Consider the following 230,686-nt stretch of genomic DNA (forward strand, 5'->3'; position numbering starts at 1 on the left):
GATGACAATCAAAGAAGTCGTGTTTTGTTCTTGATCACGATTGATCAATTGAAAGTTTACATCTACTTTTGTTTCAGGGATGCCATTTTCTTTTTCCCACTCAAAATTACGAGCGTCATAGTGGTATTGGCTGACAAATTCTTTTTCACGTTGAATATCCATTTTTATTCTCCTAAAAATATGCGATAGGCTTATTATATCATAATTCAGCTCAAGATACCAACGCCGAATGAGGTGATTTTTTCGCTAGTACAATAAGAAAAGGTTGGGTGACCGACCTGATGATCCAGCAAAAACATGCTTTGTTTGATATGGAACTTGTAGTAAATTTGCATAGAAATAATTGAAGTTTTATAACTTGCTCTTAGTCAAAAAGTTAGCCCTCTAATCTTATACCATTGCTGATCCCCATGCTTTCCATATCAATTTTTCCATTTTTATCTCAATTATAACATTCCAATCTGACGTCTTTAAATGATTAAATCCACCAAAAATACTCACAACTTTTCCTGCCCCTTGGGGTGTACCATTCCCTATGTCTTCCCAACGAGTCTGGTCCCAATCAATCTGAACAGATTCGATCTTTGGGTTTTGAGATTTTACAAACTCTTTTATTTCATTATCATGTTCCTTTAAATAAACCAGTTGCTTCTCTTTAGTACTTAGTTGCTTACTCTGTTGAGGAGCATTTGAAAAGATATTTTGTTTTTGAAGAGACAAAATTGTTGCTCCCACTAGTACAAAAGTGAGGAACGCCAAAATGACTAGTTTTCTTTTTCTCATTATCTAGCCTCCTTGATAAAGAAAAGTTCATCAAATCATAACCAAATCAATATAGATCAGCAATCGATTCACTAGTTGGTGTTTTGTAGGTTTTTAAATTATTATTCGTCAAAATATTCTCCTCCTACACGAAGCGGACCACCACTTCCTATTCCTTCAATAAAATCTTCTTCATTATTTTTTATATCTTTAATGTAAATCAAAACGCTCCAACTTGAATTTTTTATTTGATTAAAACCACCAAATACTCGGATTACGTCACCTCCCCCCTTCGGTGTACCATTTCCTATTTCTTCCCATTGAGTTTCATCCCAAGCAATCTGAACTGATTTAACTTTAGGATTTTGAGATTTTACAAACTCTTTTATTTCATTATCATGTTCCTTTAAGTAAGCCAATTGCTTCTCTTTCGCGCTGAGTTGCTTTCTCTGTTGAGGAGCATTGGAAAATATATTTTGTTGTTGACTAGTGATGATCACGCCCCCTGCAATTACTGCAGTGGTGGCTAAAAGAATTGCCAGTTTACCTTTTTTCATGCTTCATCCTCCTTGATAAGGAAAAGTTATAATAATTGTATCGAAATCTATAGAGATAAGCAACTTCATCACTAGTTGGTGTTTTTGCGCAAAAAAAGGTTGGGCAGTCCCAACCTTTTAGTCATGTTTAGTTTTTAGGTTTGCGAAGCAATCCGAACAAGATACCACTTACGACTGCACCGATCAATACGAACAAGATGTAAAGAAGTGGGTTTGAAGTAAGGGCGATAACGAAGATTCCTCCGTGAGGAGCCATGAGTTTCAAGCCTGCAAGACCAACAAGAGCACCTGTCAATGCTGAACCTGCAATGAAGCTAGGGATGGCACGGGCTGGGTCAGCTGCACCGAATGGAATGGCACCTTCTGTGATGAAGGAAAGACCCATAACGATGTTTGTCAAACCTGAATCGCGTTCTTCTTGTGTGAATTTATCTTTAAACAATACAGTTGCTACGAATACTGCCAATGGAGGAACCATACCAGCTGCCATAACAGCTGCCATAACAATAGAACCACCTGAAGCAACAGATTCAGCAAGTGTACCTGTAGCGAAGACATAAGCGGCTTTGTTAACTGGTCCACCCATATCGACGGCCATCATACCGCCGACGAGAAGTCCAAGAAGGACAGCTGAGCTACCTGACAAGCTTGAAAGGAAGTTGTTAAGACCAGTATTGATAGCAGCCATTGGAATATTGATGAGGAACATCAAGAATCCTGTCAAACCAACACCAAGCAATGGCAAGAGAAGGATTGAACGGATACCATCAAGAGAACGTGGAAGACCTGCAAGAGCTTTACGAAGAACTAGAATCACTCCACCTGCTAGGAAACCACCAACTAAGGCTCCAAGGAAACCAGATGATACGGCTGCTGGTAATTCACCTTTAGCAGCGCCGTAGGCGATATTTCCAAATGCTGACCCTGAGCTAGCAATAGATCCAGCGATAAACCCTGCTACAAAACCAGGTTTTTCAGCGATTGAGAATCCAATGTAACCTGCAAGTACAGGAAGCATGAAGCCAAAGGCTACTCCACCAATTGTTTTAAATTGTGCTGCTAATACATGATAAGAACCAAGACTAGACAATTGATCTTGAGGCACACCAAGAACTTGGTCAATCAAGAAGGCAAGGGCGATCAAGATACCACCACCGATAACGAATGGAAGCATTTGAGAAACCCCACTCATCAAGTGTTTGTAGAAGGCTCCACCTAAGCTCAATTTTTCTTGGCTAGCGCTAGCTTGTGCAGCATTTTCAGCGTGGAAGACATCTGCTTTTCCATCCAAGATGGTTTGGATCAATTCCTCTGTCTGACGGATACCAGCTGCGACTGGTTTAGAGATCAATTTTTTGCCATCGAAACGAGCGGTTTCAACTGCTTTATCAGCTGCAATGATGACCCCTTCAGCTTTGGCGATTTCTTCAGCTGTCAAACGGTTGCCGACACCAGATGCACCGTTGGTTTCAACGCGGACTGTAACACCCATTTCTTCCCCTTTTTTGATGAGGGCTTCTTCTGCCATGTAAGTGTGGGCGATCCCTGTTGTACATGCTGTAACAGCAACGATGAGAGGTTTGTCAGATGAAGCTGCTTCTTTGACCGCTTCTGCTTTTTTCGCTTCTTCAGCTGCAGCTTCTTGCTCTTCTGCATCAAAGGCTGCGATCACTTGATCAGGAGTGCTGGCTTGGCGAAGTTTGTCCGCAAATCCTGGTTTCATCAAGTACTTAGACAATTCAGCAAGGGTCGCCAAGTGAGTGTCGTTTGCTCCTTCTGGAGTCGCGATCATGAAGAACAAGTCTGTTGGTTGGCCATCAAGTGATGCATAGTCCACACCCTTGTTTGATTTTGCAAACAAGACTGTTGCTTCTTTGACTGCTTCATTTTTGCTGTGGGGCATGGCAATTCCGTCACCCAAACCAGTTGAAGTTTGTGCTTCACGGTTCATGATTCCAGCCTTGAAGGTATCAAAATCTGTCACCACACCATTGTCAACGAGCGATTGAACCATCTCATTGATCACGCCCTCTTTATCTGTTGCTTGAAGATCAAACAACATCACGTTTTTATTTAAAACGTCTTGAATTTTCATAATTTTTCTACCTCTACTTTTTCATAAGTTTCTTTTATATAGTCAGCTGTCGCTAAATCATCTGAGAAGGTGGTCGCTGTTCCACAAGCCACGCCCCATTTGAAGGCTTCGATGACATCTCCTGTTGTTGCGAGCTTCCCAGTGAAGCCAGCTACCATGGAATCTCCAGCCCCGACAGAGTTCTTCACTTGACCCTTGATTGGTTTTGCGAAGTAAGTCCCGCTTGGACTGACTAGGAGAGCACCATCACCCGCCATAGAAATAATGACGTTTTGTGCTCCTTTGGCCAAAATTTCTTTGGCATAGCGTTCAATTTCTGGCAATTCCGTCAAGGTAACGCCAAAAATATCTCCCAACTCATGGTTGTTTGGTTTGACCAATTGGGGATTGAACTCCAAGGAACCAATCAAGGTTTGCCCTTCAAAATCACAAACCACTTGTGCACCTGTCGCACGAGTAGCTGCGATCAATTGTTTGTATACGGCATTCCCAAGTGAAGATGGGGCAGACCCTGCAAAGACTACTACATCATCTGCTGTTAAGCTCGATAAGATATTGAGCAATTCTTGCAACTGAGTATCTGTTACTTCTGGGCCATTCCCATTGATCTCTGTTTCCTCATCAGCTTTGATCTTGACATTGATCCGTGTATCTTGGTCCACTGTCACAAAGTTGGTTGAAATGGCTTCGCTAATCAGTACGTCTTCAATGAAGCGTCCTGTGAAACCACCGATAAATCCAGTCGCTGTGTTCTCGATATCGAGACGCTTCAAAACACGACTGACATTGATTCCCTTACCACCGGCGAATTTATCTTCTGAAGCCATCCGATTGACCGCTCCGGTCTCTACATGATCGAGACGGACAATATAGTCAATTGCTGGATTCAGTGTAACTGTATAAATCAAACCTCTATAACCTCCGTTTTTTCTTTTAAAACCTTTAATCGTTGCGGTTCACATTGATTGGTGATAATCATGGCTCGCTTGATAGGAGCCACTTTGACAAAGGATGTCACCCCAATTTTCGAATCATCCGCTAGGATATAGGTCTTTTTCGCATTTTCGATAATCGCACGCTTAACAGATCCTTCTTCCAGGTCTGGAGTGCTGTAAAATTCATCATCGATTCCATTCATTCCAAGAAAGGCCTTGTCAAAATTCAACTGACCGATCTGATTGAGCGCGATTCCTCCGATACTAGCATCTGTAGAAGATTTTACCTTCCCACCGATGATGACTGTTGGAACATTTCGCTCGACCAACTTGGTCGCATGGTGAATCGAGTTGGTCACCACGGTTACCGTTGGATTGACAATTTCTTGTACCAAAAGTTCATTGGTCGTCCCGGCATCGATAAAGATCACGTCATGATCTTTGATCAATTCCGCCGCTTTTACCGCGATTTTTGACTTAACTTGAATGTTTTTGATAGATTTTTCTTTATTGCTTTCTTCCTCTTGAAGAAAATGCAGGCTTTCCGCACCGCCGTGAACCCGGCGAAGTTTACTTTCAGCTTCTAATTCATCCAAGTCACGTCGAACCGTTGATTCAGACGTCCCCAGCTCTTGTACAAGGGTTTCTAAGGAAACAAACTTTTCCTTCAATACCTTCTCGAGGATGAATTGTTTTCGTTCAGACTTAAGCATTTCTCCTCCTTTTGCAATCGATTACAAGGACTATTATACTCCATCTCCAAAAAATGTCAACACTTTTTATCATTTTCTATCATTTTCTTTCAAAAATTCTAAAATTGTACAAAAAAAGAGCAGGAAAGAACTCATTTTGTTAAGCGAGTTCTTTTCCCACCCTCATATATCTTCTTTGAAGAGTTTAAGCAATAAAATGTCTAAGCATCCACTCTATCTTCGGTATGTCTTAATCATTTTTTGATGATTGTTTCTTTTTCTTGAAACCAAACAATCCAGCAAGTAGCCCGACGGCAACACCTGTTGTTGCTACTGCATATTTGGAGGAATCAGATCCAGCCACAGCTTGGCTGTTTTCTTTTTTCGGTTTGATTTCTTCTACTTTAGCTTCTTGTTTTGGAGCTGGACTAGCTGTTGGTGCTTGCACTTGTGGACTATTGGTAGTTGTTGGAAGAACAGTTGGTCTATCCGAGAAAGTTGTTTGATTGCTTGAGCGGATATCCATCGGCATATCTGCTGCTTCTAAAATAGCTGGATCCATCCGCGACGCTAGATCTTCATATTGGGAATTCAACAGTTCCACAACACTTTGATAAGATTGCAGGGTTGTGAATTCTGCTTCCAATTTTTCTTTTTTATTTTCCAAATTAGCCACCGCAGCAGATAAAACTGATTGGGCTTTGACCAATAATTCTGGAGCGTTTTTAAAGTCAGAAAGACGTTTTTCAGCAGCAACCAGGCGCTCTTGCGCCGCCTTCAAGCCCTCATGCGCTTCTTGAACGACTTGGGCTTTTTCTGCTTCTTCTGCTTTTAATAGATCTAATTTCTCACGCGCAGCTGCTAACAAATCTTTCGCTTTTTGAAGGGTCGCTTCTTTTGGTTGGATGGTCGCTTCAATCCGACCTCGAGATACATCAAGAGTCGCCTTCGCCTTTTCAACCGCATGGTCCTTGCTAACAAGAAGAATCTTGTAATTTTGGATGGTCTTTTGGACATTGGCCATCTCCGCTTCCATCTTCGAATTTGCATGGTGGGCATCTTCTAGTTTGCCTTGCAAGATAATGATTTGAGACTCTTGATTGGCCTTGTCTAACTTGAGATTAGCTACTTCATCAGATTTTGCTTTCACATCTGATCTTGTCGTCGTTGCCCCAGCTCCCTGACGCAATTGGTAAGCGAGTGCACTGGTTGACACTGCTGAATTGACCGGGCTGTGTAAGAAAGCTGCTTCTGACATGGCATTGCTTGGGTCATAAGCGACTGATAAAGCTGTCGCTTTGTTGTCTACCATTTGGAGGTAGTGACCAACCTTAGCAAAGGCCTCAGCCCCAATTTTCATATAAATGTCATTGGCATCGATTTGTGTTTCGTCTGTTGGTAGACCATATTGAGCCGCTACTTCCTGATAAGCCGCTTTTTCATTGTACCAAAAGTCAACCGCACCAGCAGGTGAGAAGCCATAAGCGATGTTTTCATTTGGCAAATACTTAAACATATGCCAATTGGCTTTTTTGAAGTATTCCAACTGTACTTGACTGGCTGGAAGGGAATAGGGATCCAGTTCCAATTCAGGCAAGCCGGCATTGCGACGATAGCTATTGATGGCATCCGCAATTTCAAGAGCTCGGAGGTTAGCTTGCAAGGATCCAGACTCTCCAACTGTTAAGCCGTCTTCTTCCCGACCACGCTTGTAGAGGGCTAAAGCACTCGCTGCAGCTTCATTGCCATTGTCAGCTAAGTGTTGCAAATAACCTTCATAAGTCGCTTGACTCAACTGAACTGGGCTATTGGCCGCAGCTTGTTCTAAGGCTGCCAATTCTGCTTCCTTGGTTGCGATGACCGCTTTCAAATCTGTCAGACGCGTTTGAGCCAGTTGAATATCGCTCTCAATTTGAGCCACTGTATCTGAGCCAGTTTGCTGACTCGCTTGCAAGGTCGCGAGGTAATTCTGAGATTCTCGGATACTTTGCTCGACTTGACTTTGCTCCAACAAAGCTTGGTTGAGCACATTCTCATCATTTGAAATCGGTGCTTTGGCTTGGTTCAATTCATTTTGTGCTACATCGACCAAAGATTCTTGAGCTGTGACTTGATTTTCCTGTTGACGAACAGCCTCTATAACTTGGTCATGTGCAGCTTCTGCTTCTCGAACCTTATTTTCTTCGATAGTCACATAGGCTTGAGCCACCTTGACGTCATTTTCTGCATTTTGAACTTGGGCATCTGAAGTCGTTGCAATGAGGTTTTCCGCATCCGTCACTTCTGCTTTCTTTTCTTCCAGTTCTTGTCCAGCAGCCTTGACTTCCGTTTGAGCATCGATCACTTTTTGCTCTTGGTAGTGGACATCTTTCACCACTTGGCCTTTTTGAGCTGTAATTTGCTTCAACTCATCAACCGTAATTGGTTTTTCGACTACTTCCGTACTATTGGTTTCTGCATTTTCATTTTGCTTCACCTCTTCCGCACTAGCCTTGTGATTAAACATACCAGATAGGACCGTTGTTGCGGCAATCCCAGTCGTGAAAACCGATTTTCCTAATTTCTTTCCCATTAAACTCACCCCCAAAACTGAATCATTTTCTTGAAGTTTCTCTACCCCTTAGCATACCACATTTTGTTACCAATAACTAGTAGGTTTAAAAAGTTTTTTTCATAAATTTTTGAGGCAAAAGAAAAACAGCTGACGCTGTTAGTCTTATTGTTTAATTTGTTCCAACATCTTCTCTTCTTCTGCTGTCAACTCATAGTTTTCTAGCAAGTCCGGACGACGTTCTAAGGTCTTTTTCAAACTCTGATAGAGGCGCCACTGACGAATATTTTCATGGTGGCCACTCATGAGGATATCTGGAACTGTCATTCCTCTGTATTCATAAGGCCGTGTGTATTGAGGATATTCTAGAAGACCTGATGAGAAACTGTCGTCTTGATGACTGGACTCTTTCCCGATCACTTCTGGAATCAAGCGTACCGTCGCATCAATCATGGTCATGGCCGCTAGCTCGCCACCTGTTAGTACATAATCTCCAAGAGAAATCTCATCCGTCACCAAGGTCTTGATCCGCTCGTCGTAGCCCTCATAGTGGCCACAGATAAAGATCAATTCCTCTTCCTGAGCCAACTCTTCTGCGTAGGCTTGGTCAAAGGTCCGACCAGCAGGATCTAGCAGGATCACGCGAGGATTCTTTTTCTCAATCGCATCAAAGGCATCAAAAATCGGTTGAGCGCGTAGAAGCATTCCTTGCCCGCCACCATAGGGTTCATCATCCACATGGCGCGCCTTCTCCGCGTTTTCACGGAAATTATGGTAGTTGATCTCGAGAAGTCCCTTTTCACGCGCCTTTCCGACGATAGAATGCTCAAGAGGAGAAAACATCTCTGGAAAGAGGGTTAAAATATCAATCTTCATCGTCTAACCCTTCTAAGATGTCTACATCCACCCGGTTTCCTGGGATATCAATATTCAAGACTACTGGTGGGATATAAGGCAAGAGAAGATCTCGTTTTCCTTTACGTTTCACGACCCAGACGTCATTGGCACCTGGTTGCAGGATTTCCTTGATCTGACCGATTAGTTGGTCATTTTCATAAACATCAAGGCCGATGATCTCATGGTAATAGAATTCGCCATCCTCCAAATCTGTCAAGTCTTCTTCCGCAACCTTGAGGCTAAAGCCTTTGAATTTTTCGATGGCATTGATATGGTACATATCCTTAAACTTGATGATGTCAAAGTTCTTGTGTTTGCGATGACTGGCAATGGTCACCGTTTGGACAAAACGATCCTTCTCATCAAAGAGAGCCAACTCAGCTCCTTTTTTAAAACGCTCTTCCGCAAAGTCTGTCACAGACAAGACCCGCATTTCTCCTTGTAAGCCTTGGGTATTGACAATTTTCCCAACATTAAAGTAATTCATGATTTCTCCAGTGTAGTTTATTCACTCTATTTTATCACGTTCAGCAACAATTCTCAACGGTGCTCCCTGAGTGCTCCAATAAAAAAACGGGACCAAGTCCCGTCTTTTTATTTTTCGTCAATAACGATTCTTACTTTTTTATCTTCAGTTGGGACAGAGTAGACAATCGTTCTTATCGCAGAAATGGTGCGACCTTTTCGACCGATTACACGACCAACATCGCTAGGATCAAGGTCAAGATGGTACTCCAAGAATTCAGGAGTATCTTCGATCTTGATGGTTAAGGCATCCGGTTGTGAAATCAAGGGTTTCACAATTGCAATAATGAGATTTTCAATCGTATCCATACATCAACCTACTTAAAAAATTATTTTGAGAATTTAGAATCGTGGAATTTCTTCATCACACCAGCTTTTGAAAGGATGTTGCGAACTGTATCTGAAGGTTGAGCTCCATCAGCCAACCATGCAAGAACGCGGTCTTCTTTCAAAGTTACTTGGTTTTCTTCAACAAGTGGATTGTAAGTTCCAACTGTTTCGATGAAACGTCCATCACGTGGTGAACGTGAATCTGCTACGTTAATACGGTAGTAAGGTTTTTTCTTAGAACCCATACGAGTCAAACGAATTTTAACTGCCATTTTTATAAGTCTCTTTTCTATATTTTAATTTTCGGTGAAATAGACAAGCTATTTAGCACATGATCTATTGTAACACATTTTATAGAGTTGTCAAGAAAAAAACTTGACAGTATTTAAAATTTTTTATTTTATCAGTAAATCGGCGATTTCTTGATAGTTGCTAACGGTATAAGACGGCACTACCTGGCTGGTATTTTCCTTATGATTTGGGTTATACCAGACGGTATCGATCCCCGCAGCATGGCCTCCTGCGATATCCGCCGTCAAGGAATCACCGATCATGAGGGTCTCTTCCTTGCTGAAACCTGGAATCAGTTGGCCGACCTTGTCAAAAAATGCAGGTTCTGGTTTCTGAGTATGAAGCTGCTCAGAGATAAAGACCTCTTTGAAATAAGGTGCGATTGTAGAATGAACTAAGCGTCCTTCTTGAATGGCAGTCACTCCGTTCGTTGCACCATAGAGCTGGTAACCTGCTTTTTCAAGTCGAGCCAGTAAGTCCTCCGCACCGGGGAAAGACTGCCCCTGAAGACTAATGTAATCTTGGTAGCGAAGAGCTATCTCAGCCCCATCAACCGTAATCCCAAAGTGGGCAAACCCAATCGCAAACCGACTATCCACGAGCTCTTGCTTGGTTAATTTCTTTTGCTCCAAATCCTTCCAGAGCCCTTGGTTCATGGGTTTGTAGTAATCCTTAAAGGCCTGTACATCTGGAAAATTCATGTCTTCTAACATCTGCGTCAAGGCTGTCTCTTCAGCAGATTCAAAGTCCAACAAGGTATGGTCCAAATCAAAAAGTAAAAATGTATATGCCATTACAAACGATCCTTCAATTTTTCTACAAATAAATAAGCCGCTGGGCAAGTGAGGGTATTCTTGATGGTCAGATGGTTGATCTGGTAGATCTTCTTGCGATCTGTATGAGGAAATTCCCGACAGGCTTTCGGACGAACATCGTAGATGGAACAGAGATTGTCTCCACCAAGAAAGGGGCAAGGCATGGATTTAAAAACCTTGTCCCCATCTTCGTCAACTTGAAGAAATTCTGCCTCAAAAGCAGGAAGCTTCATCTTGAAATATTTGGCGATGCGCGTGATATCGGTTTCCTTAAAATCTGGACCTAAGGTTTTGCAGCAATTGGCACAAGCCGTACAATCGATTTCTTGGAAAACTTCATCGTGGATTTCTTGCGCTATTTTATCTAAATTCTTAGGTGGCTTCTTCTTGAGATTCGCCAATACCTTGCGGTGCTCCTTTTGCTTTTGGAGAGCTAACTGATGGTATTTTTCAATATCAATTTCCTGTGTCATCCTCTATTTCCTCTTCTAAACAATAGAAAGATTATACCACAAAGACTGTAAAAAAGGGAGTGGGACAGAACTCCGACTAATAAGGAGAGTTCGTTTTCCCACCCCCGCACAGTTGATTAGGCTATCTTTGGAGCTAAAAAAGCGAACAAAGACTTGGGAAACTTGCTTCGCAAGTCCTATCCACCACCTCAAAGCAGTGCTCTGAGCAATCAACCACTGCGTCATACTGTTATTCTTATCAAACATCGAAGACTGGATAGTTTAAGCCAAGCTTCCTCTTCATCAATCCTTTACAGCACCTGTTCCATCTAGACTCCAAGTGTTTTCGACATAAGGAGTAAATTGAGTTATTGTTTTCTCAAATCCTTCAACAACAATCAAATAAACCTTATCATCTTTTTGGAATACCCACCCAGCAGCCTGCAGGCCTGTCTTGAGAAATATATGTATTTTAAGCGATTCATTTCCTCCAACAGTCGTCGTAGATTTTGTCATTTTCTCAACAATTTTATAATCATTCCACCTGGTCTCAAATCTTTTAGCTATTAGCTCTGCATTAAATTCCACTCCTTCGGCAACATGTGCTTTTTCTCTAGTGGCAGCATTTAAAACAATAATATTGAAGGCGTTTTTATCTGTGTACTGAATGTTATCCCCAACTTGGATATTGTCATTCTTTTTCCAGTCACTTGGAATATTAACATACCCATAATCTGCCGAACCAATTCGTTTCGTTTTCACATTCCCCTTATCACTATCTGATATTTGTTTCTTTACATTGCTACTTGATGTTGTTGTCTCTTTCACCACATTCGTGGAACTAGATGCTGCCGATGTTTTACTAGACTCTTTCTTTGGACTGGTACAAGCAGAAAGACTAACAACAGACAAAAACGTAACAGACGCGAGTAGAAACTTATTTTTCATATTCTCTCCTCAATGATGTATTATCTTTCCTCTAGTCTACCATTATTTTTCTTATCTAACTCTTCAGCAAAGTTAAACAATTTTTCGGCTGTAAGTAGGGCCATTTTATCAATACTGGTTTTTCCTTTTCTAATATCTGCCACTGTAGACCAAGGAACGCCTGCGCCTTTAGCTATTGCGCTTGTGCTTATCTCGCTGTTTAATAACTTTTCTATTTGTTCTCTCATTTAATCCCTCTCTTTGCTTCCGTCTATCTTTTAAAATGAACAGAAATATAAAAAATACTATTGTAAAAATTGGTAAATATTTCATTTCTTTGATCGATATGATATAATCATGGTAGGTCTAAGGGGCTTTCGCCCCAACCTACCAGAGCCTTACTTGAACCGCTTTGCTTTGCGTGGCTTGCGTTCTTTTGGCTCTTTTTTTATTGCCACGATAACACTTGCAATTCCTGTTAATAGGGTTCCAGTTACTACCATAAGTTCGGCAATCTCTGATATTTTCCTACCTTCCTCCTTTCAGATTATATTATATCACGGTATGCCGTGGATGTCAACCCTTTTTATGAAAGTGGGTATTTTAAAATAAGATAAGTGTCACATCTGATCCAACCTTTCTCATTCAGTCTATTTCTTTTGAACATAAAATAAAACAAAAGTGCCCTTTTGAGGCACCTTAAATGTTATTCTTCATCCATTGATAATACAGACAAGAAGGCTTCCTGTGGAACTTCAACAGATCCAATAGCCTTCATCCGTTTCTTACCAGCTTTTTGTTTTTCAAGTAGCTTGCGTTTCCGTGAGACGTCCCCACCATAACACTTGGCCAAGACGTTCTTCCGAAGGGCCTTGATATCTGTACGGGCCACAATCTTATGACCGATGGCAGCTTGGATAGGCACTTCAAACTGTTGACGAGGGATAATCTTCTTAAGTTTCTCAACGATTAATTTACCACGTTCATAAGCAAAGTCCTTGTGAACGATAAAGCTGAGAGCATCGACAGTATCCCCGTTGAGAAGGATATCCATTTTAACCAGTTTAGAAGGTCGGTATTCAGACAACTCATAGTCAAAGCTTGCATAGCCACGAGTCGAAGATTTCAATTTATCAAAGAAATCGAAGACAATTTCCGCCAGTGGGATTTGATAGATGACATTGACACGATTCTCATCGATGTAGTCCATGGTCACAAAGTCCCCACGTTTGCGTTGAGCCAATTCCATGACAGCTCCGACAAACTCTTGCGGCACCATGATTTGCGCTTTGACATAAGGTTCTTCGATTGAAGCAATCTTGGTTGGATCTGGGAACTCAGATGGGTTGGACACATCTAGCACTTCTCCGTCTGTCAAATTGACCTTATAGATTACAGACGGCGCTGTCATGATCAAATCAATATTGAACTCGCGCTCCAAGCGTTCTTGGATAACATCCATGTGCAGAAGCCCCAAGAAACCACAACGGAAACCAAACCCAAGGGCTTGTGAAGTCTCTGGTTCAAACTGAAGACTGGCGTCATTCAATTGCAACTTCTCCAAAGCTTCCCGAAGATCGTTGTATTTGTTGGATTCGATTGGATAAAGACCTGCAAAGACCATTGGGTTCATCTGCTTGTATCCATGAAGAGGCTCAGCTGCTGGATTGGTCGCTAAGGTCACAGTGTCCCCGACACGAGTATCTGCAACCGTCTTGATAGAGGCTGCGATATAGCCAACATCTCCGGTCGCAAGGAAATCACGACCAACCGCTTTAGGAGTGAAGATCCCCACCTCTGTGACATCAAAGGTCTTACCATTACTCATCAACTGGATGGTATCGCCTGGCTTCACCATACCATTGACCACCCGAACTTGGAGAATGACTCCACGATATGGGTCGTATACCGAGTCAAAAATCAAAGCTTGCAAAGGAGCTGCAACATCTCCTGTAGGAGCAGGGACTTTCTCAACAATCTGCTCCAAAATCTCTTCAATCCCGATACCAGCTTTGGCAGAGGCTAGGACAGCTTCACTAGCATCCAAGCCGATGACATCTTCTACTTCTGTGCGCACACGTTCTGGATCTGCAGCTGGCAAGTCGATTTTATTGATAACTGGAAGGATTTCCAAATCATTGTCCAGCGCTAAGTAAACATTGGCTAGGGTCTGGGCTTCAATCCCTTGAGCGGCATCCACTACGAGAATGGCACCTTCACAGGCAGCAAGCGACCGCGAAACCTCATAGGTAAAGTCCACGTGTCCTGGTGTGTCAATCAAGTGGAAGATATAGGTTTCCCCATCTTTAGCCGTGTAGTTCAACTCGATGGCATTCAGCTTAATGGTAATCCCACGTTCCCGTTCCAGGTCCATACTATCTAGGAGTTGGGCTTGCATCTCCCGACTAGACACTGTTTCGGTTTTTTCTAAGATTCGATCGGCCAAGGTTGACTTTCCATGGTCAATATGGGCGATGATCGAGAAGTTCCGAATCTTCTCTTGTCGTTTTTTTAATTCTTCAAAATTTGGCATAATCATCTTCCTAGTAAAATTAATCGTACTCTTCATTATAACAAAAAAGATAGGCCTTTGCCTATCTTAATTCATTATTTTCAAAAATCGCTTCTGCGTTTTATTACCCTCATAGCCAATGCGTTCGTAAAAGAGATGAGCTTCTTTTCTATGAGAGGCAGAATTTAAACGGATAAAAGCAGAATGCTTACTTTTGGCAAGATCTTCTACTCGCTCCATCAATTGGCGACCGATCCCACGTCCTTGAGCAGATGGAAAAACCGCAAGGCCCAAAATATTTAAACCAGCATCACTATAGAGGCTTTCATAGACTTCCGCTTCCACATAACCAAGAATATTTCCTGTTTGGTCCTCTTCATAAACAAAGCAAAAATGATCCGAATCTGGCGAATTAAATTTATCAATCTGAGCTGCCACTTTTTCAAGGGTCGAATCATACCCCAATGCTTGGTGACATAAATCTCTAATTTGACCTGCATCTTTGACTTGAACGCTACGAATCATAGCTTCACCTCCATGAACTCTTTGGTATTATCTTAGACCTTTATCCTCAAAAAGTAAAGGAAGACCTGATAAAATTTAAAAAGATAATCCGATTTAGATCAAATTCGTCTTTTTTCACATTTTTCAGGGATTTCTATTTACTTTTTCGATTTAATTCATTATAATAGTAAGGGTAAATACAAGGAGGTGAGTACGTTGGCCAGAGGTCGTGGAAAAGCAAGTCCTCAAGACAAAGAGGCATTACGGATTATATCGGAAAAGATTAGAGAATTACTGAAAGAACAGGGAAAAAAGCAGATCGAATTATCTCGTATTACTGGAATCCCTGCTAGTACCCTGACTGGATATGTAAAAGGAACTTCTCTTCCTGTTCCCGAAAATTTAGAGAAGATTGCAGCCTTTTTCCAGGTAGCAGTTGCTGAAATTGATCCTCGATTACGCAATGATTTTGTGGTCATTGATTCAGAGATTGAACGATTGTATAAACAGCTCGATGAAGGAAATCAAGAAAATCTTCTTTCTTATGGAAAAAGTCTCTTAACCCATCAGAAAGAAAAACAGAAGATTGAAAAGCAATACCACTCATATTCTGTCTATGATTCTTTTGCAGCTTACCAAAATCAAAAGCAAGCTGATATCGTTTGGTTTGATCAAAAGATTCCTTACGATTTGGCTTTTTGGATTCATACGGATTCCCTCGAGCCTAAATACGAAAAAGGGGCCGTTGTGTTAATCAAGCAAACCTATTACGATCAGGCAGGAGCTATTTATGCCATTGATTTTGATGGGCAAACTTTGATCAAGCGTGTCTTTCGTGAGGCCAACGGTATTCGACTGGTTTCCCTCAATAAGAAATATAGTGATCAGATCATTCCACTGGATGAGGAACCTGGAGTGATTGGTAAGGTTATAGATGGCTTTGTTCCTCTCAATTTGGAGGAGATCAAATGATTCAATTAATCGCGATTGACTTAGATGGTACCCTTTTGCATGAGGATAAGACTCTATCTAAAGGCAATATTGAAGCTCTCCACCGGGCCCATGAAGCCGGTTATGATATTGTGATCTGTACTGGGCGCCCCTTAGCGGGGGTCCGTCCTATCTTTGAAGAGATTGGACTCCCTGATGGCAACTACTATATGATTATCAATAACGGGTGTACAACCTTGTCTACTAAGAATTGGGAAATCATTGGTAAGGAAGAATTGAGCCTTGAGGACATGCACCGCTTGCATGTTTTGACGGAAGATACAGACGTCCAGCTAACCTTATTTGACATAGATCACTACCTAGTGGTCGCACCTGAAGCCAGTGAACTTGTCACGATGGATGCGGGTATTGTTAATAGTAAACCGACACCAGTCTCAGAAGAGGATTTGCCCAACTTTGTTCCTATTTTTCAAGCTATGTACGTAGGAGATCCTTCTGCTATTGATGCCTTCCAAGCTCAGCACGAGGCTGCATTAGAGGCCGATTTTAACACTGTACGTTCACAGGATATCTTGTTTGAGATTCTGCCAAAAGGTGCCAGCAAGGCTTCTGCTCTTCAAGCATTAAGCCAAACATTAGGCTACAGGAGAGACCAGGTCATGGCTCTTGGAGATGCCAATAATGACCTTGAAATGCTACGTTTTGCTGGTTACAGCGTCGCTATGGGAAATGGCAATGCTGCTGTCAAGGAAATCGCAGACTTCATCACTCTGACCAATGATGAGGATGGCGTGGCCCATGCTATTCACAAATTAATTGAGACTGAAAAAGGAGAATAATCATGAAATACCAAAATTTGTTGGACCGTTTTATTACCTATGTAAAGGTTAACACACGTTCAGATGAAAATTCTACAACCACTCCAAGTACCCAATCACAAGTTGATTTTGCAACAAACATCTTGATCCCTGAGATGAAACGCGTGGGTCTTCAAAACGTCTACTATTTACCAAACGGCTATGCTATTGGAACACTTCCAGCTAATGATCCAAGCTTTACACGCAAGATTGGATTTATCTCTCACATGGATACCGCTGACTTCAATGCCGAAAATGTTAATCCTCAAATCGTTGAGAATTATGATGGGGGTGTCATTGTCCTCGGTGACTCTGGTTTCACACTCGATCCAGCTGATTTTGCTCATTTGAACAACTACAAGGGACAAACCTTGATCACAACTGACGGTACTACTCTTCTGGGTGCAGACGATAAGTCAGGTATCGCTGAAATCATGACAGCTATTGAATACCTGACAGCTCATCCTGAAATCAAACACGGAGAAATCCGTGTCGGCTTTGGTCCCGATGAAGAAATCGGAGTTGGGGCAGATCAATTTGATGCAGAGGATTTTGACGTAGACTTTGCCTATACTGTCGATGGGGGTCCTCTTGGAGAGCTTCAATACGAAACCTTCTCAGCAGCTGGGGCTGAAATTACCTTCAAAGGACGCAATGTCCACCCAGGTACAGCCAAAGGTCAAATGATCAACGCTCTTCAATTGGCCATTGATTTCCATAACAAACTCCCTGAAGGAGCACGTCCAGAATTAACCGAAGGCTATGAAGGCTTCTACCACTTGATGAACATCGATGGAACTGTCGAGGAAGCATGTGCCAGCTACATCATTCGGGACTTTGAAACTGAAAGTTTTGAAAAACGCAAAGACCTCATGAAATCTATTGCTGATCAGATGAATGCGGAGCTCGGTAGCGAACGCGTTCTCCTCACCCTCAAAGATCAGTACTACAACATGAAGCAAGTGATTGAAAAAGATATGACGCCGATTACCCTTGCTAAGGGAGTCATGGAAGATCTTGGTATCACTCCAATCATTGAACCGATCCGCGGTGGTACAGATGGATCTAAAATTTCCTTTATGGGAATTCCAACACCAAATATTTTTGCCGGTGGAGAAAACATGCATGGTCGCTTTGAATACGTAAGTCTCCAAACCATGGAACGCGCAGTTGATACCATTATCGGTATTGTGACCAAAAAATAAGAAACAAAAAAAGGATTCGGATAGGTTGTCCGGATCCTTTATTGTCTATTAGAAAGCTTGACAATATCTTTGACCTGATCAATTTTCTGAATCAGGCGAAGGCTTGTCTCATTGATCGAAAGATAATAGACTTTATCTACCAATGATTCTGTAAAAGGACGATTTGTGAGTAAGATCACCTGTTGTCCTTTTTCTTTCAGCTCTTTAGCCTTCTTTCGCACCTTTTGGTAAAAACTCTCATCGCAGATTTCTAGATCATCCACCAAGACACAAGCAGCCTCCAAAGCCAATGATTCATTGGTTCCGTTTTGGGTCAGATAATAGGCTGCTCCCGCTTTGACCTCATATAAGCTAGCTGATGGCTCAACCGGAAGAAAGGCTGGACTTGTCTCAGCCTCTACTCCTTTATCTAACTCCACTAGATTGGCCAAGACCTGCAAATAAACAGGTGCTAATTTACTCAAATCCAAGAGTTCCTCAAACTCAAAACCACGTTTTAAAGCTTCTAAGATATAGAAGAGCCGGTGTGGCATATGACGAGCAATTTTCTGGATTAATTCATCATCGCTCATTTCCTCAGGAAGGATGGTCAGCAAGTTCTTATCTTTAATGGTTTCTAGGGCTTGTTGATAAGCTTCATCGATTCTCTTCCCAAATCCATAAACTGCCCCATAAGAGTGAATTTGGGTACTGAGGCGGGCATTTTTAGCAGCATCAGAAAAAATCGGGATCTTAAAGAAGATATAGTCCAAACTCGGTTCGTAAACGGCCTTTAAATCCTTTAATAAGGGATGAGGCAAATGCTCTAGAGATCGCCCTAATTGTAGCTGAACTTCTTGCTCAAATAAGGAATAACCCAAGCCCATAGAGGCCATTGAGATACTGTCTGAAGCAAATGGATTAACTTCTAGGATATAAAAAGCATAACTCGTCGGATCCAAAGCAAACTTGATCGAAATGGCTCCTGTCAGCTTCAAATAGCGACTGATGTGGATCGCTGCTTCACGAAGATTTTGAAACTCCCGGTCTGTCAGGGTGACCGCTGGCATAAATTGATAAGAGTCACTAGAGTGGATCCCGACAGGATCAATGCTTTCAATAGAGGCCGCCAGATAGTGATTGTCTTCGCGATCGCGCATGACTACAAAATCCAATTCCTTAAAGCCATAGGTCGAAAACTCTAGCAAACACTGCTGACTTGGAGAGACCGAAAGTCCCGTTTCTACTGCTTCGCACAAGTCATCTAGATTATGAGCAATCTTTCGCCCCTGCCCTTGCTTACTCGCTACCGGCCAGATCATAATGGGAAATTGAATGCCTTCAGAAAACTCAATGGCTTCTCGAACAGAACCAACCAGTGCGGAAGCGGGTACCTGGTAGCCCAACTCTTGAAAGAGGCGTCGTTGATCCGCCTGCTGATAAAAGGTGCGGTAGCGTTGAAGGCTCGGTCCGATAATTCTAATCGATGCGTCTTTGAAAAATCCAGTTTCTTCCAATCGAAACAAGAGGTTCAAAATCTGTTTATCCGCAAAGGTTAGGAGCAAGCGAGATCGAGTATAAGAAAGAAGAATCGTCCTAAGAGCATCCAGCTTAAGCTTACTGACTACAACCTGTTTTCCAGCTTCTTGGGTGATAGTATTTTCTTCGCCCAGATAAAGGACCAGAGCATTCCCATCCTTGGCATTAAGTTTTTGTGCTTCCTTTACCGCAGCCAAGAGGCTAATATCCTGATAAGAATCTCCACATAGGAGAAGCAATTTCTGGTTTTCTTTCATCATTCCTTCTCCCTTCTACTTTCGTGAATTTTGGCATCAATCAATTCTAAAAATTCATCGTAAAAATAGAGATTTTCCCTTGGCCCTGGACTCGCATCCACTTGGAATTGAACCCCTAAAATCGGTTGGTAACGATGGCGAAAAGCTTCGATACTATGGTCATTGACGTTTTCATGCGTGACCAATAAATCATGGGGTAGGCTATCGCGTGCGATACTATACAAGTGATTTTGACTAGTCATCTCAATTTTTCCTGTCGCAATTTCACGAACAGGAATATTTAATCCGAAGTGTCCAACTTCCATGGGAGCTAGCTCCGCTCCATAAGCTTGAGCCAGTACCTGTGCTCCCAAGCCCATGCCCCAGATCGGAATTTGACCATTGAGCTTTTTGATCAAGCGGCAGAGTTTTTTCACCTGATGGGGATCGCCAGGCCCACTGGATAAAATAACCCCATCTGGTTGCTGTTCCATCAGTTCATCATAAGAGATATCATAGGGATAAACTGTCACATTACAGTCCCTTTGACTCAGCTGGCGTAAGACAGAGTGCTTGACCCCTAGATCAATCAAGGCAATACTCTTTCCAAAACCTGGTACAGCATAGGCCGTTTTTGTCGAGACTTGACGCACTTGGTCTTTGGGAAGGACTGTCGCTCGCAACTGATCTAAGATATGCTCGATCGAATCCCCCTTGTTAATGACAGTCGCCTTCATCCGTCCATACTTGCGGACAATTTTTGCTACCTGTCTTGTATCAATCCCTACAATACCAGGGATTTTTTTTCGCTTCAAGAATTCATCCAAGGTCATCTGCTGTCGCCAATTACTCGGCATCTCCACCAGATGTTGAACCACTACTGCCAAACAAGTGGGTGTAATGGATTCAGAATCGTCCCGATTGATCCCTGTTGCGCCAATAACTGGAAAGGTAAAGGAGAGGATCTGGCCACTAAAAGCCTGATCCGTGATCAATTCTTGATAGCCTGTCATGGCTGTCGTAAAGACCAATTCACCAGTCACATATAAGTCTGCACCAAAGGCTTCTCCTTCAAATACAGTCCCATCCTCTAGGACCAATAATCGTTTCATCGAACCCCTCCCTTCTTTTACACTAATCCAATTTTATCATAGTTCCTCAAAAAAAGGAAAGTCAGATTCCATGTAGCTGTCTACTCTGTCCTCTTTCTTTCCTTTCAATGAATTGTCAGTTATCTTATTTTGCACCGCGACCTTTAAGGACGGCTTCAATGATGGCCATACGGACAAAGACACCGTTGGTCATTTGTTCTACGATACGTGATTTAGGAGCTTCTACCAAGTGGTCCGCAATTTCAACGTCACGGTTGACTGGTGCTGGGTGCATCAGGATCGCTGTATCTTTCATACGGTCATAACGTTCTTGAGTCAAGCCATGAAGACGGTGGTAGTTTTCTTTAGAGAAGAGTGATTCGTAATCATGACGTTCGTGTTGCACACGCAAGAACATCATCACATCTACTTCTTCAATGACTTCATCGATAGTGACGAAACTTCCATAGTCTTCAAATTCCGCACTTCTCCATTCGTCTGGACCTGCAAAGTAGAGGGTTGCTCCCAAACGTTTCAAGATTTGCATATTTGATTTTGCCACACGTGAGTGATCCAAGTCCCCAGCGATACAAACTTTCAAGCCATCAAAGTGACCGAATTCTTGGTAGATAGTCATCAAATCAAGCAGGCTTTGGCTTGGGTGTTGACCTGAACCGTCCCCACCATTGACGATAGAGGCTGTGATCGTTGGGCTTTCAACCAATTCTTTGTAGTAGTCCACTTCAGGGTGACGGATGACGCAGACATCTACTCCAAGAGCTGACATGGTTAAGATAGTATCGTAAAGTGTTTCCCCTTTGTTCACAGAGCTTGTCTTCACATCAAAGTCAAGGAGATCACATCCCAATTTCAACTCTGCCACTTCAAAGGCTTTGTGGGTACGAGTTGAAGGTTCAAAGAAAAGGTTTGAGATGATGTGTTGATCTTCGTAGGCTACTTTAGCTCCGTTTTTGAACTCAATCCCACGTTTGATCAATGCCATTACTTCTTCATTGGTAAGAGTTTCCATTGAGACAAGGTTTTTAAGAGCGATTTGATTTTCAGACATGTTGATTCTCCTTTTATAATGTGGATGCAAATAATTTACAATTTGTTTAAGCTTCTTTGATGAGGACGCGGTCTTGACCGTCTAGCTCCACCATCTCGACAATGATTTCCTCTGACTTACTTGTCGGGATATTTTTCCCAACAAAGTCCGGACGAATCGGCAACTCCCGATGCCCACGGTCGACTAGAACCGCCAGACTCACTCGAGCAGGACGACCGCGACTGACCAGATTGTCAATGGCAGCGCGTATCGTGCGACCTGTATAGAGGACATCATCGATCAAAATGACTTCTCTATGAGCGATATCAACTGGTAAGACCGTCGTATCCTCAGTCGCCTTCATGTCATCTCGGAAAGGCTTGGTATCTAGTTCTGCTACAGGGACATCGATTTGTTCCAGCTGAGAGAGGCGTTCTTGGATCCGGCGAGCGATGTAAACACCACGCGTCTTGATCCCCACCAGCACAATCTGGCTCAAATCTTTGTTTCGTTCAATGATTTCGTAGGTGATCCGGGTAATGGCCCGTTTCATCGTCAAATCATCAACGACTTCTTTGGTTTTCATTCAGTCCTCCTTAGTTGTAAAAGAAAAACCTCCTTTTTCAAGGAGGTTCAGCAAATGGATGGTCTAAGAGGATAGAGTCTCGCCCTATGGTCCTAGCCATTGTTTTTCACAGTCTCCTTGCCTGCCTCACGGGACAGGATTAAAGGATTTATTTAATTGAGATAACTATATCACAGTTTCAAATGACATGCAAGAAAAAACTCAACTTTTTTCAAAAAAATTTAAAAACATGACTTTTCGTCTGAATAACGTTCGGCTTTTACTAAGAAACAGCCGATTTCCGCTTGATATTTTTAATCCCATAGAGCACATAGCCAGCTAAGAGGTAAGCGATAAAGATGATCACCACCCATTTGCCCACAAAAGCCCAGCCATATTTATTAACATTGATAAAGAAATAGGCAAAGGGACTATCTTTTGCACCTGGAATTGGCCACTTCAAGACCAATCCATTGAGAAGGGCAAAGAGCATGTAAGCCAGTGGAATCAAGGTCCAAAAGAAGGGATCGAGCTTTCGGTATTGCTTGGCTTTATCAATCACTAGAGTATCAAAGAAGAACATCAAAGGAACGATGTAATGACAGAGGAAGTTTTCCAAACGATAAAACTTCTCTGGTGTCGCAAGAGGCGCCAACATAAAGTGGTAGATGACACAGGTGATCATAATGGACATGGTAACTGCGCCTTTCATACGAAGGTAGTCCTGACTCTGGGTTGAACGCCCTCGAACCATGCGCCAAACCATGTCTCCCATAAAGAACATGACCAACATATTAGATAAAATGGTGTAATAGAGCATCATGCCAAAGCCACCATGTTTGGTCAGTTGCAGATAAACACCGAGTACACTTAAGATAAACAATAGAAAACGATAGCTATATAATAATTTGAATTTCATAGTATTCTCCTGAAAGAAAAGGGGCTAGGCCCTTCTTCTTTTCTTTAGATCTTCTTCACAAATTCTGATTTGAGTTTCATTGCACCAAAGCCATCAATCTTACAATCGATGTTGTGGTCTCCTTCCACGATACGAATATTTTTTACGCGCGTACCTTGTTTCAAATCTTTCGGTGCACCCTTCACTTTCAAATCTTTGATCAAGGTCACTGTATCGCCATCAGCCAATTTGTTTCCGTTGGCATCAATCGCTACGACACCCTCTTCTTCTTCGATTTCAGCTGGGTTCCATTCATAGGCACATTCTGGGCACACCAAGAGCGCTCCATCTTCATAGACGTATTCAGAGTTACATTTTGGACAGTTTGGTAAGTTATTCATTTTTATCTCCTTATTCAAATTAACTTTCATAGTATACCATGAAAGCGAAAATTTGACAAATCCTGCTCGACTGTAGCATTTTCATGAAAAAAGGAGGCGACTTGGCCTCCCTACTTGGATGATATTTTTCAATCTTCCTGCAATTCTTGAATATCTCGAATCACGCGCACGCCTGCTTGATTCTTCTCGCGCAGTTCAGCATCAGAGTAGGGGAAGGTATTAATCAAGATACTCTCCATCCCGACACTTTGGGCAACAGCGACATCTGTCGTAAAGTCATTCCCCACCATGACCGTTTTTTCAGGGTTCAACTGGTGTTCTTTCATCACTTCCAAGAGAAACTCTGGCTGAGGTTTGCGAATACCTGCATCAGACGACAAGTAAATGGCATGGAAAAGTTCTCTCAAACCAACCAAATCAATCTCCGGATTGGTAAAATCTGCTTGGGCATTGGATAAGAGAAAGATTCGACAACCTGCAGCTTTCATATCCTCTAATACTTCTTTCGTATGAGGATAAAGCTCCAACCGCTTGCGAGAAAGGACACGGAAAGTCCGCGCAATCAAACGTCCCCACTCTTTGAGATGGGCAACACTATTCCCACTTGGATGACCTTCTAAATACAATTGCACAAAGATGACCGTCAGATCAATCTCTGGGTAGGCAACTTGTTTTTCCTTAGCCAAGTCTTCTTCGGCTTGTTGCACCAGCTCTCTATAACGCAGTCGCAAGCCTTCTCCTGTATAGCTTGCCCCGTAGGATTGGTAAATCTGAGCCATGGTATCCCATAAAATGGGACTCGACTCATCCGTTTCGATGTCGACCAAGGTTCCATAAAAATCAAAAATATAGTTTTTAAATGCGTACTTGTGCGGATTCATCTCTCACTCCCGTAACAAACATCGTAAAGGTTGCCTTGCAGACATTGGCCCCGTCTTGATTGGTAATATCGACATCCACAACTCGAGTCGTCCGTCCACTGTGGACACATTCGCCATGGATCGTAAGGACATCACCCAGACGTCCTGCTTTCAAGTAATTGATCGAGGATTGCAAGGTCACCCCATCGACACCTTGAGAAACCACGACCAAACCACTGACTTGGTCACACAGGGTAAAGAGATAGCCTCCATGCGCATTTCCATAATAATTGAGCGATGATTCCACGACCTTGGTTGTCACCACCACATGGCCATCTCTCATCTTTTCGATTTCGTAATTTTCAAATGCAGCAATTGCATCAAAGTGAAAATCTTTCATATTACTTGCCACCTTTTCTAGCATCTTTTCAACTCCTCTATCATACTACAATTAAGAAGCAGATACAAGCAAAGGGGCAATTCCTTAGAAGCAGAAGAGGAGACTCCAACTAAGTAAGAAGACGATACTAGGCACAATATATTTTCTTGGGTGCTTCCAACATTCTCTCTTTAAATTCCATTTTCTTAAAGGGAAATAGATTTCAATCAGTAAGTGCAAAACAGCTTCCACTACTGCTAGAATCATCACTCCTAGTAAAAATAGGATCCCCAAGTCAGGCATAACCACCATTTTTAATAACAGAGCAACAAATAGATTGACAGATAGGAAATAAGTCAGCAATACACGGTAATACATCAAGTAAAAGAACCGACTCTTAGGAAGAGACTTAACATGATCGATCAAATCTTTATCAGCGGAAATGAGAGTAGTTAATGGCGTATTGACAGAAGCAATCGTTAACAGGATGATGATTTTTAAAGGAGCATCATAATCCTGTATCAGAATGAGAAGGAGGAAGATGAGAGTAAAGACAAAATTGATGGAAAAATAGCGCTCTTGAAATAAGGAAATCCAAAAATAATTGCTACTTCTTCTCTTTGAAACGAGCAGCTGATCATTTTTTGAAATCGCGATCAAGTCCTCATTTTTAAAAATAAAGATAGCAATGAAGGCTGAAAGTAAGATCATATAGGACACTTGTTGGACCCATAAAGAAGATCCTGTAAGAACAGTCGTTACAGAAATGAGCACTCCTCCTAGAAAACTAGGCCTTGTATTGAACTGGATAAAGACATAAAACACACTTAATACCACCAGTAAAGAAAGGAGGACAAGCTTAAAGGATTGTAGCAGGTCTAACCTGACTCCTAAAAAGAGGATCAATAACAGCACGCGCTCTAGTAAATTGAGAAGAAAGGTTACCGTTAGAAAAGAACCTTTGAAACGATTGAGAGACAAAGGAAGCTGGTAGTAGGCCTGGACCCTGTCCATCGAAAAGTAGGAATAGAGCAACTGAAAGGTCGATAGAGCAGTAACAATAGCCGTACTGATCAGCAAGACTTGAAAGCTCGTAGAAAATTTTGCTCCAACAAGATGGTAATAAAGAGCAAAAGCTAAGGAAGTCAAGAACAAGAAGAGACGATTTTTGGATACCAAATCTCTAAAAATTGCTAGTAGCATGCTCTACCCCCTCTGACGATTGACGTCATGAAACCAATCTTCTAAATTCGATTCGATCGCGTCTATGTGACCATCTTCAATAGAATAAGCTGTATCACACACCCGAACGATACTCTCTGCGATATGCGAACTCATCAGAATAGAGCCTTCTTCTTTATACTGCAATAGCAAACCATATAGAAATTCTGTCGCATCAAAATCAAGGCCATCAAATGGTTCGTCCAAAATAAGGAGGGTAGGTTTGAGATAAAAAGCTGTGATCAAGAAGACTTTCTTCTTGTTTCCCGTTGACAAACTACCGATATCGGTATTAAGAAATTCTTCAAAATGAAAGCCTGAAATCAAGTCCTGCAATAACGTTTCATTTCTCTTTCGATGATACAAACGACAGACAAAATTAAAATAGTGAACAAAATCCCAGTTTAAAAAACTATTGTTTTCAGTAAAAACTGTATAGGTACGGCTCTTATAGAAATTCGTATGAAAAGAGGTCGCTTTGTCTTCTATGGTAACAGACTCAACTGCATACTGCCGATGATCAAAAACACTACTTAAAGCTTTTAGCAAGGTTGTCTTCCCTGCTCCATTTCGACCAATCAACCCTACTACAGAATGATTGGGTACAAGCAAATTCGTGTCTTTTATAATGGGCTTGTCTTTTTTATACCAAACGTTTAGCCCCTTGATGTTTAAACAATCACTCTTCATCGACGCACTCCTTTATAAAGGTATGAAACCCCAACTAAGAGCAACAGCAAAGCGTACGACCATTCCTTTTGAAAGGCAAAGACTAAGGCACCGATCAAGAAGCAAATTCCTATCAGGATTCTAAATTGTAATTTCATATCTTGCCTTCTTTCTATTCACAGTATGAAAGATTACAATTGTATTTTATGCTTATACTATAGTACTTTTTCTGAGCAGATTCAAGCACGAATGGAATATTCTTACTTCTTTTACCTTACAAGCAAAAAAAGCTAGATACCTCTAGCTCTTTGCTTAGAATCTTAATTTTTCCCAATCATCATCTGTCCGTTTACGATAATAGTACTCGGACAAATCTGGGTCTTCCATCACTTCCAGCAGAGGAAGCATGTCGTAGGATAAATCCAACTTTTCTAATTGGTCTTTCTTAACCCAAGAAACTTCTCCTTCATCAGACGATCTTAGCTGGCCTGTATATTCTGTCGCTTTGTAGCAAAAGACGATGTAGCGGCCGCCCTCATCTTGTGGCCAGTCTTTGACTGCGACCAGTTTTGGATTTGTAATTGTAAGTCCTGTCTCTTCGTAGATTTCACGAATGACGGATTCTACAAGGCTTTCTCCTTCTTCGATATGGCCACCTGGAAAAGCATAGCCAGCCCAGTGAGTCTTTTCAGGTGAGCGGAATTGAAGGACCACCTTCCCATTTTCAAGATCTTCGACCATGCAAAGATTGCACAATATAGTAGGCGTTGTACGTGACATAAACTTCCTTTCTATGATTTATTCCTTTTTGTTTCAATATATTTCATAAACAAAACCATTAAAGCAGGTACAGTAAAAAAGACCAGATAGGTTGCTATAGGAAACCAAATGTAACGGTGATCTAGGGATAAGAGGGATGGCAAAATCCCTTTACTATTTTTCCCACCAACCCCGATAAAGAGATGGACCACTAAACCGATACTATTAAGATAAATAAATAAATCTGCATATCTTTTTATTGTCATCCTTGTCCTAGAAAAGTCTAGGAACCAATAGTCAAATAATCGATACACCAGACAAAAAAGATTTATATATAATGGAAAACTATAATTGATATCTCTATAGGGCGACGGAATAGGAAGACTATTAAAAATAAGATTGATACCTATTCCTATTCCTAAGATGAGATCAAGGATCAGGAAAAAGCCTATAATTTTATGAGAATCTAGCCAGAGCTGAAAACTTTCTCTCCTTGATAGATTCTTTTTTGTATTTGATTTTCTTTGATTATTTTTCATTTGTGTGGATTTAAACCATTTTCTTCTTCTCTCTTTTTATTATCAAGATGCTTGGAAATTAAAATTATCAACATAGCCACAAGAAAGAAGATTACATAGGTAAGAATAGGAAACCAGATATAGTGGTGGTCTAGAGTTAGCAGGGGAGGAATACTCTTTCTATTTCGACCCATTATTCCAAAAAACAAATGAAACAGAAAACCTACTCCATTTAGGTACAAGAATGGATCTGCAAAATCTTGTACTGTAAGCATTCCATCAAAAGTATCTCTAAAAACACCGTGATAAAGCATGTTCACTAAGAATACAAGATTCATATAAAGTGGAAAGACATAATAAAAGTTTTGATAGGGTTTTGGAACAAAAGTTGTCCCAAGCAAGAAATAGAGTATCCCAAAAGCTGATAAAAAAAATATACTACTATCTAATAGAAAAGCTATTTTTGAATGCTGTAGCAACCATAATTTTACTTTATCTAGCCAGCTCATTTTTCGATTTAGTTTATGGTATTTTTTTGATTTTTTCTGTGCCGTGACTTTCTTTTTCATTCGTTTCTTAATCTTTCGTTCCATTTACGCCTCCTTCTTCTCTTTTCTATCCGTATAACCAAAAGCAGAATGCCCAGCCCTAAGAAAAAGAAAAATAGATAACTTACAATAGGAATCCAGACATAGGCCGGATCCATAGAAATTATAGGAGGGAAATTCGTTGACTTACGACGTCCTAGCCAATTCAGTCCTACCAAGAGATGAAAAGGAAAAAGAGAACCATTGAAACCAATAAATATCCATGAAAAGTAACGCCATTTCTGAAGTGTATCACTTCCAGAATGAAAGACAAGGCAATAGGTTGAGAAGATCAGAAAGAAAAGATTGAAGCTTAAGGGAGAAAGATAGTTTAAGCTTGGGAGTTGATAACCAATGAAAGGGGCGGCAAGAAATGATACATACAAAGATCCAAATAACACACTCGTATCCAGGAGTTGACCAATCCTTCGGTGCCTTTCCATCCAAAGAGAAAACCTCTTAGTCCAAGAAGACTTTTCTTTTGTCTTGTACTTCATTTGTCTACTCATCTTCATTATCATCTATTCCTTTTTTTGAACCTTTAGAGAGAAAGAAGATTGCCAAAGTTAACATCAAGACTAGAAGGTAGATGACAATAGGAAACCAGATATAAGCTGAGTCAAGTGAAAATAAAGACGAAAGGACGACTTTCCCATTTTCAAGATCTTCGACCATACATAAGTTGGTCAATATAGTAGACGTTTTACGTGACATAAACTACCTTTCTATGATGGTAACAATTAATCAATATATACTTTCTTCTCTATTTCTTTTTTCATGACAAAGGGATTCACCAGCTCATGGTATTCATCAAAGGCATCTAAAAGGGAGCCTCTTTGAAAGACAATTGACTTCTCTTTTAAATAATATTCCGAGTGAATCGTTACCGAACCATGACCATCAAAACTAAAGAAAAACACAATGAATAATACTAGGATCAGGCTAGCAAAGAAACTAAACAGTAGCCCCACTACATTCTTCCAATTGACTGTGTGAGTTCGATAGAAGCGATACCAGATGTGACTAAATGCCGTCACTGCTCCTAGATACAGCCAGGGATTCCAAAGAAGTGGCGTAAATGCGTAGCCAAACAATTCTAAAAGGAAGTTGGCAAACACGAAAAGTAAAAGAATAAGATACACAATCCTAAACAGGTACAAATACTTTCCCATCATTGACCTCTCCTATGTAAACATTGGTTCAAAGCTTAAAAAACCAATAATCTTCTTATCTTAGATAATGATCAAGAGTACATGGACTGCCAACCGTAGCCAATGATCAATTAGGGGCGCATCTGGATCACTTTTTTTGCTGTCTAAGAATAGACTTAGTGACAACAATAGTAATGCAAGGGCAATAACTAGTTTGAGAGATAACATCATACTACCAAGAACAAGAGAGGCTAGAAAACCAAAAAATGGCAAAGGGGAAAATAAAAATGCCAAAATCCTGAAATACATCATAATCAATGATAAAACCAATAAACCAAAGACGACAATCTTCGTAAAAATAGAGACTCTTTTTCCTTCTCTTTTCATTTTTGATAGTGAATAAATGACATAGATCATATAGATAAAAAGAAACATATGGAATCATTCCTACATTTTATAGATTATGTTAATAGTTTAACCAAAAGCCAATTAAAATACAACTAAAGACACTAACTTATCAGTAGTAACCCATCTCTGATCAAAGTTTCTTCACTTCTGCTGCTACCTTTTGGAGATGGTGTTCTCGAATGCTAGCGGTGTTCACATCCCGGCCGACTTCTCCCAAAATGCAGACACGCTTGGTTTTAATCCCACAGTGGTTCAAGACGGCATTCTTCAAAACAGAGATGCCATAACTATCGGGAATGTTGAGAGGACCTGAAAAGATCTTATACCACCAAGTAGGCGCCATGGAGGTCGCATAAATACTGGCCGTTTTTCCTTTGAGCAACTTATTGAATTGCTTGCCTCTCAGGTAATTCCAGATAAAGCTACCCTGATCATTGGCTGAGTAAGCAATCCCCGGTGTGAAGACCCGATCGATCCAGCCCTTCATGAGGCTCGGCATACTACTCCACCAGATGGGATAGACAAAGATCAGGTGATCCGCCCACTGGATCCATTCTTGAGAACGAAGGATAAAGGAATCTTCCTCCATCCGCTTTCGATAACCATAGCGAAGAACAGGATCAAAGTCCTCTTCATTGAGATTGATCACTTTAAGCTCGTGGCGATTTAAGTCAATAGTTTCGACAATGGTTTGAAAAATAGCCTGACAGTAACTTTCCTTATCCGGATGCCCGTTGATGACTAAAATCTTCATTCGTCCTCTCCTTCATTTCTTTGGTTCATTCTATCTCTTTTATTTTTTTACTTGATTAATTGATAATGGTTCAAAGCTTGATAGATAGGTCCTTTAGAGATTTTTATTTGAAGAACACATCATCCGCAATTCCTTAACAGTTTTTCCAAGTTCAAGTATTTTTTCTTGGCCATCAAAAGTAAAACCCATTTTTTGATAGAAAGCAATGGCTCGCTTATTATCTTTCAATACCCATAAATAAATTTCAGAGAAATGATCGAGAGCAGCAAATGCAGCATGCATTAACTGTTCACTCACACCTTTTCCATAGTAATCTTTTAAAACATATAAGGCAATGATTTCACCAGCTTGAATGGCTTCATCACGAAAATTTCCATAGCTGATAAATCCAACGACCTTCTTTCCATCCAGCGCAATCAAGGTATTTTCTGGATACTTTTGACTAAAGAATCGACATCTTTCTAATGTCATCGTCTCCTGATATTCCGCGGGTAAAAGATTGTCATAAGCCTCTCTCCACGTTTGCCAATGAACGAGAGATTTTCCTTCTATCTCTTCAGGAGTTTCCATTGTTTTAATGATAATCTTCATTCGCTTTATCCTATCTAATCCAAAGCCTTGACTTCCAACATCATATCACGGATTTGGGCCGCTAGTTCAAAGTCAAGCACTTCGACGGCTTCTTGCATCTGGCCTTGCAGTTTCTTGACCAGTTCCTTGCGCTCTTGGCGGTTGAGACTGGTGATATCCACTTCCTTATCCTCTTCCTTGGCCACCGCCTTGGTAACAGAGATCAGGTCACGGATTTCCTTCTTGATGGTTTGTGGCACAATGCCATGCTCTTCATTATAAGCCATCTGGATTTTCCGACGACGGGCTGTTTCATCGATGGCTTTTTGCATAGACTGGGTCATGGTGTCCGCATACATGATCACGTGACCCTCACTATTACGGGCAGCACGACCAATGGTCTGGATCAAACCACGTTCATTACGCAGGAAACCTTCCTTGTCAGCATCAAGTATAGCAACTAGACTGACTTCTGGTACGTCAATCCCTTCACGAAGAAGGTTGATCCCGACCAAGACATCAAAGACGCCCAAACGCAAATCACGGATGATTTCTGTCCGCTCTAAGGTCTTAATGTCCGAGTGCATGTATTTTACCTTAACACCCATTTCCTTGAAGTAGTCGGTCAAGTCTTCTGCCATCTTCTTGGTCAGGGTCGTAACAAAGGTCCGCTCTCCCCGTTCTACACGCGCATTGATTTCACCCAAGAGATCGTCCATTTGTCCCATGGTAGGGCGTACTTCCACCTCTGGATCCAGAAGACCTGTCGGACGAATGATCTGCTCGATGATAGTGTCCGTTTGTTCCATTTCATAGTCACCTGGTGTCGCAGAAACATAGACAATCTGGTGGACGTGACTTTCAAACTCTTCACGACGCAGTGGCCGGTTGTCCAAAGCAGACGGCAAACGGAAGCCATAGTTGACCAACATCTCCTTACGCGAGCGGTCTCCGTTGTACATGCCCTTGATTTGGCCCATGGTCATGTGACTTTCATCGACCATGATGAGAAAATCTTCTGGGAAAAAGTCAAAAAGAGTAAACGGTGGCTCTCCTTCACTCCGGCCTTCCATATGACGGGAATAGTTCTCCACCCCATTGGTGTAGCCCATCTCCCGCAACATTTCAATATCGTACTCGGTCCGTTGCTTCAGGCGTTGGGCTTCCAGCAGTTTTCCTTCCTTCTCAAAGATAGCTAACTGTTCTTCCAGCTCAGCCTGAATCTTGGCAATGGCCACTTCCATATGGTCTTCATTGGTCACGAAGTGAGTGGCTGGGAAAATGGCTAAGTGGTCCACATCTCCCAGAACCTGGCCTGTCAGAGCTTCAATCTCACGAATCCGCTCAATCTCGTCTCCAAAGAACTCCACCCGAAAGGCATGTTCATCGCGCGAAGCTGGGAAAATCTCGACCACATCTCCCCGAACACGGAATTTCCCCCGTTGAAAGTCGATGTCATTGCGCTCAAACTGGATATCCACCAAGTCGTTGAGCAATTTATCACGAGAAATCTCAAGCCCTGGACGTAAACTTACCACGCTGTCCGCGTATTCCTTAGGCGAACCCAACCCATAGATACACGAAACAGACGCGACGACAATGACGTCATTTCGTTCTAAAAGAGCGGAGGTTGCTGAGTGACGAAGCTTGTCAATCTCATCATTGACCGAACTATCTTTTTCGATATAGGTATCGCTCGATGGCACATAGGCTTCTGGCTGGTAGTAATCGTAGTAAGATACGAAATACTCGACCGCATTTTCAGGAAAAAATTCCTTGAACTCCCCATAGAGCTGGCCCGCTAGCGTTTTATTGTGGGCAATGACCAGGGTCGGCTTATTGACCTGGGCAATAACCTGACTCATAGTATAGGTCTTCCCCGTACCAGTTGCCCCCATCAGGATTTGGGCCTTCTCGCCCCCCTCGATGTTATCCACCAACTGCTCAATAGCCTGCGGTTGATCCCCAGACGGTTGGTATTTCGATACTAGTTTAAATTTGTTATCTGTTACTCGATTAATCATCTCTTTGACCTCACATATATAGACCTTATTTTACCATAAATCACCAGAATTCTCTGAGATGAGGAATGAAAGGGAAAACAACATATTACAAAATAATTAATTGGACACGCATTAGAGTGAAAACTAAACAAGACTCTCGCAATTACTTCGAAAGTCTTGTTTTTTATTCTAAAACAATGCAATACGTAATAAACATCAGTGTCCATGATATACAAAATTAGCAAGGTTTGCTCATTAGTATCATTTTTATTTATTACTTAACTTCTTGATTCCTTACCAAGAGGTAGAGAGTTGCTCCAAGTGAACATACAAGTCCAATAACGTAAGTACAGAGTTGCAAATTGGAAACTCTCCCTAATATTGTTTCAGCAACAATATTATAAAATAGATAACTAGTCAATGGTTCCACTACTCTTTCTATGAATGGTTGTACCAAAATAGGAAATAGCAGCAAAATAGCTAAACTCCCCATTGGACTTTTGAAAAAATAACTTAAGAAGTAAGAAATCAAAAAATATTGGATGGAGCCAATCAAATAGAAACTGAAAAGTTCTAAACTGACACCATTTTCGCTCCTAAAAAAATGAAACCATACAAGCAGTACAATGAAATACAAGGTTGATTGTAGTACTACATCACATAATTCTACGAACAGGATCCGAATTGAACTTAAGATCCTTTTTCCACTTACCAAATAAACTAGTTTTGTTTCGTGAGATTGTAACTCAACAAATGCATTAACACACCCAATACTAACAGAGAGCATTGATGCAAAAACAAGAGCTTGCTTTATAGATAATTGTACAACAGTATCATTGATTGAAACTGGTAAAACACCTAAGAGACACACAAAACCTATCAAAAGTGACTGTATAGCTATCTGGTACTTTACGGGTTTTAAACTATATTTTTTGACGATAAGACTAAAAAATATTCTTGCCATTCTTCCTCCTCATTCGAATCATTTCTACAAGCATTATGAATACCAAGAACAAGATTCCTTCTACTACTAAAAGTGTAAATCCATATAATTGGCTCGTTTGAGTCCCTTCAATTCGGCCAAAAGCAAATGACTTTGCTCCAATCAAAGGCAATAGATCTTCAATTTTAGAGGAAATTCCTCTTAAAATACCTGATAAAGTGATTACCAATAATAAAACATCTGCAATTAATGAAGTCATTGATTTTTTCGTTACTATTACGAAAAGTAAAGCTAATAAAGTAAGAACGATTGCAAATATCATAACTCTTACCGTAACATCTAAAAACAAAGTAAATTCTAAATAATTCTTTAAAGTTGAATCTAGAAAAACGAGTAAAATAATAGCGTTTACTATAGAAAATATTAAAGTAGCAAGTAACGATAAGACAATCGAACTTGCAATAAACCCAGTAAGACGAACTTTCCAGTTTGGGATCAATAACTGAGTAAAATTATCATCACCAAATTGGTAATGGGTTGAATAAACAAGTGAAACTAAGATTGGTAAGAAAATAACACTTGCTTGGTAGGGTGAGGATAAGAGAGCATCTCTGACTGTATAGACTGGATTCGATGATAGCATAGATGGATCAAGGTTAACAGCCTGTCCATTTCCTTCTACTAAAGCATTTATCACCTGGATATTTTGAATTGAAAAAAATATGCTGACTCCCAAAATAAGAAAAAAAGTGAATTTAAAAGTAGGTAAACTACAATATTTATAGAGGTCACTAAAAAAGGAACGCTTCAACATATTATTCACCTTCTTTCCCTTCGAGTGCCTTAAAATATGCCTCTTCAAAAGATCCAAACTGTTTCAAAATGTCTTTGGTAGGAGCATCAATAACAATCTTCCCATTAGAAATCCCAACCAAATGATCTACAGTTAATTCTAACTCACTCATATAATGACTTGTCATTAATACAGTCTTACCTTCATTGACAAAAGACTGCAAAAAATTGCGTACCCAGCGTATTCCTTCTGGATCTAGTCCATTGATTGGTTCATCTAAAATTAAGATGTCAGGATTTGCTAATAAGGCTGTTGCTAAACCAAGACGTTGCTTCATTCCTAATGAATAGTCTTTTACTTTTTTATTTTTAGCTTCACTTAACCCCACCAACTCTAAACATTCGTTGCACCTATTTTTGTCAACGCCACAAGCCAAGCCAATCCACCGAAGATGCTGAAATCCTGTTCTAGTTGGATAAGGTTGACAACTATCTAGGAATGATCCAACAATACCAAAAGGATTATCTCCCAATTGAGAGTATTTTTTGCCATCGATCAACGCTATCCCCATTTGACTATTTTCTAAACCAAGTAAAATTCTAATTAAAGTTGATTTTCCGGATCCATTTGGTCCAATCAATCCAGTAATCTCACCTTTTTTTGCTTTGAAAGACACGTTTTGAAGGACAATTTTATTATTATATTCCTTATGTAGCTTTTGAATTGTTATCATTCATTCTTTTTCCTTTCTGACTTTTAGTGAAATTCCACCTTCACTTGGAGCAAGTATAACAGGAGAAAATCAGGAAATTCTCAGAATAATTATTTTTTTCATTTTCAACAAATTACATTCTATATTTGCTATAATATGCTCATATAATTGGAGGAACTATGAAGTATAAAATTTTAGCCATTGACGATGATGAAAAAATCTTACGATTAATAGCGAATGCATTAAAAGCGAACAACTTTCACGTGGAAACTCGTAAAAATATAGAGGAGATTAACATCTGTGACTTTACTGGATTCGATCTAATTTTACTTGACGTCATGATGCCTATTTCTGGTTTAGAAATCTGTCGTTCCATTCGTTCACAAATTGCTACTCCAATCCTATTTCTAACCGCTAAAGATTTTGAAGAAGATTTACTAAAAGGGATTCAAGCTGGGGCAGATGATTACATCACAAAACCATTCAGCATAAAGGAATTAATTGCAAGAATTCAAATGCATCTTCGTAGAGAAGAAAGATCACACCATTCCTCTAAAGAAGAGATGGAGTCAAATATAACTTTTTATCGAGATAGTCAAGAAGTTTATTATCAATCAAAGAGAATTTCATTGACCAAGAGAGAGTTTGATTTACTTTATCTTTTAGCAAAAAATGAGAACCGAATATTTAGCATAGAAGAACTTTACAATTACCTCTATCCTGTAGACTCTGACGCACAACTACGATCCATCACTGAATACATCTATCAAATTAGACAAAAATTTAAGATTCATCAAATTGATCCAATCAAAACCGTTTGGGGAGGTGGATACAAATGGAAAAAGAATTGACAATCAAGCAACTCATTAAGCGTACCTACCTTAAAATCATTTGGCAATTTCTTCTATGTCTGATACTTTTTTACATAGTTCCAGCTCTTCTATCTTCTGTATCTGGAATTAATGAGAAAAATGTCAATCGCTTTGCTTTATTTTTTAGCGTCAGTTCTTGGATTTATCTTTGCATCATTTTAATTTTTATCATTGTAATAAATATTAGACAATTATTAACCAAGATTCAAAAAGAAATGAACATGGTTTATCATAGTGGACTATATTTCACCAAAAATGAACATCACCATTTGCAGATTAAAGAATTCATTGAAACAAACGATCTGATTGAAAAAATGCAATCTGATATAAAAAATAGAATTCAAAATGAAAAAGATCAAAAAAAAGAACTCATGTTTCAAGTATCTAGCGCTGCACATGATCTTCGTAGCCCTCTAACTGTTATCAGAGGAAATGCTGAATTCTTACAATCCACTGAGCAAACACCTCAAACAATGGAATGTCTAAAAGATCTTGAGCAAGCAAGCATTCAGTTAAACGATTATTTTAACCACTTTATCCAATATTCCAAAACCTTTTACGACCATGATATTCAACTTGAAAATATATCGATTCAACAATTAACTCATCAATTGAAGGAACATATTACTCCGTTACTCCCTAGAAGTACACAATTTGTTTTTTCAAATACAGTAACTCCATCAACACAAATTGCCATTCATTCCAATCTATTTTTTCGAGCAATCACCAATATTATTAATAATGCAATACAACATCAAAAAGAAAATGATGCAAAGATCCAGCTAACAATGTCACAAGAAAATAATCGATTAGTTCTAACCATATGGAATAATCAATCTACTTTTTCAAAAAATGTATTACACCATGCTGGAAATCTTTTCTATAAAGAGGACCAAGCAAGAACACCCTCTCAAGAAAGTCACTTTGGACTTGGTTTATCTTTCGTGAAACGCGTCATGAAACTTCATAATGGAACTATGCATTTAGAAAATATTCATAATGGTGCACAAGTCAAGCTAATCATTCCCATTATTATATAGAAAAAGCCGAACTCATCAATATGTGTTCGACTCAGAAGGCAGACAAACGTCATTTTTGGTGTTTGTCTTTTTCATATATGACTTTCAGACATTACACAGAGGTTAGTCATCAAACTTTTCTTTCCTCTCCCCTAAGCGATAGACAATCACTAGGGATACAAGAAGAACCAGAGTGGTGATGATTGATCCTTCTGCTCCAAATGCCCCTCCGGTCAACCAGTCAGGTCCATCTCCCATGGTAAAACTAAAGATAGACGCATCTGCACCTGTGCCACTGACTTGAAAACCAAGGAGATTTCCTTGTACATAGTTCCAAGTTCCGTGTTGGGCGACCACTAGCCAGATACTATCGGTATAGATAAAAAGCAGACCAGCCAGCACTCCATCGAGGATGATATTCAGAACGGATAAGAAGGTCACTCCTGCATTTCCCATATGCAGAATGCCAAAGAGACTACTAGAAATCGCGATCGCTAAGGGTAGATTAGCTCTGGCTGCAATCCGAGTTAGAAGCCAACCCCGCGTCGCTACTTCTTCAGTCCCTCCTTGAAGGAGCCAAAATGGGAATAAGCCTAGAATAAAGAGGATGGGTTCTAAACTTAATTCATTCAGCTCAAAAGTCCCGATTCCACCTAGCTGGTAGACAAGGGCAATCACTCCCATTTGAAGAAGGGAAAGCAAGATCCCCCAACCTAGATACTTGAGCCAGTTCTTTTTTACAAAACCTAAAGTTGATAAGGAATTCTTCTCTATTACTTTCACCCAAAAAATAAAGAGGATGAGAATGATTACAAAACTGAAGAGCTCATAATAGAGAAGATAATGGTAGAAAAATTCTTGAATACTTGCTGTCCCATTTCCTGGCGAAAAGAACTCCACTAGAAAACCTATAACTAAGGAAAATGGCCCCACCAATTCACTACTGAGCCATAGGCCTCCTTCTATAAAGAGAGATGCTAATAATACATAAAATAGTGTAGAAATAAGAACTGGCCATGAGGTGTTAGTTTTTATATCCTGAATCATCTTTCCTTTCTTCATGATCAACCTCCATTTATCTGATAGGTCCATTGTAGCAAACAAAATCCAGGGTTGCAAGATCAACTCATGTTAGATAACCTAACATCAAAGCTGGATTTTTCTTGCAAATCAAACTATTTTCTGATATAATAGCTTTTGTAGAAAAACATAAGACCATTCATACTCGTTTTGGTATGAATGATTTGTTTTTTTAAGGCCATCCTTTGGTCAATGTGCTCATGGGTTAAATACCCTAAGAGAAAGAATTAGAAGGAGACAGAAATGAAGAAAAAATTACTAGCATGTTTGCTTTTCTTATTTCCATTCGTTGCATTCGCTAGTCATGCTCATGCTGAAACGATCAAGGTCGTTTTTGACACAGCATATGCACCGTTTGAATTTAAGGATTCAGATCAAACCTATAAAGGAATTGACGTAGAGATCTTGGACAAGGTCGCTGAAATCAATGGCTGGGATTTGGATAAATCCTTCCCTGGATTTGATGCAGCGGTCAATGCAGTTCAAGCTGGTCAAGCGGATGCCATTATGGCAGGGATGACCAAAACAACCGAACGTGAAAAAGTCTTCACCATGTCTGATACTTACTACGATACAAAAGTTGTCATTGCTACTAAAAAAGCTGACAAAATCACGAAGTACAGCCAATTAAAAGGGAAGACAGTCGGTGTTAAAAACGGAACTGCAGCCCAACGCTTCCTCGATAAAAACAAGGACAAGTACGGCTACAAGATCAAGACTTTTGATACCGGTGATCTCATGTATAACAGTTTATCAGCTGGTGCAGTGGATGCAGTCATGGATGATCAACCTGTTATTCAATACGCCATCCAAAAGGGTCAGGATCTAGCTATCAATATGGACGGGGAAGCAGTCGGTGGCTTTGCCTTTGGTGTTAAAAAAGGTGGAAATCATGAAAAGTTGATCACTGAATTTAACAAGGCTCTCGCTCAAATGAAAGCTGACGGGACACTTGATGAGATCATCAAGAAATGGACAGGTGAAAGTCAATCATCAAGTAACAGTGCTGTTCCAGAAACAACTACTCCTGCTGGTCAAAAAGCAACTCCTAAAAAGTCAAAATATAGCATTTCAAGTGATTCTTCCTTTGCACCATTTGTCTTCCAAAATGGGAAAAACAAATACACAGGGATCGATATGGACTTGATCAAGGCGATTGCCAAAGACCAAGGATTTACCATCGAGATTAATAATCCTGGATTTGATGCTGCGGTAAGTGATGTCCAATCCGGCCATGCGCAAGGAATGATCGCAGGGATGACCGTAACAGATGCTCGGAAAGAAACATTTGATTTTTCTGAACCATACTACACGGCCAATTCTATTCTAGCCGTTCAAGAAAGCAGCAAGATTGATTCTTATGATGATCTAAAAGGAAAGACAGTCGGTGTTAAAAACGGTACTTCCTCACAAAACTTCCTTGAAGAAAACCAAAAGAAATATGGTTACAAGATCAAAACCTTCTCTGACGGAGCTTCTATGTATGATAGTTTGAATTCTGGTTCTGTTGCAGCGATTATGGATGACGAACCTGTTATCAAATACGCTATTAAACAAGGACGTAAATTCAAAACACCTATCGAAGGTACTCCAAGTGGTCAACTAGCATTTGCCGTTAAGAAGGGTGAAAATCCTGAATTGATCGAAATGTTCAATAACGGTCTTGCAAACTTGAAGAAAAGTGGTCAATACCAAAAAATTCTCGATAAATACCTTAAAGCAGATAGCAAGTCAAGTACTTCAAGTACAACAGCAGATGAAACAACGATCTGGGGCTTGCTTCAAAACAATTACAAACAATTGTTAAGTGGTTTGGGTGTGACTCTTGCCCTTGCACTTCTCTCTTTCGCCATTGCTATGGTGATCGGTGTTATCTTTGGGATGTTTAGTGTTAGCCCTTATAAGTGGCTCCGCTGGACTGCTGAAATCTTTGTCGATGTTATTCGTGGGATCCCACTCATGATCCTCGCCGCCTTCATCTTCTGGGGAATTCCAAACTTGATTGAATCGGTCACAGGTCATCAATCCCCAATCAACGACTTTGTCGCAGGTACTATTGCCCTCTCTCTCAATGTCGCCTATATCGCAGAAATTGTCCGTGGGGGATCCAAGCTGTACCGATTGGACAGATGGAAGCTAGCCGAAGCCTTGGGATCTCTTATGGCAAGACCATGCGCAAGATCATCTTGCCACAAGCAACCAAACTCATGCTTCCAAACTTTGTTAACCAATTCGTCATTGCCCTGAAAGATACGACTATCGTATCTGCGATCGGATTGGTAGAACTCTTCCAAACTGGTAAGATTATCATCGCTCGAAACTACCAAAGTTTCAAGATGTATGCGATCCTTGCCGTCTTCTACCTCGTGATTATCACCTTGCTAACACGATTTGCAAAAAAATTAGAAAAGAGGGCTAACTAATGGCTAAATTAAAAATTGATGTCCATGACCTCCACAAATACTACGGTGAAAATGAGGTCTTAAAAGGAATCTCAACAAAATTCTACGAAGGGGATGTGGTCTGCATTATCGGACCGTCCGGTTCTGGTAAATCAACCTTCCTTCGTAGTCTCAATCTCCTCGAAGAAGTTACAAAAGGTCAAATTACCGTAAATGGATATGATCTAACCGACCCAAAAACCAATGTTGATTTGGTCCGTGAAAATATCGGAATGGTTTTCCAACACTTCAACCTCTTCCCTCACATGAGCGTCCTTGAAAACATTATGTTTGCGCCAGTAGAGCACAAACTGATGACCCGTGAAGAAGCTCAAAAAGTCGGGATGGAATTGTTGGAAAAAGTTGGACTCGCAGATAAAGCCGATGCCAATCCAAATAGTCTTTCCGGTGGTCAAAAACAACGTGTGGCCATTGCCCGTGGACTTGCCATGAATCCAGATATTATGCTCTTTGACGAACCGACTTCTGCCCTTGACCCTGAGATGGTTGGAGATGTATTGAACGTTATGAAAGAGTTGGCAGAGCAAGGCATGACCATGATCATCGTTACCCACGAGATGGGATTTGCCCGCCAAGTAGCCAACCGCGTCATCTTTACCGCAGACGGTGAATTCCTCGAAGATGGCAAACCAGACCAAATCTTCGACAACCCACAACACCCACGTTTAAAAGAATTCTTGGATAAAGTTCTAAACGTTTAAAAAGATAAAAACGAGTGGTTCTGAAGCATCTAGCAATTTTGCTAGATGTTTTTTTAGTCCAAAAAAGCATTTTCAAACCTGAAAATGCTTAGATTGAAGATAAAGACATATTAAAAACTTTCCTTAGGTGAGTACGGACGTCAGCGAACTTCTACGAAGTTCCATGACTTAGTTTTGAACCTAAAGTTTCAAAACTCCCGAATGCCTGAAACTAAATTGTTTCAGGCACTTTTCTCACGGCGGAAAGTTTTAATGTTCTCTTAATTCGTTATACAAATTAAGTAGATATTTATTTCTTTACAGAATCACTTTACTTATTTACTTTAATAATAGTTTGTCTACATTCTAACTAATCTGTTGCTGAGCTGTCTGCATCTTGTAGTAAACACCTTGCGCTTCCATTAGCTCTTCATGAGTGCCATGTTCAACAATATCGCCATCGACCATGACAAGGATCATATCAGCATTTTGAATGGTCGATAAGCGGTGAGCAATGATAAAGCTGGTCCGTCCCTTCATGAGCTGATTAAAGGCGTCTTGAATCAAGACCTCAGTCCGAGTATCGATGGAGGATGTCGCCTCATCCAAGATCAAAATCTTAGGAACCGAAAGGAAAACCCGCGCAATCGTTAAGAGTTGGCGTTGTCCTTGAGACAAAGACTCTCCAGCATCTGAAAGATAAGTATCATACCCTTGTGGCAACTGCCGAATGAAGAAATCTGCATTGGCCGCTTTGGCTGCTTCTATGACTTCTTCTCTAGTTGCATTTGGACGAGAAAAGGCAATATTTTCATGAATGGTCCCGACCTTAAGCCAAGTTTCTTGCAGGACCATACCAAACTGTTGGCGGTAAGAAGCACGAGTGTAGTCCGTAATTGGTACCCCATCAATCGTGATCTCTCCAGAATTAACAGGGTAGAAACGCATGAGCAGATTAATCAAGGTCGATTTTCCTGCTCCTGTAGGCCCTACAATGGCCACTTTACTGGCAGCTGGAACCTGAATGGTTAAATCTTTGATCAAAGTCCGCCCCAAATCATAGCCAAATGTGACGTGTTCAAAACCAATCGCACCTTTAACATCCTGACTTTCCAGGACCCGTTGCCCCGTCTCTTCGACCTCAGCTTGATCCAAGACGCAGTACAAGCGCTCTGCGCAGGCAAGAGCACTTTGGAGTTCTGACAAGACAGAGGAGATATCATTAAAGGGCTTGGTGTATTGGTTGACATAATTGAGGAAGGTCACCAATTGACCGACAGTAAAGTGAGATCCCGAAATAATGCGTACAGCACCAAATCCAGCCACTACTGCATAAATCAAGGCATTCACAAAGCGAGTGGCAGGGTTGACAGTTGAAGAATAAAAGACAGCGGATTGGGAATAATTGGCATAGCTTTCATTCGTCCTCTTAAAAGCCTTACGGAATTGATCCTGAGCGTTAAAGGACTGGATCAAGCTTTCCTGGGTCAAGGACTCTTCGATCAATTGAGTTTGAAGACCACGCGACTTGGTCTGCTTTTGGAAAAGCGTATAAGAACGCTTGGCAATAAAACGAGCAATCAAGAGGGATAAAGGGGTCAAGACCAGAACCGCCACCATCATAAAGAAATCCAATTCTGCCATCGTCACGATAGTGACAAGAATGGTTAAGAGGCCAACAAAGAACTGGTTAAAGACCATCAGAAGACCACTATTGAGTTGCTCTACATCGGTCGTGAGGCGACTGACGAAGTCCCCGCTCCCTTGTTTATCTAGATAAGACAAGGGCAATCGGTATACTTTTTCCATCACTTCTGCTCTTAGGCTTTGGCTAAAACGATAGACCAATTGATTGTAGAGAAGAGGATTGATCCATTGGATCAAGGTATTGGCCACAATGACCAGAACCATTTGGATCAAAACGGGCCATAAGACTGTCATCCCTTGAGGATTAATGACCAAGTCAACCGCATGTCCGATCAGGATCGGCAACCAAACCGTTAAGGCCACTTGAGCGATGGTTCCAAGACTAGCTAGGATCAGGAGCCCGGGATGGTGAGCAAAATCTCTAAATAGACGTTTTACATAACTAGAACGTTTTTGACTCATGCTTCCTCCCTCCCGTGTTGTGAATAATGAATTTCTTGATAAATCTCATTGGTAGACAAGAGGAAATCATGATTTCCCAGTCCAACTTGATGTCCCTTGTTCAAGACTAAAATCTGATCAGCAGACTTGAGACTATTGGTTCGTTGTGATACTAAGATCAAACTCGTATCACTCAATTCTTCTTTAATCGATTTTAAGAGACGAGCTTCCGTCAAATAATCCAAGGCAGAAGTTGAATCATCCAAAATCAAGAAAGGAGCCTTCTTCAAAAGGGCACGCGCAATGGTCAACCGCTGGCGTTGGCCACCTGAGAAATTTCGACCAAAGGCTTCCACTGGCTCATCGAGTTGTCCTTCTTTTTCACGAACAAAATCAGCCGCCTGAGCTGTTTCTAGTGCCCACCACAAATCTTCATCCGATAGATTTTCTTCCATTCCAAGTAAGAGATTCGAGCGGATGGTTCCTCTAAAGAGCTCTGCCTTCTGTGGGACAACAGCTACCCACTCCCGCCACTCCTTAAGAGTTTTAGGAGAGTGACCTTGATGAAAGAGGGCTAATTTTCCATGACTAACGGAATACAAGTGACTCAATAACTGAACCAGGGTGGATTTCCCAGATCCTGTACCACCGATAATTCCCAACATCTGTCCATGATCCAGATCAAAGGAAATATCTTCTAGAGCTGGGCTTGAAGCCGTTGGATAAGTGAACGAAACTTTCTGGGCGCTGATCGCTTCTTGCTCTCTTGCAGTTTCTACTGGCAAAGCTTCAAGGAGGTCTTCTTCCTTCAAATCAAAAATCTCTTGGACACGCTTGGCAGAAATATAGCTGACATTTAAAGACGTAACCAGCATCGCGAGTTTGATCAATTCTGTTAAAATTTGCAATAAATAATTGACCAAAGCGACCAACATCCCTTGGGTTAGTAGGCCAGCAGAGATAGTTAGTTGTCCCTGCCAAATGACACAGACCAAGGTCGTATTGACCACAAGGAAGGTCAAGGGACTCACCAAACTAGACCAGATACCAACACGAATTTGCCAGATCTTGTAGTCCTGATTGACCTCTCTAAAATCTTCTAATTCACCAGACTGTTGTCCAAAGGCTCGAATCACCCGCATCCCTTGAAATTGCTGACGCGTCACCGTAACCATCCGGTCTGTGATTTTCCGAATCTTAGCAAAGAGCGGATTGACAATCCGTGACATGATCACAATAATCAGGGTTAAAATCGCCACCATCCCCAAGAACCAAAGGGTTAGTTTAGGACTGATGGTGAAAGCCATGATGATCGATCCAAAGACAATAATGGGTGCTCTCAAAAAGAGGCGCAAGAATTGGTTGATCCCAACCTGGATTTGATAGGTATCAGAAGTGAGACGGGTTACCAAACTAGAAGTCCCGATCCTATCTCGCTTGTCCTTTGGAAGTGATAAGATCTTATCATACAAATCCTTGGTCATCTCTCGGGTAAAGCCGACAGCTGCTTTAGAAGAAAAATACTGGGCCGTAATAGCTACGACGACACCAAAGCTCGCAAATAAAAACAAAACACCGACCGTCATCACAACTGCGCTCGTTTCCTTTTTTGGAATGACCTGATCGACTAAGTGGGCGATGATTAAGGGGACACACAATTCAAAAATAGCTTCTAAGAGTTTAAAAACGGGCCCTAGAAAAGTTTCCCATAGATAGCCCTTAAAATACTTCAATAATGATTTCATACGACTCGATTCTTTTTTTAATGGATATACATATTTTACCACAAATTCTTAAGATGAAAAAACTCTCCCTGGAAAGCAGAGAGAGTTGAATACTGACCAGATGAAGGTCAGAAATCTTATTCCTTCTTTGTTACCTTGCTTAAGGTCTTGCCCATTTTCCCCAATCCAATCATTAGTAGAGGGAAAGAGAATAGCGTTATAAGGCCTAATACAAGAAAGACTGCTACAAATCCACAACTATCAATGAACCAACCAGTCAGTGGGAAAATGACAATCATAGATAGACAAAACATCATGGAATTGATACTCAGCATGGTTGCTCGCACACTAGAAGGTAGATAAGCTTGTAAATCATTGTAGTAGATGGGTTGATAAACTGCATAAAGGGCATTGGTCAAGAGATAGACACTCAGATAGGCGAATGGGGTCTTTACAACTACCAAAAGCAAGGCCAACCCTGTCAGTGCAACTAGAATCGGAAAGACTTGATTACTATTCCATTTTTTCCCGATTTGACTGGCCAAATAAACCGCAAGGAGATTGAATCCACTACCAATCAACATAATAAGAGAAACTTGCCAACTGGCTAAGTCACTGATTTTCTGTTGGTAGTAAAAATAAAACATACACATGATGGTCCCTACCAACTGATAGGTGAGCATCCAGTAAAACAAGACTGGTTTGTCCTGCCATTCTTGTTTCACTACCTCCAATATCCGCTTTATGGTCAAATGATTTCTTTCATCACTCTTGCTCTCTGGCTCTTTCATCAGAAAGATCAAAAGAATGGAAAGCAAGGATAGCCCGATAGCAATATAATAGGTCCAAGCCAATGCTCCGTGAATAAAGAAGCCTGCCACCACTGTCCCTAAAGTTCGGGTGACTTCGGCCACACCAGACAAGAAGCTAGAAATCTGAAGATAACGGTCTTTTTGACCTGCTTCCACCGCTGAATCAAATAAGAAAGCGGTACTGGTCCCCGAGTCAAAATTATAAGACCAAGCATTGACCATCATAGCAATGGCGTAGATCCAAAAATTCCCCTGACCAAATAAAATCAAGATAGAAGATCCAATACTGGACAAGCGAGCCAAATAGAGATTGGTCTTGTAGCTAAAGCGATCGGCTAACATACCAGATGGGATCTCACACAAGAGACTCGTCCCATGAAAGATACTCTCTAATAGACCAATCTGAAGCAAAGAAAGACCATTTTGAATAAAAAAGAGAATCCAAAAACTGGTAATTCCAAAATAAGAAGTAAATTCCAAACCTGCTAGGAGTGAAATATTGCGTTTGTAAGTTCTTTTAAACATTGTTTTTCCTCTTTCAATAGATTATATAAGTGTTTCTTAAAGACTTACTTAGATTTGCCTACATCTTCTCCTCCTCCTTCATTTTTTCTTGATTCATTTCTTGACGTAGCTGGGCCACTTGATTAGACAAGGACACCAACAATTCGGTTTGCAACTTTTGAATTTCCAGTAAATCCGTCTGGTCTTGCTGCACCATATGATCAATCTTCGTATGCAGTAAGCGAATTTCTCTTTCCGACTCCATATTGACGTTAAAGTCATTTCGCGCTTGCAGGCGATCATAATCTGCTGCCCTGTTTTGGCTCATCATGATCAAAGGAGCTTGAATCGCCGCAATCGTAGAAAGTGCAAGATTCAGCAAGATGAAAGGATAAGGGTCAAAATTCCAGCCAAAGGGATGCAAGACATTGATCAACATCCAGATAGCCATCATCAGGATAAAACTAATAATAAAGGTCCAAGAACCACCAAAGCGTGCGACCGAATCCGCTACCCGCTGACCGAAGGTATAGCTGGCTGTCAAGCGGTCTTCAACGTTAAAGGGGCGCTCGCTTTCGGGCATGACACCTGTCACCTGCTGTTTAATGGCTTCGTTTTTATCATTTGCACGCTCAATAATCTGTCCAAGATAATCCATACAATATTGGCTCAAATTTTTATACGTGATAAAATCATCTATTTGACTTTCCGGGTAGGAGGTCTTGAGCATCTGTTGAATACTATGGTCTAGATCTGCGATCAAAGACCCCTGACCATCCTCGTATTCTTTCCCATCGATGATATCTATTTTCAGCATTGAGTTTCCTTTCATAGTTTTTGGAGCAGATAAAAGTGAAAAACGCCTAATGGCGTTTTTACGTCTATTAAGGTTTGATACGATGCAACATACGTGGGAATGGAATGGCTTCACGGATGTGTTTAGTACCAGCTGCGAAGGTTACCATACGCTCGATACCGATACCAAATCCACCGTGTGGAACTGTACCGTATTTACGAAGATCAAGGTAGAATTCATACTCTGTAAGATCCATGCCAAGAGATTCCATCTTCGCAACAAGGGCGTCGTAGTCTTCCTCACGCATAGATCCACCGATGATTTCTCCGTACCCTTCTGGTGCAAGCAAGTCTGCACAAAGCACGCGGTCTGGATTACCAGGAACTGGCTTCATGTAGAAGGCCTTGATGTCAGCTGGATAGTTGATCACGAAGGTTGGTACACCAAAGTGGTTTGAAATCCATGTTTCATGTGGTGAACCAAAGTCATCTCCATGTTCCAAATGCTCATAATCCGCATCTTCATCGTTTTCATGTTCTTGCAAGAGATCAATGGCTTCATCGTAAGTGATCCGTTTGAATGGCTCAGCAATGTAGCGTTTCAAAAGCTCCGTATCACGCTCCAATGTTTCCAAGGCTTGAGGAGCACGGTCCAGAACACCTTGAAGAAGAGCTTTGACATAAGCTTCTTGCAAGTCAAGTGACTCATCGTGTGTCAAGTAAGAGTACTCAGCGTCCATCATCCAGAACTCAGTTAAGTGACGACGAGTTTTTGATTTTTCAGCACGGAATACCGGACCAAAGTCAAAGACGCGACCAAGGGCCATAGCACCTGCTTCAAGGTAAAGCTGACCGGATTGGCTCAAGTAAGCTGGTGTACCGAAGTAATCTGTTTCAAAAAGTTCAGTTGAATCTTCCGCCGCATTTCCTGAAAGAATTGGGCTGTCAAACTTTATGAAGCCATTCTTATCAAAGAATTCATAAGTTGCATAGATAATGGCATTACGGATTTGCATCACAGCAACTTGTTTGCGTGAACGCAACCACAAGTGACGGTTGTCCATCAAGAAGTCTGTCCCGTGTTCTTTTGGAGTGATTGGGTAATCTTGAGATTCACCGATCACTTCGATGTCCGTAATATCCAACTCGTAGCCAAATTTTGAGCGTTCGTCTTCTTTGACAATCCCTGTTACAAAGACAGAGGTTTCTTGGCTCAAGCGTTTGATGGTGTCAAATTTTTCAAGCCCCACTTCTTCGCCGAATTTTTCGATAAAGTTTGGTTTAAAAGCCACACCTTGGAAAAAGGCAGTCCCGTCACGCAATTGCAAGAAAGCAATTTTCCCTTTACCTGATTTGTTGGCCACCCAAGCACCGATGGTCACTTCTTGACCAACATAGTCTTTTACTTCGATGATAGTAATCCGTTTTGTCATCATTCATCTTCCTTTTCTCGTTAAACTTGTCCGAAGACATTATCTTCTTAATTGTATCATAAAAAGGCTTTCAGTGCTAGGCTCTACCTGTGAAAACCAGATTTTTTTTAAAGAAAAAGATCCTCAGCTCATTACTAAGGATCTTGCATTTTTATTTTTCCATAAAGGCCTTGAGTCGGCAAACAGCTTCTTTCAGGGTATCCAAATCTGTCGCATAAGACAAGCGAACATTTTCAGGGGCACCAAAGCCAGCTCCCGTTACTAAAGCAACCTCTGCTTCTTCTAAAATTGCTGTGGTAAATTCCGTCACATCCGTATAGCCCTTCATCTCCATGGCTTTCTTGACATTTGGGAAGAGATAGAAGGCTCCTTGAGGTTTGATGGCTTCAAAACCAGGTACTTCATTCAACAAAGGATAAATAGTATTCAAACGCTCCTCAAAAGCTTGGCGCATGATCTCAATAGAAGATTGGTCTCCTGTGAGGGCTTCGATGGCGGCATATTGGGAAACGGTTGTTAAGTTGGAAGTTGTTTGGCTGATCACCTTGGCCATAGCTCCGATAATCTCAGGATCTCCTACAGCAAAACCAACCCGCCAACCAGTCATAGCATAGGTTTTAGAAACTCCGTTGATCACGATAGTTTGCTTGCGAATCGCTTCTGATAAACTAGAAATGGGCGTAAAGGTGTTGCCATTGTAAACCAATCGACCATAGATATCATCCGCTAAAATCAAAATATCATGTTCGACAGCCCAGTTTCCAATTGCTTGGAGCTCTTCTTTACTGTAGATCATCCCTGTTGGATTGGATGGCGAATTCAGCAAGACAACCTTGGTCTTGTCTGTCCGTGCTGCTTCCAGTTGCTCTACCGTTGCCTTGAAATGATTTTCTTCTGTTGTTTGGAAAGTAACAGGTGTGCCTTCTACCATCTTGACCTGGTCTACATAAGAAACCCAGCAAGGTGTTGGAATGATGACTTCATCTCCTGGATTGATGACAGAAGTAAAGAAGGCATAGAGGATAAACTTGGCACCAGTACCGACCACTACTTCATTCCGATTCACAGCATAGCCATAAAACTCTTTCATATAGTCGCTAATGGCATCCTTCAATTCTGGAAGTCCAGATGCGACCGTATAAAAGCTAGCGCGGCCATCCTCAATGGATGCGACTGCTGCTTCTTGAATATTTTTTGGAGTCGCAAAGTCAGGTTGACCCAGGGTCAAACTTAAGATATCACGACCTTCTGCTGCCAAAGCTTTGGCACGCGCATTTGCAGCCAAGGTCACACTTTCTTCCATTTCCAATACACGATTTGATAATTTCATATTTCCTCCTCAAATCTTAAAAAACACCGGTGACTTTCCCAGTCTTGAAATCCACCACATAATAGGAGCTCCCGGCCTTGACTTCCCAGATCGGTTTGCCTTTAAAGCGTCCAAAAGTTACCCGATCAATCGCATCCTGACTCTTCTCTTTGACGACAGAAGCTGCCTCTTTGGAACTAACTCCTTCTTTCAAAGGATAGGTATAGACTGCATCATCCGCCTGCGCCACCAAAACCGCTAGTTCTTGCCCCTCTTGGTCCTTACCAATAAAGGAAAGATACACTTCTTTGCCATGAAAGAAACTCTCCGTCTCAATGGTAGCAATCGAAGAGTGAGACAGAGCTATTTTTCTTGCTTGCGCCATTTGATCCTGCATGCGATCCGAAGTTTTTTCAGCAAGAAATAGCCAAGAAAAAAGGATCGTCAACACTAAGATACAGATTCCTATTATATGTTGCCATACTATAAAAAGATTATTTTTCTGTTTCACTCCCTCATTATACACCAAAGCTACCTAGAATTCTATAGATTTTCAAGAAAGAATTGTTGCTAATATTTCATACCTATTACAATGTTTTAGCATAAAATTATTTGATAAACAAACTAAAATTAACACTTTTACTATCATTTGTTCATAGTTAAATAAATTTGTCACAATTTTGTAACTAATTTGAAAATAAAATTAAACGACAGAAATACTATTTATTGATAAAATATAGATATGGAAAATTTAAAGAGATTATTCAAAGAAGCAAACGTAGATTTAAAAACCATGATCGTCTTCCACAAGGCAGAACGATTGATCCGTGCCTCTGAGGCTCATATCTTTAAAAAGCACCAGTTGACACCAACTCAATTCTCTGTACTTGAGACCTTGTACAGCAAAGGCGATCTCCGCATTCAAGATCTGATTGATAGCATTCTTGCGACCTCTGGGAATATGACTGTGGTTATTCGCAATATGGTCCGCGATGGTTGGATTACACGCGAAACCGATCCAGAAGACCGCCGTGCTTATCTTGTATCTATTACAGATGCCGGTCGTAAAAAAATCGAAGAAGCTCTTCCAGATCATATCAAAAATATTCAACGCTTGATGCAAGTCTTTAATAGTGGCGAGCAAGCTGAGTTGACAGAACTCTTGAAGAAATTCAAACATATCGCCTAAGCCTACTGCTCAAGACGATTCTGACTCCAAAATCCTCTATTTTGGAGTTTTCATCGTGCATTCTCTTTATCTAACAGATCAAAAAAATATTCCTGACGCTTCTCAGGAATATTTTTATTTATTCTTTCACAAAGACCCATTCTTTCTCTTGCGATAAATCCTCACGATAAGAGAAACCTGCTACTTCTAATGATTTCAGATCTTCTAGATGGGTGATTTCTTCCTTCATCATGGCTGTCACCATGGCCCCACGTGCTTTCTTTGAAATCGTCGAGTGAATCTTCAGTGTCCCACCACGATTCTCCATGAATTTGATCCGAATCATTCGCTCACGAATGGCTTTTGAAAAGACCTGTTCAAACTCAGAGGACAAAAGGGATAAGATCTGCTCCTCACCTTCTACTGCCTGATCATAGTCCTCTTTCCAGAGTACCTTTAGAGATTTTCCAGCTGGTTTTAACTTCATCATAAAATCCAAGCGATGGGGAGCAATCCCTTCATAGGCAGGTAGCACACCGTATAAAGCAGTCGTGATCAACAAATGCTCCTGCAGATAAGCCTGCTCTTTTTCGGATAAGTCTTGACGCTCGATACTACGATACATAAGGCCATCAAACAGTTCTAAAGCAGGATAGGTTTTAGCACTCCCAGCTAACAGAGCCTCAATTCTTTCCTTTTCTACTAGGGCTCTTTCCTCTGAGATACCGTAAAAGGTCGCTAATTCTTCTAGCGAGAATGCCTTCAAAGCTTGGAGGATGGTTTTTGTGTTCTCTGACAAGGGTTGGGGCTCGACGATACGAGCCTGTTCGTTCAGTTCTTTGGCGGATGGAATTAATAGTTTCATAGGTCTATTGTACCATATTTTTCAAATTTTCTTGACAGGAGTTTTTATTAATGTTATTATCTAGTTATGAAAACTAGATTAAAGAAAGGTGAAGATTTCGTGTCCACTTTTTCCTATCCAACGTGGGAGCAACTGCCTGAGCTAGACCTCTATCTCGATCAGGTCCTTCTTTATGTCAATAAAACCTGTGCACCTGTTCTCTCTTCTTCAGACAAGGGCTTGACGGCTGCCATGATCAACAATTACGTAAAACATGGCTATGTCGAGAAACCAGATAAGAAGAAATACCAGCGTAGACAGGTGGCCCGCTTGATCGCTATTACAACCTTAAAAACGGTCTTTTCTATTCAGGAGATTGCTTCTACCTTGAATTTCTTGCAGGACCAGGCAAGCTCAGATCTTCTCTATAATAGCTTTGTCGCTTATCTCAATGAGCAAAAAGAGCCAATCGCTCCTATCATTCGCTCTGCCTGTCAGACAGTTCAACTTTATCTTGAAACCCTATCTTATATTCAACCAGTAAAAACGGAGGAAGAAACTGATGAATTACACCATGAAACTAAGTAAAAAATTATCCTTTGGAGAAGAGATCGCAAATAGCGTAACCCATGCTGTTGGCGCCCTCCTCATGTTGATCTTACTTCCGATCTCAGCAGTCTATAGTTTTGAGCAACACGGTCTTCTCAGTGCTTTCGGGACTTCTATCTTTGTTATCAGTCTCTTTTTGATGTTTCTGTCTTCGACCGTCTACCATGCTATGTCTTACGATTCACCTCAAAAGTATGTGCTTCGTATTATCGACCATTCCATGATCTACATTGCGATCGCAGGCAGTTACACACCAGTTGTCCTCACCTTGATGAATAACTGGATGGGCTACAGCATTATCTTGATCCAATGGGGGACCACCATCTTTGGTATTCTCTACAAAATCTTTGCCAAAAGAGTCAATGAAAAGTTCAGTCTCGCTCTTTACTTGATCATGGGCTGGTTGGTCATCTTTATCATTCCCCAAATCGTTAGTCAAACCAATCCGATCTTCTGGGGTCTCATGCTCATGGGCGGTCTGTGCTACACGGTTGGAGCTGGCTTTTATGCTAAGAAAAAACCATACTTCCACATGATTTGGCACCTCTTCATCCTGGCAGCTTCTGCTCTTCAGTATTTAGCGATTGTATACTTTATGTAATACGCTCACCACTCTTATGAGTGGTTTTTTTGTGATTTTTTCTGTACAATAGAAAAAAACTGTATGGGGACAGTCAGAATGAAGACGAGCAAATACCAAGAAATTATTCATGTTTTAAAAAAAGGTATTCAAGATGGTGAACTAGAAACTGGACAGAAAATTCCTTCTGTTCGTCAATTAGCCAGTCAATTTTCTTGTAGTAAGGACACGGTGCAACGAGCCTTGCTGGACTTGACTTACCAGCACTTCCTCTATGCTAAGCCTCAAAGTGGCTACTATGTTTTGGAGCAAGAACCGAATCGACATGAGGATCTTCCACTAAAATTAGAGAAAGATCGCAACCAGTCTTTTGAGGACTTCCGAACCTGTATCAACGAAACCTTGATTGGACGGGAGAATTATCTCTTTAATAACTTTTCGGACCAAGCAGGGTTAGTTGAAGTACGCCAATCCATTCAAGGCTTATTGAAGGAAGAAGGGATTTATACGACTGCGGATCAGATTGTTTTGACTGCTGGTACCCAGCAGGCCCTTAATATCCTCAGCCAGATTGACTTTCCCAATAAAAAATCTCAGATCTTGATCGAGCAACCGACTTATCATCGGATGAACCAACTCTTAGATTCGCAGCAACTTGCCTACCGTACTATTCAACGTAATTTAACGGGGATTGATCTCGAGGAACTTGAAGAGATTTTCAAAAGTGGCCATATCAAATTCTTCTACACGATCCCTCGTTTTCACTATCCGCTCGGTCATAGCTATTCGACCAAGCAGAAAGAAGCGATCTTGCAACTAGCTGACCAATATGATGTCTACCTTGTTGAGGACGACTATTTGGGAGATCTTGATGGCAGTAATGCTCCATCTTTTCATTATTTGGATCAAAAGAACCGGGTGATCTACATCAAATCTTTTTCGACCAATCTCTTTTCTGCTCTTCGCATCACTTCCATGATCCTTCCCCAAGACCTTCTAAAGCCGGTCTTAACCTATAAGACGATTCTGGACTATGATAGCAATCTGATCATGCAAAAGGCCTTAAGTCTCTACATTGATAATGGTATGTATCTGACAAATAAAAAGCGACTCCTAGCCAGAAAAAAAGAGGAGGAAGCCAGTCTAAAGACCTTGATGGCCCAATCTCCTCTTCTTCCTCATCTGACCCTGACCCACGACGGAATCCTATTAGATCTTCATCAGGTCAAATCGCTTGCTGCCTTAAAACACAGTGGACTCCCGCTTGATTTCTTTGAAGCAGCCTACATCACTGCTTGTCCTTATCAACTCGCCAAGATCAAATCAGCAGATGTGGCCAATGTTTTACCAAAGCTTACGCCTTTTTTTGAAAGAGAAACCCTCGTATAGACTATACGAGGGTCTTTCTTATTTCTTCAATTGCTCATAAATAAGTTTGGCATTTTGAAGGCCGATCCGATAATCGAGGCGAATCAGGCGAATCGCTTCCATCTCTGGTTCTTTGAGGTACTTCTCTCTTTGTTCCTTGGAAATACTACCTGGTTTTAGAAGATAATGAGTAAATTGATTTCTGACTTTATTGAGCTCAACTTGAAGGGTGAAATAGAGTCCAAATAAGACAATAACAACTCCCATCAGGATCAGATCGTTTGACATGGTGTATGCTCCCTTTTTCTGTTCTTTTCTTTATTTTACAGCTTTCAAGCAAGAAAAACAAGGTTAAACTTGCATTTAGACCTTGTTTGTCCTTATTTCATCATACCGGCCTGGAGGTCATACATTTTTTTATACGTTCCTCCTAGAGCAATGAGTTGATCGTGATTGCCCGATTCGATGATTTTTCCTTTATCGAGAACATAGATGCAATCGGCATCTTGGATGGTAGAAAGACGATGGGCAATGGCAATGGTTGTCCGCCCTTGGCGCATCTTCCTCAGAGAATTTTGGATCATCTCTTCCGTCTCTTGGTCGATATTGGCAGTGGCCTCATCCAAAATGAGGATCTTAGGCTGGGCAGCAATCGTTCGGGCAAAAGCCAGAAGCTGACGCTGACCGGTCGACAAGGTAGAACCCCGCTCTGTTACCGGATGATCATAGCCACCAGGTAAACTCTCAATAAAGTCTGCTACATCCACAAATGCAGCTGCTTGTCGGATTTCCTCATCAGTCAGTTCTTCATGGTACATCCGGATATTAGAAGCAATGGTTCCATGATAGAGGAAAGGCTCTTGCAACACTAAACCGATGGAATTGCGCAAGGCTTCCTGGCTGTAGTCCTTGATATCCTGTCCATCAATCAAGATCCGGCCACGATCAAATTCATAAAAGCGCATGAAGAGATTGATAATAGAGGATTTACCAGAACCAGTATGACCAACAAAAGCGATGGTTTGTCCATTTTTGACCTCAAAGGAGATATCTTTTAGGACATCCCGTTTGCCATCATAAGAAAAAGATACATGCTCAAAACGAATATCTCCCCGCTCGATTTCTTTCAGGCTACCAACTTGCTTGGGCTCATAGTCGTTTCGATCCATCATCTCAAAGACACGTCCTGCAGAAATGGTTGAGGTCTGCAAGGTTGCAAAGTTCTGCGTAACATCAATCAAGGGCTGGAAAAGCTGGCTAACATACTGGATAAAGGCATAGATAAGACCAGCTGTAAAGCCTGAGGACTGCCAATTTAAGCCGAAAAAGGTCAGAATGACCGCATAGGCCAGAACCTGTAACAGGGTCATAGCTGGCCTCAAAAAGAGGGAATTGACATCGACAGAACGATTGGCATAATCCAAATGCTCCCCATTAATCTGTTCGAATTCATCCGTCAAGCGCTTTTCTTGACAAAAGGCCTGCACGATCCGCATTCCTTCAATGGATTCCGATAATTTCACATTGATATCTGATAATTTTTGTCGGGTCATCTTGACCAAGCGATTGGATAACTTGCGATAGAGACGAATAGAAAACCAAATGATGGGAAGAAAAGGCAGGATCCAAATGGTCAAATGCCAGTCCAAGCTAAACATAGTTACCAGGGTGACTAGAAAGAGTAAAAAGGATGAAATCAGGCTTGAAAAGACCGTAGAAAACATATCTGCGACTGCCTGTGTATCATTAGTCACCCGCGAAACAATCGAACCTGCTGCTGTCTGGTCATAAAAGGACATGCCCAGCCTTTGAAGATTTTGGAAAATATCTAGACGGATATCTCTTACGATAGAATTGGATACACGCGCAAAGGTTAATTGACTCAGGTAGGTTGCTAGCACGCGCCCAATGAATAAGCCATAGTAGAGAATGAGAAACTGAAAAGCTGTCAGTACTGGAGAGCTAGCTTCTGTCGGATCCACTAGGTGGTCAATATACCAGCGAGCTGCAAGAGGAATCTCCGTCAATAACAGACTAGTCAGGAAGGTAAAGACTAAGGCTAGGGCTGTTAACCACTTATAACGCCACATGTAAGTCAAGAGCCGCTTCATCACATGAGCTTCAGATGTTTTCATTCAGCTTTCCCTCCATTTCTTCTGATAATTGTTGGGCTTGGTAGGTTTCATAATACCAACCTTTTTGAGCCATTAATTCCTCGTGATTTCCTCGCTCCTTGATCTGTCCATTCTCTATTACCAGAATCAAATCCGCATGAACGATAGCTGATAGGCGGTGGGCTGTGATGATAGTTGTTTTCCCCTTGCGTTCCAGCTTCATATTTTCAATAATTTGATGCTCCGTTTTAGCATCTACTGCAGACAGGGAATCATCCAAAATCAAGATCTCAGGATTCATGACCAAAGCACGACTCATGGCAATCCGTTGCTTTTGCCCGCCAGAAAGAGAGACCCCTCTCTCTCCCAACACTGTCTCCATCTGGTCTGGCATGGCCAGAATATCCTCATAGACTCCACAAGTTCTCAGAGCCTTCATTACCTCTTCTTCCTTGATCTGTGGATCTGAAAAAGCTACATTCTCGCGAATGGTCATGGCAAAGAGGATCTGATCTTGAGGGACGTAGCCGATCAAGCTTCGAAGATCTTCTAAGCGATAATGTTTGATGGAGATTCCATTGAGCAAAATATCTCCCTGCTCCAAGTCGTGCTCTCTAAGCAAGAGACGCAACAAGGTGGTCTTTCCAGATCCAGTTGGACCCACAATTCCAAGGGTTTGCCCTTTTTCTAAATAAAAGGCAACCTTTTCAAGGACAGGCTCTTTCTCATAGGCGAATTCTTTAATGTCATATTCCAGATCGCCGTTTTGAATGTCTGTGACTGGTTGACTCGGATCTTGAATATCAGGTGTTTCTGCTAAAAGTGTCTCAATCCGATCATAGGAGACGCTAGCACGCTGACTAATATTAAACAAGAAGCCCATGGCTTGAAGGGGCCAGACGAGCATATTGAGATAGGTAATAAAGGTTACGATTTGTCCAACCGTCAGGCTCCCTTCCTGAACAAATAGCCCTCCGAAGTAGAGCGTCAAAACATAGGAGAGACCGACAAAAAGAAGAGTAGTCGGATCAAACAAAGCATTGTAACCGGCTGAAGTCATATTCTTTGAAAAGACCATTTGATTGGTTTTTTCAAAAGCCCGAATCTCATCTGCCTGAAAACCAAAAGATTTGGTCACCTTGACTCCTGATACGGATTCCTGAACAAAGTTGTTCAGCTCTGAGAAGCCTTCTTGGGCCTCTTTGAAGGCTTTGTGGTTTTTGCGTCCAATAGCTGAAGTCACTACCACCATAACCGGTAAGGGCAAAATAGCTAAGAGGGTTAAGCGCCAATCAATCATGAAAAACATGCTGACCAGGGTCACCAAGGCTGTCACGGAAGCATCCACTGCAGACATAACCCCGCCACCGGCAAACATGGTTACCGCATTGATATCATTAGTAGCATGGGCCATGAGATCCCCTGTGCGATAACGCTGATAGAAAGATGGAGACATGAGCGTAAATTGCTTGAACAAACGGTAACGCAAGATCCGAGCCAACTTATTGGCCGTTCCAAAAATATAACGTCTCCAGACAAAACGAAGGCCATACATGGCTAGAGCTGCGAGGACCAAAAGGGCAATATCCACAACTAACTGCCCCAATGTCAGCCTTCTTTTATCGATCAAATCGATCACAAGTCCCATGATTCTTGGAGGAATGAGATTTAAAAAACTAACCAAGATCAAGGACCCTATCCCTATCAAGTATCGCTTCTTCTCTAAATTAAAAAACCAAGATAATTTCCTCAACAGATTCATCTTATTTCCCCTTTTTGGTGAGTTGCCAGCTACTATCCACTAGAGCAAACAAGTCCTCATCAGAAATTGTTCCATCTAAGGGGATACTCACCCAATATTTTTTATTCATATGAAAAGCTGGATAAATCCCTTTCTGCTGGGTGAAATGGGCTACTTGATCAGACTTGACATTCAAAACTTCTATATTTCCAGACTTGCTAGCATCCAGTTTTTTCCAATCAATGGTCATAAAGACACCATACCACTTGAGGGTGTCTCGGTGGCGAATGGCACCGGATTCCGGAGATCTCTCCCACAAATACTCAATCGTTCCCTGATAGTGCAGGGAGATATAGGCCATGAGACGCTTGGCTTGAGGATAGAGAAATTCTTCTACCTCAAAACAAGCTTGCCGGATCCTTGCAAGACTTTCCTGACAGGCTTCCCTGACTTGGCCAACGAAATTTCCTTGTAGCTGTTCCAGATGGATCTGGATATACTCGTCCCCTGTATCCTGATCATAGACCTGAAAATAAATCTTCTGGTCGCAGACACGGACCTTTAAGAGAAAAGTGTCCGATAAGACGGGGCACTGGTATTCATAGCCTGCCCCTCTCTTCTCAAATCCGTAAGCCAATCCCTTTTCTGGCTGAAAAGTGTACCGGTCAAAATAATGCTCTAAAAACATTTTCTCTCCCTTATTCATTTTTGCACTAGAAGAGGCTGGAAACAACGTCCCCAACCTTGATAATGGATCTTCAAAACTTCTTCAAGCAGTGATCGTTTCTTTTTTAAAACACGATGCGCGTGCCATGCAGTTGACAAACGCCCAATTGCTCCAAAAAGAGCTGACGATTATCAAGGGTCACACCCCCACCTGGCAGGATCTGAATCTTTCCCTTAGCCGCATCTAATAAACGATGATAGTGTGCAAAACGTTGCTCTAGTGGGTCACCTGGACTTCCAGCCCGTGTTAAAATACGGGCCACACCTTGATCAGAAAGCCACTCAATCGCTTCTAGCTGATCTGTATGTGCTAACTCATCAAAGGCCATATGAAAGACCACCTCTGCCTCTCCACAGGCTGCTAGTAAAAGCTGCATGACCCTCTGGTCCAACTTTCGATCGCTCGTCAGCGCACCCAGCACAAAACAAGTAACCCCTATTTCTTTCGCAGCACGAATATCCGTCAGCATAGCTTCAACTTCCAGATCAGTGTAGACAAAATTTCCACCACGGGGCCGGATAATGACACATAGATCCACGGACTTCTCTCTTGTCAGTTTGATTGCTTCATTGATCACACCTATACTCGGTGTGGTCCCGCCCACTGCTAAGTTGTCGCACAGTTCAATGCGACCTGCCCCAGCAGCAATCGCCTTATCAATATAAGTTAAATTCTCTGCACAAAATTCAAAGACAAGCATGACAACTCCATTTTCAAAGATTTAAAACAAGGATATACTAACGGTTACCTTCGCATTGCCATTTTCTACTCTCGCTTTTGAGATACTATAGCCTGCTTGAGGAATCTCAAGGGTGATTTGATCACCATTCACTGTGAAGCCGCCTCCATTTTGATTGGATTGATCCTTCAAATAGTTGAGAACCAAGAATTTTGGAATGGGCATTTTCCCTAATTTAGCACCGGTCACGGTCAAATTCATGACATTGTTTTCGACTTGACCAGTCATGGTTAAATCTAGATAGCTATCGACTGGTCCTAAGGAAACAGGAACTTTGACGTGAAGGTCATTGCCATCCATTCCTAGTGCCATCTTTTGATAGTCAGAATTGTCAAGGGCGGATCCAGCACTTGTTTTTACGACCTGACTCAATTGCACAGAATTGAGACTCAGCTCCGTTGAGAGTCCTTCAGTGCTCAAAGAGGCATTTGAAACCGCATTTTGAGCCAGTTCAATCAAAGAACTCCCTGCCTGCACATTTCTCAGCTGCTCCCCTTCAGGGATAGATCCAGGAATCAACAAGATCACTAATAACATAAATAAAACGATCACCATGCCAATCAGGCGTCTCATCCACTTAAACATCTGCTCCTCCAATACGTGAAAAGTTGTATTCTTATTGTACCCTAAATCTAAAGAAATTGCGACTAAGAGGGGCCTTTACAAAGCAAAAGAGACCGAGGAAACCTCGCATCTCTCTGTGCATTATTTCGATTTAATGTAGTTAACACCATCTGCTTTTGGCGCAACTGCTTGTCCGAAGAAGGCTGCCAAGACAACCATAGTCAAGACGTACGGCGCAATTTGCAAGTAGATGGATGGGATACCTTTAAGCAAAGGCAATTGATTCCCGATAACTGCCAAACTTTGTGAGGCTCCAAAGAAGAGACTAGCCAGCATGGCCCCGATTGGGTTCCATTTCCCGAAAATCATAGCTGCGAGGGCGATGAACCCAGGACCAACAATAGTAGTCACCGCAAAGTTAACGGAAATAGATTGAGCGTATATGGCTCCTCCAATACCAGCTAGGGCACCTGAGATCATGACTCCTAAGTAGCGCATTTTATAAACATTGATTCCCAATGTATCTGCGTGGGTGTTCCCCAACTGAACGAAGACGCAATCCAAATTTTGTCTTGAACATGATAAACCAAGCAAAGAATGAAAAGAGAATCGCAACCCAGCCGATGATGCTGGCATTGTTGAAGAAAATATCCCCAATGACCGGAATTTTAGATAAGACTGGAATTGACGTTTTCCCGAAGGCAACTTTGATATTATCAGTTTGTCCCTTGTTATACATCGCTTTAACAAGGAAGACTGCCAATGGAGGTGCCATCAAGTTCAATACTGTACCTGAGACGATATGGTCAGCACGGAAATGAATGGTTGCCACCGCGTGAATCAAGGAGAAGAGTACTCCAATCCCTGCAGCAACGATCAAGGACAACCATGGTGTCAAACTTCCTAACTCAGGTTCAAAAGTCAAGTTAAAGATAATACCTGAGAAGGCTCCCATAACCATGATTCCTTCTAGACCAACGTTAACAACCCCAGCGTGTTCTGAGTATGCTCCTCCGATACTTGTGAAGATCAGCCGCATACACAATCATAGAGGAAACAAGAATACTTAAAACCGTTACAATACTCATTAGTTTGCTCCTCCTTTTTTAGCTGAACGCATCGAGATCATCTTTTCAATAATGTAGTGAGCACATACGAAGAAGATAATGGATGCTGTCACAATTTGAACGACTTCTTCAGGGATGGCAGCTGGCTTCATACCAACTCCCCCAATTTGAAGTGCTCCAAACAAGAAGGCAGCAAATGGAATACCAATTGGTGAATTCATCGCAAGAAGGGCAACGGCCATTCCGTTAAATCCAACACTCATTGAGCTGGTTTGAACGTAGACATTTGAGTAAATACCTAGACCTTCTGCTACCCCACCGATACCAGCAAGAGCACCAGAAATGATCATAGAAAGGATAATGGTCCGTTTTGCAGACATCCCAGCATATTCTGCCGCATTGGCATTGAGACCAACGGCACGGATTTCAAAACCAAGTGTTGTTTTCTTCATCAAGAACCAGATGACCACCACTGCGATGATGGCAAAAAAGATCCCGATGTTCATTTGTGATTTGTCTGTCAAATTACGCAACCACTCCGTTTGGTAGACAGCGTTAGCTCCCACATCAATGGTTGAGTCCTTATTTTTCATCAAGGAAGCTGGGAAGCTATGAATCAAGGCATTCCCACCATAGAGAACAATGTAGTTCATCATAATGGTGATGATCACCTCACTGGTTCCAAGATAGGCACGAAGGAAACCTGGAATCGCTCCAATAAATCCACCTGCAATAGCCGCAATCAAAACGGTTATTGGAATCATCAGTAATCGAGGCATATTTGGGAAGGAAAGAGCAAACCAAGTCGCCATGATCCATCCTGCAAAAGCCTGACCAGGAAGTCCAACGTTAAAGAAGCCGGCTCGGCTAGCTACCGAAAATCCAAGAGCAACCAAAATCAGTGGCCCCATAGCACGGGAAATATTACCCCAACTCTTAATCGAACCAAAGGCTTTCTTAAACAGCAATTCATATCCCCAAAGGGCATCATAGCTGAAGGCCCACATAATAATGGCACCCAAGACCAATCCTAAAAGGACAGACACCAATGGAACAGCAATTTGTTTTAAATTCTTATTCATTAGATGCTCCCTCCTCTACTTTTCCTCCTGCCATGAGGATTCCAAGTTCTTGCTTATTCGTCGTTTCAGGGGTTACGATCCCTTGGATCTTCCCATCATGAACAACCGCAATACGGTCAGAAACATTCAAAATCTCATCTAATTCAAAGCTGACAACCAGAACGGCTTTCCCATTATCCCGTTCTTGAATCAAACGTTTGTGGATATATTCAATCGCTCCAACGTCCAAACCACGAGTTGGCTGGCTGACGATCAAGAGATCTGGATCGCGATCGATTTCCCGCGCGATAATGGCTTTTTGCTGGTTTCCTCCAGAGAGAGCCTTAGCTGGTACCACTTCACTAGCTGCACGAACGTCAAACTCATCCATCAACTTCTTGGCATAAGAGGTAATATTTGGATAATTCAAAATACCATTCTTGCTAAGAGGTTCTTTGTAGTAAGTTTGAAGAGCCATGTTTTCAGAGATCATCATATCAAGGACCAAACCATCCCGGTGACGGTCTTCAGGGACGTGCCCTACCTTCATTTCTGTGATTTGACGTGGACGTAGTCCTACAACATCCTTGCCTTTAATCTTAATTGAACCCGATTTTACCTTCCGTAGACCTGTAATGGCTTGGATCAACTCAGATTGACCATTTCCATCAATCCCTGCGATCCCAACGACTTCACCAGCACGAAGTTCTAGCGAAAGATTCTTAACAGCTGGGACTCCCCGGTTTTCGTTTACAACCAAGTTCTCAATCGACAAGACCACTTCTTTCGGTTCAGAAGGACCTTTCTCCGTTTTAAAGGAAACAGAACGACCGACCATCATTTCGGCCAAGTCTTGGTTGGTAGCTCCACCAATCTCGACTGTTTCAATAGATTTCCCGCGACGGATAACCGTTACGCGGTCTGAAACAGCACGGATTTCATCCAACTTGTGCGTAATCAAGATAATGGATTTTCCTTCATTCGCCAAGTTCTTCATGATTGTCATCAATTCTTCGATTTCTGCTGGTGTCAACACTGCAGTTGGTTCATCGAAGATCAGGATGTCGGCTCCACGATAAAGCGTCTTTAAGATTTCCACACGTTGCTGCGCACCAACGGAAATATCCTCAACTTTAGCATTTGGATCTACTGCCAGGCCATATTTTTTAGACAAGTCAAGGATATCTTGGCTGGCTTTTTTAAGGTCCAAAACACCATGTTTAGTGGTTTCAGAACCAAGGATGATATTTTCAACAACAGTGAAGGCTTCAACTAACATAAAGTGTTGGTGCACCATTCCAATTCCTAAAGAAGCTGCTTTTGAAGGTGAGTCTAGGTTAACAGTATTTCCATTTACCACAATGTCTCCGCTTGTTGGTTCCAACAAACCAGCCAGCATATTCATCAGGGTAGATTTCCCTGCACCATTTTCTCCAAGAAGTGCATGGATTTCACCTTTGCGCAACTGAAGATTAATCTTGTCATTTGCTACAAAGTCACCAAATTTTTTGGTAATCTCACGCATTTCGATGACATATTCATGTGTCATGTGGGTGTTTTCCTCTCAAAATTTTTTTATTTCAATAAAATCTGCTAGAGAACTAACAGATTTTATTGAGACAAAAATGTCTCACTTTAAAAGAAACGGCCCTTAAAGGGAGGGCCGCCCAATCAAATATTATTTTTCAGGAACTTTAAGAGATCCATCAAGGATTTTAGCTTTGGCATCTTCGACAGCTTTTTTAGCATCTGCAGAAAGGTTGTCAGTTGTCAAATCAACTCCACCATCTTTCAAGCTATAAGTAATCACTTTACCGCCAGGGAATTTACCGTCAGCAGCTTTCTTAGCCAAGTCTTTTACAGATTCTCCGACTTTCTTCAAGCTTGAAGCCAAGACAAAGTTAGATTTTTTACCATCTTTAGAAGTGTATTCACCCTCAGCTTTTTGGTCACGGTCCACACCAAGAACCCAAACTTTTTCGTCTTCATTTTTCTTCTCGTTCAAGTCTTTTGCTTCAGAGAAGACACCTGCTCCAGTACCACCAGCTACTTGGTAGATAACGTCTGCACCTGCGTATTGTGCAGACAATTGTTTTACCTTTAGCGCGTCACCGAATGAACCAGCGTAGTCTACTTGAACTTTGATAGATGGGTCAACAGATTTAACACCAGCTTCAAATCCAGCGCGGAAACGAGTGATAACTTCACTTTCCATACCACCTACAAAACCAACTTGTTTAGTTTTTGTAGTTTTCGCAGCAGCGATACCAGCAAGGTAACCAGCTTCGTTGTCGGCAAAGACAGCAGATGCTACGTTCTTTTTACCTTCAATACGGTCGTCAATGATAACAAAGTTTGTTCCTTCGTTGTCAGAAGCCGCTTTTTCTACTGCATCACGCAAGGCAAAACCAACACCAAAGATCAATTTGTAGTCGTTAGAAACAGCTTCATCAAGGTTTGTCGCATATTGAGATTCATCTGTTGATTGGAAGTAGTCAAATCCGTTTCCTTTAGAAAGACCGTTTTCTTTCCCCCAAGCTTGCAAACCTTCCCAAGCAGATTGGTTGAATGATTTGTCATCCACACCACCAGTATCGGTAACGATAGCAGCTTTCAAATCAGTTTTTGATTCTGAGTTTGCGCTATCTTTTTTAGACGCACGATTTCCACATCTTGCAAGTCCGATAGCGACGACAGTTACTAGACCAAGGCCTAGCCATTGTTTCTTGTTCATTACTGAACCTCCTAAATTATTGTGCAACATTGTTGCGAAGTATTGAAAGGGTCAAAAGACCGCCTCACAGACCAACTAAGTCAAGTCTGTAAAGGAATATGGAAGTAATTCCTTGACCGTCATCACGACCGTCGATTTATCTTTAGATACCAAAGTTACAGGCAGGTCTGGTTCAAAAAATTCAGCCATGACCTGACGACAAGCACCACACGGAGAGATGGGCTTTTCTGTTTGCCCATAGATAATCAGCTCTTTGAACTCGCGAGCTCCTTCAGAAACAGCTTTAAAAATGGCTGTCCGTTCTCCACAGTTGGTTAATCCAAAACTGGCATTTTCGATATTGACACCTGTATAGATTTCCCCATCCTTCGTTAGCAGTACAGCTCCAATTGGGAAGTGAGAGTAAGGCACATAGGCTTGTTGACTCACTTCAACTGCTAAGTCAATCAACTCAGTAGTCGCCATGAGCCACCTTTCCTTCCATGATGGCTACACCAGAAGAAGTCCCGATACGGGTCGCACCTGCTTCGATAAAAGCAAGAGCATCTTCATAAGAGCGAGCACCACCAGAAGCCTTAACACCCATGTCGGGTCCAACAGTTTGACGCATTAAGGCTACATCTTCTACCGTTGCTCCTCCAGTTGAAAAGCCAGTTGAAGTCTTCACAAAGTCTGCGCCAGCTAACTTAGCAATTTGACAAGCAACGATCTTTTCATCATCGGTTAAGAGACAAGTCTCAATGATGACTTTGACCAGCTTATCACCGCTCGCTTCGACTACAGCTTGGATATCTTCCTCAACTAGTGCTAAATTCTTAGACTTAAGAGCCCCGATATTAATGACCATGTCAATCTCATCGGCACCATTTTGAATCGCATTTTTTGTCTCACACGCTTTGACAAATGGTGTATTTGCTCCTAAAGGAAAACCAATGACGGTACAAACTTTAACGTCTGAATCGCGCAAGCCCTCAGCCGCAAAATTCACCCATGTCGGGTTCACACAGACACTCGCAAAATCATAAGCCTTGGCTTCTTCGATCAGCTTTTCGATCTGTTCTTGTTGTGCATCTGGTTTTAAAAGAGTGTGATCGATATATTTATTTAACTTCATACAATCTCCTAAGCTGCTTAAGATATTATTTCAATAATTTCTTTAACGCTTTCAGCCCTTTCTAGTATTTTAACATTTTTTTTGAATTCTGTAACGCTTTCTTGTGAATTTTTTTCATTCATGAAAATGCGGGCAATGCGTTCCCCTTTTTTGACGTGCTCTCCCACTTTTTTGTCAAACACAATCCCTGTTTCATAATCGAGGGGATCCGATTTGACAGCACGACCAGCACCCAGGCGCATAGCAAACAAACCAAACTCCATGGCAGGTAAAGCAGCAATAACGCCATCTTGGTCCGCTGTTACTTCAAGGACCTGATCCACTTTGACGGGACGATGCAAATCTTCTAAGTCTCCACCTTGAGCCACAACCATTTCTTCAAACTTCGCTAAAGCCTGACCATTGTTCAAGTGTTCATGGATGGCTTCAATTGATTGATCTACATTGGCCAATTTCAACATGATTTGCGCTAATTCACAAATAAACTCTGTGACATCAGCGCGCCCCTGTCCTTTCAGAATATCCAGGGCTTCTAAAATTTCTAAACGATTACCAATGCTGGTTCCCAAAGGTTGGCTCATATCTGTAATGACAGCGATGGTTTTCCGACCCACTGCATTTCCAAGATCCACCATGGTACGTGCTAAGCGACGAGCATCCTCAATATTCTTCATGAAGGCACCCTCGCCTACCGTCACGTCCAAAAGAATGGCATCAGCACCTGCAGCAATTTTCTTACTCATGACGGAGCTAGCAATCAAAGGAATGGTATCCACTGTCGCCGTTACATCACGCAGAGCATACAAAAGTTTGTCTGCCTTCACAAGTTGGTCAGATTGCCCAATAACCGATAAGCCAATCTCCTGAACCTGCTGGATAAATTCCTCTTGGGTCCGTTCAATTTGGAAACCTTTAATGGATTCCAACTTATCGATGGTTCCACCCGTGTGGCCTAAGCCACGACCGCTCATTTTAGCAACCGGCACTCCAAAACTTGCAACCAGAGGCACCAAGACCAAGGTCACCTTGTCTCCCACACCACCAGTCGAATGTTTGTCTACCTTGATTCCTGGAATAGCTGACAGATCAAACTGTTGCCCCGTTTGGACCATCTTCATGGTCATATGGGAGATTTCTTCCGTCGTCATCCCTTTAAAATAAACAGCCATAGCAAAAGCGGACATTTGGTAATCTGGAACCGTTCCAGCCACATAGCCCTCAATCAGCCATTCAATTTCTTCCTTGTTTAAGGCAAGACCATCTCTTTTTTTCTGAATGATATCTACTGCTCTCATGATTCTTTCTCACTTCTTAAAATATAATAGCCCTTGTCTTTTTTTACTGTCTCACAATTGCCAAAGGTCTCTTCCATCTTGGCCTTAGCACTTGGAGCCCCTTGTTTTTTCTGAATGACAATGGTCAAGTCTCCACCTGGTTTCAAATGTTCAAAACTACCAGTGATCACTTGGTGAACCACTTTCTTACCAGCTCGGATCGGCGGATTACTGATCACATGGTCAAAGACCCCTTCTACTGCTTCATAGACATCCGAAGAAAAGATCTGAGCTTCCACGCCATTTCGGCTGGCATTTTTCTTAGCCAAGTCCAGCGCCCGCTCATTAACATCCACCATAGTCACTGCAACTCCTTGCGCTTTAGCGAGAGAGAGGCCAATTGGACCATAGCCACAGCCAACATCAAGGACACTTTCTCCTTCTTGAAAATCCAGGGTTGATAAGAGCACCTGGCTTCCATAGTCAATCATTTTTTTACTAAAGACGCCGGCGTCCGTATAAAAATTCATCTTTTGCCCCAATAAAACTACAGCCAGATCATGAATATCATGGGCTGCATCTGGGTTTACATCAAAATACATTTTACTCATAAGGTTATTTTATCATAATTCACTCCTTTTTTAAATCGTTTACATGACCTCTAAAAATTGGTATACTAAAGACTACAATAGGAGTGACATATGGACAAAGAATTTCTACATTTTGAAAAAATTAATCGGGAAACTTGGCAAAATTTGCACCGCAAAACCACCCCACCTCTCTCTCAAACAGAGCTCAATTCTATTAAAAGTTTTAACGACCGCATCAACCTCCAGGATGTACGTGACGTCTACCTGCCTTTGACAAACCTGATAGGCATCTACAAGCGTTCCAAAGAAGATTTGGCCTTCTCAAAAGGTATTTTCCTTCAAAAAACGAGTGAACGCCAACCCTTTATCATTGGGGTTTCAGGGAGTGTTGCGGTTGGAAAATCCACCACTAGCCGTTTACTTCAAATCCTGCTGTCACGAACCTTTGAAGGCTCGACGGTGGAGTTGGTAACAACGGATGGCTTCCTCTATCCAAATGCTATCTTAAAAGAACAAGAGATCCTCAATCGAAAAGGATTTCCGGAAAGCTATGATATGGAATTGCTCCTTGATTTTCTCAATCAAATTAAAAACAACAAGAGCGTAGAAATCCCTGTCTATTCCCACGAAATATACGATATTGTCCCAGATGAGAAGCAAACCATTTTACCGGCTGATTTTGTCATTGTAGAAGGGATCAATGTCTTTCAAAATCCACAAAATGACAGTCTTTATATGACCGATTTCTTTGATTTTTCAATCTATGTGGATGCCGCAGTCAATGATATCGAATCTTGGTATATCGATCGCTTCCAAAAACTCCTTGCATTAGCTCAGAATGATCCCAATAACTACTACTATCAATTTACAGAGCAACCCCTAGAAGAAGTTTTAAGCATGGCCCACCAGGTATGGGAATCCATAAATTTAGTCAACTTGCAATATTACATCCAACCAACCAGAAACCGAGCTGATCTGATTCTCCATAAAGCAACCAATCATGAAATCGATGAAATTTATCTCAAACGCTAGAGAAAATGGCCTGTTAACGGTACTTTTTTAAGGAAAAGCTATTTTAGGCTTGTCAAATCTTAACTTTTCATATATAATGAGATAGTTAGATTATCAATGGAGGTGAATAACTTGGCAAACATTAAATCAGCTATCAAACGCGCTGAATTGAACGTTAAACAAAACGAAAAAAACTCAGCTCAAAAATCAGCTATGCGTACTGCAATCAAATCTTTTGAAGCAAACCCATCTGAAGAACTTTACCGCGCTGCTAGCTCAGCTATCGATAAAGCAGAAACTAAAGGTTTGATCCACAAGAACAAAGCTAGCCGTGATAAAGCACGTCTTGCAGCGAAACTTGGTTAATCAAGAACAGCATAAAAATCAAGCTCTCCGGAGCTTTTTTTGTGCCTAAATTTTTGAGAGGTGCTTATGAAAATTGTTATTATCGGCTATTCTGGATCTGGAAAATCTACCTTGGCTGAAAACTTAGCTCGTTACTACTCCATTCCCAAGCTACATATGGACACCCTTCAATTTCAACCGGGTTGGATAGACAGTGAACGGGATTGGATGGAGAAAGAGATGAAACAGTTTCTTAGACATCATAGAGACTGGGTCATTGATGGCAATTACTCTTGGTGCTGCTATGAGGAGAGAATGGAGCAAGCCGACCAGATTATCTTTCTCAACTTCTCTCGTTGGAACTGCCTCTTTAGAGCCTGGAAACGATACTGCCGTTATAAGGGACGCGTCCGTGAGAGTATGGCGACAGGTCGCCCTGAACGCTTTGACTGGGAATTCATCCGTTGGATCCTTTGGGATGGACGAACAAAAAGTGCCAGAGAAAGGTATCAAAGCATCCACTCCACCTACCCTGGGAAATTTCTCTCTCTCAAGAATCAAAAAGAGCTAGATGCGTTTCTAAAAAACATACAATAAAAAGGTTGGGATATCAATCCCAACCTTTTTTATTTATCAACGTAATCGCCACCGGTGAAGCCATAGTATTCTTCCAGACTCAAGCCTGAGTCCGCGATATCTTGTGCTTCTTTTCCGATATAGCGGAGATGCCAGCTTTCTGGCATGTAGCCTGTCACTTTTTCTTTTCCTTCTTGGTAACGAACCACAAAGCCATATTTAGCGGCATTCTTGAGCAACCACTTACTTGGTCCAGGTTCTGTCACCAGATTACCACTGGTATCGATCAAATCAAAGGTCAAACCTGTCTGGTGTTCACTATAACCCGGTCTTGCGGAATAACGATCTGCTGCTTCCTGACCATCTTGATTGACATAGTTTTGATAGAGGCCAACTTGGGTGTCGTAGCTACGAAAACCACTGTATTGATCACTAATTGGATAACCCTCTGCCTGCATGGCTGCGATCAATTCATGAAGGGCTGAAACAGCTTCAGGATCTTCACCTGGGTTAAAGTCAGGCGACAAGGGATAATGTTTGTTGGCGATCATGACCTCACCATATTTCCCTTTTACACTATAGTAAGAACCATTATAGCTGACACCAGAGTCCACTTTCACATCTGACTTGCCAGCTTTTGACGACTCTTCTTTGCCAGTTTCTTTTGACGTATCCTTTGTAGAAGACGTTTCTTTGGAAAACTTGGTTTGCGTTTGTTTAGTTTCTTCTTTTGCAGAAGATTTAGAACTAGTGGATTGAGATTGGGAGCAAGCTGTCAGGGTTAACAAGGCAACTGTCACCAAAGTTAATTTGGAAAATCTTGCTTTCATGGGGAATCTCCTATGATTCTTTTGTTACGACAATATCCGTAATCACATAACTTGCACCTACTTTTTTCAAGGTGTAGGTCTTGTACTTGCGGTTTTGTGAATCTGGATGGCTATCTGTATAATGCACGGTAAAGTCTTCATAAGTCTTGATCGTCACCACACCATTTTCTTCCGTGACACTTTGAATGTCCAAAGCTCCTGGAGTATAGTAGTCAATTTTAGCCTTTCGAACCCCATCACCAGTTGTGAACTCAACCATGTCCTTGTAGGCTTGACTTTGTGTGTCATAGTATTTAGAGTAGGTGTTGTTTCGATTTGAAACTGAGCTAAAGACAGCGTCGCGGTACTCTTTCAAGAACTCTTCTGCCAAGGTCCGATTTTGTTCTTCTTTGGCTGCTTGCGCTTTCTTAGCATCTTGTGCACTCTTGATGCGTTTTAGGGTATCTTTGGCTAGTTTAAGTTCGATCGGATCGTTCTCACCCTCTTCAATCGTCACCTTAGCCTTTTCAGTTGTATAGGTTTCCCCATTCATGTTGAAGACGGCATGTACTTCAATTTCTTGATAAGGGATGCTATCTACCTCAAAGGTCGTGCTCGTTCCGACTTCTTTGCCGTTGACCACAACCTTCACATCTGTTGGGTTTTCAACTTCATCTGGAAACTCAACTTCTAAATTGCGTTTTTCAGAATTCAACTGCAATTCTAAATTATTCTTGGTTGCTTTTTTAGGATTGAGATGGATCTTAGAAGTAACATTTCCGACCTCTGTTTTAGCAGTTAATTCCATTTCTTTTGTATTGTAATGGAAAGAACCAAGATCTGTCACTGCATCTTTTTTCAAGGTTACCGTTTTATTGGCAGCCACTTTGAGTTTGGCTTGGTCCAAATTGGTCTTGACCTTCACTTGTACTGGATAGCTGGCCACACGGTATTCTTGGAAGATTCCAAATTTCTTGTCCGCTTTTTCCAAACCAAAGATCTTGTTTCCAGATTTATCCGTATAGCTGCCTTCTCCACCATTATCAATGATCTTGTTCAACTCTGTGCCGATATCGACCCCTTGATCTTCCATGCTGGTAATAAAGCTTTCGGCTTCATCCTTTGTCCATTTATCGTTATCGGTTGAAAGTAGATCTGCTGCTTCGCGATAATCCTTGGTGTCCACTGCCTTAATAAATTTATCTGCAGTCACTTCGACACGCGTTGTTGACTGGAAGTAAAAGAAGGCTGCTACCATAGCGATCACAAGGACTGCAATAGCAGAAATAATCCCAATTTTCTTCTTGGAAAGTTTCTTTCCACCCTTCGTTTTAGGAGCCTTTTGTTTTTTCTGAGCTGGACCTGCTTCTGTAACATTTGGACCAGCAAAGACCTGCGTTTGCTCAGCAGCAAGTGGAGCCGTATACGCTTGAGTCGGCTGTTGAGGCACATATTCCTGTGTTACTTCTGTTGCATCTGGGTTCGCAAATTCTGCTTCAGGAACAGGTCCTACAAAAAACTCAAAGTTTTGACTTTTAGCCGCGGTAAATTCTTCTGCACTTGGCTTGCGCCCATAGGTTTCTTCAAAATGTTGCAACCAAGCCTGACGAGCTGCTAGAAGTGGATCAACATTCTTCACTTCTTCAACTGGTTCAAGCACTGGTTCCTCAACAGGAGCGACTTCCTCTGCTGGGGCATTCCCTGCGATAGACTGAATTTGTTTCAAATCAAATCCACAAGCTTTCCCAGCCATAAACTCTTCTGGTGACGGTTTGCGACCGATCACTTTTTCAAATAATTCAACCCATTTCTTTTGCATGGATCTCTTCTCCCTCATTATAAAATAGGGAAAGTGGGTCCCCCCACCTTCCGTTTTGTGATATTGTTAGAATCCAAAGTTAGAGAAATTTGGAGCACTTGGAATAAATCCTACGGCTACTTGTTCTAAAATACGAGCATTCACATAAATGACAAAGATGGCAATGAGAAGCAAGACAACAAATGATGCTACTAGAAGTAAGAATTTATCTGCTTTAAAGCTTGTCTTGTTCAAACCTTGATGAACAACATAGCATGTTCCAACAAAGAACAAGAAGAAAATAAAGAAATTTACAAAGCCATAAAATTCATAAACTTTTACAAGACCTACTAAGAAAGCAAGAAGGGCAAGTGGCAAAGTGTAGACAGACAAACGTCCAAATTCTTCAAATGAACGACTATAACTGTATTCCTTATCTTGAAGAAGTACACGGCGAACAAAGAATCCTGCTACTTGGAAGGCGTAAACGCTAAAGAATAGGGAAATCAATGTCAACATAAAGGCACGGAAATCCATTCCATAACCACCTGTAGCTCCACTAGCTGTGAAGAAAGTTGATAGGGTCAAGACAAAGGCAGTTAAGACATACTGTAAAATTCCGTTAAGAGCTTTTGGATTTTCTACAGCAGTTGGACGTTTCAAAGCTGAAAGGAACCAATTCCAGTAACCACCAACGGCTACACCAAATTGACTTGGTTGGCCAGGATAAGGTTGTCCTGGTTGACCTTGGTAAGGAGCTTGTTGATAAGCTGCTTGAGTAGGTTGTTGGTAAGCTTGTTGTGGAGCTTGTTGGAAAACAGGTCCATTCGTTGGGAGCTTGAGGGGCAGGCTCTTGAACTGGAGCGCGACTGGCTCTTCAAAAGGTGCAGTTGGGGCTGCAACAAACTCTGGGGCTTGTGGAGCTGCAACTGGTTCTTCAGTAGGGGCAGTTGGCGCTGCGACAAACTCTGGGGCTTGTGGAGCAGCAACTGGTTCTTCCACAGGTGCAGTTGGCGCTGCGACAAATTCTGGAGCTTGTGGAGTTTCTGGAACCACTACTTCTTCTTGAAATTCTCCTGCAGCCAGTGCTTGAGCAATTTCTTCTGCACTAGCAGAACGACCATTTACGGCTTCGAAATAATCCAGCCAATCTTGTTTTGACATAATGAATCTCCTTAACTATTGTTCATACTAGGATATTATACAAAATTTCTTAACCATTTTCAATGAAAGACTGGAAAATCCCTGTAATATCTTTTGAAAAACATACAAATTCTACTCATTTTTAGAAATTAGTAAAGAAAAAACCTCTTTTCAGAGGTCATTTTTTAGGATTCAAATGCATCCATGCCACCTTGGACGTTGGTCACATCATAGCCTTGCTCTTCCAAAAATTGGCAAGCGCGTGCTGAACGTCGACCTGACTTGCAGATGACATAATAGGGATGATCCTTCTCTAATTCCTGGTAGCGATCTGCTAACTCAGATAAGGGAAGAAGACGAACCCCATCTAAGTGAAGGGCATCATATTCCTCCTGCTCGCGTACATCAAGAACGTGTAAGTCTCCTTTTTGATAAGCTTGGTAAAAGCTTGAAAATGGAATTTCTTTCATGATTTCTCCTATAAGTTATGTTATGGAAGGGTTAGAATTTCATAGCTAAAGCCAATTGACTCTAAAAATCGGAACAAGTCTTGGGTTTTAATAAAGATCGTTTTTTCGTTGGTATTGGGATGGAAGGTCATGATCTCCTCTGACACAATGTCTTTATCGAAATATACTCGAATATCTTTTTCTTCATTGTTCAATAAACCAAATGGAGAAACCGTTCCTGGCGATAATTGCATTTTTTTAGCTAAAGAATCTGCTGAGGCCATGCGGATCCGGTTGGCTTCCACTTGCTCTTTGAAATCATCCATATCCAATGGCTTCTGGTCATCCATGATGAGCAGATAGTATTGGGTTTTCTTCTTGTTGGTCAAAAACATGGTCTTGGTCCGGACACCTTCTAAGCCTTCAATATAAGAATCCGCCTGCTCCGTCGTAAAGGCAGGTGGGTGTTCCACCACGTCAAATGAAATGCCTAACTCATCTAATTTTTCTTTAACTTGTTGATAAGGATCCATCGTCGCTCTCCTTTATTTTTGAATGATCTCTTGTACTAAGGTTTGCAATTCCGGCACCACCTTTGCCTCAAACCAAGGATTTTTAGCCATCCAGATTTGATTGCGAGGGGAAGGGTGAACGAGTGGAAAATAGGTTGGCAAATAATCTTTAAAATGGTGGACCCGTTCGGTTACTTTGCCACTAACCTTCTCATGAAGGTAGTATGCTTGGGCGTATTGTCCAATCAGGAGGGTCAACTCAATATCCGGACACTCTTTGAGAAGTTGAGGGTGCCACTTTTCCGCAAAGCCTTTGCGAGGTGGAAGGTCACCAGATTTTCCATGCCCTGGGAAATAAAAATCCATGGGAATGACCGCAAACAAACCAGAATTATAAAAGGTGTCTTCGTCAACTCCTAACCATTCGCGCAAGCGATCACCACTCTTATCCTTCCAGTAAATGCCTGCTTCTTGTGTTTTCAGTCCAGGTGCCTGTCCGATGATATTGATGCGAGCTGTCTTTGGAGCTGCAAAGAGTGGCTCGATTCCTTTATCCGTATATTCTTTATTTTGAGGATCTGCCATAATGACTTGTTTAATGGTTTCAATCCTTGACATAAGTCCTCCTTCTATGGAAAAACTCAGCCAGAAAAAACTGGCCGAGTAGTGGATTATTTGATTAGTTCATAGATAGCTTCTGCGTAAATAGCAGCTGCACGATAGAGATCTTCGACATCTGCGAACTCATTAGCTTGGTGCATGGTATTGACATAGTCTGGGAACATAGCACCAAAGGCAACCCCACGTTTCAAGAGACGACCAAAGGTACCACCACCGATCACTTGTTCGTGTCCTTTGAGGCCAGTTTGTTTTTCGTAAACACGCAAGAGAGTGGATACCAATTCGTCATCCATCGGAACATAGTGAGGTGTGTGACCATGAGCGGACAAGCTTACTGTAGCCACTCCTTCAATCTTTTCAAGGGTGGATTTGATGGTTTCAGGATCTGTACCTTGGGGGTAACGGATATTGAGGGCAATAGTGTTGTCTGCTTGGCTATCATCAAAATGGAAGACACCTGCATTCATGCTCAATGGTCCCATTTTGGCATCCGTATAGGCAATACCTAATTTTTCACCAGCAAAATCTTCGTGAAGAAGTGAAGCTGTCACATGAAGGTAAGCCTTAGCAGCACCACCAAAATCAAATTGGTTCAACAAGAGAGCCAAGTAGGTCGCACCATTGATCCCATCTTCAGGAGTTGATCCATGAGCAGATTTCCCAACAATCGTAACGGTATAGGTTTCTTCATCAACAGCTGAGATTTCATACTGAAGCTGGTGTTCCTTAGCAAAGGTATCTAAGAGGCCAGCAAGATCTGGAAGTTGTCCAGAAACGACTGCAGTCGCTGACTCTGGTACCATGTTTTCACGAAGGCCACCTGTAAAGCTATGAAGATGGGCACTTCCAGTGTTGTCATTTCCAAAATGAAGGTACTCAGTGATGTTTCCTTTTTCCCCATTGATGATTGGGAATTCCGCATCTGGTGAGAAACCAAAATCTGGCTCGGGAAGTCCGACGTGTTTGAAATAGTAATCCATATCGCCCCAGCCAGATTCTTCATCAGTACCGACCACGAAGCGCACGCGCTTAGATACAGGTAATCCCAGATCCTTGATAATCTTCAAGCCGTAGTAACAAGCTACTGTAGGCCCCTTGTCATCTGATGAACCACGCGCATAGAGCTTGCCATCGATAATCTCAGGTTTGTAAGGGTCTGTATTCCAGCCACTACCTGCAGGCACGACGTCCATATGGGCAAAGATCCCAAGCTCTTCTTCTCCTTCACCAAAAGTAAAGTGACCGGCATAATTGTCGACATTCTTGGTTTCATAGCCATCACGTTTGGCAATTTCCAAGAATTTTTCAAGAGCTTTTACAGGACCAGGTCCAAAAGGATGCTCTGCATCTGCCTTGCTGTCATCGCGTTCAGAATTGATTTCCAAGAGGCTGTATAGGTCAGCCATCATCTCATCGCGACGTTTTTCTACTTCTGCTTTAAAGTCAACTGTTGTCATGAATTCCTCCTCAATCTTCTATTTGCTAATTGGCTTAGCGTTTGTCAATGATTTCGTCCACTGGTAAGCGATAGCTTGGCTCTACTTTTTCAGCCGCGTAGCCAACCGTAATCAAGACTTCTGGACGGAAACGCTCTTCGATGTCCAATACTTCATTGATTTTTGATTTATCAAATCCCAAGATAATATTGGTTCCAATGCCTTGGTCCGTCAAAGCAAGTACCAAGTTCATGGCCACAAGACCAGCATTCAAAGCCAAGTAATCACTTGTTTGTTGGGCATCATAGCGTGCAAATTCAGCAGGAAGATTTTGCATAAAGTATTGCAACTGCTCGTCTGTGAAGTTTTTCACCCCACCGACACGTGCAATCTTGCGAGCCCGTTTTTGCAAATCAGTATCTGTAAAGAGGGCGATGGTCACAGGTGCTTCCATGACTTGATCGTAGTTTGCACCATAGGCTAATTTTGCCAATTCCGCATTTTTTTGACGAACGACCACAAATTTCCAAGGCTGGCTATTGTGGGCGCTAGGGGCCAAGGTTGCAATCTCAATGGCAGTCCGTACATCCTTTGGATCGACCGGTTGGTCAGTGAAATGCTTGATCGTATGGCGTTTTTTATTGAGCTCTAGAAATTTCATAAGCTTCTTCCTTTTCTATTTCTGTTACCTCTATTTTAACACAAAATGAAAGAGCTTGCAGGGTTTTACAGCCTAAGATTGTGAAAAAAGAAGCGGACATTTTGAAAATCCGCTTCTTTTTTATAGGTTGAATACACAAGAGACCCATCTATGATTCATTGGAAAGATTGAAATAGGCAGCTACTTCTTTGGCATAACCGTATTTCTCAATTAAGCTAGTTAGAAGCTCGATGTTATGGCCCCGATAGTTATCCTCGCGTCTCAATTCTTCGTACATCTCAATAAAGGAAAGGCCCTTGTCCTTAGCATCTTGGAGCTCTGCTTCATAGTCATAGGCCACCTTACGAAATTGCAGGTTGGTCACCCCATCTTCTTCGACATCGATCAGAGCATACTGAGCTCTATGGTTTTGAATTGGTTCCCAGTCGAAATAAGGCATGCCAATAGTCCCCGGATTGAGGATCTGTTGGCCCTGACTGCCATAGCGAAGTATCTGTTTGTGGACATGACCATAGATCGCCAGATCCGTCTGATCATCCAGCAATTGGTCAAAGTTCTCCGTCGCATTTGCTGGACGCAAATCTCCACCATAATTCTTTTCTGGCAAATTGTGGGTCAGTGAAAAGCGAATACCGTTGACCTCCTTCTTCTCTACCAATGGAAGGGAGCGAAGCCAATCGATCCGCTTAGGATCTAGTCCTTCCATAAGATACTGAGTAAGACGTAGAAGTTGGATCTCCTGCGGATCCTCAAGACCGTACTCGCCATCCAAAGCCTCTAGGACACAATCGTCCCAATTTCCACGAACAGCCACTGTAATAGGTATCGCATCCAGCAATTCAAAAAGGTCCTCTCTTCCAGGCCCCGGTAGCAAAATATCCCCTAAAAGCCAGTATTCCGTCGCGCCTAGAGCACGCGCATCCGCAATCACTGCCTTGAGGGCTGTCGTATCTCCGTGGATATCAGATAAAATAGCGATTCGATGGTTCATTATAAACTCCTTATGATTGGTATGGTTCAGAAGCCTCCGCCACTTCCATCAAGGGACTTGCTTCTTCCTGCTTTCCTTGTTGGAGCTTGGCTTGCACCGCCTCCGCGACTGCTCGCGGGATGCCGACTGTGACAATCTCATCTACAGTAGCTTCTTTGATCTTGGTCAGCGACTTGAAGTGCTTCATCAGCAACTGCTTGCGTTTTGGTCCCAAACCTTCGATGCCGTCCAGCTGGGAGGAGAAGGAATTCTTGGATCGGAGCTGGCGGTGGAAGGTGATGGCGAAACGGTGGACTTCATCCTGGATCCGTTGGAGGAGGAAAAATTCCTGCGAGGTTCGAGAGAGTTCGATGACTTTAAGGGGATCACCGAAGAGCAATTCATGGGTCTGGTGCTTGTCATTCTTTTGCAGACCTGCAATGGGAATATCTAACCCCAACTCTTCTTGGATCACCTGTTTAGCGATATTGACCTGGCCCTGACCCCCATCGATAACGATCAGATCTGGTGGCGTCAAGCCATCTCTCATGACGCGGCTGTAGCGTCTGCGGATGACCTCCCGCATGCTGGCATAGTCATCTGGTCCGACGACGGTCTTGATCTTGTACTTGCGATAGTCCTTTTTACTTGGCTTCCCATTGACAAAGACCACCATGGCTGAGACTGGACTGGTCCCCATAATGTTGGAGTTGTCAAAGGACTCAATGCGCACAGGAGTTGGGATTTGCAGGAGTTTTCCAAGGTTTTCAATAGCACCTTGGGTCTTCTCCATCGATTTTTCAAGGAGATTGAACTTCTGCTCCAGACTGACACGCGCATTTTTAATAGCCAGATTGACCAACTGCTTCTTCTCCCCACGCTGGGGCTTGAGAACCTTGGTATCCACTAGAACCTTGACCGCTTCCTCATCGATGTCTTGAGGGATCAGGATTTCATTGGGGATCAGGTGAGATTTCTCCTGGTAAAACTGCCCCACATAGGTCAAAAAATCCTCGTCTGGATCATTGTAGTAAGGAAAGAGATTGACGTCACGCTCGATCAGCTTGCCCTGACGAACAAAGAAGACCTGCACACACATCCAGCCCTTGTCCACGTAGTAGCCAAAGACATCTCTATTCTGCAAATCCTTGGCCATGACCCGCTGTTTGGTCCGTAGGGTCCCGATGGCCTGGATTAGATCGCGGTACTCGGCCGCCCGTTCGAATTCCATGTTTTGCGCAGCGGTATTCATCTTGAGCTTGAGCTCATCGATAATCTTGTCATCCTGCCCCTTGAGGAAATCAGAAACCTCCTGGGCCATGCCCTTGAAATAGGCCTCGTCCTTGTGGCAGACCGTGTGGGCCATGCATTGCCCTAAATGGTAGTAAAAGCAGACCTTGGAAGGCAGATTGGTACACTTGCGGAATGGGAAAATCCGATCCAAAAGCCTCTTGATCTCATTGGCCGCTCCCACATCTGGATAGGGACCAAAATAGAGACCACCATCCTTTTTCACCTGGCGCGTGATGATGAGGCGCGGATAGCGCTCATTGGTAATCTTGATGAAGGGATAGGACTTATCGTCCTTGAGCATGATATTGTACTTGGGCTTGTTCTCCTTGATGAGGTTGATCTCAAGAAGCAAGGCCTCAATATTGGACTCGGTGACGATAAACTCAAAATCCACAATCTCAGATACTAGTGCTTCTGTCTTAGTATCGTGGCTTCCTCTGAAATAGGACCGCACCCGATTGCGAAGATTCTTGGCCTTCCCCACATAGATGATGGTACCGTTCTTGTCTTTGTGAATGTAACAGCCCGGACTCGTCGGCAAGAGCTCGAGCTTGGATTTAATCAAGTTATTCATACTCTCTATTATAGCAAAAAAGAGAGGGGGTAGCCTCTCTCTAGTATGTTTGTATTATTGTTATCCACCTTCACCAAGTAAAAAATAATTATTAAATGGTATATCAGACACTCATCCTCAATCTTTTATCTTCATTTGTCCTTTTTAATAGCAAAAAAGAGGGATCTAAAAAAATCCCCCCTTTGATAATACTTATACTTTGAGATTAACCATCTGGAAGACCGGAATCACATAAGGAACAATAGACATCAGGATAGTAAATAGTACGAAGAACCAGAACCAGAAGGACGCGAGGGCACGCTGGAAAACTCCCGGTTGAGGTTTATTAGCTTGAATATAAGCCTTGATAGCTGGCCATTTAGTCGCAAGAACCACTATCATCACAATGGAACCAATAACTAAAACACCAATTTGTAGCCAATTCGCTAGTCCCTCGTCCACATGATAAGTAACATAATGCAAGCCTTGGGAAATGACAAAGTTATTGAAAATGTGATAGAAAATCGCCCACCAGATATTGTATTCAAAGGCAATGTAGCCAAAACCTAGACCAATGATACTTGCGAAAAAGAGCTGATCAAAATTGGCATGAAAGAGTCCAAACAAGATAGCCGTCATGACAATGGCAAAGATCTTGCCATACCGTTCCAAGCCTCGCAAACCGGCCCCACGGAAGAAGAATTCTTCTGTGATTGGACCAAAAAAGCCAGCATACAAGAGCATGGTCCATGATCGCTCAATCGTATCACCTAGATCGGGTGTTGGAGAATGAAGGCCAATGGTCTCAAACATGCGCTCAATCACTTGTGTCATCACAGATGAAAAGACTTGAGAAAAGCCTAAAAATGCTAGAAGAATAAAGAAGACTGAAAGAGTCATCTTACGTCCCTTGTGCTTAAGATCATATTTATAAAGGGCCTTCTTGCGATAGGCATTAAAGAGAAAGAGGCCAATGAATATGGAAATGAAGTAAGGGATGCCCGACCAAACATTCAAGGAGTTTAGTTTTTCCGTTACTTGACTTGGATCTTTTCTAAGAGATCCTGAAATAATCATACCAAGGAGGACTTCCCACAGGACGCTCACCAAGGTCATCACCAAGAGATAAATGGCAAGTGTCCCGGAATACCTTCCTATATCTTTTTTAGGGTCTAATAATCGGTTGTATTGGTTCATTTTTTCCTCCTAGAAAATAGATAAAAACTCGCACACATTCCTTCGTATAAGACAAAGAAAATCAAAAAGGCATGCATAAAGTAGTCTTCTGGTAATGCAAGAATAATCGAATCCACGTGCGGATCAAAGAGCCAAGTATTATCCCCAGCAAATAAGACCTGATGAAAGAGCGTAAAGAATTGATCAAAGCCAATCATAACAGCCACCACTGCAATCACCACTGGTAAAACCATCATCCAAAAGAAGAGACTACGGTACAAGGCCAGGTAGCCTTTTTTGACAACTGTCCGCATAAACTGGATAAAACCAGGGAGAGTGACCACGAAAACAACTGTCACTAAGTGAAATAGGTACTTGACAGCCTCAAAATGGTGCAGTCCATTTTTTGAAGAGGGGAATTGGGGCATCTTCAACACCCATTGAAAAGGATTGGTCAAGTAGTTCATCAAGACATTAAAATTCTTCATGATGACAGATGCCGAAAAACCAGTACGACTTTGAATCCCCAACCAATGAATCTCCATGGGATAGAGGACCCAAGCTAGAGCAATGGTGAGAAGGATTGCAGCTGACAAGATAAAGAAAAATTGGTTGATTGATTTCAGACTTTTAAGCATCAAAATCCCACTCCGCTAGACTGGCAACAACATGTGTCGGTGCGATTGGTAAGGCCGGCACTTCTTCTGGTTTAGTAAAACCTGTCGTCACCAAAAGGGTTGGAATCCCATTATCAATACCTGCACGAATATCTGTTAAATAATTGTCCCCGACCATGACCACTTCTTCTCTTGCAAGCCCCAGGTGTTCAATGGCCTTGTCCATAATGATGGCCTTTGGTTTGCCAATGATCACAGGCTTGACCCGTGTCGCTGCTTCAACAAGGGCAATCAGAGATCCTGCTCCTGGCAGCAAGCCACGCTCTGTTGGAATGTTGAGGTCAGGATTGGTCCCGATAAAGTGCGCTCCCTTTTGAATCGCCAAGGTCGCAATAGCAAACTTCTCATAATCCACTTGCCAATCCAGTCCAATCACCACATAATCAGGTGCTTCTTCATCCATGATATAGCCAGCTTCTTCAATAGCATCTTTGAGCCCCGCTTCGCCGATCACATAAGCCTTCTTGCCCAGATTTTGATCCTTCATATAATCAATGGTCGCAAGGGTAGCTGTATAGATGGTCGACACAGGGGTTTCAATATTGAAGTGAGTCGCCAGCATATCCCGAACAGTCTCTGGTGTGCGGGTTGTGTTATTGGTGACAAAGAGATAGGGAATCTCACGCGCCTGCAATTCATGGACAAAAGCTTCTCCTGCTGGAATTCGTAATTTTCCTTTGTAAATGGTGCCATCCAAATCAATTAAATAGCCCTTGTAGTGCATTTATTCTTCCCTTTCTGTATCAGCTTTTTCATGCAACTTCTCTGCATCGACTCGTCCACCAGACCCATACAAAAGCAAGGCTCCACCATAGAGGACAAATTGTAAAATCAACCCTGTAAAATTGATCCCTTGATTGCCTGATTGGGTAAACAAGAAGGAAGCCACCATGAGGATCACAATGGTCAATAACAAGCCTATTACGGTTGCCTGATCCACACTGATTTGATAAACCGTGCGCTTGGTGCTCCGGTTCCGGCCGTCTGACTTGGTTTCTGGTTGCAAATTTTCTACAAAATCCGTTACCAAGGTCGCAGCGAGGCTAACAGTTGTGCTAAAGAGCACGCCTTGAGACAAACGATGATAGAAATTAGACCAGAAGGAGCCTGATTGGCTGGTAATGCCGACCGAAAAGATCACGACAGGTAAGAGAAAGGCCAGGGTGAAATGGATCCAGACCCGATACCAACGTACATCTTCTTTCAAGAAACGGCTAAAACTCTCTAAATTCAAACGGTAACGGAAAAATTTGTAAATTTCTTCCACCAGGATGATGCCCAAAGCACAAAGAGTCAAGAGCCAATCTCCTAACATGTACAAAGGGTTCTTTTGACGCTTTGCATAAGCCACAACCCGTTTTTGGTAGCCTGCTAGCTCTTGTTTTTTATTTTTTAATCTTCTACTTTCCATAAGTCCAACCCTTTTCTTCTACTTCTTCCCACTCAATTTCAGCTTGGGCATTGATATGACCATCTGAGCTAATTTGGTGCTGGGTTTTCAAGCCCTCTTGTTCATATTGAGAGGTGATGATACCTCCTGCCAGCACTTCTTTGACATATTTTAGATGAACTTTCTTAGGGACATGTTGGGTCAAGAAGTCCGCTCCCATCACCTCAAAAACCCAGTCCAAGTACTTGCTATTGTTGACATGTCCGTTCATATCCAAGTCGTAAAAACGAACCCGGTATTCTTGTTCCACGCCCCCTTCCAATTCTTTGAAACGGGGACCACGGAGCATGGTTTTTGAAAACTCTGAATTAAAGGCATCCGTGATTTCGCTCATAACAGGATGGACCTTGCGTGTATCACGATCCATCAAGACAAAGGTCGCCATCATCTCAATGATGGTATTTCCCGCTTCGTCCTTGATGTTAAAGGCCCGGTAGCAAAACAGGCGATTGTGACTCATGGCATAGGTTTCGATAGTGATCTTCTCATCAAAAACTGGGAGACGATCGATCTTCATATTGTAATCCGTGATAATCCAGACTAGATTGTAATTCTCTAAAATGTACATATCACTCATGCCCAGCTCAATCGATTGCATGCCTGATACCTGCAAAGACAGCAAGATCAATTGGGGAATTTTTATAAATCCATTGACATCGCTCATATCAAAAGGAATTTTCATGCTGTATTCAAATGTTTTTGCCATCTTCTACTCCAAAATAAACTTCTCTGCTACAGTGTCTCCTAAAAAGAGACCTTTCTTGGTCATGCGAACAATATCCTTGTCAGGCACCAAGAGTCCCTGCTGGGTCAATTCCTCAACCACTAGTCCATATTGTTGGTCAAAATTCACACCAAATTTTTCTTCAAAACGCTTCTTAGAAACGCCTGTTTTCTTACGCAGTCCCAGAAACATCTCTTCTTCCATCATTTCTGTCTGACTCAGATGTTCTTCTTGGACACGCGCATTTCCCTCTTCGACAGCCTGCATATAGTGACGGATAGGCCCATGATTCTTGTAGCGAATCCCATTGACGTAGCCGGATGCACCAGCTCCCAGACCATAATACTCCGCATTATCCCAATACATGAGGTTGTGGCGACTTTCAAAACCAGGCTTGGAGAAATTGGAAATTTCGTAATGCTCAAAGCCCGCACGCTCCAACTCCTGAATGATGTATTCAAACATCTCCGCTTCTAACTCCTCTTTTGGTAGAGGAAGCTTGCCCCGTCTCATGCGATTCATAAAGACGGTGTGATTCTCCAGAATCAAGCTATAGAGGCTCATATGAGGAATGTCGAGAGCAAGAGCCTTCGCGACATTTTCCTGGACCTGCTCCATAGTTTGCGTCGGAAGGGCATAGATGAGGTCGATCGAAATATTGTCAAAACCAGCCAGCTTTAGACGATCGATATTGTCATAGATATCCTGCTCTTGATGGCTCCGACCAATCTTTTTGAGCAAGCGATTATCAAAGGTCTGTACCCCCAATGAAACCCGATTAACCGGTGAATCCTTTAAGACAGCGATCTTATCCGGATCCAAATCACCAGGATTAGCCTCGATGGTCAACTCCTCCATCTGAGAAAGATCAAGTGACTTGGTCAGCTCCTTGAGTAAATATTCTAGCTGATCCGCATTTAAGGCTGTCGGTGTCCCACCCCCAATATAGAGAGTCCGTAAATTTGTGATTTCTTCCCGACGAAATTCTTGGATCAAATGATCCAAATAAGCATCGACCGGTTGGTTCTTAATAAAGACCTTCGAAAAATCACAATAAAAACAAATCTGGGTACAAAATGGGATGTGGACATAAGCGGACGTTGGTTTTGTATGCATACCTTTAATTATACCATAAATTCCCCCCTAAGTCCGAGAAGAAAAGGGTGGAGGAAGCAAGGTTTTCCTTGACAAGAAGGAATGAAAGGAATAGAATAAAGCTAATTACATTCGGAGGTAAGGAGATATGAACAACTAAGTTTCGTTAAATAAGATACTTTATTTAGTGGACTGCTTGTTCTATCTCTTTTTGTGTGCCCTCTCGCCTCTTCTCCAACTTTTTGTTGGCTTAATAAGGTCTTTTTCTGTTTGGGTTCCACTTGAATACAGCTCTACTAAATAGGTAGAGCTGTTTTTTTGTCCCAGTAGAAAGGAATCTTATGCTAAGACTATCCCACCTCACCATCCGCCACACAAAAGATTTACGAGATCTGGTTCGCGATCTGTCCCTAACTATTCATGAAGGGGAAAAAGTTGCCATTATTGGCGAAGAAGGAAATGGAAAGTCTTCTTTGCTTCATGTCCTCATGTCCCCAAAATCCCTACCAGATTATCTGACAATAGAAGGCGAAATCACCACTTCCTTTCACTCCTATGCCTATATTCCCCAGTCTTTGCCGGAAGCCTTGAAGGGAAAAACATTGGAAGAATATTTTTTTGGAAAAGACGAGCTAGACTATGCCACCCTCTACAGACTGGCTGATCAATTGCAGTTTGATAGCGACCGCTTTGCGAGCGACCAAGCTATTGGAAGTCTATCTGGAGGAGAAGCCCTCAAAGTCCAACTGCTTCACGAACTTTGTCGTCCTCATGAATTACTATTTTTAGATGAACCTTCAAATGATTTGGATTTGGAAACCCTAGACTGGCTCCAGCAGATGATCCAAACGAGCCCCCAAACCATTTTATTTATTTCCCATCATGAGGATTTTTTGACTCAGACGGCGGATACGATCATCCATCTAAGACAGATCAAACACCGCAAGGAGGCTAAAACCATTGTAGAGCACCTAGGCTATCAAGACTACAGTAGCCAGAGGGAGCAACAATTCAAGCAGCAGTCCCAGCAAGCTGCCAACGATCAACGAACCTACCGAAAAACAATGGAGAAGCATCGTCGCGTCCGTCAGCAAGTTGAAACATCCTTACGAAACACTAAGGATAGCACTGCTGGACGTCTCCTGGCAAAGAAAATGAAGTCCCTCCTCTCACAAGAAAAGCGCTACGAGCGAGAATTCCAATCCATGACTCCCCAACCCTATGATGAGGAAGTCATCAATCTGCATTTTCCTCCCCTTACTCCCTTGTCTCCTCAAAAACGAGTCCTTCTATTAGATCAGGAAGAACTCGCAATTGGTGACCTAGTCCTGGTCAAGAACCTCTCCCTTACTATTCTAGGACAGGATAAAATAGGGATTATCGGTTCCAACGGTGTGGGGAAATCCACTTTTCTAAAAATGATATGGAAAAGTCTACAGAAGAATGAAAGTATCCGCACTGCCTATATGCCTCAAGATTACACTGAAGGCCTCCCTCTGACTCAGACACCAGTTCAATTCTTACAGCATTCAGGCGATCGCGAAGAAATCAACACCATTCAATTGCATTTAGCCTCCCTCAACTTTACCTATTCTGAAATGCACCATCCGATCTATGAACTTTCTGGTGGCCAGCAAGGAAAACTCTATCTCCTTCAACTAGTGCTCATAAGTCCCCAGTTTCTGCTCTTGGACGAGCCTACTCGCAATTTTTCCCCCACTTCCCAACCAGAAATTCGACGCCTATTCGCAGACTACCCAGGTGGACTAGTCACGGTCTCCCACGACCGGACCTTCCTCAAAGAAGTCTGCCAAAAAATCTATCGTCTGACGGAAAATGATTTGGTAGAAATAGAGTCGCTCTAACGTAAAAAAGATTGGCGAAAACCAATCTTTTTCTATTCCTTCGTTGCCTCTTGTCCCATCTCTTGGGTGCGTTTATAGGCTGCTTCCACTCCTGCAATGATATCGCCCCGCAGGCCGACTTGTTCTAAGCGGTTGACTCCTGCGATGGTAGAGCCGCCTGGGCTACAAACTGCATCTCGCAAGTGGGCTGGGTGTTCTCCTGTTTCTAGGACCATACTCGCAGCTCCTTTGAAAGTCTGTGCAGCCATCTGCAAGGCTTGTTCTCGTGTAAGTCCTAATCCTACTCCTGCATCTGCCATGGCTTCAATCATCTGATAGACAAAGGCTGGCCCACAGCCCGCAACAGCCGTTGCAGGATCCATCGATTTTTCTTCAATTTCGAATAGGGCCCCTGCTCCTGATAAGAGCTGGTTGACTTTGGCTACTTGCTGGTCTGTCACTGCTTGGGAGCGGGCCAGACTGATAACGCCTTGACCAATGGCTACAGGCGTATTGGGCATGATGCGAATTAGCCCTAGCTGGTCGTTCTGGATCACGTCAGTCATCTTTTCTAATTCCAGGCCTGCAGCCATGGAAACCAGCAAGAGATTAGAGCGTTGGGCTAAGATGCCTTGATACTCTTCTAAAAGAGGGCAAATCTGATAGGGTTTGACCCCTAAAAAGATTACTTCCGCCTCTTGAAAGACTTGTTCAAGATCAGATGCCGTTCCCCCATACTGGCTGATAAACTCTTGTACCTTTTGAGGAGAACGATTGACCAAGAGCAGGTCTTGCGCGTCCACTTCTTTTGCGACTGCTTTGGCTAGACTAGCCCCCATGTTTCCTAGTCCAATAAATGCAACTTTCATTTCTTACCTCACTTGACCATTTCCACTGACGATATATTTGTAACTGGTCATTTCCCGGAGTCCCATGGGTCCACGCGCATGGAGTTTTTGGGTCGAGATCCCCATTTCACAACCTAGGCCAAATTGACCTCCATCTGTAAAGCGTGTAGAAGCATTGACATAAACGGCTGCTGAATCTACTTGCTTGGTGAAATAAGCGGCTGTCTCAGGATTTTCAGTCACAATAGCATCCGAATGATGGGTGCTATGAGCTTCAATGTGGTCCACTGCTTGCTCAACTCCATCAACGACCTTGACTGCTAAAATATAATCTAAAAATTCGGTATCAAAATCCTGCTCTTGCGCTGCTGTTCCCGAAATGATAACCTGTGCTTGCTCATCAAGGCGCAACTCAACGGATCTTTCCCGTGCATCCACTAAACGCTCTTTGACCAAGGGCAAGAAATCAGATGCGATCGCTCGATCGACCAACAAGACCTCCATGGCATTGCAGACGGATGGGCGACTGGTCTTAGCATTTTCGATAATGGCGAGGGCTTTCTGGAAATCAGCATCTTTATCCACATAGACATGGACAATGCCAGTTCCTGTCTCGATCACGGGGACAATGGCATTTTCAACCACCGCTTGGATCAGGCCAGCACCACCACGTGGAATGAGCAAGTCCAGATAGTCCTTAGCCTTCATCATAGCAAGGCTAGAAGCTCGACTTGTATCTTGGATCAGTTGGAGAAGATCTGGATTCAGTTCAGCTTCTTCCAATCCAGCCTTGAGGGCTGTCACGATCGCTTGAGCAGAATGAAAAGCATCCTTTCCAGTACGAAGGACCACTGCATTTCCACTCTTGATGGCAAGTGCTGCAGCATCCGATGTCACATTTGGTCGGCTTTCATAAATGATACCAATAACACCCATGGCGACTCGAACTTTCTGAATTTCAAGGCCATTTTCCAAGACTTCAGTATCCAGCACTTCCCCGATCGGATCTGGCAGGTCTATTAAAGCACGGATACCTTGTGCCATCCCGGCAATCCGCTCTTGATCCAGAAAAAGGCGATCCAGCATGACTTCAGAGATCTTCCCACGTGCCACTTCCATATCGATTTGATTGGCTGCTAAAATGGCTTCCGTCGCTTTCAAAAGCTGGCTAGCCATGGCCTCCAAGGCCTGATTTTTAAGAGCTGTGCTGGCTGTATTGATACTCTTCTTAGCTGATCTCGCTAAGCTTAATTGTTCTTGTGTTGTTCCCATACGTTTTCCTCTAGAATTCTGTAAAGAGTAGGTCAATCTCAGGAGTTACCGAGATCCAATCATCCCGGTGGATGAGGATTCCCTTAGCTTTTTTAGACTGGAGCAGATCGCGCACAGCTGATTGGCCGAGACGAACTTTCCCTTTCCCAAGCACTTGTCCTGATTCTTGATGATAGACGCTGACGATGTCGTGATAAGAAAAATCGCCTTCTGCCTTAGTCACACCAGAAATCAATAGACTCTTTCCATGATCCAACAGGGCTTCCGCTGCTCCAGCATCCACCCAAACAGCACCTTTGCTTTCTGCATAAAAGGCTAGCCATTGCTTCTGGGTTTTTAAGCCCTTGTCCTCTGCAAGGAAGTAACTGCCATCTGCTTGCTCTTGCGCTGCTTCGAGCAAGGCATCGGACTTGAGAGACGAGCAAATATAGACAGGAACCCCTGACTCGGTCGCAAGGGTTGCTGCCTTGAGTTTAGTTAGCATTCCACCAGTTCCGTTGCTACTGCCAGCACCACCAGCCATCTCGATCATCTCACGAGAAATGTGTTCGATTCGATCCAAGCGCTTAGCTGTTGGATCCTGAGAAGGATTGGCTGTATAGAGGCCATCTACATCTGTTAAAAGTACCAAAAGATCCGCTTGAACCATGGCTGCAACCTGCGCACTCAATGTATCATTGTCACCAACTTTTAGCTCGGCAATCGAGACCGTATCGTTTTCATTGATAATCGGAATGGCCCCACGATTAAGCAAGACAGAAAGTGCCTGGTGAGCATTCTTATAGCGACGCTGATCCGCAAAGTCATCCTGAGTCAACAAAATCTGCGCAGAAACAATGTTGCGTAAGAGCAGGTTGGCTGTGTATTCTTCCATCAGTAAGCCTTGCCCAACTGCCGCAGAGGCTTGCTTGTCTGCCACCTTGGTCGGCCGTTTCTTAAAACCAAGGGCACCAAATCCAGCTGCAACTGCCCCTGATGAGACCAAGATCAACTCATAACCTGATTCATGTAAGAGAGCCAACTGCTGCGTAATGACCTTGACCTTCTGTCTGGAGAGACTCCCATCGGGATTGGTCAAAGACGAGGTCCCTACTTTAAAGACGATTCGTTTTGCTTTCATCGCTATGATTCTTTCTAATACTATTTATTTCGTATCTAATGAAAGTGACTGAATCTCCATTCAGCCATCTTCACTATCCTTTTCGAAGGTCTTCCAGCGTTTTCTCAAAGATCGCTGGCACTTCTGCTGTAAATTCCAAGGTCTCGCCTGTACGGGGGTGGGTAAAACCTAGTGTCCGCGCATGAAGAAACTGTCCTTGTCCTTTAAGTGTCTTCTTAGGACCATAAGCAGGATCTCCAGCTACTGGATGGCCAATATAGGCCATATGCACCCGAATTTGGTGGGTCCGACCAGTCTCCAGTTGCAACTCTACCAAGGTGTAATTCCCAAAGCGTTCCAAGACTTGAAAACGGGTCACTGCTGGTTTTCCTTTTGCCGTCACCGCTTGTTTTTTCCGGTCCTTTTCACTGCGACCAATTGGTGCTTCAATCATGCCCCGATCGTTAGGAAGGTTGCCATGGACAATGGCCCAATACTTCCGTAGAGATTTTTTGTCTTTTAGTTCCTCTGCTAAGGCGACGTGAGCTTGGTCATTTTTTGCGACCATCAGGAGACCTGACGTGTCTTTATCGATCCGATGAACGATCCCTGGACGCAATTCCCCATTGATCCCTGAAAGGTCCTTAACATGGTATAACAGCGCATTGACCAAGGTTCCACTGGTATGACCCGCACTTGGGTGAACAACCATGCCTTGAGATTTATTAACCACCACAACATCCTGGTCCTCATAAACGATGTCTAAGGGCAGATCTTCTGCTTCATAACTGACCTCTTCCACTTCTGGGACTTCATACTGGATGATGTCTCCTTCTTTGACCGTGTACTTGGCTTTTTTCACAGTCCCATTGACCAGAACTTTCCCTTCTTTGATCTGCTCATTGGCCACAGCTCGTGACAAGGTAGTCAAATCCGCCAAAGCCTTATCCAGTCGCGCACCGGCTACTTCGATTTTAATTTCCATGCGTTTCCTCTTTCAACATCAGGATCAGGAGCAAGAAAACTCCAACTGTCAAATAACTATCTGCTACGTTAAAAATGGCAAAATTCATAAAATCCAGATGGAACATATCGACCACGAAGCCCTGACGTAGGCGATCGATAAAATTCCCCAACCCACCTGCAATGACTAAGGTCAAACCTGTCACCATCCAAAGCGATCCCTTGAGGTGCTTATAGAGATAGTAAAAGGCCCCTACCATCACGACTAGAGTGATGAGGGTAAAGAACCATTGCTGATTTTCAAGAAGCGAAAAAGCTGCACCTGTGTTTTGAAGATAAGTCAGGCTGACCACATGGGGGATAAAAGACTTGACGACACCCAGTGGAATGTTCTTCACCACATACCATTTGACCAGCTGATCCAGTAGGACCAATAGGACAATCGCTACTGGGACCATTGTTTTTCTCTTCATTTCTTACCTCTTTTGATCAAAATATTCTACCATGACCTCGACAAACTTCTCTGCTACAGGAGAGAGATCCATCTCTTCGCGTTTGACATAGACCATTTTATTGTCTAAATTATCTTCCAAAGGAATCACGGTGATGCCATTCACGGACTGGCTATCTAAAAAGCCTGATCCCGTCGCATAAGCATCCGTCCGCTCCAAGATTCCATTCAAGGTTGCCCGGTCGGTTACATTGAACATTTGTGAGCTCGAGCTGGTATCGACAAAGTTCTCTGAATAATAGAGGTACTCATCTTTTTCTTGGGTAAAGCGAACAGTTGGCAACTGAGCTAGATCTTCCATAACCAGTTTTTTCTTCTTAGCCAAAGGATGTCCTTTGCGAAGGTAAATATGAGTCTGAAAAGGAATCAAATCCACTACTTCAAGCCCTAATTTATCAACCCGTTGCATAATCCCCTTGGTATTTTGACGGTTGAGATAAATAATTCCCAACTCACTATGCCCTTGAGCCACTTCGTCCAAAATTTGAACCGTCGTTGATTCAAAGATGCGGAAGTTTTTATTTTCCGGATAGCGGATTGAGAATTCCGTCATCAAAGGTGGCAAGAAGTCATAGTGCTGACTAGAAATGGAGAATTCTTTCTTCTCTTCTTCGGGACTGGCATATTGATTTTGAAAAACATCAAACCCTTTGACCACGTCCTGCGCTTTTTCATAAAATTCCATTCCTCGACGGGTCAAAAAAGTCCCAGAACTGGTCCGACGAAAAATCTTGAAGCCCAGTTCCTTTTCCAGATCTCTGACAGAGATGGACAAGCTTGGCTGACTCACATACATTTTTTCAGCAGCCTCACGAAAAGTACCACTATTGGCAATCGCCACTACATATCGTAATTGTTGTATATTCATTATATTTTCCTTATTACAGTATCGATCTATTATACCATAAATTAGGGGCTGAAAGAAGAGATCCGTTTAAGAGGCACTCTTCCAGAAAAAATAAAAAAAAAACTGGAAGAAAGACTTCCAGTTTTTTAGTTGCTTTAGGAGGCAATAACGATTTGTTTCTTACACGCGTTCTGTCCAAGGTGTTGCCACTTCAGCCAAGACTGCGTTCAATTCTTCAATATTTTGACGACCTTCTGTACGAAGCCATTCACGAGCAGCTGCTTCTCCATCTTTGATGTAAGCTTCTACTGAACCTGCCCATGTCGCACGTCCACAAAGAACACCGTTGAAGTTGGCACCTGATGCATGTGCAAATTCCAAAGTTTCTTGGAAGAGTTTTGCTGATACACCAGCACTGAGGTAGATGTATGGAAGGTTAGTTGCTTCTTCTTGTTCTTTAAAGAAGGCAGCAGCTTCTTCACGACTATAGACAACTTCACCTTCTCCAAATCCTTCCACGTAGTTGACATTGACGGGAACTTCTACTTTCAATACATCGATATTGAAACGAGGATCTGAGAAGACTTTCATAGCTTCAATAACCTTACGAGGTTTCACTTTTGCATATTCAGCAGAGGTTGCATCTGCAATTCCTTCGTCATAAGCCAAGATTTCAAGGAAGAATGGAATGTCTTCTGCCACACATTCTGAACCAATGCGTTCGATATAAGCTTGTTTTTCTTGGTTGAGTTCTTCTGCACTATCTACATCATAGTAGAGCAAGAATTTCACAGCATCAGCACCTTGTTCTTTAATGCGTTTTGCTGACCAAAGGTTGAGGCAGTCTGGTAGACGTTTGGTGCTAGATGTATCGTAACCTGTTTTTTCGTATGCAAGCAAGAGCCCAGCATCTTTATCCAAGGCTTTCGTAGCAGGCAAACCATATTCTGGGTCCAACAACATTGAGGAAGCATATTTTGTCAATTCATCTGCTACAAGAACTTTCAATTCTTCCATTTGTGCTACAGTTGGCTCAGTGTCTTGGTATTTGGCCATCAAGCGTTTCAAAGCCCCACGTTGGTCGAAGGCCAAAGCTGAAATAACACCGTCTTTTGTACTAAGACGTTCCAAATAGTTGCGTTTTTGTTCTGTTAATACCATTTTATACCTCTTTTACGATTAATTGTTGATACAAGGCATCATAGTGCCCCATGTTGACATGTCCTGTTTGAGCTTCTTGCGCATTTAACATTCCAAGAACATTTGCTTTCTTGAGCAAGTCTGCGTCACTCTCATGATGATAGAGACCAGATGCAATCCCTGCAACAGTCGAATCACCAGATCCGACTGGATTGACGACATCAATCTTAGGAATATCTACCTTATAGAAGACATCGCCGTGCTTTGCAAAAGCGCCATTTGCTCCAAGAGAGACAATCACCCATTCGATTCCTTCAAAGAGAGCATCCTGAAGAACTTCTTTTAAGTCTTCCACATTCTTACTCACTTCTTTTCCTAACAATTGAGATAACTCTTCATTGTTAGGCTTAATGACCGTTGGCTTGACATCTGCTTGAATGGCAGCTTCCAAAGAAGCCCCCGAGCAATCGAGCACGACTGGTTTTCCAGCTTCCCTTGCAATCTTGACAAGGCTAGCATAGTAATCCACTGGTAAACCAGCTGGAAGACTACCTGAGATGGCAACAACTTCCACTTGATCTATCAAGTGACGGTAATGGTCGAGGAAACCTTGCCCTTCTTTCTCAGAAATGGTTGGACCTTTTTCTAAGATTTCTGTTTGCTTGCCTTCGTGAAGGATGGCGATACAATTACGTGTATCTCCAGCAATTTCAAAGAAACGTTCCTCTATTCCTTCTCCTAAATGATCGAGAATGAATTGACCTGTTCGACCACCAAGTAGGCCGGTCGCTGCCACTGGATCCTTGATCTCAGAAAGTACACGGGTAACATTGAGACCTTTCCCACCGGCTGTCTTACTCACCTCAGCCACTCGATTGACTGTATCCAACTGGAGCACATCCAAAGGATAAGAGATATCAATCGAAGGGTTCATCGTGACCGTTAATATCATACGTCACCTCTTAGTCGTGGTATTCACCACGGTCCCATTTTTCAAGGAATTCTGTAAAGAAATCAGCATCCGCTTGATGGGCATTATGGGTTTCCACATGTTGGATCTTAGCAATCAATTTTTTATTTTCTTCAGTTGGTTTGTATTCAGCGTGGATGAATGCTTCAATGATATCGCACATGAGCAATTCACCAGTGATTTTACCACCAAACCCGATCACATTCGCGTTCAATTCTTCTTTAGCATAAAGAGCAGTTGTCATGTCCCGTACTAAAGCAGAACGGATACCAGGTACTTTGTTAACAGCATTGTTGATCCCAACACCTGTACCACAGATACAAACACCAAGATCTGCTTGGCCACTTGCTACGGCTTCACCGACTTTTTTACCAAAGATTGGATAGTGGGTACGTGTATGGTCATAAGTCCCAAAGTCGAGTACTTCATATCCTTTTGATTTCAAAAAATCAGAAACAGCCATTTTTTCATTTGTCACAATGTGATCACAACCAATTGCAATTCTCATTTGAATTCTCCTCTCATTAGCACATCTTATTCAACATATCGACACGGATTTGGTGACGACCACCGTCGTATTTACCATTGACGAAGCCTTTGGCAATGTTCTTGGCCAATTCATCCCCAACAATTTCAGCACCCATGGTAATCATTCGAGAATTGTTGTGTCCACGTGTCATATAAGCAGAACGTTCATCTGAAACTTCTGCTGCCACCATTCCTTTGATTTTAGTCGCAACCATAAATGGACCAGCACCATAAGCATCAATCACGATTCCAAGATTCTGATCGTTTTTGTTCACTTCACTCGCAACTGCTAATGTCACATCTACAAAGTCTTGACCTTCAGCGGTTACATCCACAACATCGAAGTTCTCTTTTAAAAGAAAGTCTTTTACGAGATCTTTTAATCTTAATCCTGCAGCATCTGCACCAAGTACAATAGACATATTCTGTCCTCCTTTTGTTCGGTTCATCAATATTTCTGTTGTTATTTTTTCACAAAGAAACATTTTCTTACTTTTGATATTATATTACACCTATTTTGAACGAAAGTCAACATTAAATTGTTTATTTTCGAACATTTTTTAAAATAAAAACACCATATCCACAACAGATATGGTGTCAGTTTTCAAACTACATATGACGATTATTTTGCATTTGCAGCATATTCTTCGTTACGTTTGATCATTTGTTTTCTGTACCAAGCGAAGATTCCGATATAGAATGCCAAGAAGACAACTACACCAAGGATAGCTTTGATATCACCAGTTGTTGCGTTACCGATTGTCCAACCGAGCAATTTTTCAACTGGTCCTTCAAGAGTTGAGTGAGTGATCAATTGAGTAGAAGCCACCCCTTTAGGGAAGGCATCAACACTCTTAGCCAATTGAGTTGCAAATGGTGCAATCAATGTTCCTGAAAGAAGGAAGAGTGGCAAGAGAAGGCTTCCGAAGATGATCATACGGATTAATTTACCGCGTGTTACAACCAACAAGGCTGGAGTCACACCCATAGCGATGATACCTGCAAGTGGCAAGATACCATTTCCGACTTTAGAAAGAAGCACAGCTTCAATCAACATGATTGGTGCAAGTACGTTCGCACAAGCCCAGATTTCAGCACGACCAGCGATAAATGGCCAGTCCAAACCGATGTTGAATTTACGTCCTTGAAGACGTTTAGTAGCAACATTTGTAATACCTTGTGACAATGGTTCTACCGCTGCGATGAACCAAGAACCGATCAATGAGAACAATTCCAAGCAGACACCGGCAGTCAAACCAAGGCTCAACCAACCTTTAATAACCAATTCCCATTTGTCAGCATCTTGCACGCCAGCAACTGGATGTGGAGTACCCATGATACCGATGACGATACCAAGAAGGAAACCGATAAAGAATTTAGATCCCCAGAAACCGATCTTCTTGTTCAATTTAGCAGCGTCGAAGTCGTATTTATCAAGACCTGGGAAGAATTTGTCAAAGATTTTATCCAAGACCATGATGATTGGGTTCATCATGTAGTTCATGTGAGTTGAAGTCATAGGTGATGAACTTGGTGCATTCAAAAGATCATCAAATGTTGGTTTCATCAAGTCTGAGTTGATGATCTTCATAATCCCTACTAGGACTACTGCTACAGTTGCAACGAAGAGAGAAACTCCTGCGCTAACTCCATTTTTATCAGCATACCATTTGATCAAAAGACCAGTGATAGACAAGTGCCAAATATCGAAGATATCGACGTCAAGTGTATCTGTTTTCTTGATAGCAAGCATGATAACGTTGACGATCAACATAATCAACAAGAAGTAAAGTGTCCAGGCAGACCCCCAAGTGATGGTCGCAAGAGGTGCCCAACCAACGTCAGTGATATTCAATTGAATACCAGTATTCTCAACGAATTTTGCAAGAGACGCTGAGAAAGCTCCATTCAACATACCGATGATGGCACCGATACCAGTAAGGGCGATGGCAAGTTTAATACCACCTTCAAGGGCTTTAGAGAATTTCACTCCAAACAATAGAGCCAATAAAGTCAAGACGATCAACATGATGATCGGAGCACCCATGTCTAGGATGGGTTTGAAAAATTTATTGGCAAAATCGATAATGCCATTCATAATAAATCCTCCCGATTTATATTTTTTTTGTAATTTACGGCATAAAGTGTTTCCAATTTTATCATTGGATAACGCTTACAAACTGTTTTAAAAAAATATTAACTTAATCCATGTTCTTTAATGGCAGCTTCGATGTTATCAAAGACTGGCGCACTCATCGCTGGAATACGGAATAAAATTGGTCCTGCTTCTACCACTGGAATACCAGGATCGAATCCCAAATCAGTTGCAGCAATTGGAGTAAAGATATCATAACCTGAAATCAAGTCTTCATTGACATCTTTGACCATGACAGCGTCACAACGCACATCATAACCACGGTTTGACAACTCTTCTTCTACCGCACTCTTAATTTGGTGGCTAGAGTTAACGCCTGCACCACAGGCAGCTAAAATTTTAATCATTTGGATGTCCTCCATTATAAATATTTACGAATGTTTTAGGAAATAGTTTCCGTAATGTATTGATAAAGCTTATCTTCACTATCTAATTTTGATAGAGCTTCGAGATTTCCATTGGATGTAAAGAAATCCATCAGCTGGGCCAAAATATTGGTTTGGCTAGAGCTTGAATTGTTGATAATGAAGAATAAAAGTGAAACTTGAACTTCCTTATCTGGAGCAATCATATTATGGAAGGTTACCGGTTGATCCAAACGAACCACGACCACATTCTCAGTGAGATTGTGGACAATGTCTGTGTGCGGGATCGCCACATTTGGTAAGTCCTTACCAAGAAATTCCATGTCTAATCCAGTCGGGAAAGACTTTTCACGCTCAATCAAAGCGGAACGATAGGTTGGTGTCACAATCTGTCGCTCTTCCAATAAGCTTGCTACCTGCTCAAAGAGATCTGTTTGATCCTTGGCATGTAGGCAAAATACAAGATCTTTGTTAAAGAGTTGATTTAATCCCATTGTTGCCACCTCCTTATCTAACTATTTATTTTATGGTTAGAGTATATCACTATATTGATTGAATGTCAATCATTTTTTGTCGTATTTTGTTTATTTTTGTTTATATTCCTCTTTAAAGCGCTCCCTAACCGTCATTTTCTAACATTATTAAAAAAGTAAAAAGTGGTCTCTTTTTTGAGACCACTTGATCTTAAATGATTTTCGTATACAAGGCGTATTTGTCTTTGATCTTTTTTGGAATACTATCATCGGTAATAATGGCATTTAGATCTTCCACGCGATAGAAACTGTAGAAGGAATAACTATCAAACTTGCTGTTATCAGCTACAACATATTTCTCTATCGCATTGTTCAGAATAATGGCATTGCCGTTTCCTTCTTCTTCATTAGCTGTGGAGACACTATGGCCATCGATTCCATTGACCCCGATAAAGGCCTTAGAAACCTTGATTTCTTTCAAGAGTTTATTGGCAAATTGACCGACAAAGGTTTGTGTCTTTACCCGGTAGCGACCACCAACTAAGATCAAGTCATAATTTGGGAAATCCTTGAGCTTCTCAAAAATAGGTAGGGAATTAGTGACGATGCTAATTTCTTTCCCTTCCAAATAATCTCCGATAAAGTCTGTTGTTGTACCAGAGCCAATAAAGACGGTATCCCCATTTTCGATCAAGTCTGCACATTTTTTGGCAATGGATCGTTTCTCATCAATATTGATCAGATTTTTCTCACTGTGAGAAGCTTCTAATAAACTATCTTTGACTTTTTTGTGGGCCCCACCATGTACACGAACTAAAAGACCTTGTTTTTCAAGATCGATCAGATCGCGACGAATGGTCATGTCTGTCACCCCAAAGAGTTCCTTGAGCTCTTTGACCGATACCACACTTTTCCGATCCAGTTCCTGAAGAATTTCAACATGTCTGCTATCTTTCATGGTACTACTTCCGTTCCTACTATATTTGTCTCTATTATACTACTTTTTTCAAAAAACACAAATTCAAACATTATATTAACAAGAGTAAACATGATATTTTTATGATAGATAAAAGAAAAAAGCCTTCCGTCAATCCGGAAAGCTTTGATTTATGCTATTTCTAGCTTCCTCACCTTTGGATCAAGGCTCGGGATAAAAAGGTTAAGGAAACCTTATTATTTTGCGATTGGGTAAACAGAAACTTGTTTTTTATCGCGACCTTTACGTTCGAAGCGTACTACGCCTTCAACTTTTGCGAACAAAGTATCGTCTCCACCACGTCCAACGTTCACACCTGGGTAGATGTGAGTACCGCGTTGACGGTAAAGGATAGATCCACCTGTTACAGTTTGTCCATCAGCTGCTTTAGCTCCAAGACGTTTTGCTTGTGAATCACGTCCGTTTGATGTAGAACCTCCACCTTTTTTGTGGGCGAAAAGTTGCAAGTTAGCAAGATTCAATTTCAACATAATTGTTTTCCTCCATGTTAGTTTTCTGTGATAACTCTTGTTTGGACGAACTCCGATGAGTTCTCCGATAAGTTTGCCATCCCTAAGAAAAATGATTCAAAGAATAGTTGGGTCATTTCTCTTTGATGTGGTGGAATATCTGTCGGGATCGTCACCCGAAGGAAGCCACCTTCTTCTTCGTTTAATTCTAGATCCGGTTCGTAGCCTGCAAATTTCTCAACAGAGTTGACAAAGTTAATGGCTAGAGTCGAAACCGATGCACACACGACATCAAAGCCGTATTCACCGCTTCCAGCGTGCCCAGTGATTTCTGCACTCCTCAGCTCGCCATCTTCGGCTCGTTCAAAGACTGCTTGTATCATGTGTTCTCCTAAAAATTAAGCGTTGATAGCGTTGATGACAACTTTAGTGTAAGGTTGACGGTGACCTTGTTTACGGTGGCTACCTTTTTTAGGTTTGTACTTGTAAGTAACAACTTTCTTTTGTTTTCCTTGTTTTTCAACAGTTCCAACAACAGTAGCTCCTGAAACAAGTGGAGTTCCGACAACAGTGTTTTCACCACCAACAAGAACAACTTCGTTAAATGTAACTTCTTGACCAGCTTCAACGTTCAATTTTTCAACGTAGATAGCTTGACCAACTTCAACTTTAACTTGTTTTCCGCCAGTTTTAATGATTGCGTATGTGCTCATTATGCACCTCCTATGTATTTTTGGGTTTCCCCGTATTTTTGTGAAGACTCGCCTAGCATCGTGGGACGAACCACTTACTCTCATGAAAATGAGCGACGATGTTCGAGCGGTTGCACAGGCATGTGCATAGTCAACTCTCTTAGTATATCACTTCTATCAGACAAAGACAAGTATTTTTGCGCTTTGAAAACGAATTTCTTTTATAAAATGGATGATTTTGTATCTTTTATTTTAAGATCGCTTGTAAGACCGACTTCTTCTTCTACTTATCTTTAAATTTGAAGTCTTTGAAACTCATTTTAGCTTTAGATGAATCGTTCATGCTCTTCATTTTTTCTTCTTGTTCCTTGGTGATTTTGATAGGCATGGCTGCAACCGTATTCGGTTTCAATACACCAGATTCGTTGATTTCATAGTCAATTGTGACATCTTTGAAAAGTGGCTCTCCATCATATTCCAAATTCAGGACAAAGGATCCATCACGATCGATGGTTGTGGTAGTACGATTCACAATAAAGAACAAGGCGAAGCGGTTTTCCTCATCTCCAAAGGTAAAGCCTGGGAAAAAGACAAATAATTTTCCTGGTTCTCCAAGCGTTGGATGTTCCTTGATAAATTTCTCAGATGCTTCCAAGACTTCGTTGTCTTGGTCTTTATACTGGTCAGCTCTGACAAATGTGAGGGGTTCTTTTTTACTGCTGGTTGACTGGCTGGTCTTCTCTTCTTTTTCGGACCAGTAAATGATACTTTGACGACCTGTCAACAAAAGCAAACTTGTCATTAAAACGATAACTTTTTTCATTTTATCTCCTTTAAGTTGGTTAGAAAAAGAGGCTGGATACTCCCAGTCTCTCCTATAGCAAATCCTCGATCAGGTCATCGACCTCATCTTTTTCTGCTTTTGGTGTGATCTCGGTTACGATGATGCCTGCTACCGCACGCTCAACCAAAGCTTCCACATCCAACCGTTGCTCATACTGCTCCGCATTTTTGAGTTTCGGATTCGTCTTTGGACGATCCGGTGCAAAGATGGTACAACAATCTTCGAATGGCTGGATAGAGATTTCAAAGGTATCAATGGCTTGGGCAATATCGATGATTTCCAATTTGTCCATGGTCACCACCGGACGGATAACCGGCGTATTGGTCACTGCATTGATAGCCTGCATACTCTCTAAGGTTTGGCTAGCCACTTGTCCCAAGCTTTCACCATTGATAATCACCAAACCACCACGAACCTCGCGAATGCGGTCTGTAATGCGCATCATAAAGCGACGGGTCAAAGTCATCAGGTAAGCTTCTGGTGCCTTGGCCTTGATCTCCTCTTGGATCTCTGTAAAGGGTACTTCGATAAATTGGATATTGCCCCCAAACTTGGTCAACTTCCGAGTTAAATCATGGGCTTTTTTAAGAGCTCCTGGGCTGGTATATGGTGGGCTAGCAAAGTGTACTGCCTCGATATCCACTCCACGCTTCAAGGCTAGGTAACCAGCCACGGGAGAATCAATCCCACCAGAAAGCATGAGCATGCCCTTGCCGGACGTACCAACAGGAAGGCCGCCTGCTCCTTTAATGGTTTCATAAGAAATATAAGCTGCTTCTTCTCGAATTTCGACTTGCAAGTTGATATCTGGTTTTTTCATCTGAGCTTGGATAGTTGGGATCGCTTCAAAGACAGCACCTCCCAAGGTTTGATTAAGCTCGCGACTATCGAGTTCAAAGGTATGGTCACTGCGTTTACTTGAGATTTTAAAGGTCAAGCCTTCCTTGTAAATCTCCTTCATAATCTCTTGCACAGCCGCTTTTAAGGCCGGAACAGATTTTTCAATCTTGTAAACGGGTGAAAAATTTTGGATTCCAAAAACCTGTTTGAGGGATTCGGCTACTGGCTCATAATCCGTCCCATGCAGATAAGCATGCGCCCGATCGCGGTCCGCTGTCACTTTGACAGCTGGATAAATAGATAAAACATCTTGGATATTATTGCGAAGTTTATTGATGAAACGCATGCGGTTCTTTCCTTTAGTAGAAAGCTCTCCATAGCGAATCATAATTTCTGAATAGGTTAAGGTCATGTTGATTTCCTTCTAAAATTAACGTACTTTTCGTGTTTGCTCGTAAATCAGTTTGAACTTGGTCAAGAATTGCTCGACTTGGCTCATGTCATTTTCAAGATCGAGACTCAAGCGAACAGCTGTCTGTGCGATACTCTTGTCTACTCCCATAGCAATCAAGGTTCCAGCTGGCTTACCAGCTTTGGACGAGCAGGCACTGGTTGTCGAGATGTAAATATCAAACTCTTCAAAGGCATGGACCACTACTTCTCCACGAACTCCCTTGATCCCGAAAGTCAAGATATGAGGCGCAAAATGATTCTCACCAGAAAAGATAGTGACATCTGGATAGTTGGCCAATTCTTTGCGGATGACTTCTTTCATCTGCTGGGTCTTGCTGGCAAAAGCTTCTTGGTTTTCCATGGCTAAGCGTAGGGCTTTTGCTGTTGCTGCAATGCCTGCCACATTCTCAGTTGTCGAGCGCATTTCTTTTTCTTGGCCACCTCCGGTTAAGAGAGGGGTGATCTTTTTGCCTTCTTTGATGTAGACAAAGCCGACTCCGCGAAGCCCATGGAATTTGTGACTAGAGAAGGTCGCAAAGTCCACGCGCTCTGGTAGATAAACTTCTGTTGCTACCTTTGCCAAGGCTTGAACCGCATCGACATGGAAACTAACCGTTGGCCGATCTTCTAGGAGAGTCGCGATGTCATGGATGGGCTGGATAGCGCCAATCTCATTGTTGACGGCCATGACAGAGACCAAGGTCGTATCCGGACGGAGAAGACTAGCCAAGGCATCCACCTTGACAAAGCCACGCGCATCCACTGGAGCATAGTCCACTTCGAATCCCTGTGTTTTGAGCCAAGCAGCTGACTCCTTGATAGCGGGATGTTCGATGTCAGAGACAATGATATGCTTGCCATAAGGAGCTTTCTCAAAGGCGACACCCTTGAGGATCCAGTTGTCCCCTTCTGTACCACCAGACGTGAAGTAAATTTCATCAGCTTTCTTGCCAATTAGCTCCGCAATTTGTTTCCGAGAAGCTTCTAAAATACGAGTCGCTTGACTACCTAGATTGTGCAAACTAGAAGGGTTGCCCCAGATTCGAGTCGCTACTTCTGTATAAGTTGCAAGGGCTTCTGGATAGGGTTTAGTCGTTGCTGAATTGTCAAAATAGATCATGTCCTACGCATCCATCACTTTCTTTTTACGTAACTTCTATTTTATCATTTCTGACCGCTTGGGACAAGGATTTGATAAAGAGAGATGTGGCAAAATCACTCTATAAAATTCAGTTCTTTTTAGACATTTTTCAGAAAATGACTTATAATAGGAAAGTGTTAAAAAACAATTTTTGATAGAAAGAGAATGAACATGTCACAATATTCAAGAAGTAACAAAAACCAAAAACCTGAGGAAAAAGCAGATACAAGACCATCTCGCGGTGAGAAAGTCAAACAAGGTTTATCCGTATTTCAAACCGTTGTAGCTACGATTGCCAGTCTCTTAGGGATTATCGTCACTTCCTTTACCATTATGAGCCTGCTCAATAAAGACAATCAAAAAACAGAAGACAAACCATCTAGTAGCACCAGCGTCGTCGTTGTCCACGATAAGGGATCTGACTCAAGCGCTACCAATACAGATACTAACACCAATACGCAAACCGATTCAAGTAATACAGATGCTAGTTCACAAAAAGAAACCGATAGCTCATCTGCTAATGAATCTAGCTCGTCTGCCGCACAAGACCAAGGCTCCACAGCAACAGACAGTGGCGCAGATACAGCATCATCTGGAACCAACTAAAAAATCAGTAAGGGCAACCTTACTGATTTTTTTATCTTTCGATTCCAGCTTTTTCTGATTTTTATAGAAAGCATCTATCTCGTTATCATACTCCCATTTGAGCTTTGAACGTTCTTCCTGGATTTGATCCAATCATTCATATGAAAAGATTTTGAGACTATCACGATAAGCTGATTCTGCTAATGAAGCATATAGATTATCAAAACTTTTTAAATTCCAATTACTCAAATAATTTCCCCCCTACTCTAATGTAGGATCCTAGATACATCTCATCTAGATTCAATGTATTGTCATCATTAATTGGGATATCTACTCTCCAACTCGATTCTTCAATATTATTTATACCTCCATAAACATTCATATAATATTCGGGAGTTGTCAGTCCACCATCACTCCATTGTGTATGATCCCTCAATCTGAACGGATTCAACTTTTGAATTTTGAGCCTTCACAAAATCGACGATTTCTTGCTCGTGTTCCTTGAGATAACCGAGCTGTTTTTGTTTAATGGCTTCTTTGTCTCCTTTGGTGGAGGAAGAGATTGCACTTTGCGCTTGTCTCGTTTGCTCTTTTGATTTTATAGTGCATCCTTCGGTACTAAATAAAGCAACTACTGATGTTACTGTCAGCAAAATAATTTTAGTATGTTTCTTCATAATTTATCTTTATATTTCAACATAGATCAAAAAAATACTACTCCAATATTTCTTCTCCTATGGTTATATCGTTGAATATGGAAATTTTTTTCAAATCGATTGAATCATCATCATTAATCGGCATAGAGGCACTCCATCCTGAATCTTCAATATGATTCACTGTTCCATAAACTTCAATAGAATAATCAGGAAACAAGAATCCTCCATCACTCCATCTCACATCACTCCAATCAATCTGAACTGACTCAATTTTTGGATTTTGAGACTTCACATAATCAACGATTTCCTGCTCGTGTTCTTTGAGATATGCTACTTGTTCTTTTTTTATTTCTTCTTCTGATTTCTGTACGACTTTCTTTGAAGATGAGGCCGTTATCTTCTGTTCGGGCCTTTTGGTTAGGTGCATGATTTTTCCTCCAAGAAAAACCAGTCCTAGGATCGGTAACAAAATGATCAAAAATAGTTCTACACGTCTCTTCATCTCTTCTTCTCCAATCATTTCTTTCGTACTGAATGAGCCAGTCTCTTTCCTTACTATTATAGCATCTTTCATTTGAATCTCAATCTAACTCACTAGTTAGAGCTTTTATAAGGTAATCAAAAAGGAACCCGAAGGTTCCTTTTGTATTATTTTCGATACATCTTGACCTGAAGGTAAAGATCGTTATAAACTCCAAGCAATTTCTTGCCTAATTGTTGATAGACTTCCAAATGGTCTAGTGTTTCATCACTTGGATAGAAGGATTGGTCATCTTGGATTTCTTTTGGCAACATGGCTTTGGCTTTTTTATTTGGCGTTGAGTAGCCGACATAAAGAGCATTTTTCAAAGCATTTTTAGGACGAAGCATGAAGTTAATGAAGGCATATGCTGCTTCTTTATTTTTCACGGTTTTTGGAATGACAATGTTATCAAACCAAAGGTTGCTGGCTTCAGTTGGAACGACATAGCGAAGATCCTTATTGGCTTCGAGCATTTGGCTGGCTTCTCCTGAGAAGGTAACCCCAATAGCCGCATTGTTTTGGATCATATAGCCCTTCATCTCATCGGCCACCAAAGCTTTGATGTTTGGCGTCAAGGTGTAGAGTTTATCTACTGCCTCTTGCAATTTCTTTGGATCCTTTTCATTGAGGCTATAGCCCAAGGTATTGAGACCAATTCCCATGACCTCACGCGCACCATCGTACATCATGATGTCATTTCTGTACTCTTCACGCCAGAGATCTGACCAATGTTCAGGAGCATTTTTGACCATCTTGGTATTGTAGACGATCCCCAAGGTCCCCCAGAAATAAGGGACGGAATATTGGTTACCCGGATCAAACGATTGGTTCAAGAGTTTTGGATCAATATTTTCCATCCCTTTGATCTTGGATTGGTCCAACTTTTCAACCAGATGCTCATCCATCATCTTAGCAATCATGTATTCACTAGGAATCGCAATATCGTAGGTAGTTCCCCCTTGCTTGATCTTAGTGTACATGGCTTCGTTGGAATCAAAGGTATCATATTGCACCTGAATCCCTGTCTCTTTTGTGAATTCCTTGAGCAATTCTGGATCGATATAATCTCCCCAGTTGTAGATGACCAACTTGTCGCTATTCTTGGTATTCATGCTCGCTTCGATCTGGTGGCTAATTCCCCAGAGGACCAGAATGACAAGGATAATCCCAGTTAGGAATGAATAAAGTTTTTTCATGCTGCTTCCTCCTTTTCACGGGTGATAAAGTAATAACCGATGACCAAGAGCACACTAAAGAGAAAGACAAGGGCGGACAAGGCATTGATACTAAGGGAAATCCCTTGACGCGCACGTGAGTAGATCTCTACTGACAAGGTTGTAAAGCCATTTCCGGTTACAAAGAAAGTCACGGCAAAGTCATCTAGAGAATAGGTAAAGGCCATAAAGTAGCCCGCGATAACGGCTGGTGTCAGATACGGCAACATGATCTCTTTGAGCATTTGCACTTGGGTAGCTCCCAAGTCATAGGCCGCATTGACCATATCCCGGTTCATTTCCTTAAGGCGTGGCAAGACCATCAAGACCACAATAGGAATCGAGAAGGCGACGTGGCTAGCCAGAACAGATAGGAAACCTAGCTGGTACTTGACCGTCGTAAAGAGAATCAAGAAACTGGCCCCAATCATAACGTCTGGCGCTACCATGAGAATGTTGTTGATGGAGAGCAATGGTCCTTCTAACTTCTTCTTTGATTGATAAATATAAATGGCTCCAAAGGTTCCGATCACTGTCGCAATCAAGGCTGACAAGAAGGCCAAGAGGAAAGTCTCTGATAAGATCAGCATTAGGCGACTATCTGCGAACAATTCATTGAAATGCTCAAGCGTGAAGCCCGTGAAGGCATTCATATCTCCCCCTTTATTGAAAGCATAAAAGATCAAATAGAAGATAGGGAGATAGAGAATCAGAAAGACGAAACCTAGATAGAAATGAGATACTTTTTTCATCGTTCTCTCCTTTCTCTCGTTGCCCACATGGTTAAGAGCATAGCAAGGATCAGAACAACTCCGATGGTAGAACCCATTCCCCAGTTTTGTGTTGTCAGGAAGTGCTGTTCAATCGCAGTCCCTAAGGTAATGACGCGATTTCCACCGATCATCCGTGTCAACATGAAGAGACTCAGACTAGGAATAAAGACAGATTGCACACCTGAGCGGACACCATTCATGGACAAGGGGAAGACCACATGACGGAAGGTATCCCAACGATTGGCTCCTAAATCATAGCTGGCATTAATCAAGTTTGGATCTAAGTCATCTAAGACATTAAAGATCGGTAAAATCATAAATGGCAACTCGATGTAGCTGGCTACAAAGATAAAGGAGAAATCGGTAAAGAGGATCTGCTGGGGAGCGAATCCGAGAAAGCTTAAAAAGCTATTGATGGAGCCGTTTTGACCAAAAATGCCGATAAAGGCATAGGCCTTGAGCAAGAGATTGACCCAGGTTGGCAAGACAATCAACATCAACCACAACTGCCGGTGTTTGAGCAGCGTCAAAAAGTAAGCAGTCGGGTAGGAGATCAAGAGCGTCACCAGGGTGACGATTCCAGCATAAAGGACCGAATTAAAGCTCATCTTTAAATAGGTCAGATTTTGCGAAGTAAAGAACTCTTTGTAGTTTTCAAGTGAAAACTGCCCTTCAACGTTAAAAAACGATTGAAAGATGATCATGACTACAGGAGCCAAGACAAAGAGAAAAATCCACAAGAAATAGGGGAGGATAAATAGATTAGAGGTTGTTTTCTTCATCTCTTTCCTCCTCAATGGCATTAATCAAACCAGCTTCTTGCTCTTCCACTTCAACGTACTCTTCGATCCGCGCATCGAATTCTTCTTCGGTTTCATTGAGACGCATAACGTGGATATCTTCTGGTTCAAAGTCTAGCCCGATAACTTCTCCTACGATGGCCTTCCGAGTGGAGTGAATCATCCACTCATTTCCCAAATCATCATAAGCGATGATCTCATAATGAACACCACGGAAGAGCTGGGTGTCCACCTTCACTTGGAGCTTGCCTTCTTCAGGAAGAGTGATTTGCAAGTCTTCAGGACGAATGACGACTTCAACTGGTTCATTTGGACGCATTCCCCCATCGACGGCTTCAAAGCGTTTTCCATTGAACTCAACCAAGTAGTCCTCGATCATGCGACCATCTAGAATGTTAGACTCCCCGATAAAAGTCGCTACAAAGTGGTTGATCGGTTCATCATAGATATCCACGGGAGTACCAGATTGGACGATCTCTCCTTCATTCATGACAAAGATCCAGTCACTCATGGCAAGGGCTTCTTCTTGGTCGTGGGTAACAAAGACAAAGGTAATCCCCAAGCGTTGTTGCAATTCCCGCAACTCATACTGCATGTCTGTCCGAAGTTTCAAGTCAAGGGCAGACAAGGGCTCATCTAAAAGGACCACTCGTGGTTCATTGATAATAGCCCGTGCAATAGCTACCCGCTGACGTTGACCACCAGATAATTTTTGGATCGAGCGTTTTTCAAATCCCGCTAACTGGACCATTTTCAAGACTTCTGAAACCCGACGTTCGATCTCAGCCTTGTCCACCTTTTTCAAACGAAGGGGAAAAGCCACATTTTCAAAGACTGTCATATGTGGAAACAGGGCATAGGACTGAAAGACGGTGTGGACATCCCGTTTGTTGGTAGGAACATCATTGATCCGTTCCCCATCAAGGTAGACATCTCCAGTCGTCGCATCCAAAAGACCGGCAATGATATTCAGGATGGTCGATTTTCCCGATCCAGATGCACCGAGCAGGGTATAGAACTTCCCTTCTTCCAACTCAAAATTAATATCCTTTAGGACAAGAGTTCCGCTATCTTCAAAGACCTTTGAAACATTTTTAAACTCAATAATTGGTTTTTTCAATTCACATAAATTCCTTCTTTACTACGATTACCAAACTGCTTTTCAAACGAAAACGCAGCGGCTGACAGGAAGACCTGTCAGACCACCAATACCTCTCGGGGACTTACTAGACTGCCCCACCTATTTACGGTATCGATAGGCACTCACCCCCTTTCCGACTGATGCTATCGATGTTTAATCTATCAATTGTTCTTCACATTAAAGTTCTTAGGCTTGACCAATAATGCGAACTTCTGGTTCTAAACGGACGCCTGAGTGAGCTTCTACTGCCTCAATGACATGGGCGATCAGATCTTCATAGTCCTTAGCTGTTCCATTGTCGACATTGACCATAAAGCCTGCATGCTTTTCAGAGACTTCCACACCACCGATTCGATAGCCTTTTAGACCTGCTTCACTGATCAATTGACCAGCAAAATGGCCAACAGGACGCTTAAAAACAGATCCACATGAAGGGTATTCAAGGGGTTGTTTCAACTGACGAAGATGGGTCAACCGATCCATCTCCTGTTTGATTTGCTCGTGATTACCTGGTGACAAAGCAAATTTGGCAGAGATGACAACAGCACCTGTCTCTTGAATCTTAGATTGCCGGTAGCCAAAAGCGAGTTCACTCGCTGACAGAGTTTCGATCTCCCCATCTTTGGTCAAGACCTTACAGGATACAAGGACATGAGCGATCTCTCCCCCATAAGCTCCCGCATTCATAAAGACAGCGCCACCGACACTGCCTGGAATGCCACTGGCAAACTCGAAGCCTTTCAAACTATGATGCAAGGCCACATGAGTGGTGTCGATGAGTTTAGCTCCTGCCTCTGCTTCGATCACATAACCATCCACACTGATGTCACGCAAGCGATCAAACATAATGACAAATCCCGGAATGCCCCCATCGCGGACAATGATATTGGACGCATTGCCCAGGACCATCCATGGAATTTGCTCTTGGTTGGCAAATTGAACGATGCGTTTTAATTCGTATTGGTTGCGAGGAAAGGCTAAAAATTCAGCATTTCCACCTACCTTTGTGAAGGTATAATATTTTAAAGGTTCTTGAAAACGGATATCAATCCCTTCAAGAATTTGATTAATTTTTTCAATCATCATTCTGTCTATTCTCTCTCTATAAAATACAAACCATTATACCAAATTTTTGACTATTTTTCGACCCTAAAAAAACAAAAGAAGGCCTATAATATTCAGGCCTTCCTTTTATGCTATATTATGCAATTTTACGCGCAATGGCACGATTCTTTTGTCCATCCAGAGCTGATTTGACTGAAATCCAAGCACCACCAAGAGTGAAGACAGCCAGCAATCCTAGATTCAAATAAAATTTATCTGGGACGTCCCCTGAGAATGTCGCTTCATTGACAATCGTCCAGGACAAATCAAATGGAAGATCGAGCTTACTCATGAGCGCCAAAGTATAATCTAATTGGTTGACCAAAAAGACCGTCAAGACCATCAAAATAGCTGAAACTACCACACCTTTTTTAGTCAATTTCTTACCAAGGATCTCATAACCTTTGATAGTACAATAACCGAGGGCAGCCCCTGCTAAAACAGATACATAGCCAAGACGCGCTACCAAGAGGGCAACTGCTCCACCGATGATTACACCGATCACAGCCCCTAGAATCCCTAAAAGGAAGTTTTCTTCCCGCGCTTCATAAGCCTCAACTGTATCTTGCACTTCGGCTTGGTAGGCTCTAAAGGTTGCATCGTCGATTAAAAAGATCGCATCTCCAATTTGATACAGACCGATTGGTCCTTCCTCACCCGTTTCCGCATTCACTTGCACAAATTGGTGGTTGAGTAAGAAATCAACAATATCTTGGATAGCTGTCCATAAGGTTTCAACAGCCTTCCCTTTAGTCATTCCGCCTTTGACAACGATAGAAGTCAAGTAACCATCAAAAGAGATGGCATTAATGGCTTTTGATTGTTCTTTTAATTCATTCCAAAGAATTTCACTATCTTCGATCAAGTCTCCTTCGGAACCTTGTTTCACACTGAGTGAAATGGTAAATACATTCTTGGTTTGAGCGCCTTCGATGACTAACAAGAAGCCTTCACGCTCTCCATACATCACACGGGCTTCGCCATCAAATTGCAGCCCAAGATCGGTAGCAATACTATATAAATATTCTGGTTTCATGTTTCCCCCTAAACTTTCGGGAAAGCTTGAGCTTTTCCCCATACAATTCTTATTCTACCATAGGAGAAGCAAAAAGGACATATACATTCGTATACATCCTTCTTTCATTTGTGTTACATTGAGGTTTATTTCTCAACACGAACGCCAAATGTGTCAATTTTAAGTTGGAAAATCTGACCATCTAGCCCGAGCTTTTCGAGAGCTACGACAAAGGCGGCTGTATGCTCTGGGGCTAAGAGGTTCATGATTGTTGGGCCTGCTCCTGACAGATAGGTGGCGTAAGCCCCATGCGCGTGTGCTACTTCTTTGACCTGAGGGAACTCTTTGACAAGAGATTGACGGTAGCGTTCGTGGAAATGATCTGACTCGATGGAGCGACCAGCCGTCAGCAAATCTCCCTTGAGGAGAGTCGCGATAGCGACATTGGCTACGCTACTAGTCGCGACAGCTTCCTTATAAGACCATTCTTTCGGTAGGACATTGCGACTATCACTGGTTTTCAATTGGTAGCTCGGTACAAAGGCCACAAGGTCACAGCTTGGGAAGTCAGCCGTGACATATTGGACATCTTCACCGATGTAGCTCGCAATGACCATATTCCCAAAGATAGCTGGAGCTACATTATCCGGATGACCTTCGATCTCGGTCGCGATGCGTAATTTTTCAGCGTCTGATAGCTGGAGGTTGGCTAATTGGTTGGCCAATTCAATCCCTGCGACAATGACCGAGCTAGAAGATCCAAGACCACGCGCCAAAGGCACTTGACTGGTCATCTTGATCCGATGAGGCTGCATATCAGTTGAGATAGAAAGAGCTGTTGAGAGCAAGAGGTTTTTCTCATCCGTCGGAATCCCTGCTCCAAGATCATGCTCAATGAACCAAGCATCAGCTGGTTCAAGGACTTCAATGGTCAAATAGCGAGTCACGGCAATCCCAACAGAATCAAATCCTGGCCCTACATTGGCACTGGTTGCTGGAACAATAATTTTCATGCTTATTCTCCCAAGACTTTAAAGGTATTCAAGAGTTCGAAATTCGCCTCTGAATCCAATTTTTCAACCAAGTTCTTGAATTGTGTTTGGTTGACTTGGTGGGTAATGATGACGACACTTGCAAATTGACCATCTGAGTCTTCTTGAAGGATTTGCTTGAAGGAAGCTCCTTCTGCATTAAAGATTTCCGCAAGACGCAAGATTTGACCAGTCGCATCTGGTGCCTTAATTGAGAAATAATAATTGTTCTTCACGTCTTCTGGCTTAGCCAATTGAAGAGGGTGGCTGTATTCATTGAAGGCTTTACCGATCGTTCCTTCTTTTAGACGACGGACAATGCGGACAAGGTCGGCTACGACACTTGTCGCAGTTGGTTTTTGACCAGCACCTGGTCCGTAGTACATAGACTCACCAATACCGATGGATTCCACATAGACCGCATTCATGACATCATTCACTCCTGCGAGTGGATGTTGTTTTGGAAGGAAGGTTGGTGTCACTTCTGCTGCGATCCCTGACTCTGTTTCAACAATGGAGCCGACCAGCTTGATGACATATCCAAGGCTTTGAGCAACTGAGACATCTTGAGGAGTGATTTGGCTGATTCCTTTGTGACCTACTTGGTCAAATTGGATATTCATTCCAAAAGCGAACTGGCTCAAGATCACCATCTTGTAGGCAGCATCGATTCCTTCAACGTCGTTGGTTGGATCACTTTCAGCGTAACCAAGACGTTGCGCTTCTGCTAAAGCATCCTCATAAGTCCAGCCTTCTTCGACCATTTTGGTCATCATGAAGTTAGAGGTTCCATTGACCACACCGAGCACTTTGGTCACCTTGTCAGAAGCAAGGGAATTGACCAAGGTCCGAAGGATTGGGATCCCACCAGCTACGGCAGCTTCGTAATAAAGTGCCATTTTGTGTTTTTGAGCAATCTCTAGCAACTCGCTTCCATGAACGGCAAGAAGGTCTTTGTTAGCAGAAACTACATGCTTGCCTGCTTCCAGCGCACGGGTGATAAAGGTCTTAGCTGGCTCGATACGACCCATCAATTCGACCACGATGGCAATGTCCTTGTCTTCAATGATCTCATCAACATTGGTTACAAAGTTGTAGTCGTGACCCGCCGCTTGCAAGCTTTTCATCTCCGCATCATCTCGAACCAAGACCTTAGCGATCTCGATTTCATCTTGAGCTGCCTGGGTGATTTTTTCATGGTTTTCTTTTAATAAAAATGGTACGCCACTAGCAACAGTACCAAATCCTAGTAAGGCAATCTTAACAGACATCCTATTGACTCCTTGAATTTTCTATAGTAGCTCCATTATAACAAAAACTTGAGCGTTTGACAGCCAATTGCCTTAAAAATTCTGAATTTTCATGACAGGATCTGCCTGTAGCAAGTTCTGGAAAAGAACATAGAATTTGTGGTACAATAGAGAAAATGATGAAAACGGTGACACTATGAGTAAACGAAGAGTACCTAAAAAAATCAAAGTCCTACTTGGAATCAATGCCCTCCTCCTGGTCTGTATCTTTATTTGTAGCTTTCTTCTGATCAAAAGGATCACTCAGCTGAGTGACGGAAATACCAGTGGTACTGCCGTGACGCGCTCGCTAGATGAACACAGTTCCTCTATCGAGTGGACCCGAGTGAAAAAGCCGGTTAAACTGCCCATCCTCATGTACCACTCCGTGCACAATATGGCCGAGTCTGAAGCTGCCAATGCCAATCTGATTGTCGATCCAGAAACCTTTGAAAGCCAACTAAAGGCCCTGAAAAAAGCGGGTTACTACACCCTGACGCCTGAGGAAGCCTATCGCATCCTCGCAAAAAATGAAGTGCCAAAAGGAAAGAAATATGTCTGGTTGACCTTTGATGATGGCGTCGAGGATTTCTATACCATCGTCTATCCGCTTCTTAAGAAGTACAAGATGACCGCCACCAACAATATCATCACGGACTTTACACAAAAAGAAAAAGAAAATGTCCTGACCTTTGACCAAATCAAAGAGATGAAAAAAGCTGGCTTGACCTTTGAAAGCCATACGGTCAATCATCCAGACCTAGCCAATTCCAGTCTTGAAACCCAAAAGAATGAGCTGGTCGCTTCTAAACGCCTGCTGGATAAGGTGCTGGATCAAAATACTAGCGTTATCGTCTACCCATCTGGTCGCTACAGCCAGGTTACAATCGACCAAGCCAAGAAAGCTGACTACAAACTAGGCCTCACCACTAAAAATGGACTCGCCAGTTCCGCTGATGGCCTCTATGCCCTCAAACGAGTCCGGATCCTTCCAACCACTACAGGAGAGGACCTCCTAGCCATGATCCAAGAATAAAGAAAGAGGCTGGGACAGAAATCGGTAATTCGTTAGAATTCGATTTCGTCGTCCCACCTCCGCACAGTTGAGTAGGGCTTTAAAAGCTGATGAAATCAGCGTAGTAGAGCCCACTCAACCACTGCGTCTTGCTCAACAATCCAAAAATAATTGAGAGGCTAGGACTTTTGTCCCAGCCTCTTTTGTTAGAGTTCCTTCTCTAGTTCTTTTAGAAAGGTGATTAAAAATTGATGGCGACTTTTTGCCATTTGTTTGGCAGTCTCCGTGTTCATTTCATCTTTTAATAGAAGCAACTTGTCATGGAAATGTTGGACAGTATCAGTGAGGGACCTCCCTTTGTGGCCACCATAGGAAAAAGTTCGCGCAATTCCTACAGCTCCTATCGCGTCCAGGCGGTCTGCATCCTGGACAATTTTGCCTTCTAAGGTTTCTGGATGCTTACCGCGATTTTTGCTGAAAGAAACAGCATTGATAACCCGACAAATCTGGTCGATTTGGTCTTGAGGAATACCGATCTCTTCTAGAAACATGCGAGCATTCGCATTATTCTCTGTTTGAAACAATTTATCATCATCAGCATCGTGAAGAAGAGCTGACAAGCCCACTATCTCCAGATCACATGGACCTTCTACTTGTGCGATTCTCATAGCATTGGTATAGACGCGGAGGGTATGCTCCATATCATGGCCATCCGCTCGATCAGCAAATAAGGTTTTAACATACTGCTTAGCAGCTTGGATTCGTTCTTCGATCATCGTTCTTGTCCTTTGTACAATCTGTGCTCAGTTTAATCTATTCATATGAGCTCGTTATGGAGAAGAGCAGTTTACTTTAAAACCACCTCTCGGTGGTGATTACTTCTTCTTTTGTGGAAAGAGGGGCAGGCCTAGGGTCGCGATCTTCTCGGCGGGGATCTTCATGCCATCCTTAATCCATTTGGAGATGACAGAGACAATGGCTGAGCTCCAGAAGGAATTGAGGTAGCTGCCAGCGCCATTCGAGGAGCTGCCATTTCGTTTTTCTAAAAAATCATAGACTGCCTTGGTCAAGAGCCGCTCGAAATTATAATCAATGGCTAGACTGATGATCTTGGCTTCTTTCTTGACTTCCTTAAAGAGATAGACCCAGACTTGATAGAGGTCTGTCTTGAGGTTGTAGCCATCTAAAGACTTGGTAATCTTTGCGATACTAGATTGAAAGATGGACTCTAGAATCTCTTCCTTGGAGTCATAATTACGGTAAAAAGCTGCTCGAGAGACACCTGCACGCTGAACCAGCTCAGAGATAGTGATCTTTTTCAGATCTTTTTTCTCCAACAATTGCAGGAGAGAGATTTCGATGGATTCTCGTGTAATCGCATTGTTTTCTTGGTTAAATCGTTTGAGATTTTCCAAGGATTTCTCGGATATTTTTCTTTCTGCCATAACATTTACTTTCTATCTGTCTCACCTGATGATATCTGCTTGGATAGCATTGTACTTCATGATATAATTGTAAAAGAAGACATACTACTTGTCAATGTACATTTTTATACAATTATGAGGTATGAACTGATGAAATGGAAAATTATTGCGGATTCAGGCTGTGACTACCGCTCTTTGGACAATCTGGCACCGGTTACGGAGTTTGTCAGTGTCCCATTGACCATCCAAGTGGGAGAGACTATCTACACAGATGATGCCCAGCTCAATATTGATCACATGATGGAGGAGATGTATGCGACCACGACAGCTTCTAAGTCTGCCTGTCCGAGTCCCGATGACTACATGAAATCTTTTGAAGGGGCTGAAAATATTGTCGTTGTCACCATTACAGGAACCCTTTCTGGTAGCTACAATAGTGCAGAGGTGGCGAAGAAGATTTATCTGGAAGAGCATCCGAATACCAATATCCACGTCATCAATAGCTTATCAGCTGGGGGTGAGGTGGACCTAATCGTTCGCAAGCTTAATCAGTTGGTCGCTGAAGGCCTCGATTTTGATCAAGTGGTCGATGTGATCACGACCTACCAGTCTAAGACGAAGTTGCTCTTTGTTTTGGCCAAGGTTGATAATCTGGTCAAAAATGGGCGTCTCAGCAAATTGATCGGGACTGTTGTCGGGCTCCTCAATATCCGTATGGTCGGCGAAGCTAGTAAGACCGGTACCCTTGAGTTGCTTCAAAAAGCACGGGGTCAAAAGAAAGCGATCAAGGCTGCTTTTGATGAACTGATCAAGGCGGGGTATGCTGGCGGTCATATCACCATCGCCCACCGCAACAATGAAAAATTTATCGAGCAATTCTCTGCATTGGTTCGAGAAAAGTTTGCCCATGCAATGATTGAAGTCCTTCCTACTTCTGGACTTTGTAGTTTCTACGCTGAAGAAGGCGGCCTCCTCATGGGCTATGAAATTTAATCACCACTAAAAAGAGGCTAGGACAAAAGTCCTAGCCTCTCAATTGTTTTTGGATTGTCGAGCAAGACGCAGTGGTTGAGTGGGCTCTACTACGCTGATTTCATCAGCTTTACAGCCCTACTCAACTGTGCGGAGGTGGGACGACGAAATCGAATTCTAACGAATTACCGATTTCTGTTCCACTCTCTCTTTTTATTCTCCAATCTCTTGGTAGAGGGTACGGATTTTTTTGCGGTAGATGGTATAGCTGATTCCTGCTCCGATTAGCAACAGGACACTATAAAGGATCGCAGCCAGCAGGGTGCTGACGGAATGATAGGTCCAAATGAAGCTGACAATGATCAAGAGAAACATCACAAAAAGAAAGACAATCAAGAGAATAGACTGAAGAACTGCATTCCCACGATGACGGGTCATCAACTCCGTGATATTGGTCCAATTGGTGCTAAAGTTCTGAAAATCTTTGACATAGTCTCGAATGCAGATCGGAATGGTTGTTACCACCCAGATCAATAACATAGCTAGGATAGCCAAGGGATGGACGCCAAAATAGAGACAAACGCCAACTAGAAGAATGACAGGAAGGATGGATTGCACCAGATAGAGCAACCAAAACTTCATGAAGAGATAGCGTTTGAAATCAATAGGGAGGGATCTCAAGTACTCAAAGTTTTCGCGCTCTAGCGAAATACCGATACTAGTCAAGCCTCCAAAACTATTGAAAACACCAATCAAGATGGCAACAAGGGTCAGTGGCACCAGATACTGGGGCGTCAAGTAAGAACTGAGTCCTCCTATATTTTTAGACGCTCCTGCTGCTCCACTGAGGAGGAAAATATAAGGCAGAATACTCATCATCAAGAGGACTTGCACCATAAGGGTTCCATCGCTCAAGAGTCTGCGATGATACTGAATGACAAATCGTCTAAAGGAGTCTTTCTGACCAACATGGAGCACTTTCACGCGCTCTTTAACAGTTTGGTTGGTCGCAACTGCAAGGGCTGCATCATAGAACTGCGGGATCACAATTTTTCGAACCAGGCCGATCAAGACCAGAAGGACCAGGATCCAGCCCAGAAGGCCAAGGATCGCTTCTCCATCAAAAGGATGGAGGATGAACTGATGAAAGGCCGTAAAAGGTGGAAATAGAATGGGAATATCTGCGCCCCCTGTCACTTCTAACCGATGGGTCTGGACTAGATTCAGATATAGATAAGCTCCTAGACTCAGAAGAGAACCAATTCCGACCATGATGTTGGAGACCAGGGTCGTGTGTTTTTTGAAAAAGAGGGTCTTAGTGATCAGATGGGATAGGATGATCGTCGCTAAAAAGAGAACGCCTAAGAGAATTAAGGCACAAAAGAGGCCTAACAGGATCCCTAACGGATTGAAGCCGCCTGCTTGGACAGGCAGGATCAGAAAATAGCTGACCAAGGGAAGGATAGCCATGAGAAGGGTCAGGATGACCGAGATACTCTTTCCAGCAATGACTTCCGCATCTGAGAAGGCATAGGGCCGGTAAAACTGGAGGTCCTTGCTTTCATAAAAGACATTGTAAAAGCTCATAAATCCTTGGGAAATGGTCATCAAGGAAAAGAGGGCCACCATATTGACAAAGAAGGCTGGTTGGTTCACAAAATCATAGATACTAAAGAGCAAGCCAAATATGACGAAATAGACCAATCCTAAAAAGAGGTAGTTGAGCACCGATTTGCGGGCGACATTGAGTTTGACGTCCGGTTTTTTGGCCTGTTTGGCACGTAATTTTGCGATCTGAGCAGGCTGACTGGCATAGATGATATTAACATTGACCAGTTGCCGGATGATCTTAAGACGCATGATCGCCACCTTCTTCCTTCCGACCCGCTAGACTGAGATAGATACTTTCCAAACTTTGTTCGGGATGTTGGCCCTTCAATTCCTCGATCGTCCCATAGAAAATAAGGTTTCCCTTTTTGAGAATGGCGATTTTATCACAGAGTTGTTCGGCCACTTCTAAGACGTGGGTAGAGAAAATAACCGTCTTGCCACGATCCGCATGCTGGCGCATCATTTGTTTTAAATCGTAAGAAGCCTGTGGGTCCAAACCGGTCATTGGTTCGTCCAAGACCCAGATATCTGGATCTGACAAGAGGGCTGCAATAACGAAGACCTTCTGGCGCATCCCGTGTGAAAAGGATTCAATCACTTCATAGCGGTGGCTCTGAAAATCAAAGATCCTAAGAAGCTCCTCTAATCGTTGATCGCAGTCTTTCTGACTCATATCATAAGAGGTCGCAACCAACTCCCAGAATTCATTGGCTGTGAGACGCAAGAAAAGATCTGGCGAATCTGCCACATAACCGATCTTCTTTTTGATTGCCAGTCGATGGTTATAGAGGTCCTGACCATCCACTTCAATGGATCCAGTGGTTGGGGTGATGACACTGACCAGGCTCTTAATCGTCGTTGACTTTCCAGCTCCGTTATGGCCAATCAAGCCGACAATTTGCCCGTCTTCGATGGTCAGATCCAAGTGGTTAAGGGCAATATGCCCATCGTAATCTTTGGTAACTCCGTGAAATGTAATCATGCTAACTCCCTAATGGGTCCTCATTGGGACCGTTTTTTCTTATTCTGTTGATAAGCGATCATCGAAATGGTAGAGCAATTCTAGTAGATAGTTTGGAATAGTCTCCAAGAAGTCTTCTTTGTAGACCCGCTCTCCTCGCTTATGCAATTCTTTACCCCAAGGGCCTAGATTGACCGCTGGAACATGAATTTGGGCAATTTTTTCCAGATCCAGATCATAGACCTGGGCTGGTGTGGCTAGGCTATCCAAGACGACTTGATAAGAGGCCACATCCTTTTCCAAGGCACAATAACTGGTGTCGTTAATCCCCATAAAGTATTCTTCCACTTTCAAGAGGTAACCTCTTGTGTCCAGGTACTCGCGGTAGTCAGTAATTAAGGACACGATATTGAGATCGGTATTGTCTAAAAAGCGGCAATTCATGGACGGATAATATGGGGGCGCAAAACCGATGACCACCATAGGATCCTTATCTCCGAGAAACTCAAGGAGCCGCTGGATTTGCTGAATCGCAAGGCTCTGGTAGCTGGTCCCATTACGAAAATCTTGCTCCGCTTTTTTATTAGAAGCTTCTCTAAAGGCTTGGTAGCCCTCTATGGCTTGGCAACGTTCCTCTAGTTCTTGATAGGTGATGACTCTTGGCCTTGCAATAATATGATCTTGGCCAGCCTGATCCTGCAAGTGCTCATACTTCTTGTAAAAGGCGTCCAAGGCCTCTTGACTAAGCTCATAGATTCGTTGCATGAGCTCTTGGGGTGTTTTCTTCAAATGCAACACACTGAAATAACCAGCTGCATAAAGCACGGTCGATACATCGTATTGCTCCTTCAAATCTCTGAGATAGGACCAAGAAGGAAGGGGAGACGTTTCTCCCAAGGCCTGATCTGCCAGATCGGGATGAAGATCTAGCTGGCTTGCGATGGCTACTAGGAGCGACAAGGCATTGATCCCTTTAAGAGGCTCCTTCATATGGGACAAGACACCTTGTGCCACAACGACTGGCATGAGTTTGCCGACTGTGCCAATGTGAAGGACCTTTTCTTTTCCTACCTCTGATTCAAAGGGCTCTGAATCCACTGCTAATACATAATTCAGATCAAACTTTTCCTGCAAATCTGTAAGGAGACCCAAGGCTCCACGCATCCCACTTGAATAGGATTCCTCGTCTCCAACAGAGAGATAGAGCAGATTGACCTGACCTTCTGTGAGGTCTGCAGCATAGGCTTCCAGAACCCCCAATTGAAGGGCTAGAGCTGCTTTCATATCGCAAGATCCTCTGCCAAATTTCCACTCCCCAGAAGCTAAGTCTTCCTGCATATCTGGTCGTCTGTCTAGTGTTTTCAAGGCTTCTGCTACTTGATCAGAATCGAGTGCGATTTCTGCTAAATTTCCATAGTCTTCTAAATCGACTGTATCATGGTGGTGGAAAAGGATAACTGTTTTTTTCTTGCCCTTATCAACTAAGGCCCAATTGACCGACCGATGCAAGTGGTCCTGTGGCACCATATAGCGCCCAAACTGGTTCGGATGTTCCTTGAAATAGGGGATCTGGGCAAGCCGTTGATCCAGGTAGGCTTCGATTCCTTGCTCGGTATCAGTATTGGTGAAGCTTGGAATCGCCAAGGCTTCTGCAAAAATCGTTTCGATGCTCTCTCTATTGGTGGTTTTCACTTTCAAACCAATCCTCCTTTGATATGGTCAAAATAAATTAATGCATACAAATTTATATCAGACTGATATTTCTACGTATACAAAATGCTACATTGACTCTATTATGTTATATTTTCACGTCATTTCTTTCATGTATACGATTTCTTTTCCAGAAAGGGCTTGCTTCCAGCGCAAACGTTTGTCGCATCCAACTATTTTTGGTAAAATAGGGACATTCACATGAAAGAAGAAATAACGATGGAAAATCAAACCTTAATGCAATATTTTGAGTGGTATTTGCCCGCTAATGGGAACCACTGGACGCGTCTTGCTGAAGATGCGCAACACTTAGCAGACTTGGGTATTCGTAAAGTTTGGATGCCACCTGCCTTTAAAGCTACTTCTAACAATGACGTTGGGTACGGAGTCTATGACCTCTTTGATTTGGGCGAGTTCGATCAAAAAGGAACGGTTCGTACCAAATACGGTTTCAAAGACGATTATCTTCAAGCCATTCAAGCCCTCAAAGATGCAGGGATTCAACCAATGGCCGATGTCGTTCTCAACCATAAAGCTGCTGCCGATGGCTTAGAGGAATTCGAGGTCGTTGAGGTCGATCCGATGGATCGAAACAAGGTTCTCACTGAACCCTTCACCATTCAAGGATGGACCAAATTCACCTTTGATGGCCGAAATGGCGCCTATAATGACTTCCACTGGCATTGGTACCACTTCACCGGTACGGACTACGATGCTTCACGTAATAAGAATGGGATCTACCAAATCCAAGGGGACAACAAAGGTTGGGCCCATGGAGATCTGGTTGACAAGGAAAACGGAAACTACGATTACCTCATGTATGCCGATATCGATTTCAAACATCCCGAAGTTGTTGAAAATCTCGACCAATGGGCTGAATGGTTTATCGAAACGACAGGGGTTGAGGGCTTCCGTCTGGATGCCGTCAAGCACATAGACTCCTTCTTTATGAAGAATTTCATCCATAATATCACCAAAAAATATGGAGAAGATTTCTACGTTTTTGGTGAATTTTGGAATGGCGACACAGAAACCAACGATGAGTACTTGGAAAGTATTGACTACTTATACGACTTGATCGATGTGGCCCTCCACCAAAATCTCTTCCGAGCTAGTCAAGAAGGTGAAAATTTCGACCTTCGAACTATTTTTGACGGAACACTAGCGCTCAATCATCCTGAAGAGGCCGTAACCTTTGTGGACAACCATGATACCCAACGAGGGCAAGCCTTGGAATCTACAATCCAAGAATGGTTCAAGCCTGCAGCCTATGCCTTGATCTTACTTCGTGAAGCTGGTTTGCCTTGTGTCTTCTATGGAGACTACTACGGTATCGAGGGCCAATTTGCGCAAGAAAGTTTCCAAGAGGTCCTCGATCGCCTCTTATGGGTTCGTAAAGATCTGGCCTATGGGGAACAAACAGACTACTTCGATGATCCTAATTGCATCGGTTGGACACGCTCAGGTACAGAAGAATCAGCACCAATCGCCTGCTTGGTTTCGAATAACCAAGCTGCTACAAAAGTCATGGAGATCGGCTCATCCTACTCAGGCCTCACCTACTATGATGTCCTAGAAAATTGTAGCGAAACTGTCCAAGTTCAAGAAGACGGTACTGCTGAATTCCCAGTGGCAGAACGCTCCGTCAGTGTCTGGGTAGCCCAAGATACAGAGGGCCAATAACCTTTATATGTAATTTTCTCCTAGGATCGACATCTTCCTAGGAGAATTTTTTTCCTGTAAAAATTTTATAGGAAATACAGTTTCATTTTAGCACTATAAGAAAGCGCTGTCAATGGGTGTCGCGTCTATTTAAAAGAAATAAAGAGCATCAAAAAACTCGTTTTCCATATTGGAAAACGAGTTTTCATTTTAGCTCAATTCTGCAATGATTTCTTTCAATTGGGCTTTCGTATGAACTCCAGCCACTTGTTTGACAACTTGTCCATCTTTTTTAAAGAGAAGCGTTGGGATCGACATGATACCGAATTGACGTGCTGTATTTGGATTTTCATCTACATCCATCTTACAGATTTTCAAATCATCTTCATGTACCTCTTCTGCCAACTGATCCAAGATTGGAGCTTGCATGCGGCATGGACCACACCAAGTTGCCCAAAAGTCAATCAGGACAAGACCTTGGCTAGTTTCTTGTTCAAAAGTTGCATCTGTGATTATGTGTGCCATATTTCCTCCTTTTTCAGTAGTGACTACTGATTCTGCATTTCTACTTTTATTTTACACTAAAAGATACCATTTTAGAAATATTTGCTACGGGGACTCCTTAGGCATCTTCTCTCTTTTTGCGCCAAAAGATGAGACTAGAAGCTGTTAGGCTGATCACCCCTAAGAGACCCAGAGCATGGTCTTTGCTGCCTGTTTGTGGAAGCATATGGTCTGCTTGTTCTCCTTCTACTGCAGGAGTCGCAACCTTACGAGCTTCTACCAATCCTGGTGAAACAAATCGAGACCCATAGGATACAGCTAGGGCAAGATGAGGGTTCTCTTGTCTTGCTGATCCTGTTTGCATCTGTTCATCTTTTTCAGGAAGAGTTTGGCTTGGTTGGACAAGGTGTTCTGGGGTTGGAAGCCTATATTCTTCCTTGTAATGCACTTCTGGAGCGACTAGAGCAGCACCTTCCATTTCTGGCAATTTCGCATAGTCAGCATCTGTTTCACTTGGTACATAAGCTGCCTTTTGGGCGCGGGTCTTTTCGACAATTGGAATCGCCGCCTGGATAGAATCTGTCTTGAAGGTCACTTCATATGGATGCTCCACCGTTAAATCAGATGGGTCATAGGTGTTAAAGACTAGGGCTAACTTGTGACCTTTCTTAACTGTATAGAGATTTGGTTGGAGATAAACCGTGTAATCGTGGTATTCTCCCACCTTTGGCTCGATACTATTTCTTGAGCTGGCTGAATCGTAGCCAGACTCAGGGTTCGCAAGATTGATCCAGCCTTTCGCAATCACCTTGTACTTGGTCTTGATGGTTTCGTATTCGGCAACAGATAGGTTGCTTAAATTGCTTCCCATCCAGAAACCGTCTGCTGTTTTATCTTGCTTGACGCTACCATTTCCCACCACGTCAAAGTCCTCATCTGCCACATCTACCAAAAGGGCGTTGATTTGGAAATTCTTTCCTTGACCTTTGGCAAGAGCTGCTTTGAAATGAACGGGGATGTGGCCCTTGATCGTAGTGTCCTCAGTAACATCAGAAACGAAGGTTAGATTAGCCTTAGAGGAGGCTTTGCTGACTGTTTCATTACGGTTAGCAATCTCGACACCTGCAGCTGCATAATCACTAGAAATGGTTTCTTCTAGACGTTTCGAGCTTGCATTCAAGAAGAGACGTTGACTGCTCTTCCAGTTATCATAGCTAGTCCACTTGCTTGGATCATAGTTGTTTTGAGCTAGAACCGCTGGCAAGCTTTCGACGTGATTGTCCACTCCGTAGAGGTAATGGGTCAGCCAGGTATTGAGCAGGTCATAAAAATCCTGACCATTGGCGGTGATGCCGTATCCCCGCGACATAGCCGCTGGGTAGACGTGATCTCCTTGGTGGAGATAGAGCTTGACATCTTGTCCTGCTTTCTTGAGAGCATCGTACATGAGTTCAAAGTGTTTGGTCTTGACATTGTCATCATTCAAGCCATGGACGATCAGGGCGCTGGTCTTGAGATTTTCCGGATGAAGGGTATAATCCCGCTCCTTCCAGACATCACTGTAGTTACGATCATGGGCGTACTGGTCCTTGTTCAATTGATTGATGTAGTTGGAATAGTTTTGCCAAATCCCTGCCCAGTCGTCTTGGTCCAACATCCGTGTGCTAACGTAGAGGGAGAGCCATGAAAGGTCACTATAAGGTGCATTGCCAAATTGGGTTCCTTGGCTATTGAAATAATCATACCAAGAGGCAATTCCTGCTGCCGGAACGATGGTCTTCAATCCTTCTACGCCTGTCGCTGCCACACCAAAGGTCGTTGTTCCAGCCCAGGACAGACCCGTCATGGCAACATTTCCTGTTGCCCAGTCTGCCTTGATTTCAACATTGCTAGTCTTATCGGTGTAGGCCTTGCGTTTGCCATTGACCCATTCGATGATATTCTTGAAGGCATTGATTTCGAGATCAGACCCCGTCGTGTTAAATCCTTCTGATCCCTTGGTACCAAGTCCAGCGCTAGAGATAAAGGCATAGCCTCTGACCAAGAAATAGTCGTACCAGTTCAGATCTTCGTAGTCATAGATATACTCGTAGGGACTGTAGTAATACCAATCCGATGCCTTGGCTTTTTTCGCTGCTTCTACTGTTGTTTCACTGCTTACTGGCTGTCTCTTTGCAGGTTGGCTGTGCAGTTTCTTCATATCGTAGCTACCGTCTGTTGGAAGCCCCAAACTTTCAAGGGTCACGTAGTTTTCGTCTAGTGTCCCCGCTACGTAAGGGCGCGCTTCGAGAATAGTGGCTGCCTTAAAATCGCCTTGCGCGACTGCTTTTGGTAATTGAACAATGGCTTTGACCAAGTCTGGCTTGCCATCTGCATCGGTGTCATAGTCCGTTTCGACATAGACTGGGAAACGTACAATTTGGCTGTCTTCATATTTGTAGTCTTGGTCTTCTTTTTTTCCCGTCGTATAAGGAAAAATAGGCTGGGCACGAGCATTTAAAAAGAGCGGACTTTTCTTTTCAGCCCGGTAGGCATCGTAGAGTTTCTTAGCTGTTTCATACATCTTGGCCAATTCTGGCTGACTGACCTTACGGGTCAGATCTTCTGATTTTTCAATCAAGCCTAAACTCTTGGCAAAGCGTTCGCGATCTGCTTGGCTTTGGCCCAATTGGCTAGGATCTGTTGCTGCCCATTGAAGCAAGCCATTAACAGCATCTTGGACCGTCAACTCATTAGAGGACTGATCCGCTGCAAGGGTGGTACCTGTGACCTTTGCCAAATCCTGAGATGTTACCGGAGCTTCTGAAGTAGGAGCAGATTGAGGTACAGCTTCCCTGTTTGTTGCTGCTGGAGTTACTACTGGGACAGTCGGCTCACTTTGTCTTGTGTGTTCTTCTGTAGCAGGGGCTGCTTGATTTGCACCTGCCGTCCGATCCAGTGATGCCTCATTTGAACTTGCAGCTTCTTCACTAGTGGCAGTACTTGTGTCACTTGTTGTCGGTCTTGCTTCGGTAGCTGGAGCATGGACCACTTCTGTCGATGGGGCTAACTCTTCCGTTTGCTCATCTGCTGCTACTACTTGATGCAAGACCATCGGCGCGATCAGTAAACTCGATGCGACAATGGAAACCATTGTTTTCTTTTTCATGTCAGTCTCCTTACTTTTTTGTAATCAACACTTCTATTATACTTTGTAAGCGTTTTTATATCAAGTAGATATTCAAATGATCCCACAAAAAACCGAGGCATCAGCCTCGGTTATCGATCCTTATTTGACGTGTTTCTTAAGATCTTCTTGTGCTTTTTTGTTTGACTCTGCTTGTTCTTTTTGCCATTTTTCAAGGGCTTTGTTGTAGTCAGCAGTTGTCACAGCTTTATCTTGGAGTTTCATTCCTTTGTAGATCACGTGGTCTTTTCCTTTACCACCAGTCCATGCAAATGGAGCTGAGAATGGTTCGATACGTGTCAAGAATGGACGTCCAGTTGATGAAGAAGTTGGGATAACAAGGGCACTATCTGTCAACCAAGCTTGCGCTGCCGCATATTTTTCGTAGCGTTTGTTGACGTCTTGTGATTCTGCACCAGCATCTTTGATCATCTTTTCAAAATCGTAAAGACCAACTTTTTTAGCTGCTTCATTGTTTTCACTTGGGTCAAATCCAAGGAAAGTCTTAGTATTTTCACCAGATGAAGCTTTCAAGATATCCATGTAAGTTGATGGATCTTGGTAGTCAGGGTTCCAACCAACATTATCAGAGAGATCCCAATCTTCGCCAGCCGCATTTGGCGCAAAGAGGGTCACATTTTGAAGGTCTTCTTTCGAAAGCATTTGGATATCGATGACGATATTTTCTTTACCAAGTGCTTCTTCAACTGATTGTTTGAAGGATTGTACCCGTTGAACTCTTGATGGTGTGGTTTGGTCTACAGGCATATCGATGTGAATTGGGAATTTCACACCTTCTGCTTCCAAGGCAGTCTTCGCTTTTGCAAACTCTTCCTTCGCTTTCTTAGCATCGAAGAGACCATTTTGACCATCGTCTAGTTTAGTAGATTTCCACTCATCTCCGTAGGTATCCAATTGTGTTTTCACCATTTCACCAAAGGTCTTGCCATCAGCTTGGACAAATGTTGGTGGAATGTAGAGGTTACGGATGATCTTGCTTGCTCCGTCTTTTCCGTTCAATTGAGCAGCATACGCTTCACGGTTGAAGGCAAAGCTGATCGCTTGACGGAAGTCCTTGTTCAAGAGAGCTTTCTTAGTAGATTGTTTTTCTTCATCGGTCTTCTTAGCAGTGTGTTTGTAAGATTGACGGTCGATGTTGGTACCAATAACATAAGAAGCGGCGTCTTGAGGAGTGTAGGTGATTTCATCTTTGAATTCTTTAGCTTGCTCTGAGTAACCAGATCCAGTTGGGAAGAGTTTTGCCAAGCTAAGAGTATTTTCTCCGAATGATTTGGCCAATTTACTTTGGTCTTGTCCATCGTAGAATTCCAATTTCACATCTGAGATGTAGACCTTGTCTTTATCCCAGTAGTTTTCATTCTTGGTCATTTCGATAGAAGATTTTGAAGTAAAGCTCTTCAAGATGTAAGGACCATTGTAAAGAAGGGAGCTAGTATCACTTGCTTGAGCGAATTTATCCCCTTTTGATTTCACGAATTTTTCGTTGACAGGGAAAGTGATCCCAAGAGTCAATTTAGAGTTCCAGTAAGATTCTGGTTGGTTCAAAGTGATTTGAAGGGTATGATCATCAACTGCTTTTACTCCTACAGCTGAGAAATCTTTATTTTTACCACTGACGTAGTCATTCAAGCCTTTGATAGAATCTTGGATGATGTAGAGCATTTCTGATTTGTTATCAGCCGCATATTTGATCCCTGTGACGAAATCTTTAGCTGTTACATCCGCATACTCTTCGCCTTCTGAATCATACCATTTAGCATCATCACGAAGTTTATAAGTATAAGTCAAGCCATCTTGCGAAACTGTCCAATCTTTTGCAAGAGATGGAATCAAGTTCCCGTATTTATCATTTTCAAACAAACCATCAATCAAGTTTCCTGTGATATCGTGGGTTGCTGCTTTACCAGATGTGATATAGTTTAGGTTTTCTGGCTCAGTCTCATAGACATATGAGAATTTTTGACCGTTGCTTGAGCTAGATGATTTAGAACCACCTGAACAAGCTGCTAGGATACCTGCTGAAAGGAGGGCAACTCCCGCAAGTGCAATGACATTTCTTTTTTTCATGTAAAACTCCTTAAGAAATTTTAAGTTTATTTTAAGATTATACCACAAAGATTTTCAGAAGAAAAGGAATTTTCAGAAAATTTTAGTTTTAGTTTAAGAAAAAACTACTCCGGAGAGTAGTTCCAAATTTTAATCTACCAAGTCGCTCTTGAGGTAGGCATCGACCATGCGCTCTGTTGCGACTACAGAATCCAAGTGAGTCCGCTCATATGAGTGGCTAGATTCGATCCCTGCTCCGAGAAGGGCATGTTTGACTTCTGCTCCTGCGCTCATGGCTGCAGAGGCATCTGATCCATAGAAAGGATAGATATCCAACTTATAAGGGATTTCTTGGGCTTTTGCCAAGGCTACCAAATGCTGACGGAATTCGTAGTGGTATGGTCCTGAAGCGTCTTTGACACAGATGGATACCGTGTATTCATCCGTTGCTTGGTCATCTCCCATAGCTCCCATGTCCACTGCCAAGTATTCGACCACTTCAGCTGGAATACTAGAATTAGCCCCATGCCCCACTTCTTCAAAGACTGAAAAGGCAAAGGTGGTCGTTACTGGCAATTGGATCTGTTCTTCCTTGTACACGCGCAGAAGATTCAAGAGAATCGCCGCACTCACCTTGTCATCTAAGTGGCGAGATTTGATAAAGCCAGTATCTGTCACAATGGTCCGGGGATCAAAGCTGACAAAGTCACCCACTTCAATACCAAGGGCACGGGTTTCTTTTTCGTTGGTTACTTTTTCATCCAGACGGACTTCCATATTGTCCTGGGTCCGCTCGACAGTTCCCGCATCCTTGTAGACATGGCAAGAAGTCTGATGGACCAAAATCGTACCCGAATGAGTCTTTCCTGTATTGGCTACATGGACCGTACAATTTTCCCCTTCAATCATATTCCAAGGGAAACCGCCGATACGGTCTAGCTTGAGGCGGCCATCAGCTTTCACCGCGCGGACAATAGCTCCCAAGGTATCCACATGGGCTGTGACGTAGCGTTGTTTGTCTGTGATCACACCAGGCACGGTCACATTCACCCCACCCTTAGCAGTCCGAGTTACTTCGTACCCAAAGCCTTCAATGGTGTTGACTAAGTAATCTGCAATCTCACGTGTATAACCGGTCGGTGAAGGAATGGCTGTCAATTCCTGCAAATAAGTCACTGTCTGATTCATAATGCCTCCAAATGTGTTTTTCTTTATTCTAGCATGAAATAGGTGGAATAGCTAGAGGAGAGGTTACAGGTTGGAGTTTTTCAACTCTTCCCGTACTTGCATTAGGAGAAAGCCAGAGTTCTATTTATATTTTCAACACATTTTGGGAGAGATTCATCTAGTGCACCTAAAATAAAAAAAGAAACTTGTCCACAACTAACGGTGTCTAAACAAGTTCCACGCAGGCTATTTCAATGGTGATACATAATTATCAGGATAAAATATGATGTAATTTTTGACAATATCTGTTAGACTATCTTCAGTTATGTTTCTCCACTTATGGAGATAGAAGGTTTCAGACTTGAGAACAGAGTGAAACCATTCGATACAGCCATTATCTGCTATTTCGCCTCTTTTCTGAGAATTCTTACACTCCTGTTTCCAGCGATAAAGGTGGAGCGTTTGACGCCGAAACATTCTAAAATAATCGATACAGGGCACGTTTTCTTATACTCTTCTACTAGCTTGATAAGACTTACTTTGTCGATTCTCTTATCAAGTTCTGATACTTTTTTAGTAATTCTACCTGCAAACGTAACTGTTCCACTTCAGATAACTGTTTCATCCCATTACCATAAGTATATTGTTTCCCCACGGGTTGTTGGAAACGGTACAATTCATCATTCTGATACCATCGCTACCAGGTCTTGGCCTGACTAGCATTTTTGATGCTGAGGGTATCCATGATAACTTTATTTGATTTGCCTGCCTTCTTCATTTCGATACAGGCTAGTTTAGTTTCTACTGAATATGCTTTTTGACCATAACAAAACACCCCTGTTTCTAGTTTACCAGAATTCAACAGGAGTGTTTTCTTGTGTCTCATTTTATGGGTGCAGTGCCGACCCTAGGGATTCTTTCGTTCTCATATATACGTCATTAGTATAGGCTAATTTGATTTAAATTCCAAGAGAAATAACATTTTACATAAAAATCAGTGGGTATTTTACAATTTTTGCATATAATAGAGCTAAAAAACAATTGGTTTTAAGAATTCTTATCTGAAACATTCGGAAATTCCCCTTAACCGTAGCGGAAAGTTGTTTTCTTCTCCTATTTATAATAGACTATCACTAACATTAGATGAAAAGGTGACTCTATGACTATAAATCAACTGCTTCAAAAGCTGGAGCCTACTAGCCCTATCCTTCAAGCTAACTTTGGAATTGAACGCGAAAGTCTTCGTGTCGATAGACAGGGAAAATTAGCACATACGCCTCACCCTTCATGGCTAGGAGCTCGAAGTTTCCACCCTTATATTCAAACAGATTTTTGTGAGTTTCAGATGGAACTCATCACACCAGTTGCTAAATCTACCACTGAGGCTCGTCGATTTCTTGGAGCCATTACCGATGTAGCTGGACGTTCCATCAGTAAAGATGAACTTCTCTGGCCCTTGTCCATGCCTCCTCGTATCAACGCCCAAGAAATCCAAGTTGCCCAACTGGAAAATGAATTTGAACGCCATTATCGTAACTACCTGGCCGAAAAATACGGAACTAAACTACAAGCTATCTCAGGTATCCACTATAATATGGAACTAGGGAAAGATTTGGTTGAAGCCCTATTCCAAGAAAGTGACCAGATTGATATAATTGCTTTCAAAAACGCCCTCTATCTTAAGCTGGCTCAAAACTACTTGCGCTACCGTTGGGTGATTACCTATCTTTTTGGGGCTGCACCTATTGCTGAGCAAGGATTCTTCGACCAAGAAGTTCCAGAACCTGTGCGTTCCTTCCGTAACAGTGACCACGGCTATGTCAATAAGGAAGAAATACAAGTATCTTTTGCAAGCCTAGAAGACTATGTCTCTGCCATCGAAAACTATATCGAACAAGGTGATTTGATTGCGGAAAAGGAATTTTACTCGGCTGTTCGTTTCCGTGGACAAAAGGTTAATCGCTCCTTCCTTGACAAGGGAATCACCTACCTAGAATTCCGTAACTTCGACCTCAACCCCTTTGAGCGTATCGGTATTAGCCAAACTACCATGGATACCGTACACCTACTCCTTCTAGCCTTCCTCTGGCTGGATGCCCCTGAAAATGTTGATCAGGCTCTGGCTCAAGGTCACGCGCTGAATGAAAAAATTGCCCTCTCTCATCCTTTAGAACCTCTACCTTCTGAAGCTGAAACTCAGAACATTACGACAGCTCTAGACCAACTGGTGCAACATTTTGGGCTTGGTGACTATCATCAAGGGCTGGTCAAACAAGTTAAAGATGCCTTTGCAGATTCCAGTCAGACACTAGCTGCTCAACTTCTTCCTCATATCAAAGACAAGTCCCTTTCTGACTTTGCCCTTGACAAGGCGCTTGCCTATCATGATTACGACTGGACTGCCCACTATGCCCTTAAGGGTTATGAGGAGATGGAACTTTCTACCCAGATGCTGCTCTTTGATGCCATTCAAAAAGGGCTTCATTTTGAAATCCTAGATGAGCAGGATCAATTCCTTAAACTCTGGCATAAAGATCATGTTGAGTACGTCAAAAATGGTAACATGACCTCAAAAGACAACTATGTAGTTCCTCTTGCCATGGCTAATAAAACCGTGACCAAAAAAATCCTGGCTGATGCTGGCTTCCCTGTCCCTGCCGGCGACGAATTTACCAGTCTAGAACAAGGTCTAGCCTACTATCCTCTTATCAAGGGCAAGCAAATTGTGGTTAAACCAAAATCAACCAACTTCGGTCTGGGCATTTCCATTTTCCAAGAGCCTGCCAGCCTTGATAACTATAAGAAAGCTCTCGAGATTGCCTTTGAAGAAGATACAGCTGTTCTTGTTGAAGAATTTATCCCAGGAACCGAATACCGTTTCTTCATTCTGGACGGGCGTTGTGAGTCTGTCCTCCTTCGTGTCGCTGCTAATGTTGTCGGTGATGGCAAACACACCATTCGTGAATTAGTCGCTCAGAAAAATGCCAATCCATTGCGAGGCCGTGACCACCGCTCACCTCTGGAAATCATTAAGCTAGGAGACATCGAACAATTGATGTTGACTCAGCAAGGTTATGCACCTGATGATATTCTCCCAGAAGGGAAAAAGGTCAATCTCCGCCGTAACTCCAACATTTCTACGGGTGGTGACTCTATTGATGTCACTGAGACAATAGATTCCTCTTACCAAGAATTGGCAGCAGCTATGGCAACTAGCATGGGGGCCTGGGCTTGCGGGGTTGACCTCATCATTCCAGATAAAACTCAGCCTGCTAGCAAGGAAAAACCTCATTTCACTTGTATCGAGCTCAACTTCAATCCCGCTATGTATATTCACACCTATTGTGCTGAAGGTCCTGGACAAGCTATCACTCCAAAAATTCTAGACAAGCTTTTTCCAGAAGTTGCCACAAGTCAAACCTAAAACCTAATTCTTAGGAACAAACAAATCACCTTTATCTCGATGATATGATACCTCTTAAGTAGACAAGGTAAATACCTAAAATCTACGGCTTTTTGTCAACTTTAGTGGGTTGAAGAAAAGCTAAGCTCGAGAAAGGACAAATTTCGTCCTTTCTTTTTTGATATTCAGAGCGATGAAAATTCGCTTCTTGAAGTTTTCAAAGTTCCGAAAACCAAAGGCATTGCGTTTGATAAGTTTGATGAGATTATTAGTCGCTTCCAATTTTGCGTTGGAATAGGATAACTGAAGGTCATTGATGATTTTCCCTTTGTCCTTTAGAAATGTTTTAAAGACAGTCTGAAAAAGAGAATGAACCTTCTTTATATTGTCTTCAATGAGTCCAAAAAATTTCTCTGGTTCCTTATTCTGAAGGTGAAAAAGCAAGAGCTGATAGAGATTATAGTGGTATTTCAAGTCTTCTGAATAGCTCAAAAGCTTGTCTAGGATTTCTTTATTGCCTAAATTGTCAAATTAAGTTAGACTTTTCAAGTAACTCAGAAAAACTTGGTAGGGTGATTGAAATAGTTCTAATGGTAATTCATAGACTACCCTCTGTTCAGCTATTCCTCCTTCATCAGTAACAAAAAAATATTTCTCATGATGTCGCCAAATATGTTGTCCATAACCTTTTATTTCCTCAAACTTACTAACTTCTTCCCAGCCTAGTTTACTATATTTCATGTATGTTCTCCTCTTTGGGTACTAATATCTTTCATGATGCCTTCTGGCATATTTCCTGGGAAGGTTTGTCCTCCTGGTTTCCAAAAATCTTCAAAAGCAGATGCTTCATTTCCGCTTGGAATTCTTGTATGAGATTGATGAAATGCTTCTAATTTTAAAATTTGATGCATTTACTATGATTCCAAGTTTTCTATTTGATTTAAAAGCTCCCATAATCTATTATTGTAGGCTTCAATTTCTTCATTAATTTTTAGTCGTTCCAAATAATCATTCTTCCAAACAAAAAAGTCTGATAGACCTCCTCTTGGAGGATAAAGGATATCTTTAATTTCTCTTATTGTAGGGAGTGAGTCACCATTTTCCAATGCACATTCTAATCCTTGTAAAAATGAAATTTGTACATGAATTGTCCCATCATTGTATTGATTTAATAGTGGTAATATTAATTTGATATTATCTAATAATTCTTTTCGTTTCATTTCTTTCCTCACTAATTTAATGGTTTTGAGCTAATAACCTCTACACCTTCTATTTTCCACGGAGTTTCAATAAAAATTTGTTCATATTCCAAACCACCTTGATAGATGCCTCCTTGACTCGCAACAGGTCCTCTGTATATTGTTGTGCCAGCTGGTATTTTTATTTCGTAAACTGTATTTAAAGGAGAGCTACCAGTGTAGTTTCCTGAACGATCTGTCCAAATTGGTTTTACTGCCGTATTTATTCTAACTTCTATCTCAGAATGTGGGGCTGATTCTGTAAACCATTGCCCTAGCGGATTGCTTTGGTCGCCAGCTCGATATAATATTTTGGGAGACTTCAAAACTTCAACATCATACCGTCCCCCATAAAAATTAACATTAGGCTGACCTCTTAAATCATTTAGTGGACCAGGATTTGTATATGAATTATATTCATAAGTTTGCAAATCGGGATATTTAGATTGAATATTATTTACTACTGGTCCCTCAACATCTAAATTCTTAGGTGCAGGCTGAGGCTTGACTACCGGCTGAAGCCTCGTGGTTGAAAAGTCTTTAAACCCTGAATTCTCCCTCGCAAGCCTGCTTTCTTCTATATTTCGTAAAATATGTTCGCGATCATAAGGTTTTGTGGTTTCTGTTATAGTTTTACCATTGATATCTACCTTAAGGTTAACCTCAGGAATTACTGGATTCCTATTGAAGAATGGAATCTTCCCTTTTACCTTACTATATACATCCAAGAACGTTGTATAGGGGTTTATTGTAGTACTGATTATATCCAACATAAGTGGTTACCTTAAGGTAGCTCCTTAAAACTTTGTCCTATTTTTAATTTTCTACTATGTAAACTTGAAAACTCTTGACCTTACTGCCAACAACATGCTTTTCAACATCGCATTCCCACCAAGGAAGAATATCTTCTTCCAAAATTTCTAAAAATAAGTCTTTAGATGATAAGTCATCTTTTAAGAAGCTATCATAATTTTCAAGAATAAAGTTGTATTCTTCAGCTTTTATCCATGATAAGTCTGTCAGCCAATTTGTAATAGATGACCAATTATTGGCATCAGGAAGTCCGACATTTTTTTCAAGAAAACGAAATAGTTCTTCTTTGTTTTGGATCTGCTTCCCATCAAAATTTGCTACAAAGCCACTGAAAGGCAATCGATCTTGCATTTCAAGTTTCGTAATGTAATGAATTCTATTTTTCAGGATTTCAAACCTCTATTCTATTTTTTTAAAATGTTTTATAATGGTCTTCTGTTTTGAGTAAAATCTATTTTTGAATATCGATTTGAAAAAATAGGTTGATTCAAACTAAACTTGCTGGTTGCTGAGGAGGCCACATAACCTCCTACGATGTTCCCGATAAAGTTTGCAGTTTGAGCATCTTCTTCACTTCCACCTAGGAGTTTGGTCCCATGATAGACAACCTGACCACTTGTATAGAGATTTATTTCTCTTAGAATACAATATAATTATACAAAGTCTAATTGAATAGTTTGATTGCTCTCCATTTTTTTAGCTGTATTAATAATATTTTCTATTTCTCTTTGAGTTATCGGAAGATTCTCATGAGGAGGCTCCCATTGTGTCATACTATCTTTATAAACAACAAATTTTTTATTGATCAGCAATTCTCCTTGTGCTTTTATGAGGAAACCATTCTCTAAATCAAAAGTAATTGTTGATCTTGTTCCTGTAATTTTCATTTCTACCTCTCGAATATAATTTTTTCTACCCCTGTTTTAGGATCTATTGTTGTAACCTTAGTAACATTTGGATTGGCCTTCAATCTTGGTAGTTCGATGTTTTCCCAAATATTTCCTGGTCGTAGTTCGCTACCAACTACAGCTCTTATTTCACCAGATACTTGCTCTGCGTAAACATTCGAAGCTTCCTCCCAAGCTGTTACACTTGAAGGAGTATTAAAATCCCATTCAGGCATTACAATGTTCGTATCATCAATCGTAGATTCTAATGTAACTCCTCCTTTATTTTTTGCTATTTTTTTCGCAACATCCATTCCTCCAATGCCATCTGTTCGTCCTGACCAGAAAAAAGCCGTATCTGGATCAGTTTTCAATCTACCTCTTATTAACTCAACATCAAAGTCAGTTTGAGTAAAATCTATTTTTGAATATCTATTTGAAAAAACAGGAATTACTGGTTTCCTATTGAAGACAGGAATTTTCCCTTTTACCTTACTATATACATCCGAGAAAGATGTGTAGGGTTTATTGTAGTACTGATTATATCCAACATAAGATGTATACAAGGTACTTGCTAGTTGGAGGCTATCAGTAAAACCTCTCACCTTCTTGATATTTTTTGCACGATTGATTTCTTCCTGTGTAGCAGGTTTACCTGTAAAAGGATCAATACCTTCTTCAATTATATAATAATCATATTTAGTTTGAAAAGCAGGATCTCGCCAACTGAGCATTTTTTGACTATCTAAAAGGAAATAGCGGTCTAGTAGGTAATGATAATTAGCTCGCTCTGTTTCAGATTTAAATAGTTGTGCATATGGATTCACATGAGCCATGGAGATCAATGTTTTAAGTTCTGGGTAGGCCTCTTCTAACGCTTCTTGATCCATTGCATCGATACGTTTCCTAAATTTCGGGTCCACCTTGGCTAATTCTGAAGGTAATAATCCTAAACTTCATTATTCACATAAAAAGCTTAGTTGTGTAATATCTTTTTTCCAAACTAAAAAAACTCAAGCCAACTGACTTGAGTTTTCTTATTATCGATCATTGTAGCCATCTGGGTGGCTGGAATGCCAAGCCCAGGCTGTTTGGATAATGGTTTCGATATTATCAAATTTTGGTTGCCAGCCAAGGATGGCACGCGCCTTCTCAGATGATGCGATCAGGGTATCTGGATCTCCTGGTCTGCGATCAGCAATCTCAAGTGGGATCGGATGTCCCGTCACCTTGCGGGCTGCTTCTACGATTTGAAGATTGGAGAATCCGGTTGAAGATCCTAGGTTAAAGGCAGTCGATGGGTTGCCATTTCGGAGATACTCCACTGCTAAAAGGTGAGCATCTACCAAGTCAAAAGGATGGACATAGTCCCGAACATTGGTCCCATCTGGTGTCTGGTAGTCATCCCCAAAAATAGCGATCTTTTCGCGTTTTCCTTGGGCCACTTGCAAGACGATCGGCAAGAGATGGGTCTCTGGTCCATGGTCTTCTCCGATGGATCCATCTGGCTTGGCACCCGCTACATTAAAGTAACGAAGAGGCACATACTTGATGCCGTAGGCTTGATCAGCCCAGCGCATGATGGTTTCCATCATGAGCTTGCTTTCCCCATAAGGATTGATCGGTTTTTGTGGAGTGGTTTCAAGAATCGGAATTTCTTCTGGAATGCCGTAGGTAGCTGCGGTTGAAGAAAAGACGATGTAGTGTACCCCACATTCATGCATGACTTCCAAGAGCTTGACCATGCCAGCTGTATTGTTATCAAAGTATTTCAATGGATCTGCCATGGACTCGGCAACCAGTGAGTAGGCCGCAAAGTGGATGACCGCATCAATATCGGCATGTTCCTTAAAAACAGTGCGCATAAAGTCTTGATCCGCCAGGTCTCCTTGGTAAAAGACGGCATCTGGATGCACCGCTGCACGGTGGCCTGTGACCAAGCTATCGACCACGACGACTTTTTCCTGTCCTTCATTGACCAAACGGTCCACCATGTGGGAACCGATATAGCCAGCTCCTCCGAGTACGAGTATTGCCATTTGTTTTCCTTTCGCTTCTTTGTCTTCTCTCTTATTGTACCAAATTTCTGCCGCTTCTCCACACTTAAAGCGTCGCAACAAAGCGTCTAAAGGCAGCTTGTCCTTCTGCTGTTCGCTTGTAGACTCCAGCATCTTCGAGCACGCGCGCAAAAATCTGGCCGACTGATTCACGGACAAGGGCTTCTGCCTCTGCTTCGTCTGTGATGGCTGGGTGAGCAGCTTTCAAATCATCTGCCCAAGGCTGGTGGTAGGTCGCCACAGAGCTCTCACGTCCAAGCAAATAGTCTTGAACCTGCTTGAGCTCTTCTTTGAGGCGAGGTGGTAAAATGGCCAAGCCCATGACTTCGATCAGTCCGATATTTTCTTTTTTGATGTGTTGCACATCCGCATGTGGGTGATAAATGCCATCGGGATGCTCTGGTGAGGTTTGGTTGTCACGGAGCACCAAGTCCAGTTCATAATGCCCATCACGAATCCGTGCAATGGGGGTAATGGTATGGTGGGGCTGACCGTCGGATGCTGCTAAGACTTGAACTGCTGGGTCCGAGTAGCCTCGCCAGGCTGTGAGGATATGGTCTACCAGGGCAATCAATTGCGCCTTGTCATCTGAATTCAAACGAAGAACCGACATGGGCCAGTTAACAATTCCTACCGATACAGCTTCAAAGCCCTTAATGGTGAAACTTTCCTCTACAGGAGCTAACTCCATAGGGAAGGTGTGGCGTCCCCCTTGGTAATGGTCATGAGTCAGGATGGATCCCCCTACAATGGGCAGATCTGCATTGGACCCCGCAAAATAGCCTGGGAAAGTCTCGACAATGGTCAAGAGTCGCTCAAAGGTCTTGCGGCTAATGGCCATGGGCACATGCTGGCTATCGAGGAAAATGCAGTGTTCATTGAAGTAGGCATAAGGGGAATACTGAAAGCCCCAATCATGACCGTCCATATCAAAGCGAATAATCCTGTGATTGGCCCGAGCTGGATGGTCTAGGCGACCTTGATAGCCTTCATTTTCAAAGCACAATTGGCAGGCTGGATAATGACTGGCTTTGGCAAGCTTGGCCGCCGCAATGTCTTTAGGATCTTTTTCAGGTTTTGATAGATTGATGGTGATTTCAAGAGAACCGTAGGGAGTTTCTGCCTCAAAGGCAATATTTTGCGCAATGGCCTCTACCTTGATGTAATCATTGCGCTTAGAGAGGGCATAGAAATCCGCAATCGCGTCTTCCTTAGACTGACGGTAGGTCTCCCAGAAACAATGGTTGACTTGACTAGGGCTAGGGGTGATCCAATCCATCAACTCCGCACCCAAACTGTCTTTTGCGGCCATGCTGTCTTGGATCTTGTTATTTGCAACAGCGATCTCTACCAGCTGATCTTTGAGCGCAATCAAGTCTGCCTTATGAGCTGGAGCGTCTAGCCCTTCTTCTCCAACGCGACTCATGACGCGATTTTTTAGATAAATCCGATCCATCTCTTCGTAGTCACTTGCCGCAATGACGGCTGTGACAAATGCATCCAAAATTCCCTGATTCATTGATTCTCCTTCTTACGTTTTAAATAGTCTCTGACAGCATCCAAATCCTGGAAAACTTGTTCTGCTTTAGTTAAGAAAGACTGTGCTGGTACTTTTAAATCTGGAACACATATGACTGGGATTCCAGCCCGATAGGCTGCTTCAATCCCTGCCTCACTATCCTCTAGTACTAAGCAATTCTCTGGTAAAGCATTCAAATCACTTCAAGCCTTTAAAAATATATCTGGGTAAGGTTTACTTCGTTTGACATCTTTTGCAAAAACTAAATGGTCAAATAGGGACAGGATCCCATTGCTATCCAAGATCATTCTAGCCCGAGATTCAACACTTGAAGTTGCTAGGGCGATTGGGATGCCCTCTGTTTTCAAAAAAGTAAGTAAATTCTTAGCACCTTTTTTTAAATGAACACCTTGGGCTAAGATTTTAGCTTCCAGTTCATAAACTCTATCCAAGGTTTGGTCAAAGTTCCAGGGTAAATCATAGGTATTCAAAAATCGTTGAACATTCTCCTCTTCCTTATGTCCGCTGTATTCTCTAGAATAAGTTTCTTCTGTGAAAGGAATTCCAAAATCTCTAAGAAATTCTTGATAAACTTTTAGAGAAATGATTTCCGTATCAGCTAATAAACCATCTAAATCAAATATTACAGCTTCCATTATTATCACCTAGTCTAAAACCCGTGTCCCTGCCGCAACTTCTGCAATATAAAAGCTAGGCGCATAGCCAACGACTTCTTCATATCGTTTGCCGACAGCTTCTTCAAATGCTTCTACTTTATCTTTGTTTACAAGGGCGATGGCACAACCACCAAAGCCTGCTCCTGTCATACGAGCTCCCAAGACGCCTTCTTGTTCCCAGGCTGTATGCACCAAGGTATCCAATTCTAGACCTGTCACTTCGTAGTCATGCTCCAAAGATACGTGGGAAGCATTCATGAGACGGCCAAAGCCTTCCAAATTACCTGCTTCAAGTGCCTTACGAGCTTGGAGAGTCCGTTGGTTTTCAAGTACAGCATGACGAGCCCGTTTGATGCGGTTTTCATCCTGGATCAAGTAGCTGTAGGCATCAAAAGCCCAGAGATCCAATTCCCCTAAGGTTTGGATATCCAATTTTTCTTGGAGTTCAGAGACGGCGGTTTCACATTCTGCACGACGTTCATTGTATTTGGAATCCGCTAATTCCCGGCGTTTGTTGGTATTCATGATGACTACGACATTGTCTTTGAGGTCCAGCGGTACCAGATCATACTCTAGGGTGTTGGTATCGAGATAAATAGCCCGTTGATCAGCCCCCATACCGATGGCAAATTGGTCCATGATCCCAGAGTTGACTCCGATGAAGTGATTTTCGGTTTGTTTCCCGATCTTGACCAGATCTAGACGATCTAAGTGAAGATCATATAGTTTCTCAGCGATGACGCCAATCAAGAGCTCAAGAGAAGCTGAAGAGGAGAGGCCTGATCCATTTGGAATATTGCCATAAACATAGACATCCATACCGCTATCAATGACATGACCCGCTTCTTGCAAGAAGTGGAGCACGCCTTTTGGATAGTTGGTCCAGTTGTGCTCTTTTTCAAAGTGGAGGTTTTCAAGTGGGACTTCAATGATCCCCTTGTCTTCAAAGTTTCCTGAGAAGAAACGCAAGACCTTGTCCTCGCGCTTTCTGGTCGCTCCGTAGGTACCAAGTGTGATGGTCGCCGGGAAGACATGGCCACCATTATAGTCAGTGTGTTCACCAATCAGATTAATCCGTCCTGGTGAAAAGAAAGTGTGATCTGCTTCTGCTCCAAAGACTGTTTGAAAAGCTTCCCGAAGTTCTTGAGTATTCATTGAGATTACCTCACTTATATAGTTATTTACCACTAGTGTAACCCCTTTCATGCAACAAATCAATTATTTTACTAAAGTTTTAGTAAAATTCACTAATATGACGAAACCTATGATATACTAGAAGAAAGAAGGAGAAAACGAATGGCCACATTAAAGGATATTGCTAACCTCGCAGACGTATCCATCGCCACTGTCTCTCGTGTTCTGAACCAAGATGCCAGTCTTTCTGTAACGGAGGAAACCCGCCACAGAATTTTGACTGTTGCTGACGAACTAGGCTACACCAGACATCAGAAAAGTGGGAACTTTAAAAAAGAAAAACAGCAAATTGTCATCATCCAATGGAAAAGTGAAGAGGGAGAGCTGGACGACCTCTACTATTACAACATCCGCTTAGGCATTGAAAAAAGAGCACAGGATCTCGACTATGGGATTCTCCGCTATTTCAATGATATTCCTTTTCGATTAGGTGAGGAAGTTATTGGGGTCCTTTGTATCGGAAAGTTTAGTAGGGTTCAGATTGTTGAGTTAGAAAGGCTAGACAAACCTCTGGTTTTTGTCGATAGTAACACCCTTAACCAAGGTCACCCTTGCGTCGCGACTGAATTTGAAAATGCTGTACAGACTGCTCTTTCCTATTTACGAAAACAAGGCTGTCAAACAATTGGGCTCCTTAGCGGTGAGGAAAAAACAACTGACCTATTGGAAAGTATTCCCGATCCTCGGCGACGAGCCTATCGAAACTATTGTATTGAAAGAAGTATTTATCACCCTGAACTCATCCTCACTGGAAGTTTTACAGCTCAATCAGGCTATGACCTCATTTCCTCTAAGCTTCAGTCTGGCTTACACTTACCAGATGCCTATTTTGCTGCGAGTGATAGTTTAGCCATTGGGGCTCTCCGGGCTTTTCAAGAGGCCGGCATTAAGGTCCCTGATGATATCCAACTCATTTCCTTTAATGATACCAGTTTAGCCAAGCAAGTCTTTCCTCCCCTCTCTACCATCACCGTTTTTACAGAAGAAATGGGACGAACCGCAATGGATGTACTAAATAAACAAGTCCTATCTCCGAGAGAAATACCAACCCTCACTATGCTAGGAACCAAGCTAACTATTAGAGAAAGTACGAAGAATGGATGATCCTCCATCCTTTCCAAGAATAAAAAACTATGAAAACACACGAAATCCTCTTTCAAACCCTTTCTCAGGCAGATGATTATGTCAATGGGGAGCAGCTGGCAAAAGAACTAGGTGTTTCCCGCACCTCCATCTGGAAGGCTATTCAGCGCCTGGAAAAAGATGGGGTCGTCATCGAATCTCTAAAAAAGAAGGGCTACAAACTGGTCTCAGGCGATATTCTGCTTCCTGCAGTGATTGCAAGCAATACCCAATTGACCGTTTCCTTAAACGAACAATGTAGCTCCACCCAATTGGACGCCAAATTAGGCATAGAAACCCATAAAGAAGGCAAGGCCCTCTACCTGGCCAATTCGCAATCCGCTGGAAAGGGCCGCTTTGGTCGTGACTACTACTGCCCTGATCAAGGGGGCATCTACATGTCCCTTCATCTCAAGCCTCAACTGCCACCTGCGGAGCTCCCTCCTTATACCTTGATGGTCGCTGGAGCTATCTACAAGGCTATTAAAAACTTGACCCTGATCGATATCGATATCAAATGGGTCAATGATATTTACTACCGCCATAAAAAAATTGGGGGAATCCTCACCGAAGCTATCACGTCGATTGAGACTGGTCTCGTCACGGATGTTATTATCGGAGTCGGTCTTAATTTGGCTATCCCTACTTTTCCAGATGAGCTACAAACCAAGGCTGGTTCCTTATTTGAAGGACCTTGTCCCATCACCCGCAATGACCTCATCAGTGAGATCTGGAAAGAATTCTTCCAAACGGATATCGATGAACTGGTCTACCTCTACAAAGAGTGCTCCCTGGTCCTAGGACGAACTGTCACTTTCGAGCAAAATCAGCAAACCTATCAAGGCATCGCCAAAGATATCTCTGATACCGGCCAACTCTTGGTCCAATTAGAAAATCAAGAAGAAATCTGGCTCAATAGCGGAGAAATCTCCTTGACGAAATGGTGAAATGAAGTATAGAAAAAGCCACCTGAGGGTGGTATTTTGATTGTTTCATCTACTTTCCATTATGCTCTCTTTGGAAAGCTTCCATAGCCTTGAACTGTTCAAGCTCTTTTTCATTCGCTTGTTGCTTGCCGAGATATTTAGCTGTTAATGAATGGGGTGGTAAAGATTTAGCTCGACGTGAAAATAGCATGGCTGGTCTTGCTTACTATGTGGTTGAAGTTGAGAATAAAGAGGAGTTGTTGAAAGTATTTGCTCAATCTCAAACTAACAAGGCGATAACTAAGTGGTTTACGTCTGCAGAATTCAGCGTGACTGACAAAGATGGTATTGTTGCGCGAGTTAGAGTAGAGAACTAGGAGGCTTTATCTTTAAGAGAAGTGATACTTTTGACAAAGGGCTTTATTAGAGATATAATGTAAAAAAATCGTTTAAGGATAAATAGATGACAAAATCAAAGTACATTACACGCCTCAAACGCTCAGAAGGTCAATTGCGGGGTATCCAAAAAATGATGGAGGAAGAGCGGGATTGTGTCGATATCATCACCCAATTAACAGCAGTTCGTTCAAGCGTTGATCGTATTATTGAGTTGATGATAACCGAGAATTTAACAGCTTGTATTAATGAACCTTTAGGCGACCCTCAAGCGCAGAAGGAAAGATTGGAAAAGGCAGTTAAATACTTGATTAAACGGAAGTAACAGAATAAAGGCTTACTTGAAAAGTTGATAGAATAGTAAAAGAGCAGTTAGTTTTCTTTAGAGTAAACCAACTGCTCTTTTTGTATTTGATTTATTCTACATCACCGGGCCAGGCATTCATACCACCTTCTACATTGGTAACGGTGAGGCCTTGGGCGCTGAGAAATTGACAGGCAGAGGCGGAACGTACTCCACCTTGACAGATGACATGGTATTCATGGTCAGGTTTGAGTTCTTTGTAGCCTTGTTCCAAGGTACTTAACGGAAGATTTTTGGCACCTGGTGCATGTCCTGCTTGGAATTCATGTACTTCACGAACATCGATAAGGTCTAGATTTTCATGTTGATATTTTTCATAAAAGTCAGCCATGCTGATATTAGTTACCATATTCTACTCCTTCTGGGTTAGCCATTTTGTATAGTGAATAAGCGCCGTCAAGGTTTTGGACGGTAAATCCTGCTTGCTTGAGGATACGCTCTGCGATATAGCTGCGCAAACCACTGTGGCAGCTAACGATGTAGGCTTGGTTCTTGTCTAGTTCATCCAAGCGTTTCCGTAGTTCGTTTAGGGGGAGGTGGATGGTGTCAACCTTAAGTCGACCACTTTGGAATTCGCCACTGGTCCGCACATCTAGGAATTTCTTTCCTTTAGCCAGTTCGTCTTCGAGCTGGTACCATTGAATATTGTCGCTGAGACCTTCGATAAGGTTTAAGGCTGCGTAGCCCAGCATATTGACGGGATCCTTGGCAGAACCAAATGGTGGCGCATAGGTGAACTCTAACTCTGGTAAGTCAAAGACGGTGAGATTTCCCTTGATAGCAGTTGCTAGGATATCGATTCGTTTGTCAACACCTTTCTTCCCAACTCCTTGGGCACCATAAATTTTTCCAGTGTTTGGGTCAAAGAGGAGCTTCAAGGTCATATCAGTAGCGCCAGGATAATAACCAGCGTGGTCTTTACCGCTGACATGAAGCGCCTTGTAAGGAAATTGATTCATGCGAAGGATACGCTCGCTGAGACCAGTCGAAGCAGCTGTCATATCAAAGGCACGAACGATAGCAGCGCCGATACTGCCCTTGTTTGTACGACCGAGTCCTGCGATGACGTCCGCCACTTGGCGTCCCTGACGATTGGCAGGAGAAGCGAGAGAGATGAGAGCATCTTGACCTGTAATCTCTTGCTTGACGACGATTGCATCCCCAACTGCAAAAATATCTTTTTGACTGGTTTCGTAGTTTTCGTTGACGAGGATACCACCTCGAAGTCCCAGCTCAATCCCCGCAGCTTTGGCCAGTCTGTTTTCAGGTTCAACACCGACAGAAAGGATGGTGAGGTCAGAAGTGATCTTTTGACCATTTTCGAGAATGATGATTTTTCCTTGGTCTTCAAATCGAGTCGCAGATTGAGAAGTGATAACACGGACACCGTTTGCCAGTAATTCTGCTTGGACAAAGGCTGCCATTTCCTGATCTAATGGTGGCAAGACATGAGGAGCTTTTTCGACGATGGTGACTTGCAATCCCCGTTTCGACAGGTTTTCAGCCATTTCAAGCCCGATAAAGCCTGCACCGATAACGACAGCTTCTTTTGGATGCTTGTCCAAGGCGGCCATAATCTCGTCAAGATCGGGAACATTGCGGAGTGTGTAGGCATTCTTAGCTTCTGCCAAACCTTCAATGGTAGGAACAAATGGTTTAGCTCCTGGGGAGAGGATCAACTTGTCGTAGCTTTCTGTGAATTCCTGTCCATCATGGCGTACGGTCACAGTGTGCTCTGCTGGTGAAATCTGGATAACCTCGTGAAATGGTCGCACATCGAGGTTAAAGCGTGCCTTGAGACTTTCAGGAGTTTGGACCAATAAACTATCACGGTTTGCAATTTCTCCTGAAACATAGTAAGGAAGGCCACAGTTGGCAAAGGAAACAAAGGGCCCTTTCTCAAAAATAATGATCTCAGCGTCTTCCATGAGACGTCTGAGACGGGTTGCTGCTGACATACCGCCTGCAACTCCTCCGACAATGATAATTTTCATTGGCTTTCTCCTTTAAACTTTTAGATGACCTTACCTGTCCAAGCCCTCATACCACCTCGGACATTGATGACATCATAGCCTTTTTTCTTTAGCTTTTTAGCAGCCATCTTACTACGCACACCAGAATGACAAATGACATAGAGTGTTTCTTTTGTCGTGGGCTTATAAGAACCGATTTCAGTTAGGGGGACATTTTTTGCGTTTTTGATATGGCCTCTACGGAATTCTGTAGGCGTTCGAACGTCCAGTAGCTGAATAGGTTCCTTTAGTTTAGCTTCTAATTCGCTAGTAGAAATACTATCAATTTTTGTAAATAAGTGAAACATAGGCACCTCCAAATATACCCTTATGGGGTATATTAAACTACTAAGTCAAGCTTTTGTCAAGCAACTTGCATTGATTAGTGTTATCTCTTTTTTATTAAATTGTTTTATTCATTTTCAGTATACAAGATGCCAACTCACAACCTAAAGAGAGAAATTTTTAGTTGGTCGGTAGGTTCATTAATAGAACCTGTCCTATTTATTCAACAACTATTTCCTAGAAAATTACCTTTTCTGAAAACAGACCCCATGCCCTGTTGTAAAATGAAGTGCAACACAAAAGACGTGTTCATCTGATATACTAGAGTTGCGAAAAACAGTATAAAGAAAGATGAACATGTCCGCTAATTATCCTACCACAAATCAATCCTACAAGCACTTATCTGAAGCTGAACGAGGGAAATTGAAGCTTATTTAAGCGTAGGACTCAAACCAGCTGAGATTGCTCGTCGTCTGGGGAGAAATCGCTCTACTATTACTCGTGAAATTAATCGTGGTTCCGTAACACAAGTGAAACAAGTAAATGGACAGAAGGTCTATTACCAACACTACTATATGGAGTTCCGAATTATACTCCAACTGGTCTGTATTGGGATAAACTTTCAATGTAACACTTTGACCAGGCTGGAGGGTGTAGCTTCCATAAGTAAGAATCGAATAAACAAACCAGACTGCAAATGAAGCAAATAAGAGCCATTGACCTTTCGCGAACGTTTGCTTTTAAAACGACGTAAAAGTAGGACGAGAGAAATAATAAATATCAGCGGTGTTACCATTTAATTGTTTCCTTTCTTATAATCATCCATACCATCTTGAATTGCTGCCGCATCACCTTCATTATCTCCATATTGCCCCATTAATAAACTTATATCGTATTTTAAATCTGCTCCTACAAAATAATATTTATCAAACTTTAAGAAATCTGAAATATGCTGAGCCTTTCCTGCACCAAGTTTTATTAACTCATTCCTTTAAATCTACAAGAGATACTGAACTAACTTGACCAAACGGCATTCCTGGCATTAATAGTTTGTTTCCCATCACTATTCTCCCTGTTTCTTTTGCCATCTCGAAAGTGGTAACATTTATCATCCGTTTTCTTCTTGAACTAGTCAGTCATAAAAGAAAGAAATATCTATAGAAGGATGTCTTGAGATCCAATCTCAGACAGAATACCATTGGTAAATTTTATCCCTACTCCGTTTTCCTTGTCCCAATCACAATCACATATAAAACCAAATTCTTCAACATGTTCATCAAAAGTCAAAGGGAACATAATTTGTTTGGGTTTCAACAGAGAATAAATTTGTTCTTCGTCTCCAATTTTATCAAGAAAATATTGTTTTGCGCTGATATTGGTGTAACCCGAAACAATGCCTGCTATTTCACTATTATAGTAAGACACAATGGCAGCATTCGTTTCGTTGATAATTTCATCTAAGTGCTCTTTAAAATAGATATATGCTCTTTCTTGATTGACTTCAAATTCTCCATCAGCATCTGCGTCAATATTCATTTCTATGACAGAATTCTTACCAAAAATAGTTACAGTAATATCCTGAGTCCAACCATAGTTATAGTTTATTTTTCCAAAAATTTGATGATTCAATTCCATTATTTACAACTTCTTATCTACAAACCTAATCTTTTTAGAACAACTGACACATTCTTCAATGATTTCCCAAAAATTCAAGTACCCTTTTGGTAATTCTTCTATTCACCTGTCACCTGTGCTTCAAACCTAATATCCCTGTCTGAAATATTCGTTATTTTTATTTGTTTTGAGTTTGGAATCTCAAATTCCCAAGATTCTTTAAATTGAAGAACGACACCTTCTTTTGATAAATATATACTCTTATCTGGATCATTTTTGATTATTTTTGTTGGGATATTGCTTGATGATGAGTAGATCTCGCTAATTTCTTGCTTCAAAACATCATAGTTAGTCCCTACAAGGTTTCCTTCTCCACCCTGCCACCATGAGGTTTTCCCAGATAATTCTAATTTCCCACCAGAAATCTGAGATAGATATAATTTGGGAGAATATTCCTTTTGTTTTGAGGTCGGAACTTTTAAAACTATGGAATCCCCTGGTTTCAAGGTGTAACTCGCATTTTTGAAATACAAATAAATATAATAGGAAAACACAATCGCTACAATCGCAACCACTCCAGAACATCCTAGATTCCATTTATTAAGTTGTTTTCTTTTGTTTTTCACACGCACTTCTCCCCATTCTTCGTCAGAAACTCAGATTGAGACATATCACTAATCTGCTCCAAGATTCTCTCTCCAAATATCCTTGTCGGTCACATCACCCCAATTTTTGGGGCTAAAGCGACTAGAGTAGATGGAGGTCCAGTTTACCGATCCACTACTCGAGCTTCAAAGTGGGCCGGTTTATCGTCTACATTGGTGATGGTGATGTTGTAGGGCTTTCGTTCTGTCACCCCAAATACTTCCTCAACTTCCCCTTGAACCACTATTCCATCGTTTTCTAAGTAAAAACTCTTACTTTTATCATTCGGTAAGTCTTTACGCTCGGTTTTGTCTTTTAAAAAAATTAGCTCCGTTATTGTTTGCTTTTCAACATTATAGACTATATTACTGTCTTTCATTCCCCAACCTTTTCGACCGGACAATTTTAACTTCGCATCATCTAATTTTTTAAAATGTAGTTCCGAATTATACTCTAGCTGATCTGTATTGGGATAAACTCTCAATTGAACACTTTGACCAGGCTGAAGTGTATAGCTTCCATAAGTAAGAATCGAATAAACAAACCAGACTGCAAATGAAGCATATAAGAAGCCAATGATCTTTCGTGAACGTTTGCTTGTAAAACGACGTAAAAGTAAGACGAGAGAAATAATAAATATCAGGGGTGTTACCATTTGTCTTCCTTTCTTGCTACTAGAATAGGTACTCACACTTTAAGATTCATTTTTAAATAAAACAAAATGTAAAGAACGGGCTCGAACAATCACGAATGTCTGTAGTAGCACTATATCTATATTTAGGCATATAAGATCCGATACATATTTTCCATGAAACCGTCAATCTCTCCTCGAACAATTTTCAACAGACGCTCTTCTTCGGATTGCGAGATAGAGACTCCCTTTCTTTCTCCACTGTCGTTATCCTGAGAATAGGTCGATTACATTAAATTTAGTTTTTTATCTAACACGAAAGCCACAAAGGTTTGTTTTTTATTAATTTGTGTAGAAAAAAATAACTGAAAATCTTTTGCATCTTTTTGAGGAGGGCTGATTTTCAAATGTACTTCTCCTTCTATTTCAAGTGGATAAACAACTCCTTCTTGACGAATAGCACCATCAGATGGAATGATGTCCCCCACTTTACGTATTTGAGATGCGTACTTTTACGACGTCATTAAATAATGAAGAACTGCGATTCTATCCTGTTTTTCAAAAGCTGTTTTTAGAGTACTAGATTGTTGAGAATTTTTATAAGTGAGATAAAAAGGAATGACTAATAAGATAAAAGATACTATTATCAACCACTTAAACTGTTTCATTTTATCTAACACCTCTTTCCAAATAGTCAAAGAAGGCTTTCTACTTCTTCTTTTTCCCTATCTCTTCTTTTTAATCTGATAAAAAACAAAACTAATCGTAGCATCCAATAGAATCGAATAACCGAAAATTCTTATGGTTCCTATGAGCCAACTTGGGCTATTTTCAGCATCTATATTCAATAGTTTTAAAGACACTGCTAGAGTCAAAAATAAGACAACTTCTGTAGTTAAGCGGTGCTTGGCCTTTTTGAAATCTATGGTTTTCAAGAAGAACTGACTCTGGTCTTCCTTCGGTCCTTCTTCCCAATAGGTCTTATCCTTACTTCTTAGATAAAGGAGATAGCCGACTTCGACGATTAACCTCGAAAAAGCTGAAGTAAACACTATGTTACTCACGATCCCAAATGTTTGCACATAATAACCGGATAAACTGGCCAGCCCTCCGCCTAACACAGTGATCCCGAAAATAAGCCAGAGGGAGGATCTGCTAAAGACACTGGAAGTGGCGATAAAGTTTCCTGCAGCTCGTTTTTCTGAAAAGCCTCGTCCTAATTGCTTTTTTAACCAGCTGACATTATAAACCGTCAAACAGATAAATAAAACAGTGAAACTCAACCAATAAATCTGCGAGTAGATCAGCGAATCTTTTAGAACCTCATTCGTTAAAATAGTGAGAATATAATCCATTAAAACTAATGAGAGATGGATTCCATTGATTAGTATAAAGAGCATCGCAGTACTCAAGAGTTGATGTTTATAGATGAATGTCTTGCTGAATGACATAATCTGACAGCCCAGCATGAGAAATAGAAGAAGACATAGAAAAAGAAAAGGGACATTCGAAAAGGGATCTACTGTGAATTGCTCCTTGATAAAAAAGTATACATGAGTCAGGTCGATGCTCAATACAAATAAACCAGCCCAAGCCAAACTCAACATTCTCACAGAAGCTCGTGTAGAACCCAGCGCTTGAAAATAGTCCTTATTTAATGCTTCTGACCGAAAGTCTTCTCCATATTTAATCACTTCCCACCTCCAAAGAAATTAGCAATAGAATCGCCTTCTTCCTTAAATCGTACCTTCCCTTGACTGTATAGCTTCATAATCTTCACAAAACGAACCGGGTTGTTTTGGTTGTAAAGCAATATCATTGTACACCAGATTATGCCCGTCCCCAAAAGTAAGAGTTAGTCTCAATAGGCTGACCAAATAACCGGATGTAACTATAAATAACATATATAGAATATAAATTCATAAGCACAAGAATCCATCGAACAATTCGGTAGATTGTGGCAGATTCCTTAGCTGGATCAAAACTTTCTTTTTTACTTATCTAATTCTTTTGTCAATATAGTTCCATCTGGCCCAACACTCACTTCTAGATAGACATCTGGATCGTCATCAGCTCTACATATCACATTAAGTTTTCCAGCACGGAATAAATCCAATATATCAAAACTCTTGGTAAGATTATTTTGATTATATATTACAAAAGAAAGACCTAATAAAAGTCCAGTTGCAATAATTTTAAATATTTCTCCTCCAATAGGATTACCTAGCAAGTCTTTATAATTAAAAATAAAATCATAGGCATAGAAGAATCCAACCAAGGGGACTAGAAAAATCAATCCTTTTATCAGGCGTGTAGCATTGTGGCTATCTTTTTCACTCATCTCCATCTCTGCCTCCATGTCCTTGGCTTCGTCTGACTTTTCCATAGTCACCAGACAAACCGTTTGGGTAGTCACTTGAGCCCTGTTGACATTTCTATACAAGGCTCGTTCTACGAGGATCGTGATAAAAGCAAATTCTGCTATCCAGATAAGAATAACACTCCAAAAAGTTGTCATGCTATATGTTCCTTGTAAAAATAGACTAAAGAAGGAAGTAAGGCCACCCCCGCTAAACATAAAGAAAACAACTAATTGAGGAATATGCCGATTCATCCTGCTCGATTTCTCTGTATCTAATAGTTTACTCTTTGGAGCTTCTAAAAGTTCGTGAGTCTTACGATCAAAATAAATTGCTTTATCACCATATTGATTAAAATACATACGACGTCTTATAAAAAACATTCTAGCCTCTTTCTAATACTTATCCGATTCCCGTTACCACAGCTTGGGTAGCTTCCACTCTCCATGTGAAAACTTATCCTCCAAATAATTTCTTTAAGTCAACTCTTCATATTCTGGATGCTTTCGGATATAGATGGCTGCGTAAACGGCATCCACGATAACCGCCGGAAACGTTAATGTCATTAACATCCCCAAGAAAAGACCGAAGATTCTCTCTATAAAGCCTGTCATCACGGCTATAAACAGCAACATAATCCCAATAACTCCCAAAATGTTGAAAAGCCATTCTTTTTTCTTACTATTCACCTTGTAGGTCTCCCATTGGTTAATCTTCCAAATTTTTCCTTGATTTTGAGGGAGGTAATACCAGGCATACATCAAGGTCATCCCAACGAATAGGAGCAAGATGGGAATGAGATAAAACAAGGTGAAGCTGGAATCATTGACCGTTCGTGCACTAATAGAATCCTCGACTGAGGTAAACATCAATAGACCAATAAAGGTGAAGCTGACTAATACAGTCCAAGCTACCAAGCCGATTAAGATGTAGGTCAGAGATTTAAGGCGATTCACTAAAGAGTTAAAAAGGCCAAAGATAATACTGAAGCCATTAATCAGAATACAAGAAAGAAATAGAACCTTGATAATACCAATCCTATCTACGTAGCTACCCGCAAAATATAAAAATGTCGTAATCGGTAGCATGATCCAAGGAAAAAATTTAATATAGCTTAGACTAACCTCATTCGTGATCAAAGGGCCGTGGTAACGTTCTTCGGTCACTACTTTCTTTTTCTTTGAAGATTTTGACATGAACTCCCTCTCATCAACTCTCTGCTTCTTCTTTAAATCGTACTTTTCCTTGGCTGTACAGTTTCATAATTTTCACTAATCGAATTGGATTGTTTTGGTTGTACATCAATATAATCGTAAACCAGATGAGCCCCATTCCCCAAAAATCTTGGTTCAGCTCAATTGGCTGACCGAATGACTGAATATAGTGATAAATAACGTAGATAGAATATAGATTCATCGCTACCATAATCCATCGAACAATTCGAAAAATAGTAGCTGAGCACTTAGCCGGATCAAAATTTTCTTCGCCTATCATTAAATTATGAGAAGCTGCATAATGAAAAATCTTCTCTGTCGTAGGTTGTGCTTTGCGAACATTTTTATACAATCCCCGTTCTAGAATCGCAATCAAAAGCAAAAATTCAGCCAACCAAAATAGTAGGATATAGGTCAAACTGGTCCAGTTATAGACTCCAATGGACATAGCTGAAAAGAATCCAAAGAGCCCGGGCCCACCGGCCATGAAAAAAATCACCATTTCAGGAATGTAGGCGTTGGTCTTCCGAGCCCCTTCAGTATTGAGCAGAAAACTTTTGGGAGCGGCTAAAGCCTCTCCTGTCTGTTGGTCATAATAGACCGCCTGACCATCACATTCGCCGATAAAGACACGGCGCCGTCTAAGAAAAAACATACATACCTCTTTCTATTTATGAAAATAAGTTCTTAAAATCTCCTAACCATTAGGAACAAGTTTCAAAATGAAAAATCTACTCTTCATATTCTGGGTGTTTGCGTACATAGCGCGCCGCCTGAATTCCATCCACTATGAGAGCTGGGAAAGCGAAGTTCATCAAGATTCCCAAGAAAACACCAAAGATATTCTCAATGTAGCCAGTAATAATAGCTGGCGCTAACAATACAGCCACAAAAGCAACTCCAACATTAAACAATCGCTCTTGCTTCTTGTCATTGTCATCACCACCATAAGTCTCCCATCGGTTGAAAGCCCAGATTTTCCCCTGATTTTTAGGAAGATAATACCAGGAGTAGAGCCCTGTAGAAAAAAGCAGGATACCGAGAGCTACCAGATTGTAAATAAGTGCCCAGACTGAATAGATCCCGTCATTACCAACTAGCATAACCAAGCCAATAAAAGTCATGTCAATGTTTAAAATCAAAACAAGTATGGAAACAAAAAGATAGATAAAACTCTTAAATCTCACAATAAAACGATCAAAGAAAGAGAGTGGGATTGCTACACCACTAATAACCATGCAAACAATGAACAAGATTTTATAAATGCCGATATGATCGATATAGGTCGTCCCAAAATACGCCATAAAAGATACTGGTAGTGTAATCGAAGGTAGAAGCTTGATATAGCCTAGACTAACCCCATTTGTAATCAAAGGGCCGTGGTATCGTTCTTCGAGCACTGCTTTCTTTTTCTTTGAAGCTTTTGACATGAACTCCCTCTCCTTATCTGGTCAGATTGATTTTATACAAGAAAACTTTTTTCCACTCTCTACCTTCTACTTCAAAACTTGGTTTTCATCTTTCTGTAGTTCGGTGATGATAGGTTCTTGATCTGTTCCCATCCTCACTTCTAGATAGACATCTGGATCGTCATCAGCTCTACATATCACACTAATTTTTCCCTCCTCAAACCGTTGTGACAATTTCAAGATTCTAACGAAATTATTTTGATTGAACACAACAAAAGCAACTCCCAACAAAAGACCTGCAAATATAATCTTAAAAATCTCTCCTCCAATCGGTTGCCCCAACAAGTCTTTAAAGCGGGAAATAAAATCATAGACATAGTAGAAACCAACTGCAGGAGCAGTAAATAAGAGTGCATTAAAATATAAAAAAGCACCTTTGCTAAATCCTTTTTTTTCCGTCTTTTCTTCTTCGTCTTGATTTTCGTCATCGGGATAAATCATAGTCGTCAGACAAACCGTTTGGGTAGTCACTTGAGCTTTATTGACATTTCTATACAAGGCTCGTTCTACAAGGAGAGTGATAAAAGCAAATTCTGCTATCCAGATAAGAATAACACTCCAAAAAGCAGTCATACTATAAGTTCCTTGTAAAAATAGACTAAAGAAGGAAGAAATGCCACTTCCGCTAGCCATAAAGAGAACAACTAATAGAGGAATATGCCGATTCATCCTGCTCGATTTCTCTGTATCTAATAGTTTACTCTTTGGCGCCTCTAAAACTTCGTGAGTCTTACGATCATAATAAATAGCTTTGTCATAATATTGGTTCAAGTAAAAACGACGTCTTCTAAAAAACATATCTGTCCCTTTCTCACCCAAGTCTATTTCAAGTATTTTTTGCCATAGTCTTCGTAGCTTGGTTGCTCTTTTTTATTCATCGCATACAGCAAGAGTCCGCTCAAATCATCCTTTTCTGAACTCGGTTGGATCATGATGGCAATATTTCTATCCTGATCTGGGAAAATCACAGAATAAGACTCACCATGTTGCTCGATTTTGTAGTATACAAGATTCCCTTTTTTCTCAATAGACTTTTGTTTATAGGGATATTCTTTTCCGTCTACTGTCACAGTGTCTTTAGTAAAGACCAGCACACCATTTTTCTTATCGCCTGTTTGGACTTTCCATTCCCCTTCAAGCTTAGCCGAAGACGTACCACAAGCCGCTATCAGAACCAAAGAAAGAGACAGGAGAACCATGACCATTAATTTTTTCATTTTACCCATTATGATTTTACACTCCTAAAATTTTATTATTTCCCTCTCCTACAAAAGAACTCGGACCCCTTTCACTCACTTGTAAAAACAGCCCTAGACTCATAGGATCGGAGAAATTTACATAGAACTAGTATACCATAAATACTAGGTGGCAACATTGATTTGAGCACAAGAAAACCACTTAAAAAGGTGGCTTTTGTCTCAATCATCCTAGTGAACTTTTTTATGTAGAATTCTTCCTGACGGCTCATCCCTACAAGCCTTTTGCCAGCTCTCCCAATTTTTCAATCCGATCATGAAGGGTTTCTACATTGAGATTTTCGTTCTGGTAGTCGCACAACACACCATTCTCATAAAAGACTTGCTCCGGTAGCTGGACCTGCGGTGCCTGAGGACACTCAATCATGGCCACACTGAAGACTCCGCCAGATCCTGTTTGCTCCAGGGTATTGCCCACAAAATGATAGGTAAAGGCTCTAAATTGCCAGTCCTTGTAAGCACCTGAGATCACATAGGCTACCTTTCGCTCATGACCACGACCAAAGGGATAGTTCGTAAAGAGGGATTGTCAAGGTGATCCATATTATTATATGCACAAAAAACTTGAACTGTTTCATTCGTCTATACTTCCCAAACACCATCCCCCCATTCTCCCCCCACTTATGGTATGATGATAGAGTATGTTTAGGTGCCGAGCTACTCGAGCATCTCCGTGCTAAAAGGAGAACGAATATGAAAATTGCATGGAATGAAATGAAATACCAGCCCAAGAAGTTTATCCTGATTGAACTCCTCATTACCATCCTCATGTTTATGGTGGTGTTCTTGTCCGGTCTGACAAATGGACTGGGCCGTTCGGTATCGGCCCAAATCGATAACTATGGGTCGCTGCACTACATCCTTTCGACGGATTCAGAAGGGATTATCCCCTTTTCAACCATTACGGCGAAGGATTTAGATGAGGTCCAAAAGATAGAGGGGATGGACTATTCGGGTTTGTCCATCCAGCGAGCAACTGTCTCAAAATCAGAGGATCCCAACACTCTGGATATCACCTACTTCGCGACTGATCACAATGAAGAAGAAACCCTCAATCCAATCATGGAAGGTACCGATCTCAAGATCTCTGACTTAAAGAAAAACGAGGTCATTCTGGATAGTTCTTTCAAAGAGGATGAAGGGATCCAAGTCGGCGATCAAGTGATCGACAAAACCTCCAAGCAAAAACTCAAGGTCGTGGCCTTCGCGAAAAATGCCAAATACGGCTATAGCGAGATTGGCTTTATCAGCTCGGATACCTACACAGGCATGCGGCAAAAAACAGATCCAAGCTATCAATGGCAAGCCCAAACCCTTGTGACTAAGAAAAACATCCCTTCTAGCGATCTAGCCAGCAACTTAATGGTGGCGGATAAGAAGCAAGTGATCGATAAAATCCCTGGCTACAAGGCTCAAAACCTGACGCTACGGATGATCACCTGGGTGCTCTTACTCGCTTCTTCTGCTATCCTTGGGGTCTTCTTCTATATCCTCACCCTGCAGAAGTTGAAACAGTTCGGTGTCTTGAAGGCTATTGGCATGTCCATGAGCCAGATTACCTATGTCCAACTATCCCAGCTCACCATCATCTCCCTCATCGGAGTGCTGTTGGGGCTTGGCTTGGCAACTATGATGGCGCCATTTTTACCCAATAGCGTCCCTTCCTTTATGACCCTGAAGGACAATCTCACCATCTCGATTAGCTTTATCCTGACCTCTATTTTGTGTGGTGCCTTGTCCCTTGTCAAAATCAAAAAAGTAGATCCAATCGAAGTCATTGGTGGAAATGGAGAATAAGATGGCCATTATCGAATTAGAAAATATCAGAAAATCCTACGCCGATGGCAGCCAGATGCACCATGTCCTCAACCAGCTGAATTTAAGCGTCGAACCCAACGAATTTGTCGCGATCTTGGGCCCTTCAGGATCTGGTAAGTCCACGCTTTTAGCCATCGCTGGCTTGCTTTTGTCAGCAGATGAGGGGCGGATTCGTATCACTAGCCAAGACTTGACCGGTCTTAACCAAAGTCAGTGGACGCAAAAACGGCTGGAATTGCTCGGCTTTATCTTTCAAGATCACCAGCTCCTCTCCTACATGAAAATCGGTGACCAGTTAGAACTGGTGGCCAAATTAAAAGGGGAAAAGGACAAGAAAAAACGCCAAGAGGAAATCAAAGCATTGTTGGCAGATCTTGGCATCGAAGCTTGTTACCACCAATACCCGAATCAGATGTCCGGTGGACAAAAGCAACGAGCAGCCATTGCTCGGGCCTTCATCGGAAATCCGCAGGTTATTTTAGCTGATGAACCAACGGCTAGCCTAGACCCAGATCGAGGGCAAGAAATCGCCCAATTGATCCGAAAAGAAGTCAAATCTAAAAACAAGAGCGCCATCATGGTCACCCATGACCGCTCCATCCTGACCTATGTAGATACCATTTATGAATTAAAACACGGCCAGTTGCTAAAGGTAGAAAAGGTTGATTAAATACAAAAAGAGGCTGGGACAAAAGTCCTAGCCTCTCAATTGTCTTTGCATTGTCGAGCAAGACGCAGTGGTTGAGTGGGCTCTACTACACTGATTTCATCAGCTTTTATAGCCCTACTCAACTGTGCGGAGGTGGGACGACGAAATCGAATTCTAACGAATTACCGATTTCTGTCCCACTCTCTATTTTTTTATTCTTGAGGATCTTTGGGCAGTTCCATACGGAAGCGTAAGCCCATAGCCGTTTTGTCAAATTGATAGGCCAGTTCCTCATGGTCTAGCAAGTGTTGGACCACGAAGAGTCCCAAGCCGCCTTCCTTCTTCTGACGGCTAGCGGTCATTGGCAGCTCAGCGGTCTCTACCATTTCCTGGCTGGTATTTTCAACCGCCAAGTGCGTCCCTTCTTCTTCGAGACGGAGCTGGATCTCTCCACCGGCATCCGAATGCTTAACGGCATTGCTGATGACATTTGAGAGGACCAATTTCAGAATCGCTGGGTCCATATAGACTTGTTTGGCTGGGATCTGATTGTCAATCGTGAGCGAGCGAGATTGAGCCAAGACCTTGTACTGGTCGAGGATCTGCTCTAAGACCTGATCCAGCTGGATCCACTCCTTGTCTCCGGCCAATTCTTGAACAGAGGACAGGGACAGGATTTCTAGGACGATCTGGTTCATCTCATCAACGATATCGAGGGAGACCGACAGGTAGCGGTCCCGATCCTTGTAGCGGCCGATCTTATCCCGCATATTTTCAAGGATAATCTTCAAGCTGGCTAGAGGCGTCTTGAGCTCATGTGAGGCTCCACGTAGGAATTCGACCTTCATCTGCTCCAACTTCAGATTTTCTTGTTTTTGCTGCTCTAGATTGTCGATCACTTCTAGAAGATGGTGATAGAGGTCGTTGATCTGTTGCTTAAGAACGCCGATCTCATCCTGCGAATGAATGGGAAGACTAGCTGTCCGATCCAAGCGCTTCATCCGCTTGGTCATCTGCTTGATCTCAAGGATCGGAGCAGAAATCAGGCGGGCATAGAGATAAGAGGCAAGCAGTGACAGGATAAAGGAAGCCAGAAGACTATAGGGAAGGAAGCCCAAACTGATGTCCCGCGCTTCCTTTTGCGAATCGACAGTTGCTAAGAATTGCAAGGTCAAGTCCTTCCCCTCTTTGGTCTCAATCTTTCGCTCTTCAATGACCAGGGAATTGTTCTGGCTGTTAGGGTTCAGGAGCAAGTCATCCTTGACCTCTAGGGCATTTTGTTTTTCCTTGCCCTTAATTGAGACCTTGATATCATTGGTCTTGGAATAAAGGTCGATGACCGACTCAATGGTTCCTTCTTCCTGACCCTGGAAACTCTTGGCCAGGGCCTGTGATTTCTTCAAAATCGTCTGGCGCTGAGACTCGATATAGGTCGAGGGGAAAATAAAGTAAACCGAAGCATGTAGAAGGATGACTAAGCCACTGAAAAGGGCAAAGGTGATCAGAAAGATCTTTGCAAAGATACTCCGTTTGGTCATGGTCTCTCCAATTTATAGCCGACATTGCGTACCGTTACGATACAGTCCAGCTCTAGTTTTTTTCGTAGTTCCTTGATATAGACATCGATCACCCGGTCAAAAGGAATCTCCTCTGTCTCCTTCCAGACGGCATCGAGGATCTGAGAGCGGGTCCGGGCCTTGCCCTCATGCTGAAGCAAGTATTCCAAAATTTCCAACTCCTTGGCATTCATGGAGATGGCTTGCCCAGCTAGACTGGCTGTGTAGCTCTCAAAATCCACCCTTGCCTCTCCATAGGTGAAGACCCGGGAAGGCTGGAGCTTTTTAAAAATAGCTTCGATACGGACCTTCAAGAGGGACAAAGAGAAGGGTTTTTCCAGGTAGCCATCTGCCAACTCTCCAAAGGCCGTTAACTTATAGTCCTCATCATGGAAGGCCGTCAGCATGAGGACAGGGACCGAGCTGGTCTTCCGGATGGTCTTGAGCACTTCCAAGCCATTGAGGATAGGGAGCTGGATATCCAGCAAGACAAGATCCGGCGCTTCTCTGTGAAAGAGATCCAGGGCCTCCTGTCCATCACCTGCTTCAAAGACCTCATAGCCACATTCCATGAGATAGTCACTCATCCCTTCGCGAATCAGGACTTCATCTTCTACGATTAGTATCTTCATACACTTTCCTTTATCTAAGAACTTCTTCTACCTCCTATTATACCCTATTTCTATTTTAGGGAACAATCTCTTATTCGACATCCACCAAGAGCTCCTTTGGTTTCTTATGCAAGAGCCATTGTGAAGAAAGGATAGATACCAGAATCAAGAGAAGGCCACCGACCAAGACAATCACCAACAATTGGTTCGGTTGGATGTCCATATGGAGGTCCGTCAGGGTCTTACTGAAGCTTTCTGCCTCAGCTCCTCCACCAAGGTTGGCTGCAGAGGATTCTTGAGCCATTTGTTTGGCAATGCCACTGGTTACATTCTTGAGTACCGTATCTCCGACTGCTTTGGCAAGAAGTCCTGCAACTCCATAGGAAAGGAGGAAGGCTGGTATGGAAATCATGACTAATTCTGCCACGAATTGTCCCGCAATCTGCACCTTGGAGAGTCCCAGAGCCAGCAAAATCCCCACTTCTCTGCGACGGGCATTGAGCCACAAGACAAGGAGAAGGGTGAGAAGCAAGCTAGCAAAGATGAGGCTACCGATAAACAAGTAGTCTGACACTTGGAACATGCTGCTGATGGATTTTTGCAAGGCTGGATAGTTAGAAGAGCTCTTAACCAAGTCAAAGTAATTCCATGGGATATCCAGGGCTTTGATTTTTTCGATCAATTGATCCAGGTCCTGATCCCCCTTGGCAAAGAAGGTCGCATCCTCATAGGTAGCTGTTTGAACAGTATTGCCGTAGAGTTTGGCAGCTGTATCTAGGTCAGAAATGAGGGTATCTTCATACAACTCTTGGGCGTAAGTTAGAGGAGCTTGGTTCTTCCCTGAGAACAAGCCCTTGATGGTCACTTCGACAGTTTCATTAGCCCCTTTTTCATTGTCAGCATCGTAGAGATTGGACTTGAGGCGCACCTTATCGCCCACCTTTAGGCCATTCTTTTTCGCCAAATCTTCGTGCATGAGGATTTGGTTTTTGTCCTTGTCTGTCAGATGCTCCCCTTGGACCAGCTTGTAGGCTCCAGAGACAAATTTATCTTCTTTTGAAGAGTCATTGACCCCTGTCACCATCAAGGTATTCTTAAATTGCTTGGCCCGCTCTGGAGATTGATTTTGCAGGGTTTCTTCAGTCTCAATGATCTCGTGGTCTAGGATATCTGCGATGGCATTGATCCGCTTGATCGAGGAGGTGATCCCCTCTACCTGGCTAATTTTTTCGATATCTTCTCCTCTGAGATTCCCAGCTCCCCGAGGGGTTCCCGGATTGGTCCGTCTGTTGATCTGCATGGAGAAGCTATTGGTGATGGATCCCAGGCTTTCCGATGAAGCTTTTTGGGTCGCCCCCTTCATGGAGAGTCCGATCAAGCTCAAGGTCCCCATGAGGAGAATGATGGCAAAGAGCAAGAGAGACTTGGGCCATTTACGTGTGATATAAGCAAAAGCATTGCGCAACATAGCATTCCCTCCTTACTTGCTCTTCTCAACGAGGCTACGGCGACTCAATTCCAAGACCACATCGGAGGCCTCCGCCACTTCCTTGCTGTGGGTGACGACGATGACACATTTTTGACGTTCCTTGGCCAACTTCTTCAAAATGGCAATGATGTCACCGGCTGTCTGTTCGTCTAAGTTTCCTGTCGGCTCATCTGCCAAGATGACAGGTGCTTCTGAAACGAGCGCACGCGCAATGGCCACCCGCTGTTGCTGCCCTCCGGATAGTTGCAGGACATTGCGTTTGATTTGCGTTTCGTCCAGCCCCAATTCTAAGAGAATCTCTTTCCCAGCTTGTTTGTTGACCAGGCGAACATTTTCCAGTGGCGTCAAATAATCAATCAAATTGTAATTCTGAAAGACCAAGGAAACATGATGCTTGCGGTGGTAGCTAGACCCTTTGGTCTGGATGTCCTCCCCATCAAAGAGAACCTGTCCCTTCTTGGGATTGTCTAGACCAGCCAAGAGGGAGAGGAGGGTCGATTTCCCAGCTCCAGACTGACCGATAATGCTGTAAAAAGTCCCATTTTTGAACTGATAGTTCACGTCTGAGAAGATCTCTTCTTGGTAGCTTTGGTAACTATAGGATACATGTTTGAGTTCTAACATAGGTGTCATTTCTCCTTAACTCATTTTTGTTAATATTTCTTTTGGGGTCTTGCGCCAGATCATGCTGGTAGTTACACCGAGCGACAGAAGGATCAAGCACAAGAGGCTAGCATAGGCGATTCCTAAGGAAAGGCCTTGAGGGATTTGATGAAGCAAGTCTAGAGTCTGCTGTTGACCAGTCTGTCCGACAAATTGCTCTAAGAAACGATGGCTGATCATCCGCCCGATGAGAAAGGCCGGGATCAGTGCTAGTAAGGATACCAGCGCCACTTCTAAGAGGAACTGTCCAAAGATCCGGCCCTTGCTCTTCCCAATGGATAAGAGGACTCCGATTTCATGGATCCGTTCTCGTGTCCAGAGACTGAGTAAGAGAGATAGGGCACCGGCTCCCGTCACCAGAAGGACGATCATCATGATCCGTACCAGGCCTTCTAGGGTCTGAGAGGATTCTTTCATCTGGTCAAAGGCCTTGCGATCTTCGACCACGCGTAGCGATTGCCAATCCAGATCCAAGCTTTTTACTTGCTTCAAGAGGGCATCGATTTTCTCAGGATCTTTGACGCCAAAGGTGACCTGGGTTACTTCTTGCTGACTGAGCCCTAAGAGCTTAATCGCATCCTCATAAGGGAGGTAGACTTGGTTTTCACTCAGATCAGAGGTCATTCCTGTGAATTTTTCCTGTTTCTTACCCGAAAAGATGCCTATGATTTTAAAGGTTTGCTCTTTGGCAGGAGTCTCTCCCATCTGAAAGCTGGATAAGGTCAAGGAATCTCCGACCTTTAGCTTGTTCTTCTTAGCCAACTCTTGGTGGATCAAGATCTGCCCGCGAGCCTTTTCGGATAAGTGCTTGCCTTGCACCAGTTGGAAACTGCCACTGCGGAAATCCAGGTGCTGGTCTGTCTTCTGGGTAAAGACAGCGCCTAGTGCTTGCTTGGCTTCCTGCCCCAAATCATCCCGCTCTACCGACTGCTGCCCCGTCACCGCTTCTTTACCAAGAATGCGAACGGGACTTTCATATTGGGGAACCATGGTTCCCACCCCAGCTAGTTGCCGCACCTTTTCAGCTTCCTTCAAAGCAAAGGGAGCATTCCCCTGTTTACTGGTCAGAGCAAAACTGGTCCCAGCCGACTGCTTGATATGGTCCTCCAGTCTTCCTCCTACTTGCATCAGTGAAAAACAGAAATACAAGCAAGAGAGGATCAAGAGGAGAATTAGAAAGAGGACCAGATTCCTCGTTCTTTTTCGAGAAATATAGGCGATTGCCTGTTGTAAGAGCATGAGCTCACCCTCCATTTCAAAGCCCACAGTAATGCAATACGGGCGCTTTCATCATTTGTTATAGTTATTATAGAAAAGAAATGTGAAATGTTTATGAAATAGAAATAATTTCCTAGAAAAATTTAGGAGAGTTAAGCAGTCGTTTAGAGTCACTTTATCTATAGCCATAGAAAAAAACCTTTGAAAAAGGATTTCTTTTCAAAGGTTTTATTTTCTTTTCTTTCTGATTTCTTTTTCAATGGCACTCGCAATCTTCTCCACCATATAGGCCGTCTGGAGATTGCGCAAGATCAAGAGGGCCCAAAAACATGCAAAGAGCATTTGACCCGCCATGGTCGCTTCATTGAAAAAATATGTCTCCATAGCAGTAAAGACTGCTATCACTGCAAATTGTTTTCTATTCATAAAATTATTTTACCATGATTCAGTAAAAAATTCATGTATTAATCGTCTTGAAGAGTGATTTTATCGGATAAAAAGTGAAATTCCTCAGGGATGACACTTTCCTCTTCTTCTACCACTTCCGCTTTTTGGCCACGCGCCTTAACCGAAAACTCTGCCCGAATTTGGGTCCATTCTTCCATCGAAACCGCTAAAATCTCTGGTGAGAAGCCAGCAGCATTGCTGAGGATATTTCCAAACATGGTATTGAGGTTGTCCCGCTTCATGGTCTGTTCAGCATTAAAGGCAGACTCAAAGGCTAAAATAGCGTGATTTTCATTGGCAGCGACCGGCTGGGATCCGATTAAGAGGGCCTTATCCGCACCTGCCAAGCTCTCGATAATTTCCCCCCAAGCGTTCTGAAGACGGATCAAGTTGGTCCGTGCCAACTCTGGATTTTCAACCGCCTCTTGTAAAATGGCGTTGACCTTGTTTCGATCTGCACGGTAGCCCTTGCTAGACTTGGTTGGACGCGTTACTGCTGGTTTTGAAGCAGGAAGACTGCTACCTGATTGCGCTAACTGTTGCTTGAGTTGAGCGACTTCCTTTTTCAAGTCTTCCAGCTGAGCTAGCACATTAGAAGGAACCTCCAGAGTAGCTGAGTTAGAAACTTGGCCCGTACTTTCAGCCAATTTAATAGTCATCATTTCAGTGTAGATTCGCGGTTGCAGACTATTTTTGATATCCGCTAGACTGGTCGTCGCCTGGTCAATCAGGGCAAAAAGACGGGCTTGATCGGCTTCAAGATTCGCCACAAACAAGTCACTAGCGTGAGTGTTTTCTCCACCTGTTTGGACAATCAAAAGATCTCTCAGGTATTGAAGTAAGTCCGTGACGAAACGGGCCATATTCTTCCCGTTATCAAAGATAATCGCCAGCTGATCCAGTCTTGCTGTTGCATCATGAGCCAGGATGGCGACCACGTACTGATCGAGTGCGACTAGACTGATGGATCCTGTAATCTCTTCAGCGATTGCTGTCGTCAACTCACTACCCGCAGTCAGACTCAGGGCTTGGTCCAAAATGGACAAGGCATCCCGCATCCCACCTTCAGCGCGTCGAGCGATGATCTGCACAGCATCTGCTTCATAGGCAATGCCTTCTGTAGCTAAGATGCTTTCCAAATGATGAACGATATCCGGCAGTTTGATGGATTTGAATTCAAAGCGTTGCACCCGTGACAGAATAGTAGCTGGAATCTTGTGTAACTCCGTTGTTGCGAGGATAAAGACCACATTCTCTGTCGGCTCTTCCAGCGTCTTCAACAAGGCATTAAAGGCTCCTGTTGAGAGCATGTGGACCTCATCGATAATGTAGACCTTGTGCTTGGCTAGACTCGGAGCATAAGTGGATTTGTCGCGAATATCCCGAATCTCATCCACCCCATTGTTGGATGCCGCATCGATTTCAATGACATCTTCTAGGCTCCCATTGGTAATGGATTCACAGATATAGCAGTCGTTACAAGGCTCCCCATTGACTTGATTAGGACAGTTCATAGCCTTAGCAAAGATCTTGGCCACACTGGTTTTCCCAGTACCACGAGGACCAGAAAAGAGATAGGCATGGCTGATCTTCTCCTGCTCGACGGCCTGTCTCAATGTCCGTGCCACCACTTGCTGGCCGACCAATTGGCCAAAAGTCTGGCTACGGTATTTCCGATATAAAGCTTGATACATTAGTTCTTAACTCCAAACATCTTAAAGTCCCAGTTTGTCTTATCGATCAAGAGAGCGACAAACTCTTCCAAATACTCCTTATCCAGCTGATCATAGTCAGAGACACACTCCGAATCCAGATCTAAAACCCCAAGGAGCTGGCCGTCCTTGACCATAGGCACCACAATCTCACTCATAGCCCGGCTATCACAGGAAATATAGTTGGCATGCTGGCGCACATCTTCAACAATGATGGTTTCCTGCTTTTGAGCGGCTTCTCCACAGACACCCTTTCCAAGAGCGATATGGACACAAGAAACACCTCCCTGAAAAGGTCCCAGGATCAATTCCGTTTGATCATACAAATAAAAACCCGCAAAGACCGAACGAGGCAGGGCTTGATTTAAAAGAGCACTGGCATTGGACAGATTAGCCAAGGCATTGGTTTCTCCCATTAAGAGAGCGTCTAACTGAGCCAGCAAGAGCTGGTATTGTGATTCTTTTTCCGAATGTTTCATACCTTCCATTATACCAAATCTTTACCCAAAAATTAAGCTTAAAACAGCGAAAGAAAAGAGAGTGGGACAGAAATCGGTAATTCGTTAGAATTCGATTTCGTCGTCCCACCTCCGCACAGTTGAGTAGGGCTGTAAAAGCTGATGAAATCAGCGTAGTAGAGCCCACTCAACCACTGCGTCTTGTTCGACAATGCAAAGACAATTGAGAGGCTAGGACTTTTGTCCCAGCCTCTGGAATATAGATAAAGTTATCTTAAAACTTTTCTCACGGCGGAAAGTTTCAATATATTCTTGATTCATTTTAAAAATAAAATCTCAGCTTTATTTCTTTGCAGAATCATTTAACTCATTCTTATAAAAATTATTTTATCTATTCATGTCGCCGATTGAAGTGAAAGACTTCAAAATACTGGATGGCACGATAGATTAAAAAGATAGTCAAGATGATGGATACCAGCCAGATGGTCTCTAATCCATAAAACTGGATCAAGTAGGTCGAAAAAATGGCCCCAAAGACAAAGCTCCCGATCAAGCAGGTCATAAAAATGGCTTCCCAAAGGAATTTCTTTTCCTTTTCTCTGACAAAATTCCCATAAGCCACCATGGTTTTCTTGAGATTTCCCGTCATGAAGGAATGATTATAAGCGTAGCCATCCACTTCTCCAAAAGAGGTCGCTACGATTCCCAAACTCAGGCCAAAAAAAGGAACGATGAAGACATTTTTTACCGATGCTGGCAAAAATCCCGTCACCAAGGTTGTGAGGATAAAGGGTACCAAGGTACTGAGGCGCCAAACTGAGTTGTCAATCAAGCGACGCAAGACTGTCATCAAAAGGATTCCCAGCATAAAAGCCAGCATGGTCGCTAACTTGACTTCTACATCTGAGATCTGCTGGCCAATCAAGCCGACCGATAGAAAGACCACATTCCCCGTCTGGCCTGCCGCCAAGGTCCCACCCCGACAGATAAAGGTATAGGCATCTGAAAAACCAGCACACATGGTCAATAAACAAGCGAACGCCTTGGTCCGCGAATGAAACTCCCTTTTCATTTCCATTCTCCCTAGGAAAAAGAGGGAGTGGTACAGAATGTTACATAACATTCCTCGTACCACCCCTGCAAAGTTGATTGAGAACTCTTTCGAGTCTTTTAGCGAATGAAGAGTCTCACCAACTACTGCGACATTCAATTATTCCAACTAATGTGAAAGAATTGGAGATCGATTTCCCTCTTTCTCCCTATTTTATTTTCCCTCACGCGCTTCGTTGAGGATTTTTTCAATCTTGGTTGTGATCAAGTCAATCGCAACCGTATTGCTGACACCTTCCGGGATAATCACGTCCGCATAGCGCTTGGTTGGCTCGATGAACTGGTGGTACATCGGTTTTACCACACCAAGGTATTGCTCAATGACACTATCAAGACTCCGGCCACGCTCCTCCATATCGCGCTTGATCCGGCGAATGATCCGCACATCATCATCCGTATCAACGAAAATCTTGATGTCCATCAAGTCTCGAAGGCGCTTGTCTTCAAGGACTAAGATCCCTTCCACGATGAAGACATCCTGTGGTTCCTGACGATAGGTCTTGCTGCTGCGTGTATGTTCAGCATAGTCATAAGTTGGAATATCTACCGGACGACCCTCCAAGAGTTCATTGATCTGCGCAATCATCAAGTCCGTATCAAAGGCAAAAGGATGGTCATAGTTAGTCTTGATCCGCTCCTCAAAGGTCAAATGACTCTGGTCCTTGTAATAAGAATCATGCTCAATCATGGCAATCTTTTCATTCGGGAAATTGGCCAAAATGGCACGAGACACACTGGTCTTTCCACCACCAGAACCACCAGTAACACCAATAATAATAGGTCTATTTTGCATTTTCTACTCCATTACCTCTAGTCGCCTGAGAAGAAATAGACATCTCAGACACATCTCATCCATTTTACCATATTTTTGCCTAGACATGAATAGTTTTTCAGTAAGAAGTTTGGAAACAAAAAGGACCTTGCGGTCCTTTGATTATTTAGATAAACTAGTTCTTTAGAAAAAAAACTAAGTGATCTTGCAAAGAAATAAAAATGAGTTCTAATTTTTTAAATGAATCAAGAATATACTGAAACTTTCCGCCGTGAGATAAGTGCTAGAAACAGTGATGTTTCTAGCACTCGGGAGTTTTGAAACCTTAGGTTCAAAACTAAGTCATGGAACTTCTTCGAAGTTCGCTGACGTCCGTTCTCACCTAAGGAAAGTTTCTAAGATGACTTTGTCTTCAATCTAAAAGGACCTTGCGGTCCTTTCATTATTTCACTTTTTCTAATTTTGCGGCAAATTCATTACCACCACGTAAGACGAGTATATTTTTTCCACCGTTGACAGGTACGAAACAATAATTTGAATTAGCTTGTATATAGACTTCCTTAGCGCTCTTCACTTGATAGCCTTCTGATTTCACCGCTTCTTGAATTACTTCAAATGTGTGTTCAATCTCTTCTTTAGAAGTTGTGTCTCCATCATACTTTTCTGAATCAGCTAGAGAATAGAATGCGTAAGCCTTGCTATCGTAATACTTATCACTAATAATTCCGTGATCTGAAATCTGAACAGTTGTATTACTTCCTTCTGTCACATTCTTCCATTTTCCAACCATGGCCTTTGGTATTTCAATCTTGTGATAGACCAAATTCTCTTCAAAGTTTCCTTCGTATGATTTATAAGTTTTCAAGTCGAATAAATCATTTCTTAAAATAATATTGCTTCCGTCTTTTTGGAGCAAATTATAGCGTGTGTTCCCACCAGATTTAATAACAACTATTTCTGTCGTTTTCAGGTTAAATTTCTTATCGACATCCGCAAGTGAATGCAAGTCAGTCGCATTTAACAAAGAAAGTGCGGTATTAAATTCTTTTTTCGCTTCATTGCCCTTGAGAACCTTTTTGATGGTCTCGCCACCATTGACTTTTTGTTTCTTTCCACTTAGTTCATAAGTGACCGGACTTGAATCCGTATTTCGCAACCAAACACCATCTAGACTTGGTCCACCTGAAAAGAAAAAGAACCAAGCAAAGGAAATCACTGCGACAAGTCCCGCAACTGCGGCCCCAATTTGGGATTGTTTATTGAAAGAAAGTGTCAATTTTTTCGGTCTTGGAACAGGTTGTAAGGTTTTCGCCGATGGCTGCGGTTGGACAAAAGCTTTCTGCTCTTGTGAAAGAGGTGCGCTAGATGCAACAGGTACTTCCTGAGCAGGAGCCTGTGCTTTAGTTGCTGGAGCTGGTGCTTCTTTTCGCTCTACGACAAACTCCCCTTTTTCACGCGCTGCTTGAAATTCTTGCATACTTGGCTTGCGACCATTGATCGCTTCAAAATATTCAACCCAATCGTTTTGATTCATTCTATCCCCCTTATTGATTCATCCTAAAAACTAACCATATTATACCATAAATCAATGGTTAATTTTTTGATTTTCAGAAAAATATCTGAAAAATCCAAGCGATTTTCCACTTGGACTTTCTTCATTATTTCAAAACTTTTTGTGTTTTCGCGTAATTGGCTTCTACAGCTTCTTTTTCAGCCTTCCACCAATCTTGGTGGTCTGTGTACCACTTGATGGTGTCTTCCAAACCTGCTTCAAAGTTGGTGAATTGTGGTTCCCAACCTAATTCTTCACGCAATTTTGTTGAATCAATAGCATAACGCAAATCGTGACCAGCACGGTCTGTTACACGGTCGTAGGCATCTTTTGGTTGTCCCATTTTTTCAAGGATCAACTCAAGCACTTCCTTGTTGTTCTTTTCGCCGTCAGCACCAATCAAGTAAGTTTCACCGATACGGCCCTTGGTAAGGATGGCCCAAACACCTGTTGAGTGGTCGTTGGTGTGGATCCAGTCACGGACGTTCTTGCCTTCACCATAAAGTTTTGGCTTGATGCCAGACAAGATATTGGTGATTTGACGTGGGATGAATTTTTCGATGTGTTGGTATGGCCCGTAGTTGTTTGAACAGTTAGAAATCGTTGCTTTGACACCAAAGGAACGTACCCAAGCTTTTACAATCAAGTCTGAAGCAGCTTTGGTTGATGAATAAGGTGATGATGGGTTGTATTTGGTTTCAGCAGTGAATTTTTCACCAGGACCTTCCCCATGTCCAGGAAGATCTTCACGCAATGGAAGGTCCCCATAGACTTCGTCTGTTGACACGTGGTGGAAACGAATGTCGTATTTACGAGCCGCTTCCAAGAGTGTGTAAGTTCCAACAAAGTTTGTGTAGATAAATGGAGATGGATCTTTGAGGGAGTTGTCATTGTGGCTTTCAGCCGCATAGTGAACAATCGCATCAGCCTTGGCAGCCAATTTGTCAACTAATTCAGCATCCGCGATGTCTCCCACCACCAACTCGACACGATCTCCAAGGATTTCTTCGATATTGGCACGGTTACCAGCGTAAGTGAGTTTGTCAAGGACAGTCACATGCACGTCTGGATGGTTGTTGTAGACATAGTGTACGAAGTTTGAACCGATGAAACCAGCTCCACCGGTTACGATGATATGTTTATATTCTGACATTTTTTCTCCAAATAGTTTTTGTTTTGATTGTTCCTTTAGCTAGTGAGGGACGCCAGCAACCCTTCGGTTTCATGGCTAAATCCGAAGCCTAAGTCTCCAGATTTTCCTACAAGATTCCCTGAGGGAATCTTGTTTTCACTAGGGCAGAAACTCTCTTATAACGCTCCTTGCAGTCGCGCTATTGCTTCGCAAAGTTCATTTTTACAAATCTTCTGCTTTTAGGGGTTTGACATCTTTGAGCAACGGGTGGTTCTTGTCTGCTTCTGAGACTTCTGCTTCTTCCAAGTTTTCCCACTGGATGTCTAGGCTTGGGTCTGCATAGTTGACAAAAGCATATTTTGGCTTGAGTTCCAGTGCCCAGTAATCATTGACTAAGTATGTATAGGCAACTTTGTCTGTCAAAACTTGGAACCCATTGGCAACACCACGAGGAACGAAGATGCCTTTTGAAGCATCGATCACGGTTTGGTAGGTGTTCCCAAAGCTATCGCCTTCACGAAGGTCTACCCAAGTTCCAAGAACCTTTCCTTCATCTGCTACAGAGATGTACTTGTCCCAAGGCTCTGCATGCAGACCACGTAAGACATGCTTGCGTGAGAAGGAGATATTGTTTTGCAACTTGCCTTCCGCAAAGAAGCTTTCAGGGAAGCCAAGAGGAAGCATTTTCTCTTTTTGGAAGTTTTCTTTAAACCAACCACGGTTATCTCCGCGCACAGGAATATCAAACTCCATCAAGCCTGGGATGGCTTCAATTTTGCGGGCTGCTAATTCTTTATCAAAAAATTGTTCCGTCATTAAGCTTCTCCAATCAAACGGAGCAAATATTGTCCGTATTCGTTTTTCTTCAATGATTGCGCTAATTCATGAACTTGTTCCTTGGTGATATAACCCATGCGATAAGCAATTTCCTCAAGATTGGCTACTTGGACATTTTGCAAACGTTGAACAGTCTCGATATATTGAGAAGCTTGCAAGAGGCTTTCGTGAGTTCCTGTATCCAACCAGGCAAAACCACGGCCCATGAGCTCAACAGAAAGATCTCCACGCTCCAAATAGGCCTTGTTAACATCAGTGATTTCAAGCTCTCCACGAGGACTTGGTTTGATGTTTTTGGCAATCTCTACCACATCATTGTCATAGAAGTAAAGTCCTGTCACTGCAAAATTCGATTTTGGATGTTCTGGCTTTTCTTCGATAGAGATAGCATTCATATCCGCGTCAAACTCTACCACACCAAATCGTTCTGGATCTTTGACTTGGTAACCAAAGACAGTCGCTCCTTTTTCTTTCGCTTCTGCCCGTTGCAACATCTTGGTTAAGCCATTTCCGTGGAAGATATTGTCCCCAAGAATGAGGGCAACGTGATCGTCCCCGATAAAGTCTTCCCCGATGATGAAGGCTTGCGCCAAGCCATCTGGACTTGGTTGCTCTGCATAAGAGAGAGAAATTCCGAGCTCAGAACCATCTCCAAGAAGCTCTTCAAAACGAGGTAGGTCTTGAGGAGTCGAAATGATCAGGATATCTTTGATCCCAGCCAACATAAGGGTTGACAGCGGATAGTAGATCATCGGTTTGTCATAAATGGGCATCAATTGTTTAGAAGCCGCACGTGTCAATGGATACAAGCGAGTTCCTGAGCCCCCTGCTAAAATAATACCTTTCATAATGTTAGGCCTTTCTACGTAGTCATTACCCTTATTTTATCATGTTTATATAAAAAAGTCACCTTGCATTTATGTTCCAAGGTGATGACAGGTTATCCCAAAGCGACGTCTAGGATCATCATAATGACAAAGCCAACCATGAGACCAAGTGTCGCAACATCTGTGTTGCCATTGGTCTGGGAATCTGGGATCAACTCTTCGACCACTACAAAAATCATCGCACCTACCGCAAAGCCCATCATGATATCCAGTAATTAGCGACTAATATGCTTGAAGAAAAAGACGATAGCTGACCCGACAATGGTACAGCCCCATGTAAACAATCCTGCGAGAAAGGCCTGCAAGACCACGGATTGCGATTGAAACCAATTCATAATAACTCCCATTTTCTTGATGATTCACTCCCTCTATTCTACTATTTTTAGCCAAATTACAGAAGGTCTTTCGAAAAAAAGAGAGTGGGACAGAAATCGGTAATTCGTTAGAATTCGATTTCGTCGTCCCACCTCCGCACAGTTGAGTAGGGCTGTAAAAGCTGATGAAATCAGCGTAGTAGAGCCCACTCAACCACTGCGTCTTGCTCGACAATCCAAAAACAATTGAGAGGCTAGGACTTTTGTCCCAGCCTACTTCTTCACATATTGTTCAACTGGATAATCTGCTGGATCCAAGCGCAGGTTTCCTCCTGCCACGAGTTGGGCTAGGTGCCAACCAATGAGGGGACCAGTTGTGAGGCCAGACGAACCAAGTCCACTGGCGGCATAGAGGCCTGCTCGATCAGGAACAGCTCCCCAAAATGGTGAAAAGTCACTGGTGTAGGCACGAGTTCCCACGCGCTCCCCTATAACTTCTGCTTGAGCTAGTTCTGGATAGTAAGACAGGGCTTCTGTTTCCATCTGATTAAGCAGAGTTTGATCCACCGTCAGGTCAAAGCCCATCTCATTTTCATGGGTGGCTCCCATACTGATCTTGCCCTGCTGAAATGGAATGATATCCAGCTCTCCTTCAGGCATGACCACAGGATAATCATCAGTATCTAAGTCTAACTGATAATCCCTCAACTGTCCTTTTTGCGGACGGACATCAACCTGGTAGCCGAGTGGCTCAAGGATTTTCCCCAACCAGGCCCCTGTTGCTAGGATGACTTGGTCATAGCTTTCTCCGGCAATCTGATAGCCATCATCTAAGACAGAGAGAGTAACCTCTTCCTTGATCACTCTTGCCCCACTGGCTTCAAGAAGAGTTGACGTCAGAAGGGCTCCCTCTACATGAGCACCACCTGATGCATAAAGGAGCTTCTCAAAGCCTTGTAGACCTGGAAATTGCTCACTGACTTCTTCTTTGGTCAAGATCGCCAAGTCTCCAATCAAGGGAGATTCTTCCCGACGGCTCAGCGCCAACTGATAGAGTTCGTCTAATTTCTCCTCCTTTTTCTTGAGGAGATAGACACCGGTCTGCTGGTAAAAATCTGTTTTAATTCCATCCTTTGCCAGGTCTTCTACCAATTCTTGGTAGAAATCAGCCCCCAGACGAGCCAGGCGATACCAGGCCTTATTTCGCCGTTTGGAAAACCAAGGGCTAATAATGCCTGCTGCCGCCTTAGTCGCTTGGCCGACTCCATGGTCATAGACAGTCACATCCACTTGCGCTTCTTTGGATAAATAATAGGCTGCAGTGGATCCCACGATCCCTGCACCAATAATGGCAACTTTCATCATGACCCCTTAGATATGGTAAAAAGGATTGGTGCTGGCTTGACTGCCAATCACTTCAATCTCCCAGGCTTCCTCAGCCTTCCACTGGTTAAGCTTTTCTACTAGTTTCGACACAAAGAGAACCTCGATATGATGACCCGGATCCAAGGCCAAGAGCCCATCGCTCAGCATGTCCTGAGCCGTATGGTAGTAGATATCTCCTGTGATATAGACCTCTGCCCCCTTAGCAAGAGCATCCTTGTAAAAGGACTGGCCACTTCCTCCACAGATGGCGACACGCTCAATGACCCGATCCAAATCCGCCTCATCATAACTGACTATGCGCAAAGCATCTAAGCCAAAGGTTTCTTTAAGCTTGCTAGCCAACTGTCCAAAGGTTTGAGTAGCTACCCGACCGATCCGGCCGATTCCGAGCCCTTCCCCTGTCATACTGAGGGGTTCTATATCTTCAATGTCCAAGAGCTGGCAGAACCAATCGTTGAGACCATCTGGGACAATGTCAATATTGGTATGGCTGACGTAGACTGCGATATCGTGCTTGATCAAATCGATATAGATCTGATTTTGTGCCCGATCAGCTACCAGATCCTTGATGGGACGGAAAATGGGCGCGTGCTTGACGATGATCAAGTCCACCCCATGAGCGATAGCTTCCGCCACCGTCTGCTCGCGGATATCTAAGGCCACCATGACCTTATGAATGTCTTTTTGCAAAGTGCCGACCTGTAAGCCACGAACATCTCCCTCCATGGATAGTTCCTGAGGACAATAGGTTTCATAGCGTTTGATAACTTCACTTGCTAACATGTAGGACCTCCTTGATGTGTGCGATACGCTCTTCTAACGATGCTCTGGCAAATTGATTCTCAACTGGGACCTGCTCCAAGGCAAAGGCCAATTTCTCCACTTCCTTGGACCACTTTTGGACAAAGGCTGGAGCTTGTTCCCGCATCAAATAGGGACCAAAGCGCAGTTCCTTGGCTGTCAATTCTTGAGAACCGTGTTCCACCACGAGGATCTCATAGAACTTCTCATTTTCTTCCAAGATCGCTTCATCAACAATGCGAAATTCATGGTTTACCAACCAAGCCCGCAGTTCATCTTCCCGATTATTGGGCTGGAGGACCAAGCGGGAGACACTGGCTAATTTTTCTAGACCTGCGGCTAGGATATCTGCAATCAAGCGTCCTCCCATGCCAGCAATGGTGATACAGGAAATGCCATCTGCTGGTTCAAAGGCAGCCAAGCCATTGGCCAGACGGACCTCAATCTTGTCCTCTAAGCCATTATCCGCAACATTTTGGAGGGCAGACTGGTAGGGCCCTTCTACCACTTCACCAGCAATGGCAGCCTCAATCTTGCCTTCTTGTAAGAGAGCGATTGGGAGATAAGCATGGTCACTCCCCACGTCCAACAAACGTGCTCCAGCTGGGACGAAGCTAGCCACCAAGTCCAAGCGATTTGATAATTTTGTAAATTCCATGTGCTACTTTCTAAAGTTTTATTCCACCCTTTAGTATACCATGTTTGCACCATTAAAAAAAGGCGCAACGGCGCCTTGTCTATTATGGAAAGGTATTACTTTAGACTTTCCTTAGGTGAGTCCGGACGTCAGCGAACTTCTTCAAAGTTCCATGACTAAGTTTTGAGTCTAATGTCTCAAAACTTCCGGGCACATGAAACTTATACGTTTCATGTGCTATACTCACGGCGGAAACTCTCGCTATCATCCTCAACAAGCCGATATTAGACTTTAGTCAATTTCCTTATATTCTACTTCCAAGCCACGTTTCACAGCTGGGCGATTGGCGATTTTCTCTGTCCAAGCTTGCAGATGCTTGTATTCCTTCACATTTAGGAAAATCCCTGCACGGTCCCAGACCTTGTCTTGGGCTAGACGGCCATACCAAGACCAGATGGCAATATCTGCAATGGTATAGTCATCCCCTGCGATATAAGGTTTAGTAGCCAGTTCCTTGTCCAGTAGGTCCAATTGACGTTTGGCTTCCATGGCAAAGCGGTTGATGGCATACTCAATTTTCTCAGGTGCATAGTGGAAGAAATGCCCAAAGCCTCCCCCTAAGAAAGGTGCTGCACCCGTCTGCCAGAAGAGCCAGTTGAGCACTTCTGTCCGTTTAGCCCGATCAGTCGGTATTAATTTGCCAAATTTCTCAGCTAGATACAGGAGGATATTAGCTGATTCAAAGACACGAATCGCTTCCTCTCCTGATTGATCCAACATGGCTGGAATTTTCGAGTTAGGATTGATGGCTACAAAGTCACTTCCAAACTGATCTCCCTCGCCAATCTTGATCCGATAAGCGTCATAGCCTGCATCCACACCCAGCTCTTTCAATTCCTCCAGCATAATGGTGGCCTTGATCCCATTGGGTGTTGGAAGGGTATAGAGTTGGAAAGGCTGGTCGCCTTTTGGAAGGGTTTGTTCAAAGCGGGCACCTGCTGTTGGTTGGTTCAAGCCACCCCAGGCTCCTCCCATTTGGCTCGGTGCTTCCCATACTTCTGGTAATTGATAGTCTGACATCTTTCTTCTCCTTTAATTTCGCTACTCCTAGCATATCAAATCTCGGGCTCCCTTTCAAATATCTGCTACGCGAAGGCTACTTGACTTTTTTTGTCAAAATGATAGTATAGAAAAAATACAATTTTACGGAGAAAACCATGTCCACGATCGATTTTCATAGTTTGGCAAAGACAGAACTTCACTGTCACTTAGACGGTTCCTTGTCGCTTCCAATCATTCGCCAGTTGGCAGCTATGGCCAATATTGATCTACCTGCTAGCGATGAGGAGCTCAAGCACCATGTCACTGCGCCTGCCCACTGTGAGAATCTTTTGGACTATTTGGAGGCCTTTGACTACATTCGGCCCCTTCTTCAAACCAAAGAAGCCTTGACGCTTGTCGCTTACGATGTGGCCAAGCAAGTCGCTCTTGAAAATGTCGTCTACATCGAGGTCCGCTTTGCACCAGAATTGTCCATGGACCAAGGCCTCACTGTCCCAGAAACCATCGATGCTGTCTGCGATGGTCTGCGCCAAGCCCAGGAGGAATTTGGCATTGTTGCAAAAGCCTTGGTCTGTGGCATGCGCCAGTCAGATCAAGAAGTCACATCTCGCATTCTTGCAGAAGCCAACCAAGTTAGTGATCAGGATTTTGTTGGTTTTGACTTTGCCGGAGATGAGCACAACTACTCTCCAAAAGATATTCGACCTCTAATTGAGCAAATCAAGAGTTACCATCGTCCTATGACGCTTCATGCAGGTGAGTGTCATTGCCCACACTTTGTTGCCCAATCGATTGCATTTGGTATCAAACGCAATGGCCACGTGACAGCTCTATCTCATGAACCAGCCTTACTCCAATCCTTTATTGAAAATGGGGTCACTGGTGAACTCTGCTTGACCAGCAACTTACAGACAAAAGCAGCGCCGACTATAGAAGATTTCCCTTATTTGAAGATGAATGCAGCCGGTGCTCGGATCAGTATCAATACCGATAACCGGACTGTATCTGATACCGACCTCACCAAGGAATACGCTCTCTATCATCAGCATTTCCAAACCAAGGAAATTGACTTTTACCAGCACAATGTCCATGCCATCCAGGCTTCCTTTGCAAGTGAGGAAGAAAAACAAGAACTCCTCACCAAACTAGAAAAAGCCTACGCGGACTATTTATAAACAAAAAAATGAGGCTGGGACAAAAGTCCTAGCCTCTCAATTATCTTTGGATTGTCGAGCAAGACGCAGTGGTTGAGTGGGCTCTACTACGCTGATTTCATCAGCTTTTACAGCCCTACTCAACTGTGCGGAGGTGGGACGACGAAATCGAATTCTAACGAATTACCGATTTCTGTCCCACTCTCAGTTTTTTTTATCCTTCCACAAATCCATGGCCTGTAAGAAATCGTCTGAAACCGTCACATTGCGTGGGTTAGCTTGCTCGCGTTCTTGTAGTTTCGCCTCTACTTGGGCCAGGCTGTTGATGCCTTCACTGCGCCAGTTTCGCAAAATGGCCTGGATATATTTCCAGTGAGGCTTGCCATTAAAAACAGCTTCTCGTAGCGCTGCCTTGATCACATCTGGATCTGTCTGATCCTCGCGCACGGTCTTGGTCAAATCTTCAATCTCAAAAGGCGTCAAGAGTCGTCCAAGCTCCTGTTGGAAGGTTTCCACCAAGTCCTTGATGACATTTCCCTTGGCAGGAGCACTCTGTGTCTTCCCTTGTGTCTGAGCGTCTAAAATTTCATCCAAGCGTTCCAGGGCTATGGTCGCATCAAAGATGGCCTCAATTTCTCCATTAAGCTCAATGGTCCGATATTGAAGAAGTCCCTTGGTGGTCAAATTGGACATAATCCGATTGACCTCTGTCACCGTTTTTCCCAGATGACTAGCAATCTGATTGGGAGTCAAGGTCTCTTGACCAGTCGTATTTTGAAGGAAGAAAAACTGCCAAACCAAGTAGTCATCTGCCTGGTCAAATAACTCATGATAATGAAAAAGCAAGGCACTTGGAAGAACCAAGTTGCCATACTTAAATGCTTGTGAATATGTCATAATTCCCCTTTATAGGTAACCATAAAATGAAATATCTTTTTCCAATTCTTCCAAGCGGTAAGGTGTTTCTTGATAAACCGCATAGTTGATCCAATTACTAAAGAAGGTTGTCGCAGCTAGATTCCAGCGAATGCGAGGCTCTGTACTGGCATCATCGTGATCAAAATAATTCTTAGGAACATCCGGATCCAAGCCTGCCTTGACATCTCGGTTATATTCCTTAGCCAGCGTATCGCGATCATACTCCAGATGGCCAAAGCTATACACCTCACGCATGTCTGGACTGGCAATGATGGAAAGGCCAACTTCATTTCCTTGCGCGATCACCTGAAGATTGCTCTTTTCAAGGACTTCCTTCAAAGGAACATCCGTATAGCGAGAATGAGGGGCAAGGAAGCGATCGTCAAAGCCTCTCATGAGAAGACTTTCCGGACGCACCACTACTTGGTCATAGATACCGGATAGCTTGTCACAGAGCTCTACTTTTTGAATCCCGTAACGGTAGTAAAGACCAGCCTGAGCTCCCCAACAGAGGTGTAAGGTGGAAAAGACATGCCGCTTAGACCATTCAAAGACCTGGGTCAATTCTTCCCAGTAGTCTACTTCCTCAAAGTCCATCTTTTCAACAGGTGCTCCTGTCACAATCAAGCCGTCATAGTAATTATCCTTGATATCCTCAAAGGTCTTGTAGAAGCTCTCCAAATGCTCAGCCGCTGTATTCTTGGATTCATGGCTCGCCATGTAGAGGAAATCTACATTGATCTGCAAGGGCGTATTGGCAAGGAGCCGTAAGAGCTGGGTTTCTGTCGCAACCTTGGTCGGCATCAGATTCAGAATGAGAACATTCATCGGCCGAATATCCTGGTGAGTCGCCCGAACATCATCCATGACAAAAATATTTTCTGAACGAAGGATATCGACTGCTGGTAATTTTTTATCTAGAGTAATTGGCATAAAAAGCTCCCATCTTACAAGTTCTTAACTAACATTATATGATAGGAGCTTATAGTTTTCAATTATGGTTTTTCTGTAGCCAGTTATAGTATTAGACTATATTAGTAATGCATCAAGACTTTGTAGTCGTAATCGCCGATCGCTTCGCGACCTTTCAAATCATCCAACTCGATCAAGAAGGCACAACCTGCAACAACTCCACCGAGTTTTTCGATCATTTCGATGGTTGCTTTCACCGTACCACCAGTCGCCAAAAGGTCATCAACGATGAGAACACGTTGACCTGGTTTGATAGCATCGGCGTGCATGGTCAAGGTATCCACACCGTATTCTTTTTCGTAGTCAGCTGAGATGACTTCACGTGGCAATTTACCAGGTTTACGAACAGGCGCAAAACCAATACCGAGCTCGAAAGCGACCGGACATCCAACGATGAATCCACGCGCTTCAGGGCCGACGATCATGTCGATCTTCTTATCCGTCGCGTATTGAACGATTTCACGAATCGCATAACTATAAGCATTGCCATCTGCCATCAAAGGGCTGATATCACGGAAGGTAATTCCTTCTTGTGGATAGTTTTCAATGCTTGCAATGTAATCTTTTAAATTCATGGTTAACTTTCTTTCATAAAAAATTTTTTACATTCCATTATATCATGAATTCTACTAACTTGCATCATTTTTTGCCAAATCATTTTCCCAAGCTCCTGCGTCAAAAGCAAAAATCCCACACCTGAAAAAGATGCAGGATTGGAATTGGAAACATCCTTACTATTCTTCTATCAATTTATTGTACTTAATTTTCATATCACCTAGGTTTTTTAAAGAATATCGAGAGCTTCCCCTTTTGAACCAGGTGCCAAGAATGTATTGTTCAGCTACCTTCTTACTTTGCTTTTTCAACCAAGTACGGTCTTTGCCATAGGCGGCAAGTTGATCAAGAAGTTGCTGGCCTTTGTAAGTAGTACCTTTTCTAGAAAAGAATAAGCCGGTCTGTCTAAAGATTTTTTTCTTAGAATCATAGATAAATCCAAAACCAACCGTAACATCCTTATCCACATCGACTTCATATCGAAAAGTCCAATCAGTTGAATCACGAAACATCAAGACCGAAAGTCGCTCATCAACGCCAACAATTCCTTTTGAATAAGGGTAAATTTGAAATCCTTCATCTTCTTTCCAGATGCGATCGCTACCGATTGTCTCTGTAAAGGGCTTAAACATCACATAGCGCATCCATCCACCATTTTCAGAGTAGTTAATTTCTTCCATAGGGTTCCTCAAGCTCAGGTAGATTCCCAACCAATAAAGTCCAAAAAGCAGGAAGGGAGTGAGCCAGAGGAATTTTTTTAGGTGTTTTTTCATGATTCCTGACCTGTCAGATAGTCATAAATTTCGCGAACCGTTCCAAGGGCCATCAACTCCTGCTCTTTCACCGTTTGTTTAAGTTTTTGGTAGATGCTGCTTTCCGCGATTTCGCGTTTTTCTGCTTCTTTATTAACCTTCATGATGCCATTTTCAATGGTCACAAAGCCCAACTCTTGGAAGATCTGAATCATTTTGACCAAGAGGATCTGCTGGATCTTAAGATAGGCCGCTAGGTCTTTGAGTTTGTAACGGACATCGAACTCTGGGTACTGGTAGATGGTCTTATAGAGTTTGGCATACTGGTCCCTGCTACCGTATCCTGTCAGATAGTAGGCTTTGGCGATCTCATTTTTGAAATAAACGGCCTGGAAATCATGCTCTTGGAAGATTTGCCGTAGTTGCTCTAAATCCTCAGGGATATTTCCAACTACAACAGCGGGTGCTCCAGATAGATCTGGCAGTTCTTTAGTAAAATCAAGAACGGGAACACCTGCGGGGAGACTGGCATTTTTAGAGCGGATATTAAAGAGCTGCACGCCGTCCACACGCGCATCAACCAGCATGAGCTGGAGGGTTGTTTGACCATTCCATTGGTTGACCGACAACTGCACAGCTAACTCTAGGTCTTGCGCTTGTGCAAACTCTGCCTCTAGGATCCCCAAGCCAAAACCCACCACCTCAAAGGTCGCATCTTCTTGAGAAATTTTGAGTTTCAAGTGGGTATTGCCAGCTCCCATCGAGCGTGCCCCTTCTACCTTAAAGTTACGGACTAGAAAGACCGGCTTTTTATTGTCCATGCCAAAAGGACTTAAGCGATCAAAGCTTTTCAAGGTCTCAAGCGTTAGTTCTGTTAGATGCAGTTCCTCGTCGATGGCTAAGTTAGACTTGCTGCTGAGATCAATCTCTTGTTCTGCAATGTAATCCGTAAGAGCCTGAGACAAGGCAGGAAGTTGGTCTACATCTAAGGTCATCCCTGCTGCACCGGCATGCCCTCCAAAGGCGACAAAGAGCGACCGGTGGGGATCGAGGGCCTCAAAGATATTGACCGACTCAGGACTCCGAGCGCTTCCTTTAGCCCGCCCATCTTCGATGCTTAAAACAACAACTGGCTGATGAAGCTCTTCTAATAGACGGCCGGCTACAATACCAAGGACCCCTGGATTCCAACCTTCTTTGGCCAAGACCTGGGCGGACAAACTTGGATCCACCATGGTTTTAGCTTCGTCATAGATAGCTTGGACAATCTCTTTTCGTTCTTCATTCTTCTGATGAATCATGAGAGCAATCTCGTGTGCCTCTTCATCGTCAAATCCTGTCAGGAGTTCAATGGCCGGATTGGGATCATCGAGGCGGCCAAGGGCATTGAGACGAGGAGCAATCTGAAAACCAACCGTTTCTTCATTGACATCCTCCGGACGAATCCCTGCGATCTCCAAGAGCTCCTGCAAGCCCATGCGCTGGGTATGTTGGAGAACACCCAGACCATATTTGACCAGAATCCGATTCTCATCTGTCAGGCTGACCATGTCAGCAATGGTCCCAATCGCTACCAAGTCTAAGAGATCGACTGGTACTTCCTCTAGGAGGGCACAGGCCAACTTAAAGGCCACACCACATCCTGCTAGATAATGGAAGGGATAATCCGCATCTGGATGCTCCGGATGAATGATCGCATATGCATCCGGTAAAACCTCTGGCATAGAGTGGTGGTCCGTCACGATGACATCGACTCCCATCGCTTGGGCCATGGCAATGGCTTGATTTCCCGCAACCCCATTGTCCACCGTGACAATCAGGGAAATGCCTTGCTGCTCGATAAAGTATTTGTAGACGCTCTCATTGGGACCGTAGCCGTCTGTGAATCGGTTGGGTAGGTAGACTTGCACCTCTGCCCCCATCTGCTCCAAGGTTTCCTTCATAATGGAGGCCGAAGTCATCCCATCCGCATCATAGTCTCCGTAGACGAGGATCTGCTCATAATCTTCGATGGCCCGTCGGATGCGCTCCACTGCCTTGTCCATATCATGGAGCAAATAAGGGTCGTGTAGCTTCTCCAGCTTGGGTTCTAAAAAGTCTTCTAAATCCTCTTTGGTCTGAATGCCACGCTCATACAGCAAGGTTGCCACGGATGCTTCTAGGCCTGCTTTTTTGGCAAGGGCTAAAAAGGCCTCATCTGCTCTTGGCGAAGCTAACTGCCAATCGTATTTTGAAGTGATCATCTAGCTTTTGGTCTCCTCTTTTTCTTATCTGAATATTATATCATGAAAGCCGAAAATGGCGGTGGAAAAAAGGTCAAGAAGTGGTTGCGACGAAATGAACAATATCTTTTATTTTTGTTACATTTAGATTGACTTGTATACATAAAAGCTTATAATATTAGTGATAATAATCTTTTTTAAATATGTAATGGAATGATTGTTCTGTTAAAATTTGTAACGCTTATTATCACTTGAACATTATGACGCTTGTCATTTCTCTCTTTTTTCTATCTAAACAAACGTAGTTAGAGGGTTTGAGCTGATTTTATCGGTGGGTTTGTTTTCATTTTTTTCCATTAAAGGAGCAAACGTTTCATCGGTCCATCTTAAATTGAGGCGGCTGGTTTCATGGAGTGGAAATTAGAAGTCTTTCTATTTTAGGATATATCACTAAATAGAAAAACCTCGGAAAGGGCAGGCAGAAGAAAGGAAATGAGGCTAATTGAAATCTCTTTATAAAAAGATAGTTGCATTTGTAGCTATCATCGGTGTGGTAGCCTTAGGGTTGTCTGTGATTAAACCCGTAAGCGCCACTACTGTTTCACCAACTGTCTCCAACTTAAAGGCCCAAGCAAGTGGACAAAAGGTTACCTTTTCATTTGACTGGGATTTAACTGGTAAATCAGTTAAAGAAGGCGATACGTTTACTATTGATGCTCCAGAAGGTGTCAACATCACTGAAATTGCAACACAATCACTTCAAGCAAATGGCGCTGAAGTAGCGACCATTACGATGACAAACAAAAAGATTACTTTTACCTTTAAAAAAGCCATCGAATCCATGAACCAAAACGTTAAGGGTGGCTTCTCATACCAAGTAGTGTGGGACAGCACTCCAGGAAATCCTGGAAACAAAACTGCCACTTCTAAGGTTGGATCTGAATCCGTTGTCATCACTCGTCCTGATGGTCCTGGTGTATTTGAATCTGTCTTAAATAAATACAACCTTACAGGTGACTATGTATCTAAGGAATTCAAATTAGACGTATCTGAAAACTGGGCATGGTTGAATGTTGGGGATGACTACTATCTAACAAAATGGTTTATCCGTATCAATGGAGATGGTAAAAAACAAGCCATCACAAACCCTGTTGTATCAGATAAAATCCAAGCTCCAGCCGTCGATTACTCAAAAATCACTTTTGCTCCTGCTGCTAACCACGCTGCAAATGAATTCTTTGTGGGAACTTACTTGAAACCATCCTTCACTTTAAGAAAAGGTGGACAAGTGATTGCTTCAGGTTGGGACTTCTGGAAACATGTGAAATTCGATGCGGACGGCAATGGATTTACCGTGAATTTATCAGATGTCAGTGATGTCTTTAAAACAGCTTCTAGCGATGAATTGATCGTTGAATACCAAACATTAATTCCTAAGACAACCATTCGCGTTGACAACAATGCTACATTGACAGCTGATGAAATCACAACACCTCAAACTGACCCAGCATTCTGGAACAACACTGAATTGAAATTCTGGCTAACTGGTGACACAACTGTGACTGTTCAAAAAGAATGGGTTGGTGACGATGAAGCTGACCGTAAAGATATTACTGTTCAATTGTATGCGGACGGCAAAGCCTTGGATGGGTTAACACAAACCCTTACAAAAGCTTCTGGCTGGAAAGCAGCATTTACGAAATTGCCAGGTATCAAAGACGGTAAGAAGATTGAGTACTCAGTAGTGGAAACAAACACTCCAGAAGGTTACACTTCTAAAGTTGAGAAAATTGATGATGACAACGTGATTAAAGTGGTCAACACATCAAATAAACCAACTACAACTACCACAACTACTACGACTCAAGAGACTACAACCACAACCACTACGACTCAAGAGCCGACTACCACAACTACTACGACTCAAGAGCCGACTACCACAACCACTACGACTCAAGAGCCTACAACTACAACTACTACGACTCAAGAGCCTACAACCACAACTACTACGACTCAAGAGCCCACAACTACAACTACTACGACTCAAGAGCCTACAACCACAACTACTACGACTCAAGAGCCCACAACTACAACTACTACAACTCAAGAGCCTAAGACTACTGTAACTACTACGCCTGAGACTCCTGATACAACTGTTTCAACAGAAGAGCCTAAGACTACTGTAACAACTACCGATGAACCTAAGACTACCGAAGCGACTACAACACCAGAAGAACCAGAAAACCACAATAGTAGTGAAGAAGATACAACAACTACTACTGTAGAACCTAAGACTACACCCGAAAATCCAAATAAACCTGAACATTCTGGTACTACAACGACACCAAGTGCGCCAGGTTCCAATGGTGAAAACAATGGTGGAGGTCACAAAACACTTCTTCCTAATACAGGTGAAGTTGTTGCATCTGGACTTGTCTTCTCAGGAATTCTTGTCTTAGCAGGTGCTGTTGGAATCAAACGGAAATTGACTGATAACTAATCGTATCATTAGGAACAGTCCTTACTTCTATCAACCCCCTAACGAAGAAACTTCTACTCTCATTCATAGAAGTTGAAACAAATAGAGAGAACCGAAAGGTTCTCTTTTTTATCCTGTTTTTCTTTAATAGATAACAAAAACAGCTCAGGGACCTTCATCTTGAGCTGTCGTTTTTCCTATTTCACCTTTTTTACTGATCCAATTTCACAACCTGTCCATCCTTAACGTTAAAATGATAGGAGATGGATTCATGATCTTTATTCTTGAAATCCAGGTAATAGAAATCATAGTCACCATCTGGAAGAACACTAGCATCCAACTTTTTAGCGGCAGCTTTTAAATCCTTTTCCTGGATGGATTGGTCGTCTTCTACTGAGATCATCATACGAACCATCCCCTTTTGAATAAGGGTGGCGTACGGAATCTGGTAATAACCTGCGAAATCTTTCTTTCCTTCTTGCCTATTTTGAGTTCTTCCAGTTCTTCTGCAACCTCCTTTTGATAAGAAGAACTAACATTGGGGAGAAAATGAAAATAAGAGAGAGTCATTCCTAAATCCTGCTTTTTAAGCTTATCCAGTAGTTGGGCTTCTTTTTTCTGTACTGCCTTCTGCTCTGTAAAAACTTCTTTATAACTTGGAGTGGTTTGTCCATAGGGATCAGACCAGTCATTTTGTAAGAAAGCATGCACCTCAAGAGGTACGGTTTGACCGTCATAGGTTTTCTCCGAATAAGTAAAATCGACTTTATAACCTGGAATTTCTAAAGCCTGCCAGGAAAGACGATTAATTTTAACATCCCCATGCAGACCAACCTTAGCAAGTTCACTGCTGACAACTTCCTTCGCTTTTTTATAATCACTCGGTGTCATGATCTTACAACTGGAAAGAAGGAGGCAACAAAGGACAAGTGGAATTCCTGCGAATAGTTTGAAATCATTGAGTTTCATAGCCTGACCTCCTTGCTAAATTTAACCTAATCTCCTCCTCATTTTACCATCAATCCCCCCTTTTGTCAGTCAAATAGATAGAGGCTGGGACAAAAGTCCTAGTCTCTCAATTATTTTTGGATTGTCGAGCAAGACGCAGTGGTTGAGTGGGCTCTACTACGCTGATTTCATCAGCTTTTACAGCCCTACTCAACTTTGCGGAGGTGGGATGACGAAATCGAATTCTAACGAATTACCGATTAATGTCCCACTCTCTATTTTATATAAATCATCCCTGTACAGGCTTGCTCGGAAAGTTCGACAAAGCCGAGAGACTGGTAAAAGGCTAGATTTTTTTCGCTACGTTCAGTGGCAAGGAGCCGTTGATAGACATTTGGAAAGGTCGCTAAAGCCTCTTCTAAGAGTTTCCTTCCGATACCTTGACGCTGATGATCTGGTCTTACCAAAAGGTCCTGCACAAAAATAACCGAGTGGCCATCACCTACCAAGCGAATGTAGGCGACGAGCTCTTTCTCATCATAGACGGCCAACTGCCAGAGACTAGCTTTGACAGCTTGTTCCAGCATAGATGGGTTGTTGGTATAATTGGTCCAACCAACCGAGCCGTAGAGTGCGAGTAGGTCTGTCATCGCTGGAATTTCTTTTTTATAATCTAACATCTTAACTCCTTTTTAACCTATAGTGCTGGAAGAAGGCGATATCCCGGTAAGGGGACTCTTGGCAAACAGCTAGCTCCATCTCAAGCATAGACTCTCGCCAGCCTTCTTGGCCCTTGAAGCGGTTGTCCTGCAATGCATAAAAGACTCGGATCCCTTGGTAGTCCTGAACTTCGAGGGCTAGATCTTCTACTGCTCTATCTAGATCATAGGCCTGAGCCAAGCCCATGAAGTGAGTTTCCAAGTTCTGACCTGCTAAGAGATCAAGCGCCTTCTGAGGATCATTTTCAAAAACGACGGTCTGCAGAACGCGGCCAACCTCATTGTGCTTGACGATAGAGAGCAGGCCTCCTGGTTTCAAGAGACGAGTGAATTCCTTTAGAATCACCTTGCGATCCTCTACATACTCCAAGACATTGTGGCAGAGAATGACATCAAAGCTAGCATCTTCAAGACTTGCTAACTGGTCCAGACTTCCGACGAATTGCTGGTAGGGATGGTCCTGGGCCCGCAAAGCCACCATTTCCTCATTAGGTTCCACAGCAAGGACCTCATTGTCTTGTGCCAGGTGGTTGGCTACAAGGCCAAAACCACTCCCGAAATCAAGCACCCGCTTCCCCTTGATGTCCTGTAATTGAGCAAAAAGGATATCATAATAGATCTGTCCCCAGGGTTGCTGGAGGTTTTCTAAATAGGCTTGAATATTTGCGGCCATCGATCTCCTCCTATTTGAAGTTAAACATCTTGCTGGCTAGCTTGTCCGAGATGCGTGGGAAAAGGGTATAGAGCTTGTGGGTCAGGTTCAAGAGCCAAGGCAGATTGAGCTCACGTTTTGGTTTTCCAAAGCTTTTCACGATCTTCTTAGCCACAAAGTCTGGTTCCAAAATGTAGCGATCCACAGCCTTGACATAGCTTCCGTCTGGGTCTGCCTGATCAAAGAAAGTGGTCCGAATGGGGCCTGGATTGACCGTCGTCACATGGACACCAAAGGGCATGAGTTCCAAGCGCAGGGCATTGGAGAAACCAATGGCCGCAAACTTGGTGGCCGAATAAAGGCTGGATTTGGCAGTTGCGACGAGACCCGCCATGCTGACGATGTTGACGATGTGCCCCTTTCCTGCTGCCTTCATGTGCGCACCCATCAAGCGTGAAAACTGCATGAGGGCAAAGGTATTGACCTCAAACATTTCCTGCACCTGCTGGTCAGAAATGCGATCAAAGGCCTCAAAAATCCCATAGCCTGCGTTGTTGACCAAGATATCAATCTGCCCGTAGCGCTGATAGAGCTCTTCTACCAAATCTTGGACGGCTGAGGAATCAGTGATATCAATCCCGATGCATTCAGCTTGAGGATGACTGGCATAGAGTTGTTCCAGTTTTTCTTGATTTCTACCTAGGAGAATCAGCCGATCTTCAGGGAGGAGCTTGACCATTTCTTGGGCCAAGCCTCCACTTGCTCCTGTTATGAGAATGGTTCGCATCTTAGATCTCCACTTCTTCCAAATCTTTGACGACATAGACATTTTCAAAAATGCTGGATGCATCCTTGCGCAATTGGCTGATGTCTTTTGATAAGAAGCGAGCACTGATGTGGTTCAAAAGAAGGCGCTTGGCTCCAGCTTCACGCGCCACTTCTGCCGCCTGCATATTGGTCGAGTGGCCGTGTTTCTTAGCAATCTTCTCATCGCCCTTGCCATAGGTAGACTCATGGACGAGGACATCCGCATTGACTCCAAGGCGGACGCTAGCATCAGTCTTTCTGGTATCTCCGAGGATCGTGATAATCTTACCAGGCCGAGGGGCTGAAATATAATCCGCTGCAATGATCTTAGTCCCATCTTCCAGGGTGACATCTTGTCCATTTTTGACCTGACCAAAGAGCGGACCAAAAGGAACCCCTGCTGTCTTCAGCTTGTCCGCATCCAGTGTTCCTTCGAGGTCCTTCTGCATGATCCGGTAACCCACACAGAAAATGGTGTGGTCCAAAGCTTCCGCATAAACCGTGAATTTATCGGTTTCTAAAATCTTACCTAGAGAATGTTCATCGAATTCATGAAAATGGATGCGATAAGGCAGGCGAGAACCTGATACGCGAAGACTAGTCATCACAAAGGATTTGATCCCTACTGGTCCATAGATATCCAGATCCGTCTGCTCTTCATTGGCCTGGAAGGCCCGGCTAGAGAGGAAACCTGGCAAACCAAAAATATGGTCTCCGTGTAAGTGAGTGATAAAGATCTTGCTAACCTTTCGTGGACGAATGGTCGTTTCTAAAATTTGATTCTGTGTCGCTTCACCACAATCAAAGAGCCAGACTTCATTGATCTCATCTAGCAATTTGAGCGCCAAGCTCGATACATTTCGGGCTTTTGAGGGTTGCCCAGCTCCCGTTCCTAAAAATTGAATGTCCATTGTCTACTTTCTATCTATATAAATCATGGCCGTCCGGTTCTCTGAACGGAAAGAAAGGTTGCCTGGGTAGGCTTGCGCTAGCTCAAGGAGCTCCTCTTGGTTATATCCTGACAGTTTCAAGCGTCCATCTTCCAAGCTCATCAAGTCAGTCAGGGCGGAGAGGGCTTCTGTTTTAGTGACCACTTCTGGGCCGGCCTCTTGCAGACAGATCTTGCCATCTTTTTCAAAGACCAAACAATGAGGAAAGATCTCTGCAATTTCGAATAAAATCGAAGAGGTGATATCCTCTGCTGGATGTTCAGCAAAGACACAGGCTAGCTCTTCATTTACGTAAGCCAAGCCATAAGACTTACCTGATAAGTTGAGGCGGATAAAGGGATTTCGTTCATCAAAGGTTTGCTGAACTGTGAATAAGTCAAATGCCCGACTCAAGTCCAAGAAATAATCCATGGCCTCCTTGGGGCTCTTCTTTTGATAGAGCTCAGCAAAATAGGCGTTGATCACACTTGGGGGAGGCGTAATCACACGGAGACGCAATTCCTCAGGGATCGTGCTTAAAAGATTGGTCAGATAGACCCGATCGAGGCTGGTATAGCCTCCATATTTTATTGCTAAATCAACGTAATCCGTCATAAAATTCTTCCAACTTCCACTTATTTTTCTCTGCGATATAGCCTTGAATGACCTCGATGTCTTCTTCAAATTCGCGCTGGTCAATGATCGCTACTGTTTCTAGATCATGTGTCCGATAAGATTTTGAAAAAGGAACGCGAATGGTAAAGGGAACAAAGAGTTCTCTCAGTTTTTCTAGTAGCAAAGCCTGGAGATCTTCACGGGCTGTCTCAGAGCGTGCTGAAATCAAGCTAAAAGGTGTCTGGGTTGGTGTAAAGTCTGCTACTTTATCTGCTTTGTTGTAAAGCGTCAAGCGAGGGATCTCCAGCATATCTAGGTCCTTCATGATCGAAAGCACCGTCTTTTCATGCTCTTCATGATTGGGATCAGACGCATCGATGACATGGACCAGGAGGTCCACATTCTTACTTTCTTCCAAGGTCGACTTAAAGCTCGATACCAGCTCTGTTGGTAGATCTTGGATAAAGCCAACCGTATCGGTCAGCGTCACTTGCAGATTGCCTGTTAGATGGATGCTCTTGGTTGTGGCGTCCAAGGTCGCAAAGAGTTCATCGGCTTCATACTGGCTCTTACTGGTCAGCTGATTCATAATGGTCGACTTTCCTGCATTGGTATAGCCGATCAAACCAATCTTGAAGACAGGTGATTCCAAGCGTTTTTCACGAAGGGTTTCCCGGTTCTTTTCAACTGCCTTGAGCTGGCGCTCGATATCGGTGATTTGATTGCGAACGCTCCGGCGGTTCAACTCCAGCTGACTTTCCCCTGGACCACGAGAACCAATTCCCCCAGCCTGACGGCTAAGCATGATCCCTTGACCGACAAGGCGTGGCAAAAGGTATTTGAGCTGGGCCAAGTGCACCTGCAACTTCCCTTCATGACTCCTAGCCCGCATGGCAAAGATATCTAAAATCAACTGCATCCGGTCAATGACCTTGACCCCAAGGATTTCTTCTAAGTTGACATTTTGACGGGGGGTCAGGCGATTATTGACCACTACGGTCGTAATCTCATCTGCTTCGACCATTTGCGCGATTTCTTCTAGTTTTCCTGAGCCGACAAAGGTCTTGGTATCGTATTTTTCCCGCTTTTGTGTATAGGAACCCCGGACATCTCCACCAGCTGTTTTAGCCAGGCTCGCCAACTCCTCCATAGACATGTCAAAATTGTCCATGCCTTGAAGTTCCACACCAATCAAAAGGATGCGTTCTTGTTTCTTTTCTGTTTCAATCATGTTACAAAAACTCCTTTACATCTGCAAGAACCTGCTCCTTGAAGTGAGGTGCAGAAATGGCGTAAAAGGTCACTTCCATTCGATTTCGAAACCAAGTCAACTGCCGTTTGGCAAACCGCCGCGTATTGCGCTTGAGGATCTCACTGGCTTCCTCAAGGCTCTGCTCTCCCTTAAAGTAAGGAAAGAGTTCCTTGTACCCAATGCCTTTAGCTGCCTGAACCTCCGGATGGTCATCATAGAGCCAACGGGCTTCATCCAGCAAGCCTTCCTCTAGCATGCGATCTACTCGGCGATTGATGCGATCATAGATCAAGGACCGTTCATCATCTAGACAGATGAGATAGGGTTCATAATCGGTCTCTTCGTTTGCGAGGTCCTGCCCAAAATGCGCAATTTCAAGAGCCCGCATGGCCCGACGGCGATTGAGCTGAGGAATCACAAGTCCTTGCTCCGCCACTCTTTGGTACAAGTCTTCCTCCGACAACAAGTCCAATTGAGCGCGATAGGCCAGAATCTCTTCATGAGGAACTTCACCACCTAAATGATAACCTTCGAGCAAACTTTGGATGTAAAGACCCGTCCCACCTGCAATGATAGGAAGCTTTCCTCGAGCTGTGATATCTTCAATGGCAGTCTTGGCTTCTCTTACAAAATCAAAAGCCGAGTAAGACTCGGTCACCTCCCGTACATCGATTAAATGATGGGGAGCTGCAGCTTGCTCTTTTGGTGTCGCCTTGGCTGTTCCAATATCCAGCTTGCGATAGACTTGCTGACTATCGCCACTGATAATCTCACCATTGAGAGCTTGTGCTAAATCGATCGCAAGAGCTGTCTTTCCAACAGCAGTCGGTCCCACAATCACAATTATCTTGGTTTTCATCGTTTTTCCTTGCAAAATTCACGTTTTTTCGTTACCATATATTATAACATAAATATTTAAAGTTCAGAAAAGGAGAAATTCTCATGGCTAAAGGATTTGGTAAAGGTTTTGTTACTGGTGTTGCTGGTACAGTTGCTGCTGTCGCAGGTGCAGTTTACACATTCAAGAAAAAAGTAATCGAACCAGAAGAACAAAAAGCGACTTTCATCGAAGAAAACCGCAAAAAAGCAAGACGTCGCCGTGTCTCACACTAATCATTCAAAAAGCTCCGGGAAACCGGAGCTTTTTTTTGTGTGGTTCAAAGAAAATTAGATTGAAATTTCACCGTTCTTTAATCATTTTCGTTGCGATCTCCAAGAGCTCCACTCCCATCTGAAAATGCTCGTCTAACAAATCATAGACGGCATCTTCGGACAAGACACCACAAGGAAGATCGTCTGGAAAGTCAGCTTGATTGGGCAGATCCAAGTCATCAAAATAAACCTGACTACTATAATAATCGCGCAGTTGGATATAGCTCTCTTGATGCTCTCTTAGTTGATCCACTGCTTTTTTGGTTTCTTCCAAAGTCTTGGCATAGTCATTCAAATAACTTTCCATTCTTTGGATCCGTTCGATGTTTTCCTGTGCAATTGCCATGATTTACTCCATTTTCACCACTTCTAGATGGGGGCCACCTAGAAGCACGAGGTATTTTTCTACTTGCTCTTTGTCATAAGAACGACGAAGAGCTTCTGCATAGAGATTGAGCTGATCCCGGTAGCGTTCGACCAATTGACTAGGAACCTTGTAGTGATCCGTCTTATAATCAAAGAGCAGGATCCGGTCTTCTAGCACCACGTAACCATCCAAGATCCCCCGCACGACGAAGTCCTCACCACTGGCTGGATCTTTCTTCAGCATGGCAAAGGGAGCTTCGCGGCGTACTCGAGAGGCCTCTTTTTGAAGCAAGACCCCCAAAGGCGTCTCATAGAAAGCAAGGATGGCCTCTAGCTTGATACGGGCTTTGACCGCTGGCTCTGCTTGAACTTGCTCCAAGGCTTGACGCAGTGTATCTAGCGTGATTTCTTCTTCAAGAGGCACGCGCTGCATGAGTTCATGGACAGCACTACCGACCTGGGCTCCTGTCACGGCTTTTTCTTGACCAAAAGTTGGCAGCTCAAAGTCAGGCGTCACACTCTTTGCATCCATGATCTGGACGCCATTGGCATCCATGACCGGCTCGTAGAATTTCTTGATCTGACTAGGAGTACGGACACTTGGCAAATGAATGGCCGGAGCATAGAGCTGATTGAGACGATCAACATTTTCCAAGATATCCAAAGCCCGGCGAATATCCTCTGACTGGCGGACATCCTTGAGCTGATCGAAGCGGAAATCCTTTTCCTTCTCTAGTGGCTCCAGTTGGTTCGGTGTCAGGTCTTCGTCTGTCACAAAACGCGTGTCATAGGCCAGGGTATTCTTGGTAAATACATCTTGAATAGCAAAGAGCCAGTCCTGATAAGAGGTCCATTCTTTTCGTTTTTCCGGATCCAATTTTCCATTGCGACTGGTCCCCCAATCAGTATCGCGCAGTTTGTCCTCACGGCCTTTTCCGACTAGATAGAGCTTGAGCTCAGCCCTCGTCATCGCAACATATAGAAGACGCATCTGCTCAGAAATCGTGGCCAATTTTGTTTCTTCCACATTGCGTTGGTAGCAAGGCGTTTCGATCTGCAGGCGAATGGTTTCTGGAGCAGCTGGATTCTCTGTCTCAACCGGCAGGTTCGCAACATATTTAAAGCCAATCCCTTTTTGACGACTGAGGATAATCGGCCCCGATTGATCCTTACGATTAAAGGCCTTGTCCATATTGAGGATAAAGACATACTTGAATTCCAGCCCCTTACTCTTATGGACGGTCATGAGTCGCACGGCATCTTTTGGTGTCGCAAGAGGGACGCTGGCCAAATCGTGTTCATTTTCGATCACCTTGTCAATCATAGCAATGAAGCGCGACAAGCCCTTAAAGCTGGCTTTTTCATAATCATTGGCCCGAAGCGTCAAGGCATAGAGGTTGGCCTGGCGCTGGGCCCCATTAGGAAGGGCACCGACATAGTCATAGTAATAGCGATCCTCATAGATTTTCCACAGCAAATCATAGAGCGAATGGGTCTTGGCAGCAGCGCGCCAAGTAGATAAAACCTTGAGGAAGTTCTCGATTTTAGCTGATAGCTTGGCATCAATCAGATTTGCATGCTCTGCAGTCTTTTCAAGGGTTAACTGGACCTTGTGGTAGAAGGCCATTTGCTTTTGCGATGGAAGCGTCTGTAAGGAAATCCGTGCCAACTCATCTTCATCAAAGTCAAACATGGGAGATTTCATAAGGGCTATTAAGGGATAATCATGCAAGGGATTGTTAATGGTCCGCAAGGTGTCCAACATAACCATCACTTCCAGTGACTCAAGATAATGCGCCTGTCCGCTATCTGCCACAATTGGAATATGGTATTGGTCAAAAGCTTCCAGAATCGCATCATTTCGCGTTCGAGTCGCAGTCAAGAGCGTGATCTCTTTAAAGGGCACTTTTTCTACCCGATGGAGACGTAAAATTTCTTTGATGACCAGGAGAATTTCTCCCTTGGAAATCGTCTCGACTCCAAGGGAAGCTTCCTCGTCTTCAGTCTTTTCTTCCTGATCTTGGGAGCCATCATAGAGCAAAAATTCTGCCCGATGTTGTGGCAAGGCCATCCGCTGCTTGTCGCTTCCTGCAACCAGATAGTGGGTTTGATTGTAGTCAATCTCGCCCACCTCTTCGTCCATCAAATGGCGAAAGACATCATTGGTCGCATCCAATACCTCCACATGACTCCGGAAATTTTCCTTGAGGAGGATCAACCGCCCTTTCGCCCCTTCTTCTTGGTAGGCCTTAAATTTGTCATTGAAAATCTGTGGATCTGCCTGACGGAAGCGGTAAATGGATTGCTTGATATCCCCCACCATGAAGCGATTGTGGCCATTTGACAGCAAGTCCAACATCCGCTCTTGGGTGTGGTTGGTATCCTGGTACTCATCGACCATGACCTCATGATAGCGCTCTTGAAAGGCTTGTCTCACCTCTGGGAATTGCTCTAAAATTTGAATGGCAAAGTGACTAATATCCCCAAATTCATAAGCTTTTTCTTGGATTTTTCGCTCCAGATAAGCGCAAGCAAAGTCTCTAATAAAGTCCCGGAGCAAGGAGAGCATGGGGCCTTCTTCTTGGTGGAAGGTTTGTTGAAATTCCAGCTGATAGAGCTGATTTTCCAAGTCTCTGAGGCGATTGATATGTATGGTTTTATCCTGGTTATAAGCCGTGACTAACTCTTTTAACTCTTCCTTACGGGCTCTGTTAGTCAAGGCTCCCCCATTTGAAGCCCGGCTAATCGCGACGACTGCCTTTAGGACAGAGGTCAGTTGCTCTTTATTGACACGACCTGTCAGGCTTCCAATCTGATCGAGCACCTCTTCTACAGCTTCCAAATATTTGGCCTTACCAAATGCTTGGCCCTCATTGGACAAATGAAAGGCAAAAAAGCTTTCTGCTTCATAAAGGGCCTGTTTGATGTTCTCCATCAGATCGTCTTCAACCTGTTCAAAATCGGTCTCCTCATAGCCTTTTAGGAAATGCTCTTCCAGCCATTTCTCCGGATCACTGGTCGACTGAAGAAAGTCATAGATCTGGTAGACCTGTTCTTTAAACAAGGTCAAATTTTTGCGCTGCCCTGTGAAATTCTTGACCATCTGCACAAAGGCTTCTTGGTTTTCCCCCTGGTAATAGCGGTCAAAGACGGTTTGAAAGACTTCATTTTGTAAGAGGCGTTGCTCACTGGCGTTTTGTAAAATGCGAAACTGAGGCGCCAACCCAAGCAAATAGCCATAGCGCGTTAGGACCTTTTGGGTAAAAGAGTCCATGGTTCCAATATCGCTGGTGGCGACATCTGCGATTTGACGGGCCAGGTGTTGCTTGAGCTCTGGGTCATCGCTCGCTTGCAGGGCTTTCCCAAGTTCACTTTCCAAACGCTCCTTGAGCTCTCCTGCTGCCTTGACCGTAAAGGTCGAGATAAAGAGCTCCTTAATCGAAATGCCTCGCTGCATCTGATCCAGTATCCGCTGCACCATGACAAAGGTCTTTCCTGATCCAGCAGAGGCCGACACCAGGATATTGGTACCCGAACTATAGATGGCATCGATCTGTTCTGGTGTCCGCTTTTGCTCTTTGGTAGAAGCTGCCTCTTGGGCCTGAAGGGCCTTGATTTCTTCTCTTGTCAAAAATGCTTGTTTGATCATTTGTTCAAGACCTCCTTCATCTTCTCTATCCAAGCGGCTTTCACCTTTTCACCGCGTATTCCTTTTTGGTCTAGTTTGGTCAAGAACCGTGCCTGACCTAGGTGACGATCCGCTTCAAATCCCGTGATGGATTTAAACTGCTCCACGAATGGTGCGATATTGCGCCCATTTTCACTATAGGGATTGATGGCAAATTGCCCCTTGAGGATCCCTTCTGCTGCTGTTTTATAAAGATAAGCGTTGTACAAGAGGAGCAAGTCCAGTTCTTCCTTACTCAGCATCATAGCCTTATTCTTATCATAGGCCTCGCCCAGATAAGGCGCCTGATCTGCCATAAAGAGCCCCTTGTACTGTTGACTTTTCATGGTTTGGTTGATGGCATCCTCTACTGTTTTAGTCTTTTTCAGATCCACCACAGGATCTCCCATTTCCAAATACATGGCTCCAAAAATCCCCTGCTCCTCTTGGTATTCCTTCAAATCCTGAATCGCAGAAAGATAGGTCGGCAATTGAGAATTCAGTCCATTAAAGAACTTGTCATAGTGGAACTGCGTCAGACTGGACTTGTAGTCCACGACTCCGAGGGCTCCGTGATCTCTCAATTGATCAATGCGATCCACCTTGCCTCGTAACTGTAAGAGCCTGCCATCGGACAATGGATAAGAGGTGTGGGTGCTTCCACCAAAGAGGGTCTCCTCACCGATGGTCTCGATGCCATTTTGCTGGGCGAGGACACGCCCCGTTGTTTTCGCGGTATCAAGAAGCAAGTTGCGAATAAACTCGGTCTCTCCACTTTCTCCATACAATTGCTGGAACTCTACTTCTTGGCTGGTTTCTCGAATCGCCTCGTTTAAGCGCCGATCAAACGCTTGATCGGAGCTATCTTTTAAGACTCGTTCAAAGATCCGGTGCAAGAAATTCCCATGACTGCGCGCGTCTGGCCGGATGGTTTCATCCTCTTGTAAGCCCAAAACATAGCGCAGATAAAAGGCATACTGGTGCTTGTAGTATTCATTCAAGGCAGAAGCGGATAAGGTCAAGGCTTTGCCCTCTGGATAGAGCGCTTGAAGCGTATCTGACTGAAGCTGACGGCTCTTTAATTCCGTTGAAATCTGAGGAATTTGGATGCCTTCAGCGGCTAATTTCTTGCGCAAGACCCGTACCGCCACACCCCAAAAGCTGGCTTCTTCAGGAGACAACTCACTCGTGATCTCCTCTTGATGGAGTTCGATCACGCGCGCTAAAAGGGATCGGTAGGTCCCAATGTCATCACTCGAAGCTTGTGCTTGTTTGGTTGTCCACTCGATGGCAATAGGTTCCTTGGCCAATTCTACAAGGTAAGGAGAGACACTATCTTCCATTTCATTGACTAAGCTAGGAGCCGATAAGACCAGTTGGCTGGTCGCCGCATTGAGGAGTGAAACTGCCACAAAGCGATTTTTCTTAAGATTTTCGCTGGTCACCACCTGGAGCTCTGCTCCTTCTTGGGTGGCCTCATTGAGCTGCTGGCGCTCTTCTTCACTGAGTAGAGAGGTGTTCTGAGCAATCTTTGGAAAACGCTCCTGGGTCAGCCCGATCGCGTAGACATAAGGCGCTGTCAAGGGTTCAATCAAGTCATAGGACTGAACCGTCACCACATCGACCGTAGCAGGAACTGTCCGGTATTGAGACAATTGCATCCCCGATAAAAGGAGGGCCAAAAAGTCATCCACGGTCAGCTCTTGGTCCTCAAAGACCAGGTTCAACTCCTCTAAGACATGGAGAAAGGCCTTCCAGACCTGGTCATAGCGCTCCTGCTCCTCCAAGGCTAGATCCTTGATCAAAGCTTGTAGATTCTGAGAAAGTTGAGCCTCTTGCAGAAACTCTGTAAAGGCGGTTAAGAGATGGGTCACCTTTTGTTTGCGCTGTGAAAAGAAGAGGGCTAGAGGTTCTACGACGCGTTCTCGGAGAGTATTGAGCTCTTCCAAATTAAACTTGCCCTGACGATTGCTGGTAAAAGGCTTGTAAAATTTTGTAGCACCCTTTACTTCCGCAAAGCGAAGGTATTGCTCAAAAGCATCGACTTCTTCTTGCGTCAGATCACTATACAGACCCGTTTTTAACAAGTTGATGACGTCTTCCGTCTGGTAATTGAACTGCTTGATCCGCCCTAGCGATTCAATGACCTGAATCAAGGGATGGTGGACCATGGCTTCACTTCGTCCTAAGTAAAAGGGAATTTGATACTGGTCAAAAATGGTCTTGAGTTGCAGTTGATAAGCTTCCACATCGCCTAACAAGACCCGAATATCCCGATAGCGGGCCCCATCATGAAGACGCTGACGGATGGATTTGGCGACAAATTCCAACTCTTCTTTTTGCGTATTGGTCTGCCAGAGTTGGACCGCTGTTCGATCGTGTTCGTTGAGCTCATTTTCCACTTGTGAAAAATCGTAGCGCGCTTCTAACATGCGGCTAATGCGACTAAAAGAGTCTTCGATCGCTTGCCCACAATACTGAGGCTGTACCTCAAAAGTCTTTGCCAGCTGAAGGAGAAAGTCAACACTGGCCTGGTAAAGATTGCCCTCTCTAAAGCTTGCCCGATAGGCTTTTTCACTGGCATAGACCCCGATGACAATCTCCACTCCTTTTCGGTGAAGGAGACTAATCAAAGCCTCTTCTTCTGCAGAAAAACGCGTGAAGCCATCGACGACGATCGCCACATCCTTTAATTGCTCTTCCAGCTGCCCTTCTTCGACCTGATTGAGGAAAAAGGCCATCTTGGACTGGGATTCATACCGATGCTTGACCAGCATCTCAGAGACCGCTTCAAAAATCGCCAAGAGGTCTTCTCTTTTTTCAGCTTCCTCGAGCAACTCTAAATCGGTAAAATCCATCTGGGCTGTCTGCAATTCATGATAGAGCTGGACCAATTGCTGGATAAACTGAGGATCCTTGCGCAGGGCCCCGTAAACTTTGAGATCCTGCTCCTTCATGTGGGAAAGAGCTTTAAAAAATAACATGCCGAGACCGATATCATCCAAGGGTTGCTCCTCAAAAACCTGATTCAGGATGAAATAACGGGCCATTTGGGCAAAGCGCGTTACGGTAATAGCAAAAGAAGCCTGACCTTCTAAATAGGACAAGACCTTGGCTTCTTTTTCAAAGGAAAGAGAGTTGGGTGCAATGTAAAACACACGCTTGCCCTGTTCTACTAACCCTACGGCTTCTTGTGTCAGGACCTGGGTCAAGGGGGTCCGAACATCCGTATAGAGTAATTTCATCCGATCCGTTCTCCTTTTGGCATTTTCTTGAGAGCTTGTTATCTTCTTATTATATCATTTTCACAGGAGGGACTAAAGCAAGAAGTCATGCTCCTCCTGGCCCAATTTTAGGAGATTTGTGCTACAATAAAAGTTGAAGAGACAGAAAGGATACCACCTATGACCAGCATTTATAATTTTTCTTTAGAAAACCAGAATGGGGAGGAGATTCCCCTATCTCACTACCAAGGTAAGGTCCTCATCGCGGTCAATACAGCAACAGGTCGGCTTGACCCCGCAATACCAAGGACTGCAAGATCTCTACCTGCGCTACCAGGAAAAGGGGCTGGAAATCCTAGACATTCCCTGTAACCAATTCATGGGGCAGGCACCAGGAACTGCAGAAGAAATCAATAGCTTCTGCAGCCTCAACTACCAGACCACCTTCCCACGATTCGCTAAAGCCAAGGTCAATGGTAAAGAAGCCCTTCCTCTCTATGACTGGCTTAAAAGCCAAGCAGCTGGGCCACTAGGCAAACGCATCGAATGGAACTTTGCAAAATTTGTCATCGACCGACAAGGCCAAGTCGCCCAACGCTTCTCCTCCAAAACAGAACCAGCTGCTATGGAAGACTTGATCCAAGAATTGCTTGAGAAATAAGCAAAAAGCCTGAAAGTGTAGTCAGAATTTTTGATGAATGGCTATTTATTTTCGAGACTTTCCGCTGTGAGAAAAGTGCCTGAAACAATAACGTTTCAGGCACTCGGAATTATTGAGACCTTAGGCTCAATAATTAGTCATGGAACTTCCTGGATTGCTGAAATCATCCACTGGATAATTTCACCTAACGTCCGTACTCACCTAAGGAAAGTTTCTAAGAAGACATTATCTATAAGCAAAAAAGCTTGAGCTAACGGTCAAGCTTTTTTATTATTAATCAATTTCAAGTCCACCGGTGTAGAGGCGGTAATAGGTGCCACGTTCTGCCATCAAGGAAGCATGGTTGCCTCGCTCGATAATACGTCCGTGGTCCATTACCATAATCACATCGGAATTGACGATAGTCGATAGACGGTGGGCGATAACAAAGACTGTCCGACCTTCCATCAGGCGATCCATCCCTTCTTGCACCATCTTCTCTGTCCTCGAGTCGATCGAAGACGTCGCTTCGTCCAGGATCAAGACAGGCGCATTGGCAAGGGCTGCACGGGCAATGGCGATCAATTGTCGTTGACCATTTGATAGACCAGCCCCATCATCCGTCAAGACTGTCTCATAGCCCTGATCCAAGTGCTTGACAAAGGAATCCACATTGGCAATCCGAGCTGCTTCAAGGATTTCTTCCCGTGTTGCATCAGCACGGCCATAAGCGATGTTTTCCGCAATCGTACCAGTGAATAAGTGGGTATCTTGAAGAACGATTCCGAGGGAACGACGCAGAGAATCTTTCTCGATCAATTTAATATCGATCCCATCATAGGTAATCATTCCTGATTGGATGTCATAGAAGCGGTTGATCAAGTTGGTGATGGTTGTCTTTCCTGCACCAGTCGCTCCGACAAAGGCCACTTTTTGCCCCTTATCCGCGTACAAGTTGATGCCATGAAGGATTTGTTTCTTCCCATCATAAGAGAAATCAACATCATCAAAGACCACATTTCCGACCATCTTGACAAGCTGGTAATCTCCGTTTGGACGTGGGTGTTTCCAAGCCCATTTGTTGGTTTTCTGATCAGTTTCGACCATTTCTCCATCAACCAGTTCATAATTGACCAGCGTCACTTTTCCTTGGTCGACTTCTTCTTCTTCGTCCAAGAGATCAAAGACACGATCTCCACCAGCCAAGGCCATGAGGACAAAGTTCAATTGTTGAGAGACCTGAGCAATGGGACCTGTGAAGGAACGGTTCAATTGCAGAAAGGCCATGAGACCACCAATGGTTAAACCACCGACGCCGTTTAGCGCAAAGAGTCCCCCGATCAAGGCTGTCAGAACAAAGGAAACATTTCCCAAGTTCCCAAGAATCGGCATAAGGACATTGGCATAGCGGTTGGCTTGGTAGGAAGACTCAAAGAGTTGGTCATTGATTCGATCAAAATCCTCAATGCTTTCTCTTTCATGCACAAAGGCCTTGACCACTTTTTGACCAGACATCATTTCTTCAATAAAGCCATTCTCAATCCCCAAGTTCTTTTGTTGGGCGCCAAAGTAACGACCTGACTTGCCAGAGACATCCTTGATGATAAAGACCATAACGATGACCATGAAAAGAACAATCAAGAACAAGAGCGGACTAACCGTCAGCATGGTAATCGTTACCCCAAGGATGGTAATCGCTGAGGATAAGAGTTGAGGAATGGATTGTTCAATCGCTTGGCGAAGAGCATCAATATCATTGGTATAGATAGACATGATGTCCCCGTGTTGGTGGGTATCAAAGTAACGAACTGGCAGTTTTTGCATGCGGGCAAACAACTGATTTCGAAGACTTCTAAGTGAGTCTTGTGAAACAGTCGCCATAATCAAGGTAAAGCCATAGTTGGCAAGGACCCCGATCAAACAGATCAAACCAACTCGTGTCAAGAAGGACAAGAGCGGTCCAAAATCATGGCTATTGCTTGTCAACATGGGCTCCACATAAACGTCAACCAAGGACTGAATCGAAGCTGTTACATTGACCGTCGCAAGTGACGATAGAATGATTAAGATAAAGGAAACAATCAAGGATACCTTGTAGTTTTTCCAAAGGAAGTCGAGCAGGCGAAGGATAGAGCCTAGATTTGCTTTTTTCTTAGTTTTCATCTGCTTCTCCTTTCCCTTGTGTTTGCATTTCATATACTTCTTGGTAGATGGCATTGGTCGCAAGCAATTCCTCGTGACGACCGATGGCATCGATTTGGCCATCGTTCATCACGATGATGCGATCTGCATCTTGAATAGAGGAAATCCGTTGACCAATGATGATTTTGGTAGTCTCTTTCAAGCTGGTAGCCAATCCTTGACGGATCAAACTATCTGTCTTGGTATCGACCGCTGAAGTCGAATCATCCAAGATCAAGATCTTCGGATTCATGAGAAGGGCACGCGCGATACAGAGACGCTGGCGTTGGCCACCGGAGACATTGGATCCCCCACGCTCAATCATGGTGTCATAGCCCTCTTTGAAATCTTGAATAAATTCATCGGCTTGGGCAATCTTACAAGCTGCGATGATCTCTTCATCTGTCGCATCCTTATTTCCCCAGCGCATATTTTCTTTAATCGTACCAGAGAACAGGACATTGGTCTGAAGAACCATGGCCACTTGCTTACGAAGGGAATCAAGATCGTATTCTTTGACATCGTGGCCTGCTACTGTCACCCGACCAGACTCAACATCATAGAGACGAGGAATCAACTGTACTAGGCTCGATTTCCCTGATCCTGTTCCTCCCAAGATCCCAATCACTTCCCCTGAACGAATGGAAAGATTAATCCCTTGTAAGACATGGGTCTTGTCGCCATTTTCATCGGTATAAGCAAAGGTCACGTCCTCAAAGTTGATGGATCCATCAGCGACTTCTTTGATCCCATTTTCCGGAGAGACAATGGTCGCTTTGGTCGTCAAGACTTCATTGATCCGCTCAACAGAGGCCATGGAAATCGACAACATGACAAAGATCATCATAAACATCATGAGCGACATGAGAATGGTCATGGTGTAGCTAAACATAGAAGTCAAATTCCCAGTAGAGAGTTGACCACCAACGATCAGATGAGCCCCGATCCAAGAGATCAAAAGGAAAGAAGCATACATGGAAAGCATCATAGCTGGGCTACTCAAGACAACGACACGGATAGCCTTCATAAACATGTTATAAATCAAACGTGAAGCCTTCTTGAATTTAACGGTTTCATCTGCTTCCTTAACGTAAGACTTCACCACTCGCATATTGGTGATGTTTTCTTGAATGCTGTTGTTGAGATTGTCATAAGCTTCAAATACTTCTGTGAAGAGCGGATAAACAATCTTCATGATGATGCTTAAGACAGCTGCCAAAAAGATGGTCACATAGACAAAGATCATGGCCATTTCCGCATTGATCATGAAACAAGCCACAATGGCAAAGATCAAATTAAGCGGTGCCCGTACACAGATCCGAATGACCATTTGATAGGCATTTTGCACATTGGTCACATCCGTCATCATCCGAGTGACTAACCCACCTGATGAGAACTGATCAATATTCTCAAATGAGAAGGTTTGAACCTTTTTGAAAATAGCCCGACGAAGGTTTTTGGCAAAACCAGCCGATGCATAGGCGCCATAACGGGCCGACTGCATCCCACAAAAGAGGGAGAGAAAGGCACAGACCAGCATGAGCCCACCGTAAAACAAAATATTGTTCATGTTTCTTTGTTGAACACCTTGGTCCAAAAGGCTAGCCATGACAAAGGGAATCGAAATCTCAAACATGACTTCAAAGACCATGAACAAGGAAGCCAAAATCGAGGGCTTCTTGAATTCTTTGATCTCGGAAATTAAGGATCGAATCATTATTACCTCCAATGTTATTCATACTTTTTCCTGCGGTAGAAGCAAAGCTTCTTTCCATCGAAAATAGGTCAAAACACACAAAATTCCCTGAGGGAAAGACCCTAGGGATTACGCGTTTTTTATAGTCTTCATTGTAACCTAAATTGCAAAAAAATGCAAGATTTTTAGACAGCACCCGTTTTTCTGTTTATCTAGTACAAAAGAGGCTGGGACAAAAGTCCTAGCCTCTCAATTGTTTTTGGATTGTCGAGCAAGACGCAGTGGCTGAGTGGGCTCTACTATGCTGATTTTATCAGCTTTTACAGCCCTACTCAACTGTGCGGAGGTGGGACGACGAAATCGAATTCTAACGAATTACCGATTTCTGTCCCACTCTCTCTATGCGTATCCTGTCTTATTCTTCCTTAGACGTAGCGACGAGATTCAAGAAGCGATCAAAGTAGGACTTGTTTTCTTTCAAATCCTTTTTCAGTCTTTGTGCCTCTGTCAATTCATCCGTAATCAAGCCATCAATGGGTTGTTGCAAATACTTCGTCAACTTTTGCTTGTCATTGATGGTCCAGACATAGAGCTCTTTTTTCATCTCATGGGCCTGGGTTACCAAATTCTTTTGATAAGAAAAGTCTTCAATGGCAAAAAAGTCAACTGAGACCTTTTCAAAGCGACCGAATTGAATAGGAATGACATAGCCGGTCTTGATCTCAGGGGCTTTTTTCTCGACTTTTTCCATGACCGACAGATCCAAAGACATAGCCGGATAGTCTTTTTCGACCCCTAAGTCCCGCATCTTCTGCACAAAGAGATCCACATAATTAGCAGGCTCTCCACCATGAGACTTAAGCTCAACCAAGAGCTTCATCTTCAATTCTTTGGCACGCTTGACATATTCCTCAAATGAAGGGATATGACTCGTGTGTCCATCCTGTTGAATCTTGAGGCCTTGCACCTCAGCTAGGGTCATGTCTTTCACATCCTTGTCCACCCCAGCAAGGCGCTTGAGATTGTAGTCATGCATGACGACAAATTGATGGTCCTTAGTGAGAAGGATATCCATCTCCGCATAAGCTGCTTTTTCCTTGGCTGCTGCTTCTAAGGCTTCCAGGGAATTTTCTACCCTTTTAGAGACATCCCCTCGATGGGCGATGAGCTTGATCTGGTCATTCACCTTTAGGGTTGCCAGTTCATAGGCTGAGATCCCCGATTGGACCATGAGAAAGACCACTGTCAAGGCAAAGAGCCCCTTCATCTTTCGACTGCCTTTCGAGCGCATGACCGATCGGCTCGGTACTTCCCATACAGAATCCAAGATAGTGCCGAGCGACCCCACCTTTGTCAAGACTGTAAAAATGAATAGGAAGGTCCGAATCAAGACCAAAAAGATGGTCACCACCCAGAAATACTGGCCTTCTTTATCGATCACGGTTAAGGTAAAGACCAAACACAAGATCAATAAAATCCCTAGAAAGGTTAAGAGAAACTCAAAGGACAGAATTCTCCATAAGAGACGAAAGGCTCCTCTTTTGGTCATGGACCAACTTTTTTTCAAGGCACGACCAAATGGCAATTCGTCCACCACGAGGTTGGGGACCGTATAGATCAAGCGAAGATTAAGATAGATAAAGGTCAGCTGCACCACAAAGAGCCCGATGGAGCCAATCGTGGTCTTTTCAAACTCCCCTGTGATAAAGGTTGGAATATAAAGCCCATCCGTCAATGTCGATCCAATCAAGAGACCTGCGACAGGCAAGGTCAAAAGGAGATAGAGTAGAAAATAAAGCAGATTCCTTCCCGCTAAGTCCTTCAAGCGACCAAATGATTGCTGCAAGACCTTTTTAAAGGACAAGTGTCGGTCGGTTCGCGACAGGTAAATGACCGAAATCAGGGTCCGCATCTCCAGCATAAACAAGAAAGCAAAGACCATGATAAAGACCAAAAGAGCCAGCAAGCTCAAGGGATGGCTTATGACAGAGACAAGGTTGTTCTTATCAATATTGGCCTGACCCGCAAGTAAAACAGCCAGATGAAAGAGCCAAGTCAAGGCCGCAGCCCCAAGGCCAACCACAAATTGTAGCAAAATCCCAATCGCGATAAAGGACCATTTATTGCGCCAGATCAAGTAAAAGGCCCCTTTCAGGTCCTGCCAATAACTCCGTTTCATCTCAATCCCTTTCCTTTCTTTCATTCCCCTAGAATAGCGGAAAAGCCTCCCCTTGTCAATGCGTTTCACAATAAAAAAGGCTGGGAAAGCCAACCTTTTCTGATCATTCTGCTAAGAGCACTTCTTTAATCGTTTGTTTTTGGAGTTTTCTGTTGGAGACATAAAAGAGGCTTTCATAAACCACCGCAAATCCGATCAAAGTCCAAAAGCAAACGTTCCCGTCAAAGTTGTGCTCAATTTTTTCAGGAACCGTATCTTTGATCACACCGATCAAGATTTCCATGATGCCGTATTGATAAGCCGTCCCAAGAAGGAATCCTAGATAGGCCCAGAAACGATAGGGAGCGAGAATATGACTTTGGCATTCACGATCGGTGTAGCCAAAAGCCTTCATAAGAGCCAAAGTTTCGCGACTTTCTGAGACCACAATCCCCAATGACAAAAAGAGAATAGAGAAAGAAAGGATCAAGCCAATCATGATCATCATGGTTTGGATGATGTCATCTGTGTAGTCCCTTAGGCCAAAGGACAATTGAACCATGGCCGCAAAACACATGGAGCCAAAAACCACAAAAAACAAGATAGATTTTCTCCCCCACATCAGTGACGAGGAAAGTTCTTTTAGGAAGGCTTTCTCTTTCTTAGGAGCCCTCTTTCTCCTTTTGCCCTTGATTGGTGATGGAGATTTTTTCAATAGGCGAAGGGCCGGCGTTTGTAGTTGTCTTCTAGCATAGCCAACCGCAAGAACCATAAAGAAACTCGTTGGTAGCATCACCAAAGCAAGGAAGAGCTGCCAATGAAAATGAATGGTAATTTCTGGTAAAATCCCCTTCTTATTGCGAAAGTCATAAAAATGTCCCATCATGAGAAAAGAAGCGAAATAGCCAAAAAGCGCTCCGACTCCAAAACTGAGTCCAAAAGCCCAAAATCGTTTCGCCAACTGGCCATTGCTATAGCCTAAGGCCTTTAAAATTCCTAATTGTTCCTTGTGGTCATCGACAAATTGTTTAATATAAAAACACATGAGAAGGATCGACGTCAAGGACAAGACCACCCCACTGACCATGGCCACCATCCAAGATAGCGAAACCTGGGCATCATAGTAGGTCGTAATCATCGGATTGGTTTTAGAAATCTCCAACTGCTCGATATCCAGATAAAAATTCAAGAAGAGATTGGCCACAAAGACGGCACAGGCCCCAATGATGCTGACGACAACTAATTTTCGAATATCTTTTACTGAAAACATGGCTTACCATCCAATCTCATAGGCAGTCTGAGGCTGATCGTTGGTCACCACTTGAGTAATCTTGCCACTATTGACGCGAATGATGGTTCTGGCCATATCCGCAATATTTTGGTTGTGCGTCACCATGATCAGGGTAAAGCCTAGCTTTTCCTTCAACTTCCAGATATAGTCGAGAATCTTGCGGCCTGTTTCTTCATCCAAGGCCCCCGTCGGCTCATCTAAGAAAAGAATCTCTGGCTTTTTGGCTAATGCCCTAGCAATGGACACTCTCTGCTGTTCCCCACCAGACAATTCACTTGGATACTTGTCCAGCTTATCACCAAGCCCCAAATCTTCGATAATCTGCAAAAAATCATGATTGCTCGCCAGGTCAGCTCCCATCTTAACATTCTGTCTGACCGTTAGATTAGGTAATAAATAATACTGCTGAGAAATAAAGGCTATCTTCTCACGTCTAAAGGCTGTCAATTGAGCATCCGTGAGTTGCGATAAATCCTGTCCTTGAATGAGAATATGCCCCTCATCTACCTTTTCTAATCCGGATAATACGTTTAAGAGAGTTGACTTTCCCGATCCAGAAGGGCCTAGAATCACCACATTATCCTGGTCTTGAATCTGCAGACCAATCCCCTTTAAGACCTTGGTTTGGCCATAGCTTTTGTGAACATTTTCTAGTTGAATCATTTCTTTCCTACCATTTCTTTGATGAGAGATTGACAAACTTCTGTCAATAAACCAATCACTTCTTCCATGCTGAACTGATAAATACCAGAAGCAACCATAGAGGCCATCCCGTGTGAGTAGATAAATAGATGCTGGTACAAGCGACTAGCCTCCTCTATCGTCAACGGATAGTCTGCAACAATCGAATCCAGAACCAATTGGTAGCTATGATCCTTCATGGGAAGAAAATCTTGAAAGCGACGAATCGGATCTTTGCTAGGATTTTGGAAAAGCAACTGAAAGAGTTGGGGCTCTTTTGAGGCGAATAGGATATAAGCAACCCCGACTGATCGAAAAGGCTTCTCGTCATCTAAAGCCTTGCGTATATACTCCACCACTACCATTTCCGCAGCAACAATAACCTCTGCTTGTAACTCAGCCATATTTGCAAATTGCCCAAAAATGACCCTTGGCGTGGCTCCCAGTTTCTCTGCTAATGCTCGAGCCGTCAAACTAGTCATGCCCTCTTCTCTCACCAATTGTAAAGCTGTCCCAATGATAGCCTCTTTACTAAATTTAACCTTGGGTGGCATAAGACTCCTTTCACGCAACAGTTGTTACGCAACACATGTTGCGCAAAGAATACCATAATAAAGTAAGACTTGTCAAGAAAAATCCGTAAAGCATAAAACAAAAAAACCAGCCCACTGATAGAAGTGAAGTCTGGTCTACTAATAAATATTCTATGGCAAATCATTTCCTGCAGCCAGGTAGACTTGGTACCATTCCTTACGCGTTAGGGTGACTGTTGCTGCTTTCCCCGCTTCAAGGACATGCTGGGGTTTGGTCGTTCCGATGACGGCCTGCATCTTACCTGGATAGCGGAGGACCCAAGCAAGGGCGATGGCTGTCGGAGTGACCTGGTATTTCTTCGCCAAGTCATTGAGGACATGATTGAGGGCCGCAAACTCTTCCTTGCCGACAAAATTCCCTTTGAAATAGCCATGCTGGAGGACAGACCAAGCTTGAATCACCGTATCGGTTAAGCGACAATACTCAAAGACACTGCCATCTCGCACGGTGGCTTTTGGCCCTTCCATGTTGACATGAAAACCAGCTTCAAAGCTTGGTGTAAAGGCGGCACTCAACTGCAACTGGTTGACCTTGAGTGGTTGTTTGACAGCCGTTTTGAGCAATTCTATCATCATGGGATTTTGATTGGACACTCCAAAATGACGGACCTTGCCCGCTTGCTCCAAGTGATCAAAAGCTGCTGCTACTTCTTCCGGCTCCATGAGAGCATCCGGTCGGTGAAGGAGGAGACTATCTAAGCGCTCGATCTGCAGACGCTCGAGGATGCCATCGACGGAGTCCAAAATATAGTCCTTAGAAAAATCAAAATAGGTAAAGCCGTCTTTGCGAATGCCACACTTGGACTGGATCCACATCTGATCCCGAAGATCCGGACGGTGCTTGAGAACCTTACCCAGCAGGACCTCACACTGGCCATCGCCATAGATATCCGCCAGATCAAAGGTGTTAATCCCAATCGACAAGGCTGCCTCCACCAAGGCCTCCACCTCATCTTCACTCATCTGACTGATCCGCATCATCCCAAGGACAATCGTGGACAGACGCTCATTTTCAGCAAACTCAATATAGTTCATGTCCGTCTCCTTTTCTGTAGTTCTATTGTAGTGAAAAGGCTTGCAAAAGTCAATGTGAAATCAAAAAGCCCTCAGCGATATCTGAGAGCTTATCTAATTAGCGATAGCTAAGAGCACGTTTGATGGTCTTCCATGGTCCGAGGTCATCGGTCTGAAGGATCAGGCTGGCATAGATACGAGCGATGAGAACTGTTCCCACAATAGTAAAGAGAACCGCAATTCCCAATGACCCCCAAGATTCAAGACCAGTCGCATAGCCATTGATGGTACGGAAAGGCATGAAGAAGGTTGAGAAGAAAGGAATGTAGGAACCAATCTTCAATAAGAAGACATCACCGGCACTTCCCAAGGTGGTCACCCCAAGGAAGCTAAAGATAACTAACATCATCAGTGGTGAAATCGCTTTTCCTGAATCTTCAGGTCGTGCAACTGTGGAGCCTAAGAAGGCAGAGAGCACCACATACATAAAGATCCCAAGGATAATGAAGAAGACGGTATTAAGCGAGATCGCTTCTGATAGGTGTTGGGTAATTGGAGAGTTTGGAGCAAGAATATCCTTGACAACTGGGATATCTGCTCTAAAGATCCAAACCGCTACTAGCCCAACGACATAGACAAAAATATGGGTAAAAATCACTCCGAAGAGTCCGAGCATGCGTGCGAAGAAATAGTCGGTTGCTTTGATACTAGAGAAGACCACTTCCATGATCTTAGTTCCTTTTTCACTGGCCACTTCCTGGGCTGTGATACTAGAGTAGAAGATCAATATCATATAAAGCAACATTCCCAAACCACCTGCAACCATGGTTTGCACCATTTTCAAGCCTTCTTTTTTCTCGTCAATTTTTTCTTTCAGAGAAACCTGTTGAGACAAGGCTGTCAGTTGCTCTTTGCTTAGATTAGCACGCGCTAGATTGATTCCTTGTTGGACTTGGCTTAATTTCGCAGCGACAAGGGTTTTCAAATCTGTTTTCATGGCTTGGTCGCCCACATAAGTCGCTTCTAGCTGGCCATCTTTTTCATCGACCGTTAGGTAAGCAGTGCTTTCTCATCCTTGATAGCTTTTTTAGTCAGACTTCATCCTTGTAGTCCAAGGTCAAGCCATCAGTTCCTTTGAGACTTTCTTTGACAGCTGGAACGTCTGTCACCAAGGCCACCTGGTTTTTGGCATCTGTAGAAGAACCTGTCAGATAACCGATTCCAATGCTCAATCCTAAAAAGAGGAAGGGACCGAAGACCATGAAGAGGAAACTCCATGATTTCACTTGTCTGATATAGGTTTCTTTCATTACGACAAACATCTGTTTCATACTTCTACTCCTGATTCAAGTTTAAAGATCTCATCAATAGTTGGGGCTTGGTGGTCAAAGGTTGCTAGGTAGCGACCCTTGGTCAAGCGGTCAAATAATTCTGGACCAGCTGACGCATCATCCAAGATCAACTTCCAAGTACCTTGCTTGGTCATGCTGACCTTGGTCACGTGTGGCAGAGCTTCTAGCTCTTCTTTGCTAAAGTCGTTAGAAACAAAGAGACGAGTCTTGCCATAGCTATTACGGACCTCTTGGACTGGCCCTGAAAGGACAACCGAACCATCACGGATCATTAGGATATCATCACACAACTCTTCGACATTGGTCATGACGTGGTCAGAAAAGATAATGGTTGCCCCACGCTCTTTTTCTTCAAAAATGACCTGCTTGAGCACTTCTGTATTGACCGGATCCAAGCCGCTAAAGGGTTCATCTAAAATGATCAATTTAGGCTCATGGATCAAGGTGATGATCAGTTGCACCTTCTGTTGGTTCCCTTTTGAGAGACTCTTGATTTTATCGGTCAATTTTCCTTTTACTTGGAGTTTTTCCATCCAGGTCGGTAATTTTTCCTTGACCTCAGCAGTGCTCATTCCTTTTAAGGCAGCCAAATAGCGGACCTGCTCAAAAATCGTGAGTTTTGGCATAAGACTACGTTCTTCTGGCAAATAGCCAATTTCCTTGTAGGTTTCTTGGGTGATCGCTTTGCCACCTAGGCGAATCTCGCCACTGTAGTCCAAAAAGCGCAAGATACTGTGGAAAATAGTTGTTTTCCCGGCACCATTTTTCCCAACTAAGCCAAGGATATGCCCTTGTTGAGCTGTCAGATCTACTCCGAAGAGAACCTGCTTATTCCCAAAGCTTTTTTCTAAATTTCTAATTTCTAACATGGATGACTCCTCTACTCTTTATAATAACGTTTGGTAATCTTGTATTGTGAGACCAAGATATAGATATAAATCAGTGATACAACAACTAAGGCTAATAAGATATCGGTATGGAAAAAGGTACCAATCAAGAAAATTCCAATTAAAGCCAAAGGCAAGATATAATTGCTTAACTTAATGATAATTTCATAGTTTTCCTCGTAGCTAATCTGCTTTTCTGCTTCATCCATCATACTCATCATAAATTCACGCACTTCCTTGGCATTGGCATTGCGGGGAATCGGTTTTCCATAAATCAGATGGAAGGTCTTGCGAAAGAAGATATCCGATAGGAAAAATAGGGCAATCAAGAAAAGAAAGAGATAGAGCATGGTAAAGTCTCCAAAGATAAAAGCCATGTCCCCAGCGCCAGGTCTATCTAAGTAAACCAATTGACTATAAAAAATGACGAATAAAAAGTAGGGCAAGATCATGATGCCTTTAAAAATGGTCGCTAAGCCATATAGTTTTTTCTTCTGGATGTCATAGTGATAGGCTTCATCATCGTCTTCTATTTGGAGCATTTTTTGATGGACTTTTCTCGCGCACATCAGTAAGGTTATCGTGAGTATAAATGCGACCAGGAATAAAACTGCTGAGCCCAAAAGAAGTACTTCTTTACTAAAGAAGGATTGGATTTCTAGGGGCTTTTCGGATCCAAACATTCCTGTCAAAAATCCGATGACTCCTCCAATCAAACCAGAAACGGTAATGATTCCCACATTTCTCCAAAAACGGTAACGATCAGATCGTTCTTGTTGTTGCTTTTTCATTTTTATTCTTCTCCCTCTACTAGACTAAAAACATTCTCCACCGGTTCCTTGAAAATCTGGGCGATGGTGATCGCAATGATAACCGAGGGGGTGTATTCCCCCCGCTCCAAGAGACTGATAGATTGGCGCGAGACACCTGCTAGCTTGGCTAGCTCGGATTGGTTGAGCCCATCACGCGCCCTCAGCTCTTTCAGTCGATTTTTTAAGATCATGGCTTTCGCCCCCTTATAGTTGAATATCTTGAATATCTTCGATACGGACTAATTTGGTTTCTCTTTGTTGTTTATTGGTCTCACGACTCAATTTGACCCAATCTTCATCGATATCCATAATCTCATATTCGGTTCCAAATCCACTTACTGTCACCTTGACCGTTTGGCCTTTTAATTCTTCTAAAAGTCTAGACATTTCTTGATTTCCTTTCACTTGTTTTTCTAATCTTTTAATACGTTTGTTCAACTTTTTTATCTTCTTTTCTGAGCTTGCATAAATGATAACCAGAAAAGGGATAAATAGAATCCATATAGCTCCCATAAGAATACCTCCTCTTCTTTCAACTAAAATCATTGTAACACTTCTTTTTCTTTTTGACAAGTATATTTGTCAAAAAAATAAAAATATTTGTCAAAAATAGCAGGATGGTTGACATAGATATTTTGAGGTAAGAAATAAAAGGCCCGCATTTGCGCACCTTTTAAAGATTCTTTTCTCCCTGCTATGAATCTGAAAAGACTTAAATAGTAAGAAATATAACTTTGATCGCTACAAGATAATCTTACACGTGTTTAATCTCGATGAAGTCTAAACTAGTAGGACTGGGCTAGCTCTGATCATTTTCATCATCCTTGTTCCCTGCATCTTACACAAACCACAGCAAAGTAATGATCAACTCATCAGCTTAAAAAACTTATCCACCACTCATATCTAGGAGGTTACCATGTCAACTATTCTTATTACCGTCCTTATTTTTTTAGCTGGACTAGGTCTTCGCTCCTACCTCAAGGGAAAAGGATCCTGCGGAGACTGCGAGTGTTCCTGTCCCATCAAAGACGAGATGCATCAATTGCATCGGCATTAGTAAAGAATGGGTGTGTACCAGAAATCAGAAAAGCAAAAAACCATTGGTCAATTGAACCAATGGTTTTTCTATCCTCCTATTTAATTCTCTACGATATTAAAATCTTGGGGAGCTTTGATTTCATTTATCTGGTTAATATCTCGATAAGTAAATTCAAAATGATCTTCATTGTTCACCGTTCTCCCTTTATCATTCTTCAATTTGGTATCTAGTTGAATCCTAGCTTCGCTAGGAACTAATTGGTCTTCTTTATTTGAGGACTCTTTCTTCATAGACAAATAAATGTGTAACTTGACGGACTGAATCTCATTTTTCGCTTTGGTGTAGAGCTCACTATCTAACAACGTGCTTTGAAATTCTCCAATTTGATCAATATCTTTCTTAACATCACCCTTAAATTCAAGATAGATATACTGACCATCGACAGTTTTTTTAAATCGATCTGCATACTTCTCATAAAGTTTTAAAATAAGCTCATGACGCCCCACTTCTGGATCTTTTCTATTTTTATATATTAGATCTGGATCTGTAGCTTCATCCACTCTATTCCAAGTCCAACTATCGTCTCCCTTCTTTATTTTTTTAAACAGAATCCCTTTTTCAGGAGAATATAGTCTCAAAATTTTCTCCCCATAACCTGTAGAACCTATTTTATTGGCAAGACCTCGAAAATGTCTTGAATCACTGTCTATCGTAGATCCATTGCCTCCATCTTTCGTATAAAATTCATTATATACTTGCGGGTCAAACTGAATTTCCCCATGACGTAAGGTTGTTTCATACATTAGCGATTGTGAACCTTTTCCCTCAAGTAGATTCTTTCGATAAATTTTACTGACATATTCCATGTTTTTTGCATCTCGCATTGCTTGAATATACGTTTTCACATCTTTAGTCACACTATCTTGTGTCGTTTCCTTTTGACAAGCTGAAAGGAATAGACAAGCAAAAAGAGATAAAAGAAACACTGTTAATTTTCTTTTATGTTTCATATTTTCACTCCTTTTTAACTAAATACCACCTAATTTTTCAACAGCTTCTGGTACTTCTACTTGGACACCAGTATTTTGTTTTGAATAGGTAATCCTACATGTTAATTTTTCTTTCGCAAAAGATGAATCAGAAGTACAAGTATAAGTAACACCTAAAGGTGTCAAGTTATCCTTGGAAACGATGAGGTCTATTTGGTAGCTCCCTTCTGAATCTTCAAAATAACTAACTCCTAGTGGAAAAGCACCTTGCAACACGTCGTCATTTGGTTCTAGTAAATGATTTACATCCTTACTCTTATAGGTTAAGATATACTCATCCTTTTTCTTGGTCACCTCAAACTTGTCTTTCTGTGTTTGAAAGAAACGAATGGCCTCTTGATTTACCCCGACAGGTTGGTGATTCTCTTGAGAAGAAAGAGACATTTCCCACTCTGATGAGTCTTTTGGTCTAGAATACTTATGAAAGGCGTCGTAATACTCTTCTTTACTCATATCTCCGTTAGTATATAATCCACGCACCCTCACTGGCTTTAATTCAAAAGAACCTTCAAAAGTCGGAGTATATACTGTGTGTGTACTCCCATCACTTCTTGGTTCACTAAATTCTCTCTCAATCTTGCTCTCCAGTTTGATTTTCCCATCTTTTAGGTGTTCAAAAGCCTGAAGCCCCTTGTCAATGATTTGTTCTTGACTTAGTTCCTTTGAATCTCCCTTCTTTCCACTTTCCTGCTGACATCCGACTAGACTAGCCACTGCCAACAAACCAACAAGTAACAAGATAGGTTTTCTCATATTTAACATCCCCATTCTCCTTCCTCTCTTTCAGTAAGTCTACTGAATCTTTACTCTTCAATTATAATTTACTTTATAGCATTTGTAAATGTTTTCACAAATTTGTAAGAAGATTGTAATTTTTTAAATACAACAAAAACAGCTGAGAGCATATCTCAACTGTTTTGATCTAAACATTAACGCACCTCTGCATTGACTTTTTCTTCGAGGGAAGCTTGGATTTTTTCCATGTAGCGTGCGACTTCTTCGTCCGTCAAGCTATCTTCTGGATTTTGGAAGGTCAAGCTGTAGGCCATAGACTTCATACCGATACCTAGTTTTTCACCGGAGAAGACGTCAAAGAGTTTAATATCTGTTAAGCGTTTCACGCCAGCAGCTTGAATCGCATCAACCACTTCTTGGTGGGTCACTTCTGCTTTGAGAAGAAGGGCGATATCACGGCTCACGGCTGGGAATTTAGTGATTTCCACAAAGGCTGCGGCTGGTTGAAGAGCTGCTTCAATAGCAGATAAGTTCAATTCTGCCACATAGGTTTCTGGGATATCATAAGCCTTAGCTGTTACAGGGTGGACTTGTCCCAAGACCCCAATCACTTGGTCACCAAGTGAGATCAAGGCTGTCCGACCTGGGTGGAGACTCTTGATTTCTTGTGTTGCTGTATAAGTCACATCAAGACCCAAGCGAGCAAAGAGAGCTTCCAAAATTCCCTTGGCATAAAAGAAGTCAACTGGAACAGCTGCAGTTTGGAAGTCTTTTTCAGCGACTAGGCCAGTTAAAGCAAAGGCAAAGCTGTTGATTTCGTTTGGCAATTCTTCTTTTGGATTACCTGTCTGTTCAAAGACTTTTCCGATCTCATAGAGGGCCAAATCTTTGTTCTTACGGGCGACGTTATAAGCTACGGTATCTAAGATCCCTGAGATCATATTTTGACGGAGGACTGAACGATCCACAGTCATTGGCCACATAAGCTCTGTTAAGTTGCTTGGTGATGTAGCGAACTCCACTGCTTTTTCAGGAGTTGTAAGAGCGTAAGTAATGATTTCAGTCAAGCCTGCTCCTTCAGCAATGGTACGAACTTGACGACGCAATTTTTGAGTCGCTGTCAATTCACCTGCTGTCCCGTCATCTTTTGGAAGAGTTGCTGGTAATTTGTCATAACCATAAATCCGAGCAATTTCTTCAAAGAGGTCCGCTTCAATGGTGATGTCCCAACGGCGACGTGGAACGCTTACTGTGAAGCTGTCAGCATTTCCAGAAAGACCAAATCCAAGGCGACGGAAGACATCTTCGACATCTGCGTAGGAAAGCTCAGTTCCAAGAACACGATTGACGTCAGCAAGAGTTGAAGAAACTTCCACATCTGAAGTATCAAGCTGGCCTGCTGAAACGATTCCCTTACGAACAGTTGCTCCTGCAAGCTCTGCAATCATGCTCGCTGCTGCATCAAGGGCTTCATTGACAGTTGCCACATTGATGCCTTTTTCAAAACGAGAAGATGATTCAGAACGAAGGTTGAGGCGTCCACTGGTCTTACGGATAGAAGTTCCATCAAAAACCGCTGCTTCAAGGACAACACGAGTGGATTTTTCTGAGATTTCTGTTGCCTCACCACCCATGACACCTGCAAGGGCTACTGGTTTGTCAGCGACCGTAATGACTAAGTCAGTTGCTTCCAAGTCACGTTCTTCCCCATCCAAGGTTACCAATTTTTCACCAGCACGCGCTTCACGCACACGGATATCAGTTCCTTCAAAGGTATCCAAGTCAAAGGCATGCATCGGTTGACCAAAGTAAAGCAGGATATAGTTGGTCACGTCGACCACGTTATTGATTGGACGGATACCTTCGTTCATGAGAAGGTTTTGCAACCATTGTGGACTTGGTGCGATGGTTACATTGCCCAAGACACGAGCCGCATAATAAGGAGCCTTATCAGTGTCAATGCTGACAGAAAGAGCATCTGCTGCAGCTTGGTCTGTTTCTGTTAAACTGAATTCTTTAAAGTTGACAGCCTTGTCATAGATCGCTGCTACTTCGTGCGCTACCCCACGCATAGAAAGAGCGTCTGCACGGTTTGGAGTGATGGAAAGTTCGATGATTTCATCATCCAAGTCGAGGTAAGAGAAGACTTCTTCTCCTGGAACAGCATCTTCTGGCAAGATTTGGATGCCGTCAGCAAATTCTTTTGGTACAACAGAATCAGAAATGCCCAACTCACCAAGTGAACAGATCATCCCAAGGGATTCCAAGCCACGGATTTTCCCTTTTTTAATCTTGTAGTTGTCCGCGATGCGAGCACCTGGAAGAGCCACCATCACCTTGATGCCTGCTCGAACATTTGGTGCTCCACAGACGATTTGACGGGCTTCTTCTTCACCCACATTAACTTGGCAGACATGAAGGTGTGTTTCTGGCACATCTTCACAAGACAAGACTTCTCCGACGACAATTTTTGAGAGACCAGCAGCAGCTGATGCCACACCTTCTACTTCGATCCCTGTGGTTGACATTTTTTCAGCCAACTCTTCTGATGGCACATCCACGTCCACCAATTGTTTTAACCATTTATAACTAACTAACATATGTAAGATACCAAGGGCAATGCTGAAATCTAGATATTCTTCCTAGATCTCCATCCACCCTCGTTTTGATCCTTTCATTTTGTGTTTTCCAGCTCGAGGCTGACTTAGGAAGGTCTCATAACCTCCCCTTCTCTAGAATAGAAGTTTCTCGTCCATTCTAGATCAATTTCTTTCTCAACAACCAGTCTGTATCCACGGTTTCCCCTGTGATAAAGTGGTGCTCGCTAAACCGTTCAAATCCGAATTGTTTGTAAAAGTTTTGGGCCTTAAAATTTCGTTCCCAGACACCCAGCCAGGCCTAGTCAAATCCACGTTTATGAGCCTCATTTAAGGCAAAGCTAAACATTTCCTTGCCATAGCCCTTGCCATGATGTTCTTTTTTGACATAGATGCGCTGGATTTCAAAAGCATTGTCCATCTCTACTGGCTCTGTTTGTGCCTTGCCCCAGTTAAACTTGAGAAAACCACAAATTTCCTGATTGTGATCAAGGACAAAATAGGTCTCTGATTCCGGGTCTGCTAGGTCCTTTTGGATTTGCTCTAGCGATAAAACCGTCTGGTAGTAATCTTCCATATCGGCATCCGAGATGTAGGAACCAAAGGTATCCCCGTAGGTTTCCACCTCTAATTCCCTTAAAATTTGAAATTCATTCGGCTTAACTTTTACTAACATGATGATTTAAATTGTTCTGAAAAACGGATATCCCCTTGATAGAAGCCACGGATATCATTGATTCCGTAACGAAGCATAGCCACACGCTCTTGACCAAGTCCAAAGGCAAATCCTGAATAAACTGTTGGGTCAATACCACTCATCTCAAGGACGCGTGGGTGAACCATACCGGCTCCCATGATTTCAATCCAACCAGTTTTCTTACATACGTTACATCCAGCTCCACCACATTTGAAGCAAGAAACGTCCACCTCAACCGATGGCTCAGTGAATGGGAAATAAGAAGGACGCAGACGGATTTGACGTTCTGCACCAAACATCTTTTGCACGATCAATTGTAGCGTTCCTTGAAGGTCTGCCATTGAGATGTTCTTCCCAACAACCAAGCCTTCGATCTGATGGAATTGGTGGCTGTGAGTCGCATCATCTGTATCCCGACGGAAAACACGCCCTGGAGAGATCATCTTCAATGGTCCCTTGCTAAAGTCATGCGCATCCATCGCCCGCGCCTGTACTGGTGAGGTATGGGTCCGAAGCAAGATTTCTTCTGTGATATAGAAGGTATCCTGCATATCCCGCGCTGGGTGATCTTTAGGCAGATTCATGCGTTCAAAGTTGTAGTAGTCTTGCTCCACTTCAAAGCCGTCCACGACTTGGTAGCCCATCCCGATAAAGATATCTTCGATTTCTTCGCTGGTTTGGGTCAAGATATGACGGTAACCACTAGCAACCGGACGACCAGGAAGCGTCACATCGATGCTTTCGCTAGCTAGTTTAGCTTGGACTTTCTTTTCTTCCAAGAGTTTGGTTGTTTCTTCAAAGGCAGCCGTCAACACATCGCGGGCTTCATTGACGTGTTTCCCGATAACCGGACGCATCTCAGCAGAGACATCTTTCATCCCTTTGAGGATCTCAGTCAGAGATCCTTTTTTCCCAAGGACAGAGACCCGTAGTTCTTGCAATTCTTTTTCATTTTCAGCAGAAATCTGCTTCAAAGCTGCCAGCGTTTCTTCACGAAGCGCTTTTAATTGTTCTTCAATCGTTGACATATTTCCTCCATCATGGTCCCTCTACAGACATAGAAAAAACCACGCGCCAACACCCACATTCGGAGCGTTGACACGCGGTACCATCCGTTTTTTATCCGTAAACCAGACCTTAATTTCTAAATCCTTTACGCAAGTGAATTCACTCAGCTTTCATGCAAAGAGCTTTCAGTCACGGCTCTTCTCCCTGTCGCACTTCCCTTGAGATACTAGTCTTGCAGATTTCTATTCGATTACTATCTAGTTTAGCAGATTTTTTGTTAAAAAACAAGTTAGATGAGACTAATTTCAATATACAAAGGAACAAGAGGCCGTGCATTATCTATTTGCCTTGTCTGTTTCATCTGATTGCCTTTTCAATAGAAGAGTTGCTGCTTGGTTAAAACCATCACACCAGTTATACCATTTTGCTTCATACTCATCTTGAGGTAAGATACGATGTTTTAAATCCAAAACAGAGGTTATCTTTCTTTCCTCGCAAGCTTGCGCATAGAGATCATACAATTCATCGCCACCATCTCTATCAAACTCAGCAGAAATCGTATCCCGACCTGCCAATAAAGCCTGATAAGCCCTGTGATGCCCGTCTGTAATCAAGAAGCGATTTCCAAATGCAAGAACACTAATTGGATCCACATTGATGATGTCTGCCGACTGATCCAGCATCTGGATAGCTTGTAACTTCTTTTCTGATAAATATAGTTGGGTCGGATGAAGATCTGTTATCTTGATTTCCATATCTTTCTCCTCTACCATGAGTAACATAGTTGGTCATGAGCACTGGTAGACATTTTTAAAGGTCACGATTTAAAGACCTGCCTAAGCCAAATTCCCCCGCCATTCTTGTTATTCTTTTTCTTTTTATTTAATGACTTGTCCAGCATCTTTCAAGACAGATTCTGGAATAGTAATACCCAATTCATCTGCGACTTTTTTATTGATCACAGATTTTCCTTGGCTAAAGATTTCAACAGGCGTGTCTGCAGGTTTTTGGCCTTTCAAGATTTTCGCAGCCATTTTACCAGTTGCTACTCCAAGATCATGTTGGTCGACAACGACTGAACCAAGACCACCAGCTTCAACCATGGCTGTCGCACTTGGGAAGATTGGTTTTTTAGCTGTTTTGTTGGCTTCGACAACTGTTGAGAAGGCTGAAGCGATAGTATTGTCGATTGGAACCCAGATGGCATCGACTTTGCCTGACATTACAGACACAGTGGAAGCAATTTCGTTTGTAGAAGGAACAGAATAAGGAACCACCTTGTAACCTGCTTTTTCAGCTAATTTTGTAAATTCTTCTACTTGAGATTTGGAATTATCTTCACTGGTTGAGTACAGGATACCAATTGTTTTCACGTTTGGAGTCAACTCTTTGATCAATTTCAACTGTTGCTCAGTTGGATTGTGGTCAGATACTCCAGTGATATTGCCACCTGGTTTTTTCAAATCTTTGACTAAGTTTGCGCCGACCGGATCAGTGACAGCTCCCATAACGATTGGTTTGTCTTTAGTTGCACTAGCCAATCCTTGAGCAGATGGGGTTGCAATCCCAATCAAGACTTGGTTATCCTTGTCTACCAATTGTTTACTCATGGTCGCAACTTTATTTTGGTCGCCTTCTGCATTGAGGAAATCAATGTCCACTTTGTCTTTGTCATAACCTTCTTCAGCTAAACCATCTTGAATCCCTTTGTAGATCAGATCAAGCGAAGGGTGACTGACCAACTGCAAGACTCCAACTTTAGCTTTCTCATTGCTGCTTGCTGCCTTGTTGTCTTTGCCTGCTGTAGCTGAATAGATCGCTGTCCCAATGACTGCTGCTGCAATCAAACCAATAATTCCCATTAAACGTTTATTTTTCATTTTTAATACCTCTTCTATTTTTTCATTTTCTTCTTTTTTTCCATCATCTAAAGACTGCGACGCCATCGTTTCTTCATATATTTTCTCCCTTCTCATCTAAAACAAAAAACACGCCCACACATAGCAAAAGCTATGTGAGGACGTGTCATCGCGGTGCCACCTCACTTATGGGAAAAGGATAGTCTCCCCCCATATCTCTGTCTTGTCTAGCAACAAGTTGCACGATAAGGTGTGCCAACCGAATTTTTATTGTTTCAAATTCATCTCATCATTAGTCCAATTTCATAAACTGCCGCTACCCACTCTCAGCAACCGTGGGCTCTCTTGAAACTTTCATTTACTACTTTTCTAATTTCTTACATTTTAAAATTTTCTTTCAAAAATGTCAATACTTTTTCTGAATTTTTTTGAAAACGTTCGCATTTTCTATTGAATAGCCTCTTGCTTCTTTCTGGGATTTCCTCGCTATTTTTGATATAATTTACTAGAATAAACGCTAGAATGATGAGGAATCCCATGTCTTTTGATGGATTTTTTTTACACCATATGGTGGAAGAATTGAAGGCCGAACTCTTGAGTGGTCGCATTCAAAAAATTAACCAACCTTTCGAGCAAGAATTGGTGCTCCAAATCCGAGGCAATCGGAAAAACCAAAAGCTCTTGCTCTCTGCCCATTCTGTCTTTGGACGGATTCAACGGACCCAGACCAACTTTGAAAATCCTGCCTTTCCCAATACCTTTATTATGGTTATGCGCAAATATCTTCAAGGAGCTGTTATTGAAGGGATTGAACAAATGGAGAACGACCGGATTCTCGAAATCCGTGTCTCCAATAAAAACGAAATTGGAGATGCTATTTCTGTCAGCCTCATGATCGAAATCATGGGTAAGCACAGTAACATTATTCTCCTGGACCGCACCAGTAATAAAATCATCGAAGCCATTAAACATGTCGGCTTCTCACAAAATAGCTACCGGACCATTCTCCCTGGATCAACCTATATAGCTCCTCCGAAAACCGACGCGGTCAATCCTTTTACTATTGGAGACGAAGCCCTTTTTGCCCTTCTTCACAAGGAAGAGTTAAGTCCAAAGAACCTTCAAAAATGTTTCCAAGGTTTGGGGCGAGATACGGCTCAAGAATTAGCCAAGAGACTTGAGACGAATGAAAAATTAAAGACCTTCCGTGCCTTTTTCGAGACGCCTACTGAGCCTCACCTAACGACCAAATCCTTCTCGGCTATCCCCTTTGCGGATGCGTCCAGTCAAACGTTTGAAACACTTTCAGATCTGCTAGATGACTATTACCGAGACAAGGCTGAACGCGATCGGGTGCAACAACAGGCTAGTGAATTGATCCGAAAGGTCGAAAACGATCTCGAAAAGAACCGAAAAAAATTAGCCAAACAAGAAGCTGAGTTAGCAGCGACCGACAATGCGGAAGAATTCCGCCAAAAAGGAGAATTGCTGACAACTTTCCTCCATCAGGTACCAAACGACCAAGACCAGGTTGTTTTGGATAATTACTATACAGATGAACCGGTCACCATCCAACTCAACAAAGCCCTGACCCCTAATCAAAATGCCCAACGCTACTTTAAACGCTATCAGAAGTTAAAAGAAGCCGTCAAACATTTGACCATCCTCATTCAAGAAACCAAGGAAACCATTTCTTATCTTGAAACGGTTGAAACAGCTCTTTCTCAAGCGAGCCTGGCTGAGGTGGCAGAGATTCGAGAGGAGTTAATCCAGACCGGCTTTATCAAACGACGCAACCGTGAAAAAATTCATAAACGGAAAAAACCAAAAAAATACCTGGCTAGTGACGGAAAAACCATTATTTTAGTGGGTCGCAACAATCTCCAAAACGATGAATTAACCTTTAAGATCGCTAAGAAAGACGAACTCTGGTTCCATGCCAAAGATATCCCAGGCAGCCACGTCGTCATTACAGGAAATCTAAATCCATCGGATGAAGTAAAGACCGATGCTGCAGAGTTGGCGGCCTACTATTCCAAGGCCCGTTTCTCTAACCTGGTCCAAGTGGATATGATCGAAGCCAAGAAACTCAATAAACCAACTGGCGGAAAACCAGGCTTTGTCACCTATACCGGCCAGAAGACTCTGCGGGTCACCCCAGAAGAAGAAAAAATCAAAGCTATGAAACTAGAAGACTGATTTCAAAAATAAAAGGTTGAGTATCGCTCAACCTTTGAGTATGTATACAAACTGTTCCAAGTATGCTGAAAAATAAAATGAGGTATACTTTTAGGCTCATTCAACATATATTGAAACTTTCCGCCGTGAGAAAAGTGCTAGAAACAATCTTGTTTCTAGCACTCGGGAGTTTTGGGAGTAAAACAGTTTGGGAAACTGTTTTAGCCTGAGCCCAGAAATTAAAGAGTGAAGAGGTTCAAAACTAATTGAACACAGGCTGCGGATTGTGTCAAAACACAAGCTGCAATAGCAATAAATCCAAGACACAGTAGCTGATTGGATTCTTCTGTCGCTTTCCAAGCTCGGAAGAATACCTAATCAGCCTTGTGAGGGTAGGACGACGAAGCGTTCATAAATAATATTGCTTCTGTCCTACTCCCTATTTTGACTTTATCCTCAAACGCCCTCTGTATCTTAATTAGTCATGGAACTTATTTGAAGTTCGCTGACGTCCGTTCTCACCTAAGGAAAGTTTCTTAAATAATATTATCTTCAATACGAAAGGTTGAGCAATGCTCAACCTTTTATTCTGCTTTATGGATGTCTTCTTTGACCTCATCAACATTGAATTTGGCAAAGAGGTACTGACGGTCTTGAACTGGGAAACGTTGATCCAGCTGATCGATAGCCCCTACCTCTACAATCCCTTCTAAGATGACAAAATCCATGACATGGCCACCAAAGGTATGGTCATCTGAAATAAAGTGCAAATGGTAACCTGCCACACTCACGCCATGGAAAATTTCCGGTGTCCAAAAACCGACGATGGTACCTGTGACATTTTCCCGTGTATATTCTGGCTGATGGGTTGCAACCTCTGCAAACTTCATCTCTGGTGTTGATTTTGGAATCATACGGACATGCATCTTGGCAAAATCACCATGAATCTTAATAGAGCGGAACAGATTTTCCCCATCATAATAAGACTCAATACGGGCTTCCAATTCCTCGTCCGTCATTTCAAAGCGTTGGCGGAAAATCACTTCTGCTTGGTGAGGGACAACTGCTGCATAAGGAACCTTGGCATCCGGAGAAACTTCGACTATTTCAGGATGGTCCCCTGATCCTTTGGCCTGATATGCCTTACCATCTAATACGATCAACTCTCCATCAATAGAATCAAGCGTCCCAACTCCCAGATCTCCGTGTTCCAAGAGTTCTCCAATCGTAAATGAACCCCCGTACAGACCCGCCATTAGGGCACCTAAGGTATTGTATTGAAAAAGTTTCACTGGTTCCATGTTTTTCTCTCCTCATTCTATCTTCTACCAGTATACCACAAACTAATGCGAATCTTCACGATATGATTTATATTAGAGGTTATCATAGAGGGTTTGCATCTGCACATCGTCTGGTACGATCGCCAAATACTGGTTAGCCACTTCACGCGCCTTCGTCACATCTCCAGCCTCACGCAACAGATAAACGTAGGCTTCGAGGAATTCTGGGTTGTCCTTTAAATCCTCATAAAGCTCTTGGTAGGCTGAGACGGCCTCTTCTGTTTTCCCCAAGGCAGCCAAGGCACGGGCAATGTTCCACCGAGTGACAACTGTTTCGACTTCTTCATTTTGCCAATCTAAGACTTGGTCAAAACGTTCTTGTTCCAAATAAAGGGTAGTCAGGCGAAGAGCAATCTCTTCGAGATCATCCGCCACTTCTTTAGCCTCCAACAGATAAGTTTCTGCCTGTTCAGGCTGGTGGAGCTCATAAGAAAGCTGAGAAGCAAGGAGCTTCAACTGTGCGTCAAATGGATTCTTCTCAATCCCTTGTTTGGCAATTTCAAGCGCTTTTTCACGGTCATTTTCAGCCTGTAAAGCTAAGGCATACCCGTACTCATACCCTTCAAACTCAGGGGACAAAGTGTCAATTTGTTTGTAGTAGATCAGGGCTTTTTGGTATTCTTCTTGGTCTGACAATAAGGTCGCTAATTCGTAAGCAATTTGGTCATCAAACTCAATCTCCAGAGCTTTCTCTAAGAAAGGAACAGCTGCTTCAAACTTACCAAGATTGGCATAGGCAAAACCAATCCGTTGATAGGTGGAAATTCCTGTCGCTTCCAAAATCTCTCGATTGTCCAACTGGGCATACTCTTGGATAGCCTCTTGATAGCGTTCCAATTCCAGATCAATTTCAGCTAACCCTAATTGAATAATCGGATCATCAGACAGACTGGCTGCTTCAACTAATTTTTCACGCGCAACATCTGCGAGTCCTTCCAGTTGATAGAGATCCGCCTTAACCAAGAGACTCGCCACATACCAGTTAGACTCAGGACCAATTTCTTCTAAATAAGCAAAGGCCTCTTCCGTTTGACCTTCCTCTGCAAGGATGGTTGCCAAACTTAGATACACTTCTGGATAGGTTTCTGCAATCTGTTCATAGATCTCTTTTGCCTGAGGGTAAAAACCGATACTTTCAAGATATTGACCCAAATCCAATAATTGTTCTTCACTATCTTCTAACAAGGCCTGTTGAAATTGAACTTCTGCCTCTTCTAGCTCTTGCCGATCGAGAGCCTCTACCATTTTTTGACTATGACTCACTATGTGTTTCCTCTTCTACTTCATTGTGTTCTTCGTACAAGCCACTGACGACCTTATACCATTCAAAGATAGCTCCGATAACAACCTTAGCAGATGCATAGACTGGAATTCCAAGGAAAACTCCCCAGATTCCAAACATAGATCCTGACGTCAAGAGCACAAATAAAATGGTAATCGGATGAATATTTAACTGGCTTCCCAAAACCAAAGGTGATACAAAACGTCCTTCAATGGTTTGTTCCACCGCAAATACAATCAAGACCTTGATAAACATTTCTGGTCCTGCTACTAGGCCTAATACTAAAGCAGGTAACATAGCTAAGAAACTACCCAAGTAAGGGATCAAATTTAAGATCCCTGCAGAAATCCCCAGTGTCACGGCATAGCGCAAGCCAATGATCTTAAAGAAGATGATGAACATAATGGCGACGACAATGGCTACTGTAATTTGCCCTCGAACATAATTGGAGAGTTGGGTGTTGACGTCGGAGAGAACTTGTTCCACAGATTTACGAATCTTGGTCGGTAAGAAGCGAACAATGTGGCCCTTTAAATTTTTTCCATCTCGTAGAAGATAAAAGACAATAAAAGGCATGATGATCAAGGCAACAATGACTTGCGAAGCAACTCCGATCAAATTGCTGACCCAATTAACAGCCCGCCCAGAGATCGAACTGGCCCAAGAAGTAATGTTTGCAGACAATTCCTTAGTGATCTCATCTAACTGGGGTTTGACATCAGAAGAAACGCGATTATCTAGAAAATCATCGATGGTTGCATTGGCCTTCTCCAAATAAGTTGGCAGGTTATGAAAGAAACTCACCACTTGTCGTTGGACAGCTGGAATCACTACAGCCAGACCCCAAATTAAGAGCACTGCAATCAAGAAAAAGACGAAGGAAATCGCAAAAATCCGCTTAAGTCCTTTTCTTTCAAGAAAGTCAACAATGGGGTTGAGCAGGTAATAGAGCAAACCAGAGATAATGACAGGCAGCATGACGGCTCCTGCAAACTCAAAAATAGGAATAAAAATAAAGGTGATTTTACTCAAAACCAAAAGGTTCAAACCCAAGAGCAAGGTGACTAAAAATACGGTAATGGCCTTGTTGTCTAAAAACCATCTAAAAAACCAGGACAAACTAAACTGTTTTTCTTTATTATCCACAGAGAACTCCTTTTTCATTTCAATCTGTTTCTATTTTAGCATTTTTTGAGCTTGAAGTTACGAAAAAACTAGCAAAATAAGAAAGAAAGGCCTCCCCTTTTCAACTAGCAATTGCCTTCCAATAGGACCTTTGATATAATAAACCTAACAAATCATACGAGGTGACCTATGTCTCAAACCATTTATTTCGGTACCTATACCAAAAAAGAATCCAAAGGAATTTACAAGGCACAATTTGATCCTGAAACAGGGATATTGAGCCAACTTGAACTAGTGGCAGCTGAGCCCAATCCAACCTATATCGCTTTTTCTGAAAAAGGCAACCTCTACAGTGTCGGAGCTGAAGAGGGAAAAGGAGGCATCGCAAGTTTTACAGCTGATTTTCAGCCACTCAATCACGTTGTTGAAGAGGGCGCTCCACTCTGCTATGTCTCTGTCGATGACAAGCGTCAACTGGTCTATGGAGCCAACTATCACAAAGGCCAAGTTCTCGTATATAAGCTAGAGGCAGATGGGCGTTTGTCCTTTGTCGATCAAGACACCCACCAAGGAAGTGGTCCTCATGCCAATCAAGCAAGTCCGCATACCCACTATGCAGACCTTACACCAGATCAGTACTTGATCACGTGTGACCTAGGAACAGACAGTTTGCATGTCTATGATGTCAGTGAGGAAGGAAAACTTACCCTGATCAATCAGTACCAAATAGCTCCAGGGGCAGGACCTCGTCACCTTGTCTTC

Annotated in this window: 224 protein-coding genes, 16 pseudogenes and 1 other annotated feature (2 of these 241 only partly in view); of the genes and pseudogenes, 34 read left to right on the top strand and 206 right to left on the bottom strand. The window is 42.8% G+C overall.

Features of this window, described 5'->3' with window-relative positions; translation table 11 throughout:
* From AB4X21_RS05920 to AB4X21_RS06000, 17 genes are all read right to left on the bottom strand, one after another.
* A protein-coding gene (locus AB4X21_RS05920) for a DUF1149 family protein (RefSeq protein WP_003001888.1) crosses the window boundary here: on the bottom strand, positions 1-162 show its beginning. It extends 213 nt beyond the left edge of the window; only the first 162 of its 375 coding nucleotides appear in the window; its start codon is at positions 160-162; its stop codon lies beyond the left edge, outside the window.
* Between the two features lie 228 nt (positions 163-390).
* The gene (locus AB4X21_RS05925) at positions 391-783 is read right to left on the bottom strand and encodes a hypothetical protein (RefSeq protein ID WP_003001759.1); all 393 of its coding nucleotides are present in this window, start codon (positions 781-783) and stop codon (positions 391-393) included.
* Positions 784-884: 101 nt separating this feature from the next.
* On the bottom strand, positions 885-1,319 hold the full coding sequence (locus AB4X21_RS05930) for a hypothetical protein (RefSeq protein WP_369087639.1): 435 nt from the start codon (positions 1,317-1,319) through the stop codon (positions 885-887).
* Positions 1,320-1,446: 127 nt separating this feature from the next.
* On the bottom strand, positions 1,447-3,414 hold the full coding sequence (locus tag AB4X21_RS05935) for a fructose-specific PTS transporter subunit EIIC (protein ID WP_369087640.1): 1,968 nt from the start codon (positions 3,412-3,414) through the stop codon (positions 1,447-1,449).
* A complete protein-coding gene (gene pfkB, locus AB4X21_RS05940; RefSeq protein ID WP_320910684.1) occupies positions 3,411-4,322 on the bottom strand; it encodes a 1-phosphofructokinase in 912 nt (303 codons plus the stop codon). The genes AB4X21_RS05935 and pfkB overlap by 4 nt, the downstream gene beginning before the upstream one ends.
* Positions 4,319-5,062: a DeoR/GlpR family DNA-binding transcription regulator gene (locus AB4X21_RS05945; protein WP_003001800.1), complete on the bottom strand. Its 744-nt coding sequence runs from the start codon at positions 5,060-5,062 to the stop codon at positions 4,319-4,321. Before AB4X21_RS05945 ends, pfkB begins: the two co-directional genes overlap by 4 nt.
* Before the next feature lie 229 nt (positions 5,063-5,291).
* The gene (locus AB4X21_RS05950) at positions 5,292-7,613 is read right to left on the bottom strand and encodes a CAP domain-containing protein (RefSeq protein ID WP_369087641.1); all 2,322 of its coding nucleotides are present in this window, start codon (positions 7,611-7,613) and stop codon (positions 5,292-5,294) included.
* 144 nt (positions 7,614-7,757) lie between these two features.
* Positions 7,758-8,468: a tRNA (guanosine(37)-N1)-methyltransferase TrmD gene (trmD, locus tag AB4X21_RS05955; RefSeq protein ID WP_369087642.1), complete on the bottom strand. Its 711-nt coding sequence runs from the start codon at positions 8,466-8,468 to the stop codon at positions 7,758-7,760.
* Positions 8,458-8,976, bottom strand: a complete 519-nt coding sequence (rimM, locus tag AB4X21_RS05960) for a ribosome maturation factor RimM (RefSeq protein ID WP_014713408.1) — start codon at positions 8,974-8,976, stop codon at positions 8,458-8,460. Before rimM ends, trmD begins: the two co-directional genes overlap by 11 nt.
* A gap of 107 nt (positions 8,977-9,083) precedes the next feature.
* The gene (kphA, locus tag AB4X21_RS05965) at positions 9,084-9,323 is read right to left on the bottom strand and encodes an RNA-binding protein KphA (protein WP_003001620.1); all 240 of its coding nucleotides are present in this window, start codon (positions 9,321-9,323) and stop codon (positions 9,084-9,086) included.
* A gap of 20 nt (positions 9,324-9,343) precedes the next feature.
* Complete coding sequence (gene rpsP / locus AB4X21_RS05970) at positions 9,344-9,616, bottom strand: 30S ribosomal protein S16 (RefSeq protein WP_003007475.1); 273 nt, start codon at positions 9,614-9,616, stop codon at positions 9,344-9,346.
* 123 nt (positions 9,617-9,739) lie between these two features.
* Positions 9,740-10,429 carry a YjjG family noncanonical pyrimidine nucleotidase gene (locus AB4X21_RS05975; RefSeq protein ID WP_369087643.1) on the bottom strand — a complete coding sequence of 230 codons (690 nt, stop codon included), beginning with the start codon at positions 10,427-10,429 and terminating at the stop codon, positions 9,740-9,742.
* Positions 10,429-10,923 carry a YkgJ family cysteine cluster protein gene (locus tag AB4X21_RS05980; protein ID WP_003011011.1) on the bottom strand — a complete coding sequence of 165 codons (495 nt, stop codon included), beginning with the start codon at positions 10,921-10,923 and terminating at the stop codon, positions 10,429-10,431. Before AB4X21_RS05980 ends, AB4X21_RS05975 begins: the two co-directional genes overlap by 1 nt.
* Before the next feature lie 282 nt (positions 10,924-11,205).
* The gene (locus AB4X21_RS05985) at positions 11,206-11,850 is read right to left on the bottom strand and encodes a hypothetical protein (protein ID WP_320910681.1); all 645 of its coding nucleotides are present in this window, start codon (positions 11,848-11,850) and stop codon (positions 11,206-11,208) included.
* Between the two features lie 20 nt (positions 11,851-11,870).
* Positions 11,871-12,077 carry a DNA-binding protein gene (locus tag AB4X21_RS05990; protein ID WP_320910680.1) on the bottom strand — a complete coding sequence of 69 codons (207 nt, stop codon included), beginning with the start codon at positions 12,075-12,077 and terminating at the stop codon, positions 11,871-11,873.
* 458 nt (positions 12,078-12,535) lie between these two features.
* Positions 12,536-14,362, bottom strand: a complete 1,827-nt coding sequence (gene lepA, locus AB4X21_RS05995; protein ID WP_369087644.1) for a translation elongation factor 4 — start codon at positions 14,360-14,362, stop codon at positions 12,536-12,538.
* Between the two features lie 66 nt (positions 14,363-14,428).
* Positions 14,429-14,866, bottom strand: coding sequence for a GNAT family N-acetyltransferase (locus AB4X21_RS06000; RefSeq protein WP_003011154.1), 438 nt, complete (start codon positions 14,864-14,866; stop codon positions 14,429-14,431).
* A gap of 195 nt (positions 14,867-15,061) precedes the next feature.
* Between AB4X21_RS06000 and AB4X21_RS06005 the strand changes: the two genes are divergently transcribed.
* The 3 genes from AB4X21_RS06005 to pepT are packed head-to-tail and all read left to right on the top strand — an operon-like array spanning position 15,062 to position 17,858.
* Positions 15,062-15,817 carry an XRE family transcriptional regulator gene (locus tag AB4X21_RS06005; protein WP_003010993.1) on the top strand — a complete coding sequence of 252 codons (756 nt, stop codon included), beginning with the start codon at positions 15,062-15,064 and terminating at the stop codon, positions 15,815-15,817.
* The gene (locus tag AB4X21_RS06010; protein ID WP_369087645.1) at positions 15,814-16,635 is read left to right on the top strand and encodes a Cof-type HAD-IIB family hydrolase; all 822 of its coding nucleotides are present in this window, start codon (positions 15,814-15,816) and stop codon (positions 16,633-16,635) included. The genes AB4X21_RS06005 and AB4X21_RS06010 overlap by 4 nt, the downstream gene beginning before the upstream one ends.
* 2 nt (positions 16,636-16,637) lie before the next feature.
* On the top strand, positions 16,638-17,858 hold the full coding sequence (gene pepT / locus AB4X21_RS06015; RefSeq protein ID WP_369087646.1) for a peptidase T: 1,221 nt from the start codon (positions 16,638-16,640) through the stop codon (positions 17,856-17,858).
* A gap of 38 nt (positions 17,859-17,896) precedes the next feature.
* On the opposite strand, the gene AB4X21_RS06020 is transcribed toward pepT, so the two are convergent.
* From AB4X21_RS06020 to AB4X21_RS06125, 22 genes are all read right to left on the bottom strand, one after another.
* Positions 17,897-19,636 (bottom strand): carbamoyl-phosphate synthase large subunit, encoded by a 1,740-nt coding sequence (locus AB4X21_RS06020; protein WP_369087647.1) that lies wholly within the window; start codon positions 19,634-19,636, stop codon positions 17,897-17,899.
* Positions 19,633-20,724, bottom strand: coding sequence for a carbamoyl phosphate synthase small subunit (locus AB4X21_RS06025; RefSeq protein WP_155199665.1), 1,092 nt, complete (start codon positions 20,722-20,724; stop codon positions 19,633-19,635). Before AB4X21_RS06025 ends, AB4X21_RS06020 begins: the two co-directional genes overlap by 4 nt.
* Before the next feature lie 124 nt (positions 20,725-20,848).
* Complete coding sequence (locus AB4X21_RS06030; RefSeq protein WP_155199666.1) at positions 20,849-21,772, bottom strand: aspartate carbamoyltransferase catalytic subunit; 924 nt, start codon at positions 21,770-21,772, stop codon at positions 20,849-20,851.
* 46 nt (positions 21,773-21,818) lie between these two features.
* Positions 21,819-22,337, bottom strand: coding sequence for a bifunctional pyr operon transcriptional regulator/uracil phosphoribosyltransferase PyrR (pyrR, locus tag AB4X21_RS06035; protein ID WP_155199667.1), 519 nt, complete (start codon positions 22,335-22,337; stop codon positions 21,819-21,821).
* Positions 22,338-22,599: 262 nt separating this feature from the next.
* Positions 22,600-23,235 carry a Pr6Pr family membrane protein gene (locus AB4X21_RS06040; protein WP_369087648.1) on the bottom strand — a complete coding sequence of 212 codons (636 nt, stop codon included), beginning with the start codon at positions 23,233-23,235 and terminating at the stop codon, positions 22,600-22,602.
* A 44-nt stretch (positions 23,236-23,279) separates the two neighbouring features.
* A complete protein-coding gene (locus AB4X21_RS06045; protein WP_003001648.1) occupies positions 23,280-23,615 on the bottom strand; it encodes a zinc ribbon domain-containing protein YjdM in 336 nt (111 codons plus the stop codon).
* 128 nt (positions 23,616-23,743) lie between these two features.
* Positions 23,744-24,496: an HAD family hydrolase gene (locus AB4X21_RS06050; protein ID WP_320910673.1), complete on the bottom strand. Its 753-nt coding sequence runs from the start codon at positions 24,494-24,496 to the stop codon at positions 23,744-23,746.
* Positions 24,471-24,875, bottom strand: a complete 405-nt coding sequence (locus AB4X21_RS06055) for a PaaI family thioesterase (protein WP_003016342.1) — start codon at positions 24,873-24,875, stop codon at positions 24,471-24,473. Before AB4X21_RS06055 ends, AB4X21_RS06050 begins: the two co-directional genes overlap by 26 nt.
* An 84-nt stretch (positions 24,876-24,959) precedes the next feature.
* Complete coding sequence (locus AB4X21_RS06060) at positions 24,960-26,057, bottom strand: hypothetical protein (RefSeq protein WP_320910672.1); 1,098 nt, start codon at positions 26,055-26,057, stop codon at positions 24,960-24,962.
* Positions 26,058-26,060: 3 nt separating this feature from the next.
* On the bottom strand, positions 26,061-26,765 hold the full coding sequence (locus AB4X21_RS06065) for an ATP-binding cassette domain-containing protein (protein WP_320910671.1): 705 nt from the start codon (positions 26,763-26,765) through the stop codon (positions 26,061-26,063).
* A 291-nt stretch (positions 26,766-27,056) separates the two neighbouring features.
* Complete coding sequence (locus tag AB4X21_RS06070) at positions 27,057-27,524, bottom strand: 8-oxo-dGTP diphosphatase (RefSeq protein ID WP_320910669.1); 468 nt, start codon at positions 27,522-27,524, stop codon at positions 27,057-27,059.
* An 11-nt stretch (positions 27,525-27,535) separates the two neighbouring features.
* Positions 27,536-27,769: a hypothetical protein gene (locus AB4X21_RS06075; protein WP_320910668.1), complete on the bottom strand. Its 234-nt coding sequence runs from the start codon at positions 27,767-27,769 to the stop codon at positions 27,536-27,538.
* 269 nt (positions 27,770-28,038) lie between these two features.
* Complete coding sequence (locus AB4X21_RS06080) at positions 28,039-28,614, bottom strand: hypothetical protein (RefSeq protein ID WP_151378835.1); 576 nt, start codon at positions 28,612-28,614, stop codon at positions 28,039-28,041.
* Positions 28,615-29,109: 495 nt separating this feature from the next.
* Complete coding sequence (locus AB4X21_RS06085) at positions 29,110-29,322, bottom strand: hypothetical protein (RefSeq protein ID WP_320910667.1); 213 nt, start codon at positions 29,320-29,322, stop codon at positions 29,110-29,112.
* A gap of 26 nt (positions 29,323-29,348) precedes the next feature.
* Complete coding sequence (locus AB4X21_RS06090) at positions 29,349-29,783, bottom strand: hypothetical protein (protein WP_003001615.1); 435 nt, start codon at positions 29,781-29,783, stop codon at positions 29,349-29,351.
* A 57-nt stretch (positions 29,784-29,840) separates the two neighbouring features.
* Positions 29,841-30,194 (bottom strand): diacylglyceryl transferase, encoded by a 354-nt coding sequence (locus AB4X21_RS06095; RefSeq protein ID WP_369087649.1) that lies wholly within the window; start codon positions 30,192-30,194, stop codon positions 29,841-29,843.
* Between the two features lie 103 nt (positions 30,195-30,297).
* Entirely contained in the window at positions 30,298-30,921 is a 624-nt protein-coding gene (locus AB4X21_RS06100) for an NAD(P)H-dependent oxidoreductase (RefSeq protein ID WP_369087650.1), read from the bottom strand.
* Positions 30,922-31,014: 93 nt separating this feature from the next.
* Positions 31,015-31,512, bottom strand: a complete 498-nt coding sequence (locus AB4X21_RS06105) for an N-acetyltransferase family protein (RefSeq protein WP_369087651.1) — start codon at positions 31,510-31,512, stop codon at positions 31,015-31,017.
* Positions 31,513-31,526: 14 nt separating this feature from the next.
* Positions 31,527-33,515: an excinuclease ABC subunit UvrB gene (gene uvrB / locus AB4X21_RS06110; RefSeq protein WP_369087652.1), complete on the bottom strand. Its 1,989-nt coding sequence runs from the start codon at positions 33,513-33,515 to the stop codon at positions 31,527-31,529.
* Positions 33,516-33,768: 253 nt separating this feature from the next.
* The gene (locus AB4X21_RS06115; RefSeq protein WP_369087653.1) at positions 33,769-34,458 is read right to left on the bottom strand and encodes a hypothetical protein; all 690 of its coding nucleotides are present in this window, start codon (positions 34,456-34,458) and stop codon (positions 33,769-33,771) included.
* Positions 34,439-35,251 carry a hypothetical protein gene (locus AB4X21_RS06120; RefSeq protein ID WP_369087654.1) on the bottom strand — a complete coding sequence of 271 codons (813 nt, stop codon included), beginning with the start codon at positions 35,249-35,251 and terminating at the stop codon, positions 34,439-34,441. Before AB4X21_RS06120 ends, AB4X21_RS06115 begins: the two co-directional genes overlap by 20 nt.
* A 1-nt stretch (position 35,252) precedes the next feature.
* The gene (locus tag AB4X21_RS06125) at positions 35,253-35,963 is read right to left on the bottom strand and encodes an ABC transporter ATP-binding protein (RefSeq protein WP_369087655.1); all 711 of its coding nucleotides are present in this window, start codon (positions 35,961-35,963) and stop codon (positions 35,253-35,255) included.
* A 158-nt stretch (positions 35,964-36,121) separates the two neighbouring features.
* Between AB4X21_RS06125 and AB4X21_RS06130 the strand changes: the two genes are divergently transcribed.
* Complete coding sequence (locus tag AB4X21_RS06130) at positions 36,122-36,793, top strand: response regulator transcription factor (protein ID WP_369087656.1); 672 nt, start codon at positions 36,122-36,124, stop codon at positions 36,791-36,793.
* Positions 36,778-37,854, top strand: a complete 1,077-nt coding sequence (locus AB4X21_RS06135) for a sensor histidine kinase KdpD (RefSeq protein ID WP_003001732.1) — start codon at positions 36,778-36,780, stop codon at positions 37,852-37,854. The genes AB4X21_RS06130 and AB4X21_RS06135 overlap by 16 nt, the downstream gene beginning before the upstream one ends.
* A gap of 102 nt (positions 37,855-37,956) precedes the next feature.
* Here AB4X21_RS06135 and AB4X21_RS06140 read toward each other — a convergent pair whose 3' ends face one another.
* Positions 37,957-38,895 carry a CPBP family intramembrane glutamic endopeptidase gene (locus tag AB4X21_RS06140; protein ID WP_369087657.1) on the bottom strand — a complete coding sequence of 313 codons (939 nt, stop codon included), beginning with the start codon at positions 38,893-38,895 and terminating at the stop codon, positions 37,957-37,959.
* Positions 38,896-39,156: 261 nt separating this feature from the next.
* On the opposite strand from AB4X21_RS06140, the pseudogene AB4X21_RS06145 reads away from it, so the two are divergent.
* Positions 39,157-41,336, top strand: a pseudogene (locus AB4X21_RS06145) (amino acid ABC transporter substrate-binding protein/permease).
* Positions 41,336-42,076, top strand: a complete 741-nt coding sequence (locus tag AB4X21_RS06150) for an amino acid ABC transporter ATP-binding protein (protein WP_003007564.1) — start codon at positions 41,336-41,338, stop codon at positions 42,074-42,076. The pseudogene AB4X21_RS06145 and the gene AB4X21_RS06150 overlap by 1 nt, the downstream one beginning before the upstream one ends.
* Before the next feature lie 345 nt (positions 42,077-42,421).
* Here AB4X21_RS06150 and AB4X21_RS06155 read toward each other — a convergent pair whose 3' ends face one another.
* The 7 genes from AB4X21_RS06155 to AB4X21_RS06185 all read right to left on the bottom strand — a co-directional run bounded on the left by AB4X21_RS06155 (position 42,422) and on the right by AB4X21_RS06185 (position 51,171).
* Positions 42,422-44,164, bottom strand: coding sequence for an ABC transporter ATP-binding protein (locus AB4X21_RS06155; RefSeq protein WP_369087658.1), 1,743 nt, complete (start codon positions 44,162-44,164; stop codon positions 42,422-42,424).
* The gene (locus AB4X21_RS06160; RefSeq protein ID WP_320910655.1) at positions 44,161-45,888 is read right to left on the bottom strand and encodes an ABC transporter ATP-binding protein; all 1,728 of its coding nucleotides are present in this window, start codon (positions 45,886-45,888) and stop codon (positions 44,161-44,163) included. Before AB4X21_RS06160 ends, AB4X21_RS06155 begins: the two co-directional genes overlap by 4 nt.
* A 116-nt stretch (positions 45,889-46,004) precedes the next feature.
* The gene (locus AB4X21_RS06165) at positions 46,005-47,204 is read right to left on the bottom strand and encodes an MFS transporter (RefSeq protein WP_369087659.1); all 1,200 of its coding nucleotides are present in this window, start codon (positions 47,202-47,204) and stop codon (positions 46,005-46,007) included.
* Positions 47,205-47,262: 58 nt separating this feature from the next.
* Positions 47,263-48,000 carry a DUF1003 domain-containing protein gene (locus AB4X21_RS06170; RefSeq protein ID WP_369087660.1) on the bottom strand — a complete coding sequence of 246 codons (738 nt, stop codon included), beginning with the start codon at positions 47,998-48,000 and terminating at the stop codon, positions 47,263-47,265.
* A 67-nt stretch (positions 48,001-48,067) separates the two neighbouring features.
* Complete coding sequence (gene asnS / locus AB4X21_RS06175) at positions 48,068-49,414, bottom strand: asparagine--tRNA ligase (RefSeq protein ID WP_195623191.1); 1,347 nt, start codon at positions 49,412-49,414, stop codon at positions 48,068-48,070.
* A gap of 148 nt (positions 49,415-49,562) precedes the next feature.
* A complete protein-coding gene (locus AB4X21_RS06180; protein ID WP_369087661.1) occupies positions 49,563-50,741 on the bottom strand; it encodes a pyridoxal phosphate-dependent aminotransferase in 1,179 nt (392 codons plus the stop codon).
* Positions 50,742-50,757: 16 nt separating this feature from the next.
* A complete protein-coding gene (locus AB4X21_RS06185) occupies positions 50,758-51,171 on the bottom strand; it encodes a DUF5590 domain-containing protein (RefSeq protein ID WP_270298079.1) in 414 nt (137 codons plus the stop codon).
* Positions 51,172-51,462: 291 nt separating this feature from the next.
* On the opposite strand from AB4X21_RS06185, the gene AB4X21_RS06190 reads away from it, so the two are divergent.
* Positions 51,463-51,909 carry a MarR family winged helix-turn-helix transcriptional regulator gene (locus tag AB4X21_RS06190; RefSeq protein ID WP_003001765.1) on the top strand — a complete coding sequence of 149 codons (447 nt, stop codon included), beginning with the start codon at positions 51,463-51,465 and terminating at the stop codon, positions 51,907-51,909.
* A 118-nt stretch (positions 51,910-52,027) separates the two neighbouring features.
* Here AB4X21_RS06190 and yaaA read toward each other — a convergent pair whose 3' ends face one another.
* Positions 52,028-52,753: a peroxide stress protein YaaA gene (gene yaaA, locus AB4X21_RS06195; protein WP_369087662.1), complete on the bottom strand. Its 726-nt coding sequence runs from the start codon at positions 52,751-52,753 to the stop codon at positions 52,028-52,030.
* Between the two features lie 66 nt (positions 52,754-52,819).
* On the opposite strand from yaaA, the gene AB4X21_RS06200 reads away from it, so the two are divergent.
* The 3 genes from AB4X21_RS06200 to AB4X21_RS06210 all read left to right on the top strand — a co-directional run bounded on the left by AB4X21_RS06200 (position 52,820) and on the right by AB4X21_RS06210 (position 55,310).
* Positions 52,820-53,320, top strand: coding sequence for a DUF1836 domain-containing protein (locus tag AB4X21_RS06200; RefSeq protein ID WP_049498294.1), 501 nt, complete (start codon positions 52,820-52,822; stop codon positions 53,318-53,320).
* A complete protein-coding gene (locus AB4X21_RS06205; protein WP_151378817.1) occupies positions 53,295-53,942 on the top strand; it encodes a hemolysin III family protein in 648 nt (215 codons plus the stop codon). Before AB4X21_RS06200 ends, AB4X21_RS06205 begins: the two co-directional genes overlap by 26 nt.
* Before the next feature lie 63 nt (positions 53,943-54,005).
* Positions 54,006-55,310 carry a PLP-dependent aminotransferase family protein gene (locus tag AB4X21_RS06210; RefSeq protein ID WP_369087663.1) on the top strand — a complete coding sequence of 435 codons (1,305 nt, stop codon included), beginning with the start codon at positions 54,006-54,008 and terminating at the stop codon, positions 55,308-55,310.
* Positions 55,311-55,328: 18 nt separating this feature from the next.
* Here AB4X21_RS06210 and AB4X21_RS06215 read toward each other — a convergent pair whose 3' ends face one another.
* The 14 genes and pseudogenes from AB4X21_RS06215 to AB4X21_RS06280 form a co-directional block, all read right to left on the bottom strand.
* Positions 55,329-55,577, bottom strand: a complete 249-nt coding sequence (locus AB4X21_RS06215; protein WP_003001593.1) for a hypothetical protein — start codon at positions 55,575-55,577, stop codon at positions 55,329-55,331.
* A 92-nt stretch (positions 55,578-55,669) separates the two neighbouring features.
* Positions 55,670-57,424, bottom strand: a complete 1,755-nt coding sequence (locus AB4X21_RS06220; RefSeq protein ID WP_369087664.1) for an ABC transporter ATP-binding protein — start codon at positions 57,422-57,424, stop codon at positions 55,670-55,672.
* Positions 57,411-59,165, bottom strand: coding sequence for an ABC transporter ATP-binding protein (locus AB4X21_RS06225; protein ID WP_369087665.1), 1,755 nt, complete (start codon positions 59,163-59,165; stop codon positions 57,411-57,413). Before AB4X21_RS06225 ends, AB4X21_RS06220 begins: the two co-directional genes overlap by 14 nt.
* Before the next feature lies 1 nt (position 59,166).
* Positions 59,167-59,832: an MmcQ/YjbR family DNA-binding protein gene (locus AB4X21_RS06230; protein ID WP_369087666.1), complete on the bottom strand. Its 666-nt coding sequence runs from the start codon at positions 59,830-59,832 to the stop codon at positions 59,167-59,169.
* A 103-nt stretch (positions 59,833-59,935) separates the two neighbouring features.
* Positions 59,936-60,571: a copper homeostasis protein CutC gene (locus AB4X21_RS06235; RefSeq protein WP_003010936.1), complete on the bottom strand. Its 636-nt coding sequence runs from the start codon at positions 60,569-60,571 to the stop codon at positions 59,936-59,938.
* A 21-nt stretch (positions 60,572-60,592) separates the two neighbouring features.
* Positions 60,593-61,195, bottom strand: a complete 603-nt coding sequence (locus AB4X21_RS06240) for a hypothetical protein (protein WP_003011367.1) — start codon at positions 61,193-61,195, stop codon at positions 60,593-60,595.
* Positions 61,196-61,315: 120 nt separating this feature from the next.
* A pseudogene (locus tag AB4X21_RS06245) lies at positions 61,316-62,262 on the bottom strand (ABC transporter permease).
* Entirely contained in the window at positions 62,262-63,323 is a 1,062-nt protein-coding gene (locus AB4X21_RS06250) for an ABC transporter permease (protein WP_369087667.1), read from the bottom strand. The pseudogene AB4X21_RS06245 and the gene AB4X21_RS06250 overlap by 1 nt, the downstream one beginning before the upstream one ends.
* The gene (locus tag AB4X21_RS06255; protein ID WP_369087668.1) at positions 63,316-64,851 is read right to left on the bottom strand and encodes an ABC transporter ATP-binding protein; all 1,536 of its coding nucleotides are present in this window, start codon (positions 64,849-64,851) and stop codon (positions 63,316-63,318) included. Before AB4X21_RS06255 ends, AB4X21_RS06250 begins: the two co-directional genes overlap by 8 nt.
* A 129-nt stretch (positions 64,852-64,980) precedes the next feature.
* On the bottom strand, positions 64,981-66,036 hold the full coding sequence (locus AB4X21_RS06260) for a BMP family protein (protein WP_369087669.1): 1,056 nt from the start codon (positions 66,034-66,036) through the stop codon (positions 64,981-64,983).
* A 75-nt stretch (positions 66,037-66,111) separates the two neighbouring features.
* Positions 66,112-66,501, bottom strand: a complete 390-nt coding sequence (locus AB4X21_RS06265; RefSeq protein ID WP_155172025.1) for a cytidine deaminase — start codon at positions 66,499-66,501, stop codon at positions 66,112-66,114.
* On the bottom strand, positions 66,488-67,150 hold the full coding sequence (gene deoC, locus AB4X21_RS06270) for a deoxyribose-phosphate aldolase (protein ID WP_003001619.1): 663 nt from the start codon (positions 67,148-67,150) through the stop codon (positions 66,488-66,490). The genes AB4X21_RS06265 and deoC overlap by 14 nt, the downstream gene beginning before the upstream one ends.
* A gap of 17 nt (positions 67,151-67,167) precedes the next feature.
* Complete coding sequence (locus AB4X21_RS06275; protein ID WP_155172027.1) at positions 67,168-68,445, bottom strand: pyrimidine-nucleoside phosphorylase; 1,278 nt, start codon at positions 68,443-68,445, stop codon at positions 67,168-67,170.
* Positions 68,442-69,035: a class I SAM-dependent methyltransferase gene (locus AB4X21_RS06280; protein WP_037615364.1), complete on the bottom strand. Its 594-nt coding sequence runs from the start codon at positions 69,033-69,035 to the stop codon at positions 68,442-68,444. The genes AB4X21_RS06275 and AB4X21_RS06280 overlap by 4 nt, the downstream gene beginning before the upstream one ends.
* A gap of 90 nt (positions 69,036-69,125) precedes the next feature.
* On the opposite strand from AB4X21_RS06280, the gene coaA reads away from it, so the two are divergent.
* The 3 genes from coaA (at position 69,126) to AB4X21_RS06295 (ending at position 70,967) form a co-directional block, all read left to right on the top strand.
* A complete protein-coding gene (coaA, locus tag AB4X21_RS06285) occupies positions 69,126-70,046 on the top strand; it encodes a type I pantothenate kinase (RefSeq protein ID WP_003001846.1) in 921 nt (306 codons plus the stop codon).
* Positions 70,047-70,142: 96 nt separating this feature from the next.
* Entirely contained in the window at positions 70,143-70,391 is a 249-nt protein-coding gene (gene rpsT / locus AB4X21_RS06290) for a 30S ribosomal protein S20 (RefSeq protein ID WP_128861136.1), read from the top strand.
* Positions 70,392-70,457: 66 nt separating this feature from the next.
* The gene (locus AB4X21_RS06295; protein WP_369087670.1) at positions 70,458-70,967 is read left to right on the top strand and encodes a DNA topology modulation protein; all 510 of its coding nucleotides are present in this window, start codon (positions 70,458-70,460) and stop codon (positions 70,965-70,967) included.
* A gap of 29 nt (positions 70,968-70,996) precedes the next feature.
* Here AB4X21_RS06295 and ldcB read toward each other — a convergent pair whose 3' ends face one another.
* The 16 genes from ldcB to hemW form a co-directional block, all read right to left on the bottom strand.
* Positions 70,997-71,776 (bottom strand): LD-carboxypeptidase LdcB/DacB, encoded by a 780-nt coding sequence (ldcB, locus tag AB4X21_RS06300; RefSeq protein ID WP_155126016.1) that lies wholly within the window; start codon positions 71,774-71,776, stop codon positions 70,997-70,999.
* A 10-nt stretch (positions 71,777-71,786) separates the two neighbouring features.
* Positions 71,787-73,574: a hypothetical protein gene (locus AB4X21_RS06305; protein WP_320910641.1), complete on the bottom strand. Its 1,788-nt coding sequence runs from the start codon at positions 73,572-73,574 to the stop codon at positions 71,787-71,789.
* Between the two features lie 66 nt (positions 73,575-73,640).
* On the bottom strand, positions 73,641-74,717 hold the full coding sequence (locus AB4X21_RS06310) for a DUF6574 domain-containing protein (protein WP_369087671.1): 1,077 nt from the start codon (positions 74,715-74,717) through the stop codon (positions 73,641-73,643).
* 164 nt (positions 74,718-74,881) lie between these two features.
* Entirely contained in the window at positions 74,882-75,166 is a 285-nt protein-coding gene (locus AB4X21_RS06315) for a rhodanese-like domain-containing protein (RefSeq protein WP_070449063.1), read from the bottom strand.
* Between the two features lie 20 nt (positions 75,167-75,186).
* On the bottom strand, positions 75,187-75,678 hold the full coding sequence (locus AB4X21_RS06320; protein ID WP_320910639.1) for a prolyl-tRNA synthetase associated domain-containing protein: 492 nt from the start codon (positions 75,676-75,678) through the stop codon (positions 75,187-75,189).
* Positions 75,679-75,690: 12 nt separating this feature from the next.
* The gene (locus AB4X21_RS06325; RefSeq protein ID WP_320910638.1) at positions 75,691-76,275 is read right to left on the bottom strand and encodes a uracil-DNA glycosylase family protein; all 585 of its coding nucleotides are present in this window, start codon (positions 76,273-76,275) and stop codon (positions 75,691-75,693) included.
* A gap of 53 nt (positions 76,276-76,328) precedes the next feature.
* Complete coding sequence (pepV, locus tag AB4X21_RS06330; RefSeq protein ID WP_320910637.1) at positions 76,329-77,735, bottom strand: dipeptidase PepV; 1,407 nt, start codon at positions 77,733-77,735, stop codon at positions 76,329-76,331.
* A gap of 34 nt (positions 77,736-77,769) precedes the next feature.
* Entirely contained in the window at positions 77,770-78,375 is a 606-nt protein-coding gene (locus tag AB4X21_RS06335) for a nitroreductase family protein (protein ID WP_031573669.1), read from the bottom strand.
* Positions 78,376-78,523: 148 nt separating this feature from the next.
* Positions 78,524-79,366, bottom strand: coding sequence for a metallophosphoesterase (locus AB4X21_RS06340; protein ID WP_369087672.1), 843 nt, complete (start codon positions 79,364-79,366; stop codon positions 78,524-78,526).
* A gap of 10 nt (positions 79,367-79,376) precedes the next feature.
* On the bottom strand, positions 79,377-81,212 hold the full coding sequence (gene uvrC / locus AB4X21_RS06345; protein ID WP_369087673.1) for an excinuclease ABC subunit UvrC: 1,836 nt from the start codon (positions 81,210-81,212) through the stop codon (positions 79,377-79,379).
* 192 nt (positions 81,213-81,404) lie between these two features.
* A complete protein-coding gene (locus AB4X21_RS06350; protein WP_369087674.1) occupies positions 81,405-82,388 on the bottom strand; it encodes a lysostaphin resistance A-like protein in 984 nt (327 codons plus the stop codon).
* A complete protein-coding gene (locus AB4X21_RS06355; RefSeq protein WP_369087675.1) occupies positions 82,385-83,005 on the bottom strand; it encodes a TIGR01906 family membrane protein in 621 nt (206 codons plus the stop codon). Before AB4X21_RS06355 ends, AB4X21_RS06350 begins: the two co-directional genes overlap by 4 nt.
* Complete coding sequence (locus AB4X21_RS06360) at positions 82,998-83,768, bottom strand: TIGR01457 family HAD-type hydrolase (RefSeq protein ID WP_369087676.1); 771 nt, start codon at positions 83,766-83,768, stop codon at positions 82,998-83,000. The genes AB4X21_RS06355 and AB4X21_RS06360 overlap by 8 nt, the downstream gene beginning before the upstream one ends.
* A complete protein-coding gene (locus tag AB4X21_RS06365) occupies positions 83,769-84,455 on the bottom strand; it encodes a hypothetical protein (RefSeq protein ID WP_369087677.1) in 687 nt (228 codons plus the stop codon).
* Positions 84,445-85,200, bottom strand: a complete 756-nt coding sequence (locus AB4X21_RS06370) for an acyl-ACP thioesterase domain-containing protein (protein ID WP_369087678.1) — start codon at positions 85,198-85,200, stop codon at positions 84,445-84,447. Before AB4X21_RS06370 ends, AB4X21_RS06365 begins: the two co-directional genes overlap by 11 nt.
* Positions 85,201-85,203: 3 nt before the next feature.
* Positions 85,204-86,334 carry a radical SAM family heme chaperone HemW gene (gene hemW / locus AB4X21_RS06375; protein ID WP_369087679.1) on the bottom strand — a complete coding sequence of 377 codons (1,131 nt, stop codon included), beginning with the start codon at positions 86,332-86,334 and terminating at the stop codon, positions 85,204-85,206.
* Positions 86,335-86,654: 320 nt separating this feature from the next.
* Here hemW and AB4X21_RS06380 point away from each other — a divergent pair, with 320 nt between their 5' ends.
* The gene (locus tag AB4X21_RS06380) at positions 86,655-88,178 is read left to right on the top strand and encodes an ATP-binding cassette domain-containing protein (protein ID WP_369087680.1); all 1,524 of its coding nucleotides are present in this window, start codon (positions 86,655-86,657) and stop codon (positions 88,176-88,178) included.
* A 32-nt stretch (positions 88,179-88,210) separates the two neighbouring features.
* Here AB4X21_RS06380 and proC read toward each other — a convergent pair whose 3' ends face one another.
* The 20 genes from proC to AB4X21_RS06480 all read right to left on the bottom strand — a co-directional run bounded on the left by proC (position 88,211) and on the right by AB4X21_RS06480 (position 104,723).
* On the bottom strand, positions 88,211-89,026 hold the full coding sequence (proC, locus tag AB4X21_RS06385; RefSeq protein WP_369087681.1) for a pyrroline-5-carboxylate reductase: 816 nt from the start codon (positions 89,024-89,026) through the stop codon (positions 88,211-88,213).
* A 3-nt stretch (positions 89,027-89,029) separates the two neighbouring features.
* Positions 89,030-90,277, bottom strand: coding sequence for a glutamate-5-semialdehyde dehydrogenase (locus tag AB4X21_RS06390; RefSeq protein WP_369087682.1), 1,248 nt, complete (start codon positions 90,275-90,277; stop codon positions 89,030-89,032).
* A gap of 10 nt (positions 90,278-90,287) precedes the next feature.
* On the bottom strand, positions 90,288-91,397 hold the full coding sequence (gene proB / locus AB4X21_RS06395; protein WP_369087683.1) for a glutamate 5-kinase: 1,110 nt from the start codon (positions 91,395-91,397) through the stop codon (positions 90,288-90,290).
* 73 nt (positions 91,398-91,470) lie between these two features.
* Positions 91,471-92,361 carry an RluA family pseudouridine synthase gene (locus AB4X21_RS06400; protein ID WP_155126056.1) on the bottom strand — a complete coding sequence of 297 codons (891 nt, stop codon included), beginning with the start codon at positions 92,359-92,361 and terminating at the stop codon, positions 91,471-91,473.
* On the bottom strand, positions 92,351-92,812 hold the full coding sequence (gene lspA / locus AB4X21_RS06405) for a signal peptidase II (protein WP_003001852.1): 462 nt from the start codon (positions 92,810-92,812) through the stop codon (positions 92,351-92,353). The genes AB4X21_RS06400 and lspA overlap by 11 nt, the downstream gene beginning before the upstream one ends.
* A 3-nt stretch (positions 92,813-92,815) precedes the next feature.
* A complete protein-coding gene (locus AB4X21_RS06410) occupies positions 92,816-93,718 on the bottom strand; it encodes a LysR family transcriptional regulator (protein WP_003011186.1) in 903 nt (300 codons plus the stop codon).
* Between the two features lie 159 nt (positions 93,719-93,877).
* Positions 93,878-94,858: a tagatose-bisphosphate aldolase gene (gene lacD, locus AB4X21_RS06415; RefSeq protein WP_369087684.1), complete on the bottom strand. Its 981-nt coding sequence runs from the start codon at positions 94,856-94,858 to the stop codon at positions 93,878-93,880.
* 1 nt (position 94,859) lies between these two features.
* On the bottom strand, positions 94,860-95,789 hold the full coding sequence (locus AB4X21_RS06420; protein ID WP_155126064.1) for a tagatose-6-phosphate kinase: 930 nt from the start codon (positions 95,787-95,789) through the stop codon (positions 94,860-94,862).
* Positions 95,790-95,799: 10 nt separating this feature from the next.
* Positions 95,800-96,315: a galactose-6-phosphate isomerase subunit LacB gene (gene lacB / locus AB4X21_RS06425; protein WP_003002763.1), complete on the bottom strand. Its 516-nt coding sequence runs from the start codon at positions 96,313-96,315 to the stop codon at positions 95,800-95,802.
* A 16-nt stretch (positions 96,316-96,331) separates the two neighbouring features.
* Positions 96,332-96,757, bottom strand: a complete 426-nt coding sequence (lacA, locus tag AB4X21_RS06430) for a galactose-6-phosphate isomerase subunit LacA (protein ID WP_369087685.1) — start codon at positions 96,755-96,757, stop codon at positions 96,332-96,334.
* 200 nt (positions 96,758-96,957) lie between these two features.
* Positions 96,958-98,433 carry a PTS transporter subunit IIC gene (locus tag AB4X21_RS06435; RefSeq protein WP_369087686.1) on the bottom strand — a complete coding sequence of 492 codons (1,476 nt, stop codon included), beginning with the start codon at positions 98,431-98,433 and terminating at the stop codon, positions 96,958-96,960.
* Between the two features lie 98 nt (positions 98,434-98,531).
* Complete coding sequence (locus AB4X21_RS06440; protein WP_003010999.1) at positions 98,532-98,837, bottom strand: PTS sugar transporter subunit IIB; 306 nt, start codon at positions 98,835-98,837, stop codon at positions 98,532-98,534.
* 35 nt (positions 98,838-98,872) lie between these two features.
* Positions 98,873-99,349: a PTS sugar transporter subunit IIA gene (locus AB4X21_RS06445; protein ID WP_003007730.1), complete on the bottom strand. Its 477-nt coding sequence runs from the start codon at positions 99,347-99,349 to the stop codon at positions 98,873-98,875.
* Positions 99,350-99,539: 190 nt separating this feature from the next.
* The gene (locus AB4X21_RS06450; protein ID WP_003007732.1) at positions 99,540-100,286 is read right to left on the bottom strand and encodes a DeoR/GlpR family DNA-binding transcription regulator; all 747 of its coding nucleotides are present in this window, start codon (positions 100,284-100,286) and stop codon (positions 99,540-99,542) included.
* Between the two features lie 215 nt (positions 100,287-100,501).
* The gene (gene rpmA / locus AB4X21_RS06455; protein ID WP_003002805.1) at positions 100,502-100,795 is read right to left on the bottom strand and encodes a 50S ribosomal protein L27; all 294 of its coding nucleotides are present in this window, start codon (positions 100,793-100,795) and stop codon (positions 100,502-100,504) included.
* A gap of 17 nt (positions 100,796-100,812) precedes the next feature.
* Positions 100,813-101,157: a ribosomal-processing cysteine protease Prp gene (locus AB4X21_RS06460; RefSeq protein ID WP_003002581.1), complete on the bottom strand. Its 345-nt coding sequence runs from the start codon at positions 101,155-101,157 to the stop codon at positions 100,813-100,815.
* A 15-nt stretch (positions 101,158-101,172) separates the two neighbouring features.
* Positions 101,173-101,487, bottom strand: coding sequence for a 50S ribosomal protein L21 (rplU, locus tag AB4X21_RS06465; protein ID WP_003002830.1), 315 nt, complete (start codon positions 101,485-101,487; stop codon positions 101,173-101,175).
* Between the two features lie 34 nt (positions 101,488-101,521).
* Positions 101,522-101,609 (bottom strand) — a sequence feature (ribosomal protein L21 leader region).
* A 140-nt stretch (positions 101,610-101,749) separates the two neighbouring features.
* A complete protein-coding gene (locus tag AB4X21_RS06470) occupies positions 101,750-102,289 on the bottom strand; it encodes a hypothetical protein (protein WP_369087687.1) in 540 nt (179 codons plus the stop codon).
* 52 nt (positions 102,290-102,341) lie between these two features.
* Positions 102,342-103,562 (bottom strand): tRNA uracil 4-sulfurtransferase ThiI, encoded by a 1,221-nt coding sequence (gene thiI, locus AB4X21_RS06475; RefSeq protein WP_320910619.1) that lies wholly within the window; start codon positions 103,560-103,562, stop codon positions 102,342-102,344.
* A gap of 18 nt (positions 103,563-103,580) precedes the next feature.
* The gene (locus AB4X21_RS06480) at positions 103,581-104,723 is read right to left on the bottom strand and encodes a cysteine desulfurase family protein (RefSeq protein WP_320910618.1); all 1,143 of its coding nucleotides are present in this window, start codon (positions 104,721-104,723) and stop codon (positions 103,581-103,583) included.
* A 192-nt stretch (positions 104,724-104,915) separates the two neighbouring features.
* On the opposite strand from AB4X21_RS06480, the gene AB4X21_RS06485 reads away from it, so the two are divergent.
* Complete coding sequence (locus tag AB4X21_RS06485) at positions 104,916-105,350, top strand: DUF6556 family protein (protein WP_320910617.1); 435 nt, start codon at positions 104,916-104,918, stop codon at positions 105,348-105,350.
* A 220-nt stretch (positions 105,351-105,570) separates the two neighbouring features.
* Here AB4X21_RS06485 and AB4X21_RS06490 read toward each other — a convergent pair.
* The 10 genes and pseudogenes from AB4X21_RS06490 to AB4X21_RS06535 form a co-directional block, all read right to left on the bottom strand.
* A pseudogene (locus AB4X21_RS06490) lies at positions 105,571-106,006 on the bottom strand (hypothetical protein).
* 37 nt (positions 106,007-106,043) lie between these two features.
* A complete protein-coding gene (locus AB4X21_RS06495) occupies positions 106,044-106,487 on the bottom strand; it encodes a hypothetical protein (RefSeq protein ID WP_320911323.1) in 444 nt (147 codons plus the stop codon).
* A 146-nt stretch (positions 106,488-106,633) separates the two neighbouring features.
* On the bottom strand, positions 106,634-107,704 hold the full coding sequence (locus AB4X21_RS06500) for a PotD/PotF family extracellular solute-binding protein (RefSeq protein ID WP_369087688.1): 1,071 nt from the start codon (positions 107,702-107,704) through the stop codon (positions 106,634-106,636).
* Complete coding sequence (locus AB4X21_RS06505) at positions 107,701-108,474, bottom strand: ABC transporter permease (RefSeq protein ID WP_320910614.1); 774 nt, start codon at positions 108,472-108,474, stop codon at positions 107,701-107,703. Before AB4X21_RS06505 ends, AB4X21_RS06500 begins: the two co-directional genes overlap by 4 nt.
* On the bottom strand, positions 108,471-109,277 hold the full coding sequence (locus AB4X21_RS06510) for an ABC transporter permease (RefSeq protein ID WP_155126085.1): 807 nt from the start codon (positions 109,275-109,277) through the stop codon (positions 108,471-108,473). The genes AB4X21_RS06505 and AB4X21_RS06510 overlap by 4 nt, the downstream gene beginning before the upstream one ends.
* Complete coding sequence (locus AB4X21_RS06515; protein WP_320910612.1) at positions 109,258-110,415, bottom strand: ABC transporter ATP-binding protein; 1,158 nt, start codon at positions 110,413-110,415, stop codon at positions 109,258-109,260. The genes AB4X21_RS06510 and AB4X21_RS06515 overlap by 20 nt, the downstream gene beginning before the upstream one ends.
* Before the next feature lie 207 nt (positions 110,416-110,622).
* Entirely contained in the window at positions 110,623-111,519 is an 897-nt protein-coding gene (gene murB / locus AB4X21_RS06520) for a UDP-N-acetylmuramate dehydrogenase (RefSeq protein WP_155126305.1), read from the bottom strand.
* Between the two features lie 118 nt (positions 111,520-111,637).
* Positions 111,638-112,618 carry a hypothetical protein gene (locus AB4X21_RS06525; protein WP_320910611.1) on the bottom strand — a complete coding sequence of 327 codons (981 nt, stop codon included), beginning with the start codon at positions 112,616-112,618 and terminating at the stop codon, positions 111,638-111,640.
* Between the two features lie 83 nt (positions 112,619-112,701).
* A complete protein-coding gene (thrB, locus tag AB4X21_RS06530) occupies positions 112,702-113,568 on the bottom strand; it encodes a homoserine kinase (protein WP_369087689.1) in 867 nt (288 codons plus the stop codon).
* Between the two features lie 2 nt (positions 113,569-113,570).
* Positions 113,571-114,857 (bottom strand): homoserine dehydrogenase, encoded by a 1,287-nt coding sequence (locus AB4X21_RS06535; RefSeq protein ID WP_369087690.1) that lies wholly within the window; start codon positions 114,855-114,857, stop codon positions 113,571-113,573.
* A 175-nt stretch (positions 114,858-115,032) separates the two neighbouring features.
* Between AB4X21_RS06535 and AB4X21_RS06540 the strand changes: the two genes are divergently transcribed.
* Complete coding sequence (locus AB4X21_RS06540; protein ID WP_070466692.1) at positions 115,033-115,911, top strand: polysaccharide deacetylase family protein; 879 nt, start codon at positions 115,033-115,035, stop codon at positions 115,909-115,911.
* A gap of 185 nt (positions 115,912-116,096) precedes the next feature.
* On the opposite strand, the gene AB4X21_RS06545 is transcribed toward AB4X21_RS06540, so the two are convergent.
* Both AB4X21_RS06545 and AB4X21_RS06550 read right to left on the bottom strand, forming a co-directional pair.
* On the bottom strand, positions 116,097-116,666 hold the full coding sequence (locus AB4X21_RS06545) for an HD domain-containing protein (RefSeq protein ID WP_320910608.1): 570 nt from the start codon (positions 116,664-116,666) through the stop codon (positions 116,097-116,099).
* Between the two features lie 99 nt (positions 116,667-116,765).
* Complete coding sequence (locus AB4X21_RS06550; RefSeq protein ID WP_013903748.1) at positions 116,766-117,335, bottom strand: TetR/AcrR family transcriptional regulator; 570 nt, start codon at positions 117,333-117,335, stop codon at positions 116,766-116,768.
* A gap of 129 nt (positions 117,336-117,464) precedes the next feature.
* Between AB4X21_RS06550 and AB4X21_RS06555 the strand changes: the two genes are divergently transcribed.
* On the top strand, positions 117,465-118,307 hold the full coding sequence (locus AB4X21_RS06555; RefSeq protein ID WP_320910607.1) for a DegV family protein: 843 nt from the start codon (positions 117,465-117,467) through the stop codon (positions 118,305-118,307).
* A 192-nt stretch (positions 118,308-118,499) separates the two neighbouring features.
* On the opposite strand, the gene AB4X21_RS06560 is transcribed toward AB4X21_RS06555, so the two are convergent.
* The 3 genes from AB4X21_RS06560 to AB4X21_RS06570 are packed head-to-tail and all read right to left on the bottom strand — an operon-like array spanning position 118,500 to position 122,550.
* A complete protein-coding gene (locus AB4X21_RS06560; protein WP_320910606.1) occupies positions 118,500-120,146 on the bottom strand; it encodes a hypothetical protein in 1,647 nt (548 codons plus the stop codon).
* Complete coding sequence (locus AB4X21_RS06565; protein ID WP_320910605.1) at positions 120,136-120,879, bottom strand: ABC transporter ATP-binding protein; 744 nt, start codon at positions 120,877-120,879, stop codon at positions 120,136-120,138. The genes AB4X21_RS06560 and AB4X21_RS06565 overlap by 11 nt, the downstream gene beginning before the upstream one ends.
* A gap of 39 nt (positions 120,880-120,918) precedes the next feature.
* On the bottom strand, positions 120,919-122,550 hold the full coding sequence (locus AB4X21_RS06570) for a M20/M25/M40 family metallo-hydrolase (protein WP_320911322.1): 1,632 nt from the start codon (positions 122,548-122,550) through the stop codon (positions 120,919-120,921).
* A 219-nt stretch (positions 122,551-122,769) separates the two neighbouring features.
* Between AB4X21_RS06570 and AB4X21_RS06575 the strand changes: the two genes are divergently transcribed.
* Positions 122,770-124,251 carry an alpha-amylase gene (locus AB4X21_RS06575; RefSeq protein WP_320910604.1) on the top strand — a complete coding sequence of 494 codons (1,482 nt, stop codon included), beginning with the start codon at positions 122,770-122,772 and terminating at the stop codon, positions 124,249-124,251.
* 189 nt (positions 124,252-124,440) lie between these two features.
* Here AB4X21_RS06575 and trxA read toward each other — a convergent pair whose 3' ends face one another.
* The 5 genes and pseudogenes from trxA to AB4X21_RS06600 form a co-directional block, all read right to left on the bottom strand.
* Positions 124,441-124,755 carry a thioredoxin gene (gene trxA, locus AB4X21_RS06580; protein WP_049483759.1) on the bottom strand — a complete coding sequence of 105 codons (315 nt, stop codon included), beginning with the start codon at positions 124,753-124,755 and terminating at the stop codon, positions 124,441-124,443.
* Positions 124,756-124,852: 97 nt separating this feature from the next.
* Entirely contained in the window at positions 124,853-127,882 is a 3,030-nt protein-coding gene (locus tag AB4X21_RS06585) for a CocE/NonD family hydrolase (RefSeq protein ID WP_369087691.1), read from the bottom strand.
* A 120-nt stretch (positions 127,883-128,002) separates the two neighbouring features.
* Positions 128,003-129,988: a peptide ABC transporter substrate-binding protein gene (locus AB4X21_RS06590; protein WP_320910602.1), complete on the bottom strand. Its 1,986-nt coding sequence runs from the start codon at positions 129,986-129,988 to the stop codon at positions 128,003-128,005.
* A gap of 129 nt (positions 129,989-130,117) precedes the next feature.
* Positions 130,118-131,155 (bottom strand): M42 family metallopeptidase, encoded by a 1,038-nt coding sequence (locus AB4X21_RS06595; RefSeq protein ID WP_320910601.1) that lies wholly within the window; start codon positions 131,153-131,155, stop codon positions 130,118-130,120.
* Positions 131,156-131,705: 550 nt separating this feature from the next.
* Positions 131,706-131,912 (bottom strand): annotated as a pseudogene (locus AB4X21_RS06600) (IS3 family transposase); the annotation flags it as partial.
* A 381-nt stretch (positions 131,913-132,293) separates the two neighbouring features.
* Between AB4X21_RS06600 and gshAB the strand changes: the two are divergent.
* Entirely contained in the window at positions 132,294-134,558 is a 2,265-nt protein-coding gene (gene gshAB, locus AB4X21_RS06605; RefSeq protein ID WP_195487817.1) for a bifunctional glutamate--cysteine ligase GshA/glutathione synthetase GshB, read from the top strand.
* 120 nt (positions 134,559-134,678) lie between these two features.
* Here gshAB and AB4X21_RS06610 read toward each other — a convergent pair.
* The 12 genes and pseudogenes from AB4X21_RS06610 to AB4X21_RS06665 all read right to left on the bottom strand — a co-directional run.
* Positions 134,679-135,062, bottom strand: a pseudogene (locus AB4X21_RS06610) (ISL3 family transposase); the annotation flags it as partial.
* 6 nt (positions 135,063-135,068) lie between these two features.
* Entirely contained in the window at positions 135,069-135,278 is a 210-nt protein-coding gene (locus AB4X21_RS06615; protein WP_031573799.1) for a hypothetical protein, read from the bottom strand.
* Positions 135,275-135,448: a hypothetical protein gene (locus tag AB4X21_RS06620; protein ID WP_195487816.1), complete on the bottom strand. Its 174-nt coding sequence runs from the start codon at positions 135,446-135,448 to the stop codon at positions 135,275-135,277. The genes AB4X21_RS06615 and AB4X21_RS06620 overlap by 4 nt, the downstream gene beginning before the upstream one ends.
* 3 nt (positions 135,449-135,451) lie before the next feature.
* Positions 135,452-135,757, bottom strand: coding sequence for a hypothetical protein (locus tag AB4X21_RS06625; RefSeq protein WP_003007809.1), 306 nt, complete (start codon positions 135,755-135,757; stop codon positions 135,452-135,454).
* Between the two features lie 11 nt (positions 135,758-135,768).
* Positions 135,769-136,548, bottom strand: a complete 780-nt coding sequence (locus tag AB4X21_RS06630; RefSeq protein WP_320910600.1) for a hypothetical protein — start codon at positions 136,546-136,548, stop codon at positions 135,769-135,771.
* A 43-nt stretch (positions 136,549-136,591) separates the two neighbouring features.
* Positions 136,592-136,939 (bottom strand): barstar family protein, encoded by a 348-nt coding sequence (locus AB4X21_RS06635; RefSeq protein ID WP_155124809.1) that lies wholly within the window; start codon positions 136,937-136,939, stop codon positions 136,592-136,594.
* 302 nt (positions 136,940-137,241) lie between these two features.
* Positions 137,242-137,475, bottom strand: a complete 234-nt coding sequence (locus AB4X21_RS06640; protein WP_024056346.1) for an Imm74 family immunity protein — start codon at positions 137,473-137,475, stop codon at positions 137,242-137,244.
* 2 nt (positions 137,476-137,477) lie between these two features.
* Positions 137,478-138,428, bottom strand: a pseudogene (locus AB4X21_RS06645) (hypothetical protein); the annotation flags it as partial.
* 87 nt (positions 138,429-138,515) lie between these two features.
* Positions 138,516-139,514 carry a UDP-glucose 4-epimerase GalE gene (galE, locus tag AB4X21_RS06650; RefSeq protein WP_155172106.1) on the bottom strand — a complete coding sequence of 333 codons (999 nt, stop codon included), beginning with the start codon at positions 139,512-139,514 and terminating at the stop codon, positions 138,516-138,518.
* A gap of 64 nt (positions 139,515-139,578) precedes the next feature.
* The gene (gene galT, locus AB4X21_RS06655; protein ID WP_155172108.1) at positions 139,579-141,051 is read right to left on the bottom strand and encodes a UDP-glucose--hexose-1-phosphate uridylyltransferase; all 1,473 of its coding nucleotides are present in this window, start codon (positions 141,049-141,051) and stop codon (positions 139,579-139,581) included.
* A pseudogene (locus AB4X21_RS06660) lies at positions 141,048-141,707 on the bottom strand (HAD family hydrolase). Before AB4X21_RS06660 ends, galT begins: the two are co-directional and overlap by 4 nt.
* Before the next feature lie 9 nt (positions 141,708-141,716).
* Complete coding sequence (locus AB4X21_RS06665; RefSeq protein WP_369087692.1) at positions 141,717-142,883, bottom strand: galactokinase; 1,167 nt, start codon at positions 142,881-142,883, stop codon at positions 141,717-141,719.
* A gap of 141 nt (positions 142,884-143,024) precedes the next feature.
* Between AB4X21_RS06665 and AB4X21_RS06670 the strand changes: the two genes are divergently transcribed.
* Entirely contained in the window at positions 143,025-144,026 is a 1,002-nt protein-coding gene (locus AB4X21_RS06670) for a LacI family DNA-binding transcriptional regulator (protein ID WP_155172112.1), read from the top strand.
* 29 nt (positions 144,027-144,055) lie between these two features.
* Entirely contained in the window at positions 144,056-144,991 is a 936-nt protein-coding gene (birA, locus tag AB4X21_RS06675; protein ID WP_369087693.1) for a bifunctional biotin--[acetyl-CoA-carboxylase] ligase/biotin operon repressor BirA, read from the top strand.
* Between the two features lie 49 nt (positions 144,992-145,040).
* Here birA and AB4X21_RS06680 read toward each other — a convergent pair.
* Positions 145,041-145,130 (bottom strand): annotated as a pseudogene (locus tag AB4X21_RS06680) (TIGR01741 family protein); the annotation flags it as partial.
* Here AB4X21_RS06680 and AB4X21_RS06685 point away from each other — a divergent pair.
* Both AB4X21_RS06685 and AB4X21_RS06690 read left to right on the top strand, forming a co-directional pair.
* Positions 145,117-145,347 (top strand): hypothetical protein, encoded by a 231-nt coding sequence (locus tag AB4X21_RS06685; protein ID WP_369088385.1) that lies wholly within the window; start codon positions 145,117-145,119, stop codon positions 145,345-145,347. The pseudogene AB4X21_RS06680 and the gene AB4X21_RS06685 sit on opposite strands and share 14 nt — an antisense overlap.
* An 86-nt stretch (positions 145,348-145,433) precedes the next feature.
* The gene (locus AB4X21_RS06690; protein WP_003002739.1) at positions 145,434-145,691 is read left to right on the top strand and encodes a metal-sensitive transcriptional regulator; all 258 of its coding nucleotides are present in this window, start codon (positions 145,434-145,436) and stop codon (positions 145,689-145,691) included.
* 91 nt (positions 145,692-145,782) lie between these two features.
* On the opposite strand, the gene AB4X21_RS06695 is transcribed toward AB4X21_RS06690, so the two are convergent.
* The 3 genes from AB4X21_RS06695 to AB4X21_RS06705 are packed head-to-tail and all read right to left on the bottom strand — an operon-like array spanning position 145,783 to position 148,050.
* Positions 145,783-146,079: a rhodanese-like domain-containing protein gene (locus AB4X21_RS06695; RefSeq protein WP_151378753.1), complete on the bottom strand. Its 297-nt coding sequence runs from the start codon at positions 146,077-146,079 to the stop codon at positions 145,783-145,785.
* Positions 146,069-147,724, bottom strand: a complete 1,656-nt coding sequence (locus tag AB4X21_RS06700) for an FAD-dependent oxidoreductase (protein ID WP_369087694.1) — start codon at positions 147,722-147,724, stop codon at positions 146,069-146,071. The genes AB4X21_RS06695 and AB4X21_RS06700 overlap by 11 nt, the downstream gene beginning before the upstream one ends.
* A gap of 20 nt (positions 147,725-147,744) precedes the next feature.
* Positions 147,745-148,050, bottom strand: coding sequence for a rhodanese-like domain-containing protein (locus AB4X21_RS06705; RefSeq protein ID WP_003002677.1), 306 nt, complete (start codon positions 148,048-148,050; stop codon positions 147,745-147,747).
* A gap of 328 nt (positions 148,051-148,378) precedes the next feature.
* Between AB4X21_RS06705 and AB4X21_RS06710 the strand changes: the two are divergent.
* A pseudogene (locus AB4X21_RS06710) lies at positions 148,379-148,602 on the top strand (helix-turn-helix domain-containing protein); the annotation flags it as partial.
* A gap of 3 nt (positions 148,603-148,605) precedes the next feature.
* Here AB4X21_RS06710 and AB4X21_RS06715 read toward each other — a convergent pair.
* From AB4X21_RS06715 to AB4X21_RS06780, 14 genes and pseudogenes are all read right to left on the bottom strand, one after another.
* Positions 148,606-148,823, bottom strand: a pseudogene (locus AB4X21_RS06715) (hypothetical protein); the annotation flags it as partial.
* A gap of 359 nt (positions 148,824-149,182) precedes the next feature.
* Positions 149,183-149,662, bottom strand: coding sequence for a hypothetical protein (locus AB4X21_RS06720; protein ID WP_003011446.1), 480 nt, complete (start codon positions 149,660-149,662; stop codon positions 149,183-149,185).
* A gap of 98 nt (positions 149,663-149,760) precedes the next feature.
* On the bottom strand, positions 149,761-150,267 hold the full coding sequence (locus AB4X21_RS06725) for a hypothetical protein (RefSeq protein ID WP_151378752.1): 507 nt from the start codon (positions 150,265-150,267) through the stop codon (positions 149,761-149,763).
* A gap of 48 nt (positions 150,268-150,315) precedes the next feature.
* Positions 150,316-150,411: pseudogene (locus AB4X21_RS06730) on the bottom strand (TipC family immunity protein); the annotation flags it as partial.
* Complete coding sequence (locus AB4X21_RS06735) at positions 150,411-150,941, bottom strand: hypothetical protein (RefSeq protein WP_151378751.1); 531 nt, start codon at positions 150,939-150,941, stop codon at positions 150,411-150,413. The gene AB4X21_RS06735 and the pseudogene AB4X21_RS06730, both read right to left, overlap by 1 nt.
* Before the next feature lie 263 nt (positions 150,942-151,204).
* Complete coding sequence (locus AB4X21_RS06740) at positions 151,205-151,405, bottom strand: hypothetical protein (protein ID WP_270299659.1); 201 nt, start codon at positions 151,403-151,405, stop codon at positions 151,205-151,207.
* A 237-nt stretch (positions 151,406-151,642) separates the two neighbouring features.
* Positions 151,643-152,524, bottom strand: coding sequence for a hypothetical protein (locus tag AB4X21_RS06745; protein WP_333492094.1), 882 nt, complete (start codon positions 152,522-152,524; stop codon positions 151,643-151,645).
* 386 nt (positions 152,525-152,910) lie between these two features.
* A complete protein-coding gene (locus AB4X21_RS06750; RefSeq protein WP_369088371.1) occupies positions 152,911-153,639 on the bottom strand; it encodes a hypothetical protein in 729 nt (242 codons plus the stop codon).
* Positions 153,640-153,753: 114 nt separating this feature from the next.
* Complete coding sequence (locus tag AB4X21_RS06755; RefSeq protein ID WP_270299655.1) at positions 153,754-154,473, bottom strand: hypothetical protein; 720 nt, start codon at positions 154,471-154,473, stop codon at positions 153,754-153,756.
* A 13-nt stretch (positions 154,474-154,486) separates the two neighbouring features.
* The gene (locus tag AB4X21_RS06760) at positions 154,487-155,146 is read right to left on the bottom strand and encodes a hypothetical protein (protein WP_270299653.1); all 660 of its coding nucleotides are present in this window, start codon (positions 155,144-155,146) and stop codon (positions 154,487-154,489) included.
* A 76-nt stretch (positions 155,147-155,222) separates the two neighbouring features.
* Positions 155,223-155,921, bottom strand: a complete 699-nt coding sequence (locus AB4X21_RS06765) for a hypothetical protein (protein WP_270299652.1) — start codon at positions 155,919-155,921, stop codon at positions 155,223-155,225.
* A 66-nt stretch (positions 155,922-155,987) separates the two neighbouring features.
* A complete protein-coding gene (locus tag AB4X21_RS06770; RefSeq protein ID WP_270299650.1) occupies positions 155,988-156,758 on the bottom strand; it encodes a hypothetical protein in 771 nt (256 codons plus the stop codon).
* 23 nt (positions 156,759-156,781) lie between these two features.
* Positions 156,782-157,177, bottom strand: a complete 396-nt coding sequence (locus AB4X21_RS06775) for a glycosyltransferase (protein ID WP_369087695.1) — start codon at positions 157,175-157,177, stop codon at positions 156,782-156,784.
* A gap of 253 nt (positions 157,178-157,430) precedes the next feature.
* Positions 157,431-157,742 (bottom strand): annotated as a pseudogene (locus AB4X21_RS06780) (hypothetical protein); the annotation flags it as partial.
* Between the two features lie 167 nt (positions 157,743-157,909).
* Here AB4X21_RS06780 and AB4X21_RS06785 point away from each other — a divergent pair.
* Positions 157,910-159,013 (top strand): FtsX-like permease family protein, encoded by a 1,104-nt coding sequence (locus AB4X21_RS06785; RefSeq protein WP_270299646.1) that lies wholly within the window; start codon positions 157,910-157,912, stop codon positions 159,011-159,013.
* A 1-nt stretch (position 159,014) separates the two neighbouring features.
* Positions 159,015-159,704 (top strand): ABC transporter ATP-binding protein, encoded by a 690-nt coding sequence (locus AB4X21_RS06790; RefSeq protein WP_151378745.1) that lies wholly within the window; start codon positions 159,015-159,017, stop codon positions 159,702-159,704.
* Positions 159,705-159,895: 191 nt separating this feature from the next.
* On the opposite strand, the gene AB4X21_RS06795 is transcribed toward AB4X21_RS06790, so the two are convergent.
* The 19 genes and pseudogenes from AB4X21_RS06795 to yghU form a co-directional block, all read right to left on the bottom strand.
* A complete protein-coding gene (locus AB4X21_RS06795; protein ID WP_369087696.1) occupies positions 159,896-161,221 on the bottom strand; it encodes an ATP-binding protein in 1,326 nt (441 codons plus the stop codon).
* Positions 161,218-161,871, bottom strand: a complete 654-nt coding sequence (locus AB4X21_RS06800; RefSeq protein ID WP_009731294.1) for a response regulator transcription factor — start codon at positions 161,869-161,871, stop codon at positions 161,218-161,220. The genes AB4X21_RS06795 and AB4X21_RS06800 overlap by 4 nt, the downstream gene beginning before the upstream one ends.
* A gap of 70 nt (positions 161,872-161,941) precedes the next feature.
* Positions 161,942-163,318, bottom strand: coding sequence for an ABC transporter permease (locus AB4X21_RS06805; RefSeq protein WP_369087697.1), 1,377 nt, complete (start codon positions 163,316-163,318; stop codon positions 161,942-161,944).
* Between the two features lie 12 nt (positions 163,319-163,330).
* Positions 163,331-163,972: an ABC transporter ATP-binding protein gene (locus AB4X21_RS06810; protein ID WP_151378742.1), complete on the bottom strand. Its 642-nt coding sequence runs from the start codon at positions 163,970-163,972 to the stop codon at positions 163,331-163,333.
* A 6-nt stretch (positions 163,973-163,978) separates the two neighbouring features.
* Positions 163,979-165,241 (bottom strand): ABC transporter permease, encoded by a 1,263-nt coding sequence (locus AB4X21_RS06815; RefSeq protein WP_270299641.1) that lies wholly within the window; start codon positions 165,239-165,241, stop codon positions 163,979-163,981.
* A gap of 207 nt (positions 165,242-165,448) precedes the next feature.
* Positions 165,449-165,646, bottom strand: a complete 198-nt coding sequence (locus AB4X21_RS06820; RefSeq protein ID WP_003002577.1) for a DUF3272 family protein — start codon at positions 165,644-165,646, stop codon at positions 165,449-165,451.
* 38 nt (positions 165,647-165,684) lie between these two features.
* Positions 165,685-167,361 carry a DNA polymerase III subunit gamma/tau gene (gene dnaX, locus AB4X21_RS06825; RefSeq protein WP_369087698.1) on the bottom strand — a complete coding sequence of 559 codons (1,677 nt, stop codon included), beginning with the start codon at positions 167,359-167,361 and terminating at the stop codon, positions 165,685-165,687.
* On the bottom strand, positions 167,361-167,858 hold the full coding sequence (locus AB4X21_RS06830; RefSeq protein WP_151378740.1) for a GAF domain-containing protein: 498 nt from the start codon (positions 167,856-167,858) through the stop codon (positions 167,361-167,363). Before AB4X21_RS06830 ends, dnaX begins: the two co-directional genes overlap by 1 nt.
* Before the next feature lie 370 nt (positions 167,859-168,228).
* Positions 168,229-168,909 (bottom strand): YoaK family protein, encoded by a 681-nt coding sequence (locus tag AB4X21_RS06835; protein ID WP_003011406.1) that lies wholly within the window; start codon positions 168,907-168,909, stop codon positions 168,229-168,231.
* 192 nt (positions 168,910-169,101) lie between these two features.
* Complete coding sequence (udk, locus tag AB4X21_RS06840; protein WP_320910585.1) at positions 169,102-169,740, bottom strand: uridine kinase; 639 nt, start codon at positions 169,738-169,740, stop codon at positions 169,102-169,104.
* A gap of 421 nt (positions 169,741-170,161) precedes the next feature.
* On the bottom strand, positions 170,162-171,253 hold the full coding sequence (locus AB4X21_RS06845) for a hypothetical protein (RefSeq protein WP_369087699.1): 1,092 nt from the start codon (positions 171,251-171,253) through the stop codon (positions 170,162-170,164).
* A 124-nt stretch (positions 171,254-171,377) separates the two neighbouring features.
* A complete protein-coding gene (gene rfbB / locus AB4X21_RS06850) occupies positions 171,378-172,424 on the bottom strand; it encodes a dTDP-glucose 4,6-dehydratase (protein WP_003002700.1) in 1,047 nt (348 codons plus the stop codon).
* A gap of 201 nt (positions 172,425-172,625) precedes the next feature.
* Complete coding sequence (locus tag AB4X21_RS06855) at positions 172,626-173,219, bottom strand: dTDP-4-dehydrorhamnose 3,5-epimerase family protein (protein ID WP_320910583.1); 594 nt, start codon at positions 173,217-173,219, stop codon at positions 172,626-172,628.
* A complete protein-coding gene (gene rfbA, locus AB4X21_RS06860; RefSeq protein ID WP_003002772.1) occupies positions 173,219-174,088 on the bottom strand; it encodes a glucose-1-phosphate thymidylyltransferase RfbA in 870 nt (289 codons plus the stop codon). Before rfbA ends, AB4X21_RS06855 begins: the two co-directional genes overlap by 1 nt.
* A gap of 92 nt (positions 174,089-174,180) precedes the next feature.
* Positions 174,181-174,462, bottom strand: a pseudogene (locus AB4X21_RS06865) (ZIP family metal transporter).
* Positions 174,463-174,714: 252 nt separating this feature from the next.
* A complete protein-coding gene (locus AB4X21_RS06870; protein WP_369087700.1) occupies positions 174,715-175,806 on the bottom strand; it encodes an NAD(P)/FAD-dependent oxidoreductase in 1,092 nt (363 codons plus the stop codon).
* 6 nt (positions 175,807-175,812) lie between these two features.
* Positions 175,813-176,610 carry a Nif3-like dinuclear metal center hexameric protein gene (locus tag AB4X21_RS06875; RefSeq protein WP_369087701.1) on the bottom strand — a complete coding sequence of 266 codons (798 nt, stop codon included), beginning with the start codon at positions 176,608-176,610 and terminating at the stop codon, positions 175,813-175,815.
* Entirely contained in the window at positions 176,597-177,286 is a 690-nt protein-coding gene (locus tag AB4X21_RS06880; protein WP_369087702.1) for a tRNA (adenine(22)-N(1))-methyltransferase TrmK, read from the bottom strand. The genes AB4X21_RS06875 and AB4X21_RS06880 overlap by 14 nt, the downstream gene beginning before the upstream one ends.
* Before the next feature lie 270 nt (positions 177,287-177,556).
* On the bottom strand, positions 177,557-178,345 hold the full coding sequence (yghU, locus tag AB4X21_RS06885) for a glutathione-dependent disulfide-bond oxidoreductase (RefSeq protein ID WP_369087703.1): 789 nt from the start codon (positions 178,343-178,345) through the stop codon (positions 177,557-177,559).
* Positions 178,346-178,482: 137 nt separating this feature from the next.
* Here yghU and add point away from each other — a divergent pair, with 137 nt between their 5' ends.
* A complete protein-coding gene (add, locus tag AB4X21_RS06890) occupies positions 178,483-179,502 on the top strand; it encodes an adenosine deaminase (RefSeq protein WP_369087704.1) in 1,020 nt (339 codons plus the stop codon).
* 183 nt (positions 179,503-179,685) lie between these two features.
* On the opposite strand, the gene AB4X21_RS06895 is transcribed toward add, so the two are convergent.
* The 5 genes from AB4X21_RS06895 to recJ form a co-directional block, all read right to left on the bottom strand.
* Positions 179,686-180,378: a DnaD domain-containing protein gene (locus AB4X21_RS06895; RefSeq protein ID WP_320910577.1), complete on the bottom strand. Its 693-nt coding sequence runs from the start codon at positions 180,376-180,378 to the stop codon at positions 179,686-179,688.
* Positions 180,379-180,387: 9 nt separating this feature from the next.
* A complete protein-coding gene (gene metA, locus AB4X21_RS06900; protein ID WP_320910576.1) occupies positions 180,388-181,332 on the bottom strand; it encodes a homoserine O-succinyltransferase in 945 nt (314 codons plus the stop codon).
* A gap of 101 nt (positions 181,333-181,433) precedes the next feature.
* Complete coding sequence (locus AB4X21_RS06905; protein WP_003002788.1) at positions 181,434-181,946, bottom strand: adenine phosphoribosyltransferase; 513 nt, start codon at positions 181,944-181,946, stop codon at positions 181,434-181,436.
* 159 nt (positions 181,947-182,105) lie between these two features.
* On the bottom strand, positions 182,106-182,699 hold the full coding sequence (locus AB4X21_RS06910) for a TipC family immunity protein (protein ID WP_270299609.1): 594 nt from the start codon (positions 182,697-182,699) through the stop codon (positions 182,106-182,108).
* Positions 182,696-184,921, bottom strand: coding sequence for a single-stranded-DNA-specific exonuclease RecJ (gene recJ, locus AB4X21_RS06915; RefSeq protein ID WP_369087705.1), 2,226 nt, complete (start codon positions 184,919-184,921; stop codon positions 182,696-182,698). The genes AB4X21_RS06910 and recJ overlap by 4 nt, the downstream gene beginning before the upstream one ends.
* Positions 184,922-185,402: 481 nt before the next feature.
* Between recJ and AB4X21_RS06920 the strand changes: the two genes are divergently transcribed.
* Positions 185,403-187,400 carry a Cna B-type domain-containing protein gene (locus AB4X21_RS06920; RefSeq protein WP_369087706.1) on the top strand — a complete coding sequence of 666 codons (1,998 nt, stop codon included), beginning with the start codon at positions 185,403-185,405 and terminating at the stop codon, positions 187,398-187,400.
* 190 nt (positions 187,401-187,590) lie between these two features.
* Here AB4X21_RS06920 and AB4X21_RS06925 read toward each other — a convergent pair whose 3' ends face one another.
* From AB4X21_RS06925 to miaA, 9 genes are all read right to left on the bottom strand, one after another.
* Positions 187,591-187,785, bottom strand: a complete 195-nt coding sequence (locus tag AB4X21_RS06925; RefSeq protein WP_369087707.1) for a hypothetical protein — start codon at positions 187,783-187,785, stop codon at positions 187,591-187,593.
* Positions 187,782-188,348 carry a hypothetical protein gene (locus AB4X21_RS06930; protein WP_369087708.1) on the bottom strand — a complete coding sequence of 189 codons (567 nt, stop codon included), beginning with the start codon at positions 188,346-188,348 and terminating at the stop codon, positions 187,782-187,784. The genes AB4X21_RS06925 and AB4X21_RS06930 overlap by 4 nt, the downstream gene beginning before the upstream one ends.
* Before the next feature lie 254 nt (positions 188,349-188,602).
* Positions 188,603-189,007, bottom strand: a complete 405-nt coding sequence (locus AB4X21_RS06935) for a GNAT family N-acetyltransferase (protein ID WP_369087709.1) — start codon at positions 189,005-189,007, stop codon at positions 188,603-188,605.
* Between the two features lies 1 nt (position 189,008).
* Complete coding sequence (locus tag AB4X21_RS06940) at positions 189,009-189,719, bottom strand: methyltransferase domain-containing protein (protein WP_320910570.1); 711 nt, start codon at positions 189,717-189,719, stop codon at positions 189,009-189,011.
* A gap of 10 nt (positions 189,720-189,729) precedes the next feature.
* Positions 189,730-190,485 (bottom strand): SDR family oxidoreductase, encoded by a 756-nt coding sequence (locus AB4X21_RS06945; protein ID WP_320910569.1) that lies wholly within the window; start codon positions 190,483-190,485, stop codon positions 189,730-189,732.
* Between the two features lies 1 nt (position 190,486).
* Positions 190,487-191,416: a ribonuclease Z gene (rnz, locus tag AB4X21_RS06950; RefSeq protein WP_320910568.1), complete on the bottom strand. Its 930-nt coding sequence runs from the start codon at positions 191,414-191,416 to the stop codon at positions 190,487-190,489.
* 3 nt (positions 191,417-191,419) lie between these two features.
* Positions 191,420-192,049, bottom strand: a complete 630-nt coding sequence (locus AB4X21_RS06955) for a cystathionine beta-lyase (RefSeq protein WP_369087710.1) — start codon at positions 192,047-192,049, stop codon at positions 191,420-191,422.
* A complete protein-coding gene (hflX, locus tag AB4X21_RS06960; protein WP_320910566.1) occupies positions 192,033-193,280 on the bottom strand; it encodes a GTPase HflX in 1,248 nt (415 codons plus the stop codon). The genes AB4X21_RS06955 and hflX overlap by 17 nt, the downstream gene beginning before the upstream one ends.
* Position 193,281: 1 nt before the next feature.
* Entirely contained in the window at positions 193,282-194,160 is an 879-nt protein-coding gene (gene miaA, locus AB4X21_RS06965) for a tRNA (adenosine(37)-N6)-dimethylallyltransferase MiaA (RefSeq protein WP_320910565.1), read from the bottom strand.
* A gap of 83 nt (positions 194,161-194,243) precedes the next feature.
* On the opposite strand from miaA, the gene AB4X21_RS06970 reads away from it, so the two are divergent.
* On the top strand, positions 194,244-194,414 hold the full coding sequence (locus tag AB4X21_RS06970; RefSeq protein ID WP_369087711.1) for a DUF3042 family protein: 171 nt from the start codon (positions 194,244-194,246) through the stop codon (positions 194,412-194,414).
* 67 nt (positions 194,415-194,481) lie between these two features.
* Here the strand turns inward: AB4X21_RS06970 and AB4X21_RS06975 are convergent, their stop codons facing one another.
* The 3 genes from AB4X21_RS06975 to rexB are packed head-to-tail and all read right to left on the bottom strand — an operon-like array spanning position 194,482 to position 201,731.
* Positions 194,482-194,799: a DUF4298 domain-containing protein gene (locus AB4X21_RS06975; RefSeq protein WP_369087712.1), complete on the bottom strand. Its 318-nt coding sequence runs from the start codon at positions 194,797-194,799 to the stop codon at positions 194,482-194,484.
* Positions 194,800-194,802: 3 nt separating this feature from the next.
* Positions 194,803-198,468: a helicase-exonuclease AddAB subunit AddA gene (gene addA / locus AB4X21_RS06980; RefSeq protein ID WP_369088372.1), complete on the bottom strand. Its 3,666-nt coding sequence runs from the start codon at positions 198,466-198,468 to the stop codon at positions 194,803-194,805.
* The gene (rexB, locus tag AB4X21_RS06985; RefSeq protein ID WP_369087713.1) at positions 198,465-201,731 is read right to left on the bottom strand and encodes an ATP-dependent nuclease subunit B; all 3,267 of its coding nucleotides are present in this window, start codon (positions 201,729-201,731) and stop codon (positions 198,465-198,467) included. The genes addA and rexB overlap by 4 nt, the downstream gene beginning before the upstream one ends.
* Positions 201,732-201,890: 159 nt before the next feature.
* Here rexB and AB4X21_RS06990 point away from each other — a divergent pair.
* Positions 201,891-202,371 (top strand): annotated as a pseudogene (locus tag AB4X21_RS06990) (glutathione peroxidase).
* 273 nt (positions 202,372-202,644) lie between these two features.
* On the opposite strand, the gene AB4X21_RS06995 reads toward AB4X21_RS06990, so the two are convergent.
* The 12 genes and pseudogenes from AB4X21_RS06995 to AB4X21_RS07050 all read right to left on the bottom strand — a co-directional run bounded on the left by AB4X21_RS06995 (position 202,645) and on the right by AB4X21_RS07050 (position 215,528).
* Entirely contained in the window at positions 202,645-204,513 is a 1,869-nt protein-coding gene (locus AB4X21_RS06995; RefSeq protein ID WP_061590967.1) for an ABC transporter ATP-binding protein, read from the bottom strand.
* Positions 204,503-206,248, bottom strand: a complete 1,746-nt coding sequence (locus AB4X21_RS07000; protein ID WP_023918596.1) for an ABC transporter ATP-binding protein — start codon at positions 206,246-206,248, stop codon at positions 204,503-204,505. Before AB4X21_RS07000 ends, AB4X21_RS06995 begins: the two co-directional genes overlap by 11 nt.
* A 394-nt stretch (positions 206,249-206,642) precedes the next feature.
* Positions 206,643-208,430: a glycerophosphoryl diester phosphodiesterase membrane domain-containing protein gene (locus AB4X21_RS07005; protein WP_369087714.1), complete on the bottom strand. Its 1,788-nt coding sequence runs from the start codon at positions 208,428-208,430 to the stop codon at positions 206,643-206,645.
* Between the two features lie 79 nt (positions 208,431-208,509).
* On the bottom strand, positions 208,510-209,655 hold the full coding sequence (locus AB4X21_RS07010; protein ID WP_369087715.1) for an FtsX-like permease family protein: 1,146 nt from the start codon (positions 209,653-209,655) through the stop codon (positions 208,510-208,512).
* Positions 209,656-209,658: 3 nt separating this feature from the next.
* A complete protein-coding gene (locus AB4X21_RS07015; protein ID WP_369087716.1) occupies positions 209,659-210,339 on the bottom strand; it encodes an ABC transporter ATP-binding protein in 681 nt (226 codons plus the stop codon).
* A complete protein-coding gene (locus AB4X21_RS07020; protein ID WP_369087717.1) occupies positions 210,336-210,911 on the bottom strand; it encodes a TetR/AcrR family transcriptional regulator in 576 nt (191 codons plus the stop codon). Before AB4X21_RS07020 ends, AB4X21_RS07015 begins: the two co-directional genes overlap by 4 nt.
* 150 nt (positions 210,912-211,061) lie before the next feature.
* The gene (locus AB4X21_RS07025) at positions 211,062-211,985 is read right to left on the bottom strand and encodes an aldo/keto reductase family oxidoreductase (protein WP_369087718.1); all 924 of its coding nucleotides are present in this window, start codon (positions 211,983-211,985) and stop codon (positions 211,062-211,064) included.
* Between the two features lie 97 nt (positions 211,986-212,082).
* Positions 212,083-213,295, bottom strand: a pseudogene (locus tag AB4X21_RS07030) (ABC transporter permease).
* Positions 213,292-214,185 carry an ABC transporter ATP-binding protein gene (locus tag AB4X21_RS07035; protein WP_023918606.1) on the bottom strand — a complete coding sequence of 298 codons (894 nt, stop codon included), beginning with the start codon at positions 214,183-214,185 and terminating at the stop codon, positions 213,292-213,294. Before AB4X21_RS07035 ends, AB4X21_RS07030 begins: the two are co-directional and overlap by 4 nt.
* A gap of 11 nt (positions 214,186-214,196) precedes the next feature.
* Positions 214,197-214,994: a DUF3169 family protein gene (locus tag AB4X21_RS07040; RefSeq protein WP_369087719.1), complete on the bottom strand. Its 798-nt coding sequence runs from the start codon at positions 214,992-214,994 to the stop codon at positions 214,197-214,199.
* Between the two features lie 2 nt (positions 214,995-214,996).
* Positions 214,997-215,206, bottom strand: a complete 210-nt coding sequence (locus tag AB4X21_RS07045; protein ID WP_003002675.1) for a helix-turn-helix transcriptional regulator — start codon at positions 215,204-215,206, stop codon at positions 214,997-214,999.
* A 13-nt stretch (positions 215,207-215,219) separates the two neighbouring features.
* On the bottom strand, positions 215,220-215,528 hold the full coding sequence (locus AB4X21_RS07050; protein WP_369088373.1) for a hypothetical protein: 309 nt from the start codon (positions 215,526-215,528) through the stop codon (positions 215,220-215,222).
* A 403-nt stretch (positions 215,529-215,931) separates the two neighbouring features.
* Here AB4X21_RS07050 and AB4X21_RS07055 point away from each other — a divergent pair, with 403 nt between their 5' ends.
* Positions 215,932-216,072, top strand: a complete 141-nt coding sequence (locus tag AB4X21_RS07055) for a FeoB-associated Cys-rich membrane protein (protein ID WP_369087720.1) — start codon at positions 215,932-215,934, stop codon at positions 216,070-216,072.
* Between the two features lie 80 nt (positions 216,073-216,152).
* Here AB4X21_RS07055 and AB4X21_RS07060 read toward each other — a convergent pair whose 3' ends face one another.
* The 7 genes and pseudogenes from AB4X21_RS07060 to trpX all read right to left on the bottom strand — a co-directional run bounded on the left by AB4X21_RS07060 (position 216,153) and on the right by trpX (position 224,020).
* Complete coding sequence (locus AB4X21_RS07060) at positions 216,153-217,064, bottom strand: hypothetical protein (protein WP_369087721.1); 912 nt, start codon at positions 217,062-217,064, stop codon at positions 216,153-216,155.
* Positions 217,065-217,082: 18 nt separating this feature from the next.
* Positions 217,083-217,865, bottom strand: a complete 783-nt coding sequence (locus AB4X21_RS07065) for a DUF6612 family protein (protein ID WP_369087722.1) — start codon at positions 217,863-217,865, stop codon at positions 217,083-217,085.
* A 167-nt stretch (positions 217,866-218,032) separates the two neighbouring features.
* The gene (gene pheT, locus AB4X21_RS07070; protein ID WP_369087723.1) at positions 218,033-220,438 is read right to left on the bottom strand and encodes a phenylalanine--tRNA ligase subunit beta; all 2,406 of its coding nucleotides are present in this window, start codon (positions 220,436-220,438) and stop codon (positions 218,033-218,035) included.
* A gap of 157 nt (positions 220,439-220,595) precedes the next feature.
* Positions 220,596-221,111, bottom strand: a pseudogene (locus AB4X21_RS07075) (GNAT family N-acetyltransferase).
* A complete protein-coding gene (pheS, locus tag AB4X21_RS07080) occupies positions 221,105-222,160 on the bottom strand; it encodes a phenylalanine--tRNA ligase subunit alpha (RefSeq protein WP_003018892.1) in 1,056 nt (351 codons plus the stop codon). Before pheS ends, AB4X21_RS07075 begins: the two are co-directional and overlap by 7 nt.
* Before the next feature lie 315 nt (positions 222,161-222,475).
* Positions 222,476-222,895: a chromosome partitioning protein ParB gene (locus AB4X21_RS07085; protein WP_369087724.1), complete on the bottom strand. Its 420-nt coding sequence runs from the start codon at positions 222,893-222,895 to the stop codon at positions 222,476-222,478.
* Positions 222,896-223,018: 123 nt separating this feature from the next.
* On the bottom strand, positions 223,019-224,020 hold the full coding sequence (trpX, locus tag AB4X21_RS07090; RefSeq protein ID WP_024055230.1) for a tryptophan ABC transporter substrate-binding protein: 1,002 nt from the start codon (positions 224,018-224,020) through the stop codon (positions 223,019-223,021).
* Positions 224,021-224,536: 516 nt separating this feature from the next.
* Here trpX and AB4X21_RS07095 point away from each other — a divergent pair.
* On the top strand, positions 224,537-226,198 hold the full coding sequence (locus tag AB4X21_RS07095; RefSeq protein ID WP_369087725.1) for an NFACT family protein: 1,662 nt from the start codon (positions 224,537-224,539) through the stop codon (positions 226,196-226,198).
* Between the two features lie 563 nt (positions 226,199-226,761).
* Here AB4X21_RS07095 and budA read toward each other — a convergent pair.
* From budA to AB4X21_RS07110, 3 genes are all read right to left on the bottom strand, one after another.
* Positions 226,762-227,478, bottom strand: coding sequence for an acetolactate decarboxylase (budA, locus tag AB4X21_RS07100; protein ID WP_003002766.1), 717 nt, complete (start codon positions 227,476-227,478; stop codon positions 226,762-226,764).
* 72 nt (positions 227,479-227,550) lie between these two features.
* Entirely contained in the window at positions 227,551-228,780 is a 1,230-nt protein-coding gene (locus AB4X21_RS07105; protein WP_151378622.1) for a tetratricopeptide repeat protein, read from the bottom strand.
* On the bottom strand, positions 228,770-229,945 hold the full coding sequence (locus AB4X21_RS07110) for an AI-2E family transporter (protein WP_151378623.1): 1,176 nt from the start codon (positions 229,943-229,945) through the stop codon (positions 228,770-228,772). Before AB4X21_RS07110 ends, AB4X21_RS07105 begins: the two co-directional genes overlap by 11 nt.
* A 168-nt stretch (positions 229,946-230,113) precedes the next feature.
* On the opposite strand from AB4X21_RS07110, the gene AB4X21_RS07115 reads away from it, so the two are divergent.
* Positions 230,114-230,686 carry the 5' portion of a lactonase family protein gene (locus AB4X21_RS07115; RefSeq protein ID WP_003011099.1) on the top strand. 438 nt of this gene lie beyond the right edge of the window, so only the first 573 of its 1,011 coding nucleotides appear in the window; its start codon is at positions 230,114-230,116; its stop codon lies beyond the right edge, outside the window.

Origin of the sequence: Streptococcus sp. CP1998 (genome assembly GCF_041026655.1) — a bacterium.
GTDB classification, from domain to species: Bacteria; Bacillota; Bacilli; order Lactobacillales; family Streptococcaceae; genus Streptococcus; species Streptococcus dentalis.

Excerpts from the sequence above, each read along its gene's own strand:
- AB4X21_RS06940 (WP_320910570.1), bottom strand. The coding sequence starts at position 189,719 with ATGGCCGCAAATATTCAAGCCTATTTAGAAAACCTCCAGCAACCCTGG.
- AB4X21_RS06625 (WP_003007809.1), bottom strand. The coding sequence starts at position 135,757 with ATGAAACGAAAAGAATTATTAGATAATATCAAATTAATATTACCACTA.
- AB4X21_RS06410 (WP_003011186.1), bottom strand. The coding sequence starts at position 93,718 with ATGAATATACAACAATTACGATATGTAGTGGCGATTGCCAATAGTGGT.
- AB4X21_RS07045 (WP_003002675.1), bottom strand. The coding sequence starts at position 215,206 with ATGATCTTAAAAAATCGACTGAAAGAGCTGAGGGCGCGTGATGGGCTC.
- AB4X21_RS06370 (WP_369087678.1), bottom strand. The coding sequence starts at position 85,200 with ATGGCAAAAACATTTGAATACAGCATGAAAATTCCTTTTGATATGAGC.
- AB4X21_RS06260 (WP_369087669.1), bottom strand. The coding sequence starts at position 66,036 with ATGAACAAGAAACAATGGCTAGGCCTTGGTCTAGTAACTGTCGTCGCT.
- AB4X21_RS06720 (WP_003011446.1), bottom strand. The coding sequence starts at position 149,662 with ATGGAATTGAATCATCAAATTTTTGGAAAAATAAACTATAACTATGGT.
- AB4X21_RS07020 (WP_369087717.1), bottom strand. The coding sequence starts at position 210,911 with ATGCCACCCAAGGTTAAATTTAGTAAAGAGGCTATCATTGGGACAGCT.
- AB4X21_RS06955 (WP_369087710.1), bottom strand. The coding sequence starts at position 192,049 with ATGACGGATTACGTTGATTTAGCAATAAAATATGGAGGCTATACCAGC.
- AB4X21_RS06210 (WP_369087663.1), top strand. The coding sequence starts at position 54,006 with ATGGGGACAGTCAGAATGAAGACGAGCAAATACCAAGAAATTATTCAT.
- AB4X21_RS06060 (WP_320910672.1), bottom strand. The coding sequence starts at position 26,057 with ATGCTACTAGCAATTTTTAGAGATTTGGTATCCAAAAATCGTCTCTTC.
- AB4X21_RS06240 (WP_003011367.1), bottom strand. The coding sequence starts at position 61,195 with ATGTTTAAGTGGATGAGACGCCTGATTGGCATGGTGATCGTTTTATTT.
- AB4X21_RS06875 (WP_369087701.1), bottom strand. The coding sequence starts at position 176,610 with ATGTTAGCAAGTGAAGTTATCAAACGCTATGAAACCTATTGTCCTCAG.
- galE (WP_155172106.1), bottom strand. The coding sequence starts at position 139,514 with ATGGCAATACTCGTACTCGGAGGAGCTGGCTATATCGGTTCCCACATG.
- AB4X21_RS06100 (WP_369087650.1), bottom strand. The coding sequence starts at position 30,921 with ATGAAGATTTTAGTCATCAACGGGCATCCGGATAAGGAAAGTTACTGT.
- AB4X21_RS06800 (WP_009731294.1), bottom strand. The coding sequence starts at position 161,871 with ATGAAGATACTAATCGTAGAAGATGAAGTCCTGATTCGCGAAGGGATG.
- AB4X21_RS06450 (WP_003007732.1), bottom strand. The coding sequence starts at position 100,286 with ATGAAAGATAGCAGACATGTTGAAATTCTTCAGGAACTGGATCGGAAA.
- AB4X21_RS06355 (WP_369087675.1), bottom strand. The coding sequence starts at position 83,005 with ATGCTTAAAAGTCTGAAATCAATCAACCAATTTTTCTTTATCTTGTCA.
- rpmA (WP_003002805.1), bottom strand. The coding sequence starts at position 100,795 with ATGTTGAAATTGAATCTTGCTAACTTGCAACTTTTCGCCCACAAAAAA.
- udk (WP_320910585.1), bottom strand. The coding sequence starts at position 169,740 with ATGCAAAATAGACCTATTATTATTGGTGTTACTGGTGGTTCTGGTGGT.
- AB4X21_RS06925 (WP_369087707.1), bottom strand. The coding sequence starts at position 187,785 with ATGATGATCTCAGTAGAAGACGACCAATCCATCCAGGAAAAGGATTTA.
- AB4X21_RS06265 (WP_155172025.1), bottom strand. The coding sequence starts at position 66,501 with ATGGCGACTACTGAGTTGATTGACTTAGCAGTTGAAGTGAGTCAACAA.
- AB4X21_RS06310 (WP_369087671.1), bottom strand. The coding sequence starts at position 74,717 with ATGTCAAAACAAGATTGGCTGGATTATTTCGAAGCCGTAAATGGTCGT.
- rfbB (WP_003002700.1), bottom strand. The coding sequence starts at position 172,424 with ATGTCAGAATATAAACATATCATCGTAACCGGTGGAGCTGGTTTCATC.
- AB4X21_RS06120 (WP_369087654.1), bottom strand. The coding sequence starts at position 35,251 with ATGTTGAAGCGTTCCTTTTTTAGTGACCTCTATAAATATTGTAGTTTA.
- AB4X21_RS06635 (WP_155124809.1), bottom strand. The coding sequence starts at position 136,939 with ATGCAAGATCGATTGCCTTTCAGTGGCTTTGTAGCAAATTTTGATGGG.
- AB4X21_RS06040 (WP_369087648.1), bottom strand. The coding sequence starts at position 23,235 with ATGAAATTCAAATTATTATATAGCTATCGTTTTCTATTGTTTATCTTA.
- AB4X21_RS06420 (WP_155126064.1), bottom strand. The coding sequence starts at position 95,789 with ATGATATTAACGGTCACGATGAACCCTTCGATTGATATCTCTTATCCT.
- pepT (WP_369087646.1), top strand. The coding sequence starts at position 16,638 with ATGAAATACCAAAATTTGTTGGACCGTTTTATTACCTATGTAAAGGTT.
- miaA (WP_320910565.1), bottom strand. The coding sequence starts at position 194,160 with ATGAAAACCAAGATAATTGTGATTGTGGGACCGACTGCTGTTGGAAAG.
- AB4X21_RS06565 (WP_320910605.1), bottom strand. The coding sequence starts at position 120,879 with ATGATTACATTTCACGGAGTTACCAAAGATTACGATGGGCATATTGCC.
- AB4X21_RS06810 (WP_151378742.1), bottom strand. The coding sequence starts at position 163,972 with ATGACACCTATGTTAGAACTCAAACATGTATCCTATAGTTACCAAAGC.
- AB4X21_RS06070 (WP_320910669.1), bottom strand. The coding sequence starts at position 27,524 with ATGTCACGTACAACGCCTACTATATTGTGCAATCTTTGCATGGTCGAA.
- trmD (WP_369087642.1), bottom strand. The coding sequence starts at position 8,468 with ATGAAGATTGATATTTTAACCCTCTTTCCAGAGATGTTTTCTCCTCTT.
- AB4X21_RS06830 (WP_151378740.1), bottom strand. The coding sequence starts at position 167,858 with ATGAAACATTCGGAAAAAGAATCACAATACCAGCTCTTGCTGGCTCAG.
- AB4X21_RS06170 (WP_369087660.1), bottom strand. The coding sequence starts at position 48,000 with ATGCTGAAAATAGATATCATCGATGGGAAAGAATACGAGGATGGTCAG.
- AB4X21_RS06230 (WP_369087666.1), bottom strand. The coding sequence starts at position 59,832 with ATGTTTTTAGAGCATTATTTTGACCGGTACACTTTTCAGCCAGAAAAG.
- AB4X21_RS06155 (WP_369087658.1), bottom strand. The coding sequence starts at position 44,164 with ATGAGTCAAAAACGTTCTAGTTATGTAAAACGTCTATTTAGAGATTTT.
- AB4X21_RS06445 (WP_003007730.1), bottom strand. The coding sequence starts at position 99,349 with ATGGGATTAAATCAACTCTTTAACAAAGATCTTGTATTTTGCCTACAT.
- AB4X21_RS06190 (WP_003001765.1), top strand. The coding sequence starts at position 51,463 with ATGGAAAATTTAAAGAGATTATTCAAAGAAGCAAACGTAGATTTAAAA.
- AB4X21_RS07035 (WP_023918606.1), bottom strand. The coding sequence starts at position 214,185 with ATGTTAGAAATTAGAAATTTAGAAAAAAGCTTTGGGAATAAGCAGGTT.
- AB4X21_RS06470 (WP_369087687.1), bottom strand. The coding sequence starts at position 102,289 with ATGAAAAAAGTTATCGTTTTAATGACAAGTTTGCTTTTGTTGACAGGT.
- AB4X21_RS07010 (WP_369087715.1), bottom strand. The coding sequence starts at position 209,655 with ATGTTTTCAGTAAAAGATATTCGAAAATTAGTTGTCGTCAGCATCATT.
- AB4X21_RS06010 (WP_369087645.1), top strand. The coding sequence starts at position 15,814 with ATGATTCAATTAATCGCGATTGACTTAGATGGTACCCTTTTGCATGAG.
- add (WP_369087704.1), top strand. The coding sequence starts at position 178,483 with ATGTCCACGATCGATTTTCATAGTTTGGCAAAGACAGAACTTCACTGT.
- AB4X21_RS06755 (WP_270299655.1), bottom strand. The coding sequence starts at position 154,473 with ATGTCAAAATCTTCAAAGAAAAAGAAAGTAGTGACCGAAGAACGTTAC.
- uvrC (WP_369087673.1), bottom strand. The coding sequence starts at position 81,212 with ATGAATAACTTGATTAAATCCAAGCTCGAGCTCTTGCCGACGAGTCCG.
- AB4X21_RS06215 (WP_003001593.1), bottom strand. The coding sequence starts at position 55,577 with ATGTCAAACGATCTGATCCTGATGGGAGTTGTTATTGTCTTATTTGGA.
- AB4X21_RS06090 (WP_003001615.1), bottom strand. The coding sequence starts at position 29,783 with ATGATGGGAAAGTATTTGTACCTGTTTAGGATTGTGTATCTTATTCTT.
- AB4X21_RS06080 (WP_151378835.1), bottom strand. The coding sequence starts at position 28,614 with ATGGAACGAAAGATTAAGAAACGAATGAAAAAGAAAGTCACGGCACAG.
- AB4X21_RS06350 (WP_369087674.1), bottom strand. The coding sequence starts at position 82,388 with ATGAACCAATACAACCGATTATTAGACCCTAAAAAAGATATAGGAAGG.
- AB4X21_RS06000 (WP_003011154.1), bottom strand. The coding sequence starts at position 14,866 with ATGATTCGTAGCGTTCAAGTCAAAGATGCAGGTCAAATTAGAGATTTA.
- AB4X21_RS05945 (WP_003001800.1), bottom strand. The coding sequence starts at position 5,062 with ATGCTTAAGTCTGAACGAAAACAATTCATCCTCGAGAAGGTATTGAAG.
- AB4X21_RS06640 (WP_024056346.1), bottom strand. The coding sequence starts at position 137,475 with ATGAAAATTACAGGAACAAGATCAACAATTACTTTTGATTTAGAGAAT.
- AB4X21_RS06510 (WP_155126085.1), bottom strand. The coding sequence starts at position 109,277 with ATGAAGAAAACAACCTCTAATCTATTTATCCTCCCCTATTTCTTGTGG.
- AB4X21_RS06785 (WP_270299646.1), top strand. The coding sequence starts at position 157,910 with ATGAAAATTGCATGGAATGAAATGAAATACCAGCCCAAGAAGTTTATC.
- AB4X21_RS06670 (WP_155172112.1), top strand. The coding sequence starts at position 143,025 with ATGGCCACATTAAAGGATATTGCTAACCTCGCAGACGTATCCATCGCC.
- AB4X21_RS06055 (WP_003016342.1), bottom strand. The coding sequence starts at position 24,875 with ATGAAAGATTTTCACTTTGATGCAATTGCTGCATTTGAAAATTACGAA.
- rnz (WP_320910568.1), bottom strand. The coding sequence starts at position 191,416 with ATGGACATTCAATTTTTAGGAACGGGAGCTGGGCAACCCTCAAAAGCC.
- AB4X21_RS06845 (WP_369087699.1), bottom strand. The coding sequence starts at position 171,253 with ATGAATCAAAACGATTGGGTTGAATATTTTGAAGCGATCAATGGTCGC.
- lacB (WP_003002763.1), bottom strand. The coding sequence starts at position 96,315 with ATGAGAATTGCAATTGGTTGTGATCACATTGTGACAAATGAAAAAATG.
- AB4X21_RS06335 (WP_031573669.1), bottom strand. The coding sequence starts at position 78,375 with ATGAAATTTCTAGAGCTCAATAAAAAACGCCATACGATCAAGCATTTC.
- AB4X21_RS06880 (WP_369087702.1), bottom strand. The coding sequence starts at position 177,286 with ATGGAATTTACAAAATTATCAAATCGCTTGGACTTGGTGGCTAGCTTC.
- AB4X21_RS06805 (WP_369087697.1), bottom strand. The coding sequence starts at position 163,318 with ATGTTGCGCAATGCTTTTGCTTATATCACACGTAAATGGCCCAAGTCT.
- AB4X21_RS05950 (WP_369087641.1), bottom strand. The coding sequence starts at position 7,613 with ATGGGAAAGAAATTAGGAAAATCGGTTTTCACGACTGGGATTGCCGCA.
- AB4X21_RS06495 (WP_320911323.1), bottom strand. The coding sequence starts at position 106,487 with ATGAAGAGACGTGTAGAACTATTTTTGATCATTTTGTTACCGATCCTA.
- AB4X21_RS06390 (WP_369087682.1), bottom strand. The coding sequence starts at position 90,277 with ATGGGAACAACACAAGAACAATTAAGCTTAGCGAGATCAGCTAAGAAG.
- AB4X21_RS06820 (WP_003002577.1), bottom strand. The coding sequence starts at position 165,646 with ATGAATAGAAAACAATTTGCAGTGATAGCAGTCTTTACTGCTATGGAG.
- AB4X21_RS06315 (WP_070449063.1), bottom strand. The coding sequence starts at position 75,166 with ATGAAAGAAATTCCATTTTCAAGCTTTTACCAAGCTTATCAAAAAGGA.
- thrB (WP_369087689.1), bottom strand. The coding sequence starts at position 113,568 with ATGAAAATTATTGTTCCAGCAACCAGTGCCAATGTAGGGCCAGGATTT.
- AB4X21_RS06160 (WP_320910655.1), bottom strand. The coding sequence starts at position 45,888 with ATGAAATCATTATTGAAGTATTTTAAGGGCTATCTATGGGAAACTTTT.
- pheS (WP_003018892.1), bottom strand. The coding sequence starts at position 222,160 with ATGTCAACGATTGAAGAACAATTAAAAGCGCTTCGTGAAGAAACGCTG.
- AB4X21_RS06180 (WP_369087661.1), bottom strand. The coding sequence starts at position 50,741 with ATGAAATTATCAAATCGTGTATTGGAAATGGAAGAAAGTGTGACCTTG.
- AB4X21_RS06970 (WP_369087711.1), top strand. The coding sequence starts at position 194,244 with ATGGCTAAAGGATTTGGTAAAGGTTTTGTTACTGGTGTTGCTGGTACA.
- AB4X21_RS06700 (WP_369087694.1), bottom strand. The coding sequence starts at position 147,724 with ATGAAAATTATCATTGTCGGAGGAGTTGCAGGCGGTATGTCAGCAGCA.
- AB4X21_RS06150 (WP_003007564.1), top strand. The coding sequence starts at position 41,336 with ATGGCTAAATTAAAAATTGATGTCCATGACCTCCACAAATACTACGGT.
- AB4X21_RS05975 (WP_369087643.1), bottom strand. The coding sequence starts at position 10,429 with ATGGCATATACATTTTTACTTTTTGATTTGGACCATACCTTGTTGGAC.
- AB4X21_RS06790 (WP_151378745.1), top strand. The coding sequence starts at position 159,015 with ATGGCCATTATCGAATTAGAAAATATCAGAAAATCCTACGCCGATGGC.
- thiI (WP_320910619.1), bottom strand. The coding sequence starts at position 103,562 with ATGACCTTAACCTATTCAGAAATTATGATTCGCTATGGAGAGCTTTCT.
- AB4X21_RS06750 (WP_369088371.1), bottom strand. The coding sequence starts at position 153,639 with ATGTATTTTAATCAATATGGTGATAAAGCAATTTATTTTGATCGTAAG.
- deoC (WP_003001619.1), bottom strand. The coding sequence starts at position 67,150 with ATGAAGTTAAATAAATATATCGATCACACTCTTTTAAAACCAGATGCA.
- AB4X21_RS06545 (WP_320910608.1), bottom strand. The coding sequence starts at position 116,666 with ATGATCGAAGAACGAATCCAAGCTGCTAAGCAGTATGTTAAAACCTTA.
- AB4X21_RS06380 (WP_369087680.1), top strand. The coding sequence starts at position 86,655 with ATGCTAAGACTATCCCACCTCACCATCCGCCACACAAAAGATTTACGA.
- AB4X21_RS06400 (WP_155126056.1), bottom strand. The coding sequence starts at position 92,361 with ATGGAAATTAAAATCGAAGTAGCCGGTGCGCGACTGGATAAGGCTTTG.
- AB4X21_RS06280 (WP_037615364.1), bottom strand. The coding sequence starts at position 69,035 with ATGAGTAAAATGTATTTTGATGTAAACCCAGATGCAGCCCATGATATT.
- rpsP (WP_003007475.1), bottom strand. The coding sequence starts at position 9,616 with ATGGCAGTTAAAATTCGTTTGACTCGTATGGGTTCTAAGAAAAAACCT.
- AB4X21_RS06340 (WP_369087672.1), bottom strand. The coding sequence starts at position 79,366 with ATGAACCATCGAATCGCTATTTTATCTGATATCCACGGAGATACGACA.
- AB4X21_RS06025 (WP_155199665.1), bottom strand. The coding sequence starts at position 20,724 with ATGAAACGATTATTGGTCCTAGAGGATGGGACTGTATTTGAAGGAGAA.
- AB4X21_RS06225 (WP_369087665.1), bottom strand. The coding sequence starts at position 59,165 with ATGAATCTGTTGAGGAAATTATCTTGGTTTTTTAATTTAGAGAAGAAG.
- AB4X21_RS06770 (WP_270299650.1), bottom strand. The coding sequence starts at position 156,758 with ATGTTTTTTAGAAGACGTCGTTTTTACTTGAACCAATATTATGACAAA.
- AB4X21_RS06440 (WP_003010999.1), bottom strand. The coding sequence starts at position 98,837 with ATGATTAAAATTTTAGCTGCCTGTGGTGCAGGCGTTAACTCTAGCCAC.
- AB4X21_RS06140 (WP_369087657.1), bottom strand. The coding sequence starts at position 38,895 with ATGAAGAAAGGAAAGATGATTCAGGATATAAAAACTAACACCTCATGG.
- AB4X21_RS06220 (WP_369087664.1), bottom strand. The coding sequence starts at position 57,424 with ATGAAAACATCTGAAGCTCATGTGATGAAGCGGCTCTTGACTTACATG.
- AB4X21_RS06590 (WP_320910602.1), bottom strand. The coding sequence starts at position 129,988 with ATGAAAAAAAGAAATGTCATTGCACTTGCGGGAGTTGCCCTCCTTTCA.
- gshAB (WP_195487817.1), top strand. The coding sequence starts at position 132,294 with ATGACTATAAATCAACTGCTTCAAAAGCTGGAGCCTACTAGCCCTATC.
- AB4X21_RS06560 (WP_320910606.1), bottom strand. The coding sequence starts at position 120,146 with ATGCGTCTTAAGATCATCCGGCAACTGGTCAATGTTAATATCATCTAT.
- AB4X21_RS06815 (WP_270299641.1), bottom strand. The coding sequence starts at position 165,241 with ATGCTCTTACAACAGGCAATCGCCTATATTTCTCGAAAAAGAACGAGG.
- AB4X21_RS06460 (WP_003002581.1), bottom strand. The coding sequence starts at position 101,157 with ATGATACAAGCAGTCTTTGAACGAGCCGAAGATGGCGAGCTGAGGAGT.
- AB4X21_RS07005 (WP_369087714.1), bottom strand. The coding sequence starts at position 208,430 with ATGAAAGAAAGGAAAGGGATTGAGATGAAACGGAGTTATTGGCAGGAC.
- kphA (WP_003001620.1), bottom strand. The coding sequence starts at position 9,323 with ATGGATACGATTGAAAATCTCATTATTGCAATTGTGAAACCCTTGATT.
- AB4X21_RS07000 (WP_023918596.1), bottom strand. The coding sequence starts at position 206,248 with ATGATTCGATCCTTAATTTCCGAGATCAAAGAATTCAAGAAGCCCTCG.
- lacA (WP_369087685.1), bottom strand. The coding sequence starts at position 96,757 with ATGTCTATTGTACTTGGTGCAGATGCTGCAGGATTAAGATTAAAAGAT.
- AB4X21_RS05985 (WP_320910681.1), bottom strand. The coding sequence starts at position 11,850 with ATGAAAAATAAGTTTCTACTCGCGTCTGTTACGTTTTTGTCTGTTGTT.
- hflX (WP_320910566.1), bottom strand. The coding sequence starts at position 193,280 with ATGATTGAAACAGAAAAGAAACAAGAACGCATCCTTTTGATTGGTGTG.
- AB4X21_RS06945 (WP_320910569.1), bottom strand. The coding sequence starts at position 190,485 with ATGCGAACCATTCTCATAACAGGAGCAAGTGGAGGCTTGGCCCAAGAA.
- metA (WP_320910576.1), bottom strand. The coding sequence starts at position 181,332 with ATGCCAATTACTCTAGATAAAAAATTACCAGCAGTCGATATCCTTCGT.
- AB4X21_RS06690 (WP_003002739.1), top strand. The coding sequence starts at position 145,434 with ATGACAAAATCAAAGTACATTACACGCCTCAAACGCTCAGAAGGTCAA.
- AB4X21_RS06505 (WP_320910614.1), bottom strand. The coding sequence starts at position 108,474 with ATGAAAAAAGTATCTCATTTCTATCTAGGTTTCGTCTTTCTGATTCTC.
- lacD (WP_369087684.1), bottom strand. The coding sequence starts at position 94,858 with ATGGTATTAACAGAACAAAAACGCAACTATTTGGAACGTCTTAGTACA.
- AB4X21_RS06435 (WP_369087686.1), bottom strand. The coding sequence starts at position 98,433 with ATGAATGGCATTATCGATTTTGCCAATAAATTTTTCAAACCCATCCTA.
- AB4X21_RS06855 (WP_320910583.1), bottom strand. The coding sequence starts at position 173,219 with ATGACGGAACAATTTTTTGATAAAGAATTAGCAGCCCGCAAAATTGAA.
- uvrB (WP_369087652.1), bottom strand. The coding sequence starts at position 33,515 with ATGATTAATCGAGTAACAGATAACAAATTTAAACTAGTATCGAAATAC.
- trpX (WP_024055230.1), bottom strand. The coding sequence starts at position 224,020 with ATGAAAAATAAACGTTTAATGGGAATTATTGGTTTGATTGCAGCAGCA.
- AB4X21_RS06325 (WP_320910638.1), bottom strand. The coding sequence starts at position 76,275 with ATGTCAAGGATTGAAACCATTAAACAAGTCATTATGGCAGATCCTCAA.
- AB4X21_RS06065 (WP_320910671.1), bottom strand. The coding sequence starts at position 26,765 with ATGAAGAGTGATTGTTTAAACATCAAGGGGCTAAACGTTTGGTATAAA.
- AB4X21_RS06480 (WP_320910618.1), bottom strand. The coding sequence starts at position 104,723 with ATGATCTATTTTGACAATTCAGCAACGACTAAACCCTATCCAGAAGCC.
- AB4X21_RS07065 (WP_369087722.1), bottom strand. The coding sequence starts at position 217,865 with ATGTTAAATATGAGAAAACCTATCTTGTTACTTGTTGGTTTGTTGGCA.
- AB4X21_RS06695 (WP_151378753.1), bottom strand. The coding sequence starts at position 146,079 with ATGGTAACTAATATCAGCATGGCTGACTTTTATGAAAAATATCAACAT.
- AB4X21_RS06075 (WP_320910668.1), bottom strand. The coding sequence starts at position 27,769 with ATGACAATAAAAAGATATGCAGATTTATTTATTTATCTTAATAGTATC.
- AB4X21_RS06870 (WP_369087700.1), bottom strand. The coding sequence starts at position 175,806 with ATGATGAAAGTTGCCATTATTGGTGCAGGGATCGTGGGATCCACTGCA.
- AB4X21_RS06115 (WP_369087653.1), bottom strand. The coding sequence starts at position 34,458 with ATGGCAAGAATATTTTTTAGTCTTATCGTCAAAAAATATAGTTTAAAA.
- hemW (WP_369087679.1), bottom strand. The coding sequence starts at position 86,334 with ATGCATACAAAACCAACGTCCGCTTATGTCCACATCCCATTTTGTACC.
- AB4X21_RS06295 (WP_369087670.1), top strand. The coding sequence starts at position 70,458 with ATGAAAATTGTTATTATCGGCTATTCTGGATCTGGAAAATCTACCTTG.
- pyrR (WP_155199667.1), bottom strand. The coding sequence starts at position 22,337 with ATGAAAACCAAAGAAGTCGTTGATGATTTGACGATGAAACGGGCCATT.
- yghU (WP_369087703.1), bottom strand. The coding sequence starts at position 178,345 with ATGTCAGACTATCAATTACCAGAAGTATGGGAAGCACCGAGCCAAATG.
- recJ (WP_369087705.1), bottom strand. The coding sequence starts at position 184,921 with ATGATCACTTCAAAATACGATTGGCAGTTAGCTTCGCCAAGAGCAGAT.
- AB4X21_RS06795 (WP_369087696.1), bottom strand. The coding sequence starts at position 161,221 with ATGACCAAACGGAGTATCTTTGCAAAGATCTTTCTGATCACCTTTGCC.
- dnaX (WP_369087698.1), bottom strand. The coding sequence starts at position 167,361 with ATGTATCAAGCTTTATATCGGAAATACCGTAGCCAGACTTTTGGCCAA.
- AB4X21_RS06835 (WP_003011406.1), bottom strand. The coding sequence starts at position 168,909 with ATGAAAAGGGAGTTTCATTCGCGGACCAAGGCGTTCGCTTGTTTATTG.
- AB4X21_RS06250 (WP_369087667.1), bottom strand. The coding sequence starts at position 63,323 with ATGAATAAGAATTTAAAACAAATTGCTGTTCCATTGGTGTCTGTCCTT.
- pepV (WP_320910637.1), bottom strand. The coding sequence starts at position 77,735 with ATGACAACAGTTGACTTTAAAGCAGAAGTAGAAAAACGTCGCGATGAG.
- AB4X21_RS06765 (WP_270299652.1), bottom strand. The coding sequence starts at position 155,921 with ATGTCAAAAGCTTCAAAGAAAAAGAAAGCAGTGCTCGAAGAACGATAC.
- AB4X21_RS06305 (WP_320910641.1), bottom strand. The coding sequence starts at position 73,574 with ATGCAAAAGAAATGGGTTGAATTATTTGAAAAAGTGATCGGTCGCAAA.
- AB4X21_RS06525 (WP_320910611.1), bottom strand. The coding sequence starts at position 112,618 with ATGGGGAAAAGCTCAAGCTTTCCCGAAAGTTTAGGGGGAAACATGAAA.
- AB4X21_RS06585 (WP_369087691.1), bottom strand. The coding sequence starts at position 127,882 with ATGAAAAAGAAAACAATGGTTTCCATTGTCGCATCGAGTTTACTGATC.
- AB4X21_RS06165 (WP_369087659.1), bottom strand. The coding sequence starts at position 47,204 with ATGTTTAAAAGAACTTACAAACGCAATATTTCACTCCTAGCAGGTTTG.
- AB4X21_RS05980 (WP_003011011.1), bottom strand. The coding sequence starts at position 10,923 with ATGACACAGGAAATTGATATTGAAAAATACCATCAGTTAGCTCTCCAA.
- AB4X21_RS06555 (WP_320910607.1), top strand. The coding sequence starts at position 117,465 with ATGAAATGGAAAATTATTGCGGATTCAGGCTGTGACTACCGCTCTTTG.
- rfbA (WP_003002772.1), bottom strand. The coding sequence starts at position 174,088 with ATGAAAGGTATTATTTTAGCAGGGGGCTCAGGAACTCGCTTGTATCCA.
- AB4X21_RS06930 (WP_369087708.1), bottom strand. The coding sequence starts at position 188,348 with ATGAAACTCAATGATTTCAAACTATTCGCAGGAATTCCACTTGTCCTT.
- AB4X21_RS06735 (WP_151378751.1), bottom strand. The coding sequence starts at position 150,941 with ATGGTAACACCCCTGATATTTATTATTTCTCTCGTCTTACTTTTACGT.
- AB4X21_RS06275 (WP_155172027.1), bottom strand. The coding sequence starts at position 68,445 with ATGAGAGCAGTAGATATCATTCAGAAAAAAAGAGATGGTCTTGCCTTA.
- AB4X21_RS06705 (WP_003002677.1), bottom strand. The coding sequence starts at position 148,050 with ATGTTTCACTTATTTACAAAAATTGATAGTATTTCTACTAGCGAATTA.
- AB4X21_RS07050 (WP_369088373.1), bottom strand. The coding sequence starts at position 215,528 with ATGGGAGCTATATGGATTCTATTTATCCCTTTTCTGGTTATCATTTAT.
- AB4X21_RS06020 (WP_369087647.1), bottom strand. The coding sequence starts at position 19,636 with ATGATGAAAGAAAACCAGAAATTGCTTCTCCTATGTGGAGATTCTTAT.
- asnS (WP_195623191.1), bottom strand. The coding sequence starts at position 49,414 with ATGATGACAAAACGGATTACTATCATCGAAGTAAAAGACTATGTTGGT.
- AB4X21_RS06540 (WP_070466692.1), top strand. The coding sequence starts at position 115,033 with ATGAGTAAACGAAGAGTACCTAAAAAAATCAAAGTCCTACTTGGAATC.
- yaaA (WP_369087662.1), bottom strand. The coding sequence starts at position 52,753 with ATGAAACTATTAATTCCATCCGCCAAAGAACTGAACGAACAGGCTCGT.
- murB (WP_155126305.1), bottom strand. The coding sequence starts at position 111,519 with ATGATTGAAAAAATTAATCAAATTCTTGAAGGGATTGATATCCGTTTT.
- AB4X21_RS06485 (WP_320910617.1), top strand. The coding sequence starts at position 104,916 with ATGTCACAATATTCAAGAAGTAACAAAAACCAAAAACCTGAGGAAAAA.
- AB4X21_RS06135 (WP_003001732.1), top strand. The coding sequence starts at position 36,778 with ATGGAAAAAGAATTGACAATCAAGCAACTCATTAAGCGTACCTACCTT.
- lspA (WP_003001852.1), bottom strand. The coding sequence starts at position 92,812 with ATGAAGAGAAAAACAATGGTCCCAGTAGCGATTGTCCTATTGGTCCTA.
- AB4X21_RS06575 (WP_320910604.1), top strand. The coding sequence starts at position 122,770 with ATGAAAGAAGAAATAACGATGGAAAATCAAACCTTAATGCAATATTTT.
- AB4X21_RS06535 (WP_369087690.1), bottom strand. The coding sequence starts at position 114,857 with ATGTCTGTTAAGATTGCCTTACTAGGATTTGGTACTGTTGCTAGTGGC.
- AB4X21_RS06050 (WP_320910673.1), bottom strand. The coding sequence starts at position 24,496 with ATGAATCCGCACAAGTACGCATTTAAAAACTATATTTTTGATTTTTAT.
- AB4X21_RS06935 (WP_369087709.1), bottom strand. The coding sequence starts at position 189,007 with ATGTTAGATTATAAAAAAGAAATTCCAGCGATGACAGACCTACTCGCA.
- AB4X21_RS06235 (WP_003010936.1), bottom strand. The coding sequence starts at position 60,571 with ATGCTTGTCTTTGAATTTTGTGCAGAGAATTTAACTTATATTGATAAG.
- AB4X21_RS06085 (WP_320910667.1), bottom strand. The coding sequence starts at position 29,322 with ATGTCACGTAAAACGTCTACTATATTGACCAACTTATGTATGGTCGAA.
- AB4X21_RS06365 (WP_369087677.1), bottom strand. The coding sequence starts at position 84,455 with ATGGAAAGTAGAAGATTAAAAAATAAAAAACAAGAGCTAGCAGGCTAC.
- AB4X21_RS06975 (WP_369087712.1), bottom strand. The coding sequence starts at position 194,799 with ATGGCAATTGCACAGGAAAACATCGAACGGATCCAAAGAATGGAAAGT.
- AB4X21_RS06320 (WP_320910639.1), bottom strand. The coding sequence starts at position 75,678 with ATGGATCCTTATCAACAAGTTAAAGAAAAATTAGATGAGTTAGGCATT.
- addA (WP_369088372.1), bottom strand. The coding sequence starts at position 198,468 with ATGATCAAACAAGCATTTTTGACAAGAGAAGAAATCAAGGCCCTTCAG.
- AB4X21_RS06615 (WP_031573799.1), bottom strand. The coding sequence starts at position 135,278 with ATGAAATATAGTAAACTAGGCTGGGAAGAAGTTAGTAAGTTTGAGGAA.
- AB4X21_RS07060 (WP_369087721.1), bottom strand. The coding sequence starts at position 217,064 with ATGAAACATAAAAGAAAATTAACAGTGTTTCTTTTATCTCTTTTTGCT.
- AB4X21_RS07085 (WP_369087724.1), bottom strand. The coding sequence starts at position 222,895 with ATGGAAATCAAGATAACAGATCTTCATCCGACCCAACTATATTTATCA.
- AB4X21_RS06125 (WP_369087655.1), bottom strand. The coding sequence starts at position 35,963 with ATGATAACAATTCAAAAGCTACATAAGGAATATAATAATAAAATTGTC.
- birA (WP_369087693.1), top strand. The coding sequence starts at position 144,056 with ATGAAAACACACGAAATCCTCTTTCAAACCCTTTCTCAGGCAGATGAT.
- AB4X21_RS06550 (WP_013903748.1), bottom strand. The coding sequence starts at position 117,335 with ATGGCAGAAAGAAAAATATCCGAGAAATCCTTGGAAAATCTCAAACGA.
- pheT (WP_369087723.1), bottom strand. The coding sequence starts at position 220,438 with ATGTTAGTTAGTTATAAATGGTTAAAACAATTGGTGGACGTGGATGTG.
- rpsT (WP_128861136.1), top strand. The coding sequence starts at position 70,143 with ATGGAGGTGAATAACTTGGCAAACATTAAATCAGCTATCAAACGCGCT.
- ldcB (WP_155126016.1), bottom strand. The coding sequence starts at position 71,776 with ATGAAAGCAAGATTTTCCAAATTAACTTTGGTGACAGTTGCCTTGTTA.
- AB4X21_RS06095 (WP_369087649.1), bottom strand. The coding sequence starts at position 30,194 with ATGTTTCTTTTTATCTATATGATCTATGTCATTTATTCACTATCAAAA.
- AB4X21_RS06205 (WP_151378817.1), top strand. The coding sequence starts at position 53,295 with ATGAATTACACCATGAAACTAAGTAAAAAATTATCCTTTGGAGAAGAG.
- AB4X21_RS06630 (WP_320910600.1), bottom strand. The coding sequence starts at position 136,548 with ATGTTGGATATAATCAGTACTACAATAAACCCCTATACAACGTTCTTG.
- AB4X21_RS05925 (WP_003001759.1), bottom strand. The coding sequence starts at position 783 with ATGAGAAAAAGAAAACTAGTCATTTTGGCGTTCCTCACTTTTGTACTA.
- AB4X21_RS06895 (WP_320910577.1), bottom strand. The coding sequence starts at position 180,378 with ATGACATATTCACAAGCATTTAAGTATGGCAACTTGGTTCTTCCAAGT.
- rexB (WP_369087713.1), bottom strand. The coding sequence starts at position 201,731 with ATGAAATTACTCTATACGGATGTTCGGACCCCCTTGACCCAGGTCCTG.
- coaA (WP_003001846.1), top strand. The coding sequence starts at position 69,126 with ATGGACAAAGAATTTCTACATTTTGAAAAAATTAATCGGGAAACTTGG.
- AB4X21_RS06255 (WP_369087668.1), bottom strand. The coding sequence starts at position 64,851 with ATGACACATGAATATGTCATCGAAATGCGTGAGATTACCAAAAAATTT.
- AB4X21_RS05990 (WP_320910680.1), bottom strand. The coding sequence starts at position 12,077 with ATGAGAGAACAAATAGAAAAGTTATTAAACAGCGAGATAAGCACAAGC.
- rplU (WP_003002830.1), bottom strand. The coding sequence starts at position 101,487 with ATGAGCACATACGCAATCATTAAAACTGGCGGAAAACAAGTTAAAGTT.
- AB4X21_RS06200 (WP_049498294.1), top strand. The coding sequence starts at position 52,820 with ATGAAAACTAGATTAAAGAAAGGTGAAGATTTCGTGTCCACTTTTTCC.
- AB4X21_RS06905 (WP_003002788.1), bottom strand. The coding sequence starts at position 181,946 with ATGAATTTAAAAGATTACATTGCAAGCATTGAAAACTATCCACAAGAA.
- budA (WP_003002766.1), bottom strand. The coding sequence starts at position 227,478 with ATGGAACCAGTGAAACTTTTTCAATACAATACCTTAGGTGCCCTAATG.
- AB4X21_RS06045 (WP_003001648.1), bottom strand. The coding sequence starts at position 23,615 with ATGAATAACTTACCAAACTGTCCAAAATGTAACTCTGAATACGTCTAT.
- AB4X21_RS06995 (WP_061590967.1), bottom strand. The coding sequence starts at position 204,513 with ATGAAAACTAAGAAAAAAGCAAATCTAGGCTCTATCCTTCGCCTGCTC.
- proC (WP_369087681.1), bottom strand. The coding sequence starts at position 89,026 with ATGAAAGTTGCATTTATTGGACTAGGAAACATGGGGGCTAGTCTAGCC.
- AB4X21_RS06760 (WP_270299653.1), bottom strand. The coding sequence starts at position 155,146 with ATGTTTTTTCTTAGACGGCGCCGTGTCTTTATCGGCGAATGTGATGGT.
- AB4X21_RS06030 (WP_155199666.1), bottom strand. The coding sequence starts at position 21,772 with ATGTCTGAAAATCAAATCGCTCTTAAAAACCTTGTCTCAATGGAAACT.
- AB4X21_RS06500 (WP_369087688.1), bottom strand. The coding sequence starts at position 107,704 with ATGAAAAAACTTTATTCATTCCTAACTGGGATTATCCTTGTCATTCTG.
- AB4X21_RS06130 (WP_369087656.1), top strand. The coding sequence starts at position 36,122 with ATGAAGTATAAAATTTTAGCCATTGACGATGATGAAAAAATCTTACGA.
- AB4X21_RS06595 (WP_320910601.1), bottom strand. The coding sequence starts at position 131,155 with ATGAATCAGACAGTGACTTATTTGCAGGAATTGACAGCCATTCCTTCA.
- galT (WP_155172108.1), bottom strand. The coding sequence starts at position 141,051 with ATGAATCAGGGAATTTTGGATGCATTTGTCACAGCCGTCATTGCGGCA.
- AB4X21_RS07040 (WP_369087719.1), bottom strand. The coding sequence starts at position 214,994 with ATGAAAAAGCAACAACAAGAACGATCTGATCGTTACCGTTTTTGGAGA.
- trxA (WP_049483759.1), bottom strand. The coding sequence starts at position 124,755 with ATGGCACACATAATCACAGATGCAACTTTTGAACAAGAAACTAGCCAA.
- AB4X21_RS06105 (WP_369087651.1), bottom strand. The coding sequence starts at position 31,512 with ATGAAGATTATCATTAAAACAATGGAAACTCCTGAAGAGATAGAAGGA.
- AB4X21_RS06910 (WP_270299609.1), bottom strand. The coding sequence starts at position 182,699 with ATGAAAAAACACCTAAAAAAATTCCTCTGGCTCACTCCCTTCCTGCTT.
- proB (WP_369087683.1), bottom strand. The coding sequence starts at position 91,397 with ATGAAAGCAAAACGAATCGTCTTTAAAGTAGGGACCTCGTCTTTGACC.
- AB4X21_RS06620 (WP_195487816.1), bottom strand. The coding sequence starts at position 135,448 with ATGCATCAAATTTTAAAATTAGAAGCATTTCATCAATCTCATACAAGA.
- AB4X21_RS06775 (WP_369087695.1), bottom strand. The coding sequence starts at position 157,177 with ATGAAAAAATTAATGGTCATGGTTCTCCTGTCTCTTTCTTTGGTTCTG.
- AB4X21_RS07025 (WP_369087718.1), bottom strand. The coding sequence starts at position 211,985 with ATGAACTATATTGAGTTTGCTGAAAATGAGCGTCTGTCCACGATTGTC.
- AB4X21_RS06745 (WP_333492094.1), bottom strand. The coding sequence starts at position 152,524 with ATGTTGAGTTTGGCTTGGGCTGGTTTATTTGTATTGAGCATCGACCTG.
- rimM (WP_014713408.1), bottom strand. The coding sequence starts at position 8,976 with ATGAATTACTTTAATGTTGGGAAAATTGTCAATACCCAAGGCTTACAA.
- AB4X21_RS07015 (WP_369087716.1), bottom strand. The coding sequence starts at position 210,339 with ATGATTCAACTAGAAAATGTTCACAAAAGCTATGGCCAAACCAAGGTC.
- AB4X21_RS07095 (WP_369087725.1), top strand. The coding sequence starts at position 224,537 with ATGTCTTTTGATGGATTTTTTTTACACCATATGGTGGAAGAATTGAAG.
- AB4X21_RS05930 (WP_369087639.1), bottom strand. The coding sequence starts at position 1,319 with ATGAAAAAAGGTAAACTGGCAATTCTTTTAGCCACCACTGCAGTAATT.
- AB4X21_RS05935 (WP_369087640.1), bottom strand. The coding sequence starts at position 3,414 with ATGAAAATTCAAGACGTTTTAAATAAAAACGTGATGTTGTTTGATCTT.
- AB4X21_RS06360 (WP_369087676.1), bottom strand. The coding sequence starts at position 83,768 with ATGCACTACAAGGGCTATTTAATTGATTTGGATGGCACCATTTACAAA.
- AB4X21_RS07055 (WP_369087720.1), top strand. The coding sequence starts at position 215,932 with ATGTCAACTATTCTTATTACCGTCCTTATTTTTTTAGCTGGACTAGGT.
- AB4X21_RS06665 (WP_369087692.1), bottom strand. The coding sequence starts at position 142,883 with ATGAATACTCAAGAACTTCGGGAAGCTTTTCAAACAGTCTTTGGAGCA.
- lepA (WP_369087644.1), bottom strand. The coding sequence starts at position 14,362 with ATGCCAAATTTTGAAGAATTAAAAAAACGACAAGAGAAGATTCGGAAC.